Genomic DNA, 227502 nt, shown 5'->3' with positions numbered 1-227502 from the left:
AATCGACGATGCGGCGGAACTCGGACCGGACCGGTTCGGGCGATTCGTTGGCGATCAGGCGGATCGCATCGTTGAGCGGCAGGCCGGACTTGACCGCGCGCACGATGATGTCGAGCGCGTTCGGAAATTCTTCCAGGAACGCCTTGGTGCGACGTGTGCGGCGAAACGACACGAACCAGCGCGGCAGGCCGAGGCCGCCCACCAGCAGGGCACCGGGCAGCGCCCATAGAGGCGCGCCGAGGAAAAAGAGAACGGCCGTCAGGATGATCCCGCAGACAGCGGAATAGATATAGAAACGCTCGATCGGAACCTGCATGCCGGCTTGGCGGATCTGAACCTTCAGCGGCGGTTTCTTGACGTTGCGATCATTGGCCTTCTGCTTCTCGTCGAGCTGCTTCAGCGTGTCCTGAACATTTTTTCGCCGCTTGACCGCCTCCGCGGCGCGGTCGCGCGTCGCTTTCACCACCGACCGGTCCGTCTCGGCTGTCTTGATGGTCTGAAGCCGTTTGCCGGCCTGCTTCTCGTTGTCGATGCGCGTGAACAGGAAAGCATAGGCCACCGCGCCGGCGCTGAAGCCGGCAAGCACGATGAAAGCCAGTACGGTGGTGTCAATTCCGAACATCGACCGGGGTCCCTAGGGCATTTCGCCGTTCCAAGGAAACGGCGAACCGTCCTGTCTCTTTGCCTTGACGCAATTGCGGACGGAAAGTTACGGCGAAGTCACCGAACTCGACCGCATCACGCCTTTCCTGGAATTGCTTCCAACCTCCAGATGCATCAGTCAGCGCGTTTCTCCATCGCCTCGAGCGCATTGGCGAGGCGCTGCTCCTCGCCATAATAGCGGGCGCGGTCCCAGAAATGCGGGCGGCCGATGCCTGTCGACACATGCTCGCCGACCAGCCGGCCGCCGGCGTCTTCACCCTTGATGTTGTAGAGCACAAGGTCCTGGGTGATGATGACGTCGCCTTCCATGCCGACCACCTCGGTGATGTGGGTGATGCGGCGTGAGCCATCGCGCAGGCGAGCCGCCTGGATGATCACGTCGATCGAGCCGACGACGATCTCGCGCACCGTCCGCTGCGGCAGAGAATAGCCGCCCATGGCGATCATCGATTCGATACGATTGAGGCATTCGCGCGGGCTGTTCGAGTGGATCGTCCCCATCGAGCCGTCGTGACCGGTATTCATCGCCTGCAGCAGGTCGAACACCTCCGGTCCGCGCACTTCGCCGACGATGATCCGCTCCGGCCGCATACGCAGGCAGTTCTTGACTAGGTCGCGCATGGTCACCTCGCCCTCTCCCTCCAGATTGGGCGGCCGGGTTTCGAGACGGACCACATGCGGCTGCTGCAGCTGTAGTTCCGCCGAATCCTCACAGGTGATGACGCGCTCCTCGCGGTCGATATAGTTAGTCAGACAGTTGAGCAGCGTCGTCTTGCCGGAGCCCGTGCCGCCCGAGATGACGACGTTGCAGCGGACGCGACCTATGATCTTGAGGATTTCCGCGCCTTGCGGCGAGATGGCGCCGAACTTGACCAGCTGGTCCAGCGTCAGCTTGTCCTTCTTGAACTTGCGGATGGTGAGCGCGGTCCCGTCGATCGACAGCGGCGGCGCGATGACGTTGACGCGCGAGCCGTCGGGCAGGCGTGCGTCGCAGATCGGGCTCGATTCGTCGACGCGGCGGCCGACCTGGCTGACGATGCGCTGGCAGATGTTGAGCAGCTGCTGGTTGTCGCGGAAACGCACGCCGGTCTGTTCGACCCTGCCATTGACTTCGATGTAGACGTTCTTGGAGCCGTTGACCATGATGTCGGCTATGTCGTCGCGGGCAAGCAACGGCTCCAGCGGTCCATAGCCCAGAACGTCGTTGCAGATGTCCTCGAGCAGTTCTTCCTGCTCGGAGATTGACATCGCGAAGTTCTTGATCGCGATGATGTCGTTTACGATGTCGCGGATTTCTTCGCGCGCGCTTTCGGGATCGAGCTTGGCGAGCTGCGACAGGTCGATCGTGTCGATGAGCGCCGAAAACACCTGGCTTTTGGTGTCGTAATAGGTCTCGGAGCGCTCGCGCTGGACCCTTCTTGGCGGCTCCGGCGCCATAGGCGGCGCCTCAACGGGCCGGCGCGCCGGCGGCGCGGCCGGCGTGGCGGACGGCGGCGCGACCGGTCGTTCGGCCGTCATCGTCCCGGTTGGAGCGGCGGCGAGAGCGGATGCCGGCGGACGGAATTCGGGCGTTGCCCGGCTGCCGTCGTCTTTGCCTCTTTTACCAAACATGATCGACTACCCGATGCCGCTCAATCAGCGTCACTTCTTGTTGCGCGAGAGCTTGCCGAGGATCGAGCCCAGGCCTGCTTTCTTCCTTGTCTTGATTTCGCTGCGTCCGGTCAGCACATGCGCTATTTCATTGATGGTGGTCACGACCGGGCTCTTGGCGTCCATCTCGGAGAGCATGCGGCCGTTGTTGGCGGCATTGCCGAACAGCAGCGGTTCGAAGTTGATCACCGCCATCGGCGTGATGCCGAGCGGTTCGGCGAAATCGGACGCCGCGATCTCGGGCCGTTTCGGCACGCCCGCCTGGTTGATGATGAGCTTCGGCGGCGGATCGTTCGGACGCAGCCGTTTCAGCATGTCCACCATGTTCTTGGTGTTGCGAAGATTTGCGAGCTCTGGCGTAGCCGTGATGACGATCTCGTCCGCCTTGATCAGCGTGCTCTTGGTCCACCCGCTCCAGACGTGCGGGACATCGAGGACAAGCAGAGGCGCGCTGCGCTGCGCTGTCTCTATGATCTGCGCGAAGGCTTCGGACTCGAAATCGTAGACGCGCTCGAGCGTGGAGGGAGCCGCGAGCAACGACAGATGCTCGGCGCATTGCGCAAGCAGACGGTCCAGATAGACCTCGTCGACCCGCTCCGGTGAAAACACCGCCTCGGCGATGCCTTGCGCCGGATCCTGATCGAAATTGATGTTGGCGGTGCCGAAGGCGAGATCGAGATCGGCGATGACGACCTCGGACTTGAACAGGGAAGACATCGCCCAAGCGACATTGTGAGCGATGGTCGAGGAGCCGACGCCGCCCTTGGCGCCGATGAACGCGATCGAGCGGCCGATCGGCTCCGAATCCGGATCGACGAAGATCGACGACACGACACTGACGATGTCTGTCATCGAGACCGGCGCGATGACATATTCGGAAATGCCCGAACGGATCAGCTCGCGGTAGAGCCCGACATCGTTGTAGTGGCCGATAACCACGACCTTGGAGGACGGATCACAATATTCCGAGAGGTGGCCGAGCTGTTCAAGCAGCTGCTGCGGTTCGCTGCGTGATTCCAGCAGGATCAGGTTCGGTGTCGGCGCGGACTGGTAGAATTCGATCGCGGTCGGGATGCCGCCCATATGAACCTTGAGATGGGCCTTGGCCATCCGGCGATCCTCGCCGGCGCGCTCGACGGGGTTGGCGACCCCCTCGGTCTCGCAAAAGGCCTGGATCGAAATGCGCGGCACGGGGCGCAGCGCCTGCATGGCGGCGATGTCCTGCTGCGAAAGGTCGCCGGTTTCCGCGGGCGTGTCGTAGGCAAGATTGCTCATCGTCATGCTCTTTCCGTGACTGCTTTCTTCGTCGTCCGGCGCAGCTCAGTAAGTTACTTCCGAATTGGCGAGGAACTCGTCCGAGATGCCCCTGCTCCGATAGATATCGATCACCGCGCCGCGATTTTCGGCGTCGATGTCGGACTGTTTGCGCGGCCCGATCAGATCGTTGGGATTGGCGATTTGAGCCGCGAGGTTGTTCTGATAGGAGCAGCCGAAGTCGGCGTAGTGTTTGTTCTGCGACGTCTCCAGGATGTCCTCGGGCCAACGCCCGCATTTGTCGGTCTGGGCCCTCACCGCGACGAAGGCGACGCGCACCGGCGCTGACGCCTCCGGCACCGCCGACTGATAGGATGTCATGACGATACGGTTGCGCTTGACGCCTGCCGCCATGGCGAGCCTGGCAAAATCGCGGCCGGCGGCCCGGGCGGCAAGCTCATTGGCGGACCCGGCCGGCATCGCGATCGTCAGCGCCGGCGCGGCGCTCTTGTCGTAGCGGTCGAGAAAACCGAGCAGCGTATCGCGCTGCGCACCGGTCATGCCGCGATCACCGGCGCCGACCGGCAGGTCGATCTTCTGGTTCTTCTCGGCAATGACGATCGGATGGGTCGTGCGGTAGTCGTCCGGGATCGACCCGACGGTTACGCTGTCGCGGTTGGCGCAACCTGCGAGCGACGCGGCAAGCATGACCGCCAATGCCGGGACCACCTGCCGACCGATCCTTGCGATACCGGATGCTGTCCGGACCGTCATGACCTTCGATGCTGACTTGGACATATCCGCATTCCCACTCATTTGTAGATGAAGCCCACGACACCGTGGTAGCGGCCGGCCGGCCTGTCGGTCTGCATGGTGCCGTAGACGCGGTTGACGCGGCCGAGGAACATGCCGGCGCCGTCGCTTGCCGCGTTGAAGTTGTCGTCCGGCTTGGCGAGATCGTTGCGCGCCACCGGCCGCGTCAGATAGGGCGTGATGATGATGATGAGCTCGCTCTCGTTGCGCACAAAATCCCGGCTGCGGAACAGCGTGCCGAGGACGGGGATCTTGCCCAGGCCAGGGAACTGGCTGATAGCCTGGCGAACATCGTCGCGGACAAGGCCTGCGATCATCATCGAGCCGCCCGAAGGGAGCTCGACGGTGGTGTCGGCGAGACGCTTGCGAATAGAGAGAATGTTTGCGGCGGGAACGTTCTTTGAGCCGGTCGAAAATGCGGCGGAGCCTTCTGTCGTCGGCTCGGAAACCGCCGTCCGGACTTTCAGGCTGATGCGACCGGCGGACAGGACGACCGGTTGAAATTCCAGTCCGATGCCGTAATCGACCTTGTCGAGTTGGTACGTCAGCTTCGCAGGAATGCCTTTGGTGATGTCAGGATCGGTAATGGCCTGGCTGGAGACAATATTATACTCGCCGCCAACCCTGAACGTGGCTTTCTCGCCTGAAACTGCCGTCAAAGTCGGCTCGGCTAGCGTCTTCATCACCCCCGACTGTTCCATGGCGTTGACATAGGCCTGCAGCGAGGACGAGCCGATGTTAAATCCCGAATTGCTGAGGGGCTTGCCGAGCCCCATCGGGTTGTCGCCTGTCGACATCCAGCTGATGCCGTTGCTCTCGCCGCTGCCAAACATGTTGACGCCGAGCTGCTTCATCACCGAGCGGCTGACTTCGGCGACGGTCACCTTGAGCGTCACCTGGTCGTCACCGATGATCTGCAAGAGGTTGACGATCTTGGAGGTCCGGCGCTCCTGGTCGGGATTGTTGATGTCGACGCCGCCATTGACCGAGCCGCCGGCGGCGGTCTGCGAATATTGGCCCGTCGTCGCTTCACCGCCGGACACGAAGATGGTGGCCAGGTCGACGGCACGCTTGGAATCGAGCGGCGTGTCGACCATGCCCGTCAGGACGACGTTGTCATTGAGAAGCTCGACCTTGATCTGCGAGGACGGGATGAAGCGCTTGAGATAGTCTTCCAGCCCTGCGACGTCGCGCTCGACGGCCAGATCCAGGCTGACGATCTGCTCGCCATTGGGGCCGAAGACGAAGATGTTGGTCTCGCCGACCGTCTTGCCGAACAGGTAGATGCGCCGCGCGGTGCGCGTCACGGCATCGGCAACCGCCGGATTGGCGACGAGGATATCATAGGCGTCGCTCGGCAAGTCGATGACAACGGATTTGTTGAGGCCGAGCTTGACGCGCTGCGTGGCGACGGAAGCCGACACGCCGGCGCCCGCGGCTTTGGCTTCGACCGTTCCCGGGGCGCCGGCGCCGAGCAGGAAAATAGCGATCGCCGCGGCGGCCAGGAAGGGCAGCAGTTTACCGTTCAGCCTCATTTCCTTGCTCCCACCTCGGAAACCTCGCCGGACTTGATCAGCCGCACGGTTCCGCGTCGGCCGTTGCCGTTGACCAGATAGTCGGCCTCGCCCGTATTCTTTTCATGGATGTCGGTGATCGGGCGCAGCGCCAGCGTCAGGCGGTCGGCCATCTGCTGCGCCACCGTGATGATCTCCGCCTGCTGCGGCGTCAGCTCCAGCGTCGCGGTCTGGCCGACCCTGGTCTTCTTACCTTCCTCGTCTTCCTGGATGGTCTGGTCGATGGCCAGCACGCGGATGTTCTTGAGGATCGTCTCGGTGTTGAACCCGCTGCCGCCGTTGCCGGTGTCGGCGCGGCGGGTCATGATGACGTCGACGAAGTCGTTGGGCAGGATGAACCCGCCGGCGGACGTGTCGGCCGATATCGCGGTGGCGACGGCGCGCATGCCGGAAGGCAGGATCGACGACATGAAGCTCTGCCCCTCGCCGACCAGCTTGGAGCGCCGCAACGGCTCGCCGGTATACATGGCTACGCGGGCGACCGAGCCCTTGAGCTTTTCGATCGCGTCAGGCTCGGCGGCGCGCGTGATGAAATTGGCGTTAACGCCATCGGCCGGCCATTCTTCCCAGCTGATGTTGTTGCCGAGCTGGCTGCCCATTGACACGTCACCGGAAAGCACCAGCACGTCCTGCAATGCGATCGCCGGCTGCTTGGGCGCATCGACAATGACCTGAGGCGGCGGCGCTACGACCATGTTCTTCGCCACGTAGCCCGCGCCACCCGCCGCGACCGCAGCCACGCCCAGAATAATCAATCGGGATGCTGGCATTCGTCCGAAACCCTTCGCCTCATGGCAACCACCTCGCCAGGCCGGACTTTGCAGCTGCAATCGTCAAAACAAGGTTAATGTAATGCTTACGATCGTGATTAATTTAAGGTTTACTCAAATTGGATTGAACGGTGCGCCGTTAACAGAAAAAGCGGCCGTGGCCGCCTTCCGATTCTGATAAAAGGCGGCCACTGGGATTGCCGACATCGAGATCGCCGGGCCTATGTCGTGAGCCTCTCCAGCGCCCAGACCATCAGCGGCGAATCCGGGAAAGTGATCAGTCCGCCGGCGCCAAGCGCGATGCCATATGGGATGCCAACATTCTCGTCCGCGAAATGGCGCAGAAATCGGCTGTGACCGGTGTACGTGACGAGCGGCGATTTCCGGTAGGCAAGGATTGCGAGGGTAAGCAGGCCGCCGATGAAAGCCGACGTCACCAGATAGCCGACCAGGTTGATGTTGAGGCCCATCCACAGAGCGGTCGCGGCCAGAAGCTTGGCGTCGCCGCCGCCCATGCCGCCGAGCGCAAAAAGGCCGAAGGTCGTGGCAAGCACAAGGGCGCCGGCGGCGAAATGCCAGCCATAGGTTGCCCAGTCCATACCGGCGAGCGGCGCAACAAGCGCGAATGTCGCCACCAACAGCACGGGAACGCGGTTGGCGATCGTCATCGACAGCGTGTCCGAGATCGCAGCAAACAGCATGCAGAAAGGAAAAACGACGAAGATCACGGCTTCAAGCATGGATGCGGCCTGCCTGTGGCATGTTTCAGCGTCATCCTAGGCGCGCTGGATTAACGATCGATGAGGCCGGACGATCAAATCGGCCGACTGCATAAAAAAGGGCCGCCAGCCGGCGGCCCTTTTTCTTTCTGTCGAAAAGGCGCGATACGCAGCCTTATTACGGAGCAGTGGCGCCGTTGAGGGTGGCGGCGATGTTGGCGAACTTGGCGTTCAGCGCGCCGCCGAGCTGGGTAGCACCAACCATGATGGCAAGCGCGATGAGAGCGGCGATCAGACCGTATTCGATGGCGGTCGCGCCGGATTCGTCCTTCACGAAACGTGCGATGAGATTAGACATTCGAGAGCTCCTACTCCACGTGTTACAGCACTACCGTCAACTTCTCTTCCGGGTTGATCGGATGGCGCAAATCTAGGGAGAAGCCGTTTCGATCGGCTTAATAAACAGCCTTACCGATTCCTTTCCGATGGCGAACGCACTGCGTGGTTAACCGTGGCCTAAACATCGCCAGAGGTCCGAGTTCCCGAGAAACCGGCGCTTGTGCAATATTCCTAAAACAGTAAGCGCCATGGACGCATGGCGCATCATGCAGGCGATCCTTAATCATGGCGGGCCCGGTTTAACCGTTACTTCACCAATCTCGTTCATGTTCCGTTGAAGAATCTGCCTGCCGGGAGCGCTTCAATGACCTTGTCGAGATCGCTGTTTCCAGTCGCCGCGCTGCTGGCAACTGCTGCCTTGGTCATGCCGGCCAGCGCCGGCGCGGGTATAGAAGTCACCATGAACCAGGCCAAGATCGTCAAATTGTCACGCGGGGCCGATACGGTCGTCATCGGCAATCCGGCAATCGCCGACGCCTCCGTGCAGGACGCCTCGACCATCGTTCTCACCGGCAAGGGCTTCGGTGTCACCAATCTGGTCGTGCTCGATTCGGAAGGCAGCCCGATCATCGACGAACAGGTGACCGTCGTGCGACAAGCCGCCTCCTCGGTGCGCATCTACCGACGCGCAGAAGTCCAGACCATGTCCTGCACGCCCTATTGCGAGAGCGCATTCAAGAGCGAGGCCGAGAAAACTTCCGAAGCCGAAATGAGCGCCGGGCACTGAGTTCTGAGAGGGCGAACCTACGGGCATTAAAGACGGCTTAAAGCTTGCCCGACGAATTTAACGATCATCAAAACCGGAACTCAATGGGTTATCGCTAACCTTGCCGCCGGTACCGCAAAGGGGATCGGCAGGAACGCAATATGAGCAAGGATGCCACACCCGGCAACGGCATGGACAACAGGGCGCGGGTCAGAGTCCGCCCCGGCTTCTTCAGCGACAGGCGCGGCAGCACGGCGATGGAATTCGCGATGCTGGCCATCCCGTTCGCGCTTCTCGTCTTCGCCATCCTCGAGAGCTGCATTTCTTTCGCCGGCCAGGAGGTGATGGCCAACGTCACCGACGACGTGGCCCGCCAGCTGCGGACCGGGCAGTTGCAGAAGTCGAACGTCACCGAAGCCTCCATCAAGCAGCTGATCTGCAGCAGGCTTGAGATCATGGTGGCCAAGGACTGCCCGGGATTGCTGGTCGATCTGCGCGAATATCCGAGTTTCGCCGACGCCGCCACGGCAGGCTTCAAGATCGTGGATGGAGACATCGTGCTTACACAGGGGACGAACTCGACGACCCCAACCGTCTCGCCCGGATTGGCAGAGTCCATCAACATGCTGCGGGTGTTCTACAAATGGCCGGTGATGACCGATTTCCTGGCCCAGTCGATGGCAAATCTGAAGGACAAGAAAACGCTGCATTTCGCATCGGTGACCTGGCAGAACGAACCGTTCGACGACAATTGAGACTGCTCGACGGCTAAGCCGCGGCGTGGAGGACTATATGCATAGTGCGGGGGCACTCCGGGGCATTTCGGCGAAGGTGAAGCGGTTTTGCCGCGATCGCCGCGGCATCGCGGCGATCGAGTTCGCGTTCATCGTGCCGGTGCTCCTGATCATGTATTTCATCACGATGGAGGCCTCGCAGGCCATCGAGACCGGCAAGAAGGTCAGCCGCATCGGCAGCATGGTTGCGGACCTCGTCACGCAGCAGCAGGCCGTCGTGAAGGCTAACGTCGATGCAATGATGAAGATCGGCATATCGACGCTTCGGCCCTACAATCGCTCAAGTCCAACGATCATCATCACGGGCATACAGATCTCCGACGAGGCGTCGCCGACAGTGAAGGTGGCGTGGTCGCGCAAGCTGGTGGGCAACACCTACAGCGTCGATGCCAGTCCCGGCGACACCACGACCGTCCCTTCGACGCTGAAAATCCGCAACACTTTCCTGGTCCGCGTGGAAAGCGACCTCGGCTATGTGCCCGTCATCGCCTGGAGCGAGAACAACAACCAGCAGAAGGCGCTTGGACTGTTGTCGACCTTCAGCCACATAAATATGAGCGAGACTTATTATCTCCGGCCTCGCCGGAGCCCAACGATCCCCTGCAGCGACTGCTGACGGTCAGTCCCGGCCGTCGGACGCCTGCCGCACAATGGCCGTGGCCATAGCGTAGTCCTTGGACGCCGCCGGCACAAAGCCACCGGTATGCGCGGCCTCCAGCAGATCATATATGTCGGGCGTCTGGGACTTGAGATTGGTCAGGAAGACCGTCAGCCGGCGCTTTGCCTCGGGATCGATATCGTTGCGGACGGCGTGCGGCCCGTAGCGCAAGAGGCCCGAGGTCCACAACACCCGAAGCGACGCCTCTGGGACGCCGGCAGCCTCCAGCCGCGCGACGGTGCCCCCGGAACGGGTGGATCGGCCGTCGGCATCGGCCGGTTCCCAGCCGAACAGGGCGTCCGCTTCGCCGCCGGCGAGCATCGTCTCGGCCGCAGTGGCTGAAGCGGCGCGCGCCAGGAAGGACGAACCCCGGGTGATGTTGACGCCTTCAGCCGGCAGCGCCGTCAGCGGCAGCAGCGCGCCGCCGACGTTTTCGGCCGGCGCTATCGCGATCCGGTGCGAAGCCATGGCGGCAAGGTCCGCAAGCCGGCCATCGCGCGTCACCAGGACGGAACGAATGCCGACGGCGCCGTCGGTATCGACCGGCGCCACCAGCGGCTCGACGCAGCCGCAGCGCTCCGAGGCCGTGGCATAGGCGAGAGCGGAATAGATCGCATATTGCACGCGCCCGCTCGCCTGCGCCTCGATCAGCGCCGCGTAGTCGCGCGCAACGACGAACTCGACCTTCATGCCGAGCGCATTGGCATAGGCGTCGGTCAGGCGCGCGAGCCCCGGGACGGTGTTGCCGCCGCCTGGTTCGGCAACGATGCCGATGCGGAACGTGCCGATGTCGCCACGCCAGTCGGCGCGTGCCGGCGAGAAGGCGGCACCTAAGGCCGCGAGAGCGGCCGCGCACATCTTCACGGCTTGCCTTGTCGCGGTTTTGCCGCGCCTTGCCATACCTGCCACGCTCCCGCCCGCATCCGCGCCTCGCCGCAACTATAGCGCCAAGCCGTTGCGGTTTGGTTTCCGATTTGCCAACGCCGCCGGGGAACCTTATGTCTGGCGATCAAGGCTCACAATAAAGATACCCATGGCGCGCGCGTTCCTGTTCGTTCTCGATTCTTTCGGCATCGGCGGCGCGGCCGACGCCGAACGCTATGGCGATAACGGCGCCGACACGTTCAGGCATATTTTTCAGGCTTGCGCCGATGGTCGTGCAGATCGGCAAGGTTTGCGCAAAGGGCCGCTCGCCGTGCCCAACATGATGTCGCTCGGACTTGGCCGGGCGGCGCAAACCGCGACGGGACTGAAAACCGATATCGACGCGCCGCCGGTCGCCTCGGCCTTTCATGGAGCCGCACAGGAAGTGTCGAGCGGCAAGGACACGCCCTCCGGCCACTGGGAGATCGCCGGCCTGCCGGTGCGTTTCGACTGGGGCTATTTCCCCGATACGGTGCCCGCCTTTCCGGCCGAACTGACCGACGCCATCATCCGCGAGGGCAAGCTGCCGGGTATCCTCGGCAACTGCCATGCACCCGGAACCGAGATCATCGAGCGGCTCGGCGAAGAGCATATCCGCACCGGCAAGCCGATCTGCTACACGTCGGTCGATTCCGTGCTGCAGATCGCCGCGCATGAGACGCATTTCGGCCTGGAGCGGCTTTATGAGCTTTGCCTCACGGTGCGTCGGCTGGTCGAGCCGCTCAAGATCGGGCGGGTGATCGCTCGGCCATTCGTGGGCGAGACGCCGGCCACGTTCCAGCGCACCCACAATCGCCGCGATTATGCGGTGCCGCCGCCGGAGCCGACCCTGCTCGACCGGCTGACCGGGCGCGGCAGCAGGGTCATCGCCGTCGGCAAGATCGGCGATATCTTCGCTCATCGCGGCATTTCGGAAGTGCGCAAGGCCGGCGGCAACATGGCAATGTTCGACAAGGCGCTCAGCGCGATGGACGATGCCGGCGACGGCGACCTGGTTTTTGCCAATTTTGTCGATTTCGATACCGAGTTCGGTCACCGGCGCGACGTCGCCGGCTATGCCGGAGCGCTCGAAGCGTTCGACCGCCGACTGCCGGAGGCGCTGTCGCGGATAAGGCCTGGCGACCTGCTCATCCTCACGGCCGATCATGGCAACGATCCGACCTGGCGCGGCACCGACCATACGCGCGAACGCATTCCGGTGATCGGTATCGGGCCGGGACTGACGGGCGGCGACATCGGGCTCAGGCCGACCTTCGCCGATATCGGCGAAACCGTCGCGGACCACCTCGGCCTGGCTGCCGGTCGCCACGGAACATCGTTCCTTGCGATGATAGGCGGCCATGCCTGAGCTGCCCGAAGTCGAGACCGTCCGGCGCGGGCTGCAGCCGGTCCTGGAAGGGGCGCGGCTCGTCAAGGTCAAGGCGCGCAGGCCCGACCTTCGCTTTCCTTTCCCCGAACGCTTTTCGGAACGGCTTGCCGGCAAGACCGTGACGGCGCTTGGCCGGCGCGCCAAATACCTGATGATGCATATCGAAAACGGTCCGGTTCTCATCTGCCATCTCGGCATGTCGGGGTCGTTCCGGATCGAAGCCGCGGAAAGCAGCGACGTCCCCGGCGCCTTCCACCACGAGCGACCGAAAAGCGCGGCGCACGACCATGTCGTGTTCGACGTCGTCTCTCCGAGTGACGAGCGCTCCCGCGTCATCTTCAACGACCCGCGCCGCTTCGGCTTCATGCTGTTTGCCGAAGGAGCGCCTGACACGCATCCGATGCTGGCGGGGCTCGGCATCGAGCCAACTGGCAACGCGCTCGACGGTCCCCTGCTCGCCTCGCTGTTGAAGGGTCGCAGATCGCCGCTCAAGGCAGCGCTGCTCGACCAGCGGCTGATCGCCGGACTCGGCAACATATACGTGGCTGAGGCCTTGTGGCGCGCCGGCCTCTCGCCGCTGCGCGAAGCCAGCACCATCGCCGGGTCGGCCAAGAAGGCGGAAGAGCAAAGCGCGCGCCTTGCCGAAGCGATCCGCTCGGTCATCGCCGATGCGATCGCCGCCGGCGGCTCCTCGCTGCGCGACTATGTCCAGGCCGACGGATCGCTCGGCTATTTCCAGCATTCCTTCGCAGTCTACGATCGCGAGGGGGAACCATGCCCGAAGCCGGGCTGCCGCGGCCACATCGAGCGCATCGTGCAAAGCGGCCGCTCGACCTTCTATTGCCGGACCTGTCAGCGGTAAGCTAGGAACGTATCGATCGTCCCACTGCCGCGGAAGGAAGCGAACCATGGCCTATGAAACCGTTATCGTGGAAACACGCGGCAAGGTCGGGCTGATCACGCTGAACCGGCCCAAGGCGCTCAATGCACTGAATTCGCAGGTCCTTGCGGAGGTCGTGGCGGCGGCGAGCGCGTTCGATGCCGATCCCGAGATCGGCGCGATGGTGCTTACAGGGTCGGAGAAGGCGTTTGCCGCCGGCGCCGACATCAAGGAAATGCAGGCGATGTCCTTCGCCGACGCCTACACGCAGGACTTCTTCGTCGGCTGGGAGGAATTCACGCGCACGCGCAAGCCCATCATCGCGGCGGTCGCGGGCTATGCGCTCGGCGGCGGCTGCGAATTGGCCATGATGTGCGATTTCATCATCGCCGGCGACAACGCCAAGTTCGGCCAGCCCGAAATCACGCTCGGCGTCATGCCGGGCATGGGCGGCTCGCAGCGGCTGACCCGATTCGTCGGCAAGTCGAAAGCGATGGACATGTGCCTGACCGGGCGGATGATGGACGCCGCCGAAGCCGAGCGCAGCGGACTGGTCTCGCGGGTGGTGCCGGTCGCCGAGCTCGCCGAGGAGGCGCTGAAGGCGGCGGCCAAGATCGCCGAGTTCTCGCTGCCGTCGGTCATGATGACCAAGGAGGTCGTCAACCGCGCCTACGAGACGACGCTCGCCGAAGGGCTGCGCTTCGAGCGCCGCCTGTTCCATTCGCTGTTCGCGCTCGACGATCAGAAGGAAGGCATGGCCGCGTTTGTGGAGAAGCGGAAGCCGAATTTCACCAACCGCTAGAGCATGATGCTGAATGACTGAAGGCGGGTCATGACGTGACGCGCTTTCAGTCTCCAAAAAGACCGCCAAGTGGCGTTGACGCGCCGGAAAAGCTGAACTATAAGCCGCACCAACCGAGGCGGCCTGTGGCTGCCCGTTTGTTTTTTGCGCCCTGCGGCACCCGCTGGCGCCCACCAGATCGGAAGAGAGGCATCATGGCCAACACGTCTTCGGCCAAAAAGGCAACGCGCAAGATCGCCCGCCGCGCGGCGATCAACAAGAACCGTCGCTCGCGTGTCCGCACCTATGTGCGCCAGGTCGAAGAGGCGCTGGCCGCCGGCGACAAGGCCGCGGCGGTGGCAGCCTTCAAGGCGGCGGAGCCTGAATTGATGCGCGCCGCCACCAAGGGCGTCGTTCATAAGAACACGGCTTCCCGCAAGGTTTCGCGGCTGGCCCAGCGGGTCAAGACGCTGTCGGCCTGACCGACTTAGTCCTTACTCCATCGATGTTGAACCCGGTCGCATAGACCGGGTTTTTTTCGTTTGCCGGCAAGTACTTAAAAAAATTGCTCGTGAGCAACGCTTGTGACGTGATTCCAACGCCAGTAATGTTTTGCCGGCATATTCAACGCCGCTGACAGCGGAACGCCCTCCCCGCGGCAACTGCCTAAATTTGCCTGGCAAAAAATCCAAAGTTTTTTCAAAGGCTTACAGCCGGTCGTCCACAGCTTGTTCAGCTCAAGGTCGAGCGGCGGGGGAGAAGTAGCTGTCAAGACAATTATTTCAGATTATTTCGTTTCGGGCCGCCTTTTTCATATTCGCCGGAAAAGGGTTTGAATCACAATGGCTTTGTCAAAACGTGCCGGCGCAGCTCCCGATTTCAAGCCCCGTCCGGTAACCAGATTCGTTAAAAAACCGTTAGATGTGGCCTTGCCCTATCCACAGCGATTTCGGTAATGTCCATCCATCGAAGGGACGGGCTCTAGCCCCTGACCCAGCCTGAATCGGCCAGCACAAAATGGCGGAATTCATGACGTGGAGCAATTCCGCGTACGGCTTGGTTTGTCTCTTCGGTGCGGGTAGGGGACTGGCGTAATTGTACATGGCAGTCGATGTCTCGCCGGCGTTTTCGCCGGAGGGTGAGGTATTGACTTGTCTTTGTCGGTGGCCGGCGTGCGGAGCCGGCAGCTGGTCCCTTGCGCGAGTTGCGACGATTGTTGCCGGCGGCGGCAATGGCATCGCGGCTGAATGAGGGTCGCCGGACCAAGGATGCAGGAGGCGCATCCCCGGCGGAAAAAGGGTACGAGAAGACAAAGGGACTTTGATCATGCAGAGCGGCATTGAAAGGGAGATAGCGGGCGAGCTCCCATTTCCAGCAACTTTTGTCGGAGGGGGCGACGTGGCGGTATCCAGCGACGCGGAACAGAAGTTCGAACGGGTCAAGGCCCAGCTGAAGGCGCGTCTTGGAGCCGAGGTCTATTCGAGCTGGTTCGGTCGCATGAAGGTCGCCGAGGCTTCCCGCGGCGTCGTTCGCATCTCCGTGCCTACAGCCTTCCTGCGGTCCTGGATCAACGGCCATTACCTCGAGCTTATCGCGGAGCTGTGGCGGCATGAGGATGCCGACGTCCTCAAGATCGAGATCGTCGTGCGCACCGCAACGCGCCAGGGGCGCAATCCTGTCGAGCCCGAGATCGCGCCGGCGCGCAAGATGACCAAGCAGACGCATACCGCGCTTGCCAACGGCACCGCGAGCGCCGGGCGTGTGGAGCAACGGGCGCCGGCGCCCCGCCAGGGCGTGTCAGCGGAACCGGAGTTCCGCCACAATGTGCTGGGGTCGCCGCTTGACCCGCGTTACACATTCTCCTCCTTCATCGAAGGGCCGTCGAACAGGGTGGCCTTTGCAGCGGCCAGGGCGGTGGCGGAATCGCAGTCCAGCGCGGTACGTTTCAACCCGCTTTTCCTGCACGCGACCGTTGGGCTCGGCAAGACGCACCTCCTGCAAGCGATCGCCGCGGAATCGCTGCGGCAAAACCCGAAGTCGCGCGTCGTCTACCTGACGGCGGAATATTTCATGTGGCGCTTTGCCACCGCGATCCGCGACAACAACGCGCTGACGCTGAAGGAGCAGCTGCGCGATATCGATCTCTTGATCATCGACGACATGCAGTTCTTGCAGGGCAAGTCGATCCAGCACGAATTCTGCCATCTCATCAACATGCTGCTCGACAGCGCCAAGCAGGTGGTGGTCGCGGCCGACCGTCCGCCCTCGGAACTGGAATCGCTGGAGCCGCGCGTGCGTTCGCGCCTCAATGGCGGCGTGGCGCTGGAGATGTCGGCGCCGGATTTCGCCATGCGGCTCGGCATGCTGAAACTGCGCCGCGCCAGCACCAAGACCGATGACACCTCGCTCGACATCTCGGACGAGATCCTGGAGCATGTCGCGCGCACGGTGACCGGCAGCGGGCGCGAGCTCGAAGGCGCCTTCAACCAGCTTCTGTTCCGCCAGTCCTTCGAGCCGCAGATCACTATCGACCGCATCGACGAGATCCTCGGCCACATCTACCGCTCCGGCGAGCCGAAGCGGGTGCGCATCGAGGACATCCAGCGCATCGTGGCGCGCCACTACAACGTGTCGAAGACCGAGCTTCTGTCCAATCGGCGCACGCGCACGATCGTCAAGCCGCGGCAAGTTGCGATGTATCTGTCGAAAGTGATGACACCGCGCTCATTGCCGGAGATCGGGCGGCGGTTCGGCGGCCGCGACCACACGACCGTGCTGCATGCCGTGCGCAAGATCGAGGACCTTTCGGGCGGGGACAACACGCTGGCGCAGGAACTGGAACTGCTCAGAAGGCTGATCAACGACCAGGCCTGAAGGAGCGCACAAACAGCCGGCGGCACGCTTCGCCGGCTTTATCCCCAGAAAGCCCGCGCCGCCGGTCGGAACCGGCGCCGCGGGCTTGCGTTTGCAGGCTTTTTACTGTCAGCTTACGGAGATTCTGAAAGCCTTTCAGAGCTTTCACGGGATGCCGCCTGCCGGTGACCTGTTCATTCTTGAAGCGAGCCTGTTTCGTCATGCGTGTTATCCTGGAACGGTCAAATCTCTTGAAGTCCCTCAACCACGTCCACCGCGTGGTCGAGCGGCGCAACACCATACCGATCCTGTCCAACGTGCTGCTCAGCGCCGAGGGCGCCAGCCTCGAGATGAAGGCGACCGACCTCGACCTCGAAGTGACGGAGGCAACGCCCGCCAAAGTCGAGCGCGGCGGCGCGACGACGGTGCCGGCGCATCTGCTCTACGACATCGTGCGCAAGCTTTCCGACGGCGCGGAGGTGATGCTGAAGACGGACGAGGACGGCAACGCGATGACCGTCACCTCCGGTCGTTCGAGCTTCCGCCTGCAGTGCCTGCCGCAATCCGACTTCCCGGAGCTTTCGGCCGGTTCGTTCTCGCATATCTTCCGGCTGGAATCGGCGGCGCTCAAAGGGCTGATCGACAAGACGCAATTCGCCATCTCCACCGAAGAGACGCGCTATTATCTCAACGGCATCTTCCTGCACACGCATGAGGTCGGCGGCAAATTGAAGCTGCGCTCGGTGGCGACCGACGGGCACCGCCTGGCGCGGGCCGAGATCGACGCGCCGGCAGGCTCCGAAGGCATGCCCGGCATCATCATTCCGCGCAAGACGGTGAGCGAGCTGCAGAAGCTGGTCGACGATCCCGACGTGGCGGTGACCACGGAGCTGTCGGACACCAAGATCCGCTTTACCATCGGCAGCGTCGTTTTGACCTCGAAGCTGATCGACGGCACCTTCCCCGATTATCAGCGCGTCATTCCGACCGGCAACGACAAGAAGCTGATCATCGACCGGCAGAGCTTCGCTGCGGCGGTGGACCGCGTTTCGACCATTTCCTCCGAACGCGGCCGGGCGGTGAAGCTTTCGATCAATGACGGCCAGGTGACGCTCGCAGTCAACAATCCGGATTCGGGCAGCGCCACCGAGGAACTGGCGGCCGACTACTCGTCGGACCCGATCGAGATCGGCTTCAACGCCAAATATCTGCTCGACGTCGCGGCCCAGCTCACCGGCACGGAGGCGAAATTCATGCTGGCCGATGCCGGCTCGCCGACGCTGATCCACGACATGGCCGACGAGACCGCGCTCTACGTGCTGATGCCAATGCGGGTCTAGGCTCAGTCACCTTGACGCAATTCCGGACGGAAAACCGCTGTGCACTTTTCCTGGAATTGCGCCTTTGTCTTTCGCAATTCCGGACGGAAAACCGCTGTGCACTTTTCCTGGAATTGCTCTGACGGACCTGATGTGTCGCCGTGAACTCGGATGCGAAACAGCTTCGGCAGCAGAGCTATGTAAGTAAGCTTATACTTACGAATTTTCGCAATTACGCGACGCTGTCGCTCGAGCTCGCGCCCGGCGCGGTGGTGCTGTCAGGCGACAATGGCGCCGGCAAGACCAATCTCTTGGAAGCGATCTCGTTCCTGACGCCCGGCCGCGGCCTGCGCCGCGCGCCCTATGGCGATGTGGCGCGCGAAGGCGGCGATGGCGGCTTCGCCTTGCATGCGCGCATTGAGGGGCCGGGAGGCCAGGTCGAGATCGGCACCGGAATTTCCGGCGGAGACGCCGCCGGCGAAGGCGGCAGGAAGGTACGGATCAACGGCGCGCCGGCGCGATCGGCGGAGGATATGCTGGAATGGCTGCGGGTCGTGTGGCTGACGCCGGCGATGGACGGGCTGTTTCCAGGGCCGGCGGCGGACCGCCGCCGCTTCCTCGACCGGCTGGTGCTGGCGATCGATCCCGGGCATGGCCAGCGCGCGCTCGACTATGAGAAAGCCATGCGCGGCCGTAACCGCCTGCTTACCGAAGGCTCCCGCGACGGCGCCTGGTTCGACGCGATCGAGACGCAGATGGCCGAGACCGGGGTGGCGATCGCCGCGGCGCGGGCCGAGCTGATAAGGCTGCTTGCCGCCATGATCGACAGATTGCCTGGCAGCGGACCGTTTCCGCAGGCTGACATCAGCCTTGCCGGCGACCTGGAGAGCGAGGTCGCCGCCGCGCCGGCCGTCGATGTCGAGGAGCGCTTCCGCCGCGCGCTTGCCAATGGCCGCGAGCGCGATCGTGCCGCCGGCCGCACGCTGGACGGCCCGCATCGCTCCGATCTCGTGGTGCGGCACCGGCCGAAGTCGATGCCGGCCGAGCTTTGTTCGACCGGCGAGCAGAAGGCGCTGCTGGTCGGCATCGTGCTGTCGCATGCCAGGCTGACCGGCGAGATGTCGGGCCTGACGCCGATCCTTCTGCTGGACGAGATCGCCGCGCATCTCGACGCGGGCCGGCGCGCGGCGCTGTTTTCCATCCTGGAAGAGCTGAACTGTCAGGCCTTCATGACCGGCACCGATGCCGCCCTATTCTCCAGCCTTGCCGGCCGCGCGCAGTTCCTGACCGTCGAGCACGGCAACGTCGAGCCGACCGGCTGACCTTTGAAGCGAGTTCTGCACCTGCGTATATGCGACAAGGCCGCGCCTTGCGCTTACTGACAAGGCCTCGCCACGGCGATATGGTCCAGCCATGACCGACGCCGCCCTCACCGACGAAGAGCTCGAACGCTACGCTCGCCATATCGTGCTGCCGGAGATCGGCGGGCCGGGCCAGCAGAAGCTGAAACGGGCACGGGTGCTGGTGATCGGTGCCGGCGGGCTCGGCGCGCCGGTGCTCGAATATCTTGCCGCCGCCGGCGTCGGCACGCTCGGCGTCGTCGATGACGACACCGTCTCCTTGTCCAACCTGCAACGGCAGGTGATCCATGGCAGCGACAGGGTCGGCATGGCCAAGACCGACAGCGCACGGGAAGCGATCATGCGCATCAATCCCAACGTCACGGTGGAATCGCACCGCCTGAGGTTGACGGAGGAGAATGCCCCTGCCCTCGTCGCCCGCTACGATATCGTCGTCGACGGCTCCGACAATTTTGAAACGCGCTACGCCGTCGCCGATGCCTGCGCGGGCGAGAAGAAACCCCTCGTCACGGCGGCCGTCGGGCGCTTCGACGGCTCGGTGACGGTGCTGAAGCCGTTCGAGGCTGGCGCCGACGGCAAGCGCAATCCAAGCTATCGCGACCTGTTTCCGGAAGCCCCGACCGAAGGGCTGGTGCCGTCCTGCGCCGTCGCCGGCATCGTCGGCGCGCTGACGGGCGTCATCGGCACGCTGGAGGCGATGGAGGCGATCAAGCTGATCGCTGGCATAGGCGAGCCGCTGATCGGCCGGCTGCTGCTCTATGACGGGCTCACGGCCCGCTTCGACACTATCCGCTACAAGGCCGTCTGAGCGCATGGACCAGAACGTCGGCATCTCCATAACCGGCCTTCCAGCGGATTTCGATCGGTGGGACGACCTGCTCGCGCTGATCCGGCGCGCCTTCGCCTATATGGACGGCGTCATCGACCCGCCCTCCTCGGCGCATCTTTTGACCGCCGAGGCGCTTGCCGCGAAGGCGAAGCGGGAGACGGGGTTTCTGGCCGTCGAGAACGGCCGCATCGTCGGCTGCGTCTTCGCCCTGGAACGGGCGCGGGACTTCTATGTTGGCAAGCTCGCGGTCGAGCCACGGCTGCAGGGCCAAGGCATCGGAACCCGGCTGATGCGGGCGGCGGAGGATCTTGCCCGCAAGCGCGGCATGGACGCCATCGAGCTTCAGACCCGTATCGAACTGACCGCAAACCATGCAGCCTTCACCCAGCTCGGCTTCCGCGAGACCGAGCGCACGGCGCATGCGGGCTATGACAGGCCGACCTCCATCACCATGCGCAAGGTGCTGTCTTGAGCCTGGTCCTCAGCCCGGAAGAACGGGCGATCGCCGCCGGCCGGGACGGCGCGGGCATGGCGATGCGCATCGTCGCCGAAAGCGCCCGGCTGCTCGGCGCGCCTCGGCTCATCCCGATCGCCTCCACCCATATCGACGGCGCGCTTTACCACGGCGATTCCGGCACGCTGTTCGCTGAAAGACTGATCGAAGGCGGTGCGAAGGTCGCGGTGCGCTCGACGCTCAATGTCGGGGCGCTCGACCTGATGGGCTGCTCGCGCATCCGCCTCGAGGAGCCGCAGCGCGGCATGGCACGGCGGATGATGGAGGCCTATCGCAAGCTGGGCTGCGAGCAGAGCTGGACCTGCGCCCCCTACCAGGCCGGACACAGGCCCGCGCTCGGCAGCGATGTCGCCTGGGGGGAGTCCAACGCGGTCGTCTTCTGCAATTCGGTGCTGGGCGCGCGCACCAACCGCTATGGCGATTTCCTGGACATTGCCTGCGCTATCACTGCCAGAGCGCCTGACTACGGCCTGCATCGGGCGGAGAACCGCCGCGCGCGGCTCATTTTCGATGTCTCGGGCCTGTCGCCGTCCTTCCTTGCCTCGGAGATCGCCTGGCCGGTGCTGGGCAGCCTCTATGGCCGCGAGGTGGGCAACGCCATCGCCGTCGTCACCGGCGTGACGGATAATCCCGGCGAAGACGCGCTGAAAGCCTTCGGCGCGGCGGCCGCATCGTCCGGCGCGGTCGGCCTGTTCCACATTGCCGGCGTGACGCCCGAGGCTCCAGACGCCGAAGCCATTCTGGCCGGGCCAGAGCCGGAAGCGGTGATCCGCGTGACGCCCGCCATGGTGGCGACGGCCCGTGCCGGCCTGTCGACCGCGGCCGCGACCAAGACCATCGATGCGGTGGCGATCGGCAGCCCGCATCTGTCGCACGCGGAGTTCGACTACCTGGAGCGGCTGATCGCCGGACGGCGGCTCGCGGTGCCGATCTACGCCTGCACCGGCCGCCATGCGCTTGCCCTGCTGGAGCAGAACGGCCGGCGGAAGCGGCTTGAAGCCAGCGGCGTCATTGTCGTCGCCGACACCTGCGTGGTGGTGACGCCGATCATGCCGGACCTTGCCGGCGGCGTTTTGATGACCAATTCGGGCAAGTTCGCGCATTACGCGCCGGGCAACACCGGCTATGCGGTGCTCTACGCCTCGCTCGCCGACTGCGTCGAAAGCGCGGTCCTCGGCAAGCCGGTCTTCACGGATATCGCGGCATGAGCGCGAGGGCCGAAATCCTGGTGCCGGGCAAGGCGGGCGAAGGCGACGCGCTGGTGCTGACGGCGCCGATCAGCTTCTGGGGCGGCGTCGACCTCAGGACCGGGCGTATCGCCGACGTTCGCCACCCGCAACATGGCGAAGTCATCGCCGGCCGGGTTCTGTTCCTGCCGGGCACGATCGGCTCGTCATCCGCTTCGGCGGTGCTGATGGAGCTCGTCCACAACGGCCGCGCACCGGCCGCCCTGGTGCTGCACGAGCCGGACGCCATCCTGCTGCTCGGCCTGATCGTAGCCCGGGAAATGGGCTGGGAAACGCCGATGGCGGTGAGGCTCGAACGCGGCGCGTTCGACAGCTACCGCGGAGCCGCCGTCACGGTCGCTTCGGACGGCGCAGTGACCGCCGCCGTCTAAAGCTTTTTCAGGTCCTGAGCGGCAGGACACGATCCGGCGGACGGTGGCCATCGAAGAAGGCGCGGATGTTGATGATCACCTTCTCGCCCATGTCGATGCGGCCCTCGAGCGTGGCCGAGCCCATATGTGGCAAAAGCACCACCTTGCCCTTGGCGGCGAGCTTCAACAGCTTGCTGTTCAGCGCCGGCTCATGCTCGTAGACGTCGAGGCCGGCGCCGGCGATCTTGCCGTCGTGGATGAGCTTGATCAGCGATTCCTCGTCGATGATATCGCCGCGCGCGGTGTTGACGAGGTAGGCCGAAGGCTGCATCAGCGCGAGCCGACGGCCGGACAAAAGGTGGAACGTCGCCGGCGTCGATGGGCAATTGACCGAGATGATGTCCATGCGGGCCAGCATCTGGTCGAGGCTTTCCCAGTAGGTCGCCTCCAGTTCCTCCTCGACCGCCGGCAGCACGCGGTGCCGGTTGTGATAGTGGATCGACAGGCCGAAGGCCTTGGCCCGCCTGGCGACCGCCGTGCCGATGCGGCCCATGCCGACGATGCCGAGACGTTTGCCCCAGATGCGCCGGCCGAGCATCCAGGTCGGCGACCAGCCGGCCCATTTCTTGTCACCCGTCAGCACATTGGCGCCTTCGGCCAGCCTGCGCGGCACGGCGAGCATCAGCGCCATGGTCATGTCGGCGGTGTCTTCGGTGAGCACGTTCGGCGTGTTGGTGACGGTGATGCCTTTCTTGGCGGCCGCCGCGACGTCGATCTTGTCGACGCCGTTGCCGAAATTCGCGATCAGCTTGAGGTTCTCGCCGGCCTGGGCGATGAGCGCGGCATCGATATGGTCGGTGATGGTGGGGACCAGCACATCGGCTTCCTTGACCGCCGCGACCAGCTCCGGCTGCGTCATCGGCCGGTCCTCGACATTCAGCCTCGCGTCGAACAGCTCGCGCATACGCGTTTCGACCGGATCGGGCAGCTTGCGCGTGATGACGACGAGGGGCCGTTTTTTGCCTGCCATTTTATCCCCGAAGCTTCTTCGATCAGGATGACGTTTCGTCGAATCGTCATCCTGATCCTACTCTTTGTAGGAGCATGATCTTTTCCGAAAACCGGTTCCCACTTTTCGGGATCATGCTCTCGAAACCGATCTCGTTGAGACCTCTTTAACCAAGACCGGCGAAACTTGCAGCCAGTCGCGGCATCAGTCCACTCCTGTAACAAGCGGTGCCGCCGAAGACAAAGAAAAAGGGGCGCTCATCCGCACGGACCGGCGCCGAAAGGAACGAAAGTGTCTGGTTTCGCGTCGCTTCGCCTGGCCTTCAGTGCAGCCATTCTTGGCGCCCTGCTTTGCGCGCCGCAGGCATTCGCGCAAAGCGCGGCCGCGCCGGCGCAAACCATAACGCTTGGCCCGAGCGGGCTGCCGCTGCCGCGTTTCGTCAGCCTCAAGCCGGCCCGGGTCAACTCGCGCGTCGGCCCCGGCGCCAATTATTCCGTCAACTGGATGTATCTGAAGGCCGGCCTGCCGATGGAAGTCATCCAGGAATTCGACACATGGCGCCGCGTGCGCGATGCCGACGGCTCGGAAGGCTGGATCAACCAGTCGCTGCTCTCCGGCCGCCGCACCGCGATCGTTGCGCCCTGGCAGCGCGGCAAGGGCGGGCGAATCAACCTTCTCGACGAGCCCGATAAGGATGCGGGTGTCATCGCCATCATCGAGCCGGGCGTGATCGGCTCGATCAAGAAATGCGACGGTCAATGGTGCGAGATGACCTTCGACGGCCATACCGGCTGGATGGCGCAGTCGCAGGTGTGGGGCGCCTATCCCGGCGAGAAGGTCAAGAACTAGGCTGTGTCGATATTCAGGTGAGGCCGGTCTGCGAATGCCGGCTTTCTGCGCTTCCGGTGCTCACGTACTTTAAGTACGCTCCGCTCCGGTTCTCGAAAACCGCCATTCTCGACTCGGCCTGACCTGAATCTCAACACAGCCTAACTGGACACACCGTCCTGCTGGCGGCCGGTGCGGCCGAGATGCGTATCCTGAAAACCGGTAGGCAGCTTGAGCCCGTAGCCGAGGGCACGGTCGATGGCGATGTGCGCGATCCAGATCAGCGCCACGGCGGTGGTGATCGGGCCGGCGAGCAACGCGCCCGCAAGCAGCAGAACGAGCGGGGCGATCAGGATATGCAAGGCGTTGTAGGTGACGGCGCCGACGCTTGGCCCGGCGAGGTAGCCCATAATCGACAGGTCCGGCGCGAGGATGAGCAGCGCAAACAGCCACCAGGAAAAGCCGGAGATTGCATAGCAAACGATAGCCAACGCGGCGACGGTGATCCATTCAAACCGGACAATCCAATCGACGGGCCGCGTCACCACGGATCAGTTGCCGCGCTTCGGGCGAAGCCTCACGACGATGTCGACATTGGCGATCTCCATGCCTTCCGGAGGCGCCGGCAGGTTGGAGACGGTCACCGGTCCGCTTTCGATATCGAAAATCCGGTTCTCGCCCTCGACGTAGAAGTGATGGTGGTCGGAGGTGTTGGTGTCGAAATAGGTTTTCGAACCTTCGACCGCCAGGATGCGCAGCAGTCCGGCCTGGGTGAACTGGTGGAGCGCGTTATAGACCGTCGCCAGCGAAACCGGCACGCCGGCGGCGATCGCCTCTTCGTGCAGTTCCTCGGCCGAAAGGTGGCGGTCGCCCTTGGCGAAAAGCAGGTCGGCCAGCGCAATGCGCTGGCGCGTCGGCCTCAGGCCGGCTTCGCGAACCCGCTTGTCCACAGCGACATTTTCCTTCCTGTAGCCCGAATCCATCTCTTCGCGTCGAAGCTTTGCTGCCCAGCCCACCAACAGGTCCAGAATGGCAAAAAGACGTCAAAAGCCAAAACCGGACATCAGCCGACATATATTCTGTAGTCCGAATGCGATCAATAGCGCGCATTGACCCGGGCAGGCGCACGGGTTAAGCGCAAACGCCGGTTTCCGGCCGCAAACAGAGTGTGTTAGGAAACCAACGAGAAGGGCGCCCTGCCGCCCGCTAAAGAACACGGGGACAGAAATTTGATGGCGGATCAAAAGTCCAGCTACGATTACGAGGAACTGCTTGCCTGCGCCCGCGGCGAGCTGTTCGGCCCGGGCAATGCCCAACTGCCCTATCCACCGATGCTGATGTTCGACCGCATAACCGAGATCAGCGAGACCGGCGGCGCTTTCGACAAGGGCTTCATCCGCGCCGAGTTCGACATCAAGCCGGACCTGTGGTTCTTCGCCTGCCACTTCATCGGCAACCCGATCATGCCGGGCTGCCTCGGCCTCGACGCCATGTGGCAGTTGACCGGCTTCTATCTCGGCTGGCTGGGCGAACCGGGCAAGGGCATGGCGCTTTCGACCGGCGAGGTGAAGTTCAAGGGCATGGTGACGCCGTCGGTGAAGAAGGTCGAATATGGCATCGACTTCAAGCGCGTGATGCGCGGCCGCCTGGTGCTCGGCATCGCCGATGGGTGGCTCAAGGCGGATGGCGAACCCATATATGCGGCTACGGATCTGAAGGTCGGCCTGTCCAAGCAGCCGGCCGCCTGACCGTTTTCCGCCACGGCGCCCGCGTAGCCAACGGATGCCACGTCAGTTTGTTTGCGTATGATCAAGGGCGAAGCCGGTTAGGTCTTTCGCCCGAATACGCGGGAAGGAGTTGCGAATGAGACGGGTCGTAGTGACAGGGCTCGGCATTGTGTCCTCGATCGGCAACAATGCCAATGAGGTGCAGAGCTCGCTTTACGATGCAAAATCAGGCATCAGCTTTTCCAATTCCTTCGCCGAACACGGCTTCCGCTGCCAGGTCTGGGGCGCGCCGACGCTCGATCCCACCCCGATGATCGACCGCCGCGCCATGCGCTTCCTGAGCCAAGGCGCCGCCTGGAATCACGTCGCCATGGACCAAGCGATCGCCGATGCCGGCTTAAGCGAAGGCGACATCACCAATGAGCGGACCGGCATCGTGATGGGTTCCGGCGGGCCCTCGACCCGCACCATCGTCGAAGCGGCCGAAACCACGATCAAGAACAACAGCCCCAAGCGTATCGGCCCGTTCGCCGTGCCGAAAGCCATGTCATCGACGGCGTCGGCCACCTTGGCCACATGGTTCAAGATCCACGGCGTCAATTATTCGATCTCGTCGGCCTGCTCGACCTCCGCGCATTGCATAGGCAATGCCTATGAGCTCATCCAGTGGGGCAAGCAGGACGTGATGTTTGCCGGCGGCCACGAGGACCTTGACTGGACCATGTCTGACCTGTTCGACGCCATGGGCGCCATGTCGTCGAAGTTCAACGACAACGCATCGGCCGCTTCGCGCGCCTATGACGCCAACCGCGACGGTTTCGTCATCGCCGGCGGCGCCGGCGTGCTGGTGCTGGAGGAACTGGAGCACGCCAAGGCGCGCGGCGCCAAGATCTACGCCGAGGTCGTCGGGTACGGCGCGACTTCCGACGGCTACGACATGGTCGCACCTTCGGGGGAAGGCGCGATCCGCTGCATGCGCCAGGCGCTTGCCACGGTGTCTTCGCCGGTTGACTACATCAACACCCACGGCACCTCGACGCCGGTCGGCGATTCCAAGGAAATGGGCGCCATCCGCGAGGTGTTCGGCGACAAGATGCCTTACATCACCTCGACCAAATCGCTCACCGGCCATTCGCTGGGCGCAGCCGGCGTGCAGGAATCGATCTATTCGATCCTGATGATGCAGGGCGGTTTCATCGGCGAGAGCGCCCATATCGAGGAGCTCGATCCGGAATTCGAGGGCATGCCGATCGTGCGCAAGCGTATCGACGACGCCAGGATCGACACCGTCCTGTCCAACTCCTTCGGTTTCGGCGGCACCAACGCAACGCTGATTTTCCAGCGCTATTCCGCATAAGACCAGCGTTTTTCATAAGGATTGCCAGGCATGGAAGGGTTGATGAAGGGCAAGCGCGGGCTTGTCATGGGTGTTGCCAACGACCATTCGATTGCCTGGGGCATCGCCAAGAAGCTGTCGGAACATGGGGCCGAGCTCGCCTTCACCTATCAGGGCGACGCCTTCGGGCGGCGGGTCAAGCCGCTTGCCGAGAAAGTTGGAGCCTCGCTGATCGTGCCCTGCGATGTCGAGGACAGCGCCTCGGTCAGCGCGACCTTCGAGACCCTCGGCAAGGCCTGGGGCGGGCTGGATTTCGTGGTGCACGCCATCGGCTTTTCCGACAAGAACGAGCTGAAGGGCCTTTACGCCGACACCAGCCGCGACAACTTCGTGCGCACCATGGTGATCTCCTGCTATTCCTTCACCGAGATCGCCCGCAACGCCGCCGCGTTGATGGGCAATGGCGGCTCGATGATCACGCTCACCTATGCCGGCTCGGTCAGAGTGATGCCGAACTACAACGTCATGGGCGTCGCCAAGGCCGGGCTGGAAGCCAGCGTGCGCTACCTGGCCAACGACTACGGCCCGCGCGGCATCAGGGTGAACGGCATCTCGGCCGGGCCGGTGCGGACGCTGGCCGGCTCCGGCGTGTCCGATGCCCGCCACATGTTCTCCTACCAGCAGCGCAATTCGCCTTTGCGGCGCACCGTGACCATCGACGAAGTCGGCGGCTCGGCGCTTTACCTGCTTTCCGATCTGTCGTCGGGCGTCACCGGTGAAATCCACTATGTCGATTCCGGCTATCATATCGTTTCGATGCCGGCACTGGAGGAATTGAAGCAGAACGACGGCACGCGGGAATAGTTCGCGGCGGCGACAGTTGCGCTCCAGTAAAATTGGATTCATCGGCGGAAACTCATTTTAAGGAGATATCCGCTATAAGGCCCCGCAATCTGGGGACAATGCATGCCTGCAGTCAGCAATCCCAAACGGACTCCGCTGTTCCGGCTGATCACTATCGCCAGCTCGGGCATGGGCAGTTTCATCCTTGGACTGTGGGGGCTGAGGTTCGGCTTCGGCGACGGCATGGCCGGCATGCCGGCCGAAACGATGGCGGGCGTCATTGCCGCTCTCTGCGCCCTTGCCGCCGGCGGAGCAGCACTCTCGTTCTTTGCCGGGGTCGACGAATCGGTGGCCTATGTCTTCAAGGAAACCCATTTCGACAAGCTGACCGGCCTTTTGTCGCGCCAGGCCATGGTCGGCAAGATAGCCGAGGCCGCCTCCGGGACGATCCGAACCGGCGAGCCGGTATTCTTGATCGACATCGATATCGACCGTTTCAAGCACATCAACGACGCCATCGGCTACAGCCAGGGCGACGAACTGATCTGCGCCTTCACCAGCAGGCTGACGGAGAATATGCCGGAGGATGCGGTGATCGGCCGTATCGGCGCCGGCGAATTTGCGGTGCTTTTGCCGGACCGCCAGATCAGGGGCTCGATCGAGCGGCTGATCGAGAAGCTCATCAACGAGATGATGGAGCCCTATCAGCTGCAGACGCATCTGCAGTCGGTCAGCCTGTCGGTCGGCATCGTGGCGATGCCAAAGGACGGCGTCGACCCGGTCCTGGTCCTGCGCCGCTCGAACCTGGCGCTGCAGAACGCGCGCGCCAGCGGCATCGGCAACTGGTCTGTCTTCAACGCCGAGATGGGCCGCGTTGCGGACTATCGGCAATGGATCGAGTCGGAGCTGAAGACCGCTTTCGACCGAGGCGACTTCAGTCTTCACTACCAGCCGCAGCTCGACCTGCCGAGCGGCCGCATCGTCGGTTATGAGGCGCTGATCCGCTGGAAGCACCCGGAGCGCGGCATGATCCCGCCGATGGAATTCATTCCGATCGCCGAGGAAACCGGCATGATCAATCCGATCGGCGAGTGGGTGCTGCGCAAGGCCTGCAGCGACGCCCGGTACCTGCCGGAGGAATGCTTCGTCGCCGTCAACATCTCGCCTGTCCAGTTCATGACCAGGGATTTCGTCGGCATCGTGCGGGAGGTGATGGAATCGACCGGCATCAAGCCCTCGCGGCTGGAACTCGAGGTCACCGAGACGGCGATGATGCAGGACCGCGACCGCGCCGCAGCCATCCTGGAACAGCTTGCCGAGATGGGTATCTCTGTGGCCGTCGACGATTTCGGCACAGGCTATTCCAATTTGAGCTACCTGATCGATTTCTCCTTCGGCAAGCTGAAGATCGACCGTTCCTTCGTCAGCCGCATCGACACCGATTCCAGCTCCGGCGCGATTGTTTCGACCATTGTCGGCCTGTCGCGGGCGCTGGGCGTGGGCATCATCGCCGAAGGCGTCGAGACCGAGAACCAGGCCACCCTGCTCCGAGCGGCCGGCTGCGAGGTTGTGCAGGGTTATCTGTTCGGCCGGCCGGCGCCGCTCAAGGTCGAGCTTGGCGAAGCGCGGTCCGCCTTCGGCACGCACGAGCCGGCCCGCATCGTCAGCCTGCAATAGAACAAGCATTCTTCCCGCCGCAATTGTGGATCCAAGGCTACGGCGAAGGCGCCGAATCCACCCCGCTGCACGCTTTTCCTTGATTGCTTCAGCGGCGCGCCGAAAACACCTTGAACATGCCGTCGCGGGCGATCTCGGTATGGCTGGCGAAGGCCGCCGAGAGCGCCTGTTCGTAAGGAAGCTGGCGGTTGGCGACCATGAACAGGCGGCCGCCCGGTTTCAACGCCTTCGACGCGGCGCGGATCATGCCGGCGCCGATCTCCGGCTCGGACGCGCGGCCGCGGTGAAAGGGTGGGTTCATGACGATCGCGTCGTAGCGCCGTTCGACCGTCTCGGTGAGCAGATCGGTCCAGAAGAAACGCGGCTCGATGGCGCCGCCGTGGACGTTCAACCTGGCTGCTTCCACGGCCTCAAAATCCGCTTCGTAGAGATCGACTGCGGTGAGGCCTTGTGAGCGCTGCAGGACTTCCACCGCCAGATAACCCCAGCCGGCGCAGAAATCAGCGACATTGCCTTTGAGATCGTCAGGCAGGTTCGCGGCCAGCAGTTTCGAACCGGCATCGATCCGATCGAAGGAGAACATGCCAGGCCTGGTCTTGAAACCGCCTTCGATGATCAAATCGGGGTTGCCGGCGCGCAGCGTCGCGGCTGTCTCCGCGCCGGTTCGCTTGAACCAGAAGGCAACGCCGTGATGCTTCGGCAAATGGCCTTCGAGCGGCACCAGGGCGTTGATCCGTTTGCGCAGGCTGTCGATGCCGTCCTCCTTGCCGCCGGCAACGACGACCAGCCCGCCTGGCTTGACGCGCTCTATCGCCTCGGCGACACGCTGCTCGTTCTGGCCGCGATGGCGGCCCGCAAGCATCAACGCCAGGTCGAAGCCGGTATCCTCAGCGCGCGGCGTGACCGCGTAGCTGGACGCCTGCAGCGTTCGAAAATGTGGCCGAAAGCCTTGCACGAGATGCAGCGCCGCCTCGAAGCCGGCGGGCAAGCGGAAGCCGGGCTCGGCGCCGAGAAACAGGACACGGGCATCCTTTCGCGGCAAAGGCAGCGCCTCGGCCTCGAACGGGTAGAACAGCGTCTTCAGCGGCTCCGCGGCCATTCACCTTGCTCCGTAGAACTCTTTGCAGTGCCCTGAAACAAAACGGGCGCGACCTCGCGGCGCGCCCGTCTTAAATTATCCGGTCAAACCGATCAGGCGGCGTCTTCCTCGCCGTCCGACTTCTTCTTGTCCTGGACGATTTCCTTGCCGGTCGCCTGGTCGACGACCTTCATCGACAGGCGGACCTTGCCGCGCTCGTCGAAGCCCATCAACTTGACCCAAACCTTGTCGCCTTCCTTGACGACGTCCGAGGTCTTGGCGACGCGCTCATTGGCGAGCTGCGAGATATGGACGAGACCGTCGCGCGGGCCGAAGAAATTGACGAACGCGCCGAAGTCGGCCGTCTTGACGACGGTGCCTTCATAGATCTCGCCGACTTCCGGCTCGGCGACGATGGTGTGGATCCACTTTTTCGCCGCTTCGATCTCCTTGGCGTTCGCCGAAGCGATCTTGACCGTGCCGTCGTCCTCGATGTTGATCTTGGCGCCGGTCTTCTCGACGATCTCGCGAATCACCTTGCCGCCGGAACCGATGACGTCGCGGATCTTGTCGGTCGGGATATGCATGACCTCGATGCGCGGCGCGAATTCGCCGAGCTCGGCGCGGGCGCCGGACAGCGCATGCGCCATCTCGCCGAGAATATGCAGGCGGCCGTCCTTGGCCTGGGCAAGCGCGATGCCCATGATCTCCTCGGTGATGCCATCGATTTTGATGTCCATCTGCAGCGAGGTGACGCCGTTGGCGGTGCCGGCGACCTTGAAGTCCATGTCGCCGAGGTGGTCCTCGTCACCGAGGATGTCGGAGAGCACCGCAAAGCGCTCACCTTCCTTGATCAGGCCCATGGCGATGCCGGCGACCGGCTTTGCCAGCGGCACGCCGGCATCCATCAGCGCCAGCGAGGTGCCGCAGACGGTCGCCATCGAGGACGAGCCGTTGGACTCGGTGATCTCCGAAACGACGCGCAGCGTGTAGGGGAACTGGTCCGCGCTCGGCAGCATCGGCCGGATGGCGCGCCAGGCGAGCTTGCCGTGGCCGATCTCGCGGCGGCCCGGCGAACCCATGCGGCCGGTCTCGCCGACGGAATAGGGCGGGAAGTTGTAGTGAAGGAGGAACTTCTCCTTGTACATGCCGGTCAGCGAATCGACATACTGCTCGTCCTCGCCGGTGCCGAGCGTGGCAACGACCAGCGCCTGGGTTTCGCCGCGTGTGAACAGCGCCGAACCATGGGTGCGCGCCAGGACGCCGACTTCGGAGACGATCTTGCGGACCGTCTTCAGGTCGCGGCCGTCAATGCGCGAGCCGGTGTCGAGGATATTCCAGCGCACGACCTTGGCCTGGAGTTCCTTGAACACCGAGCCGATCTGCTCGGAGGTGTATTTGGCCTCTTCGCCTTCGGCCGGCGCAAACGCGGCCTTGACCTTCGACTTGACGGCGTCGACGGCGGCATAGCGCTTCTGCTTGTCGGTGATCTTATAGGCCTCGCGAAGCTCGTCGCCGACGATCTTCAGCATCTCGGCTTCAAGCGCGGAATAATCCGGCGCCGTGAAGTCGCGCGGCTCCTTGGCGGCGACCTCGGCCAGCTTGATGATCGCGTCGATCACAGGCTGGAAGCTCTTGTGGCCGAACACGACGGCACCGAGCATCAGTTCCTCGGAGAGTTCCTTGGCCTCGGATTCGACCATAAGCACGGCGTCGCCGGTGCCGGCGACGACGAGGTCGAGCTTGGATTCCTGCATTTCGTCGATATGCGGGTTAAGCACATATTCGCCGTTTATGTAGCCGACGCGGGCGCCGCCGATCGGGCCCATGAAGGGCACGCCGGAAAGCGTGAGCGCAGCGGAGGTGGCCACGATCGACAGGATATCGGGATCGTTCTCGAGATCATGCTGGACGACGGTGACGACGATCTGGGTGTCGTTCTTGTAGCCGTCGGCGAAAAGCGGGCGGATCGGGCGGTCGATCAGGCGGGAAACCAGCGTTTCCTTTTCGCTCGGGCGGCCCTCACGCTTGAAGTAGCCGCCCGGGATCTTGCCGGCGGCGTAGGTCTTTTCCTGGTAATTGACGGTAAGCGGGAAGAAATCGAGGCCGGGCTTCGGCTCCTTCATCGAAACGACGGTGGCGAGAACGACGGTCTCGCCATAGGTGGCGAGCACCGCGCCGTCAGCCTGGCGTGCAATCTTGCCGGTTTCCAGGATGAGCGGACGGCCGCCCCATTCGATTTCCACTTTGTGTTGATTGAACATGTCTTGTCCTTCATATGCGGAAAGGGCCGCGCCGTCCTAACGGTCACGGGTTCTCCCTTTCCTGGCTTCCTTCGGGCAGCCACGGGCAAGACAACGGGAAGCTCGTAGGTCCGGCTCATAAGCCGAGCGAGCATCCTGCAATCCTGCCCCATGACCGTCCATGGGGCGGTTCCGAATGGCCCTCTGCGCGTCCGGAACCGTGTTTGGCCGACCGATCGGCCGGCTTTTGCGCATGACGCCGGAAACCGCTGTTTCCGCAATGCGCCCTGCGCGAATGCGAATTTCTAGAGCGCGTCGCGCTCCGGCATTATCGCACCGGATCGACCGATGCGCCAACGCGCGACCGGCGGGCCCTCCGAGGAAGACCCGCCGGTCAATTCGTCAGCGACGCAGACCGAGCTTGTCGATCAGCGTCTGATAGCGCCCGTCATCCTTGCGCTTGAGGTAGTCAAGCAGGCTGCGGCGCTGGGAGACCAGAGCAAGCAGGCCACGGCGGGAATGGTTATCCTTCTTGTGGTCCTTGAAGTGCTCGGTCAGGTTCTTGATGCGCTCGGAAAGAATGGCAACCTGGACTTCCGGGGATCCGGTGTCGCCCTTGGCGGTTGCGAATTCGGTCATCAATTCCTTCTTGCGGTCGGCAGTAATCGACATCGTGCTTTTCCTTATCTGTTGGAGGAAACGGGACGCCCACAGCCGGGATGTCGTCCAGCAGGGGCCAGTGCAAGCGACGCGTCAGGGCGCGAAGCTGCGGCGCATATAGTCCAATTCCGGAATAAACACCAGCCCAAATGTCAAGCCGGCTTGTCGCAGGTCTTGCCACGAAAACAAAGGGTTCAGCGGCTATAGCCACTTCTTCCATTTGAAGAAGAAGATCAGTCCGGCGGCGACAAGCGCCATGAACAAAATTGCCACCGGATAACCGTAATAGGCTTTCAGCTCCGGCATGTTCCAGGGCGAGCTTTGCGGATCGAAATTCATCCCCCAGACGCCGACCAGGAAGGTCAGCGGCATGAAGATCACCGAGACGATCGTCAAATAGGAAATGACGTCATTGGTGCGGGCCTGGGTCAGCGAGACATGCATCTCGATCAGGCCGGTGAGCATGTCGCGCTGGTTCTCGACCAGCTCGATCAGACGCAGCGAATGGTCGAGCGTGTCGTTGAAGAAGATCTTGGTCTCCGCCTTTACGAAGGCCACGTCGTTGCGGATCAGCGTCGCCAGCGTGTCGCGCATCGGCCACAGCACGCCTTTGAGCACGTTGGCGTCGCGCCGCAATTCATGCAGCTGCCGCATCTGGTGCTTGTGCGGCTTATTCAGCATCTCGTCCTCGATGCCGTCGACCAATTCGCTCGCCGCCTCGATCGGTGGGAAATAGCTGTCGACGATGGCATCGATCAGCGCATAGGCAAGATAGTCGGCCCCGCGCGAGCGCAGGCGGTTGGGCATCGCGGCCGCAATGCGCTTGCGCACCGGATCGAACGGATCGCCTTCGCGCTCCTGGAACGTAACGACGAAATTGCCGCCGAAGAACAACGCGATCTGCTCGTAGCGATGCGAGGTGACATCGTCGATCATGCGCATGACGACGAAAGCATGATCCTCGAAGAAATCCACCTTGGGCCGCTGTCCGGTGTTGACGACGTCCTCCAGCGCCAGCGGATGCAGGCTGAAGATGCGGCCGATCTCCTCGATCAGCGGGATATTGGCAAGCCCGGTGCAATCCAGCCAGACGACAGGCCATTTCTCGCAATGCGCGTTGAGATCGTCGATCGAGGCATTGTCGATTGTTTTGTATTTCTCGGGCGAGATCAGCGTCAGCCGGAGCTCGCTGCGCCGCGCCGCCGGATCGGCGATAAGCGTGCCTGGCGACGCCCCAACCGGCGGCCGGCGGGTTTTCAGCGGTTCCCGCTTCTTGCCTGCATCAGCCTTGGCCATGAGATATCCTCGGGATTCAGCATTCGGCCTAGATTAGAGCAATTCCAGCAAAAGTGCGCAGCGGTTTCCCGTCCGGAATTGCGTAAATACAAATACTTAGACCGGATTACCCGACAAAGACCCGCTTGGGCTTGAACATGCCCTGCTCGATGGCGCCGATGGCGACGAGCTTGCCGCGCGCGGTTGCGCAGGCCTCCTCGGCCTCGACCGGGGCATCGCGGCCGCGAATGATGACGGGATTGCCGAGGCGGATCTTGGTCGCCGCGTCGTCGCTGACCGCGACCTGCGGCAGGCAGTCGAGCGCCGCCGCTGTTTCGACAAGCAGCGCATCGATGGCGCTGAAATCGACCGGGGCGTCCATTTCATCGGATTTGTCGTCATCCTTTTCGCCAAAGCGAGCCGCTTCCAGCTCGGCGACAGTGACGAAATCCTCCGGCGTGAACGGCTCGACCTCGACGCGGCGCAATTCGGCGATGTGGCCGAAGCAGCCGAGATCGCGGCCCAGGTCGCGGGCCAGCGAGCGCACATAGGTGCCCTTGCCGCATTCGACCTCGAAGACAGTTTTGTCGGCACCATGTTCGACAATGTCCAAACGGCCGATTTCAATTTCCCGCGCGGGTATCTCGACCGTCTCGCCTTCACGGGCAAGGTCATAGGCGCGTTCGCCGGCGATCTTGATGGCCGAGAATTGCGGCGGCGTCTGCATGATGACGCCGGTGTATTTCGGCAGCAGCGCCCTCACCTCCGCCTCGTCCGGCCGACGGTCGGAATTGTTAGTCACCGGGCCTTCGAGGTCGTCGGTAGAGCGCTCTTCGCCCCACGCGACGGTGAAGCGGTAGACCTTGGCGCCGTCCTGCACATAGGGAACAGTCTTGGTCGCCTCGCCGAGCGCGATCGGCAACATGCCGGAAGCCAGCGGATCGAGCGTGCCGGCATGGCCGGCCTTCTCAGCTTGAAACAGCCATTTGATCTTGGAAACCGCCTCGGTCGAGCCCATGCCGACCGGCTTGTCCAGCACCACCCAACCGGAGACCGGCCGCCCCTTCTTCTTACCGCGACGCGCCACCTATTCCTCGTCCTTGTCGTTGTTCTTGCCGTCACCGAGATCGCGTGCGACTTCCGGCGATTTCAGCAGTTCATTGATCTTCGCGAAATTGTCGAAGGAAGTGTCGAGCCTAAAGCGAAACTCCGGCATGTACTTCATCTGCCTGAGCGCGCCGGAGACGCGGCCGCGGATGAATTTCGCGTGCCTGTTGAGCGCCTCGATCACGGCGCTCTCGTCGCCTGCGCCAAGCGGCGAGACGAAGGCGGTGGCAATCTTGAGGTCGGGCGACATGCGCACCTCGGACACAGAGACGACGCTGTTCTCGATAACCGGATCGATGATCTCGCCGCGCTGCAAGGTCTCGGAAAGGGCATGGCGCACCTGCTCGCCGACGCGCAGCATGCGCTGGGAGGGGCCTGACGGTGTCGAACGGGGCATTTTCTCTGGTCCTGAAATCGTGAAGCGCGGGATGGGACCGCGCCACATGTCTCAACATGCATGAGGGATCTGGGCGGCAGCCTTTCGGCCGCCGCCTTTTATTATTCGGCAAGTATACCCGAATTAGAGCGTTCTGGTTACCATCTCGACGCGGAAGCACTCGATGATGTCGCCGACACGCATGTCCTCGTAGTTCTGGAAGGCCATGCCGCATTCCTGGCCGCCCGGCACTTCCGCAACCTCGTCCTTGAAGCGCTTCAGCGTCTTCAGCGTGCCTTCGTGGATCACGACGTTGTCGCGGATCAGGCGAACACCCGCGCCACGCTCGACCTTGCCTTCGGTGACACGGCAGCCGGCGATCTTGCCGACCTTGGAGATGTCGAAGATCTCGAGGATCTCGGCATTGCCGATGAAGGTCTCGCGCCGCTCCGGCGAAAGCATGCCGGAAAGCGCCGCCTTCACGTCATCGACGAGGTTGTAGATGATCGAGTAGTAGCGGATCTCGATGCCGGCCGCGGCCGCGGCCGCACGCGCCTGCGCATTAGCGCGGACGTTGAAGCCGATGATCGCCGCTCCGGACGTCTCGGCGAGCGAGACATCGCTTTCGGTGATGCCGCCGGCGCCGGCATGGACGATGCGCGCGCGCACCTCGTCATTGCCAAGCTTTTCAAGGGCGGCATTGATCGCCTCGATCGAACCCTGCACGTCGCCCTTGATGACCAGCGGGAATTCCTTCAATCCGCTCGTCTGCAGCTGCGACATCATCTGCTCGAGCGAGCCGCGCTGGCCGGCATGCTTGGCCACCGCCTTGTCGCGCGCCAGGCGCTGGCGGTATTCGGTGATCTCACGGGCGCGCGCCTCGTTGTTGACGACGGCGAAGCGGTCGCCCGCCTGCGGCGTGCCCTGGAGGCCAAGCACCTCGACCGGCATTGCCGGCGGCGCTTCCGGCACATGCTCACCGCGATCGTTGACGAGCGCGCGCACACGGCCCCACTCGTTGCCGGCGACGATGATGTCGCCCGGCATCAGCGTGCCGGTCTGCACCAGCACGGTGGCGACGGGACCGCGTCCCTTGTCCAGCTGCGCCTCGATGACCGCGCCTTCGGCGGTGCGGTCGGGATTGGCCTTGAGGTCGAGGACTTCGGACTGCAGCAGGATCGCTTCCAAGAGCTTGTCGAGATTGATGCCCTTGGTCGCCGAAACCTCGACGTCCAACACCTCACCGCCCATCGATTCCACGAACACTTCGTGGCGCAGCAGTTCGGTCCGCACCTTCTGCGGGTCGGCATCGCGCTTGTCGATCTTGTTGATGGCCACGATGATCGGCACGCCGGCCGCCTTGGCGTGATTGATCGATTCGATCGTCTGCGGCATCACGCTGTCGTCGGCCGCCACCACCAGCACCGCGATGTCGGTAACCTGGGCGCCACGGGCGCGCATGGCCGTGAAGGCCGCGTGGCCGGGCGTGTCGATGAAGGTGATCTTCTGACCGTTCTTCTCGATCTGGTAGGCACCGATATGCTGGGTGATGCCGCCGGCCTCGCCGGAGACGACATTGGCGTTGCGGATCGCGTCGAGCAGCGAGGTCTTGCCGTGGTCGACATGGCCCATGATCGTCACGACCGGCGGACGCGACACAAGGTCTTCCGGGCGGTCGGCGATGTTGAACAGGCCTTCCTCGATGTCGGATTCGGCGACGCGGCGGACCGTGTGGCCGAATTCGGAGGCGACCAGTTCGGCCGTGTCGGCGTCGATGACGTCGCCCGGCTTCAGGATCTGGCCCTGCTTCATGAAGAACTTGACCACGTCCACGGCGCGCTCGGACATGCGTTGCGCCAGTTCCTGGATGGTGATGGTTTCGGGCAGGATCACTTCGCGCATGACTTTCTCGCGCGGCTCATTGTGAAGCGCGCGTTTGAATTTTTCCTGGCGGCGACGCATCGACGATAGCGAACGGGCGCGTGCGTCGTCATCCGACAGCGCCGAGTTCAGCGTCAGCTTGCCGCGGCGGCGATCTTCCTCGCCCTTTGTCGGCTTGGCAGGCCTTGCCACTTCCGGCGTCGCAAGACGGCGCGGTGGCGCACTCGCGGCACCGGCACCGGTACGCCTCGGCTTGGCCTCCTCCTCGTCGTCAGCGGTGGCGACATCCGCAGCCAGCGGCGCGCGGCGGCGAGCCTCTTCCTCGGCGCGCCGACGGGCCTCGGCCTCAGTCTGCAGGCGTGCCTCCTCCTCGGCCTGACGGCGCGCGGATTCGTCGCGCTCGCGCTTGCGGCGTTCCTCTTCCTCGGCGCGGCGCTTGGCATCTTCCTGAGCGCGCAAGCGATCCTCGGCCTCGCGGGCCTTGGAGCCTTCCAGCGCCTTGCGGCGCGCTTCCATCTCGCCGCGCGAGAGCTCGTTCAGGACCATGCCGGAACGCTCCGGCGGCGGAGGCGGCGCCTTCGGCGCTTCCTGCACGACAGGCGCGGCGGCAACGGCGGGCTTCGGCGTGAAGACGGACGCAGCCACCGGTTCCGGCTTGTCGCCGGGCAGCGAGAACTTGCGCTTCTTGGTCTCGACCACGACCGACTTGGTGCGGCCATGCGAGAAATTCTGGCGCACGGTGCCCTGCTCGAGGCCGGGGCGCTTCAGCGTCAAGGTCTTCTTCGGCGTCACGCTCAACGTCTTGTCGTCGCCCGATTTCGTATCGCTCATTCCATATCCTCTGCGGCATCATCTTCGTCAGCAACGGCCGCAAGCATTGCCAGATCGTTCGGGGTACCGCCCCGATATCGGTCGAGCGCAACTACGCGCTTCTCAACCGCCTGTCCCGCGTCCTGCGCGAGAACGGCAGCATGTATCACATTTGTACCCCCCAATGCCAAGCTCAACTCGGCTTCGGGGAAAAGTTTGTAGGCAAGGATGGCCGGTCCGCCGAGATGGACGGTTGCCCGCCGCGCCTGACTGATCTTGCGGACACCGTCGTCCGAAGCCTCGGTCGCATGCAGCACCAGAAGCGCCAGCCCGTCGCGCACCGCGCCTTCGACCTTGGCGGCGCCAAGGACGACGGCGCCAGCCTTGCGAGCAAGGCCAAGCATGCCCAGAGCGGATCTGGAGAGCAGCCCGTCGACCATGCCGCCGAGATCGGCCGGAACGGTCACCTGCGCCTTGAAGGCACGGGCAAACAGGTTCTTGGCCGCTGCCTTCTCGATATGTAGGCGATCGGCAGTAACCCAGCAACCGCGGCCGGGCAGATTTCTCTTGATGTCCGGAACGACGACCGAATCCGGGCCGACGACGAAGCGGATCAGTTCATCCGCTTCGGCCTGCCTGCGCGTAACGATGCAAGTGCGATCGTTCATCTCGTCCACGGGCTTTGCGATTGGTGGTCACCTCACGCACCGACGGTTTCGTCGGCCGCTGCCTCTTCGGCAGCGAGTTCTTCCTCGGTGATCCAGCCGGCCTGCTTGCGGGCGGCGAGCACCATCTGCTCCGCCTCCGCGCGCGAGACGCCGTGGCTGGCGAGCACGCCCGGATAGACCTTGGTCTCGCCGTCCTTGCGCTCTTTCCAGCCGATCAGATCGTCGGCGGCATAGCCGGCGAAGTCCTCGACCGTCTTCACGCCGTCCTCGCCGAGCGTCACCATCATGGCGGTGGTGATGCCGGGAATGTCGCGCAGCTCGTCCTTGACGCCCAGCGCCTTGCGCTTTTCGTCGTGCTCGGCCTCGATCTTCTCCAGATATTCGCGGGCGCGGGTCTGGATTTCCGAAGCGGTGTCCTCGTCGAAGCCATCGATCGAGGAAATTTCGCCAGAGTCGACATAGGCGACTTCCTCGACGCTGGTGAAGCCTTCGGAGGCAAGCACCTGGCCGACCATCTCATCGACGTCGAGCGCTTCCATGAAGAGCGCCGAACGCTCGACGAATTCCTTCTGGCGACGCTCGCTTTCTTCCTGCTCGGTCAGGATGTCGATATCCCAGCCGGTGAGCTGCGAGGCAAGGCGCACGTTCTGGCCGCGGCGGCCGATGGCCAGCGACAGCTGGTCGTCCGGTACCACCACCTCGATGCGCTCGGCATCCTCGTCGAGCACCACCTTGGCGACCTCGGCCGGCTGCAGCGCGTTGACAATGAAGGACGCGGCCGATGGCGACCACGGAATGATGTCGATCTTCTCGCCCTGCAATTCGCCGACCACGGCCTGGACGCGGCTGCCGCGCATGCCGACGCAGGCGCCGACTGGATCGATCGAGGAATCGCGCGAGATAACGGCGATCTTGGCGCGCGAGCCCGGATCGCGGGCGACCGACTTGATCTCGATGATGCCGTCGTAGATTTCCGGCACTTCCATGGTGAACAGCTTGGCCATGAACTGCGGATGCGTGCGCGACAGGAAGATCTGCGGGCCGCGCTGCTCGCGTCGCACGTCATAGACATAGGCCCGCACGCGGTCGCCATATTTATAGTTCTCGCGCGGGATCAGCTCGTCGCGGCGGATGATCGCCTCGCCTCGGCCGAGATCGACGATGACATTGCCGTACTCGACGCGCTTGACGGTGCCGTTGACGATCTCGCCGATGCGATCCTTATACTCGTCATACTGGCGATCGCGCTCAGCCTCACGCACCTTCTGGACGATGACCTGCTTGGCCGACTGCGCGGCGATGCGGCCGAAATCCATGGGCGGCAGCTGCTCGGCGATGAAGTCGCCGATCTGGGCGTCGGGGTTGCGCTCGCGCGCCGTGGAAAGCGCGATCTGCGTCGCGTAGTCCTCGACCTTCTCGACCACTTCCATCAGCCGCTGCAGCTTCATCTCGCCGGTGTTCGGGTTGATGTCGGCGCGGATGTTGGTCTCCTGGCCGTAACGAGAGCGCGCCGCCTTCTGGATGGCATCGGCCATGGCGGCGATGACGATCTGCTTGTCGATCGACTTTTCACGCGCGACCGCGTCGGCGATCTGCAGCAGTTCAAGCCTGTTGGCGCTTACAACCATTGTCTTTCTCCCGATTTCGCGCCGGGCATACGGCCCGGCTACTCAATCAACTTTCCTGTTCGGTTTCATTTTCCTCGCCGTCGGCGGCGTCTTCCGCTTCGCCACGGCGCTTCCTGGCTTCCTTGCGCGCCCGGTTGTCCTTCGACAGGGCATCGCGGATGAGATCGTCGGTCAGCACCAGCCGGGCCTCGGCGATCGCGTCGTAAGGCACGCGCACCGTCGGCTCTTCGCCATAGGCCGCCTTGTCGCGCTCGATCAGGATGCCATCGGCATCCGCCTCGGCGATCTTGCCCTTGAAGCGTTTGCGGTCGCCGACAAGAACCGATGTCTCCAGCTTGACCAGATGGCCGGTCCAGGCGGTGAAATCCGACTTGCGCACCAGCGGCCGGTCGATGCCTGGCGAGGAAACTTCCAAATGATACGCCTTTTCGATCGGATCATCGACATCGAGCGCCGGCGACACGGCGCGGCTGACCTCTTCGCAATCCTCGACGGTCATGGTGCCGTCCTCGCGTTCGGCCATGATCTGCAGCGTCAGCCCGTTCTGGCCGGTCAACTGCACCCGCACGAGCCGGAAGCCGATGGCCTTGAGCACCGGCTGCACGATCAGCGCAATGCGCGCATCGATACCGCTTTCGCGGATGATACGGTCGTCGGCCTCGCTTGCCGCTGCAGTCATCAGATCCCTGTCGCTTTTTGCTTCCGGCCGGCAGGTAACAAAAAAGAGCGGGACCGGGTGGACCCACTCTTCGTCATACCGACCAAGAATTTGAAGTTGATATAGACGATTGCCGCCGGCGTTTCAAGCCTTCAGGCACAGGCCAGCGGTGGTGTCTACAACTGGCGCGGCCATCGTTGGGCCGCATGCATCACGGTGAGTATCTCGATCTCCTCGCCGATAACACGGTAGGGAATTATGTATGGGACATCAGCGAGGACCAGTTCTCGTGTCCCTTTCACCCGCCCGACCCGCCCCGTGGCGGGTTGCTCGGCGAGATTGTCCGCACAGGAAACGATACCGGCAACCACTCGTGCCGCGGCCGTTGGATTGTCCTTTTCGATGAAAGCGCCAACCTGGTCGAGACGACGCACGGCGCGCTGGGTCCAGCGGGTCCGCTTCATCGTTCGGGCTTGACGTATTTCGCTATGACGCCGGCCAAGTCCTTCTCGCGTGCGAATTCTCCTCGATCGGCTTCGTCAAGGCCGGCCTCGATCTCGGCAAGCTGCCATTCTTCCCTGGCGACATAGTCTTCGATCGCTTGAGCGGCGACGTAGGAACGAGAGCGATCCATCTTTTCGGCCAGTTGGTCCAGCTTGGCCACAGTCTCATCCGGAAGCCGCACGGTGAAGGCGCTCATCATCCTGTCTCCATTCTGGTTCATTGTGAATGTGGTGGAACCAAAGTGGTTCGTCAATTCCGCACGTCGTGAGGCGGAGCGGCGACGCAGCGCTTCGTCGTATAACCAGCTTCCCAAGGCGCCGACCGCTTTGCCAATTCCACCATGTCCGGAACCGGCGCGGCCGGGGCCGACAGGACCTCCATGAACTCCGCGAACCCTTCCGGGATCATGCGGACAAGACGGTCGTCCATCAGCATATCCTCGGCCGCGCGCACGGCAGCATCGCGCACGAAATCCGCGCGGGATCGGCCGCGCAGAGTGGCGGCACGATCAATCATCGCCACGTCCGCTTCCGGCAGGCGAATTGAGATCGGGTATTCCTTACCTTCAACCGAGGCGGCCATGACTGTCCTGCCCTGCAATACGATCTGTAGCGCTATATGCAATACAGAAGCCCGCCCGACCTTTCTATTTTCGGATAAAGGTCAGATAGGCCGGCCGCCTTCCTTCGCGGATGGCCTTGGCCTCGTAGCGGGTGCCTGGCCAGCCGTCATAGGGCTGGTGCCAGCCGGAAGCGTCCTCGGCCTGCCATGCGAAGGCGCCGTGTTCGCGGCAGGCAAGCAGCGTCCAGTTCACATAGCTGTCGATGTCGGAAGCGAAGCGGAACCTGCCGCCGGCTTTCAGCACCCGGGCAAAGCGGTCGAGATTGGCGGCGCCGACAAAACGCCGCTTCCAGTGCTTCTTCTTCGGCCACGGATCGGGATAAAGCAAGTCGATGCCGTCGAGCGAGGCTTCCGGCAGCCAGTCGAGCAGCCGCGTGGCGTCGTCGTCATAGACCCTGAGATTGGCAAGCGGCGCCTTGCCGAGCGCCGTCATCATCTTGGCCATGCCGTTGACGAAAGGCTCGACGCCGATGAAACCGGTTCCCGGCGCTTCCGTCGCGCGATGCAGGAGATGCTCGCCGCCACCGAAACCGATTTCCAGCTGCAGCGTCGAGACCGGTGCCTTGAACAAGGTCCTGAGATCGGCCGGCGCTTCCGCCGTCAGGTCGACCCGGTATTGGCGCAGGCCGCTTTCGAGGGCGATCGACTGCTGCGGGCGGATAGCCTTGCCGTGCCGGCGACCGAAGAATCCTTCGGTCGCCCGGCTCGGCCTATCCTTTGCGTCCGCTGGCGTCAGGCGGCGACGGCGTCCTTGAGCGCCTTGGCAAGATCAGTCTTTTCCCAGGAGAAGGAGCCGTCGCGACCGGCCTTGCGACCGAAATGGCCGTAGGACGAGGTTTTTGCATAGATCGGCTTGTTGAGGTCGAGATGACGGCGAATGCCCGACGGCGACAGGTCCATCACCTTGCGCAGCGCATCCTCGAGCTTCGCTTCGTCCACCTTGCCGGTGCCGTGCAGGTCGACATAGACCGACAGCGGCTGGGCGACGCCGATGGCGTAGGAGAGCTGGATGGTGCAGCGGTCGGCAAGCTTGGCCGCCACCACGTTCTTGGCAAGATAGCGCGCCGCATAGGCGGCCGAACGGTCGACCTTGGTGGTGTCCTTGCCCGAGAAGGCGCCGCCGCCGTGGGGGGCTGCGCCACCATAGGTGTCGACGATGATCTTGCGGCCGGTGAGGCCGGCATCGCCGTCAGGCCCGCCGATGACGAATTTGCCGGTCGGGTTGATGTACCAGTTGCAGTCCTCGGCGATCTTCAAGTCGCCAAGCGCCTCGCGGATATAGGGCTCGACCACCTTGCGGACCTTCTTGGAGTCCCAGTTCGCATCGAGATGCTGGGTGGAGAGCACGATCTGCGTGACTTCCGCCGCCTTGCCGTCGGCATAGCGCACGGTGACCTGGCTCTTGGCGTCCGGACCGAGCTTGCCGGCCTCGCCATTGCCTTCATGACGTGCCGCTGCCAGCAGTTCGAGAATCTTGTGGCTGTAATAGATCGGTGCCGGCATCAGGTCGGGCGTCTCGCGGCAGGCGTAGCCGAACATGATGCCCTGGTCGCCGGCCCCTTCCTCGCCCTGGCGGTCGGCGGCATTGTCGACGCCCTGGCCGATGTCGGGCGACTGGCCATGCAGCAGCACGTCGATCTTGGCGGTCTTCCAGTGGAAGCCGGACTGCTCGTAGCCGATCTCGCGGATCGCCTTGCGGGCAACCGACTTGAACTTGGCCGGGTTGACCACAGGGTGGCCGGACGCGTCCTTGAGGACGTTGCCCGCCTTGTCCTTCTTCAAAAGCGTGTCCGGGACGCGGACCTCGCCGGCGATGACGACGCGGTTGGTGGTGGCCAGCGTCTCGCAGGCAACGCGCACCTTCCACGGATCCATGCCCGTCTTCTTGGCTTCGCGATAGACCAGATCGACGATCTCGTCGGAGATACGGTCACAGACTTTGTCGGGATGACCCTCGGAGACGGATTCCGAGGTGAAGAGATAGTTCTGCCGCGTCACGGGTGTCCCCTCTTGAAAAGATCGGCAAGCTGCCGATTTTGGCGCGCCACGTGTTAGCGGTGCCGGGCGCCGCTCGTCAAGCGGCGCGACGGATCTGGCATGAATGTAGGCAAGGTCGGCTATGCCACCGGCGGCATGAAACCGCCGGCGGCATCAGGCAAATCAATCGGCGTCCTCGGCGGAAAGCGCCTTCACCAGATCGATGATCCTGCGGCGCACCTTGACGTCGCCGATCTTGACGAAGGCCCGGTTGAGCTGAAGCCCTTCGGGACTGCCGCAGAATTCAATGGCGAACGCCATCGAGGAGTCTTCGGCAAATCCCCTGGTGCCGCCGGCGGGCTCCTCGCCCGGAGCATCCTCGAAGAAGAAGGCGACAGGAACGCTCAGGATGGAAGCGATCGCCTGCAGGCGGCTGGCGCCAACCCTGTTTGTGCCCTTCTCGTACTTCTGGATCTGCTGAAAGGTGATGCCGAGATTTTCACCCAGCTTTTCCTGGCTCATTCCAAGCATATTGCGACGCAGCCGGATGCGGCTCCCGACATGGATGTCGATCGGATTCGGCTTCTTCTTGTTCTCTTCTGTCATTTTTTCCTCGCCGAATTTTTCCGGCTTTTTCTATTTGTTCCGCCCATATGAAGCCGGAGCCACCTGCCCCAACAGAACCCTCCAACCGACTTCGAGAAAATTTTAGGCGTTACAGTATGAGTTTCTAATGTGCCGACTGTCAATTCACCCGTAGCCGCTGCCTTACATTCAGTGTGAAGGCAATCAGCGCAAACAGCAACATGATCAGCAATCCGTTAATGCGTCGCTGTTCGGCGGGCAGGAGGGCGCGCCCAGAAACGGGCACATGCGCGTCGATAGCGCCGCGCGCGTCGACGGCAAGCGCATCGACAATGCGCCCGCGCGAATCGACGACGGCCGATATGCCATTGTTAGCCGCGCGCAACAGAGGCATTCCATTCTCCGCTGCGCGAATCTGCGCCTGCCTGAAGTGTTGATACGGGCCTGGCGTGTCGCCGAACCATGCGTCGTTGGTGACGTTTACAATCAAGTCGGCGGATGCAGCGTCAGCAGCAACGAGATCGGGAAAAATCACCTCGTAGCAGATGAACGGAGCGGCACGCAGGCCGCCCGGAACGCCGATCGGATGGCGTTCGTTGCCGGCGGCGAAATTCATCGGCCCGGCAACGAGTTGGCCTATGCCCAAGCGTTCGAACAAGTCGGCGAAGGGCAGATATTCGCCGAACGGCACCAGATGCACCTTGTCGACGGCATCGACGATCTCGCCCTTGTCGTTGATCGCTACGACGGAATTGTAATAGCGGCTGCCGGCATTGGCCGATCCGCCTTCTTCGCGCACGACACCGGCAATCAACATCTGACCGTCGGCCAGCATGTCGCCCAGCGCCGTCAGCGCGTCCGGACGCTCGGTGAAAAGGAACGGCACCGATGTCTCCGGCCACAGGATAAGCTGCGGCTTGGCGTGGCCCTGTTCCGGCGCTTTCCCCGATATCCCCAGCAAAGTCGCGAAGATGCGGTCGCGCACCGAGGCATCCCATTTCTCGCTGAGATCGACAGCGGGCTGGACGATGCGGACGTCGATCGCGCGGCTCGATTCGACCGGTGCCGCAAGCCTGACATAGCCGAAGCCGACATGGGCGGCGACGAGGATCACGAACAAGGCGAGGCCGAGCTTGAGATGGCGGCGCGCGGCGAGGAGCGCAGGAAGCGAAAAGACAAAGACCGCAAGCGCATTCATGCCGATCATGCCGGTCACCGATACGCTCTGCATCAGGAGCGGCACCGGCATTGCGGCATAGCCGACGGCATTCCACGGGAAGCCGGTGAAGAGGAAATCGCGCAGCCATTCCGCGAGCCCGAAGCCGAAGGCTAACGCTGCGATACGACCAATGTCGCTGCTCCAGAACAGCCGCGCCACAACCGTGGCGAAACCATAGAAGAAGGCCAGCGCGAACGGGATGCCGACAACGGCGAAGGGCAAGGCCCAGGCGAACGTATCGGCCTCGACCAGCAATGCGTGGCCGATCCACCAAAGACCGGCCAGGAAATAGCCGAAGCCGAACCACCAGCCAGCGGCGAAGGCCGGCCTCAGGCGCCTCAACCAGCCATCCGACGCCTCGCCGGTGGCGCCGTCGAGCAGCCAGACAAGGACCGGGAACGAAACGAAGCAGACGGCGAAGAAATCATAAGGCGCCTGGGCAAGCACCGCCAGCGCTCCGGCGGCAAACGCCACCAGAGCCCGCCGCCACCCCCACAGCAGAATTATCCGGCCGGCAAAGCGCTGCATCAAGCTTCCCAAGTCGCGCGAATCAGGGAGCTAGAGGTTTAACAGGCTGCGTCACCCGATCCAAACCCAGATAAGCGCAGCCTGATGCGCCGTCGCTATATCGGTATCCCGCCACAGCTCTTTGCCTTAGCCGCATTTCTGCAACGCCAAGCGATTCCGGTTGGGTGCAAAATGCTCAGTTGTGCCAGCCCTCGATCCGCAGGCCGCTCAGCCGCTCGGCCTCGTCCTTCGGGACAACGCGCACGGTCTGGCTGAATGTCCAGACATGACCCTCGGGATCGCGGGCGCGGTATTGGCGCTCGCCGTAGAAATGATCCGTCGGTCCCTGAAGAATTTCCGCGCCGGCCGCACGTGCCTTTTCGCAATGAGCGTCGAGATCTTGCCGCAGCCGGATATAGACGGCCTGGGTGTTCTTGCCGCCGACCGAGGCCGGGCTGGCGACATGCTCGGCCCATTCGCAATCGACGATGATGTAGCCGTCGCCGAAACGCATTTCGGCGTGGACAAGCCGGCCGTCGGCGTCGCTCACCACCATGCTCGGTTCGAAGCCGAAGGCCGCCTGCAGCCAGGTCAATGCGGCGCGCGGATCTTTATAGAAGACGCCTGAGCCGAGAACGGCATGCTTGAAAGGATCGTCGACGGGCATGTCGCGACGGTGTCAGGCCTGCTCGGTGCGCGCGGCGCGGCGGCGACGCTCGCCTTTCTGGCTCTGCACGATGCGCACGCGCTTGACGCGGCGCGGGTCGGCGTCGAGCACGTGGAACTCGAAACCTGGGATGGCCTGCACCACTTCGCCGCGAGCGGGGACGCGGCCGAGCGTGTTGAAGATCATGCCGCCGATGGTGTCGACATATTCGCCATGCTCGCCGGCGGCGAAATCCTCGCCGATCATCTTGGCGACCTCGTCGATCTCGGCTTTGCCGTCGACGACGAAGACGCCGTCGCCGGTCTGCGTGATCATCGGCTCGTCGTCGTCATGCTCGTCCTCGATGTCGCCGACCACCATCTCGACGATATCCTCCAGCGAGGCGAGGCCGTCGGTGCCGCCATACTCGTCGATGACCAGCGCCATCTGCGTGCGGGTCGTCTGCATGCGCCCCATCAGGTCGGAGGCAAGCATCGAGGGCGGCACGAACAGAACCGGGCGGATCAGGCTGAGATCGCCGATGGTGCGCGCAAGGTCGACCTGAGCAAGGTCGAGCGCGGTCGACACCGGCGTCTTCGCTCTGCTGCGGCCCTTCTTGACGCGGGCGAGCTTGGTGATGTGGGCGAGCACGTCGCGAATGTGAACCATGCCGCGCGGATCGTCCAATGTCTCGGAATAGACCGGCATGCGCGAATGGCCGGACTGCTCGAACAGCCCAAGCAGATCGCCAAGCGTCGTGTTGATCTCGACTGCCTCGATGTCGGCGCGCGGCACCATGACGTCCTCCACCCGGACCTCGCGCAGGCGCAGGATGTTGTTGAGCATGGCGCGTTCGCCGGGCGAGAAGGCGCCGGCATCGGTCGCCGTTTCGGCAAGCGCGCCGGCGATTTCCTCGCGCAGGCTGGTGCCGTTGCGGTGCCGGAACAGGCCAAGCACGCGGTCGACAAGGGAAGGACCGGCATGCGTCGGCTCAGCGGCCGCGCTGCCGGTCGGAATACTCGGACTTGAGCCCTCTTCCGTCTTTTCGGAAGACTTGGCAGCACTGCCGGCGTCCGGACGGGCGGCAGTTTCTGGTGTGTCGTTCATCGCCATCGGGTCAATTGAGCTTTTTTGTTACGCGTAGGGATCGGGAATGGCAAGTCTCGCAAGCGCCGCGCGCTCGATCGCTTCCATCTCCTCGGCCTCGGCGTCGGTCTCATGATCATGGCCCAAAAGATGCAGCAGGCCATGGATAACAAGATGGGTGATATGGTTCGCAACCGGCTTGTCTTCCAGTGCCGCCTCGCGAGACACCGTCTCCGAAGCCAGCACGATATCGCCCAGCATCGGCGGCAGCTTGCCGCCTCTCGAAAACGAAAAAGCCGGGAAAGACAAGACGTTGGTGGGCTTGTCCTTGCCGCGCCATTCGGCATTGAGCGCCTGGATATGGGCATCGTCGGAAAAAACGACACTGAGCTCGGAAGCGTCGCCCGCGCCGGTCTCGGCAAAAGCGGCCGCAACGGCGCGCTCGACCAGACGCGTCAACTCGGCTTCCGCGGGCCAAGCGCCGGCCTCGATGAAAATATCGATGTCGACCGGGATTCCGGCAGAGGATTTGTTGTCTGCAGCCATGCGGCCTTTGATCAGCTTTCGGCGCCGAGGCCTCGCGCCAGCTTGCCGTCGCGGTCATAGGCCTTGACGATCTCGGCGACCAGCGGATGGCGCACCACGTCGCCTTCGTTGAAGCGGACCGTGACGATGCCTGGGACGCCGTCGAGGATGCGCAACGCCTCGACCAGTCCCGACTTGGTGTTGGGCGGCAGGTCGATCTGGGTCGGATCGCCGGTGACGATCATGCGCGAGTTCTCGCCGAGACGGGTCAGGAACATCTTCATCTGCATCGGCGTGGTGTTCTGCGCCTCGTCGAGGATGACCGCCGCATGCGCCAGCGTGCGGCCGCGCATGAAGGCCAAGGGCGCGATCTCGATGACCTCGGCGGCGATCGCCCGCTCGACCTTGTCGGCCGGCATCATGTCGTAGAGCGCGTCATAGAGGGGCCGCAGATAGGGGTCGACCTTCTCCTTCATGTCGCCGGGCAGGAAGCCCAGCCGCTCGCCGGCCTCGACGGCCGGGCGCGACAGCACGATGCGCTCAACCATGCCGCGTTCGAGCAGCATGGCCGCATGCGCGACCGCCAGATAGGTCTTGCCGGTGCCGGCCGGGCCGATGCCGAAGACCATTTCCGAGCGCTCCAGCGCCCGCATATAGGCGTCTTGCGTCAGCGACCGGGCATAGATCGTCTTCTTGCGCGTCGCGATCTGGGCGGCCGAAACCTTGCCCTTGCGCTCCAAGGTGGGCAGCGTCAGCTGGTCGTCGGCGGCAATCGCCATGCGCACGGCGCCGTCGACATCCGACTGGCCGATGTCGACGCCCTTCTGCAGGATGCCGTAGAGCGTATCCAGCGCCCGGCGCGCCTGCTCGGCGGCCGGAGCCGAGCCTTTGATCGCAAGCTGGTTGCCGCGCGAACGGATATCCACGCCGAGCTTCTGCTCGAGCCGGGCCAGATTCTCGTCGAACTGACCGTAAAGGGCGCTGGCAAGCTTGTTGTTGTCGAAGGTCAGTACGATGTGCGCCATGTCGGAAGCCCCGGACGCCTGGTTCGGGGGCGGATTCTTCAGTTCAGCAGCGCTCAACCGTCTCTCCTCATCTGCCGAGGCCCGTCAGGCCAGTTCGGCGAACAGGCTATTGTAGCCGGTCCTTGTGATTCGTACGTCGATAATGTCACCGATTCCGCCGGCCTTGTCGTCAACAATAACGGGCTGCAGCCAAGGCGAACGGCCAACTTTCTGCCCGGCCTGCCGGCCAGGCTTCTCGATCAGCGTGCCGATGGTCCTGCCGACCAGGCTCAAGCCGAAATCCTGCTGCTGCCTGAGAAGCAGAGCCTGCAGAGCCTGCAGACGCTCGTCCTTCACCGCTTCCGAGACATGGCCATCCATTTCGGCGCCCGGTGTGCCGGGGCGCGGCGAATATTTGAACGAGAAGGCCGAGGCATAGTTCACCTCGCGCACCAATTTCAGTGTCGCTTCGAAATCCTCATCCGTCTCGCCGGGGAAGCCGACGATGAAGTCGCCGGACATGGCGATATCGGCGCGGGCGGCGCGAATGCACTCGATGAGCGCCAGATAGTCGCGCGCCGTATGGCGCCGGTTCATCGCCTTCAAAATCCGGTCGGAGCCCGACTGTACCGGCAGATGCAGATAGGGCATCAGCGTCGGCAGGTCCCGATGCGCGGCGATCAATTCGTCGTCCATGTCGCGCGGATGGCTGGTGGTGTAGCGCAGCCGCGCCAGGCCGGGGATTTCCGCCAGACGAAACAGCAGGCGGCCAAGGCCCCATTCCTCGCCATTTTCGCCGATGCCGTGCCAGGCATTGACGTTCTGGCCGAGCAGCGTCACCTCGCGCACGCCGGCCTCGGCGAGGCGCTCCGCCTCGGCGACGATCTGCACCACCGGGCGCGAAACCTCGGAGCCGCGCGTGTAAGGCACCACGCAGAAGGTGCAGAACTTGTCGCAACCTTCCTGCACCGTCAGGAAAGCGGTGACGCCGCGCCTGGCAAGCTCGGCGCGCTTCGGCTGCGGCAAATGCTCGAACTTGTCCTCGACGGCGTATTCGGTCTCGACGATCTTTTCGCCGCCACGGACCCTCGCCAGGACGTCGGGCAGCCGGTGATAGGTCTGCGGGCCGATGACCAGATCGACCGCTGGCGAGCGGCGGATGATCTCGGCGCCCTCGGCTTGCGCCACGCAGCCGGCGACGCCGATCAGCAATTCGCGGCCGGTCTCGGCGCGTTCGGCCTTCATGTCGCGAATGCGGCCAAGCTCGGAATAGACCTTTTCCGCCGCCTTTTCGCGGATATGGCAGGTGTTGAGCAGCACAAGATCCGCATCTTCAACGGCGTCGGTGGCGACATAGCCCTCGGCCGCCAGCGCATCGGTCATGCGCTGGGAATCGTAGACATTCATCTGGCAGCCATAGGTCTTGACGAAGACCTTTTTCGCCGTCCGGTCCGTGCCGGCCGAGTGCTCGGCGACAGCGCCGATGCCGTGGCTTTCAATCGTGTTCAATTCCATCGGGCGGCTTCTAGCGCCTTTCCGTGACAAAAAACAGACGAATCTGCCTGAAGCAGGTCGTCCCGACAGGACGGGCTTCAGGTCTTTTTCTTTATGTATGTCGTTATTCCAAAACCGCTACGCACTTTGGGCGAAATGCATCGGCTACCGGCTCTTGGCCGGGTCGGCGAGGACGGCCTGCATCATCTCGCGCACCCTGGCTTCCATCAGCCGTGCCGTTTCCTTGCGGTTCGAGCCCTTGGAGAACGGCACAGGCTCGCCGAAATGCACCTCGGCATCGATCGCGCCTTCGGCAAGCAGGGTTCTCAGGTGCGGCATCAAATCCTGATCGCCGATCCAGGCGGACATCGGCCGATGGCGGCGGCCCATCGGCATGCCATGCAGGCGCGTATAGGCGATCGCCACGGGCTGGATGAAGACCTGGTCCGCCGCACCTTCCGAAATCGCCATCGAGGCGGCGCCGAAGAGCGTGCTCTTGAACGGCAGCACAAGGTTGCCGTCCCCGGTCGAACCTTCGGCGAACAGCACCATGGCGTCGCCTTTTGCCATCCTTTTGGCGATCTCGCTCGCCTGGTCGCCGGAGGTGCGCTTGCGCTCGCGCTCGATGTAGACGGTGCGCTGCAACTTGGACAGCATGCCGATCAGCGGCCAGCCTTCCATATCGGCCCTGGCGATGAACTTCACATCGACAAAGGAGCCGAGCACCATGATGTCGGTCCAGGAGATATGGTTGGCCGCGATCAGCAGCGGACGTTCCCTGGCCAGCGCGCCCTTCACATGCACCCGCATGCCCAACGCCCTCAGGATCATGCGATGCCAGATTTTCAGGATGAAGATCTCGGGCCAGAGTCCCGTCTTCATCGACAGTATCTGCAGCGGCACCAGCACCAGTGAACAGACGACGACATAGAAGAGCGCCAGGAAAATCCGCAATTTCTTGATCATTCGCTCCGCCCTATCGCGCGGACTGGCTAGCGAAGATCGCGGCGCATGACAAGCGCGCCGGTCGGACCGTGCTCGGTCGAACGGTAATAGTTCGGGCGGTGACCGACCTGGATGAAGCCGAGCCTGCGATAAAGCGCGATCGCCGGCGCATTGGTCTCGTCGACCTCGAGGAAGAGCGCTTCGGCGCGCTGCGCATGAAGCTCGCGCAGCACCGCATCCATCAATTGCCAGCCAAGACCCTGCCGGCGATGCGTGCGGGCGACGGCCACGGTCAGGATCTCACCCTCGCCGGCCGCGAGCCGTGCCAGCACGAAGCCAACCGGAGGTTTCGATCCCTGCCCTGTCTCGCGTGCGGCGTAGCCGAACACCGTGTCCTGCTCGAGCATCGCTGCGAACTCGCCATCGGTCCAGGGCCGCACGAAATCCTCGCGATGCAGCTTCGAGACGGCGGCGCTGTCGGCAACCGTCAGCGGTTCCAAGGCATAGTCCCTGCGGCGCGGCTGAAAGAACGGTATGCGCATCAGGCGTCGTTTCCTTTTGGACCACGACTTTTCCGCAAAACCGCCTCCTGCTTCTTGGGATCATGGTCTTCCTTTGGACTGTTGTCCTGTCTTGGAAGAACGAAGCCCGCCTGCGGCTTGGCGTCGGCGCCGCGCAGATAGAGCGGCTTGGGCTTTTCGCCCGGCCCTCTGGCCGACGCCAGCCTGGCATAGGTCGCGATGTCGGCGGTGGCGGCAACCGGGCCGGTGTCGAAGGCCCGTCCCGCCGCTGCGGCAATCTGTGGCGCAGCGGTGCCGACAAGGACGGCATCGGCGCCGTTGGCGATGGTCGCCGCCCCGGAAAGCGTGGTCACCGAAGGTCGGTAAGCCTCCGTTAACACTTTATCGTAGAGCGCCGCGTGGATTTCGTCGCGGCCGGCATCGAGCGCGGCAAGCACCGCGCGCCCGGGAAAAGCTTTCGCACCCTCCGCCGCCAGGGCTTCCAGCGTCGTCACGCCGATCGCCGGGATTTTCAACGCCAGCGCCAGGCCGCGCGCGGTCGAGACGCCGACGCGCAGGCCAGTGAACGAGCCGGGTCCGATCGAGACGGCGACGGCGTTGAGATCAGGGTAGCCGACGCCGCCGGCTTTCAAGGCCGTCTCGATGACGGCCATCAGATGCTCGGCATGCCCCTTGCCCAGGTCGCGCACTTCGCGGCCAAGCTCCTTCCCCGCGCCCGCGTCATAGACGCAGGCGGCGCAGAGATTGGCGGCGCAGTCGATGGCAAGCAGCTTCATACGGGCAGTTTCATAGGCCGGTTAACGAACTGGATCGAAACACAATTCCCTCTGCCCGGCATAGGCCACCGCCGCAAGGGCCAGGGCGGAGAAATGTTAAGCGGCTTCGCTTCTACGCGCCGCGATCACGCCGTCGCGACAATGCGCAGCATGTGGTTGTCCCAGACATAGTCCGGCTCTGAACGGGTGGCGCCGGCGCCACTGACGATTTCGCCGGCGCCGGTCGTCGCCATGAAGCCGGCGCCGTCGGGCGCGACGCCGCAGACCTCGACCAGCGCTCTTGTCGTGACCACGCGTCCGCTGGCGGCATCGATGACGGCCAGCGAATTGCCCTCCGGCGAGGTGATGGCGACGGTGCCCGTTGCGCCATTGGCGGCGACCGAGCCGACATAATTGCGCAAGCCTGAGAGCACGTCCTGCGGCATCTCCAGGAGCTCGAGCTCCCTGCCGCGCGCGGCGCGGCCGACCAATGCCGGTCGGTCGGTCGCCGGCCCGCGATACTGGCAGCCGAACCAGACGGTGCCCGCCTGGTCGCGATCCATGTGGCGGATCGAAAGCTGATGCAGCGCCGGCGGCAATTCGTGCTTTTCGATAAGGTCGCCGGTGATCCGGTCGACCAGTGTGTAGGAGGGCTTCATCGTCGCGATGTTGAGTTCGGCGCGACCGAAATCGGGATGGGTCTCGATGCCGCCATTGGCGATGGCTAAAGTGCGGCCATCGCTAAGCAGGAGCAGTTCATGCGGTCCCATGCCGTAGGTCGGGAACTCGCCGACGCGATTGAATTTCGCCCGCGCATCGTAGACGCCTACGACACCTGCCGCGTTGTCGAAGTCGTTCTCCGTAGCGTAGAGCAGAGCGCCGTCAGGCGAGAACACGCCATGGCCGAAGAAATGCCGGCCGGCGATGCTGGCGATGGTCAGCGGCTTGTCGCGGCCGGCATGGTCGAAGACCACCGCAAAGGTGCCGGGCTGGCGGGCAAAGACCACCGAGCGCTTCGACACCGGATCGAAAGTGACGTCGTGGCCGCGCTCGGGCAGACCGATCGTGTGCAGGATTTTCCCCGCCTCGGAGAGCACGGCGGCGCCGAAGCTGCCGTCGCGCTTGACGAAGGCCGTGGCGAACACCGCGTCCGCGGCAAGCGTGTCCGCCCATGCGCGCGGCGCCATGGCGGCGGCGAAGCCCACGCCCGCGGCCCGAAGGAAATCGCGGCGGTCGATGAGGGCGGTTCTCACGGCATCAATCCCCATCCAGCGACGAGAAGCCGGCGGTCAGGCCGAACTCGGCGGTCATCCTGGTGCCGATCAAGGTCGACAGGCTGGAGGTGATCAGCGCGAAATGCTCGAGCTTGTCGCGCAGGGCGGGGTCGGCGAGCGCCTTGTCGATCGGCCGGGCAACGGATTTCGCGGTTGTCACGCCGTTGGCGAGCTGGATGTGGATGGACTCGGCTATCCATTGCGCGTCGGCGGGCAGAGCGTCGCCGAGCCTGGAGGCATGAAACAGCTGGTCGATGCCGGAGAGATTTCCGGCGAGCGAGGCCGTCGTGTTCTGCGAGCGCCAGTAGATCGCCTGCTTCGGCTTGTCGGCATCGGGTTTCGCGCCGAGAAATCCCTTGAGCCGCACGTCGCGGATCATTTCCAGCTCGTTGATGAAGACGCCGACCAGTTCCGTCACCGCTTCGTTGCCGTCGCGGTAGAGCGGGTTCTTCGGCCCCGGATTGGCCCAGAGCGACGCAAAGCCGTCGGGCTTTTGCCAGGCGTCGCGCACCTCGCCCGCCATCGTTTCGATATTGCCGGCAACCGCCGCGCCATAGGCGCAGCGGTAAGGATCGTCTTTCCCGGCAAGCGTTTCGGCGCCGTCGCCGTAAAGCACATATTCGAGGGCCCCGAGGCCCTGCATAGCGACGCTCTTTTGCGCCAGTTGCGCCGGATCGGTGGCTGATGGGTCCTTGGATGCGAGCGTGGCCTGCACTTGCCTCAGGCCGATGCTCTTGCGGTCCGGCCAATACAGCATGCGTTCCAGCCGGTTGTTCTCCTTGATCGGTCCGAAGGCGATGATCTCGACTACCGACCAGGCCTCGACCGTGCCTGAAAACGCCGCGCGAGCCGCTTCGAGCTTCTCCTTGGACGGCGCTTCGCAAAGCTGGTGCATCGCCTTGGTCAGGCCCGCCGCATGCTCATCGAGGCTGGCATAGGCGGGGCGGACGAAGCCATCGATCGCGCGGCCGATGACATCGGAAGCCTTGACCGCAGCTGATGCCGGCATCACTGCGGCCAGAAGGAACGGAAGAGCAAGGGCCATGCGTTTCGACATCAGAGCGACGCGTTTCGACATCAGAGGGACTCCAGGAATTTGATCAGCGCGTCGCGATCGGCCGCGGCGGCACCGACAAAGCGGTCGCGCGCCTTCTGTCCCTCGCCGCCATGCCACAGGATCGCCTCAGCAAGCGTACGCGCGCGGCCGTCATGCAGGTAAAAGGCATTGCCGTTGACCGTCGCGGTAAGCCCGATGCCCCAGAGCGGCGGGGTGCGCCACTCGCTGCCGCTCGCTTCACCAACCCGTTGCCCGTCGGCAAGGCCTTCGCCCATGTCGTGCAGCAGGAAGTCGGAATAGGGCCAGATCAGCTGAAAGGCCTGCGCCTTGTCGGGCGTGCCTCGCATGGTGACGAATTTCGGCGTGTGGCAGGCAATGCAACCCATCTCGTAGAACTGTTTTTTGCCAGCAAGCACGTCCGGCTCGTCGAGATTGCGCCGCGCCGGCACGGCCAGATTCTGCGAATAGAAGGTGACGAGGTCCATCACCGGCGGCGGCGCCTCGGCCGTGCCGAGGCGTTGCTGCACCCCGTTTGGCATGGCTAGGCAATCGGTCTGCGCCTCGGTGCAATCCCCCCAATGCTTCGGCATTTCCGGCGTCGAGATGCCGATATCGCCGGCAAAGGCGTCGGCCGTTTGCTGGCGGATCGAGGCGGTCTGCGCCTTCCAGCCGAAGCGGCCCAAGGTCACCGCGCCGCTCAGCTCGTCGCGCACCATGTTCAGCCTGCCCGAGATCCCGTCACTGTTGCGATCGTCCGGATCGGCATTGGCGAGAATATCGGCCGGCGCGATCTGCTCGATCAGGCCCAGCCCGATCATCGGCGGCGTCAGGCGCGGCGACAGCGTGGTGCGGGGGTCGAGCGGACCGTAGCCGAGATTTTCGATCGTATAGCTCGGCTTGCGCAGTGAAACGACGGCACCGTCGCCGAGCGTCACCTTTTGCTCCTGATAATCGACGCGCATCCGGCCCTCGCCCCTGAGCCCGGGAACTGCCAGATCCTGCAATTGCGCGCCATAGATCGGGTCCGGAAAGTTCAGCAGCTTATGGTCGGCGAGCGCGGCCCTCTCCTCGGCGCTGCCGGCGTCGCGCGCGAGCCTCAGGAACATCGATGTCGATCCGGCATCGCCTTCCGGAGGACGTCCGCGGCCATCCTTCAGATGGCAGTTCTGGCAAGCCCGTTCGTTGAAGAGCGGGCCAAGACCATCCGAAGCCTGGGTCGAGGACGGCGACGACACCCAGTTCTTGCGAAACAGCGCGTTGCCGAGCTTGAAGGTTCCTTCTTCCTCGAAGGTGATATTGGCGGAGGATTGCGAGAAGGCATCGCGGTTGATGTCCTTGCGCGAGGTGCCGGCGCCGCCCTGCATCAGCTCGAACGGCTCCGGCCTGGTGAAATCGGTCGTCGGCATGGTGACCGCCAGAACCCGCGCCTGGTCCTTCGGCGTCAGGTCGGCGCGGCTCGTCGGCAGGACGGCGGGCTCACCAGCCAAGGCGGATGCGGAAAGCATGATCGCCAGCAAAAGCGGTGCCCCGCGACCAATCCGGTATCGCGGGGTCATTTGGGACGGCAAGCCGTGAATCCCGGCCCACCACGCGCGGCGCGAAAAATCTACGGGGCGCCGCATTCCCGCATGTCCTTACTCCGCCTCGTTGGCCGAGTCGGCATTGAGTTGGCCGTATTTTTCCTCGCCGATCGAAGCAAGCAGATCGAGCTGCGTTTCCAGGAAGTCGATATGTCCTTCCTCGTCCGCCAAAAGATCCTCGAACAGCTTCATCGAAACGAAATCGCCTTCGTCCTGGCAGATCTCGCGCGAGCGCTTGTAGGCGGTGCGTGCGTCATATTCGCCGGCGAGATCGGATTCGAGCACTTCCTTGACATTCTGGCCGATGCGCAACGGCGCGACGGATTGCAGGTTCGGGTGACCCTCGAGGAAGATGATGCGCGCGATCAGCCGGTCGGCGTGATGCATCTCCTCGATCGATTCCGCCCGCTCCTTCTTTGCCAGCTTGGTGTAGCCCCAATCCTCGAGCAGACGGTAATGCACCCAGTACTGGTTGACGGCTCCAAGCTCGAGAAACAGAGCTTCATTAAGCCGCTCGATGACCTGCGGTTCGCCTTTCATGGGTTCTGCTCCCGTATTGGCCGCGCAAGCCTCGCACGCGATCCAGGTGTGAAACGATGTCCACGCCCCCCACCTCTGAGCGGGCGTGGTAATTCTCGGTGACCCGAATGATCGTTTCCACCACATTTGGGAAACAGCCGCAACAGCGACCGCGCTTGGCCATCGCGTGGTAGACCTTCGCGGGCACGATCAGCTGCCAGGGATCCTGATCCAGCAGGCCGACGATCGTCTGCTCGATCTCCTTTTCGGTGATGATGTTGCAATGGCAGATCAGCATCTACTTGCTCTGGCTAACGGCGCCGTTCCGGCGCCGCTTGGCTGGTTTCTCAATTGAGCATGATCTTGTCCAAAAACCGGCTTTTGGGATCATGCCCGATCTTACTTGAACACCTTGTCGGGCGCGTCGAGGCTGTCGGAGCCCTCGAAAGCAATCTCGTTCAGCTTGAGCGAGCCGACGGCGCGCTCGATCGACTTGGTCTGGTCTATGAGGGCGTCGATCGCCGCCTGCACCGTGGCGTTGCCTTCCGTGTTGCCCTCGGCGATCTGCTGGTCATATGCCTCGCCGGCAAGGGCACGCGCCTGGATGGCCTCCATCTTGGCGACGGTGGTGTCGAGTTTGCCCGACAGCTCCTTGTCGATCGCCGGATCGGCGGCCTTCACCATGTCGGACACCGACGGACCCGAGACCACGGAGCCGTCGAGCCGCTTGTAGCTGGCATGGTAGGCGTCGCGGATGCCGACCGCGTCATAGAGATGCGAGATGTAGGTGTTGTCGGAAAAGCAGTCGTGCTCCTCTTCCGGGTCGTGCAGCAACAGGCCGAGCTTCATGCGCTCGCCGGCGAGCTCGCCATAGGAGAGCGAGCCCATGCCGGTGAAGATGGTGGAGATGGCGGCATTCGCATCGCCCTCGGTGAGGTTCTTGCGCGCGGCGCCGTCTTCCTTCCAGTTGCCGACCATTTCCTGCAGGTCGGACACCAGTAGATCGGTCGCCGATCTCAGATATTCGGCGCGGCGATCGCAATTGCCGCCTGTGCAGTTCTTGAGGTCGTAGTCGGTAAAGGGCCGCTCGCCGGCGCCCGGCCCGGTGCCATGCAGGTCCTGGCCCCAGAGCAGGAATTCGATGGCGTGATAGCCGGTCGCGACATTGGCTTCGACGCCGCCGGCCTCCTGCAGCGTGCCGGACAAGAACTCGGGCGTTAGCTTCGAGGCATCGACCTTCTTGCCGTTGATCTCGATTTCCTTGTTGGCGATGACATTGGCCGTATAGAGCGCGTTTTCGTCCGACTCGGTGCCATAGCTCTTGGCGACATAGTCGATCAGGCCCTCATCCAGCGGCCACGAATTCACCTTGCCTTCCCAGTCGTCGACGATCTTGTTGCCGAAGCGGTAGACTTCTGTCTGCTGGTAAGGAATGCGCGCCGCCTTCCAGGCCTCGCGCGCGGCGTTCAGCGTGTCTGCCGAGGGGCTGGCAATGAGCGCATCCACCGCCTTATCCAGCGCCTGCGCAGTGGTCAGAGAATCCTCGTATTTGGCTAAAGCGATGTCGGCATAGGTCTTGATCACCGCCTTGGCGTCCGTTTCGGCTTTCGCCGGCAACACGAACACCGCCGCCGTCAGCGCAGCCGTGGCGCAGATCGCAGCCAGCCTGCCGCCATTACGTGCCGTCATCATCCTTCTCCAGTTCTTTGGAAATTCAATAAAAGGCGCCCACCCGCGCCTAGGCATAATCATGCCGGGAAAAATGGTGGCCGCGTCGATGTGCGGTTCGCGATAAAAAGACACCCACTTGCCTCCAATCGAAAGGGTTCAAGGCCCAGACATCAAAGGGATACGCTTTGCGCGCAGCTCTCCATAAAGCGATGGAGAGGCCGGGAGTCAACTGGTGAGGTAGAAAATATACAATTGAAACAACAGTTTAGAATTATTCTAAACTACAAATGTCAACTTTAAGCTCGGTATTGCCTCGCTGGGCCCGATTGACAGACAGCCATTCTGGGTGCGACCCGATGCGCGGCTCTTGCGGCGGCGGCAGACAATCGCCACCTGGCGCAAGAGCCTAGATTTGCTGACCAAAAAGGATTGCGATGACCAACGGGGTTGTGATTGTCGGTGCGGGCCATGCCGGCGTGCAGGCCGCCGCCAGCCTGCGCGAAGAGGCCTATGAAGGGCCGGTTGTCCTGGTCGGCGACGAGCAGGACCTGCCCTATCACAAGCCGCCGTTGTCCAAGACCTTCATCAAGGACGCCGAGGCCAAGCCGCAGCCCTTGCGCGGCGAAACCTTCTACACCGGCAACAACATTGATTACCGGCCGGGAGTGCGCATCGACGGCATCGATGCCCGCGCGAGCCGGCTGAATGTCGCAGGCGGTGGAACGCTTGCCTTCGACCGGCTGGTGCTTGCCACCGGCTCGCGGCCGCGCCTGCTCAAGCTCGACGGCGCCGGCCTTGCCGGCGTGATCTCGCTACGCTCGCTGGCCGATGCGCGCCTGATCCGCGAGCTCAGCGCGCAAAGCGAGGACGTGGTCATTCTCGGCGGCGGCTTCATCGGCCTGGAGATCGCGGCGACGCTGAGAGCGGCCGGCCGCAACGTCACCGTCGTCGAGGCGGTCGACCGGCTGCTCGGCCGCGCCGTGGCGCCGGTCATCGCCGCGCATGTGCGCCAGCGCCTGGAAGCGATCGGCGTGCGCATCCTGACCGGCACCACCATTGCCCGCCTGGAAGGCGAAGGCGGCCGCGTCGCGGCCGCGATCACGTCGGGCGGCGAACGCCTGCCGGCGCAGATGGTGATCATCGGCATCGGCGTGGTGCCCAATGTCGAACTGGCTGAAGCCGCCGGCCTGGCAACCGGCAACGGCATCCGCGTCGACCAGCATATGCAAAGCTCTGTTCCCGAAATCCTCGCCATCGGCGACGCGGCCTCCTACCGGCATTGGTTCACCGGCGGCGACGTGCGGCTGGAATCGGTGCAGAACGCCACCGACCAGGCGCGGCTTGCCGCACGCACCGTCCTCGGCCATGGCGAGCCCTTCTCGGCCGTGCCGTGGTTCTGGTCGGATATCGGCGACATGAAGCTGCAGATGGTGGGCCTGACCCAAGGCGGCGATCACCATGTCGTGCTGGGCGATCTCGCCGAGAACAAGTTCTCGATCTACCACTATGCGGGCAACCGGCTGCTCGGTATCGAATCCGTCAACCGCCCGGCCGACCACATGCTTGGCCGCAAGATGCTCGGCGCCGGCTTCTCGCCGACGCCGCAAACGGTGGCAGGCGGGCCGGATGCGCTGAAGGCGGCGCTTGCGGCCTTCAGTCGGGACGAACCGGCAAGGGCGAGCGCGTAGAGATTGCCAATTTTTGCCATAGATCATAAAGTGGCTGAATGAGCACGATGAACATTTCACTGCCGGACAGCTTGAAGAATTTTGTCGATCAGCAAGTGACTGATCGAGGCTATGGCACGAGCAGCGAATATGTGCGTGAATTGATCCGCCAGGATCAGGATCGTCAACTTTTGCGCCGCTTGCTCCTAGAGGGCGCGTCGTCCGCGCCGAGTGAGCCCGTTGACGACGACTATTTCGCAGCGTTGAGGAAACGAGCGCAGGGCCAATAAGTTAGTGGCCACCAAGCCAATTATTCCTCGAAGGCTTGCTCTGCGCGATATCGAGGACGCTGTCGATTATTATGCACGTGAAGCTGGTTCGCACGTGGCGTTAGGCTATGTCGAGGACCTTCAGAATGCCTACAAGTTAATAGCCAGCCACCCGGCATCAGACTCTCTGAGATATAGTTATGAAGTTGGGTTGCCCGGCCTACGCAGCCTGCCGCTCAAGCGTCATCCATATTTGATCTTCTATATTGAACAGGCAGACCACATCGATGTGTGGCGCGTGCTTCACGCCAAGATGGATATCCCATCCTGGTTACAACATCCGGGCTCCTGACGGCTTGCGCGCGCCGGTGCAGACCGTCAGAAGAGCACCGCACCATCCTCAGGCGGCCCGCGCCTCGCGGATCGAGGTCTCCAGGATATCCAGCGCCTCGGTCATGACGCCGTCCTGGATGGTGATCGGGGACAGGAAGCGGATGACGTTGCCGTAGACGCCGCAGGTGAGCAGGATGAGGCCCTTGTCCAGCGCCTTCAGCCTGACCGCGTTGGCGAACTCCGCTGACGGAAGCCCCTTCTTCACGTCGTTGAACTCGACCGCGTTCATGAAGCCCGGACCGCGGATGTCGACGATCTCCGGCACGTCCTCGCGGATCGATACCAGCCGCTGCTTCAGCCGCGCGCCCAGCGCATTGGCGCGGTCGCAGAGCTTTTCCTCCTCGATGACGTCGAGCACTGCGTGCGCGGCGGCAACGCCGATCGGGCTGCCGCCATAGGTGCCGCCGAGCCCGCCGGGGCCGGGCGCGTCCATGATCTCGGCGCGGCCGGTGACGGCCGACAGCGGGAAGCCGCCGGCGAGGCTTTTGGCCATGGTGGTGAGGTCGGGCGGCACGTCATGATGATCCATGGCGAACATCTTGCCGGTACGGGCAAAGCCGGTCTGCACTTCGTCGGCGACGAGCAGGATGCCGTGCTGATCGCAGATCTTGCGCAGCGCTGCCATGAAATCGCGCGGCGCCTCGTAGAAGCCGCCCTCGCCCTGAACCGGCTCGACGATGATGGCTGCAACGCGGCCCGGATCGACATCGGCCTTGAACAGCTTGTCGAGCGCGGCAAGCGAATCGGCGACTGAGACACCGTGCAGCGCCACCGGGAACGGGGCGTGGAAGACATCGGCGGGCATGGCGCCGAAGCCAACCTTGTAGGGCACGACCTTGCCGGTCAGCGCCATGCCCATGAAGGTGCGGCCATGAAAGCCGCCTGAAAAGGCGATGACCGCCTGACGGCCGGTGGCGTTGCGGGCGATCTTGATTGCGTTCTCGACCGCCTCGGCGCCGGTGGTGACGAACACGGTCTTCTTGTCGAACTTGCCGGGCAGCAGGCCGTTCAGGCGCTCGGCGAGATGCACGTAGCTTTCATAGGGTACGACCTGGTGGCAGGTGTGGGTGAAGCGGTCAAGTTGCGCCTTGACGGCCTCGATCACCTTCGGGTGGCGGTGGCCGGTGTTGACGACGGCGATGCCGGACGAGAAATCGATATAACGGCGGCCTTCGACATCCCAGACTTCCGAATTCTCGGCGCGTTCGGCGTAGATCTGTGTCGTCATGCCGACGCCGCGCGAGATCGACTGGTTCTTGCGTTCGGAAATGGCTGAATTCTTCATATCGTCCCTCAATCGGGCCATCCTCATTGAGACTGGGCCCGTTCTCGTTTGATGCCGTTGAAATCCGTTCTGACCTTATTTCACGTTTTGCTCAAGTCGGCACGTTGTCCAGTCAATTGGGCCTGCCCCAGATAAAGCCTCCCAGTACACCTGGGCAGGGACGCGGCTTGGCAATTGCGGGCTAAACCCTCACAAACCCTTCGCTGGCCCTCAACAGATTGCGCGTATAATCCTCGCTGACGCGATGGCCGATCAGCTGGCTCGCGGTCAGCGTCTCCACGGCCTCGCCATTCTGCATCACCATCAGCCGCTCGCACATATGGGTGATGATGGCGAGGTCGTGGCTGACCATCAGGAAGGTGAGCTTGCGGCGCCGCCGGACCTCCTCCAGCAGGTTCAGCACTTCCGCCTGCACCGAAGCGTCGAGCGCCGAGGTCGGCTCGTCGAGCAACAGGATCGAAGGTTCGAGGATCAGCGCACGCGCAATGGCGACGCGCTGGCGTTGGCCGCCGGAGAGCTGGTGCGCGTAACGAAAGCGGAAGCCCTTGCCAAGCCCTACCTCGTCCAGCGCGCGCTCGATGCGCTTCTCGCCGTCGGCAATGCCATGGATCGCGAGGGGCTCCTGCAGCAGGCGGTCGACCGTCTGGCGCGGATGCAGCGAGCCGTACGGATCCTGAAAGACCATCTGCACCTCGCGATAAAACGCCTTGTCGCGGGTTTTGCCGAGCGTCTTGCCCCTGACGGTAATGGTGCCCGAGGAAACCGGCGCGAGACCTGTGATTGCTCTCAGCAGCGTCGACTTGCCGGAACCGCTTTCGCCGACCAGCCCGTAAGACTCGCCTTCCCTGACTTCGAGGCTGACGCCCTTCAGCGCGCGAAACCGGTCGAAGACCACTTCCAGCCCTTCGACAGTGATGGAAGCCGTCATGCCGCCCACTCCGGCTTGCGGTCGAGCACCGGCAGCGGATGGCGCTCGAAGCCGATCCTGGGCATGCAGTTGAGCAGGCCGCGCGTGTAAGGATGCTGAGCGTCGCGCAGCTCCGAAGCCTTGATCTGCTCGACCACCTTGCCGGCATACATGACGACGACGCGGTCGCAGAAGGAGGAGACCAGGCGCAGATCGTGCGAGATGAAGATCAGCCCCATGCCGCGCTCGGCGACGAGCTTGTCGAGGATATTGAGCACGTCGAGCTGCACGGTGACGTCGAGTGCCGAGGTCGGCTCATCGGCGATCATCAATTCGGGTCCGGTGACCAGCATCATGGCGATCATGGCGCGTTGGCCCATGCCGCCCGAGACCTCGTGCGGATAGAGATCGAAGACGCGGGCCGGGTCGCGGATCTGCACCGCCTGCAGCATCGCCAGCGCCCGTTCGCGCGCTTCGGTCTTTCCGACCTTCTCATGCGTGCGCAGCGTCTCGACGATCTGGCGGCCGATGGTCATGACCGGATCGAGCGAATATTTCGGGTCCTGAAGGATCATGGCGATGCGGTTTCCCCGCAGCGCCCGGCGCTCACGCGGCGATATGGAAAGCAAGTCCATGCCGTCGAAAGCGAGCTTCTTCGCCGAGACCTCAGCCTGCGGCGGGGTCAGCCCCATGATGGCGCGGCCGGTCTGCGATTTGCCGGAGCCGCTTTCGCCGACGATGCCCAACCGCTCGCGACCGAGCGAGAAGGAGACGCCGCGCACCGCCTGCACGAGGCCGGTGCGGGTCGGGAAGGTGACGCGCAGATCGTCGACCTCGAGAAGCGTGTCGCTCATTGGTCGCCACTCCGGGGATCGAGCGCATCGCGCAGGCCGTCGCCGAGCAGGTTGAAGCCGAGGCTGACGATGAGGATGGCCGCACCTGGGGCTGCGGCCACCCACCACTGGTCGAGGATGAAGCGGCGTCCGGACGCGATCATCGCGCCCCATTCGGGCAACGGCGGCTGTGCGCCGAGACCGAGGAAGCCAAGGCCGGCGGCGGTCAGGATGATGCCGGCCATGTCGAGCGTGACGCGGATGATCAGCGAGGAGATGCAGAGCGGCATGATGTGGCGCAGCACGATGCGGAAGGGCGAGGCGCCCATCAGCTGCACCGCCTTGATGTAGTCGGAATTGCGCACCGTCAGCGTCTCGGCTCGCGCGATGCGCGCGTAAGGTGGCCAGGAGGTGATGGCGATCGCCAGCACGGCGTTCTCGATGCCGGGGCCGAGCGCGGCAACGAAAGCCAGCGCCAGAACCAGCTTGGGAAAGGCGAGGAAGATGTCGGTGATGCGCATCAGGACCGTGTCGGTCCAGCCCCCGGCATAACCGGCGATCGTGCCGACCAGAAGGCCGATAGGCGCGGCGATGATGGCGACGAGGATCACCACATAAAGCGTCCAGCGCGAGCCATACACGATGCGTGAATAGATGTCGCGGCCGAGGTCGTCGGTGCCGAACCAGTGCGCGGCGCCGGGCGCCAGCAGTCGGGCATTTTTCAGATCGCCGACGGTCGGCGAATAGGGCGCCAGCACATCGGCAAGGGCGGCGACCACCAGCAGCGCGATGATAATCAGCATGCCAACCAGCGCCAAGCGATTGGCGGAGAAGCGGCGCCAGGCGACATAGGCGCGGCCGAGCCTCGCCTGCAGGCGCGAGGCCGGTCGGTCGCTCAGCAGCCATGCGCGACGGGAGAAGGCGCCGGCGTCGGCGGCGGTCATGACAATGCCTCCTGAAATAGTCGACCCCCACTCCGGTCTGCTTCGCAGACCGCCTCTCCCCCGTTCGACGGGGGAGAAGAAAGGCGCCTGGCATGCGACCAGCTTTTCCTCTCCCCCGGGCACGAAGAGAGGCGGCCCGAAGGGCCGGAGCGGGGGTGGCTGGCCGCGGCCAAGCCCAAAACGGCAATAGCTCCGATCATCCGGTCTTCGTCCTTGGATCGAGCAGCCGGTAGAGCAGATCGGAGAAAAGATTGATGGCGATGAAGACCGAGCCGATGGCAATGGTGCCGCCGAGCACGGCGTTCATGTCGGCGTTCTGCAGCGAGTTGGTGATGTAGAGGCCGATGCCCGGCCAAGAGAAGACGGTCTCGGTCAGCACCGAACCTTCGAGCAGGTTGGCGTAGGAAAGCGCGATCACCGTCACCATCGGCACAGCGGCGTTGCGCAGCGCGTGGCCCCAGATGATGCGCGTCTCCGACAGGCCTTTCGCACGGGCCGCGACGATATATTCCTGCGCCAGCTCGTTCAGCATGAAGGAACGCGTCATGCGGCTGATATAGGCAAGCGACAGGTAGCCGAGCAGCGAAGCCGGCAGGACGATGTGGCGCCAGGCGTCGTAGAAGACGTCCCACTGCCCCTGGATCGCGGCGTCGAGCAGATAGAAGCCAGTGATAGGCGTGAAGGTATATTCGTAGACGACATCGAGCCGCGCCGGAAAAGCGATCCACTGCAGCTTGGCGTAGAACAGCACCAGCCCGAGCAGCCCCAGCCAGAAGATCGGCACGGAATAGCCGATGAGGCCGACGATGCGGGCGATCTGGTCGATGAGGCTGCCGCGCTTGACGGCGGCCAGCACGCCGAGCGGCACGCCGATGATAGCGCCGATCAGCGTGCCCAGCGTCGCCAGCTCGATGGTCGCCGGGAAAACGCGGCGGATATCGGTCATCACCGGATTGGTGGTCAGCACCGACGTGCCGAAGTCGCCGCTCAGCGCACTTTTGACATAGAGGTAGAACTGCTCGATCCAGGGCAGGTCGAGGCCCATCTCGCGGCGCGTGCGCTCGACGACGGCGGTCGGCGCCCGGTCGCCGAGAACGGCCAGCACCGGATCGATCGGGATGACGCGACCGATGAAGAAGGTCACCGCGAGCAGACCGAGATAGGTCGTCACCGCAATGACCAGAAAGCGGCCGAGCGACGATAGGATGGCGACGGCGCGAGCGCTGCCGCGCCCGGCCGCCGCCTGGTTTTCAGCTACGCTCACGCGTTGCGCCCAGGGTTACTGCTTCGAGACCGGCCAGACGAAGTTGGTATCGAAGCTCGGGCCGAGCTTGAAACCCTGAAGGTTCTTGCGCAGCCCCGCCACTTCCAGCTGCTGGTGGATGATGACGAAGGGGCTGGTGTCCAGGATCTTGTGCTGCAGGTCCTTGTACATGTCGGCACGCTTGGCCGAATCCTTCTCCAGCAATGCCGCCTCGGTTACCTTGGTCAGGTCCGGAATGTCCCAGGCATTGCGCCAGGCCAGCGTTTTGATCTTGGCGTTGTCGGAATTGTCGGGATTCGAGGCGAAAGTCTGGGCGTTGGAGTTGGGATCGAAATAGTCCTGGCCCCATTGGCCGATATAGATGTCGTGGTTGCGGGCGCGGTATTTGGTCAGCGTCTGCTTACCGTCTCCCGGAATGATCTCCAGCTTGATGCCGGCCTGGCCGAGCGTCTGCTGGATCGATTCGGCCATGCCGGTCGTCGGCTGGCCGGTGCGCACATCCATGGTCACCTTGAAACCGTCCGGCACGCCCGCCTTGGCCAGAAGCTCCTTGGCCTTGGCGACGTCGAGCTTGAAGGGATTGTCATCGATGGCGCCGAGGTCGCCCTTGGGCAGGAAGGACTGATGGATCTCGCCGATTCCCTTGAGGATGGTGGTGCTCAACGCATCGTAGTCGACCAGATATTTGAACGCCTGCCGAACCTCGGGTTTGGCGAGCGTCGGGTTCTTCTGGTTGAGGCTGATGTAGAAAACAGTGCCCTTCGGCGCGCTGGTGGTGGTGAGATCGGCATTCTTGGCAATGGCGTCGAGATCGTTCGGCTCGAGATTGCGGGCGACGTCGATATCGCCGGCTTCAAGCGCCAGGCGCTGCGCCGAACTTTCCTTCATGTTGCGGTAGATGACGCGGGCGAGCTTGGCTTTCTCGCCATTGTAATTGTCGTTGCGTTCCAGGACGACGGCCTCGTTGGCGCGCCATTCGCGCAGCTTGAACTGACCGGAGCCGGCATAGCCGGTCTTCAGCCAGGCATTGCCGAAGTCATTGTCCCATTTGTAGTCGGCGCTCGGCGTGGCGGCGGCGACATGTTCCTTGACCAGCTTGGCATCCACGACCGACGCGACGGTGGCCGACAGGCAGTTCAGCACGAAGCTTGGCGCATAGGCCTTGTCGACGACGAACTGGAAGGTGGTGTCGTCGACGGCCTTGGCCTTTTCGGTGACGTTGTCGCCGGTAATGCCGAACTGGTTGATGATGAAGGCAGGGCTCTTGTCGAGCTTGACGGCGCGTTCGAAGGAATAGGCGACGTCGGCGGCGGTGATCGGATTACCGGAGGCGAATTTCATGCCGGGCTTGAGCTTGAACGTATAGGTCAGGCCATCATCGGAAACGGTCCAGCTCTCGGCGAGGTCGGGCTTGACCTTGGAGGTGTCGCTGAGATCGAGGCGGACCAGGAGATCATAGGTGTTGCCGGTGACCTCGGCCGTCGACAGCTCGAACGCTTCGCCCGGATCCATCGAGATGATGTCGTCGATGGCAAAGCCCTCGACCAGCGTATCGGCGGGCGTGACCGCGAAAGCGGGCGCGACGAGCAGCGCGGACAGCGCGGCGCCCGCAAGCAAGGCGCGCGAGCGGAGAGCAAACTTTTCCAGCATCATAGTGATCGTTCCCTGTTTTGTTGACCTGAGTTCCCGGCTCAGGGCTGTATTGTTCTTTGCAAGGCCGGCTGCGGCTTTGACCGCTTACCGTCGTGTTTTTTGTCCAGTTGGTCAACACCCTATTCAGCGGTTCTCGAACCGGCAACGGACATTTTGCGAGACGCTATATCGGCGGACCAGACGAGCCGCATGAGTCGACCATGCGCCGGCTAATTTAAGCCGCCAATCCGCAAAAAATTATCAGCTCCGTCCCTTGCGAGGCAGCCGCTATTTCAGCTGCGCGACCAAACCCGCATCGGGAAAGCAGGTGGCGGGCTTGCCGTTCTTTGCCTGCCAGATCCCGATGGAGCGACGGGTCTTGAAGCCGGGCAGGCCGTCGGCGCTGCCGACATCGTAGCCCTTGGCCTCCAGCGCCCGCTGCAGGGAGGCGATGTCGGAGCGGTGGAGATCGCCGACCGCGCCCCAGCCGCCGACGAAGGCGGCGTCGCCCTTGGCGATGCGATCGGCGGCATGACCGATGAACAAGCCGTAGAGATCGCTGTTGTTGTATTGCTTCAGCACATAGAAGTTCGGCGTCACGACGAAGGCCGGACCGCTGCGCCCGGCCGGCATCAGCAGCAAGCCCTCGGCCTTCAATTCGCTCGCCGCAAACGCCTTGCCGTCGACGCGCCTGATGCCCATCGCCACCCAATCGGAGATCCTCTTGCCCCGGTCGGGTCCTTCGAGCGAGCACGACACATTTGCCGGCACCGTCACTTCGGCCCCCCAGCCGCGCCCCCTCACCCAGCCATAGTGGACGAGGTAGTTGGCGATCGAGGCGAGCACATCGGGCGTCGAATTCCAGATATCGGGCCGGCCGTCGCCGTCGAAATCGACGGCGTGCTTCAAGAAGGAGGTCGGCATGAATTGCGGCTGGCCGAGCGCGCCGGCCCAGGACGATTTCATCGCATTGACCGGCGCCAGCCCGCGCTCGACGATTTCGAGCGCCGCCAGCACCTCGGTGCGGAAGAAATCCTTCTTGGTCGACATGAACGCCTTGGTGCCCAGCACCTCGAAGGCGTCGTAAGGCATCTTGGCCGCGCCGAATCCGGTCTCGCGGCCCCAGATCGCCAGCACGATCTCGCCCGGAACGCCATAGCGCTTCTCGATCAGCCCGAGCGTCCGGGCATTGGCGCTCTCGCGCGTCCTTCCGCCCGAGGTGACGGCCCGAACGATCTTCTCGGCGAAGTAGCTGGCCGGCGGGCCGAACTCGGCCTGATGCTGCTTCTCAGGCGTCGTCGGCTTCTCGCCGGGCAGGACGAGATCGGGCAGTTTCAAGTTCGGCTTCACGCCGAGGAAGGCAGCGTCGAAGGTCTTCCTGGAGATGCCTTTGGACTTGGCTTCGGGCCAGAGGTCGGTCTGCAGCCAGGCCTGGAACTGGTCGTCGATGGGGGCGGCATGGGTGGGGGTGATAGTGAAGAGAGCGATCAACGCGAGCAGAAAGGAAAGGACGACCAATCTGGAAGGCTGGCGTTCTGTCGCGCCCCCCTCTGTCCTGCCGGACATCTCCCCCTCTAGGGGGGAGATTGGCAGCTTCGGCGCTCCGCTCAATCCTGCGACGTTGGAGATTGGCGAAAGCCGGCGTGACGTCTGATCTCCCCACTTGAGGGGGAGATGTCCGGCAGGACAGAGGGGGGCGCGAAGGAACGCTGTCATCTCCAAGCCCCCATAAGTCCCCTCAAAACGCCGTCCTCGACCGCAGCGCCGCGGCCAGCGTGCCTTCGTCGAGATAATCGAGCTCGCCGCCGACCGGCACGCCATGCGCGAGCCGCGTCACCTTCACATCGAAGCCCGACAACTGATCGGTCAAGTAATGCGCCGTCGTCTGCCCCTCGACGGTGGCATTGACGGCGAGGATGACTTCCTTCACCTCGCCGCCGGCAACGCGGTCGACCAACGAGCGGATGTTGAGCTGATCCGGACCGATACCGTCGAGCGGCGACAGCGTGCCGCCGAGCACGTGATAGCGCACGTTCATCGCCGCCGCGCGCTCCAGCGCCCAAAGGTCCGAGACGTCTTCAACGACGATCAGCGTGCCGGCGTCGCGGCGTGGGTCGGTACAGATCATGCAAGGATCGGCGGTATCGACATTGCCGCAGGTCGAGCAGATGCGCACCTTGTCGACCGCTTCGCTCATGGCGGCAGCCAGGGGCTCGAGCAGCTGTTCCTTCTTCTTGATGAGATGAAGCGCTGCGCGCCTGGCCGAGCGCGGCCCAAGCCCCGGCACCTTGGCCAGGAGCTGGATCAGGCGTTCGATTTCCGGACCGGCGATTCTTTTCGACATCGCCCTGATCTAGAGCAATTCCAGGAAAAGTGCGAAGCGGTTTTCCGTCCAGAATTGCGCGCAAGGAAAAGATGGAACAGTTCGCCGCTTCTTGAAACGGTGGACTGATCCAGGATTTTTCAGAGCGGTTTGGAACAGCCAGCAAGGGCAGAGGGCCCGCCATGGCGCCATGGCGGGCCCTGTATTGGATCAAATCGGGCTCAGTTGGTTTCGAGCGGCCGATCTTGGCTGGCGATCATCGCGCCGATGGCGTCGGTGTTCTCAGGTGTCGACTGGAAGCCCATCGACGCTTCCTGCGGCGCGCTGGGCACCGAAGAGACGTAGCGGCCCTTGAGCGTGCCGCCGAAACGCGAGGCATCCGGCTCGGCCATCGGCTCTTGCATCGCCACGACCATCGGCTTCTGCGCGAGGCGGCCGGATTTCTGCGAAGGAGCAGCAGCAGCCGTCACATAGGTCGCTTCGGCCGGAACGATTGCCGCCTTGGCCGGAAGCGTCGATTCGGCCGCATTCATCGCGGCCTGCTTGGCCGGATCCGGGCGTACGATCGTCTTGACCACCGGCTCGGCGGAAGCCACCAGCACGGGGGCGGCAGGGTCGATTTTCTGCTGTTTGTCGGAGGCCATGGCGACCATCGGCTCGTCCGGCAGCGGCTGCCAGTTGCGGCCGCGCTTCTCATAGAAGGCGTTGCCGCCGGCCACCATGGTGTAATGCATGTTCTTGTAAGGGAAGCGCAGGCCGGCGGTGTGGAAATACATTGTGTTCTTGAGCTTGGCCTTGCGCTCGCCTTTCAGCACCGCGTTCGCGGCTTCCTCGACGTCGGGCAGCGCCCTGGAGTTCATCGGCCGCGTCAGCACGCCGGGCGCGAACTGGCCCCTCTCGCCGACGACCTCGCAGATGGTGTTGCCATGCTGGCCGGAGCGCAGCCGGTTCATCACGACCGTGCCGACGGCGATCATGCCGTCACGGCTCGACCGGTTGGACTCGAAGAACATCGCCCTTTGCAGGCATTCCTTGTCCTTCATCGTGTAGGAGCGCGAGCTGAGAAAGCTCGGCGTAAGGGCGTCGGTCAGACCCGACACCGACATGCCATGGGAGGAAGTGGTCTGGCTGCAACCGGCCAGGAGCAAGGGGGAAGTGACGATGCCGATAAGCAGCAGCGGCGTCTTCCATCGCGTCGCGATCACCAAAAAAGCCTCATGTCCAGATGCCAGCCCGCCCCGAGATGTGGCAAGAATGAGACTCTTTCAGGCAAAAAGATGGCTAGAAGGTTAGCAACTTCTGGACTTGGGTAAAACTTTATGAATGCCGCGAAATGAGCCCGTGAGCATTGCCGGCAAATGGTTAATATTGCAGGCTGGACTCAATTTCCGTTCATAATCAATTAACTGGCGGACACCGCCTCAGAAAGGCAATTTCATTCCGGGCGGGATCGGCAAGCCTGCCGTCAACGCCTTGGTCTTCTCCTGCATGATCTGCTCGACCTTATTTTTGGCGTCATTGTGGGCGGCCAGGATGAGGTCCTCCAGTATTTCGGCTTCGTCCGCCTTGATCAAAGACGGATCGATCTTGAGCGTCTTCATTTCGAACTTGCCGGTCAGCGTGATGCTGACCAGACCGCCGCCGGCCTGGCCGGTGGCTTCAAGCGTGGCGATCTCGTCCTGCATGGCCTGGAACTTGGCCTGCATTTCCTTCGCCTTGCCCATCAGGCCGAGAAGATCTTTCATCGGTTGGTCCTCTAAAAATGTTTCAGGTCTCGTCGTCATCGGCCGCCGGCTCGACCGGCAGGTCCGCCTCGGCTTCATCCACTTCCGGCACGTCCGGGATGCGCACATCGATGATCTTGGCGCCAGGGAAACGGGCGAGAATGGCCGCGACTACGGGATCGCTCTTGGCGTCGGAGAAGGCATTCTCGCGCTTCGTCGTCTCCATCTCGGCCAATGTCTGGCCGCCTTCTTCCTTCGACAGCGACACCAGCCAGTTGCGCCCGGTCCAGGCGCGCAGCTTGGCGGTGAGGTCGTTGAGCAGCATCTTCGGCGCGTCGTTAGTCAAGGCAACGTCGAGCCGGCCGGGCTCGATGCGAACCGGCCGCACGCAGCGTTTCAGCAGCACCTTGAAGGCCATGTCGCGATTGGCGTCGGCAAGCGCAACGATGTCGGCCAGCGATTTCACTGGAACGACAGGCGCCTCGGCGACCGGCTCCGGCGCGGGAACGAAGGTCTCCGGCACAGGCTGCGCCTCGACCAGGCGCATCGTCTGCGCGCCGCCGGGGGAAGCTGGCACCCGGGTCTGCGCGACAGCACTTGCGCTGCCATTGCCGGACCCCGCGGGTGCTCCGTTGGCGCGCGGCGCGGCATTCGACTGCGGGGCCGCACCTTCCAGCGATTTCAGCGCCTCGTCCAGCGTCGGCAGGTCGGCGGCATGCGCCAGGCGGATCAACACCATTTCGCCGGCGCTGACCGGGCGGTTAGAGGACTGCACCTCAGGAATACCCTTGAGCAGCATCTGCCAGGTCCGCGACAACACGCGCACGGAAAGCGTGCCGGCGAATTCGGCGCCGCGCCGGCGCTCATCCTCGGAAAGCGAAGCATCGTCGGCTGCCGCCGGCACGAAGCGCAGGCGGGTGACGAGGTGGTTGAACTCGGCAAGATCGGTAAGCACGGCGGCCGGATCGGCGCCGGTGTCGTATTGCGCGCGGAATTCGGCCAAGGCCGCTGCGACATCGCCCTTCATGACGTGCTCGAACAGGTCGATGATGCGGGTGCGGTCGGCAAGGCCGAGCATGGCTCGCACCGCCTCGGCGCTGACCGTGCCGCTGCCATGGGCGATCGCCTGGTCGAGGATGGAGAGCGAATCGCGCGCCGAGCCTTCGGCGGCCCGCGCGATCATCGCCAGCGCCTCGTCGTCGACGGCAATGCCTTCCTTGGCCGCGATCGAGGACAGATGCCCGACAAGCGCGCCGGCATCGATGCGGCGGAGATCGAAGCGCTGGCAACGCGACAGGACCGTTATCGGAACCTTGCGTATCTCGGTGGTGGCGAAGATGAATTTGACGTGCGGCGGCGGCTCTTCCAGCGTCTTCAGCAGGCCGTTGAAGGCCTGGGTGGAGAGCATGTGCACTTCGTCGATGATGTAGACCTTGTAGCGCGCCGAGACCGGTGCGTAGCGCACCCGGTCGATGATGTCCCGGATGTCGTCGATGCCGGTATGGGAGGCGGCGTCCATCTCGATGACGTCGACATGGCGGCCTTCCATGATCGCCTGGCAATGCTCGCCGAGGATCGAAAGGTCGACGGAGGGCTGGTCGACGGTCGCGGTTTTGTAGTTGAGGGCCCGCGCCAGGATGCGCGCGGTCGTCGTCTTGCCGACACCGCGCACGCCGGTCAGCATCCAGGCCTGGGCGATGCGGCCGGTGGCAAAGGCGTTGGTCAGCGTGCGAACCATCGGCTCCTGGCCGATCAGCTCGGAGAAATTCGAAGGGCGGTATTTGCGCGCCAGGACGCGATAAGCGGCGGCCTTGCCAGTCTCCAGGCTTTGTGGCCCCAAATTTCCGGCTTCGCTCATTCGCCGTCAAAAGCTCCCAGGACCGCGACGGAAGGCGGCCGATTCCTGCGCATAGTCTCTCCCGCACGGCTTGGCGCCGTCAATGTCGCGGGAGAAAGGCGAAGAGGTGGGAGGCTGGAACAATGACCCGTTCCGGGCTCGTTAGGGCTGCTTCCTTCCGGACCTGACCCGGTTGGCGAGTGGATCGTCCACCACCAACCTCCCGCGCTCCATATCGGCAATTCGGCAGCGAAATGCAAGGGCCGAGCCGGAACCCGCAACCGCATCGAAGGCGGAAAGTCCTTCAAATCGATAATGGCGGTCAATGAATCGCTTGCAGCCACCCTGCCGCCGCTCTAGCGTTCCTGGTTTGGAAAATGCTTGCAACAAAAGCGAAGGAAACGCTCATGCTGCCGGGCCTCGAGGCCGGATTCACGCTGGACGCCCGGCTGGAGGCGGACAGCGAGCAGCTTTTGTGGCTTGGCCTTTGCGAGCTCAGGCTGATGAACGACCGCCGCTGGCCATGGCTGATTCTGGTGCCGCAGCGGCCGGGCGTGGAGGAAATTCACGACCTGACGCCGCTCGACCAGGCGATGCTGACCTTCGAGACCAATATGGTAGCGCAGGCGCTGAAGCGGGTGACCGGATGCACCAAGATCAACACCGGCGCGCTCGGAAACATCGTGCGTCAGCTGCATGTCCACGTCGTCGCCCGCTCGGAGGGCGATCCCGGCTGGCCGGGACCGGTTTGGGGCTATGGCATACGCGAGCCCTACCAGCGCTCCGATATCAGGCGGTTTGCCGAAACGATCAAGGCGGCGCTATAAGCTGACCAGTGTCCATCCGCACATCGAGCCCACCCGAGTTTCCATGAGCTTCCGCCTGTTCGACGCGCCCTTGCGCGAGCCCAGCCAATTCGTCGGTTTCGCCGGCAACCGCATCGATCGGCAGTCCGAGAACCGCGCCGATGATGCGGTCGAAAAAGCGCTGGCCGACCAAGCCGCTCGGCTGATGTTGATGCATGCGGGCCGGCTCTATCTCAAACTCGAGGATGGCACGTTCGACCCCTGGTTCAGGACGGATGAGAGTGGAGCTTTCGAAGCCGCACTCGATCGCGGCGTGCTGCTCGGCTTCTCTGACAGCGGGCCGGTGCTGGCCGTGCCCGCCGGCATCGAGCCGGAAAAGCTGCCCGAGACGATCAAGGCGATCGACTATCGTTCCGTCTATATGCAAGGGCTGGTCGACGAGGCGGCGGCCGGCGCGCTGGCGCAAGGCGCGGCGCTGCTTGCCTGGCACGTAAGCCATGCCTTCTGCTCCAAATGCGGCAACCGCTCGGAGATGCGCGCCGGCGGCTACCGGCGCCATTGCCCTGCCTGCGGCACCGACCATTTCCCGCGCACCGATCCGGTGGCAATCATGCTGACGGTGACGCGCGAGAAATGCCTATTGGGGCGCGGCAGGCATTTCGCGCCGGGCATGTATTCGGCGCTTGCAGGCTTCATCGAGCCGGGCGAGACAATCGAGGCGGCGGTACGGCGCGAGACGCTCGAAGAGGCCGGCATCCGGCTCGGCCGCGTCGTCTACCACGCCAGCCAACCCTGGCCGTTCCCCTATTCGCTGATGATCGGTTGTTTCGGCGAGCCCCTTAACGAGGATATCCAGGCCGACCTCGACGAGCTGGAGGACTGCCGCTGGTTCTTCCGCGACGAGGTGCGCACGATGCTGGACAGGCAGCATGCCGATGGCTTGATTACACCGCCGAAAGGGGCAATAGCCCATCACCTCATCCGCGCCTGGGTCGACAGCGAATAGGAGACGAGACATGATCCGCCATACCGTCGTGTTCACGCTGAAGCATCCGCTGCAATCGCTGGAGACGAAGCGCTTCCTGCACGATGCGAAGAAGATCCTGACCGGGATCAAGGGCGTCACGCATTTCGAGCAGTTGCGGCAGGTGAGCCCGAAGAACGACTACCAGTTCGGCTTCTCGATGGAATTCGCCGACCAGGCGGCCTACACGCGCTACAACGAGCACCCCGACCATGTCGCCTTCGTGCGCGACCGCTGGGTGCCCGAGGTCGAGAAGTTTTTGGAGATTGACTACGTGCCGCTGGGGTTCGGCTGAAAATTCAGGTGAGGCCGGCCTGCAAATGGCGGCCCCCTGCGCTTCCGGTGCTCACGTACTTCAAGTACGCTCCGCTCCGGTTCTCGGAGGCCACCATTTTCGGCTCGGCCTGACCTGAATTGGGCTGGCGCTAATCCGCTACCTTCCACTGCTCGCGCGAGGCGCTGGCTGGATAGACGCCGAGGATGCGCATCTCGCGCGAGAAGAAGCGCAGCTCGTCCAGCGCCAGCTTGACCAGCGGATCGTCCGGGTGGCCCTCGATGTCGGCGTAGAACAGCGTCGCGGTGAAGGCACCAAGCTGGTAGCTCTCCAACTTGGTCATGTTGATGCCGTTGGTGGCGAAGCCGCCCATGGCCTTATAGAGCGCGGCCGGCACGTTGCGGACACGGAAGATGAAGGTGGTCATCATCTTGGCGTCCGGCGTGGGGCGCTCCGCCCATTGCTTGTTCTTGGTCAGCACGACGAAGCGGGTGACGTTGGAGTCGGTGTCCTCGACATTCTTCTCGACGATGTCGAGCCCATAGAGCTCGGCGGCTAAAGCCGGCGCCAGCGCGGCCATGGTGCGGTCCCTGACCTCCGACACCATCTTGGCCGAACCCGCCGTGTCGCCGGCGACCACAGGCTTCCAGCCGTTCTTGCGGATATATTTGCGGCACTGGCCGAGCGCGTGGATGTGGCTGTGGACGGTCCTGATCTCTTCGCGCTTCACGCCCGGCAGCACCATCAGCTGGAAATGGATCGGCAGGAAATATTCGCCGACGATGTGCAGCTTCGATTCCGGCAAGAGGTGGTGGATGTCGGCGACGCGGCCGGCGATGGTGTTCTCGATCGGAATCATGGCGAGATCGGCCTTGCCGGTCTCGACCGCGTTGAAGGCATCCTCGAAGGTCGGGCACGGCAACGGCTCCATCGCGGGGAACATGTTGCGGCACGCCGTGTCGGAATTGGCGCCGGGCTCGCCCTGGAAGGAAATTCTGTTGGTCTTTTCAGGCATGCTGATGTCTCATTTTGAAAGGATTTGCCTGGCGCGTTCGAGATCGTGGGGCGTGTCGACGCCGAGCGGCACGGAATGGACGATCTCGGCGTCGATGCGCATGCCGGCTTCCAGCGCGCGCAGCTGCTCCAGCCGCTCGCGACGCTCCAGCGGCGACGGCTTTAGCGCGACGAAGCGTTCCAGCGCGGCGCGGCGATACGCGTAGAGGCCGATGTGGTGGTAGAGCGGCCCCTCGCCCCAAGGCGCAGTGGCGCGGGTGAAATAGAGCGCTCGCAACCGTGTCGCGGACTGTGGCGAGCCGACGATCTTGACGACATTGGGATTGGTCTTCTCCTCGTCGCGCACGATCTCGACGCCAAGCGTGGCGATATCGACCGATTTGTCCTCAAACGGCCGCAGCGACGCGCCGATGATCTCGGGGTCGATGGTCGGCAGATCGCCCTGAACGTTGACGATCGTTTCCACCTGCTTTTCGGGGTCGAGGGCCGTCAGAGCCTCGAAGATGCGGTCGGAGCCCGATTCGTGATCCGTGCGGGTCATGACAGCCTCGAAACCATGCGCCCGCACTGCCTGTGCGACCGCTTCCGTGTCGGTCGCCACCACCACGCGGCCAAGCCCGGCCTCGGCCCCGCGCCGGGCGACATGGACGATCATCGGCACGCCCGCAATGTCGGCCAGCGGCTTGCCCGGCAGGCGCGTCGAGGCCATGCGGGCGGGGATCAGGATCAAGGTCGACATCGGATTTCAGGGCAGCCGAAAAAAGCGGATGGAAAAGTGGCAAAAGGTCTCACTGGAAGCGCCCTTATAGGTGTTGCAACGCCAGAGCAAAAGACCTAGTTTCCGCGCGGTTTGACTGGCCTTTCAGGGCAGTTCGCGAGACCGACGGACGGAGTGGACGGGACGGTCCGCCGGAAAAGGGAGCAAGGGGCGTATGGATTCCAACGAAGTCAACAAGCTGCTCGGCGGATTTCTTGGAACCTGCTTCATCGTCTTTTCCATAGGCCTCGTCTCGGACGGGCTGTTCGCCTCGCCGACGCCCGAAAAGCCCGGCTTCGCCATCGAAGCGCAGGAACCGGCCGAAGGCGGTCCGGCTGCTCCCGCGGCGGAAGCCAAGCCGATCGCCGACCTGCTCGCCACCGCCAACGCAGAGGCGGGCGCCGCGATCTTCAAGAAATGCCAGGCCTGCCATTCCGGCGAAAAAGGCGGTCCGAACAAGGTCGGTCCGGACCTTTGGGACATCGTCGACCGCCCCGTCGCCGAGCATGAAGGCTTCGCCTATTCGGCCGGCATGAAGGATTTCTCCAAGGGCGGCCAGGAGCACTGGACGTACGACAATCTCAACCACTTCATCACCTCGCCGAAGAAGTTCGTGAAGGGCACGGCGATGGGCTTCGCCGGCCTGCCGAAGGATGAAGACCGCGCCAATGTGATCGCCTATCTGCGCACGCTGTCGGACAATCCGAAGCCGCTGCCGCAGCCGGGTGCTTCGGCGGAAGCCAAGCCGGCGGAAGGTGCCGCACCCGCGAAGCCCGCCGAAGGCGCCGCGCCGGCCAAGCCGGCCGAGGGAACCGCTCCGGCCAAGCCGGCCGCGCCCGCTCAATAAACAATTTGTCATAGAGACTTCCTTGGAAAAGCCGGGTTCGTCCCGGCTTTTCTGTTAGGAAAGCTGCATGGAGCGCGACAAAGGCGGCACTTGCGGTTTCCACCCGCGTCAAATGATCTAGATTGCGGGTGGACACAGCAATTCCACGAAAGCGGGAACCGGGTTTCCGTCCGGAATTGCGTCGAAACAAAGCGATAGAGCGGTTGTCGTTTCCGGGAAACGATGAACCGCTCTGGAGTTCGCGACGAGGAGAACGCATGAAGGTTGGCCGCTTCCGCACGCTTTTCGCATCGGCATTCGCGCTTGCCTTCGCCGCCAGCCTGCAGGCAGGCTTCGCCGATGAATGGCGCACGACGTCGTCGCTGATCGGACCTTCAAAGTATGGCGAGAATTTTCAGCATTACGACTACGTCAATCCGGATGCGCCGAAGGGCGGCACCTACAACTCCGTGGTCACAGGAACGTTCGACAGCTTCAACCCCTATATCGTGCAAGGATCGCCGGCCGCGGGGCTGGTGGGTTTCGGCGGCGGGCTGCTCTATGACACGCTGATGGACCAGGCTACGGACGAGGGCAGCGTCAGCCACCCGCTGGTTGCTGAGGCCTACAAATATCCGGCCGACTATTCGTCCGCGACCTACCGGCTCGATCCGCGAGCGAAATGGCATGACGGCCAGCCGATCACTATCGACGACGTGGTCTGGTCGTTCAATGTGCTGAAAGCGAACGCCCCGCAATACAACCGCTATTTCGAGAACGTCACCGACGCTGTAGCCATCTCCGACCGCGAGGTCGAATTCCATTTCAACCAGAAGGGCAACCGCGAGTTGCCCAAGATCATGGGCGATCTGGTCGTGCTGCCGAAGCACTGGTGGGAAGGGACTGACGCCAGCGGCAAGAAGCGAGACATCACCCGCCCAACGCTGGAGCCGCCGCTGGGCTCCGCGGCCTACAAGATCGCCAGCTTCAAGCCGGGCTCGGAAATCGTCTGGCAGCGCGTCCCCGATTATTGGGGCGCGAAGCTGCCGGTGAAGATCGGCCGCGAGAATTTCGACGTCCAGCGCTTCACCTACATTCTTGACGATAATGCCGCCTGGCAGGCCTTCACCAAGGGTGGGCTGGACGACATCAAGCCGGAAAACAGCTCTCGGCGATGGAATACGGCGTATAATTTTCCGGCGGTGAGCGCCGGCGACGTGGTCAAGCAGGTGTTCAAGACCACCTCGCCGGAACCCATGCAAGCCTTCATACTCAACCAGAGGCGGCCGCTATTCCAGGACCGCCTCGTGCGCGAGGCTCTGACGCTCCCGTTCGATTTCGAAACGATGAACCGCACGTTGTTCTATAACTCGAACACGCGCACCCATAGCTACTTCCAGGGCACGGAGCTGGCGTCGAGCGGATTGCCGCAGGGCAAAGAGCTGGAAATCGTGGAGAAATACCGAGACAAGCTGCCGCCTGAATTGTTCACTCAGGAATTCAAGCTGCCGGTCTATGACTCGCCGCAGGCGGAACGGAAATACCTGAAGCAGGCGGTCGACCTCTTTGCCCAGGCAGGCTGGGTGATCAAGGGCGGCAAGATGGTGAACGCCAAGACCGGCGCGCCGTTCAAGTTCGAGATCCTTGGCTGGAACGACACCGATCAAGTGATCTCCAGCCCCTGGATCGCCAATCTGCGCAAGATCGGCGTCGACGCCAATCTGCGCATGATCGACCAGACGCAGTACATCAACCGCGTCAATAATTTCGATTATGATGTCATCACCAGCCAGTTACAGCAGTCGGAATCGCCCGGCAACGAGCAACGCGATTTCTGGAGCTCGAAGGCCGCCGACACGCCCGGATCGCGCAATTATTCCGGCATCAAGAACCCGGTCGTCGACGCGCTCGTCGACCGCATCATCTTCGCCACCGACCGCGACGACCTTGTCGCCGCGACCCATGCGCTCGACCGTGTCCTTCTGTGGAACTACTACGTCGTTCCGCAATACTATCGCGCGGTGGTTTGGCTCGCCTACTGGAACAAATTCGGCATGCCGGATAAGCAGCCCAGCTACCGCGGCGCCGATATCGATTCTTGGTGGATCGACACGGCCAAGGAAAAGGCGCTGGCCGCCAAATACAAGGGCCTCGATTGATGGAGCGGCGGACTTTGCTTCCTCGCCGCAACTTCCTGGCGCTCGGCGCCGCAGCCACGGCCGCCGCGTTGCTGCCCGGCCGGGCCTTTGCCGAAACCCCGACCGGCGTCAAGCTGCATGGCCTGTCGGCCTTCGGCGACCTGAAATACAAGCCCGACTTCGCCCATTTCGACTATGTCAATGCCGATCCGCCGCAAGGCGGCACCTTCAACTTCTCGCCGCCCAACTGGGGCGCCAACCAGAGCCCGCAGACCTTCAACACGCTGAATTCCTTCGTCCCCAAGGGCGATTCCCCGCAGCGCATGGAAATGTGCTTCGATTCCCTGATGGTGCGGGCGCTTGACGAGCCGGATGCGGCCTATGGATTGATCGCCGAGAGTGTCACGATCTCCGAAGACCGCAACACCTTCACCTTCTCGCTGCGCCCGCAGGCGCGCTTCCATGACGGCACGCCGCTCACCGCCGATGATGTTGCCTTCACCTTCAAGCTGCTGAAAGACAAAGGGCATCCGGACTACGCGCTGTCACTGACGCATCTGGAAGATGCCGTGGCGAAGGACACCCACACGGTCGAGCTCAAATTCTCGGGCAAGCAGTCGGCCCGCACCATCCTCAACGTCGTCGGATTCCCTATCCTTTCGAAGGCCTTCTTTACGGCCAACCCGTTCGATTCCTCGCAGCTCAATCCGCCGCTCGGCTCAAGCGCCTACAAAGTCGGGCGCTGGTCGGCGGGTGCCTGGATCGAATATGAGCGGGTGGCCGACTATTGGGGCAACGACCTGCCGGTCAATCGCGGCCTGAACAATTTCGGGCGCATCCGCATCGAATTCTACCAGGATCGCACCGCCGGGTTCGAGGCCTTCAAGAAGGGCGAGATCCTCTACCGCGAGGAATTCACGTCGCGCGTCTGGGCGACGGCTTACGATTTTCCGGCCTTTACCGCCGGCAAGGTGATCAAGCATGAGTTCCCGGCTGAAACGGTGCCCTCGATGCAGGCCACCGCGGTCAACCAACGGCGTGAGCAGTTCAAGGATCCACGCGTGCGGCAAGCGATCGCGCTCTGCTTCGATTTCGAATGGACACGGCGCAACTTCTTTTATGGTTCCTATGAGCGCTCGCAATCCTGCTTCGAAAAATCCGACTTCCGTGCCGCGGGCATGCCGACGCCGCAGGAACTGGCGCTGCTTGAGCCGCTGCGCGACCAGCTGCCGACGGAGACATTCGGCGAAGCGGTGACGCAACCTCCGTCGGACGGGTCCGGGCGAGACCGCAAGCAACTGAGCGCGGCACTGAAATTGCTCGCTCAGGCCGGGTGGAGACGCTCCGGTGATTTCGTGGTCAATGACAAGGGCGGGCGGCTGGCAGCCGAATTCCTGGTCGACGACGAGACCTTCGTGCAGGTCTATTCGCCCTGGGTCGCCAACATGAAGGCCATCGGCATCGATGCCTCGATCCGCCTGGTGGATTCGGCGCAGTACCAGCTCAGGCAATCGACATTCGATTTCGACCTGCTCTCGGCCGCCTTCAATTTCAGCGCCACGCCGACCCGCGACGATCTGGAAATTTTCTTCCACTCGCGAAGCGCCGCCGTATCGGGCTCGCGCAACCTGTCGGGCGTTGCAAGCCCGGCAGTCGATGCGCTGATCGATGCCGTCGGCGCCGCCAAGGATCGTGAAAGCCTGACCACCGCCATGCGCGCGTTGGACCGGGCCTTGCGCGCGCGGCGCGATTGGATTCCAAGTTGGTATCTGGCGAATCACCGAAGCGCCTATTGGGACATGTTCGGCTTCCCCGAACAGAAACCCGATTTCGGCTTTCCGGTCGAGGCGCTGTGGTGGTTCGACAAGGGCAAGGCGGCAAAGATTGGCAAAGCCTGACATCACTGTTCGCGCGGGGCCCGTCGCCTGATGGGCGCCTATATCCTGCGCCGCATTCTCCTGATGATCCCGACGCTGTTCGGCATCATGGCGATCTCCTTCGCGGTCATCCAGTTCGCCCCGGGCGGGCCGGTCGAGCAGGTGATCGCCCGGCTGACCAACCAGGGCGGCAACGACCGCCTCGGCAGCGGTGGCGGCGACGCCGGCGGCGGCAATTTTGACGTGGCCGGCGATGTCGGCTCGAAATATCGCGGCGCGCAGGGGCTCGATCCCGAATTCATCAAGAAGCTGGAAAAGCAGTTCGGCTTCGACAAGCCGCCGCTCGAGCGCTTCGGCATGATGCTGTGGAACTATATCCGCTTCGATTTCGGCGACAGCTATTTCCGCGATATCTCGGTGCTGAACCTGATCCTGGAGAAGATGCCCGTCTCCATCTCCATCGGCCTCTGGATCACGCTTTTATCCTACCTGATCTCGATCCCGCTCGGCATCCGCAAGGCGGTGAAGGACGGCTCGACCTTCGACGTGTGGACCAGCGGCGTCGTCATCGTCGGCTATGCCATTCCAGGCTTCCTGTTCGGCATCATGCTCATGGTGCTGTTCGCAGGCGGTTCGTTCTGGGACTGGTTTCCGCTGCGCGGCATCGTTTCGGACAATTGGGATCAGCTCTCCTGGCCGGGCAAGATCGCCGATTACTTCTGGCACATGACGCTGCCGCTGACGGCGCTCGTGCTCTCGGCTTTCGCCACGACCACCCTGCTCACCAAGAACTCCTTCCTCGAAGAAATCCGCAAGCAATATGTGGTGACGGCGCGCGCCAAGGGGCTGTCGGAGCACAAGGTGCTCTACGGCCACGTGTTCCGCAACGCCATGCTGATCGTCATCGCCGGTTTTCCCGGCGCCTTTATCTCGGCCTTCTTCACCGGCTCGCTGCTGATCGAGAACATCTTCTCGCTCGACGGCCTCGGCCTGCTCGGCTTCAAGTCGGTGGTCGACCGCGATTATCCGGTGGTGTTCGCCACCCTCTACATCTTCTCGCTGCTTGGCCTGTTTGTCGGTCTTCTGTCCGACCTGATCTACACCTGGGTCGATCCGCGCATCGACTTCGAGCGGAGAGACATCTGATGGCCGAGGCCGCGATCGAAAGCGCCCCGGTTCGGCCCCGCAGGCCATTTCTGTCGCCGCTCAACCAGCGGCGGTTGCAGAACTTCAAGGCCAACCGGCGCGGCTACTGGTCGCTCTGGATCTTCCTGTTGCTGTTCGTGCTGTCGCTGTTCTCAGAGCTGATCGCCAACGACAAGCCGATCGTCGCCTCCTACAAGGGCGAGATCCTGTTTCCGGTCCTGGTCGCCTATCCGGAGGAGAAGTTCGGCGGTTTCTATGCGGTCACCGATTATCGCGATCCGGTGATCCAGGACGAGATCAATTCCAATGGCTGGATGATCTGGCCGCCGGTCCGTTATTCCTATCAGACGGTCAACAACGCCATTCCGGAACCGGCGCCGGCAAAGCCGTCCTGGCTTTACGACAAGAAGACGCGCTGCAGCCAGTACCCGCAAGGCGAGGCCGACGCCAACTGCACCGTCGGCAACTGGAACTGGCTGGGCACGGACGACCAGGCCCGCGACGTGCTGGCGCGGGTACTCTATGGCTTCCGCATCTCGGTTCTGTTCGGCCTGATCCTGACGCTCGGGTCATCGCTGATCGGCGTCGCGGCCGGCGCGGTGCAAGGCTATTTCGGCGGCTGGACCGACCTTCTCTTCCAGCGTTTCATCGAGATCTGGTCGGCGATCCCGGTTCTCTATCTGCTGCTCATCATCTCGGCCATCCTGCCGCCTGGCTTCTTCATCCTGCTCGGCCTGATGCTGCTGTTTTCATGGGTGGCGCTGGTCGGCGTGGTGCGGGCCGAATTCCTGCGCGCCCGCAATTTCGAATATGTCAACGCGGCGCGCGCGCTGGGCGTGCCAAACCTCACCATCATGTTCCGCCACCTGCTGCCGAACGCGATGGTGGCGACGTTGACCTTCCTGCCCTTCCTGCTCTCGGGCTCGATCTCGACGCTGACCTCGCTCGACTATCTCGGCTTCGGCCTGCCGCCGGGCTCGGCCTCGCTCGGCGAATTGCTGAAACAGGCGCAGCGCAACCTCAACGCCCCCTGGCTCGGCATCTCCGGCTTCATCGTGATCTCGCTGATGCTGTCGCTGCTGGTCTTCATCGGCGAGGCGACGCGTGACGCCTTCGATCCGCGCAAGACGTTCAAATGAGCCAAGCCCTGCTTTCCGTCCAAGACCTGAGCGTCGCCTTCGCGCAAGGCGGCAAGCAGGCGATCGCTGTCGATCACATCTCGTTCGACATCGCCAAGGGCGAGACGCTGGCCCTGGTGGGCGAATCCGGCTCGGGCAAATCGGTCTCGGCGCTGTCGGTGCTGAAGCTCCTGCCCTATCCCGCCGCCAGCCATCCCTCGGGCAGGATCCTGTTCAGTGGGGCCAACCTGCTCGCCATGGACGAGAAGGCGTTGCGCGGCGTGCGCGGCAACAAGATCACCATGATCTTCCAGGAGCCGATGACCTCGCTCAACCCGCTGCACACGATCGAGCAGCAGATCGTCGAGGTGCTGCAATTGCATCAGGGCCTGCGTGACCAAGCCGCGCGCGCCCGCACGCTGGAACTGCTCACCGAAGTCGGCATCCGCGATCCGCAGAAACGCCTCGACGCCTATCCGCACCAGCTCTCCGGCGGCCAGCGCCAGCGCGTCATGATCGCCATGGCTCTGGCCAACGAGCCGGAGCTTCTGATCGCCGACGAGCCGACGACCGCGCTCGACGTCACCGTGCAGGCGCAGATCCTGGAATTGCTGGCGGAGCTCAAAGCCCGCAAGGGCATGTCGCTGCTGTTCATCACGCATGATCTCGGCATCGTGCGCAGGATCGCCGACCGCGTCTGCGTCATGACCAAGGGCAAGATCGTGGAGAGCGGCCCGACCAGGGAAATCTTCGCCAATCCGCGGCATGACTATACAAAGCATCTGCTCGCGGCCGAGCCGAAGGGCAAGCCGCCCACAACCGACCCGGGCGCCAAATCCGTCATGACCGGCAAGGACATCAAAGTCTGGTTCCCGATCAAGAAAGGCTTCTTCCGGAGCACGGTCGACCATGTGAAGGCCGTGGACGGCATCGACGTCACGGTGCGGGCCGGCCAGACCCTTGGCGTCGTCGGCGAATCCGGCTCGGGCAAGACGACGCTGGGCCTAGCGCTCGCGCGGATGATCTCCTCGACCGGTACGATCAATTTCAACGGACGCGACATCAACCAGCTCTCCTTCGGCGCCATGCGGCCGCTGCGGCGCGAATTGCAGATCGTCTTCCAGGATCCGTTCGGATCGCTCAGCCCGCGCCTGTCGGTTTCGGAGATCATCGAGGAAGGACTGAAGATCCACGAGCCGAAGCTCTCGGCCGACCAGCGCGACGACAAGGTGGTCGCCGTGCTGAAAGAGGTCGGCCTCGATCCCGAAACGCGCCACCGCTATCCGCATGAATTCTCCGGCGGCCAGCGCCAGCGCGTCGCCATCGCCCGCGCCATGGTGCTCAACCCGCGCTTCGTCATGCTCGACGAGCCGACCTCCGCGCTCGACATGAGCGTGCAGGCGCAGGTGGTCGACCTTTTGCGCAGCCTGCAGGCCAAGCACAATCTCGCTTACCTCTTCATCAGCCACGACCTCAAGGTCGTCCGAGCCCTTGCCAATGATGTCATCGTCATGCGCAATGGCCGGATCGTCGAGGCGGGACCTTCCGAGCAGATTTTCAGCAGCCCGCAAACCGATTATACGCGGGCGCTGATGGCGGCGGCCTTCAAGATCGAGACCGCGCCGACCGGCGTGGTCAGCGAGTAGCCGGACCGCACCGGCGAAACAGGGAAGAAAAATCCGAGAATGGAAAAAGGCAAAATCCTGCTTGCCCTCACGGGCATCCACCCGCAGCGCTGGCACGAGCTGCTGTCGGCCGAGCGCGAGGTCGTGCTGGAGCCGAAGGGCGCCGACGATCCTTCGATCACCTATGCGGTGGTGTGGAAGCAGAAGCCCAACCTTCTCAAGTCGCTGCCCAATCTGCGCGCCATCTTCTCGATCGGCGCCGGTGTCGACCATGTCTTTGCCGATCCAGGCCTGCCCGACGTGCCGATCGTCAAGATCGTCGCCGACAATCTTACCCAGCACATGGTCGAATATGTAGTCTGGCGCGTGCTCGACCACCATCGGCAGGCCTCGCTTTACCGGGCCCAGCAGCAAAAGAAGATCTGGCACGAGCCGCCGCAACGGGTGGCGGGCGACGTCTCCGTCGGCATCATGGGGCTTGGCAGTCTTGGCCGCGCCGCGGCTTCGGCGTTGTTGTCGCTCGGTTTCGCCGTCAACGGATGGTCGCGCAGCGAGCGGGGGATGAAGGGCGTTTCGACCTATGCCGGCGAGGCGGGGCTGATCCCCTTCCTCAATGCCACTGACATCCTGGTTGTGCTCTTGCCGCTCACGCCGCAGACCCAGGGCATCGTCAATTACGGACTGCTCAAGGAACTGCGCCGGCGCAACGGGCTCGGCGGCGCCGTGCTGATCAATGCCGGGCGCGGACGGCTGCAGAAGGACGCCGACATTTTGCGCGCGCTGGACGACGGCACACTGAAGGAAGCGAGCCTCGACGTATTCGAGGTCGAACCGCTGCCGAAGACCAGTCCGCTGTGGAGCCATCCGAAAGTGTTCGTCACGCCGCATGCGGCGGCGACGTCGGACCCGGCGCACCTGGTGCCGATCATGCTTCGCCAGATGGCCGCCTTCGAGCGCGGCGAGAAGCTCGAGAACCTGGTCGACCGCAAGGCGGGGTATTAATCGGGAGTCAGACCCCAGTCGCGGAAGCGCTGCTTGATCGCCCGCAGCGAAGACAGCTGCAGCTTCGGCAGATCGAGCGCGTCGAACATCGCACGGTATTTCCTGCGGTTTCGCGGCGTGGTGACGGCGATGTGGTGGATCATGTCCCATTTGATGCTGTCGCGCCCGTCTTCCAGAGCGCCGAGCCTGTCCTTCTCGAACAGCGTTCGCCTTAAATAGCGCAGAAGACTCGCGGCCGTGGAGATATCCAGCAGAATCAAGCCTGTCGCCCGCCGAAGTCGCTGCGGCATGCAACCCGAATAGTTCCCGTCCATCGCCCAGCGCTCGCCGGCTATAGCAGCATCGTGCAGGGCAATGAATTCGGCCCTGGGACGTTGCTCCCAATCCGTATTGGGCAGATGAAAGAGCTGATCGAGGTGAACGGCTTCCAGGCCGCGCTTGCGCGCTATCGCGTCGGCAAGGGTGGACTTGCCGCTATTGGACGGGCCCAGGATGCAGATGCGGTCGCCGAGGTCTGAGAGGTTCATCGGGCGGTCTTTCAAGCGCGATCAAACGCTCGCCGATCCAGCCGAGCGTTAAACAGAATAACGGATATCGGACACTCAGGAAGGCTTCGAGCCGGGCAGCCCAAGCGTCTCCTTCTTCTTCGGCTTGCCGCAGTCGCGGCGTTCGATCGAGCGGTTCATGGCGTCGATCTCGCCGCTCGCCTTGTTGCTGGCGCGCTGCGCCTTGGAGCGCATGTCCGGCATGAACGGGCCGAAGCCCATGGCCGGATTGGAGAAGCCCGGCTTGGCGGTGACGGGCAGATTGTTCTGCCGCGCCAGTTGATTGCGCTGCGCCAGTAATTGGTCGCAAGGCACATCGTCATATTGCAATGAGGATTGGACATCCTCGTCCTGACGCTCGGCCATCGACGTGCCGCCGACACAGCCGGCGACCGTCAGGCAAGACGCCAACGCAACCATGGTCCAGCGCATGGATATCTCCCTAGGGCAATTCCAGGAAAAGTGCCTCGTGGTTTTCCGTCCGGAATTGCGCAAAACAAAAGACTCGGTATCCGCCCCGCGCAACCCCGACCATGCCATTCATGCTTTTTCGCAGCAAGGTCGACCTCATGCCGTTGCCGGATTCCCCAGCTCGGCGGCTGCAGCGGGAAACCCAGCCACAATGGCCAGGCCCTCGACCGGATCCCGCCGGTCGTGCCGGATAACCGTGCTTTCCAGCGACAGGACCGCAAGGCCGTTTGCCGCGAGCAATAGCCGCGCATAGGCCTCGGAATGGGCATAACGCCGCGACGGCAAAAGGGCGAAATCGCCGCCACTGGCAAGCGTCTCGAGCGAAAAGGCGAACAGGCCGCCATCGGCAAGCATGTTCGCGACCGCACCGACGATACCTTCGAGCGCGCCCAGATAGATGAACACGTCGGCCGCGACCACGAGGTCGGCCTTGGCGCCTGTGTAAGAGAAATGCTGGAGGTCGGCCTTGGCCAGCCGGTCGTAGATGCCCTTGGCCTTCGCCTTCCTAAGCATGCCGGCCGAGATGTCGTAGCCCTCCAGCCGGTCGGCAAACGGGCGCAGCCTCTCGCCCATCAGGCCGGTGCCGCAGCCGAAGTCGAGGGCCAGCCGGAACCGGCCGGGCCGTGCCTTGCTTATGGCGCGCCAGAGAAAATCCGGCAGCCCATAACCGAGCTTCCCGACAAGCGAGTCCTCGAAACTGTCGGCATAGTGATCGAACAAGGTCTCGACAAAGGCGCTGGGCGGCGCCTCGGCGGCGGGCGCCTTGCCGATCAGTTGAAGCTTCAGCGCGGCGCCAAGGCGGTCCGCGGGCTCTAGCTTCAGCGCCATGGCCCAGGCCTGCGCGGCTTGGTCGAGCAGGCCTGCCGCCTCCTGCATCTCGCCGAGGCGAAACCAGCCCGCCGCCCATTGCGGCGCCAGTTCCAGCGCGCCAAGCAGAAGCTCGGCCGCCTGCGCCGGCTCGCCCGAGGCGAGCAGCGTCTCGGCGAAATCGGCGCGACGATCGGCGTTCAAATCGCCCGAGGAGGCCTGGAGCGGTTTCATCTTTTGAAGAATCCCACCGGCGAGGCGGAGCCGGCAAGGGGCTGTAGGACGAGTCAGCAGTCTCTTGCAACAGGCTTCCCGAGGCAAATTTAGCCACTATGTTCAAAGCCATGCGCGCCAGCGACCTGCTCAAGCCCCGGCCGGAGGGCCTCTACTGCCCGCCCGGCGATTTCTTCATCGATCCGGTACGGCCCGTCGGGCGGGCGCTGATCACGCATGGCCATTCCGACCATGCGCGCTCCGGCCACCGCTCGGTGTTGGCCACGCAAGAGACGCTCGACATCATGGGGCTGCGTTACGGCGAGGATTTCGCCGTAACCACGCAGGCGGCTGCTTTCGGCCAGACAATCGACATCAACGGCGTCGCCGTCACTTTCCATCCGGCCGGGCATGTGCTGGGCTCGGCGCAGATCTGCGTCGAGCATGGGGGCATGCGCATCGTCGCTTCCGGCGACTACAAGCGTCAGAAGGACGCCACCTGCCTGCCGTTCGAGCCTATCCGATGTGATGTCTTCATCACCGAAGCGACCTTCGGCCTGCCGGTGTTTCGCCATCCGCCGGACCAGGACGAGATCGCGCGCGTGCTCAAATCGGCGGCGCAATTTCCCGAACGCTCGCATCTGATCGGAGCCTATGCGCTCGGCAAGGCGCAGCGCGTGATGCGGCTGTTGCGCGACGCCGGCTACGACAGGCCGATCTATATCCATGGCGCGCTGGCGAAGCTCAGCGAATATTATCAGAGCCAAGGCATCGATCTCGGCAAGCTCGAGCCGGGGACGGTGGAAAGCCGCGGCAAGGCCGATTTCGCCGGCGCGATCGTCGTCGGCCCGCCGTCGGCCTTCGCCGACCGCTGGGCGCGGCGTTTTCCCGACCCGATCTCCTGCTTCGCCTCGGGCTGGATGCGCATCCGCCAGCGCGCCAAGCAAGGCGGCGTCGAGCTGCCGCTGATCATTTCCGACCATGCCGATTGGGACGAGCTGATCATCACGATCAAGGAAACCGGCGCGGAGGAAATCTGGGTCACGCATGGCCGCGAGGAGGCGCTGGTGCGCTGGTGCGAGCTGGAGGGCATCGCGGCGCGGCCGCTGCATCTCGTGGGGTATGAGGATGAGGGCGATTGATGGCGATTCTTGATACTGGAATTGGCAACGCCGCGCCGGAACGCCAAGTCCCGCGAGCTGCGTGCCCATGAACCGCTTCGCCGAGCTTCTCGACCGCCTTGTGCTGACGCCGTCGCGCAACGGCAAGCTGACGCTGCTGACCGATTATTTCCGCAGCGTCGAGGATCCCGATCGCGGTCTGGCGCTCGCCGCCATCACCGGCGATCTCTCGATCGCGGCGGTGAAGCCGGCGATGCTGCGCGCGCTGGTGGTCGAGCGCATGGACCCGGTGCTGTTCGGCTATTCCTACGACTATGTCGGCGACCTCGCCGAGACCGTGTCGCTGGTCTGGCCGCAACCACAAGGGCACATCCCCAATCATGTGCCGACGCTTGCCGAAGTGGTCGGCAGACTGCAGGCGGCGAGCCGCTCCGACGGACCGAAGGTTCTGTCACGGCTGCTCGACGACGCCAGCATCTCGGCGCGCTTCGCCATCATCAAGCTGGTCACCGGCGGCTTGCGCATCGGCGTGTCGGCGCGGCTCGCCAAGCAGGCGCTGGCCGACCTTGGCCAAGTCGACGTCGCTGAGATCGAGGAGCTCTGGCACGGGCTGGCGCCGCCTTACACCGAGCTGTTCGCTTGGCTCGAGGGCCGGGCGGAAAAGCCGACGAGCACCGCGCTGGCGCTGTTCCGGCCGGTGATGCTGTCCAATGCCGTCGACGACGGCGACCTCGAAAAGCTCGACCCGGCCGATTATGCGGCTGAATGGAAGTGGGACGGCATACGCGTGCAGGCAGTGTGCGAAGGCGGTGTGCGCCGGCTTTATTCGCGCACCGGCGACGACGTGTCCGGCGCCTTCCCGGACCTTGCCGCCGCGATGAATTTCGAGGCGGCGCTGGACGGCGAGCTTTTGGTCGGCGACCCGCGCGAGGCGACCGGAACCTTTTCCGACCTGCAGCAGCGGCTGAACCGCAAGAGCGTGTCGCCAAAGATCCAGCAGCAATATCCGGCCTTCATGCGCTGCTACGACGCGCTGCAGATCGACGGCGAAGACCTGCGCGCGCTGCCCTTCGCCGAGCGCCGCAAGCGACTCGAGGCTTTCGTCAAAACCCTCGACCCGAGCCGCTTCGATCTCTCGCCGCTGGTCGCGTTTTCCGATTGGGAGACGCTGGAGCGGCTGCGCCAGGCGCCGCCGCATCCGATCATCGAAGGGGTGATGCTGAAGCGCTGGGATTCGCCCTATCTTGCCGGCCGGCCGAAAGGCCCGTGGTTCAAGTGGAAGCGCGACCCGCACACCATCGACGCGGTGCTTATGTATGCGCAGCGCGGCCACGGCAAGCGTTCCAGCTTCTATTCCGACTACACATTCGGCGTCTGGTCCGGTCCGGAAGGCTCGGAAGAGCTGGTGCCGGTCGGCAAGGCCTATTTCGGCTTCACCGACGAGGAGCTGAGAGAAATCGACAAATATGTGCGCGACAACACGATCGAGCGTTTCGGGCCGGTGCGCTCGGTGCGCGCCGACCGCAGGAACGGCCTGGTGCTGGAGGTGGCGTTCGAAGGCCTCAACCGCTCGACCCGCCACAAATCGGGCGTCGCGATGCGCTTTCCCCGCATCTCACGGCTGCGTTGGGACAAGCCGGCGGCGGAAGCCGACCGAATCGAGACGCTGCAGGCATTGCTGGATAGCTAAAGATCGAGCGCCGGCGTTGGCGGATAGAGCGGCGCGATCACTGCGCTATCGAGACGCGTATCTCGTAGATATCCACCGACTTGCCCTTCTGGTCGAAATCGGAATTGACGGCGATCGTGCCGGCGGCGCCCGGATGCTTGTTCGGGAACTGCACGTCGAACAGATATTCGTTGCGCTCGTGGCCGACCGCGTAGCGCTTGCGGCCGCAATCGCCGAGATCGCCGAAATTGCAGTCGATCGAGATCTGCGTCTCCTTGCCTTCTTCCGAACGCGCGACGATGTCGAACATGGCGTGCTTGCCGGCAAGTTTCTCCAGCACGCCCTGGCCGACGTCGAAGGCGATGGCCGAACCGGACGCGCCCGAGCGGATGCGCAGGAACTGGCCGGTGTCGTCCTTCATCACCTCGGCGGCGGCGTCGGACGGGGCGCTGACATGGGTCGGGTCGGCGGGCGAGAAGACGTTGATCCAGTTCTTCGACTGGTCGGCCTCGCCCGGTTTCTGCGGCGAGCCTGGCTCGGTCGGCTGCGAGGAGTCCTCGTCGTCCAGCGCCGGCGCCGGCTCCGGCGGGCCGGTGTTGAGCTCGGCCGCCGTCTTGAAGACACCGGTCTGCTTGGCGAAATAGAGGCCGATGCCGGCGGCCGCGAGCAATGTCGCGACGACGAAGATCGCGGTGAGCGGCAAGCGCCGGCCCCTGATGCGCCGCTCGTCGCGGTCGGGCGCGACCTGGGCGCCGTTGCCGACGGGAGCACCCGGCGAATCATCGAGCGAGGGCGCATCGGGAAGCGCTGTCTCATCCGGCATGATGTCGGGCACGCGCGGCAGCACACGCCCACGCGGCCGGTCTGAAGCATCGGGCTGGACCGGGCCGTCGACGGTGATCGAGGGCGAGGGCGCGGTTTGCGACGGCGGCAGCGGCGCGTCGACAGACGGCGCGGCCGATTCGGACGGCGCTTCGACGCGGAGGTCCGGTGCGCCATTGCCGGTGGGCGCTACGTTTTCCGGCGGCAGCGTCACCTCTGGCACGGCCGGCAGGAACTCCGATTCGATCTCGGTGATCTTGGCCTGGACTGCCTTGCGGCGACCGATGGCGGCCTCGACCGTGACGTTCGGATTGGCCTGCAGGACGCGGTCGAGCGCGGCAAAAGCGGATCGATAGACCCTCTCGCGGAACGCCCGGTCCTCGGCATTGCCTTTCTCGAAGGCATTGCGGATCGCTTTCTCGATGGGGTCCAAGCGAGCTCCCTCTGCGCGTTCGCTCCCGGTTGTCTGGTCGTCAGCCGCAGACGACCGATCGATCAACGGCGAGCGGCTGCCTTGCCGGCCAAAGCCATTTCGGCATTTTTTGTTGAAGAATCAACATTTTTCGTCACCGCGGCTGCAGCCGCGCCGGCCAGCCGGATGCGAAGGACCGCTTACCCGCACGCCGCCGCGGGCCGCGCCGGCACCCGTCGCGCGGTAACCGTAGATCGGAATTGCCGCCGGCGAGGCCGGAAATTCACCGCTGCCCATCTTGAATTAGCGAGCGGTTGAGTCTATCACCCAGCCCATTCTGGAAGCCTGACGCTTCCCGGGCCGCTTTAGCTCAGTTGGTAGAGCACATCATTCGTAATGATGGGGTCGCGTGTTCGAGTCACGCAAGCGGCACCAAAAATCTCCTAAGAAAATCAGCTGTTTACGAGTTTCCGGGATTGCCCGAGTTGGAAACCGCCTACCATTTTCCGCCTTTTTCTACAGGAATTTGGTCCTAAATCTGTTAGAATGAACCCATTCCAACAGATTGCAAAGAACAGCTTGACGCGAAATGTCGCGCCTATCTGTCAATTCTTCGGTTGTGAGATTCGGTGGCTGAATTAGGTATCGATATACGCAAGCAGCCAGACCCGCATGATCGTGCCCTCGTCTTCTGGCGCTTCGCCATGGAACGCGGCCATGCCGTGTTCGGCAATGGCCATAAACGCTGCATCGTTCTTGTTGTACTTGGCATCCATCTCCAGCGCCGCAATCCGGGCTTTCTCGAATGAGAAGCCGTGCTTTGTCATGAAGCGCTCGATCAGGTGGATCGAGATGCGAGCAAACCCGTTTGTCGGGAAATTTTTCGTCTGCACATATTCGTGGAAAAACCCCCATAGGAACTGCTGCTCGAATCTGAAAAGCAGATTTTTCCCATCTCGGGGAGTGATCCCTTGTTGGGCAAAATCCCCTAGGTCGCCTTTCTTCATGCCGGTCATTAGATAAAGCTTAAACTGCTTCTGCATCGCCTCTTCTGCGAGACGGCGGCCTTCGGCGAGATATTCTGCCGCAATCTGGTTGCCAAAAATCTCGGCGGGAGATTTCTTGCGGAAGAACGAGAACATCGATCCCCTCCATAGCGCGTCAAGCCTGCCAAGCGCTTGCGTGAAGATAGAGCAGTTCGCGAGCCGGCGCGACAGCGTCACAATTGGTTCTTTAGGAAACCTGTGTCAGTGGTTGTTATGAATTGCTTGACACCCTGCTGCGTGATCTTGTTTTAGAAGAGAATGCCCCTCATAATTAGGTGCTTTCTTAGGGATCACGAGCCCTGACGCGCTCCCGTAGAGACCTTGACATACTACGCCGTATGAGCTAAATATGTTGCGTGTCTACGCGCCGTTCGTGCGCTGGGATGAAACTCAACGGGGTTGAGCATTCTGGCGCTGAATGTTGGATGGGACGTTGGAGAACGCCGGAACATGTTTCCGTGAGGTGATCCGGCCAACTGCCGCAGCGAAGGGAAACATCGCGATAGACAAGCTATTGAGAGGGAGCCGCGTATTTGCGCAGGCTCCCTCTCCGCTTTAGAAGTAGTCGTTTGCGAACATATTGAGGTGCGTGACGCGTGGCTGCGTTTTGACCTCTCGCTCCGCATTGTGGCAATCTCGGAATACGCCGGAAATCGATGTTTCATCGCCTTCGGTCTCCGATACGTTGAAATGCCTATCGGCATCGATCCTCTTTCCAAAGCGCAAGTGGCCCGCAATCTCGCAATGAAGGCCATGCTCGCCACCGGTCGCAAATTTTGCGTGGCGCTCCTTTCCATAAACGAAGAACCGCTTCGCATCGTCAACCGCGTAAATGGTCTTGTACGAAGTCCGCCTTCGGGGCCTCAATCGACCGCGTAGCGGGACAAGTTGCCTCTCGATCAAGTCACCGAAATTGGGCTGCAAATTCTCTTCACGGCAAAGTCTCGCTATCTCGACTAGTTCACCCGCTTGAAAGTTACGCAACGGCAACATGAGAAGGTCGCCATCCTCTCCTTTGTAGAACCGGGCCAGAATCTGCCCCAATGCCTTCAAAGCTCTTGCGGTTGTGTAGTGGAAAAAGTTTTGAAGGCTGGCCCCCACGTCGGCGTTCTGAAAGCTGACGATGAACACGGAATTGCGGATGTCTGCGGCAAGATGCAAGAGGTCTGCATCCATGATCAGCAAGCAAGCATCGGCCTCTTTCGCTCGTGAGAGGATAAACCTCTCGAGTTCATTCGCTGTTGGCGCTCCATCTGGAATGTATGTCGATTGGAGAATCTGCACTCCCCGCCCGTAAAAGAAGCCTTTGTTCAGAGCGTCCTTTGGAATGATTGCATCTTTGCCTAAGCCGAAGTGACGCCGCAGACGCTGGTCTGCGGCTACCAGCCCGACGAAAATCTTCATCGTCCACCGAGCAACTTTACGAATACACGCGTGGGAATGACGATCTGATCGAGTTCCTCGTCGGACAGTCGAGCGAAAGCCCTAATAATAGCTCGCGACGAATAATCCGATGGCATGCCCGCCTCGGCGCGTCGATGGGAAGGCCTCTCTGTACCTTGGCCAAGGTCATCGGCTTGAAATTCAAAATTCTCGCCAGCGGGCACGACGCCGACCTTTGGCTTCTGTACGGGATGAGAGACCAGCCGATACCCACCTTGATCCTCAGTCCGCTTCACAAATGCTTTCAGGCGCTCCTCACCCAATATGGCCTTGTAGTCCAAGCCTGCGGCTTTCAGAGCCGGAGTAGCCTGACTCAACAGGAACGGCTCTTGCGACGACTGCCAGTTACTTTCAGCCTGACTCTTTAGGAAGGCTACAATGTCTGCTTCAGTTTTCGCCAATCAAGTTCCCCACTACCATCATCAGCTACGTCACCAAGCACTAACAGATCGAGATTCCTTTTACCACAGAAGGTCTCTGCACCGATCAATCCCTCGCGGTAACCCCGTTACGCAGACTGGCTGACCGTCATTTTGATTGCGATTGTCATGGAAAATCCACCCGCGCCATTGCGTTGATCGCGTCGAACTTTGAAAAGAAAAGGAGCCTGTAGGCGGCCATCACATGATTGTAGTCCTCGAACCCCAATAGGTGCATCAAATCGAACGCGCTGTAACCCGAATCAATGAGCCTCGAAGCATAATAGTGTCGTAGCGATCTGAGCGGGTAGTACGGCAGACCGGTACCCGTGATCGCGGCTTTCCAGATAGAATGAACGGAAGCTGGCGAAAGTAGCGATCCGTCTACCTTGCAGAAGAGGAGCTTGTTTTGATGAGAGAGAACATACGGCTGCATGATTTCTTGGAGACGCGGCGAGATCGGGACATCTCGCCGGAGCCTTTGGCTAGCCACCGGCATGATCGCTCGGCCGGCAACCACCGTGCGCCGGACCCTCAGAAGCATCTCATCAAAATCTACGTCGCCGCGCTCAAGTGCCAAGGTCTCGCCAATCCTTAGACCCGCGAAACATAGCGATGATACAAAGGCATGATCGCGCCGCGAAGGAAACGACGCGTTTCGGTCGGCCCGGTCCTGCAACCATGCGAGAAGCGACGCAAGCTCCTCCTTGCCGTAGAAGCTGTCTCGTACGACCGGCATGCCCGCGTGGCGGTCGACCTTGATCCCAAACACACTATCGAAAGGATTTTGATTGAGGTATCCGGCCTTATTGGCGAAGCGAAAACAGCGGTTGAGCGTGGCAAATGCCGCCGCCGCATTCTGCCTAGAATGCGTGGCACCAAGAAGTTCACCTTTGTAAGCCGTCAGGTCCATCCAGGTGATGGAATTGATTGGTCGGTTGCCGAAGGCCTGAACAAATGACCTGAGATGCTTTTCGTACGCCCTCTTAGTCGATGGCCGCACACGCCCGACCATGTGGTGATGACCATTTTTGATCGCCAGCAAGTACCGCTGAATTACGGAGGCGACCTGTCGCCTTCTCTCCCGAACACCACTGAGGTCGCGTTCTCCGCTCGCACCGAACAAACGGTCGAATCCACGGGCGCTGGTTGAATCGCTAAAGGTGCGTGTTCGGCGTATTCCGTATTCATCGTAGTAGGAGACCTGATAGCCTTCCCAACTCGTACCATTCGGTCGCCGCACGAATTTTCGAGAAACAGTCACCTGACCCCATCATTCCGCCCAACTCCGTGCAGCACATAGCAGACGACCCTTGAGAATCCGTGACTTTACAAATAGTTGTCCTGATCATTCGGGGCTCTTCGTAATGATGGGGTCGCGTGTTCGAGTCACGCAAGCGGCACCAAAATTCCAATAACTTAGCCGATTGCCTCGCCGGATTTGTACAGAAACCGCACAGAAACACCTGATGCCGAAGGCTGTAGACCTGAGCGACCGCGAACTTCACCGTCTGATCAGCTAACTTTCTCCCTGCTCGCCTAGACCGTGCTTCGGAATTTCCTTTAGCCCTAACATTTGTAGGCGCGACCAGTTCGGCCGTGTGCACATGATAGGGCGCTCGGTCCTGGCGGGGCCGAGCCCAACCACCTTCACCCGCGGGCTTCGGCCGGCGGGTTTTTTCATTCTGTCACAGCTCGGCGACAACCGTCTGGGCATTCCAGTCAATGGACTTCGGTCGTATGTACTTTAAGACTTTGGCCCGAGTGCGGAACAAATACCACAAAGTTCTCTTTTCTTCCGAGTGAGAACTCAAGAAAAGGAGAAAAGCCATGTCTGACGGCCCTACAGTCGTAAACTCTGGTGGTGGCGGAACAGCCGTTGCGATAATCCTTGGCATCATCGCAGTTGTTGCCCTATTATTCTTCACGGGGGTGATAAACATAAATGGGGGCGGAGGTAAGGATGTGAACGTTAGCGTGAACACGCCCAAGGTTGAGGCGCCGTCCGCACCGTCCGTCTCCAAGCCCGCCGCTCCCGCCAAACCGGCACCGGCACCTGCTAACGGGGGCTAGGGCGGATCTTCCTCACAGGCTCCGGCGAAATGCTGGGCCTGTGAGGTCCAGCGGTTCACGTCCCGCGATTCGCCGGTCCCCGCCATCTCTGCCCGGGCGCATTAGCGGAGGCCGAGCGCTTGAGCGGTCTGCCGTGAACCATGGGCCATCGGCGGATGACAAAAAGTCACCGGCGGGGGCAACCTGCCCCAACGGAATAAGGGGCTATATCTTTTGTCCTTTCGGACCAATGCGTTCGGCAGGATGGACCTCGGTCGATTGTGGGCTGGCGGGCAAATCAGACAGTCTCGCGATCGCACCGGCTGATAACCCCAAGCCCCCCGCCCTATCGGTCGGTGCATGCCCGGCTTGCGGACCTCAAAATCCTAACCACAAAAGCGAGCCGGGCTTCCATCCGCGTGCCCATGCCGAGACGCAATCTGCCGGAAATGCAATGAGGAGTTGGACGGTCTATCACGTCGATTTCAGAGCAGGGGGCAGCAGACCGCTTCTAACTAAAATCGGAAGCGTTGAAGCAGATAATCTTTTGGCGGCGGTGATGAAGGCACAAGCATTGTGGCCCGATGAAAAGTCCATGACCGTCCGCCCGGCTGCAGAAGACAGCCAATCGGCACAGCCGCCGGCCCCACTGCGCGACACCGATTAAACCCAAGGAGCGATCGGGTCGCTCGCTTCGGCTCCAAAGCTTCGACATGATCTGGCCACGCCTACGGTGCTACCTGGCGTGTTTCGCAAGCGGCATCGTTCTCACGCCTTCCCCCTGCACTCCGTGATCGGCGCATCTCGGCCATTGTCGGGAACAGCTGTTGGTGGGAAACTCCCTTTGTCAGCATGGGAGGTCGAAATGCCCAATAGTTTCAAGACCGGAGACGTCGTCAGGCTGAAGTCCGGAGGCCCCGAAATGACTGTCAGCGACGGGGCGGCTTCCGGCACGTATCTGTGCCACTGGTTCAACCGCGAGGGCGACGTCTGGACGCCGCAACATGCAGGTTTCAAGCAGGACCAGTTGGTGGCGGTCGACCAGCCGAGATAGTCGTCGCCTCCTGTCCTTAGCAATCCTTCGATCCGGCTGCGCCGGATCCGGTAGGTTGGTGTCCGGTCGAAAAAGACCGACGGATTTTGCTCTGTCTCGCGTTCAATGGCTGAAGCGTGGCCGCCAATGGCCGCGCCCAACCGGAGACGAGAGCATGATCCGCCCCACCATATTCGTCGTTGCCCTTGGCCTGCAGACCGCGGCCGCGGTCGCCCAGACAACGACGCCGGCCCCTGCCCCGGCCCAGACGGCGCCGAGCAGCCCGGCTCCGGCCGCCAAGTCTGACCAAACCAAATCCGGCCTGACGCTGGAAAAGTTCGAGGCGCGCCGGGAAAGGGCGTTCATGCGGGCCGACACAGACAATGACGGCAAGGTCAGCCTCACCGAATGGACCGCTTTCCAGACCGCGCGCAAGGCCAAGGGCGATCCGGCCAAATCCTTCGCGCGCATCGACACCAACAAGGACGGTTTCGTCGACAGGGGCGAGCTCGACGCCTTTCTCGCCGAGCGCTTCGCCAGGCTCGACAAGAATAGCGACGGCGTGCTCGGCGCCGACGAGAGGCCGGGCCATAAAACCGCTCCCAATCAGGAGCAATGACCAAGAGGCTATGCCGCACAATGACAGCCGCGAGCGCCCGACGTGATGGGCGCCGATCCGGACGAGGAACTGGTACGCCGCATCGGCACCGGCGACACCGCCGCGGTGCAGGCGATGGTGGCGCGCAAGCTGCCGCGCATCCTGGCCCTGGCCGCCAGGATGCTTGGCGACCCGGCGGAAGCAGAGGACGTCGCCCAGGAGACTTTCGTGCGCATCTGGCGCCATGCCTCGGGCTGGCGCCAGGGGCACGCACGCTTCGACACCTGGGTCCACCGCGTCGCGCTCAACCTCTGCTACGACCGGCTGCGGCGCCGGCGCGAATGGACGACGGACGAGCTGCCGGAGGTGGCGGACGAGGCGCCGCTTCCCGATGTCATGCCGGGCGACGAAGAGCGCAGGGTCGACCAAGCGCTGCAGCGGATCGCGCCACGCCAGCGCGAGGCCATCGTGCTGGTGTATTATCAGGAGCTGTCCAACATCGAGGCCGCCGGCGCCATGCAGGTCAGCGTCGATGCGCTGGAAAGCCTGCTCGCGCGAGGCCGCCGCTCTTTGCAGGCCATGCTCGCGGGAGATGGCGATGACTGAGACAGCAAAGGCATTGCCGGCGTTGCGGGCAAGGACGCGGGGGGCCAGGTCGGGATGGCGGAAGGGGGAACGGGATGGCTGAGGAGACCGCAGACGGGCCAATGGATGCCGGGCGCTTCGCTGCGCTGGCGGATGCCTATGGCGGCGCCTTGCATCGCTGGCCGCCGGGCGAACAGGCGGCCGCGATGCTGTTTGCCGACACCAACGAGGGCCGAGCTATCCTGGCGCGCGCGGGCAGGCTCGACGCCATGCTCGACCGGCATCGGGTCGAAGCACCCAGCCCGGCGCTCCATCGCGCCATTGTCGCCCGGGCAGCGGCCGAGGTCAGGCAGGGGCGCCGCCGACGGTTCTGGTGGCTGGGCTTCGGGCTTGCGGGTGTCGGGCTGGCCGGCGCCGTGGCCGGCCTGGCGCTGGTGACCCTCGTCAACCCGGATATCCAGCCCGACCATTATGTGATGGATGCCAATGCGACGTCGTTCGGCGATGCCGGTCCCGACGCCGATCCTTACGAGGAAGATCTATGAGCCCCCGTCTTGTCGCGGCATCGCTGGTGCTGAATGTTTTTCTGATCGGCGCGGTGGCTGGCGGCGCCGGCTGGCTGATCGGCAAATCGAATCCTGGCTATTCGCTGGAATCGGCTGGCGGTAGGTTGCCTGCCGCCGACCGCAAGGTCTTCCGCCAGGCGTTGCGCGACGTTCGCCGCGAGTCGCGCGACGTGATCCTCGACGGCCAAGCCGCGCGGCGTGAGGCGGCAAACCTTCTGCAACAGCCGGCTCTCGACACCAACGCGCTTGCCGCCGCCCTGGAGCGCGCGCGCAATGCCGATGTCACCGTGCGCACCAGGCTGGAACAGCGCATCATCGAATTCGCCGCATCAGGCTCGCCGGAGGACCGCCGGCTGCTGGCGGACGCCTTGTTGCGACGCGCCGGCCGGCAGCCGCCGCCTGCAAAAAAATCGCCATAGGCGGCGACGGAAACGGCGAGCACGCTCCGTTCAAGGGAAGAGGGACAGGCCTGCGACCGCCTTTGGCGGCGGCAGGTTCTCTTCAACCTCGAAACTCTCGGGAGTATCGCATGAACAGTCTGGCAAAATATTCGATCGCGGCTGCGCTCGCCCTCGGCGGAACGGCCGCCGCAAGCGCCGCCTCGGCGATGCCGATCGCACCGGTTGCGCCCTCACCGGCGCTTGTCGAGCACGTCGCCTGGGGCTGCGGTCCGGGCTGGCATCCCAACCACTGGGGCCGCTGCGTGCCCAATCGCCGCGTGATCTATCCCGGCTATTACTACTGGGGCGGACCGCGCGTCTATATCGGCCCCGTCTGGCATCCCTACCATCGCTGGCACCACTGGCGCCGCTGGTAACAACCCTTCGCGATGCCGGTGCTGCGGCCGGCATCGTGAGGATCCCCGATGATCCATGAAACCGACGGCTTCAACGGAGGCTTCGTTGGCCGCACCGTTTGCAAATTCCGTCTCGCCGGACCCCGCCCTGGTGGCGCTCAACCGCTTCGGCCTCGGCGCGAAACCCGGCGACGATTTCGGCAAGATCGCCGCCGATCCGCGCGGCTACCTCGAGGCCGAGCTCAAGCAGCAGGACGTCGCGCTCATTTCCCCCGACGACCCACGGAATGCCGGGCTGTTGGATAGCACTGCGGCGATCCAGGCCAGCATGGCGGCAGCCATGGAGCGCAAGGCGGCGCGCGCCGAAACGGCGGCCGCCGCTATGCAGCCGGCAACGGATGATCCAGCCGGCCCGGCCGTGGCAAAAGCCAAACCCTCGGTGCCGCATGTCGAGGCCGATATCTATCGCGACGAGGCGCAGGCCCGGTTCGACAAGGCGCTCACTGCGACGCCCGGCTTCGTAGAGCGCCTGGTCGGCTTCTGGTCGAACCATTTCTGCGTTTCCGTCGCCAAGGCACCGGTCGTGCGGGCATGCGCCGGCGCCTTCGAGCGCGAGGCGATCCGCCCCTTCGTGCTCGGCCGCTTCGCCGATACGCTTTTGGCCGTCGAGCACCATCCGGCCATGCTGTTCTATCTCGACAACCGGCAGTCCATCGGCCCCGATTCCCGCGCCGGCAAGCGACGCGGACGCGGCCTCAACGAGAACCTCGCCCGCGAGATCCTGGAATTGCACACGATGGGCGTCGGCAGCGGCTATGCCCAGGCCGACGTCACCAGTTTCGCGAACATGCTGACCGGCTGGACGATGGCCGGCCGCGAGGGGCGGCTGGGCGAGCCGGGAAGCTTCGTCTTCAACGCCAATGCGCATCAGCCGGGCAAGGCGGTGCTGCTCGGCAAGACCTATCCCGATGGCGGCATGGGCCAGGCGGAGGCCGCGCTCAACGACATTGCCCGTCACCCGGCCACCGCGCGGCACATCGCCACCAAGCTTGCCCGCCATTTCATCGCGGACGATCCACCGCCGGCGGCGATCGCCCGCCTGGCGACGGTCTTCACCAAGACCGACGGCGACCTGCGCGCGATCGCGTTGACGCTGATCGACATGCCGGAAGCCTGGTCGACGCCGCTCACGAAGCTGCGCTCGCCCTTGGACTATGTCGTGGCGCTGCGGCGGGCGGTCGGCGCTACCGCCGTCAACGAACCGCAACGATCGCTTCGCTGGCTGAGCGTGCTCGGCGAGCCGCTGTGGCGACCGCCGGGGCCGAACGGCTTTTCCGACCGGACGGACACATGGGTTTCCGCCGAGGGCCTCAAGACGCGACTGGACATCGCCTGGCAGGCGGCGAAGCAGGCGGACGATATCGGCGATCCAGACGAGATGCTGGCGTCGCTGATCGGCACATCCGTCTCGGCCGAGACGCGGCAGGCGATTTCGCGCGCGGAGTCCAAGCAGCAAGGCCTGGCGCTGCTGCTGATGGCGCCGGAATTCCAGCGCCGGTAACAGTGATGGAGATGCGGCCATGAGCCTTCTTTGCGAAACCCCCAGCCTGTCCCGGCGCGCGGTGCTGATGAGCGGCGGCGCGCTGTTTGCCTGGGCCTATCTGCCGCGCTTCGCGCGCGCAGCCGACAATCGCGACCCGCGCCTGATCGTCATCGTGCTGCGCGGCGCGCTGGACGGGCTGTCGACGGTCGGGCCGGTCGGCGATCCGGACTATGCCGGCCTGCATGGCGATATCGCGCTTTCGCTCTCAGGCGCCAACCCGGCATTGCCGCTCGACGGTTTCTTCGCCGTCAACCCGGCAATGCCGGTGTTTGCGCGCCTGTTCAAGGCAGGCCGGGCGGCCATCGTGCACGCGGCCGCGACCGGCTACCGCGACCGCTCGCATTTCGACGGCCAGGACGTGCTGGAAAGCGGCTTGCCGGGCCCCGGCAATGCCACCACCGGCTGGCTCAACCGGGCGTTGGCCAGCCTGCCGGCGGGCGACAGGATCGCGAGAGCCGGCGGGCTGGCGGTCGGGCCCTCGACGCCGCTGGTGATCCGTGGCGCCGCGCCCGTGCTCGGCTGGGCACCGCAGGCGCTGCCGACGCCCGGCGATGCGCTGGCGGAGCGTGTGCTCGATCTCTACAACCATCGCGATCCTGCGCTGGCGGCCGCGCTTCAGAAAGGGCTCGACGCCGACCGCATGGCGCTGGGCGACCAGCTCGACGGCAAGGCGATGAAGCCGAAGGGCGGCCTCGACAATGCCGCCGGCATGCGGCAGTCGGCGCAAGGCGCGGCGCGGCTGATGGCTGCCGACGACGGACCGCGCATCGCGGCGCTCGCCTTCGACGGCTGGGACACCCATGTCAACGAAGGCGGCGCCACAGGGCGGCTCGCCAATCTGCTCGGCGGCCTCGACGGGGCGTTGGAGGAGTTCGAGAAGGGGCTTGGCGAGCGTTGGCGCGACACCGCGGTCGTCGCCATCACCGAGTTCGGCCGCACGGCGCGCATCAACGGCACGGTCGGCACCGACCATGGCACCGGCACGGTGGTGCTGCTCGCCGGCGGCGCGATCAAGGGCGGCCGCGTCATCGCAGACTGGCCGGGGCTGAAACCGGCGCAGCTCTACGAAGGCCGCGACCTGGCGCCGACCAGCGATGTGCGCGCGGTGCTGAAGGGGCTGCTTGCCGACCAGTTCGGGCTGTCTGCTGCGGTGCTTGGCGGCACGGTGTTTCCAGAGTCGGCTGCGGTGAAGCCGATGCGGGACCTGGTGGCGTGAGTCGTGAGTTTGCCGGTCAGCGATAGGCTGGCGGCGCCAGTCAGTTCGTCATCCACGGGCGGAGCGGGAGCGAAGCGGACGCGGAGACCCGAGGATCCATTCCGTGACTTTGATCGTGGGTGCTGCGGAGCAGAATTCTGAACCGTGGCAACGCCTGAACGTCACGGAATGGATCCTCGGGTCTGCGCTGCGTCGCTTCGCTCCTTGCTCCGCCCGTGGATGACGAGGCTGAGGAGCCTCGGCCAATCACCAACGCTGGCGCGGAGGTTTCGAACCTGTGCGTGGGACCTTAGCCAAACCGCCCGCGCCGTTGCCAGCGCGGGCATCAACGGCGATCCGAGAGCGATCACCAGCTCCAATAACCGGGGTGCCAGCGGTGGTGGTACCAGAAGCCGGGATGCCAATGGCGCGCCGGCCGTATGATCACGCGGCGGTTCGGCACGCATCTGCCCCTACGGTTCACGTGCCAGCCGGGACCGCAGCGCCAGCCGACGGTTTCGATGGGCAGCGGCGAAGCACCTGGCTTGGCCATCGGCATGGCCTGCGAGCCGACACTGGACAGCATCAACGTGCCGGCAGCCATGGCGAGAGGCAGAACGTATTTTGCGAACATGCGTTGTCTCCGTAAATTTGTCCCTACCTCCGTGAAACGGAGGACAGGGCCGAATTCCGTCGGAGCGGTGCGGATCACGTCTTCGTTAACGGGCGGCGCCGTCGTTGAGCGTCGCCACCGTCTTCAGCGCGCCGTCCAGCATGTCGCCCTTTTCGTCCTTCAGCGCCGCCTCGCGCAGGCGGCGGATCCAGTCGGCAGCGTCCTCCCTGCCCTTGAGCATCGGCAGCGCCGACAGCACGCGATCGAATTTCGACTGGGCGCGGGCGTGGGTGTCGCTGTAGCCCTTGATCAGGCGGCGGCAGTTCAGGATTTCGGTGGCAAGCGCATAATCCTGCCGCACATAGCCGAGCGCCAGGCCGTACCAGCGTTCGAGATGCGAGACCTCTACCTTGTGGCGCAGCAGGCGGCGGCGCCAGCGTCGCAGGCCGGCGATGAACCACAGCATGGCGAAGCCGGTGAAACTGTCGGTGCGGATGTGGCGGCCGCGATTGATGCGGCGGTCGAGGAAGGCGGCGAGTTTTGGGCGGTTCTCGATGTAGCTGCCGAGCCCCGCCGGCAGCGTGCCGCAGAACTCCTCGATGCGCGGATGGAAATATTCGGTGACCTGCAGCACCGCCCCTTCCTTGACGCCGACCTCCCTGCGCACCCGCTTGTCGCGGGTCGAGCGCGTCTTGAGATCGGCGACGCGGATCATGTCGTCGTAGCACATGGCGTTGGCGAGATGCTTTGCCGCGGCGATCGACAGCGCATAGCCGCGCTCCGCATTGTCCATCGCCACCGCTCTGTCCAGCCGGTCGAGATATTCGCCGCCATAGGCGATGTCCTGGTAATCGACGACCTTCTTCAGCCCGCGCTCGGCCATGTCGCGCACGGGCTCCGGGAGCGACGCGACGCGAGCGGCAAGCGCCTGCCAGCCCTTGAGCAGGGTTTCCGGGCCACTGACCCTCCCCGTTGGCCTGGGCTGGGCAACGGGGGGTTCCGCCGCCGCTTTTTCCCCGGCCGGCGCTGCCGCGATCCCGCGCGCGCGGTTGTAGGCCGCGCCGAAGGCGGCGAGGCTCGGCTTGACGCCACGGCCGCCGGCGCCGATCGCCTGCTCGTAAGTGTCGCGGGTGAAGGGCAGCGCGTCGGAGCCGGCCAGCGCGCCGAGCAGGCTGGCCGAGATCATGGTGCCGTTGTCGGCGGCGATCTTTTCCATGTCGAAGGCGATGAAGCGCCTGGCCGCCGCTTGTGCCGTCGCGTGCACTTTTTCCGACGAGGCGCGGCCGTCGCCCGGCTCGATCTTTTCCGAGACGGCGGCGATGCGGTGTGAAGAGGTGATCAGCGTCGTGCGCTCAGGCGTGACGAAACCGCGGATGATGGCGCGGCCGGCTTCCATCAGCTCGGCGGCGATCAATATGTCGACATCGCCCTGCGAGGGCGACAGCGCGAAAACCGGCAGCCGGCCGGTGTCGCGGGCCATCTCGATGTAATAGATCGTGGCGCCAGTGCGCTGCGCGACGCCGGCCACGGAGGTCGATTGGGCGATATAGCCGTTGCGCTCGGCGACGTCGGTGATCCAGTCGGCGAGCACGCCGCCGCCCTGGCCGCCGACCGCGAGCACGGCGAGTTTTATCACCCGCTCGTCGTCAGAGGCGCCCGCCTTGGGGCGCAGGGGAGAAGCCTGATCAAGCATCGGCGAACGTCAAGCGGCGGCTCTCGCGGCGGCGCTGCAGAAGGCCGATCGCGGCGCGGCGCGCGTTTTCGAGGAAACGGTCCCAGCGGCCGGGATTGTGGACGACATCGGCGCGGTAGAAGGACGGGCAGAGCACGGCGGCGTCCGCCACCTCGCCACAATTGCCGCAGCCGACGCAGTTCTGGTCGATCGAGGCGACCGGATCGTCGCGCAGCGGATCGTCGAGCGACTTCACCGACAGCGACGGGCAGCCGGAGAGCCGCATGCAGGCGTGGTCGCCCGTGCAGATATCCTCGTCGACGCCGAATTTCGGCTTCACCACGCGCTCGCCGCCCTTGATCGCCTTGTCGACCAGCGGCTTCTCGCGGCGCTGGCGGTTGAGCATGCACTCGGACGAGGCGACGATGACCTTCGGACCCTTCTCCTCGGTGGTCAGCGCCTCGCGCAGCGCGGCTTGCATCTTGCCGACATCATAGGTGCGGTCGATATGGCGCAGCCATTTGACGCCCATGCCCTTCACCGCTTCATCGATCGGATGCTTGGTCGACTTGGTGCGGTTGTTTGCGCGCGAGGACAGGATGTCCTGGCCGCCGGTAGCCGCCGAGTAGAAATTGTCGACGATGACGATGACGCCGTCATTCTTGTTGAACACGGCGTTGCCGATCGAGGAGGTCAGCCCGTTGTGCCAGAAGCCGCCATCGCCGACGAAGGAGATCGAGCGGCGTTTTGCCTCCGGCGAGTTGAAGGCGGAGGCCGAGGCCGGCCCCAGCCCATAGCCCATGGTGGTGGCGCCGAGCTCGAAAGGCGGCATGATCGAGAACAGATGGCAGCCGATGTCGGAGGCGATGTGGTGCTTGCCGAGCTCTTGCTCGACAAGCTTGGTCGCGGCGAAAATCGGCCGCTCAGGACAGCCGACGCAGAAGCCCGGCGGACGTCCAGGCACGACATTGATGAGGTCGGCCGTATCGACGCCCTCGCCCGCCTTGTTCGGAGCCCGGACCTCGCCCGGCAGCAGATGCGGAGCATTGGCGCGCAGGAAGGAGCCGATGCCGTCGAGCATCACCTGGCCGGTATATTCGCCGGCCATCGGCAGATGCTCCTTGCCGACCAGTTTGGTGCCGCGCCCGGCCTTGTGCAGCATCGCGGCAAAGGCCTGCTCGATATAATTGGGCTGGCCTTCCTCGACGACCAGCACCGCCTGCTTGCCCTCGCAGAAGGCGAGGAACTCATCGTCGACCAGCGGGTAGACGGCGTTCAGCACGTAAAGCGGCACGTCGGTCTCGCCATAGGTGTCGGCAAGGCCGAGCCGCTGCAGCGCGCGGATGACGGAATTATACATGCCGCCCTGCATGACGATGCCGACCGAGCCGTGATCCGGCCCGAACATCTCGTTGATCTTGCGGCTCTTGATGAAATCCACCGCCGCCGGCCAGCGCTTGGCGACCTTCTCCTTCTCATGCAGGAAGGAGGCGGGCGGCAGCACGATGCGGCCGGGGTCGCGGCGCGGCGCGGACAGCGCATCGGCGACCGACATCGGCGGGCGCTTGTTGTCCTTGGCGATGAAGTGGCCATGGACGTGACAGCAGCGGATGCGCACCTGCAGCATCACCGGCGTGTTCGACACCTCCGACAGCTCGAATCCGTCCTCGACCGCCTTGACGATCGATGGCAGGTTCGGGCGCGGGTCGAGCAGCCAGACCTGGCTCTTCATGGCGAAGGCATGGCTGCGCTCCTGCATGATCGAGGAGCCCTCGCCATAGTCCTCGCCGACGATGATCAGCGCGCCGCCGGTGACGCCGCCGGAGGCCAGGTTCGCCAGCGCGTCGGAAGCGACGTTGGTGCCGACCGTCGACTTGAAGGTGGCGGCGCCCCGGATCGGATAATGCACGGAGGCGGCCAGCATGGCGGTGGCAGTCGCTTCGGAAGCGCTCGCCTCGAAATGCACGCCGAGCTCGCCCAGGATGTCCTGCGCGTCGGCCAGCACATCCATCAGATGGCTGATCGGCGCGCCCTGGTAGCCGCCGACATAGCCTACGCCGCACTGCAAGAGCGCCTTGGTGATGGCGAGGATGCCCTCGCCGGCGAATTCCTCGCCGGCGCCAAGCCTCAGCTTTTCGACTTCCTTGGCAAAAGACCGTTCGGCCATCTCCGCCTCCTTCCGTTGCCGCCTTCCATGGGGCGGCGCGTGCATCTAGATCTCGTGCTTGCGGATGTTCTTCAGCATTTTTTGCAACGTCGCGATCAGCGCGGCGTATTCGGCATCGTCGATACCGTCGAACATGGCTTCGAAAGCGTCATGCATTGCGGGCCAAGCGCGGGTGAACAGCGCTCGCCCATCATCGGTAAGAAAAACATGGCGGATGCGGCTGTCGGTGACGCCCTGCTCGCGCCGCACCAGGCCCTGGCCTTCCAGCGTATCGAGCGTGCGGCTCAAGGTCGACTGCTCGATGACCGTGTAGACCGAGAGATCGTTGACGGTGACGCCGTCGGCGACCGACAGCACGGCCAGCGTCCGTACCTGCGGGATGGTCAGGCCCTGCTTGCGGAAGTCGTCGCGCAAAGTGGCGTTGTAGCGGCCCATGATGCGGTTCATCAGGTAGGGCGCGAATTGCTGCAGGCCGATCTGGCCGAGGGTCGAGATGCGCTGGCGCTTTTCGGCGAGCTTCTGTTCCATCATAGCCTCCCCGCCAGCAGAAAGCCGGAGCCGCCGCCGAGGCCGGCGCCTGGATGGGTCGAGGCGCCGATATGATAGAGGCCCTTGATGCCGGTCTCGTGGTTGCGGCTCGCCTTGAACGGCCGCCACAGGAAGGACTGGTCGATGGTCGACGAGCCGCCATAGGGATCGCCGCCGACAAGGTTGACGTTCAGGGCTTCGAGATCGGCCGGCGAATAGGCGCGGCGCGCGATCACGCTCTCGCGGAAACCGTCGATGTGGTTGGCGAGGATCGCCTCGACCCGGTCGGCATAGGCTTCGCGCAGCGCTTCGGTCCAGCGGCGGTCGGCGGGCGCTTCAAGCTTGCCGGCGGCATCGCCCTTGATGTGGCGCGGCGCCTCCGGCAGTTGCAGCCACAGGATCGCCTTGCCATCGGGGCAGCGCGACTGGTCGAGCGCGTGCGGCTGGCCGACGCAGATGGTCGGCACTTCCGGCAGCAGGCCGCGCACCGCCTCGTTGCAGGCCTTCGACACGCCATCCAAACCCGGCGTCAGATGCAGCAGCGCGACCTTGTCGAGGCCCTCGCCGCGCCAGGCCGGCGGCTTGTCCAGCGCGTAGTGGATCTGGAAATTGCCCTTGCCATAGCGATAAACGCGGGTCGCTTCGACGTCGCGCTTTGGAGCCGCATCGCCGAGCAGACGGCTATAGAGCTGCGTCGGCGTGACCGAGCAGATGACGCTCTTCTCGGCGTTCAACGTCTCGCCGGAGGCGAGCCGCACGCCGCCGGCGCGTCCGCCGCTCTGGAAGATCGAGGCGACGTCGGCGTTGACGCGGATCTCGCCGCCGCGCTCCTTGATCAGGGACTCGAAGGCGGCAAGCAGATTCCTGGCGCCGCCCTTGACGATGGGCGCGCCGGCAGCCTCCAGCGCGAAGGCGATTACTTTGGCGATCTGGCCGGAGAAGGCGTCTTCCGGGCCAAGCCCGGCATGCAGCACCCAGGGCGCCCAGAGCGCGCGGACGAGGTCGGAACTGTAAGTCGTTTCCAACCAACCCCTCGCGGGCACCAGCGCCTCGCCCATGAAGGCGGCAAGGTTGCGCGGGCCGCGCCGCCAGGCCTCGCCGGCGATGAGCTTCGTCGTCGTATAGGACCACAGTGCGCCGCCGAGCAGGCCGAAGAGAAGACCGGCATTGCGTTCGATGTCGCCGACATCGCCGCCATGGCGGTCGCCGTCGCCGGAGGCGATCCGGTTCAGCGCCGCAATGTTGGCGGCACGGTCGGTGGTGAGCACGGCATGGCTGCCGTCGGGCGTGAGCACGCCTGTCGGGGTGGCGGTGTGGCAGAACTCCAGTCCATGCCGCGCAAGGTCCTTGCCGAGCGCGGCGAACGCCGGCGAGGTGATGAACAGCACGAAGGTCGTGGCCATCACATCATGGACGAAGCCAGGCGCCGTGATCTCGTCGGTACGCATGCAGCCGCCGAGACGATCGTTGCGCTCGAGCACGAGCACCTTGGCGCCCTTGGCGCCCAGCATCGCCGCGCAAACCAGGGCGTTGATGCCGCTGCCGACGATGATGTGATCGGGGGCGGTCATTGGAGGCTCGCGGGTACGAGGGCGTCAATCGCGCGAAGCCGAGTTCCTTCGCGCCCCCCTCTGTCCTGCCGGACATCTCCCCCTCTAGGGGGGAGATCAGCCGTCATCGCGGCTTTCGCCAATTGTCTACGATGCAGGATTGAGCGGGGCGCCAAAGCTGCCAATCTCCCCCCGGGAGGGGGAGATGTCCGGCAGGACAGAGGGGGGCGCCGTAGAGCGCTGGCCTTGCCAGGCTGCCGCCCTCTCGCTGTCATCACTCCATCGCCCGCAAGCATGATCTTCTCCCGAAGACCGTCGCCTCGCCTATTTGCCCGGCACCAGCGCCAATGCGCGGATCGGACTGCCGGTGCCGCGCTCGATCTTGAGCGGGGCGGCGATCAGGATCGCGCCCTTCGGCGGCAGCTGGTCGAGGTTGCAGAGGCTGGCCAGCCCATAGCGGTTGGCCTTGTGCATCAGCGTGTGCGCCGGGAACGGCGGCTCCATGCCGCCGGCCTTGCCGGCGTCGGTACCGATCGTTTCCGAGCCCCAGCCCTTGATGTCTTTGGCGATCAGGAACTGGATGGCCTCGGCCGTCGGGCCCGGCGTGTGCGGGCCGGTCTCGTTGGCGTTGAGGAACTCCGCTTCCGAGCCGTTGCGCTTGTACCAGTCGGTGCGCATCACCACCCACTCGCCGGGGTTGATGGCGCCGTGCTTGGCCTCCCAGGCCTTGATGTGGTCGACGGTGAGCAGGAAGTCATGGTCCGCGGCCGCTTCCTTCGAGCAGTCGATGACGTTGATCGGTCCGATGAAATTCTGCGCCGGAATGGTGTCGGTGGCGCCGTCCGGATAATCCTTGCCGGTGATCCAGTGCTGCGGCGCGTCGAAATGCGTGCCCGAATGCTCGCCGAGCTTCAGCCAGTTCCAGGCCCACCACGGGCCGTTCTTGTCGTATTTGGAGATCTCGTGGATCTCGACCTTTGGCGTGTCGACGGCGAGTTCCGGCGGCAGCTTGATCAGCGGCGTGTTCGGCCCGAGCGGCGCCGTCAGATCGACCACCTTGATGGCGCCCGAAAGCAGCTGGCCGGCGACCTCGCCGAGGAGTTCTTGCGTGTCCATGGTCTTTTGTTCCCTCTTGTTCGTGACCTTCAAGGCTCGTTGCGGCCCTTAATATACCTACTAGACGAAAACATATGCATCTGCAATTATCTTTAAGCATAAAGCATTTTGGGGCGGGGCGTGAGCGAGTTCGACGCCATCTTTGTCGGGGCGGGCCACAACAGTCTGGCATGCGCCGCGCATCTGGCGCTCAAAGGCTGGAAAATAGCGGTTTTCGAACGCAGCGAGGCAATCGGCGGCGCGGTACGGACCGCCGAGTACACGCTTCCCGGTTTCCGGCACGATTTCGGCGCGATGAATTTGAGCCTCTTCGCCGGCTCGGCCTTCCGCCGGAAATATGCAAATGAATTGAAAAGCCACGGACTGGAATTCGCGCCCGCGGCCGATTGTTTCGCCAGCGCCTTCCCGGACGGCAAATGGTTCGGCGTCAGCAACGACCTCGAAAGGACCGCATCGCGGTTGGCCGCCTTCTCCGCGGCGGACGCGGCCACATGGCGGAAACTGGTCGCCGCCTTCCCGGGTGAGGCCGAACATCTGTTCCGCCTGCTGGGTTCGCCGATGAGCGCAAGGGCGCTGGCCGGCACAGGCTGGAATCTCTGGCGCAAGAAGGGTTTTTCCGGCGCGCTCGATACGGCCCGATTGCTGTTGTCGTCACCGCGCGCGTGGCTCGAGGAAAATTTCGAGACGCCGCATGTGCGCACGACACTCGCGGCCTGGGGCATGCATCTCGATTTCGCGCCCGACACCGCCGGCGGCGCCGTGTTCCCTTATCTGGAATCGATGGCCAACCAGAGTTTCGGCATGGTGCTCGGCAAAGGCGGCGCCGATACCATCATCCTGGCGCTTGCCGGCATGCTCAAGGCGGATGGCGGCAAGATCATAACAGGCGCGGAGGTCACGGAGATCATGGTCGCCGGCGGCAGGGCGACCGGCGTTCGGCTGGCATCCGGAGAAACCCATGCTGCAAGCAAGGCGGTCATTGCCGGCGTCGCACCCAAGGCGCTGGCGGGCGGGCTGCTGCCCAACGGTTCTGGCGACGCCGGCTTCGATGCGGCGATGAAGACATTCCGCCACGCGCCGGGCACGATGATGATCCATCTGGCGCTGGACGACCTGCCCGACTGGAGCGCCGGCGCCGAGCTTCGCCAATTCGCCTATGTACATCTGGCGCCGTCGCTCGACGCCATGTCGCGCACCTATCAGCAGGCGATCGCTGGCCAACTGCCGGAGCAGCCGGTGCTGGTCGTCGGCCAGCCGACGGCCGTCGATCCGTCGCGCGCGCCGCCAGGCAAGCATGTGCTGTGGGTGCAGGTGCGCATGTTGCCGGCGGAGATCCTTGGCGATGCCGCGGACAAGATCGCGCTGGCGCACTGGGATGCGGTCAAGGACGCCTATGCCGAGCGCGTGCTCGACATCATCGAGAGCTATGCGCCGGGATTGCGCAAAAAGATTCTCGGCCGTGCGATCTTCTCGCCGCTCGACCTCGAGCGCGAGAACCCGAACCTCGTCGGCGGCGACCAGATCTGCGGCAGCCATCACCTGGCGCAGAATTTTCTCTTCCGCCCGGCGCGCGGCTTCGCGCGCTGGAACACGCCGGTCTCGAACCTTTACCTCACCGGCGCCGCGACATGGCCCGGCGCCGGCACGGGCGCAGGTTCCGGCTTCATGCTCGCCCAACAGCTGGGAGGGAACTAGAGCATGATCCCGAACCGAAGGTCAGCGAACGCAAAAGTGCGAACCGGTTTTCGGAGAAAGATCATGCTCCAATAAAGAGCTACAATTCCGGGAATGGACAAGGCGCGGTTGCCCACCACCGAACGAAAACGCCGCGCAAATTAAAGACAACCAACAAGGGGAACGACCATGACCATCAACCGACGTGACTTGCTTGGATACGGTGCCGCGGCAATCGGTGCTGCAACGCTTGGCCTGCCGAAGGCGGCAAAGGCGGCGGACGAGCTCACCATCGCCTACAACGTCAACCTGCCTTCGTGGGATCCGACGACCGGACCCTCGGCCGTCAACCCGACCATCCAGGGCCTTTATCAATCGGTGTTCGACCAGATCATCGGACAGAAGCCCGATCTCTCCTTCACGCCGGGTCTGCTCACCGAATGGGGCTGGAACGACGACCGCACCAAGGTGACGATGACGGTGCGTGACGGCGTGAAATGGCACGACGGCTCGCCCTTTACGGCCGAGGACGTGGTGTGGTCGCTGCAGCGGGCCGGCGACGAGAAGACCGGCAATCCGATCCAGTTCGTCTGGAAGAACGTCAACAACTTCAAGATCGACGGCAACAAGATCACCGGCGATGTCGTGCAGTTCGACCCGGTCTATTTCAAGTGGATGTCGTTCCTGACCGGCTACATCCTGCCGAAGGCCTATTACGAGAAGGTCGGCGCGGAAGGCTTCGAGAAGGCGCCGATCGGCACCGGTCCCTATATGGTCGACAAGTTCGAGCGCAATGCGTTCCTGCGGCTGAAGGCCAATCCGCACTATTGGGGCACCAAGCCCGCCTTCGAGAACGTGACGATCAAGTTCGTCACCGACGCGGCGAGCCGTGTCGCCGAAATCGAGTCCGGCTCCTCGCAGGTGACGCTCGAAATCCCCTATGAGGAATATGACCGGCTGATCGCCAAGGACGGGCTGGCCGGCTCGATCAAGAACGTCTCCGACATCGGCATGATCTTCTTCAACGACATCGAGGCGATGCTGGACAAGAACGTCCGCCAGGCGGCCGTGATGGCAGTGGACAAGGAGCTTCTGGTCAAGCGGCTGCTGCGCGGCTACGGCCAGCCGATCGCGACGCTGGAGACGCCGGAATACGCCGCCTTCGATCCATCGATCAAGGTCGAGCACAATCCGGAGAAGGCCAAGGAGTTGCTCGCCGCCTCCGGCTATTCGCCCGAGAAGCCGGTCAAGTTCACCATCCAGACGACCAAGGGTTTCAAGCCCAAGGACTATGAGATGATCCAGGCGATCGTCGGCATGTGGCGCAAGGTCGGCATCGAGGCCAATATCGAGGTCTACGAGATCGCCAAGCATTACGAGCTGCGCGCCGCCGACAAGCTGGCGCCGGCCGCCTTCTACAACTGGGGCAACTCGATCGGCGATCCAACCACCTCGACCGGATTTGCCATGTATGGCCCAAGCCCGCATTCGGTGTGGGACAGCCAGGACCTGATCGACATGATCAACCCGCTGTGGGGCGAGAAGGACGAAGCCAAGCGCATCGCTGGCTGGAAGGCCGTCGACAAATACATCGCCGAGCAGGCCTATGTGCTGCCGCTGATCCAATATGCGCAGCCGATCGTGCATTCGAAGAAGGTCAATGTCGTGCAGCATGTGTCCGGCGCGCTGCTGCCGGCGCTGATGACCCCGGCCGTCTGATCACCGGTCTTGGATTGCCGCGCGCCGTCCGCAAGACGGCGCTCATCCGGACATATGGCGCATGCTGCTGCAAAGATTCCTCGTTCGTCTGCTGACGATGCTGGTGACGCTGTTCGGCGTCGCTGTCGTCGTCTTCGTCGTCATCCGGGTCGCGCCCGGCGACCCGATCGCCATGATGCTGCCGCCCGGCGCCAGCAATGACGACATTGCACGGCTGCGCGCGCTCTATGGGCTCGACAAAAGCATCGTGCAGCAATTCTTCATCTGGCTCGGCGGCGTGCTGCATGGGAATTTCGGCACCTCGATTTCGCTGCGCCAAGACGTGCTGGGGCTGGTGTTCAACCGGCTGCCGGCGACGCTGGAGCTGGCGACGGTCGCGCTGCTGATGGCGATCACGATCGGCACTACCGCCGCGATCCTCGGCGCGCGCTCGCGCGGGACGGCGATAGAGGCCGGCATCGACATCGCCAGCGGCGCGACGCTCTCCATCCCCGATTTCCTCTGGGGCCTGGTGCTGATCCTGCTGTTCGGCGTGCTGGTGCCGGTGTTCGACATTTCGGGCCGGGTGTCGCCGCAGCTCGATCTGCCCTTCGCCACCCAGTTCTACCTGGTCGAGAGCATCCTCAGGCTGCGTTTCGACCTGACTTGGGACCTGTTGAAACACATGCTGATGCCGGCCGTCGCGCTGGCGCTGCCGCTGGCGGCGATCATCGCTCAATTGCTCAAACAGTCGCTGAAGGAAGTGCTCGACCTCGACTATGTGGTGCTGGCGCGCGTGAAGGGTTTTTCCGAGACACAGGTGATCCTGCGCGAGGCGCTGAAGAACGCGGCGCTGCCGACGCTGACGCTGGTCGGCGTTCAGTTCACCTTCCTTATCGGCGGCACCGTCATCGTCGAGCGGCTGTTTTCCTATGAAGGCCTCGGCAACATGGCGATCGACGCCGTCATCAACCGCGACCTGCCGCTGATACAGGGCATCGTGCTGGTGTTCGCGCTGCTTTTCGTGCTGATCAACCTCGCCGTCGACATGACGTATGCGCTGCTCAATCCGAGGCTGCGCCATGGATGAGGCAAGTGTCGCCAGGCGAGGTTTGAGCCCGAGGCTGTGGCTGGCCGGCGGCTGGCTTCTGCTGGCGCTGCTCGCGGCCATATTCGCGCCGCTGATCGCGCCGCAGGATCCGCTGGCGCAGGATCTGATGCTGGAGCGGCTGCCGCCCTTCTGGCTGGACGGCGCCGAGCCCGGCTATTGGCTGGGCACCGACAGCCTGGGACGTGATCTGTTGTCGCGGCTGATCTTCGGCGGCCGCATCGCCTTCATCGTCGCCTTCGCGGCGGCGACGTCCGCCTGTGTTCTCGGCTCGGCGCTGGGGCTGATCGCCGGCTATTTCGGCGGCTGGGCCGACCGCTTCATCTCGCGCATCGTCGATGTCTGGATGGCCTTCCCGCCGGTGCTGTTCGCCATCCTGCTGGTGGCCGTGCTGGGCACCGGCCTGAGCTCCGTCATCCTCGCCATCGCGATCATCGACTGGACGCGCTTCTGCCGGGTGATCCGCGCCGAGGCGATGAGCCAGGCGCGCATGGACTATGTCGAAAGCGCACGCATCGCCGGCTATGGCCGCATCGGCATCATGCTGCGCGAAGTGCTGCCCAATGTGCTGCCGTCGGTGGTGGCGCTGCTGTCCCTGGAGATGGGCATCGCCGTCATCGTCGAGGCGATCCTCTCCTTCGTCAATCTGTCGATCTCGACCGACGATCCGACCTGGGGCAGCATCATCGCCGAGGGACGGTTGTCGATCCATCAGGCCTGGTGGGTGCTGGTGTTCCCGCTGATCACGCTGATCCTGACCGTGCTCTCCTTCAGCCAGTTCGGCGAAGCGCTGAAGGCGCGCTTCGATCCGGTGCTGCGATGAGCGCGTGCCTGGACATCCGCGGTTTGAGCACCGTGCTGCCCAACGGCCAGCGCGTGCTGCGCTCCGTATCGCTCGCCGTCCAGCCGGGCGAGGTGCGCGCGCTTGTCGGCGAAAGCGGCGCCGGCAAGACGATGATCGGCAAGGCGGTGCTCGGCGTGCTGCCGAAAAGCGTGCGCATCGTCGAAGGCGAGATGCTGATCGAGGGCGAGCACCTCGGCCGCCTCGATCCGAAGGCTCGGCGGACCCTGATCGGCGCGCGCACGGCGCTGATCCCGCAGGATCCGCTCACCGCGCTCAACCCGTCGCGCCGCATCGGCCCGCAAATGACCGACCGGCTGGTGCGCATCCTCGGCTGGAGCGGCGAGAGGGCGGACCAGCGCATCCGGCAGCTGCTCGACGAGGTGCAGATCCGCGATCCCGAGCGCGTGCTGAAAAGTTATCCGCATGAATTGTCCGGTGGTATGCGCCAACGTGTGCTGATCGCGGCGGCGTTCGCGGCGGAGCCCCGATTGATTGTGGCCGACGAGCCGACGACGGCGTTGGACGTGACGGTGCAGAAGCAGATCCTGCGGCTCATCGCGCAACTGCAGCGCGATCATGGAACGGCGATCCTGTTCGTCACCCACGACCTCGGAGTGGTCGCCAAGACAAGCCAGAAAGTGTCGGTGCTCTATGCCGGCAAGGTGGTCGAAGAGGCCGGGACCGAGGCGCTGTTTGCGGCACCGCAGCACCCCTATACGCGCGCGCTGATGGCGGCGACACCGCGCTACACCGACCCATACGCCTCGCTGAAGCCGGTGGACGAAAGCGTGCTTGCCGGATTGGCCGTGGAGATCGCCGCCGCCGACAAGGACTGGAGGCCCGGCCATGGCTGAGCCGCTGATTTCTGTGCGCGGGCTGAAGGTGGCGCTGCCCGACATGACGCGCAAGCCGCTGATCGGCCGCGCGCCGCTGGCCGAGATTCTCAACGGACTGGACTTCGACCTGCCAAAGGGATCTGTCACCGGCATTGTCGGCGAATCCGGCTCCGGCAAGTCGACGCTCGGCCGCGCGCTGGTAAGGCTGATCGAGCCGAGTGCCGGCTCCATCGGCTTCGAGGGGCGCGACATCAGCCGTCTTTCGGAAGCGGAGCTCAGGCCGCTGCGCCGCGACCTGCAGATGATCTTCCAGGATCCAATGTCGTCGCTCAATCCGCGGCATACGATCTTCAACATCATCGCCGCACCCTTGAGGCAGAACGGCCTTGGCGACAGGCTGAAGGAACGCGTCGCGGAAGCGTTGCAGCGCGTCGGCCTGCCGCAGAGTTTTGCCAGCCGCTACCGCCACGAATTGTCGGGCGGCCAGCGTCAGCGTGTCGGTATCGCACGAGCGCTCGCGCTGTCGCCGAAATTCGTGCTGGCCGACGAGATCGTCTCCGGCCTCGACGTCTCGACGCAGGCACAGATCCTGACGCTGCTGGAAAAGCTGGCGGCCGAGCTGGGGCTGACGGTGGCCTTCATCAGCCACGATTTGTCGGTGATCCGGCGGCTTTGCCAGCAGGTCATCGTGATGCGCGAAGGCAGGATCGTCGAGGCCAGCGCCACGGACGCTTTATTCGACAATCCGAAGGAGACTTACACGCGCGACCTGCTCGCCGCCATTCCGCTGCCGGAAATCGACCCGGACTGGCTGCGGCCCAAGGCGTCGGCATGACGTGAGTTTTGATCCGCACGCCGACCAGCGGGCCTCGGATGTGCGCAAGGACAAGTCAGCCCGCCAACGGAGGGTGACATGAAATACGCAATACAGGCGGCGATCCTCGCGGCCTCTTTGTTCGGCGCAATGGGAGCAGCTTCCGCGGATTCGATCCCCGGCATGCGCGGGCACGACCACACCGGCATCACCGTGCCCGACATGAAGCAGGCCGTCGACTTCTTCACCAATGTCGTCGGCTGCAAGAAGGCGATGTCCTTCGGGCCGTTCGCCGACGACAAGGGCACCTTCATGCAGGATCTGCTTGGCGTCGATCCGAAGGCGGTGATCGAAGAGATCACCATGGTGCGCTGCGGCTATGGATCGAACATCGAACTGTTCAAATATACCGCGCCCGACCAGAAGGATTTGACGCCGAAGAACAGCGATATCGGCGGCTTCCACATCGCCTTCTATGTCGACGACGTCGCCGCCGCGAAAACCTATCTCGAGGCCAAGGGCGTGAAGACCCGGCTGGGACCGCTGCCGGTGAAGGAAGGGCCGGCTGCAGGCCAGACCATCCTCTATTTCCAGGCGCCGTGGGGGCTGCAGCTCGAGGCGATCAGCTACCCCGAAGGCATGGCGTATGAAAAGGGCGCCGAGACGGTGCTGTGGAGCCCGAAGAATCCGACCAAGTGACGAACCAAACAGCCGGCGTCGATCATTCAATTATAAAACTTTAAGCTTGAAATAATTGCCGGCCAGCGCAATACTGACTGCTGGGTCGCCGGCCTGCCGGCGTTCCCGATGCCTTAGAGCGTTTCATGCAATTCCGGATGGAAAACCGCTACGCATTTTTCCTGGAATTGCTCTAGAGGAGATCGCAAGACATGAAGGTTGCGGTTCTCGGCGGCGGACCAGCCGGCCTCTATTTTGCCATCTCGCTCAAGCTGCGCGATGCCGCGCATGAGGTGACGGTCTATGAGCGCAACCGCGCCGACGACACATTCGGATGGGGCGTGGTGCTGTCGGCGGAGACGCTGGAGAACCTGACCAGGAACGATCCGGTCAGCGCCGTCTGGATCAAGAAGCATTTCGCCTATTGGGACGACATCGCCGTCATTCATGACGGCGTGCGAACGGTGTCTTCCGGCCATGGCTTTTGCGGCATCGGCCGCAAGCGGCTCCTGATCCTCTTGCAGCGGCGCGCCCGCGAGCTCGGCATCAAGATGATGTTCGAGACCGATGTTTCCGACCCGAAACCCTTTATGGAAACGCATGACCTGGTGGTCGCCGCCGACGGGTTGAACTCGAAGTCACGCGCGGCCTTCGCCGACGTCTTCAAGCCGGACATCGACACCCGCAAATGCAAGTTCGTGTGGCTCGGCACCACGCAGAAATTCGACGACGCCTTCACCTTCATCTTCGAGAAGACCGAGCATGGCTGGGTGTGGGCGCATGCCTACCAGTTCGACAGCGAGACCGCGACCTTCATCGTCGAATGCAGCGAAGCGACCTGGGCTGCGTTCGGCTTCGGCCAGATGACGCAGCAGGAATCGATCGCGGTCTGCGAACGCATTTTTGCAAAGCATCTCGGCGGCCACCCGCTGATGACCAACGCCAACCACATTCGAGGTTCGGCGTGGATCAACTTCCCGCGGGTGCTGTGCGAGCGCTGGTCTTACAAGAACCTGGCGCTTATGGGGGATGCGGCGGCTTCAGCGCATTTCTCCATCGGCTCCGGCACCAAGCTGGCGCTGGAAAGCGCGGTGGCGCTCGCCGATTATGTCGAGTCCGAGCCGGACCTCGATGCGGCCTTCCGCAAATATGAAGATGCGCGGCGCACCGAGGTGCTGAAGCTGCAATCGGCGGCGCGCAATTCGCTGGAATGGTTCGAAGAAGTCGAACGATATCTCGGTTTAGATCCAGTTCAATTCAACTATTCGCTGCTCACCCGCTCACAGCGCATCAGCCACGAGAACCTTCGGCTGCGCGATGCCGAATGGCTGGCGGGCGCCGAAGAATGGTTCCAGCGCAAGGCCGGCGCCGGCGGCAACAGCTTACGCCGCGCGCCGATGTTCGCGCCGTTCAAGCTGCGCGACATGACGCTCAGCAACCGCATCGTCGTCTCGCCGATGGCGCAGTACAAGGCCGTCGACGGCTGTCCGACCGACTGGCATTTTTCGCATTATGCCGAGCGCGCCAAGGGCGGCGCCGGCCTGCTCTATATCGAGATGACCTGCGTCAGCCCGGAAGGGCGCATCACGCCCGGATGTCCTGGCTTCTACAGACCGGAGCATGAGGTCGCGTGGAAGCGGCTGGTCGATTTCGTCCATGCCGAGACCGAAGCAAAGATCTGCGCCCAAATCGGCCATTCCGGCGCCAAGGGCTCGACCCGGGTGGGCTGGGAAGGAACCGACGTGCCACTGCCGGACGGCAACTGGCCGGTGATGGCGCCTTCGGCCGTGCCATGGTCGCCGAAGAACCAGGTGCCGAAGGCGATGGACCGCGCCGACATGGATCTGGTTCGCGATCAATTCGTCGCCTCGGCCGAGATGGCCGAACGCTGCGGCTTCGACATGCTGGAGATCCATGCCGCGCATGGCTACCTGCTGTCGGCGTTCATCACGCCGCTGACCAATCGCCGTACCGACGACTATGGCGGCTCGCTGGAAAACCGCATGCGCTATCCGCTGGAAATCTTCCATGCGGTGCGCGCGGTGTGGCCGGCCGAGAAGCCGATCTCGATGCGCATCTCGGCCAATGACTGGGTGGGTATCGAAGGCGTCACGCCTTCGGATGCGGTCGAGATCGCCAGACTTCTGCACGGAGGGGGCGTCGACCTTTGCGACGTGTCGGCCGGGCAAACCACCATCGCCGCCAAGCCGGTCTATGGCCGCATGTTCCAGACGCCGTTCTCCGACCGCATCCGCAACGAGGTCGGCATGGCGACGATGGCGGTCGGCAACATCTATGAGCCGGACCATGCCAACTCGATTCTGATGGCCGGGCGCGCCGACCTGGTGGCGCTGGCAAGGCCGCATCTTGCCGATCCCTACTGGACGCTGCACGCGGCGGTGACGCTCGGCGACCGCGGCGTCAAATGGCCCGATCCCTATCTGCCGGGACGCGACCAGATCTACCGGCTGGCCGAGCGGGAAGCGGCTGCGGGGCTCAAAGTATGAGCGCCGTGCGCGAAATTGCCGGTAAGCACGCGCTGGTCACCGGCGGCGGCTCCGGCGTCGGCAAAGCCATTGCGCAAGCGCTGGCGGCAGAAGGTGTGGCCGTCACCATATGCGGGCGGCGCGAAGCGACGCTGGCCGAGGTTACAAACGAAAACGACCGCATCTTTGCCGTCACTGCCGATGTCACGAACGAGGCCGACATGGCGGACGTGTACCAGAAGGCGGAAGCCGCGCGCGGACCCTTCGACGTCGTCGTGGCCAATGCCGGCATGGCGGGCAGCGTGGCGGCGCACAAGACCGCGCTGGCCGACTGGCAGCGCACGCTCGACGTCAATCTCACCGGCGCGTTCCTGACCGTGAAGCCGGCGCTCGCCGGAATGCTCGCGCGAAAGACAGGCCGGATCATTTTCATTGCCTCGACCGCGGGCCTCAAGGGTTATGCCTATGTCGCACCTTACGTCGCGGCCAAGCACGGTGTTGTCGGGCTGATGCGGGCTTTAGCGGCCGAGACCGCCAAATCCGGTGTCACCGTGAATGCCGTGTGCCCGGGCTTCGTCGAAACCGAGATGCTTGAGGAGTCCGTCCAGCGCATCGTCGAGAAGACCGGACGTTCCACCGCCGAGGTGCGCGCGAGCCTTGCGGCGACGAACCCGCAGGGGCGGTTCATCCAGCCGGAAGAAGTCGCGGCGGCGGTGCTTTGGCTATGCAGCGACGCCGCGCGGTCGATCACCGGGCAGGCCATTTCGATCTCGGGAGGCGAGACATGGTAGCGGGACCGACTTCCGCCGGACCGGGCAAGGACAGGCTGCGGCTGTGGATACGCCTGCTGCGCGCCTCGCGCACCATCGAGGCGGAGCTGCGCGAGCGTTTGAAGAAGGAGTTCGACACCACGCTGCCGCGCTTCGACGTGATGGCGGCGCTCTACCGCTCGCCGGAAGGCATGCTGATGAGCGATCTGTCGCGCTTCCTGCTGGTGTCGAACGGCAATGTGACGGGCATCGTCGACCGGCTGGTTTCCGAAGGGCTGGTGACGCGGGCGCGCCGTAACGGCGACCGCCGCACCTCGATGGTGCGGCTGACCGAGGAAGGCTCGAAGTCTTTCGCCGCGATCGCCGCCGCGCATGAGAATTGGGTCGGCGAGCTGCTCGGCAATGTCAGCGAGGACGAGGCGCGGCAGCTGACCGGCATGTTGAAATCGTTCCGCAGCAATTGGGAGGGACGCGAATGAGCGCCATGGCCAAGCTCAAGCCGAAGCATTTCCTCTGGCAGGTCGAAGGCAAGATCGCGAAGATCCGGCTCGACCGGCCGGAGCGCAAGAACCCGCTGACCTTCGACAGCTATGCCGAGCTGCGCGACACGTTTCGCGAACTCGTCTATGCCGACGACGTCGATGCCGTGGTGTTCCTGCCCAATGGCGGCAATTTCTGCTCGGGCGGCGATGTCCACGACATCATCGGGCCGCTGATCCAGATGGACATGAAGGCGCTGCTCGCCTTCACGCGCATGACCGGCGATTTCGTCAAGGCGATGCTCAACTGCGGCAAGCCGATCATCGCGGCCGTCGACGGCGTTGCGGTCGGCGCCGGCGCGATCATCGCCATGGCCTCCGACATCCGCATCGCCACGCCGGAGGCAAAGACCGCCTTCCTGTTTACGCGCGTCGGCCTCGCCGGCTGCGACATGGGCGCCTGCGCGATCCTGCCGCGCATCATCGGCCAGGGCCGCGCCGCCGAACTGCTCTACACCGGCCGCACCATGAGCGCCGCCGAAGGCGAGCGCTGGGGTTTCTATAATCGGCTTGTCGAGCCCGCGGCCCTGGAGGACGACGCGCTCGACATGGCCGCGCGCATCGTCTCCGGCCCGACCTTCGCGCATGGCATCACCAAGACGCAGCTCAACCAGGAATGGTCGATGGGCCTCGACCAGGCGATCGAGGCGGAAGCGCAGGCACAGGCGATCTGCATGCAGACCGGCGATTTCGAGCGGGCGTACAAGGCGTTCGCCGCGAAGGAAAAGCCGGTGTTCGAGGGGAGTTGAGGATGGGTGTGTTCTTGGAGAGGTTGGCGGGACAGCGCCCCCCTCTGGCCTGCCGGCCATCTCCCCCTCTAGGGGGGAGATCGGATGTCGCCCCCGCGTTCGCCAACCACCAACGCCGCAGGATTGAGCGGGACGCCAAAACTGCCAATCTCCCCCCTAGAGGGGGAGATGTCCGGCAGGACAGAGGGGGGCGCCGTAGAGCGCAACGCCCTAAGCACTGCGGAGGTGCAAATGCCTGACCGCACCTTCCTCTCGTGGCCCTTCTTCGAAGATCGCCACCGCCAACTTGCCGAGCGTCTCGAAGCCTGGTGCCAACAAAACCTTCCCGTCGACCACCACGATGTCGACGCCGCCTGCCGCGATCTCGTGGCGATGCTCGGCCGCGACGGGTGGCTGAAGCCGACGGCGCTCGACCCGGCCAAACCCGGACCGCTCGATGTGCGCACGCTCTGCATCACGCGCGAGACGCTTGCCCGCCACGACGGACTCGCCGATTTCGCCTTCGCCATGCAGGGGCTGGGCACCGGCGCGATCACGCTGTTCGGCACGCCGGACCAGCAGCGCTGGCTGGAGAAGACGCGGACCGGCCAAGCGATCTCCGCCTTTGCGCTCTCCGAGCCACGCTCGGGGTCGGATGTCGCCAATATGGAAATGACCGCTGTCCGCGAAGGCGGCGACTATCTGCTCTCGGGCGAAAAGACCTGGATCTCCAATGGCGGCATCGCAGACCTCTACGTGGTGTTCGCCCGCACCGGCGAGGCGCCCGGCGCCAAGGGGATTTCCGCTTTCGTCGTGCCGGCGGAGACGAAGGGGCTCAGCGTCGCCGAGCGGCTCGAGGTCATCGCCCCTCACCCTCTGGCGCGGCTCTCCTTCGATAATGTCCGCATTCCGGCTTCCGGCCTGATCGGCGAGCCGGGCGACGGTTTCCGCGTCGCCATGTCGGTGCTCGACGTGTTCCGCTCGACGGTCGGCGCGGCGGCCCTCGGCTTCGCGCGGCGCGCGCTGGACGAAAGCATCAAACGCGCGGCCGAGCGAAAACTGTTCGGCGCGCCGATGGCGGAACTGCAGATGGTGCAGGGTCACCTCTCCGACATGGCGCTGGATGTCGACGCGGCTGCGCTCCTCATCTACCGCGCCGCCTGGACCAAGGACATGGGCGCCGCGCGGGTGACGCGCGAGGCCGCGATGGCCAAGCTCTTCGCCACCGACAAGGCGCAGGAGGTGATCGACAAGGCGGTGCAACTGCATGGCGGCGATGGCGTGCGCAAGGGACACATCATCGAGAGCCTCTATCGCGAGATCCGGGCGTTGCGCATCTATGAGGGCGCCTCGGACGTGCAGAAGGTGGTCATCGCCAGGCAGGTGATGGGCGGGGCGTGACAACGAGTTTGAACCAGGGGGAACTGGACATGCACACCATCCTGCAGCCGGAAGGCTGGGCCAAACCGATCGGCTACGCCAATGGTGTGGCCGCGCATGGCCGGCTCGTCTTTATCGGCGGCCAGGTCGGATGGAATGCCGAATGCCGGTTCGAGACCGACGACTTCGTCGGCCAGGTGCGCCAGACGCTCGCCAACATCGTTGCCGTGCTCGCCGAAGCCGGCGGCGAGCCGCGGCACATCACCTCGATGACTTGGTACTTTACCGACAAGGCCGAGTATGTCGGCAACCTCAAGGGCATCGGCGAGGTCTATCGCGACGTGATCGGACGGCATTTTCCGGCGATGGCGGCCATGCAAGTGGTGGCGCTGGTCGAGGACCGTGCCAAGGTGGAGATTCAGGCGACGGCTGTTATCCCCGAGTAGTTACTCGCGAAGCCCGGCCTGCCGCAGCAGCGGCAGAACATGGTCGCAGAAATAGGGCAGTTCCTGGGTGTAGTTGACGAAGGACAACGCGATGCCCTGGTAGCCATGCCCGGCAATGGCGACCATATCGGCGGCAATCTTTTCAGGGGTTCCGATCAATGGATAAGTGCCGGCGCCGCCGGCAAAGCGCTGCCGATAGAGATCATAGGCGTGCGGATCGTGCGACTGGGAGAATTCCTTCTTGCCGGCCATATGGGCGTCGACGGCTTCGTGATCGGCCATCGTGACGGCGTAGCGCGTGTAATAGGCCTGCGCCTCTTCCACCGTCGGGCGGCAGACGACATGCGCAACCGTATAGACGCCGACATCGCGGCCCGCCTTGTCGGCGCGCTCACCGATGTCGGCGACATGCTTGCCGGCATCGTTCATCTCGGAAAAGGTCGTGAACAGATAGTCGCATCTGGCGGCGGCGAAATCCCGGCCCGGGCCGCCGAAAGCGGCATTCATCGTCACCGGCCGCGGAACCTGAAGACTGGCCGGCCGGCTCACCGCCTCCTTCAGCCGATAATAAGCGCCTTCATAGTCGAGAGGCTCGCTCGATGCATAGAGCCGCTCGAGGATTTCAATCCATTCCGCCGCCTGGTCATAGCCCTTCTCGACCAACGGCGTGCCGAACATTCCGAATTCCTTCGGGTTCCAGCCGCAAACGATGTTGAGCCCGGCGCGGCCCTGGCTGATGTGGTCGACCGTCGCCAGCGCCTTGGCGGCGTAGAGTGGATGCACCAGCGGCACATGCACCGTCATGAACAGGCCGATCTGCTCGGTCACGGCCGCGAGCGCCGCCGCCCAAGTGAAGGTCTCGAAGGAGAATTCGCGGACCCTGTTGCGGCCGCCGAAACCGCGCCAGCGCGCGATCGGCAGCATGAATTCGAGCCCGGCGCGGTCGGCTATCTGCGCCGCCGTCAGATTATCCTGCCAGCTCGCGGTCCAGCGTTCCGGCACGTCGGTGATGGCAAGCCCGCCATCGGCATTGGCCGAGAAGACGCCGAGCTTCAGTCTGTTCGGGCCGTGCAGGGGATGGGCTTTGATCATCTCGGAAACTCGCGGCGGGACGCCACACGCTAGGCCGGCGTGAAAATATTTCAAGCCTGAAATAGCTTCGCCTCGCCGTCGTTTGCGGGTATGCATTGGGCAACTCAAAAAGGGGATGGCATGAGCGAGTTCCGCCAGAAGTGCATCGGCAAGACGAACCTTATCGGGTCATTCGCCGCCATTCCCCATCCGGTCGCCGTCGAGGTCATGGCGCTGTCCGGCCTCGATTTCCTCTGCATCGACTGGGAGCACGCGCAGATCTCGCGCGACATGATCGAGGCCATGGTGCGAGCAGCCGACGTGCATCGCGTGCCGGCTATGGTCCGGGTTCCCGGCCATGCGCCGGAAGCCATTCAGGCGGCGCTGGACAGCGGCGCGCAAGGCGTGCTCGTGCCGCGCGTCTCGACAGCGGAGCAGGCCGCAATGGCGGTGAAGGCCTCGCGCTATCCGCCGCAAGGCGCGCGCGGTGTCGGTCCCGGCCGGGCCGCGGGCTATGGCTATCGTATTCCCGAATATCTTGCCTCCGCCAACAACCAAACGATCGTCGCGGTCCAGGTTGAGACATCGGAGGGACTGGCCAATATCGAAGCGATCGCGGCGGTCGACGGCGTCGACGTGGTCTTCGTCGGCCCTGGCGATCTCTCGGTGTCGATCGACGCTGTCGGCCCGGCAGGCGCGGACAAGCTCGCCGAGGCGATCGGAACAATCATTCGAATGACGATCGCACATGGCAGGACTGCCGGCTTATTTTGCGCCAGCGCACAGACCGTCAGCCGATGGGCAGCCATCGGCGCGAGTTTCTTCGTGCTGGCAAGCGACACGATGTTTCTCGGTGCCGGGGCCGCGGCCAACGGCACCGCCGCCCGCGCCGAACTGGCGCAGGGGCCGGCTAGGCGAAAGAGCGTATCGGCAAGGCACAGTGTCGCCAAACTTTAAGCTTAAAACTTTCGCCTTGAAAAGCGCCGTACTTTGGATAGCATCAAGATCGCGACTGTCCGGCTGGAGGGGCTTTTCCGGTCCATCGCAGTGTTCCGGGTGGGAGGGGTTCGGTCCTTGTCGTTCATATTGCCCCATTCATCGTCCAGCGCGCGCTATGCCTTCGATGGCGTGCGTGCCCAGATTCGCGATCTGCACACCGAAAACATCGCCAACCTCGCGGTTCGCGCGCGGGAACTCGGCGATGTCATCGCGCTCTGGTACGGCGAAGGCGATATGGTGACGCCAGCCTTCATCCGCGACGCGGCGAAGGCCGCCTTCGACGAAGGCCTGACCTTCTACGTTCCCAACATGCGTGGGCACGGCCCGCTGAACGAGGCGCTTTCAGAATACCAGACGCGCATCCACGGCCGCTCGATCCCGATCGCGCGGACCACGGTGACGCCGGGCGGCATGCAGGCGCTCTATCTGGCGCTGGAACTGCTGGTCGATGCCGGCACCAACGTCGTCTATGTCGCGCCGCAATGGCCCAACACCCACAACGCCATCCATCTGATCGGCGGCGAGCCGCGCCCGTTCTCGCTCGACTTCAAGGGCGACTGGCAACTCGATCTCGACCGATTGTTTGCAAGCTGCGATGCGCGCACCCGCGCGATCTTCCTGTCGACGCCGTCCAATCCGACCGGCTGGACCGCGACGCGCGAGGAGATGCAGGCGCTGCTCGACTTCAGCAGGCGCACCGGCATCTGGATCATCTCCGACGAGGTCTACGGCCGGCTCTATCTCGAGGGCGACGTCGCCCCTTCCATCCTGCAGATCGCCGAGGATGGAGACAGGGTTCTGTCGGTCAACAGTTTCTCGAAGGCTTGGGCGATGACCGGCTGGCGCGTCGGCTGGCTGACGCATCCGTCGGGCGTTGCCGACCAGCTCGGCGCGATGACGCAATATGTCAACAGCGGCACCGCCGCGCCGATCCAGGCCGGCGCCGTCGCGGCGATCCGCCAGGGCGAGCCGCTGGTCGAGGAAATCAGGCAGCGGATCAGCATAGGCCTCGACCTCGCCTATGACCGGCTGGCGCAAATCCCAGGCACCATCCTGCCGACCAAGCCGCGCGGCGGCATGTATGCGTTCTTCGCCCTGGAAGGCGAGAACGACGCGCGCCGCGCCTGCGCCCGCATTCTGGAGACGGCGCGGGTCGGGCTTGCGCCCGGTCACCTGTTCGGAAATTCGGCTGCGGCGTTCCTGCGCATGTGCGTGTGCCGCGACACCAGCCAGATAGAAACGGCGCTTCAACGCATGACCGCCGCAATGAATTGACGCCCTGCCGGAAGCGGGGCGGCAAAAAGCCGTGCGGGGAAAACCCGCCCGTTCAACAACAGAGGGAACAGAAATGAGCTTTACTCGTCGCAACCTGCTTCTCATGGCCGCCGCTATCGGCATCGCCGCCGGCCCCGCCACCGCTTACGCCGCGGATGTGCTCAATGTCGGCGCTTACCCGACCAATCCGCCTTTCGAATACAAGAACGAGAGCGGCACCTTCGAGGGTTTCGAGGTCGACATCGTCAACGAGGCGGCCAAGCGCATCGGCATGACCACCGACATCGCCGATCTCGGGTTCCAGGCGCTGTTCGCCGCTACCACCTCCAAGCGCATTGACGTCGCCATCTCCTCGATCACCATCACGCAGGAGCGGCTGAAGTCGCAATCCTTCACGCAGCCCTATTATGACTCCGACATGGGCATCGCCACCAAGGCCGACAGCCCGATCAGCACCGAGGCGGACCTCAAGGGCAAGGTCGTCGGCGTGCTTTCCGGTTCCACCGGCGAAACCTGGGTCAAGGACCATCAGCAGGCCGACGGCTTCAGCGACGTGAAGGGCTATGACACGCAGCAGAACCTGTTGCTCGACCTCAGCGCCGGCCGCGTCGATGCCGCCGTCAGCGATATCCCCGGCATGCAATATTCCTTCAAGAAGATGAAGGACCTCGTCGTCAAGCAGCGCATCAAGACCGGTGAACAATACGGCCTGATGATGACCAAGGACCACCCGCTGCTCGGCAAGCTGAACGACGCGCTGACCGCGATGAAGAAGGACGGGACGCTGGCCGCGATCCACAAGAAGTGGTTCGACAGCGATGCTCCGGCGGACTCCTCCACGGTCAAGGAAATGCCGCTGCCCAAGGCCTGAGCGGCGACGAACACAACAGGACGTGCCGGCGCGAGAGGCCGGCACGTCCGTTTTTTTCTCCCATGAGCCCTGCCATCGCCGAAGCCGGTGCGGCAAAATCGGTGTCGGTGCGCGGCTCTGGCGTCTGTCTCCTTGATTGATGCAATTGCGGACGAAAAGCCGTTTCGCACTTTTCGTGGAATTGCTCTGGACGTAAAACGGTTCGGGAACGCTCCCATGTCGCTGATCGACACCTTCTTCAATCCCGGCGTTATTGCAGCCAGCCTGCCGGCGCTGCTGCGCGGCTTTCTCAACACGCTGCTGCTTGGGGTGATGAGCATCGTCATCGGCATAGCGGCGGGGCTGGCGATCAGCCTCGTGCGGCTCTATGCGCCGAAGCCGCTGCGGCTGCTCGCAGTCGGCTACACCGACATCTTTCGCGCTTTGCCGGTGCTGGTGGTTTTGATCCTGATCTACTACGCGCTGCCCTTCCTCGGCATACGCCTGTCATCCTGGGCGTCCGCCGTGACGGCTTTCGCCATCATCATGTCGGCTTACTCGGCCGAGGTATTTCGCTCCGGCATCGAAAGCATTCCGCGCGGCCAGTTCGAGGCGGCGCAGGCGCTTGGCCTGCCGTTCATGCTGACCCTGCGCAAGGTCGTGCTGCCGCAGGCGATCCGCGTGGTCATCCCGCCGATGACCAGCAACTGCGTCTCGATGTTCAAGGACACCTCGCTCGCCTCGACCGTGGCACTGCCGGAGCTGCTCAAGGAAGCGACCAATGCGCAGTCGCTCTACGCCAATCCCTCGCCGCTGATCGGCGCGGCGCTTGTCTACCTCATCTTCCTCTGGCCGATGGTGCGCCTCGTCAGCCTGCTCGAGCGCCGCTTCCAGACCGAGAAGACGCGCTGAACCCCGTCCACCGATCGTCCAAGTCCCCCGCAGGAGCCTGCCCGTGAACAAGCACCAGTCCGACAATACCAACGCCGCCGCGTTCCCGGTCGAGAAGATCCGCGCCATGTTTCCGGCGCTTCAACAGGCGGGCGACTTCATCTTCCTCGACAATGCCGCCGGCGCGCAGATCCCGCAAAGCGTGCTGGATGCCGTGACCAATCATCTGGTTTCACACAATGTGCAGCGCGGCGGCCGCTATGGCCGCAGCGTCACCGTCGATCAGTCGGTCGCCGACGCACGCGAGAGTGTGGCGCTGTTGATCAATGCCTATAGCCCGTCCGAAATCTGCTTCGGCTTGAACGCCACCTCGTTCATCCGCCTGGTCAGCCTCGGCATCGGCCAGATGCTCGCGAAAGATCCTGGGGGGCGCGACGAGATCGTCGTTACCGACATGGATCACGACGCCAACATCGCCACTTGGCTGACGCTGGAATCCGCCGGCGCCAAGTTCAAATGGTGGCGCATGCGCGAGGACGGCAATCTGCATGTCGACGACCTCAAGCCGCTGGTGTCGGAGTGCACGCGCCTCGTCGCCTGCACGGTGACGGCGCACTCGATCGGCTCGATCGTCGACGTCGCCGCGGTGGCCAGGATCGCGCATGCGGCCGGCGCCGAAGTGTTCCTGGATTGCGTGCATTACGGCCCGCATGGGCTGATCGACGTGCAGGCCTGGCAGTGCGACTATCTCGTCTGCTCCGGCTACAAGAATTTCTCGCCGCATATGGGCTTCCTATGGGGCCGCTTCGACACGCTGAAGCGGCTGCCGACCTTCCGCGAGGACTTCATTCCCGACGAGCCGCCCTACAAGGTCGAAGCCGGCACCTTCATCTACGAGAACGTCTCCGGCATGGACGCGGCGGTGCGCTATCTGGAATCGATCGGCCGCAACTTCCTTCCCGAAAACAACCGCTCGCGCCGCGACAACATCGTCGCCGGCATGAACGCCATCCGCGATTATGAGCTGATGCTGGCGCGCGCAATGCTGAAGGTGCTGAGGGATTGCAATGCCACGATCTACGGCGTCGCTGAAGAGGCGCGCATCACCGAGCGCGTGCCGACCTTCTGCTTCAACATCGGCAAGCTGTCGCCGCAGCGGATCGTCGAGGAGATGGCCGCCATGCAGATCGGCATACGCGACGGCCACATGTATGCGCCGCGGCTGATGAAGCGGCTGAATCTGTCGATGGACAGCGGCGCCATTCGTGCCTCGCTGGTGCATTACAACACGGTGGAAGAGGTGCACCGTTTTGGGGAAGCGCTGCGGGCGATTATTGCGAAGTTGCGGTGATCCCGACCACCTCCGCGTCGTCATCCACGGGCGAAGCAAGGAGCGAAGCGACGCGCGCAGACCCGAGGATCCATTCCGTGACGTGAGAGCGCCGCTCACGGTGCAGAAATTCTACTCCGCTGCATTCTTCGGCTGAGGTACCGGCATGGATTCTAGGGTCTTCGCGCCGCTTCGCGGCGCTCCGCCCTAGAATGACGAAGCAGGAGGCCTACGCCGCCTTCTTCGCCAGCCGCGCCTTGATGCTGGCGATGTCGGCGCGCGGCGTCGCGGCGAAGAGCGTCTTGGTATAGGCGTGCTTGGGGTCGGAGAAGACCTCGTCGCGCGGACCGTATTCGACGGCTTCGCCGAAATACATGACCATCACGTCGTCGGCGATATAGCGGACCACCGAGAGGTCGTGGCTGATGAAGACATAGGTCAGCTGGAACTCGTCCTGCAGGTCGGCAAGCAGGTTCAGCACCTGCGCCTGCACGGAGAGGTCGAGCGCCGAGACCGGCTCGTCGAGCACCAGGAGGCTCGGGTTCAGCATCAGCGCCCGGGCAATGGCGATGCGCTGGCGCTGGCCGCCCGAGAACATATGCGGGTAGCGGTTGTAGTGCTCGGGTCCGAGACCGACCTTCTTCAGCATTTTCATCGACAGGTCGCGCCGCTCTTCGGCAGGCTTGTCGGTGTTGATGAGCAACGGCTCGCCCAGCACGTCGCCGATCTTCTGGCGGGGATTGAGCGAGCCATAAGGATTCTGGAACACGATCTGCACCTTGCGGCGCATTTCCTTAGTGAGCCCGTCCCTGGCGATATCGACCTTGTTGCCGTCGATGAAGAGCTCGCCTGAGGTGGCCGGATCGATCAGCGTGATGATGCGGGCGAGCGTGGACTTGCCGCAGCCGCTCTCGCCGACGACGGCAAGCGTCTTGCCCTTCTCGACGCTGAAGGACACGCCCTTCACCGCATGTACGGTGCGCGCGCCGCGGAACAGGCCGCCGCCGACATGGTAGTCGCGCTTGATGTCCTTGCCTTCGACGACCTTGGTCATGCGCCGGCTCCTGAAGGTGCGGGCTCGAAGAGCATGTCGGAGACGGTCGGCAGCCGGTCGCCGACGGCGTTCTCCGGCAGCGCCGAGAGCAGCGCGCGCGTATAGTTGCTCTTCGGCGATTCAAAGAGCGACAGCACGTCGGCCTCTTCCATCTTGCGGCCCTTGTACTGGACGATGACGCGGTCGGCGGTTTCGGCAACCACGCCCATATTGTGGGTGATCATGATCAGGCCCATGCCGTATTTGGCCTGCAGCGAGACCAGCAGGTCGAGGATCTGCTTCTGGATGGTGACGTCGAGCGCGGTGGTCGGCTCGTCGGCGATCAACAGCTTCGGATTGCAGGCGATCGCCATGGCGATCATGACGCGCTGGCACTGGCCGCCCGACATCTGGTGCGGGAAGGAATTCAGCCGCTCCTCCGGTTCCGGAATGCCGACCTGCTTGAAAAGCTCGATGGCGCGCGCCCGGCGCTCGGCCTTGTCCATGCCCATGTGGAAGCGCAGCACTTCCTCGATCTGGAAGCCGACGGTGAAGCAGGGATTGAGGCTGGCGACCGGCTCCTGGAAGATCATGGCAATGTCCTTGCCGATGATCTTGCGGCGGTCGGCCGGGTCGATCTTCAACAGATCGCGGCCGTTGAAGGCCATGCGGTCGGCGGTGACGGTCGCGGTCCATGGAAGCAGGCCCATCACGGCCAGCATCGACACCGACTTGCCGGAGCCGGATTCGCCGACGATGGCGAGCACCTCGCGCTCGTCGACATGGAGCGAGACGCCGTCGACGGCGCGGAACGGACCGGACGCGGTCTGGAATTCGACGACGAGGTTCTGGATGTCGAGCAGCGCCATCACGACCTCCTGAGCTTGGGATCGAGGGCATCGCGCAGCCCGTCGCCGACGAGGTTGATGGCAAGCACGGTGATGAGGATGGCGAGACCCGGGAAGGTCACCACCCACCAGGCGCGCAGGATGAATTCGCGCGCCGTGGCAAGCATGGTGCCCCATTCCGGCGTCGGCGGCTGGGCGCCGAGACCAAGGAAGCCGAGGGCTGCGGCTTCCAGGATAGCGTTGGAGAAGGACAACGTGCCCTGGACGATCAAAGGCGCAAGGCAGTTGGGCAGGATGGTGGCGAGCATCAGCCGCAGATGGCCGGCGCCGGCGACCTTCGCCGCCACGACATATTCGCGGCTCTTCTCGGCCATCACGGCGGCACGCACCAGGCGGGCGAAATGCGGCTGCAGGACCAAGGCGATCGCCAGCATGGCGTTGAACAGGCCCGGGCCGAGAATGGTGACAAGCACCAGCGCCAGGAGCAGCGACGGAAAGGCCAGGATCAGGTCCATGACGCGCATGATCGCAACGTCGACCCAGCCGCGGAAATAGCCGGCCAGCAGGCCGAGCGTGATGCCGCCGGTGAGCGCCAGCGTGACCACCACGGCGCCGATCAGCAGCGAGAAGCGCGCGCCGTAGAGAAGGCGCGAGAGGATGTCGCGGCCGACCGGGTCGGTGCCGAGCAGATATTGCGTCGAGCCGCCGGCCTGCCAGGCGGGGGGCCGCAGAAACGCGGTCTTGTCCTGGACGTCGGGCGCATAAGGCGCGAGCAGCGGCGCGAACAGCGCGGCGAGCACCAAAAGGAGAAAGACGAACAGGCCGATGACGGCGCCGCGGTTCACGGAGAAATAGTGCCAGAAGGTCTTGAGGCCTGTGAGCCGATCCGGGCTGCCGGCGGCCATCGGGGCGATTTCGGTCTGGGTCATTTATGCCGCCCTGATGCGTGGGTTGATGACGGCATAGAGCACATCGACGATGAGGTTCACCGCCATGACGATGAGCGCGATCAAAAGCAGACCCGACTGCACGACGACATAGTCGCGCTTGAAGATGGAATCGACCATCCACTTGCCGATGCCCGGCCAGGCGAAGATGGTCTCGGTGAGGATGGCGCCCGCAAGCAGCGTGCCGACCTGCAGGCCGATGGTGGTGACGACCGGGATAAGCGCGTTGCGAAGGGCATGCACGCCGATGACGCGCGCTGCTGAAAGGCCCTTGGCGCGCGCGGTGCGGACATAGTCCTCGCCCAGCACCTCGAGCATGGCCGAGCGCGTCTGGCGCGCGATCACTGCCAGCGGAATGGTGCCGAGCACGATCGCCGGCAGGACGAGATGGCTAAGCGCGGAGCGGAATGCATCCCACTTGCCATAGAGCAGGCTGTCGACGGTCATGAAGCCGGTGATCGGCTTGAAAAAGAACTGCAGGCCGATGCGGCCCGAGACCGGCGTCCAGCCGAGATAGCCCGAGAAGAAGATGATGAGCAGCAGGCCCCACCAGAAGATCGGCATGGAGTAACCGACAAGGGCCGTGCCCATCAGCGACTGGTCGAACCATGAGCCGCGCTTGACGGCGGCAAAAATGCCGGCGGGAATGCCGATCACCATGGCGAAGATCATGGCGAAGAAGGACAGTTCCAGCGTCGCCGGGAAGAGCGTCTTGAATTCCTCGAGGACCGGCCGCTTGGACGAGATGGAAACGCCGAAATCGCCGGTGGCGACCTCACCCACATAGCGCGCATACTGCTCCCAGATCGGCAGATTGTAGCCGAACTGTTGCTTGAGCTCTTCGTAGCGGGCGGGGGCGACGCCATGCTCGCCGGCCATAGCGAGGATCGGATCGCCCGGCAGCAGCCGGACAAAGGCGAAGGCACAGATGGTGATGCCGACCAGGGTCGGAATCAGGAGGGCGATTTTGTTGAGAAGATATCGGAGCATCATCAAATGGAACGGGGCGGCTCTGGAAGTTGCGCCGCCCCGTTCGCAATATTACTCGGACTTGTCAACGCCGTCGAAACGGTGAATGCCGAGCGGGTCCATCTTGAAGCCGGTGACATTATTGCGAACGACCGCGTAAACCTGGCTGTGAGCCAGCAGGAAAGCGGGCGCTTGCTTAGCGAAGATCACCTGCGCCTGCTCATAGAGCTTGGTGCGCTCGGCCTGGTCGCTGGTCTTTTTGGCCTTCTGGATCAGGTCCTCGAAATCCTTGTCGCACCAGCTGGAGTAGTTCGAGACGCCGATGGCCGAGCAGGCGAAGAGAGTGGCGAAGAAATTGTCCGGATCGCCATTGTCGCCGGTCCAGCCGATCTGGAAGGCGCCGGGACGGTCCTTCTTCTTGCCTTCCTCGCGATACTTCGTCCACTCGTAGTTGACGATGTTCGCCTTGACGCCGACTTTGGCCCAGTCGGCCTGGATCAGCTCAGCCGCGCGCTGGAAGTTCGGATTGTAAGGACGAACGCGGTCGGCAGCCCAGAGCTGGATTTCCTTCAGGCCGGCATCGGCGAGAACCTTCTTGGCCGCTTCCGGATTGTAGGTATCGGTCTTCACGTCCTTGTTCCACGACCACATGGTCGGCGGGATGAGGTTCTCGGCGGGCGTCGCGCCGGCATCCTGGAACAGCGACTTTATCAGGGCCTCCCGGTCGATCGCCTGGTTGAGCGCATGGCGCACTTCCGGCTTGTCGAGCGGCGGGATCGTGGTGTTGTAGCTCATATAGCCGATGTTCAGGCCGGCCTGATCCATCAGCGTCACGTCCTTGTTGGTCTTGATGGTGGCGATGTCGGCCGGGTTCGGATAGGGCGCGACGTCGCATTCGCCGGCGAGCACCTTCTGGATGCGGGCGGTCGCGTCAGGCGTGATGGCGAAGACGAGATCGTCGATTTTTTCCTTGCCCTTGAAGTAGTCGGGATTGGCAGCATAGCGGATGACCGAATCCAGCTGGTAGTCGACGAACTGGAACGGGCCGGTGCCGACCGGCTTGGTCGAGAAGTCGGCCATCTTGCCGTCCTTCTGGAGCTGGTCGGCATATTCCTTCGACACGATCGAGGCGAAATCCATGCCGAGATTGGCCAGCATCGGCGCGTTCGGCTCGGTCAGCGTCAGCTTGACGGTGAGGTCATCGACCTTTTCCCACTTGGCGACGTATTTCGGCATGTCCATGCCGGTGTAATAGTCCCAGGTGAGGTTCGGCAGATACTTGTCGCCGTTCCACGGATTCTGCTTGTTGAACTGGCGATCGAAGGAGAAGACGACGTCATCGGCGTTGAGGTCGCGCGTCGGCTTGAAATAGTCGGTGGTCTGGAACTTCACGCCCGGATGCAGATGGAAAGTATAGACCAGGCCATCGTCGGAGATTTCCCACTTGTCTGCCAGGCCGGGCTCGATCTCGGTGCCACCATGCTTGAATTCGACCAGGCGGGAATAGACGGTGCGCGAAGACGCGTCGAAGTCGTTGCCGCCGGTCGTCGTGCCCGGATCGAAATTGGCCGGCGACGCTTCCGAGCAATAAACGAGCGTCTTAGCACTGGCCATGCCGCTGAGGACGCTTGCAGCCAGCAACGCGGCTGCAAAAGTCATTGTCTTTTTCATTGACCACTCCCTGATGTTCTCTCAAGCCCCTCTATCAGGCTCGCGAAGGGCGCATATAAGCACCGTTTCTTCGCCTTTGGAACACCTCGTTTGCGTACCCCATGGGAAGCAGGAAAAGAATCTAGCGTTTGCTCAAACCGCAGAAAAAATGAGTAGTTTTTTCTGCTCACAACATTATTAACGACGGCATTTTTTTATTGATCGCCCACCTGTTAAAACGAGCCGACAAGCCCCGACTGCCGGAGATCTGCCCGCCGCCGGACATGCGGCGGAAGTGTCCGGATCATCAGATTTCGACGGCAAATCTTTCCCCACCCTGCCGCTGGGGCAAGGCTTGCACCGTCGCCGATAGAGGCAATACATAGACTATGGGCGGGATTTCCCGAAAATCCGCGACGGCGTGGAGGACGCTTCCCTGGAAGCGGGCGCCGAGATCGAAGGCGACAGGGAGAGACAGGTGGCAAAAGCAGCCAAGACGACAGCCCCGGTGAACGCAAAGGCCAAGGGCGCCGCCGCAAGCGATGCGCCCAAGACTGCCAAGGCCGCAGCCGCACCGAAGGCGAAGACGACCGCAAAGTCAGCCCTAAAGCCGGCCGCTGCCAAGCCCGCGGCGGCAAAAGCCGGAAAAGCGGCCGCGAAGTCGCCCGCCGCAAAGACGGCGCCAGCGACGGGCAACGCGAAGCCTGCCTCGAAGAGCCTGCCGAAGGCGATCACCGAGCTCACTGTCGGCCTGCCGGAAAAGCCGTGGCTGAAAAGCTATCCCAAGAACATGCCGGCCGAGATCGGCGCCCTGCCCTACAAGTCTATCGGCGAGTTCCTCGTCGGCGCCTGCAAGCAATTCGCCGGGCGGCCGGCTTTCGTATGCATGGGCAAGTCGATCACCTATGCCGAGGTCGAACGGCTGTCGGCCGCGTTCGGCGCCTATCTGCAGGCGAGAGGCCTGGAGAAGGGCGCGCGCGTGGCGCTGATGATGCCGAACGTGCTGCCATATCCGGTGGCGATGATGGGCATACTGCGCGCCGGCTATACGGTAGTGAACGTGAACCCGCTCTACACGCCGCGCGAGCTGGAACACCAGCTGAAGGATTCCGGCGCGCAGGCGATCGTCATCCTCGAGAACTTCGCCGGCACGCTGCAGGCGGTGATCGCCAGGACGCCGGTGAAGCATGTCATCGTCGCCGCCATGGGCGATATGCTGGGCGGACTCAAGGGCGCCATCGTCAACCTCGTGGTGCGACGGGTTAAGAAGATGGTTCCGGCATGGTCGCTGCCCGGCCATGTCAAATTCAACGCCGTGCTCAAGACCGGCGCGAGCATCGCCTTCAAGCCGCCGACGGTCTCCGGCGACGACATCGCCTTCCTGCAATATACGGGCGGCACCACCGGCGTCTCGAAGGGTGCGGTGCTGCTGCATCGCAACGTGCTTTCGAACGTCGCGCAGAATTCGCTGTGGGTGGAGGACGCCTATACGGTCAAGCCGAAGCCGGCGCATCTCAACTTCATCTGCGCGCTGCCGCTGTATCACATCTTCGCGCTGACGGTGAACGCGCTGATGGGCATGCAGCAGGGCGCGCAGAACGTGCTGATCCCCAACCCGCGCGACATCCGGGGCTTCGTCAAGGAACTGGCGAAATACCCGATGCACATCTTCCCCGGCCTCAACACGCTGTTCAACGCGCTGCTCAACAATGAGGAGTTCCGCAAGCTGGACTTCAAGCCGCTGATCCTGACGCTGGGCGGCGGCATGGCGGTGCAGAAGGGCGTGGCGGAGCGCTGGAAGGCGCTGACCGGCTGTCCGGTGAGCGAAGGCTACGGGCTCTCCGAAACCTCGCCGGTGGCGACCGCCAACAAGTTCAGCTCGGCCGATTTCACCGGCACGATCGGCCTGCCGCTGCCTTCGACCGAGATCGCCATTCGGGACGACGACGGCAACAACGTGCCGCTCGGCGAAGTGGGCGAGATCTGCATCCGCGGCCCCCAGGTTATGGCCGGCTACTGGAACCGGCCCGACGAGACCGCCAAGGCAATGACCAAGGACGGCTTCTTCAAATCCGGCGACATGGGCTTCATGGACGAGCGCGGCTACACCAAGATCGTCGACCGCAAGAAGGACATGATCCTGGTCTCCGGCTTCAACGTTTATCCCAACGAACTGGAAGAGGTGGTGGCGCATCACCCCGGCGTGCTCGAAGTGGCGGCCATCGGCGTGCCGGACGAGCATTCCGGCGAGGTGCCTAAATTGTTCGTGGTGAAGAAGGATCCGGCGCTCACCGTCGAGACGTTGATGGCCTATTGCCGCGAGAACCTGACCGGCTACAAGCGGCCGAGATTCATCGAATTCCGCACCGAGTTGCCGAAGACACCGGTCGGCAAGATCCTGCGGCGGGCGCTGCGGGACCAGGTTTGAGCGATTATTCCGCCGGCAAGGCACAGGAGCGAGGCAAGCGGCTCGATCCGGCGGACTTCATCAAGGCGAACATGCGGCTGGCGCCGGTACCGTCAGTGCCGGAGGTCCGACTCTACCAGGCGCATCCCGGCAGCGGCTTGCGGCGGCTGCTCGAACCGGAAGACGAGAGCGACGGAAGCCGGCCTGACCCACAGCCGCCCTACTGGGCCTATGCCTGGGCCGGCGGCACCGTGCTGGCGCGCTATATCCTCGACCGTCCGTCGATCGTAGCCGGCAAACGCGTGCTCGACCTCGGCGGCGGCTCGGGACTGGTCGGCATCGCTGCGGCAAAAGCTGGCGCGAGCGCAGTGATCGCAGCGGAGATCGACCGCAACGGCGTCGTGGCGCTCCGCCTCAATGCGCAAGCCAACGGCGTCGCCATCGAGATACACGACGAGGACCTCACCGACGGCCCCCCGCCGGTGGTCGACCTGGTGCTCGCCGGCGACGTCTTCTACGCGCAGGATGTCGGGCAGCGGATGATGCCGTTCCTCGACCGCTGTCTCGCCTCCGGCATCGATGTGCTGGTCGGCGATCCCGGCCGCGCCTGGCTGCCGAGACCGAGGCTTTGCCTGCTCGGCGAATATCACGTGCCGGATGTCGGCGGAAACGGCGGCAGCGAGCCCAGGCCCAGCGCGGTGTTCGCTTTTGTCCGATAAAAAGGGTGGCTGAGGAGCCCAGCAATTGCCCCTCGCCTCACCTCGGGCGCCACCGGTCATACAGCACTTTCTTATTCATGGTTCCGAAAGCAAAGCTCGGAACAGGGACCAGCTAAACCCGTTTTACCAGTTCTAACGAAGAGACGGAGCAGTCATGGAAATCCACGACGCAAATCACCGTCGATCAAAGATCGGCGGCCACACGATATTTCTGCGGGAAGCAGGGCCGCCCGATGCTCCCGTTCTTCTTTTGCCGCATGGCTACCCGTGCTCGTCTTACCAGTTCAGACGCCTGATGCCGGGCTTGGCCGACCGCTGGCGAACAGTAGCATTCGACTGGCCTGGATTCGGCTACAGCGACACACCGGACCCCGCCGAGTTCGACTATGATTTCAACGCCTATGCCGGCGTTCTCGCTGACGTTGCCGATGCGCTGCATTTGGAGCGTTATGCGCTCTGGCTCCACGATTACGGTTCTCAGATCGGCCTCCGTCACGCGATAGCGCATCCCGACAGGATCGCGGCGCTGATCATCCAGAACGGCGACATCTACGAGGACGTGCTCGGGCCGAAATACGAGACGATCAAAGCCTGGTGGGCGGATAAATCGGTCGAGAGACACCGTCCACTCGAGGAGGCGGTGAGCGAGGAGGGATTCCGCGAGGAGTTCATCGGCGAGGTCTCCGAGGACGTCGCCAGCCGCGTCCCTCCGGATCTGTGGAAGCTGCATTGGCCGCTCATGAACACACCGATCCGGAAGGCGGTGTCGGTCCGGCTGATGGAAAAGCTCGAGCAGAACATCGAATGGTTCCCGCGATACCAATCCTATCTGCGCGAGCACCGTCCGCCGACGCTGATCGTCTGGGGACCGCAGGACGGCTACATGCCCGAGCAGTCGGCGCTCGCCTATCGGCGCGACCTCCCGGATGCAGAACTGCACATCCTCGACGAGGCCGGCCATTGGTTGTTGGAAACACATTTCGAGGAAGCCCTGCGGCTGGTGCGCGACTTCCTCTCGCGAACGCTGCCGTAAGCACGGCTCTCCGCTAAATCCAGAACCCAAGGAGACGAACATGGCGACGAAACCAACCATCGCACGCATCTGGCGCGGCCGCACCCGTCGCGACGTCGCGAACAACTACGAACCTTATCTGAAGGCAGAGGGCATTCCTCCGCTTCAGCAGGTTGCGCTCGGCGTCCAGCTCTTTCGCGAGGACCGGGAAGATGAGACCTGGTTCACGACCATCTCCTACTGGCCCGATATCGAGGCGATGACCGCTTTCACCAAGGGCGATCCGATCAAAGTCCACCATCTGGACCGCGACGCCGAATTTCTGATCGAACTGCCCGAGCGCATCGAGATCCATCGCATCCTCGTCGACGACCAGGATCTGCGCTGACGTTGCCGTCATGAGCAATTTCGCCCTGTTCGGCCTCATGGCACTGATCTGGGGGCTGACCTGGGCGGCAGTCAAGATCGGCCTGGATGCGGGCGTCCCCCCGATTCTTCTGGCGGGGCTGCGCTATCTGCTGACTGCGGGAATCCTGGCATTTTGGACACATGGAGCCTTATCGGCATTCGCGGAAGGCCGGTCGATGCGAGTCATCATATCGGCCCTGCTGACGAATGCCGGAACCTACGGACTGCTGTTCTGGGGCATGCAAACGGTCCCCTCCGGCCTATCCGGCTTGGTCAATCTCGCGCTGGTTCCGGTGCTTCTGTTTGGCTTGGCAGTCCTGCTCGGAGAAGAGCGGCCCACCTGGCGCCACGGCCTGGCGCTGGCGCTCGGCTGCACGGGTCTCCTTGGCCTCTTCTGGACGCGCCTTGTCGAGCAGGAATCCGGAAACGGATTGGGCCTTGCCGCTATCGTGGCCGGCACGGCGTGCTATTGCGCGGGGAGCGTTATTGCGCGGCCGCTGATCGGCCCGATCAAGCCCCTGACGCTCACCACGATCCACGCCATTCTCGGTGGCGCGGCGCTGATCGTCGTCTCATTCCTTTTGGGCGAGGTTTCGGCGACGCTGCCAGGAACGATCGACGTCGCTCCGGCTGCGGCAAGCCTGTTGTTCCTCTCCCTCCTCGGAACCATCGTAGCCTACACGATCTATCTGCGCCTGCTTGAACAATGGGGCACCGCCCGCGCCGGGCTCTATGCCTTCATCTCGCCCATCGTTGCACTGGCCGTAGGCGTTTGGCTGTTCGGCGAAAAGGTCGGAGCGGCCGAGATCGGCGGCGCCGCGCTGTTGTTGGTAGCCGCAGGATTGGCGTTGTTTGGGCGCGACCTCCCCAACGCAGCGAGGAAATGAAAGCCGTCGCCGATGTCATTTCCCCATCGCATCGCCGGCAACCTGGCCCTTGACCTCGCCAACACCATCAGTCGGCGCGGCACCGACCGGGAAATCGACCATCTCGCGACGGCGGCGGACATCCTGGCGTGGTCAAGGCAAACGGGCCTGATCGACGACGATTTCGCCCTTCCTTCGGCCAACCACAAAGCTTTGGTCAAAGACGTTCTCGCCCTTCGCCGCGCCGTAAACGACGCCGGCGCGGCAATAGCTCACGGCGACGAACCTCCCGCTGCCGCGCTCGATACCATCAGAAAATACGCGGCCGAAGCGCTCAGAACCGCCGCGCTCGCTGGATCGCCGGTGTCGTTGCATTTCCGAGGCGCCAATCGCATCACCGGGGCAATCGCGTGGTCGGCTCTCGACCTGCTTCGCGGCGACGAACTGTCGCGTCTCAAACAATGCCCGCCCCACGACTGCCGCTGGCTTTTCATAGATCGCACGAAGAACGGTTCGCGACGGTGGTGCGAGATGAACAGCTGCGGCAATCGGGCCAAGAAGCAGTCGCATCGGAGAATGGCTGATTGAGGCGTCTTCCTGGGACGGCGCCCGATCTAACCCGCCGGCACGTTCACCCGCGCAGTCAGAAAATCCGGCAGGTCGGCGACCGAGTCCAGAACGACGTCCGCCATCGGCGCCAGCGAGTCGCGCGTGCCGGTGCCGGAGAGCACGCCCACCGCCAGGCCGCAGCCGCCGGCGCGCGCCATCTCCAGGTCATGGCGGTTGTCGCCGACCATGGCGATCTCGCCCGGCTTCAACCCGGTCAGGTCGCAGAAAGCGACGACCGTGTCGGGCGCCGGCTTGGAGTTGGCAACAGCGTCATAGCCGAAGGCGGCATCGAAGAGCTGCGCGATGCCCAGCGTGGCCAGCGTCTTTTCGGCGCCGCTGGTCGAATCGTTGGTGGCGACGCCCATGCGATAGGATCGTTTGTGCAAGGCCCGCAACGAGTCGACGACGCCCGGCAGCGCGACCGCCATGGCCGAACCTTGCGCCGAAGTGATCTCGTTGAAGCGGGAAACGGCGTGCATCTGGTCCTCCTCGGACAGACGCGGGAACCAGAGCTCGACGACGTCCATGTTCGAGCCGGAGGCGAAGATCGAATCCGGCTTGAAGCGTTTCGTGACGAAGTCGAAGCCGGCAGCGGCGAGCAACCGATCGGCTTTCCAGCGATCGCCCTCGGCGGCATCCATCGCCATGAAGTCGGCGACGCCGAGCCAGGTTGCGTTGAAGTCGACAAGCGTGCCGTCCTTGTCGAACAATATTCCCTTGATATCCGCCAATCCCGTTTACTCCGCGCCACGCAATTGGTGGATATGTCCCACCAGCCCGGCAGTCGAGGCGTCGCGTTTTGCGGCAGTCTCCTTGCCTTCCACGACAGGCAGCAGGCCTGTCGCCAGTTCCTTGCCGAGCTCGACGCCCCATTGGTCGAAGGAATTGATGTTGAACAGTGTGCCTTCGACGAAGACGCGGTGCTCGTAAAGCGCGATGAGCCGGCCTAGCGTGCGCGGGTCGAGCTTTCTGTAGAGAATGGTCAGCGAGGGGCGATCGCCCGAGAAGACGCGGTGCGGCGCGATGCGGTCGACGTCGGCCGGCTTCATGCCCTTGGCCAGCATCTGCGCGCGCGCCTCTTCCAGCGTGCGCCCCTTCATGAGGGCCTCCGACTGCGCCAGGCAGTTGGCGAGCAAAAGATCATGCTGGTGTTTCAATTCGGGCTCGTGACCGACGGCGGCGGCGAGGAATTCGACCGGGATAAAGTCGGTGCCCTGATGCAGGAGCTGGAAGAAGGCATGCTGGCCGTTGGTGCCGGGCTCGCCCCAGACCAGCGGGCCGGTCGGCGTGGCGACCGCAGTGCCGTCCAGCGTGACGCTCTTGCCGTTCGATTCCATGTCGAGCTGCTGCAGATAGGCCGGCAGGCGCGACAGGCGCTGGTCGTAAGGGATGACGGCGCGGGCCGGATATTTGCAGACGACGCGATGCCACCAGCCGATCAGCCCCAGAAGCACCGGAAGGTTCTTTTGCATCGGCGCCGAGCGGAAATGCTCGTCCATCTCATGCGCGCCGTCGAGGAAGGCGCGGAAATTGCGGGGGCCGACGGAAATCATCACCGGCAGGCCGATGGCGCTCCAGACGGAATAGCGGCCGCCGACCCAGTCCCAGAAGCCGAAGACACGGTCCTGCTCGATGCCGAACTTCGCCACCAGGTCGAGGGCGGTCGAGACGGCGGCGAAATGCTTGCCGACCGCTTCCTTGCCCAACGCCTTCTGAACCCAATCGCGCGCCGTCTGCGCATTCGTCATCGTCTCGACCGTGGTGAAGGTCTTGGAGGCGATGATGAACAAAGTCGTCTCAGCAGACAGACCCTTTAGCGTGTCATGGATATGGGCGCCGTCGACATTGGAGACGTAATGCGCGCGCGGTCCGTCATGATAGGGCGCGAGCGCCAGCGTCACCATCGCCGGGCCGAGGTCCGAGCCGCCGATGCCGATGTTGACGATGTCGGTGATCTTCTTGCCGGTGGCGCCGGCCGCCTTGCCGGAACGGATGGCGTCGGCGAAGGCGCCCATGGCGTCGAGCACGGCGATCACATCGGCCTTGGTGTCCTGGCCGTCGACGATCACGCTCTTGCCGGTCAGGTTGCGCAGCGCGGTGTGCAGCACAGCGCGGTTCTCGGTGATGTTGATCTTCTTGCCCTCGAACATGGCGGCGCGGCGCCCCGCGAGATCGGCGGCGGCGGCGAGCTTTTCCAGCATCGTCATCGTATTTGCGTCGACGGCGCATTTCGACCAGTCGAGCAGAAGGTCGCCATCGGTGGCGGAGAATGTCTCGAAGCGCTTGGGATCGGCGGCGAAGGCCTCGCGCATTGTGCCCCTGGCCGCCGCACGCTGCTCACGCAGAGCGGTGACCTGCTTGTCGAAGGCTGACTGATCCACTGGCGGGCTCCTGGCGGGTTTTTTAGACCATTTTAACAGGCCGGATGTTTCCGGCGCGTGTCGGCGCGTCATTCTATCGAGCCGATTTCCATTTCGTTCAAGCGCGGCTTTGCCGCACCGCATTCACGCTTTGATGTGAGGCGGTGTTGGATGGTGAGGTGGGGGAATTCGCGGCGGGGCGCTGGGCGGAGGGCGACGATGCTGTCGCATCGCGCCTTGGAACAGTGCCGCGACGATGCTGCGCATCGCGCTTTGATGCTGCGCATCGCGGGGGCGACGATGCTGCGCATCGCGCCTGAACGCGCGGCGACGACGCTTCGCGTCGCGCTTGATAGATCACTGGCATAAATCCCAGCGATCAGAAAAATTGATTGGCGCAACCCCTTATGCCACCCATACACTCCACTGGTCCAGCCAAGTGAAAACAGCTGGCCGCCCGAGGAAGATTTCCCATGCCACAGCGCAATGACACGGCCATATGGTCCGGCCTTTTCCGGATTTCGGCTGAATCCGGCCAAACTCTCCAGGCGCAGATCCGCCAGGCGATCGTCGCGGCCATCCTCGACCGACAGATCGCCGCCTCGATGCCGTTGCCGTCGTGCCGAATTCTTGCGGAAAAACTCGGGGTTGCGCGCGGCACGGTGGTGCTCGCCTTCCAGCAGTTGGTCGACCAGGGCTTCCTGGTGGCGCGCGAGCGACGCGGCCATTTCGTTAATCCGGACGTGCTGGCCACCCCCGCCAAGCCACACCAGAAGGCGCCCGACCAGCAGAATGAGATCGACTGGAAGGCGCGCCGGCAGATCGCCGCGAGCGACATGCCGCCGCCGGCCAAGCACGACAACTGGATCAAGTCCTCCTATCCGTTCGTCTACGGCCAGTTCGATCCGGCGCTGTTTCCGACCGCCGAATGGCGCGAGTGCAACCGCATGGCGCTGGCGGTGCTGGAGATCCGCAACTGGGCGTCCGACATGGTGGATCGCGACGATCCGCTGCTGATCGAACAGATCCAGGCCAGGCTTCTGCCGCGGCGCGGTATCTTCGCCAATCCGGACGAGATCATCGTGACCCTGGGCGCGCAGAACGCGCTTTACATGCTTGCGTCGCTGCTAATGACCAAGGGCTCGAAGGTGGCCATGGAAGACCCGGGCTATCCCGACGCCCGCTCGATCTTCCGGCTGGCCGGCGCCGATATCCAGCCGGTTCCGGTCGACCAGTCCGGCATCGTGACCTCGGCGATCCCCAGCGATTCCGGCTTCGTCTTCGTCACGCCCAGCCACCACTGCCCGACCATGGTGCCGTTGGCGGCGGAGCGGCGGCAGGATCTCCTGGCACGCGCCAACCGCAACAACCAGATTATCATCGAGGACGGCTATGACAGCCAGTTGCTCGATGAGGCGCCGCAGCAGGCGCTGAAGAGCCTCGATCGTTCCGGCCGCGTGATCTATGTCGGCTCGATGTCGAAGACGCTGGCTCCGGGTCTCAGGCTTGGCTACATCGTGGCCTCGGCCGGGCTGATCGCCGAGCTTCGCGCACTGCGCCGCTTCATGCTCAGGCACCCGCCGGCGAACAACCAGCGCGCCGTTGCGCTGTTCCTGTCGCTCGGCCATCACGAGGCGCTGGTGCGCAGGCTTTCCACCGCCTTCGACGAACGGCGCAAGCGCCTGGTCCATGCGATTTCCGCTTTCCTGCCAGAGTGGCGCTCGACCGACTCGGCGGGCGGCACATCGCTCTGGCTGGAAGGGCCGCGTGGTACCGATTCACGCGGCCTGGCCGAAGCCGCCGCGTCGCGCAGCGTCATCATCGAACCCGGCGACCGGTTCTTCGATCGCAGCGAAAAGCCCTCTCGTTTCATGCGCTTGGGCATCTCCTCGATCTCGCTGCAGCATATCGAGCCGGGCATCCGCGAACTTGCCACCGCCGCCGGACGCAGGCCCGCGGCCGCCTGATGGCCACAGACCTCCTGAAAAAGAGCCGGCGCCGCGCCGGCTCTTTTTGTTTGGGCGGATGTTTGCCGCTTTAGCATTCTGGCATATTCGACGGCATTGCTTGGCCCATAGGCTGTGCCAATGCCGGCGGCATAGTCGGAGCCAGAAGGGGACGAGGCAGCCGATGGTGGACCAACCGCCGCGTTCGCCGCGCAGAAAAAGACAAAAGGTGGAGTGCTTCCATGTCAGTGGCTCTCGAGAAGCAGGAATCGTCGTCGGACCAGCGTTCGCGGCGTTCCGGCGGGCGCGAAGCGCGCCGCGCGATGCGGGCGGCGCCCTTGGCCGACGACATCCGTCCGGTGCGGCCGGGGCTTGAAGGCGGCAGCTATGGCCCATTGAGCCAGAATGACCGCGAACGCATCCACGAAGCGGTGCTGACGCTGCTGGAAACGGTCGGCTTCGCCAATGCCATCCCGTCCTGCATCGAGGCGCTGACCCGGGTCGGCGGCATCTATGGCGATGACGGCCGCGTTCGGCTGCCGCGCGCCTTGGTGCTGGACACGATCAAAAAGGCGGCGCGCAACTTCACCCTCCATGGCCAGGATCCGAAGCACGACATGCTGATCCAGGGCAAACGCGTGCATTACGGCACTGCGGGCGCGGCGGTGCATCTGGTCGATGTCGAGAAGCGCGAATATCGCGAATCGCTGCTGCAGGACCTCTACGACGCTGCCCGTCTCGTCGATGGGCTGGACAACATCCACTTCTTCCAGCGCACCATGGTGCCGCGCGACATTCCCGACCCGCTCGATATGGATTTCAACACGCTCTATGCCTGCGTGATGGGGACGTCCAAGCATGTCGGCACCTCGTTCACCGTGCGCGAGAACGTCAAGCCGGCGCTGGAAATGCTTTATGCGATCGCCGGCGGGGAGGAGAATTTCCGGGCGCGGCCGTTCGTGTCGAACTCGAACTGCTTCGTCGTGCCGCCGATGAAGTTCGCCGAGGACGCCTGCGGAGTGTTGGAGGCCTGCGTCGAAGGCGGCATTCCGATCCTGCTTCTGTCGGCCGGCCAGGCCGGCGCCACCGCACCTGCCGCCATTGCCGGCGCCGTCGTGCAAGCGGTCGCGGAAGTGCTGATGGGCCTGGTCTATGTCAATGCCGTCAAGCCTGGACATCCGGCGATCTTCGGCACTTGGCCGTTCGTCTCCGATCTTAGGACCGGCGCCATGTCCGGCGGCTCGGCGGAGCAAGCAGTGTTGACCGCGGCCTGCGCCCAGATGGCGCAATATTATGACCTGCCCGGGGGCTCGGCCGCCGGCATGTCGGACTCGAAGCTGCCTGACATCCAGGCCGGCTACGAGAAGGGCATCACCAATGTCATGGCGGGCTTGTCCGGCCTGAACCTGGTCTATGAATCGGCCGGCATGCATGCCTCGCTGCTCGGCTTCTGCCTCGAAAGCCTGATCATCGACAACGATATGCTCGGACATTGCCTGCGCTGCGTGCGCGGCATCGAGGTGACCGACGATGCGCTGTCGATCGATACCATCGCCGATGTCTGCCTCAAGGGCCCCGGCCATTATCTCGGCAACGATCAGACGCTGAAGCTGATGCAGACGGAATATTTCTATCCCGCCGTCGGCGACCGTTTCTCGCCCAAGGAATGGAACGAGAAGGGCCGGCCCGACATCCTGTCGCGGGCAATCGCGGAGAAGAAGCGCGTGCTTGCCGAGCGCTTCCCGCGCCACGTCTCGCGCCTGCTGGACGACAAATTGCGCGCCCGCTTCGGCGAGATGATCAAATTGCCGCGCAGCAAGATGGGCGGCTAATATTCAGGTGAGGCCGGCCTGCAAACGATGCCTTCCTGCGCTTCCGGCCTTCGCCGGCCGAAGCACTCATGGGCGGCGGCGCGGAAGTTAAGGCTACGGCCGGCGTAGGCCGGTTCTCGGAAGACACCGTTTTCGACTCGGCCTGACCTGAATATCAACGCATACTATCCAGCGGTTCATTCCACACTCAGTCCGTAGCGCTCGACTACCTCGGCGTTGATCAGCTTGGCGTGCAGCGTCATCAGCACGATCTGCGCGTCGAAACTGTCGCCGGTCTCCAGCGCCGCCTCGATGCGGCGCTCGACCTGCAATGTCGGCTCGCGGCCGTTGGCCTGCTCGAACACATGGCGTCCGGCGACGCAATAGCCGCAGAGCTGCGCCACGGATGCATAGGCGTCCCCCGGCGGCTCATCGGGCCAGCGGTCGTTCATCAGGTTGACGATGGTGAGTTTCACGCCCTCTGGTACCAGCGCCGGATGCAGGTCGGCCGCACGCAACGCGTCGTCGAGCTGGCGCAGATCGCCGGAGCGGCCGAACATGCCGAGAAAGCCGAGAGAAGAGCGCCGTTTTGCCACGATGATCTGTCCCTTCGTGAGCTGCCGAGGTCGAGCTTATCTGTGGGTTCCTTGGAGATGAAACAAGGGCAACAGAAAAGGGCGGCTCGCCGTCGGCAAGCCGCCCCTTTTGATCGGCCGAATAAATAGGCTTAGTGATTGTCGCGCGGCACGCCGCTGGTATGGGCGACATCCTGGTATTTCACCGCCGGTTTCAGCACCATGCCGGCCGAGAACTGGTCGACCATGCCGCGCTGGATCTCCTGCCAAGGCGTCTGGTGTTGGGGATAATGATAGCCGCCATTGGCCTGCAGCGCGGCGCGCCGCTTGGCGATCTCCTCGTCGCTGACGAGGATATTGGCCGTGGCCTTTTTCAGGTCGATGCGGACGCGGTCGCCGCTCTTGAGCAGCGCCAGCCCGCCGCCGATCGCGGCTTCAGGCGAGGCATTGAGGATCGACGGGGAGCCCGACGTGCCGGACTGGCGGCCGTCACCGATGCAGGCAAGGGCGTGAATGCCCTTCTTGATCAGGTAGGCAGGCGGCTGCATGTTGACCACCTCGGCGCCGCCCGGATAGCCGACCGGACCGGCGCCGCGCATGAACAGGATCGTGTGCTCGTCGATGCCCTGCGCCGGATCGTCGATGCGGGCGTGGTAATCCTCCGGCCCGTCGAAGACCATGGCGTTGCCCTCGAAGGCCTCCGGGTCGTTCGGGTTGGAGAGGTAGCGCTCACGGAATTCGGGCGAGATGCCGCTGGTCTTCATGATGGCGGAATCGAACAGGTTGCCCTTGAGGTTGATGAAGCCGGCATTGGCCTTGAGCGGCTTGTCGGCGCTGCGGATGACGTCGTGATTCTCGTTGACGGCATCCCGGCAATTGTCGCCCATCGACCTGCCGTTGGCGGTGACGGCATCGGGATGCGGCAGCAGGCCGCCCTTCATCAGTTCGGCGACGACTGCCGGCACGCCGCCGGCATGGTGATAGTCTTCGCCGAGATACTCGCCCGTCGGCTGCAGGTTGACCAGCAGCGGGATGTCGAGGCCGATCTTCTGCCAGTCGTCATTGTCGAGCGGCACGCCGAGATGGCGGGCGATGGCGTTGAGGTGGATCGGCGCGTTGGTCGAACCGCCGATGGCCGAGTTGACTACGATGGCGTTCTCGAACGCCTCGCGGGTCATGATGTCGGACGGCTTCAGATCCTCATGCACCATCTCGACGATGCGCTTGCCGGTCTCGTAGGCGATCTGCCCGCGCTCGCGGTATGGCGCGGGAATGGCGGCAGAGCCCGGCAGTTGCATGCCGAGCGCCTCGGCCAGCGAGTTCATCGTGGTGGCGGTGCCCATGGTATTGCAATAGCCGGTCGACGGTGCCGAGGAGGCGACGATGTCCATGAACTCGTCATAGTTGATCTCGCCGGCAGATAGACGCTGGCGCGATTCCCAGACGATGGTGCCGGAACCGGTGCGCTTGCCCTTGTGCCAGCCATTGAGCATCGGGCCGACCGACAGCGCGATCGCCGGAATGTTGACGGTGGCCGCCGCCATCAGCAGCGCCGGCGTGGTCTTGTCGCAACCGATGGTCAGCACGACGCCGTCGAGCGGGTAGCCGTAGAGCACCTCGACCAGGCTGAGATAGGCAAGATTGCGGTCGAGCGCGGCGGTGGGGCGCTTGCCGGTCTCCTGGATCGGATGGCAGGGAAACTCGAAGGGGATGCCGCCCATCGAGACAATGCCCTCGCGCACGCGCTTGGCAAGCTCCAGGTGATGCCGGTTGCAGGGCGAAAGGTCGGAACCAGTCTGCGCGATGCCGATCAGCGGCTTGCCCGACATCAACTCGGCGCGAGTCAGGCCGTAATTGAGGTAGCGTTCGAGATAGAGTGCCGTCATGCCCGGATTGTCGGGATTGTCGAACCACTCCTGCGAGCGAAATTTCTTCTTCTTGGTGGGGGCGCCTGCCATGGTGGTCTCCGTATTTGTATGACAAATCGATAGGACAATGCGTCCATGCAGGCAAGAGGCAGACGCTGCCGGAACCCGGACTTTGGTGCGATAGACTTGTTTCGGGCCGCGCGCTACGACCAACCGGCATCAGCAATGCGGGAGGTCTTGATGGCTTTGGTGATCGAAGGCGAGGAGCGGATCGCCGCACCCATCGGGAAAGTGTGGGAAGCCCTGAACGACCCGGAGATCCTGAAGGTGGCGATTCCCGGCTGCCAGAGCCTCGAGAAGAATTCGGACACCGCCATGGCTGCGACCGTGGTGCTCAAGATCGGCCCGATCAAGGCGACCTTCAACGGCGAAGTCACGCTGAAAAACCTCAAGCCACCGCATTCCTACACCATCCAGGGCGAAGGCAAGGGCGGCGTTGCCGGTTTCGCCAAGGGCGGCGCCGACGTGACGCTGACCGCCGACGGGGCAGACTCGACAGTGCTCAAATACGCCGCCAAGGCCGAGGTCGGCGGCAAGATCGCGCAACTCGGCAGCCGGCTGATCCAATCGACATCGAAGAAATTGGCAGGGCAGTTCTTCTCGACGTTCGGCGAGAAGGTCGGCGCCTGACCCTCAAAGGAAGGGGCGTTATTCGAACACGATGCTCGGCACGGCGCCGTCAGCGGCGCCGCGCTCTTCCTGGACCCTTTCCCAGACCTTGCTGGCGATATCGCGGTAGATCTTTGCCTCCGCGCCCTCCGGCTTGGAGGCGACGACCGGGGCGCCGGCATCCGAGCTTTCGCGGATGCCCATCTCAAGCGGCACCTCACCAAGGAAGGTGACGCCGAGGCGCTCGGCCTCGCGGCGCGCGCCGCCATGGCCGAAAATGTCGTAGCGCTTGCCGGTGTCGGGAGCGAGGAAGTAGCTCATATTCTCGACGATGCCGAGCAGCGGCACGTCGACCTTCTTGAACATGTTGAGGCCCTTGCGGGCGTCGATAAGCGCCAGATCCTGCGGCGTCGAGACGATGACGGCGCCGGCGAGCGGCACCTGCTGGGCCATGGTGAGTTGGGCATCGCCGGTGCCGGGCGGCATGTCGACCACCAGCACGTCGAGCGGACCCCATTCGACCTCGCGCAGCATTTGCGTCAGCGCCGACATCACCATCGGGCCGCGCCAGATCATCGGCGTCTCCTCATCGACGAGGAAGCCCATCGACATCACCTTGAGGCCGTAATTCTGCATCGGCTTCAGCACCTTGCCGTCGACGGTCTGCGGCCGGCCGTGGATGTTGAGCAGCCTGGGCATGGAAGGGCCGTAGATATCGGCATCGAGCACGCCGACCTTCAGCCCGTTGGCGGCAAGGCCGAGCGCCAGGTTGACGGCGGTCGTCGACTTGCCGACGCCGCCCTTGCCGGAGGCGACGGCGATGATGGCGTCGATGCCGGGCACGTCGCGCCTGCCACGGCTCTGCGAGGCGGGCGCATGCGGCGCGGGGCGCTGCGGCGCCGGCTGCGGAGTCGGCCGCTGCGGTGCAGCCTGCGAAGGTTGACGCGGCGGAACCGGCGCTTCCATGCCGCCGCCCTTCTTCTCCGCCGTCAGCGCGACGACCGCGCTGGCGACGCCAGGGATAGCCTTCACCGCGCGCTCGGCGGCGGCACGCAACGGCTCCAGCTCCTGGGCGCGGGCGGCGGGCACGGTGATCGAGAAGAAGACCTTGGAATCGGCGATGAAAATCTCGGAGACCATGCCGAGATCGACGATGTTGCCGGTGAAGTCCGGCCCGTTCACCGTCTTCAGGCGCTCGATGACGGATTCCTTGGTAACGGTCATGATCTTTCCTCGGCGTTTGGCGTTCCAGATAGTGCAGTTTGCCGGCGGAACCAAGCCGTGGCGCAACGGCTCGCCTGGCGTGCCCCGGAAAGCGACGGATGGTGTCGGATTTGGCCACGGCCGCGGCGCAGGTTCGGGCCCGGTCATAGCCAAACGGTGCGCCCGCGCTATCTCCATCGCCATCACGACAACCGGGGAAGGAAGACGGTCATGCTTGAAAACAGCAATGTGACAGCCAATCTCGCGGTGAAGGACATCGCCAAGGCAAGGGCGTTCTACGAGGGCACGCTGGGCCTCAGCCAAGTGGACGACATGGATGGCGAGCTAATCGTCTACAAAAGCGGTGACACGCTCCTCAATGTCTATCGCTCGCAATTCGCCGGCACCAACAAGGCGACGGCCGCAACCTGGGCGGTCGGCGACCGCATCGAGCCGATCGTCAAATCGCTGCGGTCGAAGGGCATCACCTTCGAGCACTATGATATGCCCGGCCTGTCGCTTGAAAGCGACATCCATGTCGGCTCGGGCATGAAGGTGGCCTGGTTCAAGGATCCCGACGGCAACATCCTGAACCTGGTGAGCAAATAGCGCCCACTCTCAGGCGGAGCCGGAACCCGTCATCCGGCCAGCCTTGTGGCGAGATAGGTCAACGCCGAAATCGCCGCCGTCGCTGGCAAGGTGATCACCCAGGCGACGACGATGTTGCCGGCGATGCCCCAGCGCACGGCGGAGACGCGGCGGGCGGCACCCACGCCGATGATGGCGCCTGTGATGGTATGCGTCGTCGAAACCGGGACACCGAGCCAGGTGGCGGCGAAGAGCGTAATGGCGCCCCCGCTCTCGGCGCAAAAACCCTGCATCGGGTTCAGCCGCGTGATCTTCGATCCCATGGTATGGACGATGCGCCAGCCGCCGAGCAGCGTGCCCAACGCCAGTGCCGACTGGCAGGTGAGCACCACCCACAGCGGCACATGGAAAGTCGGGCCGAGCGCGCCTTGCGAAAAGAGCAGCACGGCGATGATGCCCATGGTCTTCTGCGCGTCGTTGCCGCCGTGTCCCAGCGAATAGAGCGAGGCGGAAAAGAACTGCAGCACGCGAAAGCTGTTGTCGACAGCAAATGGCGTCTGCCGCACGAACAGCCATGAGACGATGAGTATCAGGACGAGCGCCAGCACGAAACCCGTCGCGGGTGAGAGCACGATGGCCGCGACAGTCTTGCCGAGCCCCGACCAAACGATGGCGCCCAGGCCTGCCTTGGCGACGCCGGCGCCAACCAGCCCGCCGATCAGCGCGTGCGAGCTGCTCGACGGAATGCCGGCGACCCAGGTGACGATATTCCAGACGATGGCGCCGACGAGTGCGGCAAAAATCACCGCCGGCGTGACGATGCTGGCGTCGATGATGCCTTTTCCCACCGTCTCAGCGACATGCAAGCCGAAGAACAGGAAGGCGATGAAATTGAAGAAAGCCGCCCACAGCACCGCGTAATGCGGCCTGAGCACCCGGGTGGAGACGATGGTCGCGATCGAGTTGGCGGCATCGTGCAGGCCGTTGAGGAAATCGAAGAACAGCGCCACGGCAACGAGGCCGACCAGCAGGGGAAAGGCGATCGTGGCGTCCATCGCCTAAACGTTCTCGATGACGATGCCGCTAATCTCGTTGGCGACATCCTCGAAACGGTCGACCACCTTTTCCAGCTGGCCATAAATCTCCGAACCGATCAGATAGGCCATGGCGTCGCTGCGGCCGTGACGCTTGAACAGATCCTTCAGGCCATGCTCATGCAGATCGTCGGCGCGGCCCTCGACGCGCATGACCTCCTCGGCGATGGCGTTGAGGCGCGCTGCGTTGGCGCCCACCTTGCCGAGCAGCGGGATCGCCTCGGCGATCAACCGGGCGGCCTGGACGATGACGCCGCCCATTTCCCGCATCAGCGGATCGAATTCCCTCACTTCGAACAGTTTCACCGTCTTGACGGTCTTGTGCATCATGTCGATGGCGTCATCCATCGACTGGATCAGATCCTTGATGTCGCCGCGGTCGAAGGGTGTGATGAAGGAGCGCCTGACGGCAAGCAGGACCTCGGCGGTGATGCCGTCAGCCTCGTTCTCGAGATCGATGATTTTTTGGCACCAGCGGTCGATGTCCTTGCCCTGGAGAAGCTGCTCAAGGGCTTCGGCGCCGCCGACCACGGTGCGCGAATGCCGCTCGAACAGGTCGAAGAAGCGATCCTCGCGCGGCAACAGCTTGCGAAACCAACCCAGCATGTCGTCCCTCCCTGCTTCCACCTATCTCACATAACGCCACGCGCAGCGCGGGAAAACAGATAGCCGGCTCAAAAATGTGGACGCGGCCGATTGCGCATGCGTCTTGCGAAGCAGGGCGATTTCCCCGACCCTTGGGCAAACCGCGGCGGATCGGACGGCATGATCGACAAACTGGAATTCTTCATCGCTCTCGCCAAGGAGGAGCATTTCGGCCGGGCCGCGGAGGTGTGCGGCGTCACCCAGCCGACCTTGTCGGCCGGCATCAAGCAGCTCGAGGAACAGCTCGGCGTCATGCTGGTGCTGCGCGGCTCGCGCTTCCAGGGCCTGACGCCGGAGGGCACGCAGGTGCTGGGCTGGGCGCGCCGCATCGTCGGCGACTCCCGCACGATGCGCGAGGAGATGCGGGCGGCGCGCCACGGCCTGTCCGGGCGCATCCGCATCGCCGCGATCCCGACGGCGCTCGCCATGGTGGCGCGGCTGACGACGCCATTCCGCGAAAAACATCCGGGCGTCACCTTCTCGGTGCTGTCGCGGACATCGATCGAAGTCTTGTCGCTGCTCGGCAATTTCGATGTCGATGCCGGCATCACCTATCTCGACAACGAGCCGCTCGGGCGCGTGACCAGCGTGCCGCTCTATGACGAGCGCTATCAGCTGATCACGGCGGTCGGGAACCCCTATTCCGACCGCGACAAAGTGTCGTGGGCCGAGATCAGCCAGCTGCCGCTCTGTCTGCTGACGCCGGATATGCAGAACCGGCGCATCATCGACCAGCATCTGGCAGAAGCCGGCGTGCAGGTGCGGCCGACGCTGGAATCGAATTCGATGATCGTGCTGTTCTCGCATATCCGCACAGGCAAATGGTCATCGATCATGCCGCTCAACCTTGCGGAAACGTTCGGCTTTTCCGAGCCCATCCGGGCGATCCCGATCGTCGAGCCGGACGCCAGCCACACGGTCGGGCTGGTGGCGGCGCCGCGCGAGCCGCACACGCCGCTGGTGCAGGCGCTTCTGGGAGAGGCGATGGCGCTGGCGGACGATTTCCGCGCCCACCGCTAGGTTAGACAATGCGAGCCGCCGATCTTGATAGAAAATTTCTATCGAACGACGAAAGCGCTTTATTGATTTCGGAGGTTTCCTCTGATTTCGTAAGGACTTAGCGATATTGCGCCCTATGCATGTCGTTGCCCCGAAACCGCTCTATATGCTGGGGTGACATACATTGGCCGCCACGACCAGGGAGGGCGCTGCGTGAGCATGCAGGCCGCAAGTACCGAGATCGCGTCGCGCACGGCGGCGATCATTGACGAGATGAAGGGCCTCGAAGGCCCGTTGCTGCCGATCCTGCACAGCATACAGGAAGAGTTCGGCCACGTTCCGAAGGATGCGCTGCCGGTGATCGCCGATGGGCTGAACCTGTCGCGGGCCGAGGTGCACGGCGTGGTCAGCTTCTATCACGATTTCCGCGCCAAGCCCGCCGGGCGGCACGTGCTGAAGCTCTGCCAGGCGGAAGCCTGCCAATCGATGGGCTCGGACGCCGTCGCGGCCAAGATCAAGCAGTTGCTGGGCATCGATTTCCACGAGACCACGCGCGACGGATCGGTTACACTGGAGCCGGTCTATTGCCTCGGGCTTTGCGCCTGCTCGCCGTCGGCGATGCTCGACGGCGAAGTCATCGGTCGGCTCGATGACGAGAAGATCGAAGAGATCGTCGCGGAGGTACGTTCATGATCCCGCGCATCTATGTCCCGGCAGATTCCGGCGCGCTGGCGCTTGGTGCCGAAAAGGTCGCCAAGGCGATCGAGAAGGAGCTCAAGGAGCGCGGCGTCGAAGCCAAGATCGTACGCAACGGCTCGCGCGGCGCCTATTTCCTGGAGCCGATGGTCGAGGTGGCGACGGCTGAGGGCCGCGTCGCCTACGGGCCGGTCAAACCGTCCGACGTCAAGAGCCTGTTCGACAGCGGCTTCCTCAAGGGCGGCCATCACAAGCGCTGGCTGGGCTCCCCCGACAAGATCCCCTTCTTCGCCAAGCAGACGCGGCTGACCTTCGCGCGCTGCGGCATCATCGATCCGCTGTCACTCGACAGCTACAAATCGCATGGCGGCCTGAACGGCCTGCAGAATGCAGTGGCGATGGCGCCCGCGGACATCGTGAAACAGGTGACCGAATCCGGCCTGCGCGGCCGCGGCGGCGCCGGCTTCCCGACCGGCATCAAGTGGAAGACGGTGCTGGATACGGCGGGCGCGCAAAAATACATCGTCTGCAACGCTGACGAAGGCGACAGCGCCACTTTCGCCGACCGCATGATCATGGAAGGCGATCCCTTCGTGCTGATCGAAGGCATGGCGATCGCCGGCATCGCCACCGGCGCGACCAAGGGCTTCGTCTATATCCGCTCGGAATATCCGCATGCGGTGGCGACGATGAACAAGGCCGTCGCTATCGCCCGCAAGGCGGGCGTGCTGGGCGTCAACGTGCTGGGCTCACCCAACGCCTTCGACATGGAAATCCGCGTCGGCGCCGGCGCCTATGTATGCGGCGAGGAAACCTCGCTCTTGAACAGCCTCGAAGGCAAGCGCGGCGTGGTGCGCGCCAAGCCGCCGCTGCCCGCGATCCAAGGCTTGTTCGGCAAGCCGACGGTGATCAACAACGTGATCAGCCTGGCCTCGGTGCCTGTAATCATGGACAAGGGCGCTGCCTGCTACAAGGATTTCGGCATGGGCCGCTCGCGCGGCACGATCCCGATCCAGATCGCCGGCAACGTCAAGCATGGCGGCCTGTTCGAGACGGCTTTCGGTCTGACGCTGGGCGAGATCGTCGACGACATCGGCGGCGGCACGTCCACTGGGCGTCCGGTGAAGGCGGTGCAGGTCGGCGGTCCGCTCGGCGCCTATTTCCCGCGGGCTTTGTTCGACACGCCGTTCGACTACGAGGAATTCGCCAAGCGCGACGGGCTGATCGGCCATGCCGGCATCACCGTGTTCGACGACACCGCCGACATGCTGAAGCAGGCGCGCTTCGCCATGGAGTTCTGCGCCATCGAAAGCTGCGGCAAGTGCACGCCCTGCCGCATCGGCTCGACGCGCGGCGTGGAGGTTCTGGACAAGGTCGCCGCCGGCATCGAGGCGGAAAAGAACCTCGCTCTGGTCACCGACCTCTGCAACACGATGAAGTTCGGATCGCTTTGCGCGCTGGGCGGCTTCACGCCCTACCCGGTGATGAGCTCGATCACGCATTTCCCCGAGGATTTCAAGCCCGCGCCGGCGCGCGTGGCGGCTGAATAGGAGCTGGCAGATGAACATCAAGGCCGACTTCCCGACACTCATCGAAGAAATCGACTACGGCACGCCGGAGTCGAAAGCTACGAAGCAGGTGACCCTGACTGTCGACGGGCAAAGCATCACCGTGCCGGAAGGCACCTCGATCATGCGCGCGGCCATGGAAGGCGGCGTCGAGATCCCGAAGCTCTGCGCTACCGATATGCTGGACTCCTTCGGCTCCTGCCGCGTCTGCCTGGTCGAGATCGAAGGACGCGGCGGCACGCCGGCCTCTTGCACGACCCCGGTCGGCGAAGGCATGGTGGTGCGCACGCAGTCCGACCGGCTCGACGCCATTCGCCGCGGCGTCATGGAACTCTATGTCTCCGACCACCCGATGGGCTGGAACGAAAAGGCCGGAACCGGCGCCAGCGAGTTCGACGCGGTGGCGAAGTCGGTCGGCCTCACCGAGAACCGCTATGGTGTCGAGGGCCGCAACCACGTTAAGGAAGAAAGCGGCGTCGCGCCCGGCCATGGCTCGTTGGCGGTCGATTACATCGCCCGCGACGAATCCAACCCCTATTTCACCTATGATCCGGCACAGTGCATCGTCTGCTCGCGCTGCGTGCGCGCCTGCGAGGAGGTGCAGGGCACCTTCGCGCTGACCATCGAGGGCCGCGGCTTCGAATCGCGCATGGTCGCCGGCATGCATGAGGACTTCATCGCTTCCGAATGCGTGTCCTGCGGCGCCTGCGTGCAGGCCTGCCCGACCGACGCGCTGCGCGAGAAGACCGTGCTCGAGAAGGGCATGCCGGAGCGCTCGGCCGTCACCACCTGCGCCTATTGCGGCGTCGGCTGCTCGTTCAAGGCCGAGGTCAAGGATGACGAGGTCATCCGCATGATGCCCTACAAGGACGGCAAGGCGAACCACGGCCATAGCTGCGTCAAGGGCCGTTTCGCCTATGGCTATGCCACGCACAAGGACCGCATCCTGTCGCCGATGGTCCGCGAGAAGATCACCGATCCGTGGCGCGAAGTGACCTGGGAAGAGGCGATCGCCCATACGGCGAAGGAATTCCGCCGCATCCAGTATCAGTATGGACGCACGGCAATCGGCGGCATCACGTCCTCGCGCTGCACGAATGAGGAGACCTATCTCGTCCAGAAGCTGGTGCGGCAGGGCTTCCGCAACAACAACGTCGACACCTGCGCGCGCGTCTGCCACTCGCCGACCGGCTACGGGCTCGGCCAGACCTACGGCACATCGGCCGGCACGCAGGATTTCGATTCGGTCGAGTTCACCGATGTCGCCGTCATCATCGGCGCCAATCCGGCTTCCGCCCATCCCGTCTTCGCCTCGCGGCTGAAGAAGCGGCTGCGCCAGGGCGCCAAGCTGATCGTGCTCGATCCGCGCCGCACCGAAATGGTCAAGTCGGCGCATATCGAAGCCGACTACCACCTGCCCTTGAAGCCTGGCACCAACGTGGCGGTGCTGACGGCGCTGGCACATGTCATCGTCACCGAAGGCCTGTTCGACGAGGCCTTCATCCGCGAGCGCTGCGACTGGGCCGAGTTCCAGGACTGGGCGTCCTTCGTCGCCCTGCCGGAAAACAGTCCCGAAACCGTCGGCAAGCTCTCGGGCGTCGATCCGGAACTGATCCGGGGTGCCGCGCGCATGTATGCCAAGGGCGGCAATGGCGCGATCTATTACGGCCTCGGCGTGACGGAGCACAGCCAGGGCTCCACCACGGTGATCGCCATCGCCAACCTCGCCATGGCCACGGGCAATATCGGCCGTCCGGGCGTCGGCGTGAACCCGCTGCGCGGCCAGAACAACGTGCAGGGCTCCTGCGACATGGGCTCGTTCCCGCATGAATTGCCGGGCTACCGCCACATCTCGGGCGAAGCGGTGCGCGACATCTATGAGAGCCTGTGGGGCGTGAAGCTGGACGATGAGCCGGGCCTGCGCATCCCCAACATGCTGGACGCCGCCGTCGACGGTTCGTTCAAGGGCATCTACATCCAGGGCGAGGACATCCTGCAGTCCGATCCGGACACCAAGCATGTCGCCGGCGGCCTCGCCGCGATGGAATGCGTGGTCGTGCACGACCTCTTCCTCAACGAGACGGCGAACTACGCGCACGTCTTCCTGCCGGGTTCGACCTTCCTCGAGAAGGACGGCACCTTCACCAATGCCGAGCGCCGCATCAATATGGTGCGCAAGGTCATTGAACCGAAGGCGCGCTATGCCGACTGGGAAGCGACGCAGGAGCTTGCCCGCGCCATCGGGCTCGACTGGAACTATACCCATCCCTCGCAGATCATGGACGAGATCGCCCAGACGACGCCGAGCTTCGCCGGCGTCTCGTTCGAGCTGCTTGACCGCGTCGGCTCGGTGCAGTGGCCGTGCAACGAGAAGGCGCCGCTCGGCACGCCGATCATGCATGTCGACGGCTTCGTGCGCGGCAAGGGCAAGTTCATCCGCACCGAATATGTGGCGACGGACGAGCGGACCGGTCCGCGCTATCCGCTGCTGCTCACCACCGGACGGATCCTGTCGCAGTATAATGTCGGCGCGCAGACCAGGCGCACCGAAAACGTCACGTGGCATGCCGAGGACCGGCTGGAGATCCATCCGCACGACGCCGAGGTTCGCGGCCTCCGCGACGGCGACTGGGTGCGGCTGGCGAGCCGCTCCGGCGAAACCACGCTGCGCGCGCTGATCACCGACCGCGTCTCGCCCGGTGTCGTCTACACGACCTTCCACCACCCGGACACGCAGGCCAACGTCATCACGACCGACTTCTCGGACTGGGCGACCAACTGTCCGGAATACAAGGTCACCGCCGTGCAGGTGGCGCCGTCCAACGGTCCGACCGATTGGCAGAAGGACTATAACGAGCAGGCCAAGCAGAGCCGGCGCATCGCCCCGCTGCAGGCGGCGGAGTAGGTGTGTCGAGGCAAGAGCTTCAATCTTGACGGCTGATCGACCCTCACTCCATCGAGCTTCGCTCGACATCTCTCCCCCGATCGACGGGGGAGAGGAAAGGCGCGAGTTGCTGCGAAGGGTGGGCAGTGCAGGGAGGCGCGCCTCGTGACGAAAGAACGTCCCGCCATTTCCCAGATCTCTCGCCTCGCGCATCGCGCCGGCGGCACCGCGGCCGCGAACCGCATGGTGCCGGAAGAGACGCCGGTGGCGTTCTCCTATGCCGGCACGACGCATGCGGTGATGATGGCGAGCCCCGCCGATTTCGAGGATTTCGCGCTCGGCTTCTCGCTGACCGAAGGCATCATTGCCGGCCCGGCAGAGATCGAGGCGATCGAGGTCGAGGATCTCGGCGCCGGCATCGACATCCAGATACGGCTCAAGGACAAGGCCAACACGCGCTTCCAGGCGCGGCGGCGCAGGCTGGCCGGGCCGGTCGGCTGCGGGCTGTGCGGCATCGAATCCATCGAGGAGGCGATGCGCTCGGTCGACGCCGTTGGTGCATCGCGACTTACGCTTCAATCTGACGATATAACAAGCGCCGTCCGCCTGCTGTCGAAGCAGCAGCCGCTGCACAAAGAGACCGGCGCAGTGCATGCCGCCGGCTTCTACGTTCCAGGCAAGGGCATCGTCATGGCGCGCGAGGATGTCGGCCGTCACAACGCGCTGGACAAGCTGGCCGGCGCGCTGGCCAGGGCCGGCATCGACGGCGCGAGCGGCGCCGTCGTGGTGACCTCGCGCGTCTCGGTGGAGATGGTGCAGAAGACGGCCGCCATCGGCGCCGCGATCATCATGGCGGTCTCGGCGCCGACCGCGCTCGCCATCCGCACGGCCGAGGCCGCCGGCATGACGCTGGTGGCGCTGGTTCGCGGCGACGATTTCGATATTTTCACCCACCCTGAACGGGTGGCTTCCGGAGTTGCCAAGCATGTCGCATGACGAAGACCACATCACCAGCACCAGGGAGAAGCTGGTGCGCATGGCCAACCAGATCGCCACCTTCTTCCATTCGAAACCGCGCGAGGAAGGCATTGCCGGCGTTGCCGAGCACATCAACAAATTCTGGGAGCCGCGGATGCGGCGCCAGTTCTTCGAGATGCTCGACGCCGGCACCGAGAATTTCGACGAGCTCGTGGTCGCCGCCTCGGCCAAGATCAAGCGGCCGATCAGCCCCGCGGAGGCCGACATGAAGCTTGGTCTTACGGCCTTCCCGGCAGATGTCGCCGCTTCGCAAAAATAGCGTAGCGACCGGGCGGTCTTATATTTCTTTCTGCTAAAATTTAAGCTGCCGCTATCCGCGCGGCTCTGCTATGTTTGACGATCGGAAAATCGTCGGGCCGGGCGGAAGAACTCGTGAGGCCGATCGAGACGCGATATGCCCGCAGCGGGGACGTGCGGATCGCCTATCAGGTGGTCGGCCAAGGCGCGTTCGATCTTGTGTTCGTGCCGGGCTTCATCTCCAATCTCGACCTGCACTGGGAAGACGAAGGCTACAGCCGCCTGTTGAAACGGCTTTCGGCTTTCTCGCGGGTCATCCTGTTCGACAAGCGCGGCACCGGGCTCTCCGACCGTGTCGATGCCCGTCATCTGCCGAGCTTAGAGGCCCGCATGGACGACGTCCGCGCGGTGATGGACGCGGCCGGCAGCGGCCGCGCAGCGATCCTCGGCGCCTCGGAAGGCGCGCCGATGGCGATGCTGTTCGCCGCCACCTATCCGGAGCGGACGCGCGCGCTGGTGCTTTATGGCGGCTATGCGCATTTCCACAAATGGGTGATGCCGCCGGAGCGGCTGGAGGCCTTCATCGAGACGGCGGAGACGTCGTGGGGCACCGGCGCCACCTTGCCCAATTTCGCGCCTGGCCGGGTGGACGATGCGCATTTCGCCCAGTGGTGGGCCCGGTTCGAGCGGCTTTCTGCCAGCCCGACTGCCGCGGCGGCGCTTGCCCGCATGAACGCCGATATCGATGTGCGCGGCATCCTGGCGATGATCAGCGCGCCGACGCTGATCATCCATCGCCGCAACGACGTCCGTGTCGATCCTGACGCCAGCCGCTTCCTGGCGAAGAAGATCCCGCATGCCCGGCTGGTCGAGATAGCCGGGCGCGATCATCCGATCTGGACCGGCGATGTCGATCGCGTGGCCGACCTGATCGAGGAATGCCTCACCGGCGAGCCCGCGGTGGCCGACACCGAGCGCGTGCTGGCAGCGCTGCTGGCGACGTGCATCTACGACACGGCCAGGCTCGGCGATCGCATGTGGAGCGAGCGCAGCCAGCGCTTCCAGGAAACCTGGCGGCTTCTTGTCGGCCGCCATGGCGGCCGCACGGCCGGCACGCATGGCGAATTGATGATGTCGCGCTTCGATGGGCCGGCGCGCGCCGTGCGCTGCGCCGCGGCATTGCGCGAGGCGGCGCAGCAGATCGGCGTGGCGAGCGCGCAAGGCGTGCATGTCGGCGAGATCGAAATGCGCGGCCAGCCGGTCGGGCTGACGGCGCGGGTGACGATGCAGCTCGCCACGCATGCCGGACGCGGCGACATCCTCGCCTCGCGGCTGGTCGCCGATCTCGCAACAGGGTCCGGCCTGCATTTCGTCGATGCCGGCCGCGTCAGCCTCGACGAGATGGATGAGCCCATGCCGGCGGTTCTGGCGACGTCGGAGCAGCATCTGGAGCCCGCCTGCCGGCCCAGGGCAAGGCCGGCCGAGCCGCCCGCGCTGACGGCGCGCGAGAGCGAGGTGGTGAACCTGATCGCCGATGGCAAGAGCAATGCGGCGATCGCCGCCGAGCTCAGCCTCAGCGAGCACACGGTCAAGCGGCACGTCGCCAACATTCTATTGAAGCTCGATCTGCCGTCGCGGGCGGCGGCGGCGGCATTTTCGGCGAGGCACGCTGGCCCGGACGGGCCATGAGAGCCATGGCGCTTTCGGGGGAAGCGCCGGGGCCGCCACAAGCGATACCAATTCTCCCCATGCAGGCCGGGCGATGTCGCCGAAAGGGCGCTGCGAAATGGAGGATGAAATGCTGAAACTGAATCGCAAGATCGGATTGCTGGCATTCGCCGCGGGCGCATTGCTGGCCATCACTCCGGCGCATGCCGAAGACGCTTCGGCCAGCGCCGCCTACAAGGACATCGAGGCCACCCTCGGCTCGGTGCCCGACATGTTCAAGACCTTGCCGGACGTCGCGGTCGCCGGCGCCTGGGCCGAGATCAAGGGCGTGCAGCTCAACCCCAAGACCGCGCTCGACGGCAAGACCAAGGAGCTGCTGGGCCTTGCGGTCGCCGCGCAGATTCCCTGCCAGTACTGCATCTATTTCCACACCGAGGCCGCCAAGCTCAACGGCGCGAGCGACGAGGAAATCAAGGAGGCGGTGGCCATGGCGGCGATCGTGCGCCACTGGTCGACGATGCTCAATGGCAGCCAGGTCGACCTGGCGACCTTCAAGAAACAGACAGACGACGTGTTCGCGGCCGTCAAGGCCAAGTCGCCGTGAACGAAATCCCTGCCCGACGATGATCGCCGGGCAGTCCTTCCCTCGTCAACAGCCCGATCGAGAAGACGGGCACATGGAGGATGACATGCTGACCAAGACACAGACAGTGGACGGCGCGGCGATCAAGAAGGCGATCGAAGGCCGTGACGGCAAGCTCCTGTCGAGCTTCTACAATGACGACGCGCTGGTGCGGGTGATCGACCGCAACAATCCGCCGAGCAAGCCGCGCGAGATCCGCGGCCGAGCGGCGATCAGCACCTTCTGGGACGATATCTGCAGCCGGGCGATGACCCACAAGGTCGACACCACGATCGCCGAGGGCGACAGCCTCGCCTTCACCCAGGCCTGCGCCTATCCGGACGGCACGAAGGTGTTCTGCGCGGCGATGCTGGAATTGAAGAACGGCCGCATCGCACGCCAGACCGTCGTGCAGGCCTGGGACGAATAGATCAACCGCGGGCTCAACCGCAAATCAGGGAGGAGAACCAAAATGTTCAGCGCAAGATGGCAGATCGACGCCAAGTTCGGTCACAAGCAGACCGCGCTCGAGCTGATGCGCAAATGGGAGCGCGAGATCGGGTCGCAGGTCGGGCTCGCCGACATGAAGTTCCAGCTCATGACCGGTTCCGTGGGCGCGCGCGAAGCGACGATCGAGGCGCACCACCAGGTCGAAAGCCTTGCCCAGTTGGAGGAATTCTTCGCCAAGATCGCCAAGATCGACGCGCATGCCAAATGGGGCAAGGAGCTGGAGCCCTATGTGGTGTCGGGCACCAGCAAATGGACGATCTTCCGGATCGTGGAGTAGTGGCCTGAGCGCCGCCCGGCCTTCTCCCCTTCTTGTGGGAGAAGGTGGCTCGGCGCGCCGCGCCGAGACGGATGAGGGGTGCTCCAGCTTGGCGCCAAGCTACCCCTCACCCGGATTGCCATCCGATTTGCGAAGAGCAAATCGGGGCAATCCGACCTCTCCCACAAGGGGAGAGGTAAAGGGAGCCTACCCATGCGCCACCATCACATGCCGCACGGCGGTGTAATCCTCCAGTGCGTAGAGCGACATGTCCTTGCCGTAGCCGGATTGCTTCAATCCGCCATGCGGCATCTCGTTGGTCAGCATGAAGTGGGTGTTGATCCAGGTGCAGCCATATTGCAGGCGGGCGGCGGTCGCCATGGCGCGCGAGACGTCCTTGGTCCATACCGACGAGGCAAGGCCGTAGTCGCTGTCGTTCGCCCAGCTCACCGCCTCGTCGACATCCGCGAAGCGGGTGACCGAAACGACCGGACCGAACACCTCGCGGCGCACGATCTCGTCCTCCTGCAGCGCGCCGGCGACGACCGTCGGCTGATAATAGAAGCCGGAGCCGTCGCCCGGCTTGCCGCCGGTGGTGATCTCGATGTGCTTCAGTTCCGAAGCGCGCTCTACGAAGCTCGACACACGGTCGCGCTGGCGGCGCGAGATCAGCGGCCCGATCTCATTGTCCGTATCGTCCGGCTGGTTGTACTTGATGGTCGAGACCGCGGAGGAGAGGTCGGCGACGAGCTTGTCGTAGATTTTCTTGCCGGCATAGATGCGGCAGGCGGCCGTGCAGTCCTGACCGGCATTGTAATAGCCGAAGGCGCGCAGGCCGTTGACCACGGCGCCGAGGTCGGCGTCGTCGAAGACGATGACAGGCGCCTTGCCGCCGAGCTCGAGATGCGTGCGCTTGACCGACCTGGCGGCCGCCTGCAGCACCTTCTTGCCGGTGGCGACGTCGCCGGTGATGGAGATCATGTTGACCTTGGGGTGGTTGATCAGCGTGTTGCCGACGCTGTCGCCGCGGCCGAGCACCACATTGACGACGCCCTCGGGCAGGATCTCGGAAAGGATCCTCGCGAGTTTCAGCGCCGTCAGCGGTGTCTGCTCCGACGGCTTGAAGACCACCGTGTTGCCGCCGCCGATCGCCGGGGCCAGCTTCCAGGCCATCATCATCAGTGGATAATTCCAGGGCGCGATGGAAGCGACGATGCCGATCGGGTCGCGCCGCACCATCGAGGTGTGGCCCGGAATATACTCGCCGGCCACCTGGCCCGGCATCGAGCGCACCGCGCCGGCGAAGAACCGGTAGCAGTCGACGATCGCCGGAATCTCGTCATTGAGCACGGCATTGATCGGCTTACCGCAGTTCAGCGCCTCGAGCGCGGCGAACTCCTTCGCTTCGGCCTCGATGCGGTCGGCAATCTTGAGCATGTAGCCGGAGCGCTGCGCCGGCGTGGTGCGCGACCAACTGACGAATGCTCGTTCGGCGGCACTAACGGCAGCCTCGATCTGCGCGGGGCTCGCCTCCGGCAGGTTGAGGATGGTCGCCCCGGTTTTCGGATTGAGGATCGGCTCCTCGGCCTCGGTGCCCTTCTCGAATTTCGAGCCGATCAGCATTTGGGTGTCCATTGGATTTCTCCCTTAACAGGAGCGAATAGGGAGTGGCGAATAGCGAGTAGGGTTTGGCCATCGATTTCCCTATTCCCTATTTGCTATTCGCTACTCCCTATTCGCTGTTTTTCATTTTCCACTGCCCGCAATCTGATCGCCGTCGCGGGTCAGGTAATAGGCAAAGAGGATCGGCAGCAGCGTCACCAGCACGACGACCATGGCCACGACATTGGTGACCGGGCGCTGGCGCGGGCGGATCAGCTCCTCCAGCATCCAGATCGGCACAGTCTGCTGCTGGCCGGCGGTGAACGTGGTGACGATGACCTCATCGAAGGACAGCGCGAAGGCGAGCATGCCGCCGGCAAGCAGCGCGGTTGCGATGTTCGGCAACACGACATGCCGGAAGGTCTGAAAACCGTCGGCGCCGAGATCCATCGAGGCTTCGATCATCGAGCCCGACGTGCGGCGGAAGCGGGCGACGGCGTTGTTGTAGACGACGACCACGCAAAAGGTCGCGTGGCCGAGCACGATCGTCCAGAACGAGAACGGGATATCGGCGAGCGCGAAGGCCGAGCGCAGCGCGATGCCGGTGATGATGCCGGGCAGCGCGATCGGCAGGATGACCAGCAGAGAGATGGCCTCGCGGCCGAAGAAGCGCGTCTGCGAGACGGCCGCGGCGCAGAGCGTGCCGAGCACCAGCGCGATCGCCGTCGAGATGGCGGCGACGCGGACCGACAGCGACAGCGCATCCCATACGTCCGGTCGGTTCCAGGTGACGGCGAACCATTGCGTGGTCAGTCCCGGCGGCGGCCAGACGAAACTCTTCTCCTCCGTCGTGAAGGCGTAGACGAAGATCAGCAGGATCGGCAGGTGCAGGAAGAGCAAGCCGCAGGCGGCGGCGATCTTCAGGCCGAGCGGAGCGGATTGACCACGGTCAGAGCGCATCGAAAGCCCCCATGCGCTTGGCGCCCCAGAGGTAGAAGCCCATGATGACGATGGGCACCACGGTGAAGGCGGCGGCCAAAGGAATGTTGCCGGCGGTGCCCTGCTGCGAATAGACGGCCTGGCCGATGAAGAGGCGCGAGGTGCCGATGATCTGCGGGATGATGTAGTCGCCGAGCGTCAGCGAGAAGGTGAAGATCGACCCGGCGACGATGCCGGGCAGCGCCAGCGGGAACAGCACGTTGCGGAAGGTCTGGCCGGGCGAGGCGCCGAGATCTGACGAAGCCTCGACCAGATTGCCGGGCACGCGCTCGAGCGCCGCCTGAACGGGGAGGATCATGAAAGGCAGCCAGACATAGACGAAGACGATGAAGGTGCCGGTGAAAGAGACCGACAGCGAATTGCCACCGACGATGGGCAGCGACAGCCAGCCGTCGAGCAGCCACAGAAGGTTCAGCTTGGCGAGCAGCCAGGTGACGATGCCTTCCTTGGCCAGGATCAGCTTCCAGGCATAGATCTTGACCAGGTAGCTCGACCACAGCGGCAGCATGACGCCGAGATAGAACAGCGCCTTCCAGCGGCCGCGCGCATAGCGCGCCGCATAATAGGCGATGGGGAAAGCAATGATCGCCGAAGCAAGCGTGACCAGCGCCGCCATCGTCACCGTGCGCAGGATGATGTCGAGATTGGCGGCCTGAAACAGGTCGCCATAGGTCTTCAGCGTGAACTGGCGATTGATGAGGCCGGAGAACTCGTCGATCGAGAAGAAGCTCTGCAGGAGCAGCGCAAACAGCGAGCCGATATAGACGATGCCCAGCCACAGAAGCGGCGGCAGCAACATGAGCAGCAGCAGGAGTTTTGGGCGGCGCCAGAAGAGGTCGGAGAACGCGCCGCGCATGCCGCCGCTGCCCGGCAGGATGGCGGGTGTGGGGTTGGATTGAACAGCGGCGATGGTCATGGCGCCGCCGCGTGTTGAACGGGATCAGGGGAGAGGCCGCGATCCTTCGCGCAAACCTTCATCATGCCGGCTCGTCCATCAGATGCAGGTTGTCGCGGTTGAAGGTCAGCACCACCGCTTCACCCTCCGCGGGCAGCGCCGTGCCCGCCGGCACCATGGCGTGCAGTCTCAGCCCATCAGCGTCGAGCGCGAGCCTGGTCGTGGCGCCGAGATAATTGGTCCCGACCAGGCGGGCGGCAACGCCGTCGCCGCTTGCCGCGTTTGAGACGCGGATCGACTCCGGACGCAGGCTCCCCCAGCGGTGCTGGCCGGAATAGCGCTGGACGAAATCCGGCGGCAGCACATTGGACGAGCCGACGAAATCGGCGACGAAGCGCGTGTTCGGCCGCTGGTAGATATCCTCCGGCGTGCCGACCTGCATGATCTTGCCGTCGTTGAAGACGGCGATACGATCGGCCATGGACAGCGCCTCGCCCTGGTCGTGGGTGACGAAGACAAAGGTGATGCCGAGCACTTTCTGCAGCGACTTCAACTCCTCCTGCATGTTCTCGCGCAGCTTGAGGTCGAGCGCGCCGAGCGGCTCGTCGAGCAAAAGCACCTTGGGCTGGTTGACCAGCGCTCGGGCGAGCGCCACGCGCTGGCGCTGGCCGCCGGAGAGCTGGCCGGGACGGCGCGCGCCGTAGCCCGGCAGGCGCACCAGCGAAAGCGCTTCCTCAGCCGCCTTCAGCCGCTCGGCCTTGCCGACACCCTTGACCATCAGGCCGTAGGCGACGTTGTCGAGCACATTGAGATGCGGAAACAGCGCATAGTCCTGGAAGACGGTGTTGACGTTGCGGCGATAGGGCGGAACGCCCTCGGCGCGCTCGCCGAAGATGGAGATCGAGCCCGTCGTCGGCTGCTCGAAGCCGGCGATCAGTCTGAGGCACGTCGTCTTACCGGAACCGGACGGCCCCAACATGGCGAAGAACTCGCCGGGCACGATGTCGAGATCGACGGCGTCGACGGCGCGCACGCTGCCGAAATGGCGCGAGACTTGTTTGAAGGAAACGGCAGAGGTCATGGGCCCAGTCAGTTCAGTTGCCGGTTAAACGAAGGCGAGTTCGCACAGCGCCCTGCCTCCCCTCGATAGGGGAGGTCGCGGCGAAGCCGCGGGTGGGGGGTGGTTGGCGCCAACGTCCATGCTGACCCCACCCCGACGCTACGCGTCGACCCTCCCCACAAGGAGGAGGGTAAGGGAACTCACCGGCCGCCGATGACGCCGATATAGTCAGACACCCAGCGGTAATAGGGCACGCACTGGTCGTTCTGGCTGGCGCATTTCGACACCGGCGTCTTCCAGAACTTGATCTTGTCGAAATTATCGTAGCCGTTGGTCTTGCAGCCCTCGTCGCCGAGCAGCTCGTTGCCCTTGCAGGCGGCGGGCACGACTGGGAGCGAGCCGAACCAGGCCGAAACGTCGCCCTGGACCTTCGGCGATAGCGAATGCTCGAGCCACATATAGGCGCAGTTCGGATGGGCGGCGTCGGCTTCCATCATGGTGGTGTCGGCCCAGCCGGTGACGCCCTCTTCCGGCACGGTCGAGGCGACCGGCTTCTTGGCGGCGACCAGCGTGTTGACCTGATAGGGCCAGGAGCCGGAAGCGACCACGCCCTCGTTTTGGAAGTCGTCGACCTGGATCGCGGCATCGTGCCAGTAACGGCCGACCAGCGTGCGCTGCGTGCGCAAGAGCTCGAGCGCCGCCTTGTACTGGTCTTCGTTCAACTCGTAGGGATCCTTGATGCCGAGCTCCGGCTTGTGGAACATCAAATAGTTGGCGGCGTCGGCGATATGGATCGGCCCGTCATAGGCCTGGACGCGGCCCTTGTTCGACTTGCCGTCGGGCAGCTTCATTTCCTCGAAGACGACGTTCCAGCTCTTGGGCGCTTCCTTGAAGACTTCGGTGTTGTACATCAGGATGTTCGGACCCCACTGGTAGGGAACGCCGTAATGCACCTTGTCGACCGTGAACCAGGGCGCGTCCTTCAGCCGGTCGTCGACGGTCTTCCAGCTCGGGATGAGATCGGTGTTGATCGGCTGCACGCGCTTGCCGGCAACGAGGCGCAGTGAAGCATCGCCCGAAGCGGTGACCAGGTCGAAGCCGCCCTCGTTCATCAGCGAGACCATCTCGTCCGAGGTGTTGGCGGTCTTGACGTTGACCTTGCAGCCGCTTTCCTTCTCGAAAGCCGTCACCCAGTCGTAATTCTTGTCGGTCTCGCCGCGCTCGATATAGCCGGGCCAGGCAACGATGTTGACCTCGCCCTCGCCCTTGCCGAGTTCCTTGACCTGGGCCATAGCCTGACCGGAAAAAGTCAGCGCGACAGTCAGCGCCGTGCACGACTTCAGGAATGCATTCATCGTCGATCTCCCATTTTGGCGCATGACCCCGAAAACCGGCTCGGTTTTCGGAAAGGATCATGCGCAAACTACAAAGGGTCGGAGCTTCATGCTCCGACGGCCGCGCTCTCGGGGCGCAGCTTTGTTCCCTGAGCGAAAGTGCGGTGAAAAATCCGGTTTCGCAAATTCATTTATCAGAAAGCCGATATCGGTTTTATCGATACTTTGTTTGATGCAGTTTCGGACGGAAGGCTACGGTGAAGTCGCCGAGCCCAACTGCTCCACACTTTTTCCTGGAATTGCGTGATCACGGCCGCTGGCGCACCATGCGCTGCGACTGCGCGAGGCCAATGAAATCGCGAGCCGCCTGCGGCAGGGCGGAGCCGCGACGCCAGACCGTGCCGACCTGGACCACTGGCAGCGAGCCGGAAACGTCGCGCGATTCGATGCGATCGCCTTCCAGCGACCAGGGCCTGTAGACGAGGTCGGGCAGCAGCGCCACGCCGGCGCCGGTGGCGACCAGGCTGCGCACCGCCTCGACCGAGCGGGTGCGGAAGGCGACATGCGGCCTGGCGCCGATCGCCGACAGCAGCTTGCCCGTGTTCTCCTCGATCTCGTCGACCGTGAGCATGATCAGCGGCTCGGAGACGATGTCATTGACCCCGATGATGTCGGCGCTGGCGAGCCTGTGGCTGAGCGGAATCCACAGCCTGTAGGCCGAGACTTCCAGGATTTCCGACTGCAGCGCCGTGCGGTCGCGCAGGTTGGACGTCACCATGACGGCGATGTCGAGCTTGCCGCCGACCAGAAGGTGCTCGAGATAATCGCCATTGTCCTCGATTGCCGAGACCTCGACGCCGGGATAGGCGCGCCGGTAGCGGGCGAGCAGGTCGGACAGTACATAGCCGGCGACCAGCGAGGTGACGCCGAGCTGCAGACGACCGCCAGCGGCGGCCTGCTCGCTGGAAAAAGAGCGGCGCGCGTCGGAAACGTCGGCCAGGATCTTGGTCGCGTGGCGCAGGAACTGGTGGCCCTTGTGGGTGATGTTGAGGCCACGTGGATGGCGCTCGAAGAGCTCGACGCCGAGATCGCTCTCCAACTCCTTGATCGCCTCGGTGACCGAGGACTGGGAAATCGACAGGTTCTGCGCGGCGCCCGAGACGGTGCCCTGCTCGGCGACGGCGACGAAGAACTGCAATTGGCGGATGGTGAAAGCCATGGCCGGACTAAACACCGGCCAACGTGGCGTTGGGAAGTGGGGCAAGCTCCGAAACTTGACCACCTTCCGATTCGTAACTAACTAAGTTACATGAAACGCAACAGCCGACTGTCCTCGACCCTGCATATCCTCGTCCATATGGCCGACGCTCCCGAGCGGGCGCTGACCTCCGAAGAGCTTGCCGGCTTCATCCACACCAATCCGGTTGTGGTGCGCCGCACCATTGCCGGGCTGCGGGAGGCCGGCATCGTCACCTCGTCGCGCGGCCATGGCGGCGGCTGGCAGCTCGGCCGCGCGCCGGACAAGATCTCGCTGGCCGAGATCAGCGGCGCGCTCGGCGAGACGCTGTTGCCGTTCAGCACCGAACCGGAAAGTCCCGGATGCCTAGTCGAGCAGGCGGTGATCGCCGTGCTCGACGATTTTCGCCTGGAGGCGGAAAGGCTGCTCACTGAGCGGCTCAGCCATATCACGCTGGCCGACCTGACGGCCGATTTCCGCCGCCGTTATGACCTCATTGGAGTATCCAGCCATGCAGTATGATGTGATCGTCGTCGGCGGCAGCTTTGCCGGCCTGTCCGCCGCCATATATGCGGCGCGCGGGCGGCGCAAGGTGTTGGTGATCGATGCCGGCGAGCCGCGGAACCGCTTTGCCGAGCATTCGCACGGCTTCTTCGGCCAGGACGGACGGGCGCCGGCGGACATTCTCGGCGAGGCCAAGGCACAGCTGCTCGCCTATTCCGCCGTCACGATGATCGAGGGCCGCGCCGAGCGGGCGGCAATCACCGACACCGGCTTCGAGGTCCGGATGGACAATGGCGAGGGTTTCGGCGCGACACGGCTGGTGCTCGCCACCGGCGTCCGGGACATCCTGCCGGACGTTCCAGGACTTGCCGCGCATTGGGGCAAGACGGTGCTGCATTGTCCTTATTGCCACGGCTACGAAGTGGCCGGCGGGCCGCTCGGCGTGCTGGCGACCGGATCGATGTCGCTGCACCAGGCCGAGCTGATTTCCGACTGGGGCGACGTCACGCTGTTCGCCGACGGTTTGTTCGAACCGGACGCTGACCAGGCGCGGGCGTTGGAGAAGCGCAACATCCGGTTCGAGCGGGGCAAGGTGAGCGAAGTGCAGAACGACGGGTCCGGCGGCCTGGTCGTCAGGCTCGACGGCAATCGCAGCGCGAGCGTGCGGGCGCTGTTCACTGCGCCGCGCAACGCGATGGCAAGCCCGCTCGCCGAGCAGCTGGGCTGCGCCTTCAACGAAGGCCCGCTCGGCAAGGCGATCGTCGTGGACGACAAGCAGCAGACATCGGTGCCTGGCGTCTTCGCGGCAGGAGACGCCGCGCGCCTGATGCACAACATCGCCTTCGCGGTGTCGGGCGGCGCGATGGCCGGGGTTGCGGCGCACCAGTCGCTGGTATTCGGCTAGGCTCTTATCCCTTGGGCGACGTCAGGCCGCGGCGATACTGACCCGGGCCCCGGCCTGGCTCAGCGCGGCGGCTATATCGCGCGGCGGCGGCTGGTCGGTGGCGAGCTCGGAAAAGCCGTCGAAGCCGCAGACCCGGACCAGTCCCTGGCGGCCGAACTTGGAATGGTCGGTGACGACCAGCGAGCGCTGGCCGCGCGACAGCACCATGCGGGCGAACTCCGCCTCGTCCAGATCATAGTCGGTCAGGCCGGCGGCCGCATCGACGGCTCCGATCGAGATCACCGCATGATCGACCGAAAAGCGACTGACGAACTCGATCGCCGAAATGCCGAAAGCCGCGCCTGAATCGCTGCGTAGCTCGCCACCCGCCATATAGACCTTGTTGCCGTTCACCGTCGCCAGCGTGCGGGCAATGTCGGAGGAATTAGTGACCACCGTCAGCCGGCGATGGCCGAGCAGCTCGCGCGCGAGGAAGGAGGTGGTCGTGCCGGTATCGAGCATGATCGCCTCGCCATCGCGGATCGTAGCCGCGACCATCCTGGCGATCAGGCGCTTGGCTTCGGCATTTTCGCGCATGCGCCGCTCGAACGGCGCCTCGCCCAGCATCGAAGAAAGACCAACGGCACCATGCATCTTCAGCACCGAGCCGTCATCGGCGAGCGGCTTGACGTCGCGCCGCACGGTTTCCAGCGAGACGCCGAGCCGCTCGGCAAGGCTGGCTATGGTGATCGTGCCCTCCTCGCTGAGGAGCCGCAGGATTTCGCCGTGCCGTTTCGAATGGATCATCGGTGTGTCCGGGAATTCTGACCGAATTTAAGGCTTTGCCGACGCTTTGAAAGGAGTCGCTTATATTTTCGGGCAAAACACCCAAAAAAGGTCACAGCTTTTGGATTGACAGCGCTGCCACGCTGGCGTGACATTGACCTTGTGACAGGCTCGGAACTGCCGCGGGAGGGTGATGGCAGAGCCGCAACCTAGTGACCAGATCGCCTGGAACCAGCCAGGCGCGAGCTTTTATCGAATCCGCGGGGGCGGATGCCGGGATATCATACCTGGCCAAGGGGCTCGTCGGTGCGGTGCGGGATACCGATCCTGGCGTCTCGCACCGACGAGGCTTTTTCATGTTCTCCCAGCCTTGTTTTCCGCGGGACCGGTTGGGGCCGGAGCGAAGCCGTGAGTGCCGAAGACCGCATCCGCGCCTTGCCGTGCTGGAACGGCGGCATCGAGATCGAGCCGCTGCCGGGCGGCCTCAGCAACGCCAATTTTGTTGTCACCGACGCGGCCGGGCGGCATGTCGTGCGCTTCGGTCAGGACTTCCCTTTCCACCATGTCTTTCGCGAACGCGAGGTGATGACGGCACGGGCGGCGCATGCGGCGGGCTTCGCGCCGGCCGTGCATTATGCCGAGCCCGGCATCCTGGTGACGGAATTTCTCGGCGCCAAGACCCTCCTGGGAGAGGATGTGCGGGCCAATCTCGGCCGCGTGGCCGCGCTGCTGCGCGGCTTTCACCGCGAGATGCCGAAGCATGTCTCCGGCGCCGGTTTCATGTTCTGGGTGTTCCACGTCATCCGCGACTATGCGCGCACGCTGGACGAGGGCGGCAGCCGCAAGAAGAGCGAGCTGCCACGTTATCTGGCGCTGGCGGACGAGCTCGAGCGGGCGCAAAAACTGCTGCCGATCGTCTTCGGCCATAACGACCTTTTGCCAGCTAACATCCTCGACGACGGCAAGCGGCTGTGGCTGATCGACTTCGAGTATGCCGGCTTCAACACGGCAATGTTCGACCTCGCCGGCGCCGCCTCGAACGCCGGCCTGAGCGATGACGAATCCTTCGCCTTCATGACCGCCTATTTCATGAAGGAGCCGGACGGCGAAATCCGCCGATCGCATGCCGCCATGCAATGCGCCTCGCTGCTGCGCGAAGCGATGTGGAGCATGGTGTCCGAGCTCTATCTCAACGCGCCCGGCATCGATTATGTCGCCTATAGCGAGGAAAACCTCGTCCGGCTCGACGCGGCGCTGGACAACTACCGGACGAAATACGGAACCAGATCATGACCTTGCCCGGCCATGCCGAAATCGTCGTCATCGGCGGCGGCATCATCGGCTGTTCCACTGCCTACCACCTGGCGCGCGACCATAGGGCGGACGTGGTGCTGCTCGAGCAGGGCAAGCTGACCTCGGGCTCGACCTGGCACGCCGCCGGCCTGGTCGGGCAGCTGCGCTCCTCCGCCTCGATCACGCGCGTGCTCAAATATTCGGTCGAGCTCTACAAAGGGCTGGAGGCCGAGACGGGCCTGGCGACCGGCTGGAAGATGACCGGATGTCTGCGGCTGGCGACGAATGCCGACCGCTGGACCGAGTTCAAGCGGCTGGCGACCACGGCCAAAAGCTTCGGCATGGATATGCAGCTGCTGTCGCCGGCGGAAGTGAAGCGCATGTGGCCGCTGATGGAGACAAGCGACCTTGTCGGCGCTTCCTGGCTGCCGACCGACGGGCAGGCAAGCCCCTCAGACATCGCCCAGTCGCTCGCCAAGGGCGCGCGCATGCATGGCGCGAAACTGTTCGAGGGCGTGCGCGTCACAGCCTTTACGATGAAGGACGGCCGCATCACGGCGGTGAAGACTTCACAGGGCGACATCGCCTGCGACAAGGTGGTGAACTGCGCCGGACAATGGGCAAGGCAGGTCGGCGCGATGGCCGGCATCAACGTGCCGCTGCAGCCGGTCAAGCACCAGTACATCATCACCGAGAAGATCGCGGGCCTTGCGACCGACGCGCCGACAATCCGCGACCCCGACCGTCGCACCTATTTCAAGGAGGAGGTCGGCGGGCTGGTGATGGGCGGCTACGAGCCCAATCCGCAGGCCTGGGCAACCGGACTTCCCGGCGGCGATGTCCCGAACGACTGGGAGTTCCGGCTGTTCGACGACGACTACGATCATTTCGAGCAGCACATGGCCCAGGCGATCGCGCGCGTTCCGGCGCTACAAACCGCCGGCGTCAAGCAAATGATCAACGGTTCGGAGAGTTTCACGCCGGACGGCAACTTTGTCCTCGGCGCAGCGCCCGAATGCGCCAACATGTTCGTCGGCGCCGGCTTCAACGCCTTCGGCATAGCGTCCGGCGGCGGCGCCGGCTGGGTGCTGGCGCAATGGGTGGCCGACGGCGAGGCGCCGCTCGACCTGTGGGTGGTCGACATCCGCCGTTTCTCCGGCCTGCACCGCGACCGCGACTGGGTCCGCGACCGCACGCTGGAGGCCTATGGCAAGCACTACACGATCGGCTTCCCGCACGAGGAATATCTGTCCGGGCGGCCGCGCATCGTCTCGCCGCTCTACGAGCTGCTGAAGATGCATCGCGCCGTGTTCGGCTCCAAGCTTGGCTGGGAGCGGCCGAACTGGTTTGCGCCGGATGGCGCGGCCGCCGAGGACGTCTATTCGATGGGCCGCCAGAACTGGTTCGGCCCGGTCGGCGACGAGCATCGTCATGTGCGCGAGAAGGTCGGCATTTTCGACCAGTCCTCCTTCGCCAAATACGAGCTGACCGGTAGCGATGCGCTGAAGGCGCTCGACTGGATCTGCGCCAACGACGTCGACAAGCCGGTCGGCCGATTGATCTACACGCAGCTTCTCAACACGCGCGGCGGCATCGAGGCGGACCTCACCGTGTCGCGGCTCGGCGAGGACCGGTTCTACATCGTCACCGGCACCGGCTTCCGCACGCATGACCTGTCCTGGATCGGCGACCATATCGGCCCCGGCCTGGATGCCAGACTGACCGACGTCACGGAGGATTTCGGCACGCTGTCGCTGATGGGACCCCGCGCCCGCGACGTGCTGACGGCGGTGACGGACGCCGATGTCTCAAACGCCGCCTTCCCCTTCGGCCATGCCCGCGAAATCCAGATTGCCGGCCATAGCGTGAGGGCGCTGCGCGTCACCTATGTCGGGGAACTGGGCTGGGAGCTGCATGTGCCGATCGCCGCCACCGGCGAGGTTTTCGATGCGCTGATGGCGGCGGGCAAGGCGCATGGCATTCGCCCGGTCGGCTACCGGGCGCTGGAATCGCTGCGACTGGAGAAGGGCTATCGCGCCTGGGGTTCCGACATCACGCCGAACGATATGCCGCAGGAGGCGGGGCTCGGCTGGGCCGTGAAGCTTCGCAAGAATACCGACTTCGTCGGACGCCGGGCGCTGGAGAAGGCAGCCGGCAAGCCGCCAACGAAACGCTTTGCCGGCTTCACGGTGGACGACCCGGAGATCGTGCTGGTCGGACGCGAGACGATCCTGCGCAATGGCGACCCGGTCGGTTACCTGACCAGCGGCGGCTACGGCTACACGGTGGGCAAGAATATCGGCTACGGCTATGTGCGCAATGCCGACGACGTCAGCGACGATTTTCTGGCCTCGGGCGACTATGAGCTTGTCGTGGCGATGGAGCGCACGCCGGCAAAGATCCATCTCGAGGCGATGTACGATCCGGCCGGAGCAAGGATAAAGGCCTGATCGAGGGACGGTCAGCTGACGCGCAGCACAAGCCCCCTGCTCGGCACGGTCTCGGACTCGCCCGGCATCGAGGCGTAAGGCGCCGTTTCCTCGACGCGCTTCAACCTGCCCTGAGCCTCAAGTCCGGCAATGCGCTCGGCGAAGCCTGATTGCCACAGCGTGTTCTTGACGGTCAGCACGATGATCCCGCCTGGACGGCAGATGCGGATCAACTCGTCCAGTCCCTCAACCCCGACATGGCCGGAGGTGAAGACGCCCGCCGAAACAATGCCGGCATAGACGCCGTCGGCGAAGGGCAAAGCGTCGCCCATCGCCAGGCGATGCAGCGCCGTGTAGACGCCCTTGGCGCCAGCCTTGTCCAGCATGCCTTGCGAGATGTCGAGCGCCTCGACCTTCGGATAGCCGGTGATGGCCAGCCATTCGCCGATCAGGCCAGTGCCGGCGCCGGCATCGAGCAAGGGTTCGGCGCCGCGCGGCAGGTGCCTGGCAAGCAGCGCCAGGCAGATCGTCGGGTGGCGATAGCCGGCGGCCGACATGTCGGCATCATAGGTCTCGGACCAGCTGTCATAGATCGCCGCCACTTCCTCAGGCCGCTTCGCGGCGTAGGCCGCGCTTAGCGAGCCGCTGTGCTTGCCGTCCGCCATTTCTGCTCCCGCCGCCGATTCGTATCCGCAATGGTAGCCAAGCGGCAAAAACTGTGGAACCGTTCCTCTGTAAAACATCGTGTGATGGTAAAGGGGATGACGATGGACGAGGCGCGCGCCGCGTTGGCCACCATTCCGGCGCTGGCAGGCTATGACGGGCCACTGGAGCGTTTGGCCGGCCTGACCAACAAGGTCTACCGGGCCGGCGAAGCGTGTCTGCGCATTCCCGGCAAGGGCACGGAAGAATATATCAACCGCGCCAACGAGGCGGTGGCGGCGCGCGAGGCGGCCAAGGCCGGCGTCAGTCCCGAGGTGCTATATGCCGATCCTGCGTCCGGCTTGATGGCGACGCGCTTCATCGCCGGTGCCGAGACGATGTCGCCGGAGAAATTCAAGGCGCGGTCGGGCAGCCCCGCGCGAGCGGGCTACGCCTTCCGCAAGCTGCATGCTTCGGGCGCGGTGTTCCCCTTCCGCTTCGAATTGTTCGCGATGATCGACGACTATCTCAAGGTCTTATCGACGAAGGACGTGGCGCTGCCCGCCGGCTATCACGACGTTGTGCGCGAGGCAGGCGCGGTGCGCGCCGCGCTTGCTGCGCACGCCATCCCGCTCGCCGCCTGCCACTGCGATCCGCTGTGCGAAAATTTCCTCGATACGGGCGAGCGAATGTGGATCGTCGACTGGGAATATTCCGGCATGAACGATCCGCTGTGGGACCTCGGCGACCTTTCGGTCGAGGGCAGGTTCGATGCGGACCAGGATGAGGAACTGATGCGCGCCTATTTCGGCGGCGAGGCGAGGCCGGCGGCGCGCGGACGTATCGTCATCTACAAGGCGATGTGCGACCTTTTATGGACGCTCTGGGGATTGATCCAGCTCGCCAACGACAATCCGGCCGACGATTTCCGCGCCTATGCCGACGGTCGCTTTGTCCGCTGCAAGGCGCTGATGGAGACCGCGGAATTTTCGCGGCATCTCGCCGCCGTGCGCGCGGGTTAGGCACCGGAAAGCCAAGCCTTCAAGCTTTTGTTTTCATACATGTCGTTATCGCAAAACCGCTGCACACTTTTGCGCGACATGCATTAATTCACGCCCTTCGGCACGTTCTCCGGCGGCACCTCGGTCTCCACCACCTTCTGGCGATGGAAGATGAACATGCCGGCAAGCACGACGATGGCGGCGCCGACGAGAATGCGCGGGCTGGGCATGTCGCCGAAGAAGGCCAGTCCGAAGACCACCGCCCACAGAAGCAGGCTGTAGTGCAGCGGCGCCAGCGTCGAGGCCGGCGCCAGCTTCAGCGCCCTGGTGATCATCAGATGCGCGGCGCAGGAGACGACGCCGAGCAGAAGCATGGCGCCGAAATCGAGCGCCGAGGGCGTGCGCCAAGCGCCGATGGTGAGCAGGCCGCCGACAATCAGCGTGCCGATCGTCTGCCAGGTCACCAAAGTCGTGTCGCTGGTGCCGCGCAGGAGGCGGCCGAGGATGATGGCAAAGCCGAAGGCGATACTGCCCACCAGCGCGAAGGCCGATGACAGCGAGAAGGCCGCCGAGGACGGCTTGAGGATGATCAGCACGCCGCAGAAGCCGACCAGGATCGCCAGCCAGCGCCGCCAGCCGACCTTTTCGCCGAGCAGCAAGTGCGACAGCGCCGCGACATAGATCGGCCCGGCCATGTAGAAGCTCATTACGTCGGCGAGCGGCAGGTAGACGACCGCGGCGTAGAAAAGCCCGGTATCAGTCGCGGTGGCCACGACGCGCAGGACCTGCAACAGCGGCCGGTCCATATGGAACAGCTTGCCGGTGCCCTGGTTGGCGATCATCGGGCCGAGCACGATGAAGGCGCCGATCGAGCGGATCAGCACCACTTGTCCGACCGAGAAGGAAGCGACCAGCCATTTGCCCATCGCGTCGTTCAGCGCGAACATGAAGTCGCCGGCCAGCATCAACAGGATGCCGGCGAGCAACATGTTTCTGATCGTGAAATTGCGGGCGAGCGAAGCCATGCCGCTCCCTAGCCGCAAGCGGCCGATTTGACGAGGGAAATCCGTAAGACCAGCGGAAATCGAGGCTGGCGAAGCGCTGGAACTTCGTCATCCACGGGCGGAGCGGGAGCGAAGCGAACGCGCAGACCCGAGGATCCATTCCGTGACCTCGCGCGAAGAGCGAAGGCAGCGCAGGACGGAGGCCATTCTGGACCGCCGCAAAGCTCGTACGTCACGGAATGGATTCTATGGTCTGCGCTGCGTCGCTTCGCTCCTTGCTTCGCCATAGAATGACGAAGTGACGAGCGTTTCGGCCAATAGCGAACCGCTCCTAATGCTTGCCTCGCCGGCCCAGTGACTGGTCGGGGCCGAGACCTACGCTGTCTTATGCCGCCGGTTCACCTGCGCTGGCCGTCCCGCGATCGACAGCCGCGTTTCCTGCTTCGTCCGCTCAGCCACCACCTTGCCCCTGGCGATGACGCAGAGGCGTTCGGGGCGCAGGCGAACGGCCTCGATCGCATTGCCGGCATCGAGCACAACGAGGCTCGCCCGCTTGCCGACGGCAAGGCCCAGATGATCGAGCCCCATGATGGCGGCGTTGACGTTGGTCACCATGTCGAAGCAGCGCGCCATGTCGGCCGGGCTCGACATCTGCGCGACATGCAGGCCCATGAAGGCGACGTCGAGCATGTCGGCGGTGCCCAGCGAATACCAGGGATCGAGCACGCAATCCTGGCCCCAGCCGACGCGGATGCCGAGCGCCTGCATCTCCTTGACACGGGTCAGGCCGCGCCGCTTCGGGAAGGTGTCGTGGCGCCCCTGCAGCATGATGTTGATCAGCGGATTGGGGATTGCCGATACACCGGCCTCGGCGATGAGCGGCAAAAGCTTCGAGACGTAATAATTGTCCATCGAATGCATCGATGTGAGGTGCGAGCCGGCCACCCTGCCCTGCAACCCAAGGCGCTGCGTTTCATAGGCCAGCTGCTCGATATGGCGCGACAGCGGATCGTCGGTCTCGTCGCAATGCATGTCGACCATCAGGCCGCGTTTGGCCGCGATCTCGCAAAGCTCCGTCACCGAGCGGGCCCCCTCGGCCATGGTGCGCTCGAAATGCGGGATGCCGCCGACGATGTCGACGCCCATGTCGAGCGCGCGGATGGTGTTTTCACGAGCATTCGGCGAGCGGTAGAGGCCGTCCTGCGGAAACGCGACCAGTTGCAGGTCGATATAAGGCGCGACGGTTTTCTTGACGTCGAGCAGGGCTTCGACCGCGAGCAGCCGGTCGTCGCAGACATCGACATGGCTGCGGATCGCGAGCAGGCCCATCGACACGGCCCAGTCGCAATAGGCGAGCGCGCGCTCGCGCACGGCCTCATGCGTCAAAAGCGGCTTCAGCTCGCCCCAGAGCGCGATGCCCTCGAGCAGCGTGCCCGACGCATTGATGCGCGGAATGCCGTAGGAGAGCGTGGCGTCCATATGGAAATGCGGATCAACGAAAGGCGGCGAGACGAGATTGCCGCTTGCGTTGATTTCGGCCGGCGCCGAACCCTCGAGCTTTGGTTCGATCGCGACGATGGTCTCGCCGGCAATGCCGATATCGGCAACCCTGCCATCCGGCGGCGTGCCGCCGCGCACGATCAAGTCGAAATCCATCTGTCGTCACCCTTTTCCAGGAATCGGCAACCATCGTGACCGAAAAGACAGCCTGCCGCAGCCTTTTCTTTCCCTCGACGGCGAAAGGTTCCATCCGGCCTCAACTCGCTCTATAAGCCGCCACGCGCCCTTGTGGCGAATCCGAATTTCTCACAGCCAGCCATAGGATCGGCCGTTGTTTCGCTTCTTCCGCTCGACGGAAAACCAACGCCTCATCGCGAGGCTGGTAAGAGAATCCTTCCATGACCATAAGTTCGGCTATGGCGCGGCCATATTGTCGATGCTGGTGGTCGCCCTCATGACGGGGGCAAGCGCCTGGATCCTGCGCGAAATCACCAACGAGTTCGTGGTCTATAAGCGGATAGACCGCGTCAACCTGATTGCCGGGGGTGTGGCGGCGATCTTTGTTCTCAAGGGCATCGCGACTTTCGTCCAGACCTATTTCATGAGCCGCGTCGGCAATGCCATCATTGCCGACCGGCAGCGCAAGATCTACGACCGTATCCTGGCGCAAGGCATCGAATTCTACCATTCGACCTCGTCTTCCGACCTGATCACCCGCATGACCAACAACGCGCAGGCGGCGCGCAGCGTGCTCGACCTCGTCGTCACGTCCTATGTGCGCGACCTGGTGACGTTGGTTGTGCTGGTGATGGTCATGGTCTGGCAACAGCCGGCGCTGTCGCTGATCTGTTTCGTCGTCGGACCGGTGGCGATCTATGGCGTCAACCGCATCCTGAGACGCGTCCGCAAGATCGCGGCGATGGAATTCATCTCGCTCGGCCAGATCGTGCATGTGATGCAGGAGACGGCGATCGGTGTGCGGGTCGTCAAATCCTTCAATCTCGAAGCCGCTATGCGCAAGCGCATGCACAAGGCGGTGTCGGACGTCGAAACCCGTGCCAACAACATCGCCACGCTGGAAGCCGCCACCAGCCCGGTGATGGAAACGCTGGCCGGGCTGGCGATTGCCGGCGCCGTGCTGGTCAGCGGCCTGCTGGTGCTGCAGGGCGGCCAGATGCCGGGCAACATCATGGCCTTCATCGCCGCGCTGCTGCTGGCCTATGAGCCGGCAAAGCGCCTGGCCCGCGTCCGCATCTCGCTGGAGACGGGCATCGTCGGCGTGCGCATGATGTTCCAGCTCGCCGACCGGCCGCTGACGCTGGCCGAGAAACCCGGCGCCACGCCGCTGCAACCCGGTCCCGGCGAAATCCGCTTCGACAATGTCAGCTTCGCCTATCCGGAAAGCCCACCGGTGTTCGAAGGATTCAACCTGACGCTTGACGCCGGCAAGATGACGGCGCTGGTCGGACCGTCGGGCAGCGGCAAGTCGACGATCCTGAACCTGATCATGCGCATGTATGATCCGCAGACCGGCAAGGTGATGTTCGACGGCCAGGACATCTCGTTCGCGACGCTTGATTCGCTCAGAAGCAAGATCGCCTATGTCAGCCAGGACACGTTCCTGTTTGCCGGCACCGTCATGCACAACATCCGCCTCGGCCGCGAGGACGCGACCGACGATGAGGTGGTCGCCGCCGCCAAGGCCGCCAACGCACATGACTTCATCAGCGCCATGCCCAAGGGCTACGACACCGAGGTCGGCGAGAACGGCTCGCTATTGTCCGGGGGCCAGCGTCAGCGCATTTCGATCGCGCGCGCCATGCTGCGCAACGCCGAGATCCTGCTGCTCGACGAGGCGACCAGCGCGCTCGATGCCGAATCGGAAGCGCTGTTCCGGGACGCGCTGCAGCAGCTTACCGTCGGGCGCACGACGATCGTGATCGCGCACCGGCTGTCGACCGTGCACCAGGCCGACACGATCGTGGTGCTGGAAAAGGGCAAGGTGGTGGAAAGCGGCCCGCACAAGACGCTGCTCAAGCAGGGCGGGCTCTACCAGAAGCTTTATGAATATCAGCTGATGCCGTGACGCAGCGCCTCTCCTTCTCCCCTTGCGGGAGAAGGTGGATCGGCGCGCAGCGCCGAGACGGATGAGGGGTGTTCCAGCGGAGTGAGACGTTGGCGAATTCTGACTGGATAAGCGGTGCCGCCAAGCTGGAGCACCCCTCATCCGTCGCCTTCGGCGACACCTTCTCCCACAAGGGGAGAAGGGGAAATGCGCCCTCTACTCCGGCACCTTCCTGACCGCGCCCTTGTCGGCGCTGGTGGCGAAAGCCGCATAGGCACGCAATGCCGTCGTCACCTTGCGCTTGCGCTTCTCGGCCGGCTTCCAGGCGTCTGCGCCCTTGGCGTTCATCGCAGCCCGGCGCATTTCGAGCTCGGCATCGCTGATAGCGAGGCGAATAGTGCGGTTGGGTATGTCGATCTCGATCGTGTCGCCTTCCTGGACCAAGCCGATGGCGCCGCCTTCGGCGGCTTCCGGCGAGACGTGGCCAATGGACAGGCCCGACGTGCCGCCGGAGAAGCGGCCGTCGGTGATCAGCGCGCAGGCTTTGCCGAGGCCCTTCGACTTCAGGTAGCTGGTCGGGTAGAGCATCTCCTGCATGCCGGGGCCGCCGCGCGGTCCCTCGTAGCGGATGACGACGATGTCGCCGGCCTTGATCTCGTTACCGAGGATCGCCTTGACCGAGGCGTCCTGGCTTTCGAAGACGCGGGCCGGGCCGGTGAATTTCAGGATCGACTCATCCACGCCGGCAGTCTTCACGATGCAGCCGTCGAGCGCCAGATTGCCCTTCAAAACGGCAAGACCGCCATCCTTCGAGAACGGCGTCCTGGCCGAGCGGATGACGCCCTTCTCACGGTCGAGATCGAGTTCGTCCCAGCGGCGGTCCTGGCTGAAGGCGACCTGGGTCGGCACGCCGCCGGGAGCGGCGAGGAAGAAGTCGCGGACGTTTTCGGCAGAGGTGCGCGAAATATCCCAGTGGTCGAGGGCCTCGCCGAGGGTCGCCGTATGCACCGTCGGCAGGTCGCGATTGATCAGGCCTGCCTGGTCGAGCTGGCCGAGAATCGCCATGATGCCGCCGGCGCGGTGGACGTCCTCCATGTGCACGTCGGACTTGGCCGGCGCCACCTTGCAGAGCACCGGCACCTTGCGCGACAGCCGGTCGATGTCCTCCATGGTGAAGTCGACCTCGCCTTCATGCGCGGCGGCAAGGATATGCAGCACCGTGTTGGTCGAACCACCCATGGCGATATCCAGCGCCATGGCGTTCTCGAAGGCGCCCTTGGAGGCGATGCTGCGCGGCAGTGCCGTTTCGTCGTCCTGCTCGTAATAGCGCTGGGCGAGATCGACGACGAGATGGCCGGCCTCGACGAACAGGCGCTTGCGGTCGGCATGGGTGGCCAAGGTCGAGCCGTTACCCGGCAGCGACAGACCCAGCGCCTCGGTCAGGCAGTTCATCGAATTGGCGGTGAACATGCCGGAGCAGGAGCCGCAGGTCGGGCAGGCCGAGCGCTCGATGACCTTGACGTCCTCATCGGAGATCTTGTCGTCGGCGGCCGCGACCATGGCGTCGACCAGATCGAGCGCCTGCGCCTTGCCGGCCAGCACCACCTTGCCGGCCTCCATCGGACCGCCGGAAACGAAGACGGTCGGGATATTGAGGCGCAGCGAGGCCATCAGCATGCCGGGGGTGATCTTGTCGCAGTTGGAGATGCAGACCATGGCGTCGGCGCAATGCGCGTTGACCATGTATTCGACGGAATCGGCGATCAGCTCGCGCGACGGCAGCGAATAGAGCATGCCGTCGTGACCCATCGCGATGCCGTCGTCGACGGCGATGGTATTGAACTCCTTGGCGACGCCGCCAGCCTTCTCGATCTCGCGCGCGACGAGCTGGCCGAGATCCTTCAGATGGACATGGCCCGGCACGAACTGGGTGAAGGAATTGACCACCGCGATGATCGGCTTGCCGAAATCCGAATCCTTCATGCCGGTGGCGCGCCAGAGGCCGCGAGCGCCGGCCATGTTGCGGCCATGGGTGGTGGTGCGGGAACGATAGGCGGGCATTCGATTGTCCTTGCTGGCTGGCCACACCGATGCGCGGCGGGCGGCGCTCGAATTTAGTCGGCAGCGGTTATAGCGGCCATGTTCCGGCATGACCACCATTTTGCGCTGCGCCAGCATGCTTCGGCAAATTTGCGCTTTTCAGGAAATTTTTGCTGTCGCTGTCGGATGACGCCTCGCTGAAGCGTCCTTGAGGCAGACGGCATCGAATTGGCAAGAAATCGCCACCGAGCCGTTTGACGACGAAGCCAACATGAAGCCCGAGGAGCAAGGCATGCAGAAGATCACCACCTTCCTGTGGTTCGACGATCAGGCCGAGGAGGCCATGAACCACTACATCTCCATCTTCAAGAATTCGAAGGTGCTGAGCGTGACGCGCTGGCCCAAGGGCCATCCCCAGGAAGGCCAGGTGCTGGTCGCCTCGTTCGAGCTCGACGGCGTGCAATTCCAAGCCCTCAACGGCGGGCCGCAATACAAGTTCACCGAAGCGATCTCGCTGTCGATCGACTGCAAGACGCAGGAAGAGGTGGATCATTTCTGGACCAGGCTCACCGAAGGCGGCGAACCGGGACGCTGCAGCTGGCTGAAGGACAAGTTCGGCGTTTCCTGGCAGGTCGTGCCGGAGCAACTGCCGCGGCTGCTTCAGGATCCGGACCGCGAGAAAGCCGGCCGCGTGATGTCCGCGATGATGCAGATGGGCAAGATCGACATCGCCAAGATCGGGGAAGCGGCGAAGGGGTGAGCACTTTTTCCTTCTCCCCTTGTTGTGGGAGAAGGTGGATCGGCGCGCAGCGCCGAGACGGATGAGGGGTGTTCCAGCGGAGTGATGCGTTGGCTTTCCCTGGAACACCCCTCATCCGACCTCGCTTCGCGAGGCCACCTTCCCCCACAAGGGGGGAAGGGAAAAACACTCACGCCGCTTTGTCGCGCACCTGGTAATCCTTGACCGCGGTGAAGCGGATCGCTTTCCAACGCTCGGCTTCGTAGTTCAGCGAGAAGGCGTGCTGGGCGAGAAAGACCGGATCGTTGTCGAGGTCGCGGGCGATGTCGCCCCGATGCGCCTCGATGAAACGCTGGACTTCCGCCTTGTCGTCGGCCGAGATCCAGCGGCAGATCGAGAAACGCGACATCTCGAAATCAACCGGCAGCGTGTATTCGATGTTCAGCCGTTCCTTCAGAACGTCGAGCTGCAGCGCGCCGACGACGCCGACGATCGCCGGCGAGCCGTCCTCGGGCGAGAACAGCTGCACGACGCCTTCCTCGGCCATCTGGTGCAGCGCTTCCTTCAGCTTCTTGGCCTTCATGGCGTCGCCGAGGCGCACGCGGCGCAGGATTTCGGGCGCGAAGTTCGGCACGCCGCGGAACAGGATCTCCTCGCCTTCGGTCAGCGTGTCGCCGATGCGCAGGGTGCCGTGGTTGGGGATGCCGACGACGTCGCCGGCGAAGGCCTCGTCGGCGGTGACGCGGGTGCGGGCGAAGAAGAACTGCGGCGCCGACAGGCTCATCGGCTTGCCGGTGCGCACCAGCTTGGCCTTCATGCCGCGCTCAAGCTTGCCCGAGCAGACGCGCACGAAGGCGATGCGGTCGCGGTGGTTCGGATCCATGTTGGCCTGGATCTTGAAGACGAAGGAGGTCATCTTCTCCTCCGTCGCCTCGACCGTTCGCTCGTCGGCTTCCTGGGCGCGCGGCGGCGGGCCGTAGGCGCCGAGCGCCTCGATCAGGTCGCGCACGCCGTAATTGCGCAACGCCGAGCCGAAATAGACCGGCGTCAGGTGGCCTTCGCGAAAGGCTTCCACGTCGAGCGGGCGACAAGCCTCCCGCGCGAGTTCCAGTTCCTCGATGAAGGCTTCGCGCTCGTTTTCGGGCAAAAGGCCGGCGACGCGGTTGGAATCGGGCCCGTTGACCGGCGTGCGCTCCTTTTCCGCGTCGCCCTTGCGCACCGCGTTCAGCGCCAGGTGGTAGGTGCCGGAAAAGGTCCTGCCACGGCCGATCGGCCAGGTGACGGGCGCGGTGTCCAGCGCCAGCTTCTGCTCGATCTCGTCGAGGATCTCGAATGGATCGCGGCTCTCGCGGTCCATCTTGTTGACGAAGGTTATGATCGGAATGTCGCGCAGCCGGCAGACCTCGAACAATTTCAGCGTGCGCGGCTCGATGCCCTTGGCGGCGTCGATGACCATGACCGCGGAATCCACCGCCGACAGCGTGCGATAAGTGTCGTCGGCGAAATCCTCGTGGCCGGGCGTGTCGAGCAGGTTGAAGACGTTGTCGTCATATTCGAAGGTCATCACCGAGGTAACGACCGAGATGCCGCGCTCGCGCTCGATCTTCATCCAGTCGGACCGCGTCTGGATGCGGTCCTTCTTGGCCTTGACCTCGCCGGCGAGCTGGATGGCGCCGCCGAACAGCAGCAGCTTTTCGGTGAGCGTGGTCTTGCCGGCGTCAGGGTGCGCGATGATCGCGAAGGTGCGGCGGCGCGATACCGCCTGTTCGATGTCTTCTGCCAATTTTTGGAATCCTGTCTGTGGCGCGGGCTTCTAGCAGCGCATTGCCAGCCTGTCGACGGTTTTGGACAGACCGGTTCGACCGGCGCAGCAGAGAGACGTGCCGTCGGCAAAAGACCTTGGTCCTCAATTCCACATTCCGTCGCGATCGGTCTTGCCGCCGTATCTGGTGACCGACGATATTTCCAAGCGTTTGATACCGATGTCGCGCAACAGGTAGTCCGGCAACTCGTCCAGCCAGGCGCGATCTCTGCGAATGCGGACCATCCGCGCGAGGACGCGCAGGCCGGAACGGCATATTTCGACGGCTGTCGCGAAGAAACGCCCGTTAACGGATGAGCGGGCGACGGGCTTCATTCCCATGCGAAGGGATGGCATGATCATCTTCCTTTTGTTTGAACGAAAGGATCGGGAGGGCCGTGCAGGCCCTCCCGAAGACGCTGCGCGTGTCAGGACCGGTCGTGCTCGCAGCTCACATAAGGGTTCCAGTCGGCGAACATGCCGGCCGGGTTGTGCCGCCAGTGCCAGACATGGAGCTCGTAATACGGGTCCACCGGATGGACTCCCACCGTCGTCTTGCGCTGCAGGGTGCGGCCGAGGAATTCGGGTACGCCTTTGCCCTTCCAGTCCTTTTCGAAGACGATGTATTCCATGCCGACGAGCTGCATCGAGCCATCGGCCTCTGGCTCGTAGGTCAGCACGTCCGGCTCGCCGAGCACGAGCCTGCCGTCGCCGGCCCGCTCGGGATGGATGAAATGGACGCCCATCGTTCCGTGCTGGTCATGCGTCGTGCATTCGAACAGCTGCCGATAGCCGTCCGCCTTGGCGACCTCGATGTCGAGATACCTGGCCGCCATCTCCCGAGACCGGTTGAGCACCGGATCGGGCATGTCGTGGGCGACCGCGGTGCCGCAAAACAGCGCGGAGGCGCCGACGGCAAGGACAATTTCGGCAAAGCGCTTCACGATCGATCCTCCCCGTCAGGCTGCGGCGTAAGCCGTCGTCGGATCGAACAGGCGCTTGACCTGCGTGATCTTCGTTGCCGGGAAGCCGCTCATCTTGGCATGACGCTGGATGATCGCCTCGTCCTTGGCGAGATAGACGCAAAAGGTCTTGTCGTCCGCCACGAAGGATTCGACCCACTGGATGTCGGGGCCAAGCTCGGCCAGAACGGCATTCGAGGCCTTGGACGCATCGCGAAGCTGCTCGCGCTCGAAGGTGCCGACCTTGGGAATCTCGCGTTCGATGATGTATTTGTGCATATCATAATCTCCTTGATCTGGGTTCAAATGCCACCGGGCGCCCGACCAGGTCGGTGCCCGTGACATCCCGGGGGCCGCTGAGCTAAACTGCAGCTTGGCCCGCCAGGCAGACGGAGAATTACGAAAGCGGCGGCCAACAGTCCTTACGCCACCCTTATCTTATTCTGATCCTTTGCCTATTGCCGTTACAGGGATTGCTGCCGATGGGAATTTATTGCTTCGGCGACTTCGAACTCAATGAGGAGTCCCGCGCCCTTCGCCTCGCCGGAAGCGAGATCGAGGTGCAGCCTCTGGTCTTCGATTTCTTCGCCGTTCTGCTGCGCCATCAGGAGCGCGCCTTGAGCAAGGACGAATTGCTTGAGACGCTGTGGCCCGACGTGACCGTGACCGAGGCTTCGCTGCAGCGCGTGGCGAGCCTTGCCCGCGGCATCCTTCGCCAGGGCGGCATGGAGACGGCGCTGCGCAACCTGCCCCGCTTCGGCTACCGGATTTGCCTCGATCAGCCGGCCGCCTTGCAAACCAGGCCGGCGGCGGCCGATGCGGGCGGCAGGCCCTCGATCCCCGGCCTGCCAATTCTGTCGGCGCGGGCTGCCGTTGCAGCGAGGAAATGGCATGACGCAGCGGCCTCTTTCACGCAAGCGGATGCCGCCGACGAGCTGCTGACGGCCGATCTCGAGGAATGGGCGCTGGCGCTGGAATGCATGGGCCGGCCGGCCGAAGCCATTCCGCTTCTGGCGCGCGCGGTGACGGCTTACGGCGTGGCCGGCGAGCGACTGCGCGCGGCTTCCCCCGCAATCACCCTCGCCAGGATCCACCTCGAGAGAGGCGAGCTTGCCGTCGCCAAGGGCTGGCACAAGCGCGCCGCGCAGTTGATCGATACCGCTTCCGACAGCAGGGAGCACGGTCTCTGGTGCTGGATGGGGGCGCGCATCATGGGCGCGGAAGCCGAGCCGGAACAGGCGCTTGCGCTGGCTGAACAGGCCTTCGCGGTCGGCAGGCACCTCGACGATCCGGTGGTGGAGTCGCTCGGCCTTATCTATCGCGGCTTCTTCAAGCTGTGTCTCGGTGAAACCAAAGCCGGGCAGGAGGATCAGGACCTTGCCGCCGCGCTCGGCCTGTCCAGCGATGTCGACCCGGTCGTCGGCGGGATCCTCTATTGCAACATTCTGTGGGCCTGCCGGAATTTCGGCGACTGGTCGCGCGCCAACCAATGGACGCTCGGCTACGAAGATTGGTGCAGGGGACACGGGCTGGAAGACCTTTCGGGCTCGTGCCGGCTGCATCGCGCCGAAGTGCTCGGCGTTCATGGCACGCTGAAGGAGGCGGAAGCGCTTGTGCGCGCGGCACTCGACCAGCTCGCACGCGACGCGCCATGGGCGACCGGCGATGCTTTGCGCGTGCTGGGCGACATTCACCTGGCGGCCGGAGAATTCACGGAAGCCGAAACGGCCTACCGCGCATCGCACGCAGCAGGCTGGGATCCGCAGCCCGGACTTGCGCTGCTGCAACTGGAGCAAGGGCAGGCGGAGGCCGCTTTCAGCGCTCTCGAACGTTCCCTGGTGGGCAATGGCTGGCCGACCTTGCTGCGGCGAGGCATGGTCCTCGCCACGCTCGCCAAGGTGGCGGCGCGGACCAATCGGCGCGAGCGGGCGAAGGAGGTGATCGCCGAATTGGACACCCAGCCGCAGCGCTGGCCGATGGCCTCCATCCAAGCGCTGACCGCGGAAGCCAAAGCGGAGCTTTTCATGCAGGAAGAGCGTCCCGCCGAGGCTGCCCGGGAGCTGCAGATCGCATGCTCGCACTGGAACGAGATCGGCTCGCCGATCAATGTCGCTGACGCCCGGCTGTCGCTCGCGGCGCTGCTCATCAGGATGGGCGATCGTTCCGGCGCTGAGCTGGAGCTCGGCACCGCGCTGGCGATTGCGAAGAAAGTCGACTCTTCACGGCTCATGCGGCGCTGCGACGAGCTGAAGGGCCTGATTGCCGGGGCGCAGGGGGTAGCGGTGGGCAGCGTCTAGCTCTCACTTGAGGTCTGGCCGGCGCGGTGGCATGAGAGGGAAATCTCTCTCTCAAAGGTCCGGCATGAGCAGCGCAAAGCAAGTCATCGTCATCGGCGCCGGCATTATCGGCGCCTCGATCGCTTGGCATCTGACGCGGGCCGGCGCACGGGTGACGGTGGTTTCGGAAAGCCGCGCCGGCGGTGTCGCCACGCCGAATTCCTTTGCCTGGATCAATGCCAGCTGGGGCAATCCGGAAACCTATTTCCGGCTGCGCATCCGCGCCATGGCCGAATGGAAGCGGCTGGCGAAGGACGTGCCGGGCCTGCCGCTCGCCTGGTGCGGCGGCCTGTGCTTCGACCTGCCCGCGGACAGGCTCGAAGCCTATGCGGTCGAGCATTCGTCCTGGGGCTACGGCATCGAGCGGGTCGGGCGCGAACAGGCGGCGCGCATCGAGCCCAATTTGGCGGAGCTTCCCGAGTTTGCACTTTATGTCGCGCAGGAAGGCGTGGCCGAGCCTGTGGAGACCACGAAGGCGCTGCTGGCCGATGCCGAACGGCGCGGCGCGCGGATCCTCAAGGGAAGCGTCGACAGGCTGGCTCTGGTCAACGGCAAGGTTACGGGCGTCGTCGCTTCGGGCGAGATCATCGCCGCCGACGAGGTGGTGATTGCGGCAGGCGCTGGCGCTCCGGCGATCGCCGCGACGGCAGGCATCAAGCTGCCGATCGAGACCCCGCCCGGCCTGATCGTGCATTCGCGACCGCACTCAAAGCTGCTCAACGGGCTGGTGCTGGCTGACAGACTGCATATGCGCCAGACCGCCGAGGGCCGCATCATCGCGGGCTCGGATTTCGGCGGCGGCGATCCGGGGGAGAATCCAGAGGCTGCCGCGCACGCGCTGTTCGCCGCGACGAAAGCGATGCTGCGCGACGCCAACGGGCTGGAATTCGACTTCCACACGATCGGCTACCGTCCGACGCCGGTCGACGGTTTCCCGATCGTCAGCCGCGCGGAAGGCATCGGCGGCCTTTACGTCGCCGTCACCCATTCCGGCATCACCCTGGCGCCGGCGATAGGCCTGTTTGCGGCCGGCGAAATCCTCGACGACGAGCGCGATGCGTTGCTTGAACCCTACGCGCTGTCGCGTTTCGCTCAGTAGCCAGGAGGCCGGTGAAACCCGCCGGTGAGCGACGCAATCGCGGCTGCAATGCCGAGCAGCCGCGCTTCCGACCATTTCCTGCCAACCAATTGAAGGCCGATCGGCAAGCCGTCGCGGTCCTGCCCACAAGGGAACGCGAGCGCCGGATGGCTGGAATAATTGAACACCGCGCCATAGGCCGGCAGCATCCAGTAGCTCTCTTCCTTGCCATCGATCTTGAGCGGACTGCCCGGCTTGCAGTGCGGGAAGGCCGTGGTCATGGCCACCGGGCAGAGCAAGGCATCGCAGCTGTCAAAGAACCGCTCCCAGGCAAGGATCGACCGGTCGCGGCGGGCAAGCGCGGCGAACCAGCGCGACACCGGCGTCGGCTGCTCCGGCGATTCCGGCTGCGCGGCTTCCAACATCATGCCGATCAATGCACCGCCTTCGGACAAATCGTCGTGCAAGTCGAGCTTCGGCAATTTCGCGTTCTCCACAACCGCGCCCGCCGAGGCCAGCTTCGCGGCCAGGCTTTCGACGGCGGCACGGATTTCGGCGGCAACCGGGAAGCCCGGGAAAGATTCGGCCACGGCGATGCGCAACGACTTGAGTTCGAGTTTCGGCATCGGCTCAACCGGCACGGGCGCCAGGTCGGTGTCCGCGCGGTCCGGTCCCGCAATGATCCGATAGATCAGCGCCAGATCCTCGATGTTGCGAGCAAGCGGGCCAACACATGACATCAGCCGCACGCTACGCGGCATGCCGCCGGGATTGGGAAAGGCGCCGGCCAGCGACACGCGATGTTCAGTTGGCTTCAGGCCATAGACGCCGCAGAAAGCAGCGGGCAAGCGTATGGAATCCTGCATGTCGGTGCCGACTTCGAACGGAGTCATGCCTGTGGCGACTGCCGCGGCCGCGCCACCGCTTGAGCCGCCGGCCGTGCGCGACGGATCCCACGGATTGGACGTGCGCCCGAACAGCGGATTGTCGGACTGCCAGTCGCCCAGCATAGTGGGGACATTGGACTTGCCGACCAGTATGGCGCCGGCTGCTTTAAGCCTTTCAACCACAGGGCTGTCCTGATTGGCCGCGTAGTCGGCGAAGGGTGGAAAGCCGACGGTGGTCCTCATGCCCGCCGTCTCGTGCGCATCCTTCAGCGTGAACGGCACCCCATGCAGCGGACCGAGCGTGTCGCCGCGCGCCGTTGCCGCATCGGCCAGCAGGGCACGTGCCCGCGCCTGTTCGCGATCGAAGATGACGACAGCGTTGACCGCCCCATTGTGCCGGTCGATCTGGGCAAGCTGCGCATCGAGCGCCTCGATCGCCGAAATTTTTCGCTGGGCAATGGCTGCCGCGAGCTCGGCAGTCGAGGAAAACCCGATATCCATGTGCACACTCCGGCTGCTTGCCGCGCTTCGCCTTGAACATGGCGGATGAGGGCGCGGCTTCAAGCCGAATTCAGCATCCGAAGCTCGCGAGCGCTTGATCGAAATTGCGCCAAGTGCCGATTTCCCTCACCCTGCCAGAGCCAACTGGATGGCCGCCGGCGCGAAAGGCTTGATGCTGGTGCTGTCGCGGGTCATGGTGACGAAACTCGACTGTGGAATCTCGTGCCAGGTCCGGCCGTCGCGATCGAACGGCTCGGAAACGATGCAGCGACCTACTCCCTTGGCGAAGGCGCCGGTATAAAGCGTCGGAGCATGCTCGTCGGTGGCGTAGCGAACGGCGTGAAGCGCCCGACCGTCGCTGAACGCAGCCGTCAGCTTCAGCGACGGTTCGATGCCGGCACCGCGCGCAGCCTCAAGGACGCGACTGGTGGCGCGCGACACCGCGCCTTGCGGGTCCTGCGCCAAGCCTTCGCCGATCATAAGCTGAAAGAACAGTTCGGAATCCGTGCTGCCTTCGATCTGGTCGAACAACGTATCGGAGAGGGAATTCTCGAGCGCGCGACGGATCTTCTCGAAGCCGCCGATCTGGCCGTTATGCATGAACGACCAGCGGCCCGAAACGAAGGGATGGCAGTTCGCGCGGCTGGTGACGCCGCCTGTCGAGGCGCGCACATGGGCCAGGAACAGGCCGGATTTTATCTGGCGTCCAAGGCTCCTGAGATTGGTATCGGAGCAGGCCGGCAGGACATCGCGGTAAAGGCCGGGTTCCGGCCGGTCACCGTACCAGGCTACGCCGAAGCCGTCGGCATTGGTCGGCGATTTCGCCTCCTTCGCGCCATGGCTCTGAACGATCAGGGAATGGGAGGGTGCGGCGATGACGTCCTCGAGGAAGATCGCGTCGCCGAGATAGGCTGCCCACCTGCACATTGTTTGATCCTCTGTCGATGCGTTTCCGGGCACGCGAATGCATTCGCGGCCCGCCGAGCGCCACGGATGACAGGAGGGAGCCTGGGCGTCCTTACGCCGCGCTTACGTTTTGCTGATCTCTGCCTGAATCCGGCAGCCTGGATCTTGCTTCAGCCGACCAGCGCCAGCGGGGCCGCCGCCGGCGCGAACGGACGGATGCCGGTGCCGCCCCTCGTCATGGTGACGAAGCTCGATGGCGGGATTGCCTGCCACTCGCCGCCGTTGCGGTCGAAGGGCTCGGAGACGATGCAATGGCCGGCGCGCTTCGCGAAGGCGCCGGTATAGAGCGTCGGCGCATGGCTGTCGGTGGCATAGCGGACGGCGTACAGCGCCTCGCCATCCGAAAAGGCCGCCGTCAGTTTCAAAGAGGGCTCGACGCCGGCCCGGCGGGAGGCTTCGATGACGCGACCGGTTGCCCGCGACACCGCGCCATGTGGGTCGGTCGCCAGTCCCTGGTCGATCATCAAGAGGAAAAAGAGCTCGGAATCGGTGGTGCCCTCGCGCTGATCGAAGACCGCGTCGGAGAGCGTGTTCTCCAGCGCGCGACGGATCCTTTCGAAGCCGCCGATCTGGCCGTTATGCATGAACGACCAGCGGCCGGAGACGAAGGGGTGGCAGTTCATGCGGCTGGTGGCGCCGCCGGTCGAAGCGCGCACATGGGCGAGGAACAGGCCCGACTTGATCTGCCGGCAGAGACTCTTGAGGTTGGGATCGGACCATGCCGGCAGGATGTCGCGGTAGAGTCCAGGCTCGGGCCGGTCGCCATACCAGGCCAGACCAAAGCCGTCGCCATTGGTCGGCGACTTGGCTTCCTGGGCGCAGTGGCTCTGGGCGATCAGCGAATGGCAGGGCGCGGTGATGATGTCTTCGAGGAAGACCGCTTCACCAAGATAGGCCGCCCACCGGCACATCGCTTTCCACCATCTATCAGGCGCGGTCCAGGAGAGCCTTTGGCTCCTTCACCGCGTGCGAGCCTCTGTTGTGCGTGCGCTCATAGAGCTCGCGAACGATTCGGCTGGCCGTAGTCTCGAACAGAAATGGCAAGAAAGCGTGAACGAGCGCGGCGCCCGCCGCCATCGACAGGCGCGAGCAGAACCAGGCGGCGAAAGCCATATGGCCGAAATAGGTCTCGCCGACCTTCTCCGGGTGAGCCGTGAACAGTGCCGTAAACCGTGTCGTCATGGTGATCCCTCCTGCCGGGATGAGTCCCGATAATGAGTATCGTGCCATACGGCTTTGGTTCATTGGTCCCAAATGGTCCTTGCTTTTCGATGTTTTGTGGGACATTCATCCCAACATGGCGACGGAAATCGATGAGATTGATCGAAGATTGCTGGCTGAGCTGCAACGCGACGGCACGCTGTCGGTCGACCAGCTGTCGGAGCGGGTGGCGCTGTCGCGCAATGCCTGTTGGCGGCGTGTCAAGCGGCTGGAGGAGGATGGCGTCATCACCGGCCGCGTCGCGCTGGTCGATGCCGACAAGCTTGGGCTTGGGCTGTCCGTCTTCATCCTGGTCCGCACCTCCAACCATGACCCGGACTGGTTGCAGAAATTCCGCGCGGCGGTTACCGGCTTTGCCGAGATCACCGGCGTCTACCGCATGTCGGGCGACCTCGACTATGTGCTGAGGGCCCGCGTCGCCGACGTGAAGGCCTATGACCGCCTCTACCAGCGGCTGATCGCCAAAGTGGCGCTGTCGGACGTCTCGGCCTCCTTCGTCATGGAGGAGATCAAGGAGACGACCGTGGTGCCGGTGGAACTGCGCTAGATAGGCCGAGGCCTCCGCGACTTCGTCATCCACGGGCGGAGCGGGAGCGAAGCGGACGCGGAGACCCGAGGATCCATTCCGTTACCTCGATCAGAGACTGCGGCGGAGCAGAATTCTGCACCGTTGCGACGCTTTGAGGTCACGGAATGGATCCTCGGGTCTGCGCCGCGTCGCTTCGCTCCTTGCTCCGCCCGTGGATGACGAAGTGACGAGTGTTTTCGCCAATCGCCAAAGTAGACCGCGAGGCCATAGTCACGCCAGAAAGAAAGCCGTTGATAGTATGGCGGGCGAGTTGACCGAATCGCCGCACGCGCCGATAGGATCGATTTCATGCGCACGGCTGTCCATTCTTCCTCCGTCATCGGCCCCACCGTCGGTTTCGTCAGGCTTCCGCATGGCGAAGGCCTGCCTCTACCTGCCTATGAGAGCTCAGGCGCCGCCGGCATGGATTTGCGCGCCGCGGTGCCGGAAGACCGGCCGCTGCTCATCCTGCCGGGAAAACGCGCGCTGGTGCCGACCGGGCTCGTCCTGGAAATCCCGGAAGGCATGGAAGGCCAGGTGCGGCCGCGCTCGGGCCTCGCCTTCAAGCATGGGCTCACCGTCCTCAACACGCCCGGCACCGTCGACAGCGACTATCGCGGCGAGGTGAAGGTGCTGCTGGTCAATCTCGGCGACGAGGATTTCTCGGTGACGCGCGGCATGCGCATTGCCCAGATCGTTTTCGCGGCCGTGACCCAGGTTGCGGTCGAGGAAAGAGCATTGGCCGGCGGTACGGCGCGCGGCGCAGGCGGCTTCGGGTCGACCGGCACCGCTTGAATGGCAGTCCCCAAGCTCGTTATCTTCGACTGCGACGGTGTCCTGGTCGACACTGAGAACCTCGCCAACAGGCGCCTCGCCGAATGGCTGACCGTCGCCGGGTTTACGACCACCTTCGAATATTGCCGCAAGAACTTCTCCGGCCGCAGCATGGCCTCGGTGCAGAAGGAGATCGAAGAGACGACCGAGGTGCGGCTCGGCGCCGACTTCGTCGAGCGCTGGAATGCCGGCCTGCCGGACCTTTTTTCAAACGGGGTCGAAGCGATCCCTTATGTGCGCGACTTCATCGATAAGGTGCGGGCCGCGGGCATCGCCTATTGCGTCGCCTCTTCGGCGCGGGTCGCGAAGATGCACATCACGCTGGGCCAGACCGGGCTGTTGCCGCTGTTCGAGCATGCGATGTTCTCGTCCACCATGGTCAGCCGAGGCAAGCCGTTCCCGGACCTCTTTCTGCATGCAGCAGGGACGATGGGCTTCCCGCCGGCCGACTGCATCGTCATCGAGGACAGCGTCGCCGGTACCCAAGCCGGCATTGCCGCCGGCATGCGGGTGTTCTCCTATTACGCCGATCCGCTCTCCGATCGCGACGGCCTGGCGGCGGCTGGTGGCATATTGTTCGACGATATGCGCGACCTTGCCGGGCTCGTGCCGATCCGCTGATCGCACCCGGCTGCGCATCGCAACGCGCCGTGCTAGCGTGAGCGCATCCGAGGGGGCGCGGCCGGTGATTTCCACCTTATGCCGTTTCATATTTGCATGCCTGCTGCTGCCATGCGTGTGCGCGGCCGCGATGGCCCAGGCCGTCAGCTTTCCGGAACTGAACACCGCCGTTCCCGGGCACCAGGACGTCACCTATTTCGACCTCGCCAAAATGATCGTGCCCGATCTCAAGTCCGGCAGCGACGGTTTCTACACAGGCGGCGCGCCGATCGAGATGCGCGACATCCTCGGCGGCGACGACGGCGGATCGCCGCCCGAGGCCGTCAACCTGCCGAATGCGGCGGTGCTGGCCATCAAGGCCGGCGGCAAGGACCGGCTGGCGATACTTCTAGACCTCGGCCAGGCGCAGGACAGCGCCGAAGGGTTTGCCGCGCTGGCGCTCTACGATCTCACCGGCAAGCCGAGGCTGCTCGACGCCGTCAATGTCGGAACCGACCGGAGCACCTATTTTCGCGATCCAGGAAAACTCCCGATCAGTGCGGGCGACGACGCGCTCATCACCATGAGCACACATTTCAATTCGAACCAGGGCTATGTCGGCACGATCCTGATCCTCGTCCGCGACGACCGCTTCGAGCCTATCGACCAGATCAACACGTTCGACGAGAATGTCTGCGCCTACAAGCGCACGCAGGACCTGTCCTTCCGGACGCTCGGCGGCGACAAACCCTACGCTGCGATCAAAGTGACGGTGACCGATGCCACCAAGCCGAGCGGCGAGAGTTGCGAGGAGCCGGCGCCCAAGGCGGTCTCGCACGACATTTCCGTCACCTATCGCTGGAATAAAGCCAGATCGCGTTACGCAAGCAATTCCGACGCTTTCGAGAAATTGTCAGCAGAAAACGCCAAACGTTTCTGAGCCGGAAGCATTCGTTTGCCCGGTTCAAGCGGTCGCTATAAATTCCCCGCACGACCCAACTCATGATTGAGGACCTGCCATGGACGACAAGGGCAAGATTTTTCGCGATCTGCACGCCTCCACCTTCGTCATGCCCAATCCCTGGGACATAGGCACGACAAAGCTTCTTTCTTCGTTCGGCTTCAAGGCGCTGGCGACGACCAGCGCCGGCTTCGCCTTCTCGCGCGGCCTGCCGGACGGCGCCGTGACCTTCGAAGCCATGATCCATCATTGCCGCGAGGTGACGGCCGCGACGGAGCTGCCGGTTTCGGCCGATCTGGAGCGCGGCAAGGGGGACAGCCCAGAACAGGCGGCCGAAACCATCTTCGCGGCCGAAGCCGCCGGTCTCGCCGGCTGCTCGATCGAGGACCACACCGGCGACCCTGGCAATCCGATCTACGATTTCTCGCTGGCGACGGAGCGCGTCGCTGCCGCTGTCGAGGCGGCCCGGGCGCTCAAGCATGATTTCGTCTTCACCGCGCGGGCCGAGAATTTCCTGTGGGGCAAGACAGACCTCGACGACACCATCAAGCGGCTTCAGGCTTTTGAGAAAGCCGGCGCGGACGTGCTCTATGCGCCGGGCATCGGCGACGTCGAAATGGTGCGCACGATCTGCTCGTCGGTGAGCCGGCCGGTCAATGTGATGGCCCGACCCGGCTTCACCATCGCCGACCTTGCCACGGCCGGAGCCAAGCGCATCTCGCTCGGACCGTGGCTGACCAATTTCGCCTATGGCATGCTGGAGACGGCGGCGCGCGAAATCCAGCAGGACGGCACCTTCGGCTTCGCCCAGGCGGCGATGCCGTTCGGCAAGCTGCAGGCGCTGTTCCGCGGCGGCACCGATTAAAGCAGTTCCCGCGCCGAAACCGCCTTGTGCAGGTGCACCATCATGGCGGCGGCGAAAAGCGGCGTCAGAAGGTTGAGCAGCGGCACGGCAAGGAACATGGCGATGACCAGCCCGGCCAGGAACACCGTGCCGGCATGTTTGCGGCGCAACGCCTTGGCCTCGGGCTCGGGACGAAACCGCATGGCGGCGAACTCGAAGAATTCGCGGCCCAGCAGATAGCCGTTGATGATGAAGAACGCGGCAATGTTGATGCCCGGCACCAGCAACAGCAGCAGCGCGACGATGTTGCCGAGGACGACCACGCCGAAGAATTTGAGGGCCAGCGCAAGCGAATGCAGCGCCGGCACGGCTCGGCCGGGCAGATCGTTGGGGTAGTCGGTACGTTCGACCACTTCGGCGACATCATCGAGGAACAGGCCGGCGACGATCGCGGTCACCGGCGCGATGAGCAAGGCCAACCCCACAGCCAGAACGATGCCGGCGATGATGCCGCCCAGCCACCCGGCCCAGGACGGCAGGCCTGGAAGCAGCGTTTGCAGCCATGGCCAGGCCAGCCATTCGAGCAGGCTCTCCAAACCGACCCAGAGCGCCAGCAGAGCGAGCAGCGTCAGCCCCAGCGTCTTTAGAAAGACGGAGCGGAATTCGGGAGAGAACAACCGGCTGGCGGCAGCGCGGGCGGCGTCGAGGATCACAGCGTCTTCAATCCCTCATCGAAAAAGACGCTTCGCAGATAAGCAGGCTGGATGCCAGGCGCAATTATTGCGCAAGCCTGGCCTGTCTGGCCGGAATGGTCATCGCCGCGACGCCGGCGACGACGAAGGCCATGCCGAGCCAGGCCGCCGGTCCGAGGCTTTCGCCGAGGAAGACGGCGCCGATGCCGACGCCGATCGGCACGCGCAGATAGGCCTGCGAGGTGGTGCCGACCGAGCCCAGCGTGTGGATGAGGCGGAAATAGATGACGAAGGCCAGCGCCGTCGAGAAGACCGACAGGCCGAGCAGGGCCAGGATCGATGCGCCCGACGGCGCAAGCGTCCATGGCCGGTCGACAACCAGGCTCAGCGGCACAAGGATGGCGGCGCCGCAAAGCATCGAACCCGCGGCGGGTATCATCGGATCGAGGCCCTTGAAGCCGCGGCCGAAGATCGCCGCGCCGGCATAGGAGACCGTCGCGATGACGATCGCAAGCTGCGCCCACAATTGATGGCCAAGCCCGCCAAGCGCCTGCGTGCCGATGATGAGACAGATGCCGACGATGCCGGCGCCGACGCCGAGCAGCTTGCGCGCCGTTACGGGCTCATGGCGCGTGATCAATGCCGTCAGCAGGAAGGTGAAGATCGGCGACGTCGAATTGAGGATGGTGGCGAGGCCGGCATCGACCGAGCGCTCGGCGGCGGCGATCAGCGTGAACGGCACGACGCTGTTGAGACAGGCCTGGAAGGCGAACCGGCGCCATACTGCCGCATCGGCCGGCATGGCAAGGCCGCGCCAGCAGATGATGGTGAAGAGAATGCCCCCGGCGATCAAGGTCCGGGCGGCGATGAAGGTCACAGGCGGGATCGTCTCGACGCCGATCTTGATGAAGGTGTAGGAAGCGCCCCACAGCACCGCCAGGACGCCGAGCAGCGCCAGTTCGGTGGACATTTCGCTCTTCTCGGACATTTCTGCGCCTTCTGCTGCGGGAACGATCCGCTTTGTTGTTACGCAATTGCTGACGGAATACCGCCACTCACTTTTCCTGGAATTGCTTCTAGCCCATGGCGGCGCGGAAATGTTTCGATCGCCGTGAAACCTTAGCGGTGAAGGCCGCGGTCGATATGGGCCAGTTCGACACGAACGCTGCCGCAGCCGGCGCTTCGCAAACAATGGCGATTTTCGGGGTAGGCAAAGCAATGCCAAGTCGCTAGACCCGCGCCCGGCCGGCATGCCAGATAGCCGGGCAGCCCTTGGCGGAGATTTTGATGCCGGAATATGACGTGCTTTGCATCGGCAATGCCATTGTCGACATCATCGCGCAGTGCGACGAAGCTTTTCTCGAGACCAACGGCATCATCAAGGGCGCGATGAACCTCATCGACGCCAAGCGCGCCGAACTGCTCTATAGCCGCATGGGCCCGGCGATCGAGGCTTCCGGCGGCAGCGCCGGCAACACCGCGGCCGGCGTCGCCAGCCTCGGCGGACGGGCCGCCTTCTTCGGCAAGGTGTCGAACGACGCGCTGGGCGAGATCTACACCCATGACATCCACGCCCAGGGCGTGGCCTTCGATACCGCACCGCTCAACGGCGAGCCGCCGACGGCGCGCTCGATGATCTTCGTCACGCCCGACGGCGAGCGTTCGATGAACACCTATCTCGGCGCCTGCGTCGAGCTTGGCCCCGAGGATGTCGAGGCCGACAAGGCCGCCGGCGCCAAGGTGACTTATTTCGAAGGCTATCTGTGGGATCCGCCGCGCGCCAAGGAGGCCATCCGGCAGACAGCGAAGCTGGCGCATGCGGCGGGCCGCGAAGTGTCGATGACGCTGTCGGATTCCTTCTGCGTCGACCGCTACCGCGACGAGTTTCTCGAGCTGATGCGTTCGGGCATCGTCGACATCGTCTTTGCCAACAGCCACGAGATCAAGTCGCTCTACCAGACCGCCTCCTTCGAGGAGGCGCTCGCCGCCATCCGCAAGGATTGCAGAATAGCCGCCGTCACTCGTTCTGAAAAAGGTTCGGTCATCGTGCGCGGCGACGAGACCGTCATCATCCAGGCGACGAAGATCAAGGAACTGGTCGACACGACCGGAGCCGGCGATCTCTACGCTGCCGGCTTCCTTTACGGTTACACGACCGGCCGCAGCCTCAAGGACTGCGGCGATCTCGGCTCGCTGTCGGCCGGGCTGGTGATCCAGCAGATCGGCCCGCGCCCGCGCCAGAATCTGCGTCGCGAGGCAGAGCAAGTGGGGCTTCTTTAGAGCTGCCCAATAAGTACCGTCGCGTCACCGCCAACAGGGTCAAAACCGGCTTGTCTGTCGCGCCCCTGTCATAGAGCGCTCCTACACGCAAACTGAGGCGTACTGTGACTGACATTGCGGCACGCTAAACCAGGGGTGTGAAGATGCATGCCAGCAACCTGCCGGGCCGCGGCGTTCGTTGCCGCCGCAGTTTTTGCTTTCCGCAATAAGAATTTCAGCATCGGCCGGCGCCTGGGAGGAGCGCGGACCGCAAGACAGATTCATGACCAGATTCCAGAACTCGTCCGACGGGATTTCACAAGAGGCATTGGCAGGCCTGGTCGCCGAGGCGGTGCAGCAGGCGCTGACGCAGCAGGGCGTCCTGCTTGACACCGAGGCGCTGACTTCAGCCGGCAAGATTGCCGGCCATGTGGCCGCTGCCCTTCCCTTCCTGCCATCTGCGCAGCGCCTTGCAATCGATTCCTTCAAGGGCGATTGGACCGGCCTTGCCTCCGATTTTCTCCGCGAAATTGCGGAAAAGATAGCGAGCGGGGATTCGACCCTCCCCGACCGCAGCTTCGAGCCCCCGCCGAAACCGGAAGCAGGAAGGCCGATTGCACCGCATATCGCCGAGCGCGCCGCGGATCTCCAGTCGATGCTGATCGAGGATTGGGCCGGCGAAGTCGCCGGCTCCACCTATCTCGAGGACAAGCTCCGTATCCCGCGGTCGACGCTGCATCGCTGGCAAAGGCGCGGCGAGGTCATTGCGCTGCGCAAGGGCGGGCGCAAACATGTCTTCCCATTGGCCCAGTTCGTCGACGGCAGGCCGGTTCCGGGGATCAGCGGCGTGCTTTCGACGATCGCCAATCCGAGGCTTGCCTGGTTTTGGCTAACCCGACCCTCGCCCGAGCTCGACGGCCGCATCCCCATCGAGATGTTACGGGAAGACATGGTCGAGGACGTCATCCGCGCCGCCCGCACTCTATCCTGACTCCTGTTGCGCGAAGTCTTTTTTCTGTGTTTCTCGGCTTTCTTAGAAATTTATCCGGCAAATCGTCCGTCATAAAACTGTAACAATCGGCACATTTGGCACATTTTTCAGGTTATCCTACGTTCCGATTGTACTTATTGTTCAGAATGTCCCATCTTTACATTTATGTGACGTGATATTTGCGCAACAAGACTTCCACAAGAGTTCAAAAAGCAGCCTTTCCGGCATAATCCCTGTTGTGTGAGGCCAACGATTAGGCCATGTCCGAGGCGAAGAAGCGGCGCCGGTGCGCGCGCTTTTTCAACGATGGGGACGGGGGTGGCAAAGCCGAACGGCACGTCAGGCCTGTCTTGAACCTTTGACTGGAGATTCAAGAAAATGAACATCAAGAGCCTTCTACTCGGCTCCGCTGCGGCTCTGATCGCAGTTTCGGGCGCCCGCGCCGCCGACGCGGTCACCGTAGCCGAGCCGGAACCGGCCGAATACGTGAAGATCTGCGACGTCTATGGCGCCGGCTATTTCTACATCCCCGGCACCGAGACCTGCCTGCGCGTCGGCGGCTACATCCGCTATGACGCCGGCTTCGGCGACGTCGGCACTTTCGACGGCCGCAAGACCACCGACGTTCAGGACGGCGACTCGCAGAACAGCTGGAACAAGAACGCCCGTTTTAACCTGAAGACTTGGACCGGCCAGGAGACCGAGCTCGGCACGTTGAAGACCTATACCGAGACGCGTTTCAACTTCAAGAATGGTGGCCCGACGAGCACGCCAACGCTGAACTTCGCTTGGATCCAGCTCGGCGGGCTGCGCGTCGGCAAGGACGAGACGCCTTATGACTCGTTCATCGGCTATGCCGGCAACGTCATCCAGGACACGACCATCCCGTACGGCATAAAGGACACCAATGTCGTCAGCTACTACTTCGATGCTGGCAGCGGCTTCTCGGGCGTGATCTCCCTTGAAGAAGGATCGGACGTTACAGGTCTTGCTACCGGCACGGGTACGGGCGTTATCGCAGGCACGATCGACAGCTACGTTCCGCATGTCGTCGGCGGTCTGAAGTATAAGGGCGACTGGGGTGCGATCACCGGCGTCGTTGCCTATGACAGCAACTACGAAGAAGTGGCCGGCAAGGTTCGCCTGGATGTCAATGTCACCAAGGAACTGACGCTGTTCATCATGGGCGGCTATGGTACGGACGATAACTTCCGCGACGCGGGTAACGCCATCAACACCCATGGCCGCGGCTTCTACAAGCCGTGGGGCGGCAACTGGGCTGTCTGGGGTGGCGGCACCTACAAGTTCGACGCCAAGACTTCGTTCAACCTCCAGGCTTCGGCTGACGACGACAAGAACTACGCCGTGGCTGCGAACATCGCCTACAGCATCGTTCCGGGCTTCACGATCACAGGCGAAGTTGATTGGGACCATTTCGGCAGGTTTGACGATGGGATCGGTGACACCAATGTCGTCGACTGGACCAAGGCCGACAAGAAGAACAGCGTCGGCGGCATCGTTCGCTTCCAGCGCAATTTCTGATCGGACTGGCGATCTCAGGGAAGGCTCGCGGCATCGCCGCGGGCCTTTTCCAATTCCAAACGTTGGCGATGTGGGCAAACGCCTCGTCAGCAAACGCCTTCGTCAGTTGCCCGCCGTATAAGCTGCAATTGCCGCCATATTGACGATGTCGCTGTCTTTGGCATTCAGCGACACAATCTGCACCGGCTTGTTGAGGCCGACCAGCAGCGGGCCGATGACGGTCGAGCCGCCGAGCTCCTGCAGCATCTTGGTCGAGATCGAGGCCGAGTGGAAGGCGGGCATCACCAGCACGTTGGCCGGGCCGGTCAGTCGGATGAACGGATATTGCGCCATGGCGCGCGGGTTCAGCGCCACGTCGGCGGCCATCTCACCGTCATACTCGAAATCGACGCGGCGCTTGTCGAGGATGCGCACCGCTTCCTGCACGCGCTCGGAACGCTCGCCCTGCGGATGGCCGAAGGTGGAATAGGCGAGCATGGCGAGCCTTGGCTCGTAGCCCATGCGGCGGGCAAAACCGGCCGCCTCCTCGGCGATGTCCGCGATCTGCTCGGCGTTCGGCATGTCGTGCACGGCGGTGTCGGCGACCAACACGGTGCGGCCGCGCGCCAGCACGATCGAGACGCCGATGACGCGGTGGCCCGGCTTGGCGTCAATGATGCGGCGCACGTCGTCGAGCGCGGTGGAATAGTTGCGGGTCACACCCGTGACGATGCCGTCGGCGTCGCCCAGCGCCACCATGCAGGCGGCGAAATGGTTGCGGTCGTTGTTGATCAGCCGCTGGCAGTCGCGGAACAGGAAACCCTTCCGCTGCATGCGCTCGTAGAGATAGTCGGTGTAGATGCCGTTGCGGCGCGACAGCCTGGCGTTGATGATCTCGATGCCCGGCTTGTTGAGGTCGATGCCGGCATTGCGGGCATTGTCCTTGATGACGTCGTCGCGGCCGAGCAGGATCGCCGTGCCGAGCCTCTGGTTCACATAGGAGACGGCGGCGCGCATCACCTGCTCCTCCTCGCCCTCGGCAAAGACGATGCGCTTGGGCTGGCGGCGCACACGGTCGTAGATGCGCTGCAAGGTCGAGGCGATCGGGTCACGGCGCGCGGACAGTTCCTGCGCATAGCGGTCGAGATCGAGGATCGGCTTGCGGGCGACGCCGGATTCCATCGCCGCCTTGGCCACCGCCAGCGGGATCGCCGAGATCAGGCGCGGATCGAATGGCACCGGAATGATGTAGTTGGGGCCGAATTTCGGCCGGTTGCCCTGATAGGCGGCGGCGACGTCGTCCGGCACGTCCTGGCGCGCCAGCTCGGCAAGCCCCCTGGCGGCCGCGATCTTCATCTCGTCGTTGATGGTGGTGGCGCGCACATCCAGCGCGCCGCGGAAGATATAGGGGAAGCCCAGAACATTGTTGACCTGGTTTGGGTAGTCGGAGCGGCCGGTGGCCATGATGGCGTCGGTGCGGATCTCGGCCACTTCCTCCGGCGTGATCTCCGGATCGGGATTGGCCATGGCGAAGATGATCGGGTTCTTGGCCATCGACTGCACCATGGCGGTGGTGAGCGCGCCCTTGGCGGACAGGCCAAGGAAGACGTCGGCGCCGTCCAGTGCTTCGGCCAGGCTGCGCGCCTCGGTCTTGACCGCATGCGCCGACTTCCACTGGTTCATGCCTTCGGTGCGGCCCTGAAAGACCACGCCCTTGGTGTCGCACAGGATGATGTTTTCCGGCGAAAAACCCATCGCCTTCATCAATTCGATGCAGGCGATGCCGGCGGCGCCCGCGCCGTTGCAGACCATTTTTGTGGTCTTCATGTCGCGGCCGGTGATCTCCAGCGCGTTGATCAGCCCGGCGGCCGAGATAATTGCCGTGCCATGCTGATCGTCATGGAAGACGGGAATGTCCATCAGCTCGCGCAGCCGCTGCTCGATGATGAAGCACTCGGGCGCCTTGATATCCTCGAGATTGATGCCGCCGAAGGAAGGCCCGAGGAAGCGCACGCAATTGATGAACTCGTCGGCGTCCTCAGTCGCCACTTCGAGGTCGATCGAATCCACATCGGCGAAGCGCTTGAACAGCACCGCCTTGCCTTCCATCACCGGCTTCGAGGCCAGCGCGCCGAGATTGCCGAGGCCGAGGATGGCGGTGCCGTTGGAGATGACGGCGACCATGTTGCCGCGCGTCGTATAGTCGAAGGCGCGGCTCGGATCCTCGGCGATGGCGCGCACGGGAACGGCGACGCCCGGCGAATAGGCGAGGCTCAGATCGCGTTGCGTCGCCATAGGCTTGGTGGCGACGATCTCCAGCTTGCCGGGTCGTCCCATGGCGTGGAACTCCAGCGCCTCCTCGGGACTGACGGAGGGGCCGCTGCTTTCCGTTTTCCTGGCCATGTCGCTGACGCTTCTCCCACCTTTTCGCGCTCTTGTGGCGCATTGTTTTGAATTACCCGCTTAAGGCTACACGCCGCCGCTGTAAACCGCCAAGCGATCCAGCGATTTTGTTCCTCCGTTGGCAGAGACAAGCGGTCAAATCTTGCCCGATGAGATCGCGGCAATCTCGCGCAGGTGCTCGCGTACCGAGGCCCAGCGCGTCAGCCCCGAGGTCCCGGCGAACGGCCATTCGGAGAAAGGCGGATCGTTGCTTCCCATGCGCTGCTTAAGCGCCGAGAGATAGGCCATCAGTTCCAGCCGTTGCGCCCGCACCCTTTCCAGCGTGCGGCCACGAATCTCCTCGCGCGGGATGGCGCGGTCGCGAAGTCGCTCGACCGCGCGGCGGATTGCGGCCGGCTCCGGCTCGGCGATAACGCAGTAGTCCGGATCGAAATAGACGTCGCGGCCGCCGATGCTCGGCGTCGAGACGATCGGCAGGCCGGCCAGCAGATACTCCATGCTGGAATACATCGCCCCTTCCACCGCCGACAGGCAGAGCCCGACCGCGGCCCGGTTGTAGACGCGGTTGACCTCGTAAGGCGGCATCCGCCCGGGCAGGCCGTCAACGAGGGGATTGGCGATGCTGTGAAGCGGCGATTGCGCCTGCAGCCGGCGGATGAAGGCGCGGTCGCCGGCCGGCGGCAATTCGCCGATCGAGGACGTCACATGGACCAGTCTTTCGATCTCGAAGGCGAGGTGGTGCCGCTTGGTGTGCGAGATGCGGCCATTGTAGACGGCATCGTACTCGACCGGCACGTCCGGCAGCGGCCGGAAGACGTCTTCCGAAATCATCAGATTGTGATTGGAGAAGATCGCTGTGCCGCCAACGCCTGCAATCAGACGGCGCTCTTCCTCTGTGTTGCAGAGGAAGATCAGGTCATGGTGGGGGCAGACCGCGGCGAACCACGCGAGATCCTTGCGTATCTGCTCGACGACGGTGGGCCTCTCCAGCGTCCAGTTCGGCATCAGAAGGAAGGTAGCGCGCGCTGACACCATGCGCCGGCAGAGGGCAGCGAGTGCGTAAAGCGGGCGCCGGCCGCCGACAGGTATGTAGAGGATCAACGGATCGCGACTGAAGATATGGACGGGTATGTCGATGCCGCCGTCGAGGCCGGAGAGCGGCCCGCGTGTCGGCAGGATGAAGGGAAACCGTGTCCGCACCCACGCCTTGATTTTGGTTCTGGTGCGGTTGGCACGGTTGGTGGCAAGAAGCCGCACACGCCTGAGCGGCGAGCCGACCGGGCCGACCATCTCCTCGAACGTCTCGTGTCCGTCCTTCTTCATTGCCCCGCTATCTTCTCCTGATCCCGAACGATCCATATGTCGGCCGCCGGCATGAGGCAACACGCCCTACGCGTCCGTCCTGCCGATGGCAGCAACGGCCCACTCGTCCCCCGTTTTTGCAACCGCCGGCATTAAACCGCCCGCTCACATCTGCTAGCGTGCCGGGATGGATATGCGTACCCCGGAAGAACACAACGCCACGGCGGCACCGGCACCGTTTGTCACGGCCGGCGTCACGCCGATGATGGAGCAATTCATCGAGATCAAGGCGGCGAACCCGGATTCGCTGCTGTTCTACCGCATGGGCGATTTCTACGAGCTGTTCTTCGACGACGCGGAGAAGGCGAGTCAGGCGCTTGGCATCGTCTTGACCAAGCGGGGCAAGCACCAGGGCAATGACATACCGATGTGCGGCGTGCCGGTGCATGCGGCGGACGACTATCTGCAGAAGCTGATCGCGCAAGGCTTTCGCGTTGCCGTGTGCGAGCAGATCGAGGACCCGGCCGAAGCCAAGAAACGCGGCTCCAAATCGGTGGTGCGCCGCGACGTGGTGCGGCTGGTCACGCCAGGCACGATCACCGAGGACAAGCTGCTCGCGCCCTCGGAATCGAGCTTCCTGATGGCGCTTGGCCGCGTGAAGGGAGGCGCGACCAGCCAGGCCGGCTTCGCGCTGGCCTGGATCGACATTTCGACAGGCGCCTTCCGCGTTGCGGAGACGAGCGCCGAGCGGCTGCTTGCCGACATCTTCCGCGTCGACCCGCGCGAGCTGATCGTCGCCGAGCCGGTTTTCCATGATCCGGAGCTCAGGCCCGTGTTCGACGTGCTGGGCCGCGTCGCCAATCCGCAGCCGCCGTCGCTGTTCGATTCGGCCTCGGCCACCGGACGCATCGCGCGCTTCTTCGAGGTCGCGACGCCGGACAGTTTCGGCACCTTCTCGCGCGCCGAGCTGTCGGCGATCTCGGGCGCCATCGCCTATGTCGAAAAAACGCAGAAAGCGGAGCGGCCGCCGCTGTCGCGGCCCGAGCGCGAGGAGCAGGGCTCGACGCTGTTCATCGATCCGGCGACGCGCGCCAACCTGGAACTGCTGCGTACGCTGTCCGGCAGCCGCGACGGCTCGCTGTTCAAGGCGATCGACCGCACTGTGACGGGGGGCGGCGCGCGATTGCTCGCCGACCGGCTGATGGCGCCGCTGACCGATCCAACGGCAATCGGGGCCAGGCTGGATTCGGTGTCGTTCTTCCGTTCCGAGATGCGGCTCTGTCAGGGCCTGCGGGCGAGCCTCAAAAGCGTCGCCGACATGCCGAGGGCATTGTCCAGACTAGCGCTCAACCGCGGCGGACCGCGCGACCTGGGCGCGCTGCGCGCCGGCTTCGAGGCGGCCGGCGCAATCGCCGAATTGTTCGCGGCGGCCGATCTGCCCGCCGAGCTCGCTGCGGCATTGGCCGCGATCAAGGCCTTGCCCGAGGCGCTTGCCCGCCACCTCAGCGAAGCGCTCGACGACGAGCTGCCGCTGATCAAGCGCGACGGCAGCTTCGTGCGGTCGAGCTACAATGCCGAGCTCGACGAGATGCGGGCGCTGCGCGACGAATCGCGAAAGGTGATCGCCGGGCTGGAGCGCTCGCTGATCGAAGAGACCGGCATCCGCTCGCTGAAGATCCGGCACAACAATGTGCTCGGCTATTACATCGAGGTGACGGCCAATCACCATTCGATCATGACCGGCAGCGATGCCGCCAAGGCGCGCTTCATTCATCGCCAGACGATGGCCAACGCCATGCGCTTCACCACGACCGAGCTGGCGGAGCTGGAATCGAAGATCGCCAACGCCGCCGACCGGGCGCTAAGCATCGAGCTCGCCGCTTTCGACCGGCTGACCGCGGAAGTGGTGGGCGAGGCCGAACGGATCCGCGCCGGCGCCGACGCGCTTGCGGCTCTGGATGTTTCGTCGGCGCTGGCATTGCTTTCCGAAAGCGAGGGCTGGTGCCGGCCGCTGGTGGATTCGAGCCTCGCCTTCGAAATTGCCGGCGGGCGCCACCCTGTGGTCGAGCAGGCGCTCAGGCGTTCCGGCGATGGCCCGTTCGTCGCCAATGATTGCGACCTGTCGCCTCAGGGCGGCGCCAAGGCCGGCGCGATCTGGCTGCTCACAGGCCCGAATATGGGCGGCAAATCGACGTTCCTCAGGCAGAACGCGCTGATAGCCATCCTTGCCCAGACCGGTTCCTTCGTGCCGGCGCAAAGCGCCCATATCGGCGTGGTCGACCGGCTGTTCTCGCGCGTCGGCGCCTCGGACGATCTGGCGCGCGGCCGCTCGACCTTCATGGTCGAGATGGTCGAGACGGCGGCGATCCTCAACCAGGCCGGCGAGCGGGCGCTGGTCATCCTCGACGAGATCGGCCGCGGCACGGCAACTTTCGACGGCCTGTCGATCGCCTGGGCGGCGGTCGAATATCTGCATGAGAAGAACCGCTGCCGGGCGATTTTTGCCACGCATTTCCATGAGATGACGGCGCTGGCGGGCAAGCTCCCCCGGCTTCACAACGTCACCATGCGGGTGAAGGAATGGGAAGGCGACGTCGTCTTTCTGCACGAGGTCGGCAAGGGCGCGGCCGACCGCTCCTACGGCGTACAGGTGGCGCGGCTCGCCGGCCTGCCGGAAGCCGTCGTCGCCCGCGCCAAGGAAGTGCTGCACCAGCTCGAAGAGGGCGAAGTCTCGGGCAAGACCAATCGGCTGGTCGACGATCTGCCGCTGTTTTCGGTGGCGGTGAAACGCGAAGCGCCGAAACCCGCCAAAAGCGATGCGCTGGGCGAAGCGCTCGGCGCGATCAATCCGGACGAGATGACGCCGCGCGAGGCGCTGGAGGCGCTCTACCGGCTGAAGGGGCTGGCAACGAAGCAGTAGAACCAGGCGTGGCCTTGACTGATTGTACCGGTCGGTACAATGTCGGTTATCGACGATTGGAACCGACAGGAGATTTCATGAGCCGTCCGCCATTGCCGCCCTTCACGGCCGAGACAGCGGCGCAAAAGGCGCGCCTCGCCGAGGATGCCTGGAACAGCCGCGACCCGGAACGGGTCTCGCTCGCCTATACCGAGGACAGCAGATGGCGCAACCGGGCCGAGTTCATCTCGGGTCGCGGCGAGATCGTCGATTTCCTCAAGCGCAAATGGGCGCGCGAGTTGGATTATCGCCTGATCAAGGAGGTCTGGACCTGGAATGAAAACCGCATCGCGGTGCGCTTCGCCTATGAATGGCGCGACGACAGCGGCCACTGGTTCCGCTCCTACGGCAACGAGAACTGGGAATTCGACGAGGCCGGGCTGATGCGCCGGCGCGTGGCGAGCATCAACGACCTGCCGATCACGGAGCGCGAGCGGAAATACCACTGGCCGCTCGGCCGCCGGCCGGACGACCATCCCGGCCTTTCGGAACTCGGGCTTTAGAGCATGACCCCAAAAAGTGTGTAGCGGTTTTGGAAAAGATCATGCTCGAACAAGAACACTAAACATGCGGCGCATCGCTCCGGACCACGACCAGCTGCTGGCGATCGTGGCCGAGGTTTTCCGCGAGCACGGCTATGAGGGCGCCAGCCTGGCCCTGATCGGCGAGGCGGCGGGGCTCGGCAAGGGGAGCCTTTACCACTTCTTTCCGGGCGGCAAGGAAGAGATGGCGAGGGTCGTCATTGCCCATATCGACGGCTGGTTCGAGGACAATGTCTTTGCGCCGCTGCGCGACGGCGGCGATCCGTCGGCCGGGATCGAGCAGATGCTCGCGGCGACGGACAGCTACTTCCGCTCCGGGCGCCGGATCTGTCTCATCGGCGCCTTCGCACTGGAGGCATCCCGCGACCTCTTCGCCAGCCAGATAAGGGACTATTTCGGCCGTTGGGTCGCGCACCTCGCCGATGCACTGGCGCGACTTGGGCATGGGAAAACCGAAGCCGTCGAACTGGCGGAGGAAACCGTCGCCGCCGTCCAGGGCGCGCTCACCCTTGCCCGTGCCGCTGACGATGCCGGGGTATTCTCCCGTACGCTGCGCCGGCTGCGCACGCGGCTCGGGCTGTCGGCCAAGACCTAGCCCCAGTTCCTACAGAGGTTCGAAGCGGTAGCCTGTCTCGGTTCGGGAGATCCGGCCGACGCCCGGTGAATCGAGATGCGCTCCTGCAACGCACCAGGCATTGTCGGCGGCAAGGGCCAATATCTGCAGCCGGGTTATCCGCGCCTGTTCCTGGTCGGCGTCGAATTCCCATGTGATGTCCGGCCGATCGAACTGAAGCGACGGCACGTGCACAAGGTCGCCCCAGGCCAGCAATGTTTCGCCGTGGCTCGCAACACGAAAGCAGGTATGGCCGATTTCATGACCCGGCGCGGCGATCGCCTCGATGTTCGCACTCAAGTGCTGTCCCGGATCCAGAGGCTGCGCTCGGTCATGGAAGCGGCTCAACCTCGCTTCCGACCGGAACATGTCGAGCTCGGCTCGAGGGACAAGCAAGCGGGAGAGCTGCGGGAAACCGTTCCCGCCATCCGGAAGGATGAGCCCTTGGATATGGTCGAGGTGGGTGTGGGTGAAGGCGACAGTGTGTATCCGATCGAGGGCGATCTTCGCTTCGCTCAGCGCCTGCGGCAGAAAGCCCATCGTCGGGCGCCAGGCGTTCGAGGATCCGGTATCGATCAGCGTGATGTCTTCGCCGTCGTCGATGGCAAAGGCATTGACCGACAATCGGAGCGCGCCGTCGAAGAGCGGCACCTGCGGCGGCAGATCGTCGCCGAAAGGCTTGTCTCCCGGCTGGCGCAGTCTCCGGACGGGCATGTCGACGTAACCGTCGCGCAGGGAGGTGACCGTCAAGTCGCCGATTTTATAGGTCGCGTAATGAGGTCCGGCTGAAATTCGTTCCAATGCCTGCTCTCCGCCCGATCGAGGTTTTTCGGCTAAATCATCTCCAGGCCGCGCTTGCGCGTCGGCGGCGGGAAAGCGCGATCGAGCTCGGCAAGGTCTTCCGCCGTCAGAGCGATGTCGAGCGCGGCGGCGTTCTGGCGGACATGCTCCTGGCGGCCGGCCTTCGGGATTGCGATGACGCCGTCCTGCATCATTATCCAGGCAAGTGCGATCTGCGCCGCCGTGGCGTTGTGTCGGGCGGCGACCGCCTCGAGCCGCGCATTGCGGGCCAGCGCGCCCTGCTCCACCGGCGAATAGGCCAACAGCGGTATGCGGCGCTGCCGGCTCCACGGCGCAAGGTCAAATTCGAGCCCGCGCCGCGACAGGTTGTAAAGCACCTGGTTAGTCTGGACATTGCCGCCGGACGGCAGACTGACTAGATTCTCCATCTCGTCCGTGTCGAAATTGCTGACGCCCCAGTGGCGGATCTTGCCCTCCGTTTTTAGCGCCTCGAACGCCTGCACGGTTTCGGAAAGCGGCACACTGCCCGGCCAATGCAGCAGATAGAGATCGATGCGGTCGGTGGCGAGGCGCTTCAGGCTGCTCTCGCAGGCCCGTTTCACGCCGGCGCGCGAGGCGTTGGAGGGCAGCACTTTGGAGACCAGGAAGGTCTCGTCGCGGCGCCCGGCGATGGCTTGCGCCACCACCTCCTCGGCGCCGCCATCGGCATACATTTCGGCCGTGTCGATCAGCGTCATGCCGAGGTCCAGCCCAAGCTTCAGCGCCGCGACCTCATCGGCGTGGCGCCGTCGATCCTCACCCATCTTCCAGGTGCCTTGGCCAAGCACCGGGACGGTTTCGCCCGACGGCAGCTTCAAGGTTCTGATCAACGAGGGCATGGCGTTCTCCGCGTAAGGCTGGATCGCAGCACAGCCACAGTTGGAAATCCAGACCGACGCCGGCTGGCCGCCCGGATTTCCCGCAGTGACTATTTCGCCGGATGCTTGGCGAGCCAGTCCTGCATCTGCTTGATCTCGGCTTCCTGTGCCGTGACGACGCCTTCAGCGAGCTTGCGTATCTCCGGGTCCTTGCCGTTGGCGATCACCACCTTGGCCATGTCGATGGCGCCCTGATGATGCGGGATCATGCTGCGGACGAAATCGACATCGGCATTGCCGGTGTATTTGATCGTCATGTCCTTATGCATCTTCTTCATCGCCTTCTCGTAGCCGACGGTGGCCGGGCTCTGGGCGCCCATCGCCATCTTGGACATGTCGTGCTTCATCTCCTCCGAAGAGGCCGGCACGCTTTCGAGGAACACGGCGAGCAGCATTCCGGCCGCCATCAAAAGCAGCACGATTTTCTTGGCCAGGGTCATTCAAGTCTCCTTCTGTTGGATTGCGTATCTGGGGGTCTTGCTCAGAGTTTCAACGTTCTCAGCCGCAGCGCGTTGCCGATCACGGAGACCGATGACAGGCTCATCGCCGCCGCCGCCAGCATCGGCGACAGCAGCGTGCCGGTAAGCGGATAAAGCACGCCGGCCGCGACCGGCACGCCGAGCACGTTGTAGAGGAAGGCAAAGAACAGGTTCTGGCGGATGTTGCGGATCGTCGCCTGGGCGAGAGTGCGTGCCCTGACGATGCCGTTGAGGTCGCCCTTGACCAGCGTGATGCCGGCGCTTTCGACCGCGACATCGGCGCCGGTGCCCATGGCGATGCCGACATCGGCGCCGGCCAGCGCCGGCGCGTCGTTGACACCGTCGCCGGCCATGGCGACGCCGGCGCCCTTGGCACGCAGTTCCTCGACCAGCGCGCCCTTCTCATCCGGCAGCAACCCGGCGCGGACCTCGTCGATGCCGAGCCTGCCGGCAATCGCTCGTGCCGTGCGCTCGTTGTCGCCTGTCGCCATGATGATGCGCAACCCCTTGTCGTGCAGCGCCCTTATCGCCTCGGCCGTCGTAGTCTTTACCGGATCGGCGACAGCGACGATGCCGGCGAAACTGCCCTCGACAGCCACGAACATGGCCGTCTTGCCTTCGGCCTGCAGCGCCTCGGTATTGGCCGCTGACGTTGCGACGCGAAGGTCCGCCATCATCGCCGCATTGCCGAGCGCGACCTTCCTGCCCGAAACCGTGCCCGAAACGCCCTTGCCGGTAATGGCTTCGAAATCGACCGCGTCGGCCAGCTTCAGGCCGCGCGCGGCAGCGCCCTCGACGATCGCCTCGGCCAGCGGATGCTCGGAGCCCTTTTCCAGCGCGGCCGCGAGGCCGAGCAGCTCGTTCTCGCCGATGCCCGCGGCCGGAACGACATCGGTAAGCCGCGGCTTGCCCTCGGTCAGCGTACCGGTCTTATCGACGATCAGCGTGTCGACCGAGGCGAAACGTTCCAATGCCGCCGCTTCCTTGATCAGCACGCCGGCATGCGCGCCGCGCCCGGTCGCGGTCATGATCGACATCGGCGTCGCAAGACCGAGCGCGCAGGGACAGGCGATGATCAGCACCGACACCGCCGAGACGATGGCGAAGATCAGGCTCGGTTCGGGGCCGACGAGCGCCCAGGCGATGAAGGCCAGGACCGCCACCAGCACGACGGCCGGGACGAAATAGAAGGACACGCGGTCGGCGAGACCCTGGATCGGCGCCCGCGAGCGCTGCGCCTTGGCGACCAGCTCGACAATGCGCGACAGCGTGGTCTCGGCGCCGACCTTCTCGGCGCGCATGACCAGCGAGCCGTTCTTGTTCAGCGTGCCGCCGGTGAGCATGTCGCCTTCCGTCTTCTCGACCGGCAGCGGTTCGCCGGTGATCATCGATTCATCGATCGCCGACCGACCCTCGAGCACGATGCCGTCGACCGGCACGGCATCGCCGGGACGGATGCGCAAGCGGTCGCCCGACTTGACGCTGTCGAGCGGTACGTCCTTCTCGGAGCCGTCGGCGCCGATCAGCCGCGCTGTCTTCGGGGCAAGGTCGAGCAGGGCGCGGATGGCCGAGCCGGTGCGCTCGCGGGCCTTGAGTTCCAGCACCTGGCCGAGAAAGACCAGCGCGACGATGACGGCGGCGGCCTCGAAATAGACCGGGACGGCGCCGTCATGACCGCGGAACTGATGCGGAAAGAGGCCCGGGAACAGGGCGGCGATCACGCTGTAGAGGTAGGCGGCACCGACGCCCAGCGAGATCAGCGTCCACATATTCGAGCTACGGTTGAGGATCGATTCCCAGCCGCGATGGAAGAACGGAAACGCCGCCCACAGAACCACCGGGCTCGCCAGCGCCAGTTCCACCCAGGTCTTCGCGCGACCGTCGATGAGGGTTTCGAAGCTGAAGCCCAGCATCGGCGCCATGGCAATGACCAGGAGCGGCACGGAGAGCACCGCGCTGACCCAGAACCGGCGGGTGAAATCGACGAGCTCGGAATTCGGGCCTTCCTCGCCTGTCGGCACGCCCATCGGCTCCAGCGCCATGCCGCAGATCGGACAGGAGCCGGGCTTGTCGCGGATGATCTCGGGATGCATCGGGCAGGTGTATTGCGTGCCCTTGGGCATCGGCTGGGGCTCCGGCCGGCCGGCGAGGTATTTTGCCGGCTCCGCCTCGAACTTGGCCTTGCAACCGGCGGAGCAGAAATAGAAGCCCTGCCCTTCATGGCGAACGAAGTGCTTCGCGCTCGCGCGGTCGACGCTCATGCCGCAGACGGGATCGGTGGCCGTCAAATAGCCCTCGGGCTCGGCCTGGAATTTCGTGCGGCAGCGCTCGCTGCAGAAATGAAAGGTGCGGCCGCCATGCTCGGCCGTCGGCTTGCCGGCCGCCGGATCGACCGTCATGCCGCAGACAGGGTCGCGAAGCACCGCTTCGGTGTCGGGCGCGACATTCTTCGCAGAGCAGCAGCCGCCGCCATGCGCATGATGGTGGGGGTGGTCGGAATGGGTCATCAGCAATACCTCGGAATTCTCGAATTGAGGCGGAGGTAGTCCTTCCAGTAACTGGAAGGTCAAGAGCCGGTTTCGACTTTTGCGAAAATCGGCCGGGCGATTGCGGATTACGCTTCTGCGCGATGGCAATCGCGGCCGCCTGCCCCATACACAGCGCCGCGAAAACAGGCTATAGACGCCGCCGAATGGCAAAGATCTCCCTGAAACTCGACGAAATCATCGATGGCGATGCGTTGCGCTGCGACTTGACCGCGTTGACGGCGGCGAGCGCCGGCGACGGTTCAGGACCGGCTGCCCGCACGGCCGTCCTCCAACTGCTCAAGGCCAGGATGGCCGAAGGGCGAAAGATCGCCGAGACCATGCTCAAGCAGGACGGCGGCGGCAATGCCTGCGCCGAGCGGCTGTCGCATCTGATGGATGAACTGATCCGGGCGCTCTATGATTTCGCCGCCACCCATGTCTATCGGGTCAAGAACCGGTCCGCGGCCGAGCGCATGGCGGTCGTTGCCGTCGGCGGCTACGGCCGCGGCACGCTGGCGCCGGGTTCCGACATCGACCTGCTTTTCCTGCTGCCCTACAAGCAGACCCCATGGGGCGAGCAGATCGTCGAATACATGCTCTATATGCTGTGGGACATGGGGCTGAAGGTCGGCCACGCCACCCGCAACATCGACGAGTGCCTCAGGCTGTCGCGCGGCGACATCACCATCCGCACGTCGATCCTCGAGGCGCGCTTCCTGTGGGGCGAGCAGAAGCTCTATGAAGAACTGCTCACCCGTTTCGATCACGAAGTGGTGCGCACGACCGGGCCGGAATATGTGCAGGCCAAGCTCGCCGAGCGCGACGAGCGCCACGCCAAGGCCGGCGAAAGCCGCTATCTGGTCGAGCCCAATGTCAAGGACGGCAAGGGCGGCCTGCGCGACCTGCAGACGCTGTTTTGGATCGGCAAATATTTCTACCGCGTGCGCACCGGCGAGGAACTGGTCGAGAAGGGCGTCTTCACCGAGGCCGAATATCGCGAATTCCAGAAGGCCGAGGATTTTCTCTGGGCGGTGCGCTGCCACATGCATTTCCTCACCGGCAAGGCGGAAGAGCGCCTGCATTTCGACATCCAGCGCGAGATCGCCGAGCGGCTGGGCTATACGACGCATCCCGGCCTGTCGGCGGTCGAGCGCTTCATGAAGCACTATTTCCTCGTCGCCAAGGACGTCGGCGACCTCACCCGCATCTTCTGTGCGGCGCTCGAGGAAGAGCAGGCCAAGCATGTGCCGGGCTTCAACCGCATCTTCCTCACCTTCCAGCGGCGCAAGCGCAAGCTTGCCGGCACCTCCGACTTCATCGTCGACAACCACCGCATCAACATCGCCGACGACAGCGTGTTCGAGCGCGACCCGGTCAACCTGCTGAGGCTGTTCTGGTTCGCCGACAAGCACGGATTGGAATTCCACCCCGACGCGCTGAAGCTGCTCACCCGCTCGCTCGGGCTCGTCAACAAGTCGCTCCGGCGCGACGAGGAGGCCAACCGGCTGTTTCTCGACATCCTGACGTCGGACCGCAATGCCGAGCTCAATCTCAGGCGCATGAACGAGGCGGGGCTGCTCGGCAGGCTGATCCCGGACTTCGGCAAGATCGTCGCCATGATGCAGTTCTCGATGTACCACCACTATACGGTGGACGAGCATCTGATCCGCTGCATCGGCGTGCTGGCCGAGATCGAGCGCGGCGACGGCGCGAAGGTGCATCCGCTGTCGCACACGCTGATGCCTGGCCTGAGAAAGAGCCGTGAGGCGCTCTATGTCGCGGTGCTGCTGCACGACATCGCCAAGGGCCGGCCCGAAGACCATTCGGAAGCCGGCGCCAGGATCGCGCGGCGCATCTGCCCGCACATGGGGCTGTCGGCCGCCGACACCGAGACCGTCGCCTGGCTTGTCGAGAACCATCTTGTGATGTCGATGACGGCGCAGACGCGCGACCTCAACGACCGCAAGACGATCGAGGATTTCGCCTCGATCGTGCAATCGGCCGAGCGGCTGAAGCTGCTTTTGATCCTCACCGTCTGCGATATCAGGGGCGTCGGGCCGGGCGTGTGGAACGGCTGGAAGGGGCAGTTGCTGCGCACGCTCTATTACGAAACCGAACTGCTCCTGACGGGCGGCTTCTCGGAAGTCTCGCGCGCCGAGCGCACGGCCGCGGCGCGCGAGCGGCTGGCCGAGGCGCTGTCTGCCTGGCCGGCGAAGGAGCGCAAGCGCTATGTCGCGCAGCACTACGAGAATTATCTTCTGGCGGTTGACCTTGCCGATCAGCTTCGTCATGCCGAATTCATCCGCGAGGCGGATGCGGCCGGCAAGAAGCTTGCCACCATGGTCAAGACGCATGAGTTCGAGGCGGTGACGGAGATCACCGTGCTGGCGCCGGACCATCCGCGCCTGCTTTCGATCATTGCCGGGGCATGTGCCGCGGCCGGCGGCAACATCGTCGACGCGCAGATCTTCACCACCTCGGACGGCCGCGCGCTGGATTCCATACTGATCTCCAGGGAGTTCGACCGCGACGAGGACGAGCGCCGCCGCGCCGAGCGCGTCGGCCGGCTGATCGAGGACGTGCTTTCGGGCAAGAGCTGGCTGCCCGAGATGATCGAGAAGCGCACCAAGCCGAAGCGCGGCGCCAAGGCGTTCCGGATTCCGCCGCGCGCCGAGATCCGCAACACGCTGTCGAACCGTTTTTCGGTGATCGAGGTCGAGGGGCTGGACCGGCCAGGCCTGCTGTCCGAGATCACCGGGACGCTCTCCGACCTGTCGCTCGACATCGCCTCGGCGCATATCACGACGTTCGGCGAGAAGGTCATCGACACGTTCTACGTCACCGACCTGACCGGACAGAAGATCGACAGCCCGACGCGCACCGCCACCATCCACAAGCGGCTGATCGATACGCTTGAAGGCAATTCGTCCGAACGTAACGGCAAGGCCAAGGCGGCGGCCGAGTGACATCCATTTGACGCAATTTTTCTGGCAGTCGTTCCCAGCATGAGCCTAGTCAAGAAATTCGCCACCGTCGCCTCCGGCACGCTGATGAGCCGTGCGCTGGGCTTCGGCCGCGAGATGCTGATGGCGGCAGCGCTCGGCACCGGACCGGTCGCCGACGCCTTCAATGCCGCCTTCCAGTTTCCCAACACCTTCCGCCGGCTGTTCGCCGAGGGCGCCTTCAACGCCGCTTTCGTGCCGCTGTTCGCCAAGGAGATCGAGCAGCATGGCACCGACGGCGCCAAGCGCTTCTCGGAGGAAGTGTTCGGCGTGCTGTTCTCCGCGCTTCTGGCGCTGACCATTGCGATGGAACTGGCGATGCCGCTGATCGTGCGCTACCTGGTGGCGCCGGGCTTTGCCGACATTCCAGGCAAGTTCGAGACGACCGTCCGGCTTGCGACAATCATGTTCCCGTATCTCATATGCATGTCGCTCGGCGCCATGATGGCCGGGATGCTGAACTCGCTGCGCCGCTATTTCGCGGCGGCGATCGCGCCGGCCTTCCTCAACATCATCCTGATCGGCGTGCTTGCCTATGCGTGGTATCACGGGCTGGACGCGCATGATGTCGGCTTCGGCCTGTCCTGGGGCGTGCTGGCGGCAGGCATCGTGCAACTCGCCATCGTCTGGATCGCGGTGCGCAATGCCGGCATCTCGATCGGCTTCCGCCGGCCGAAGATGACGCCGAACGTCAAGCGGCTGCTGATCCTGGCGCTGCCGGCGGCGATCACCGGCGGCATTACGCAGATCAACCAGCTGATCGGCACGGCGATCGCGTCTGCGCAGAACAGCGCCGTATCGTCGCTTGCCTATGCCGACCGCATCTACCAGTTGCCGCTCGGCGTCGTCGGCGTGGCCGTTGCCATCGTGCTGTTGCCGGAACTGTCGCGGGCGCTGAAATCGGGCAATTTGGTCGAGGCAGCCAATTTGCAGAACCGCTCGGTCGAGTTCACCTTGTTCATGACGCTGCCCGCCGCCGCGGCACTCTGGGTGATGTCCGAGCCAATCGTGCGGCTGGTCTATGAGCGCGGCGCCTTCGCCGCCAACCACTCGACGCCGATCGTCGCCTCGATTCTGGCGATCTTCGGCCTCGGCCTGCCCGCCTTCGTTTTGATCAAGGCGTTCACGCCCGGCTATTTCGCCCGCGAGGACACGCGCACGCCGATGATCTTTGCCGCCATCTCGGTCGTCGTGAATGTCGCCACGGCGCTGAGCCTGTTCCCGTCGATGGGCGCGCCTGGCATTGCGGTCGCTTCGGCAGTCGCCGGATGGGTCAACGCGTTGATGCTGCTCGCCATGCTGATCAGGCGCGGCCATTGGGGCCGCGACGTGCCGCTCTTGCGACGCATTC

214 protein-coding genes, 1 tRNA gene and 1 other RNA gene (2 of these 216 cut by a window edge) are annotated in these 227502 nt (G+C 64.0%); 104 read left to right on the top strand and 112 right to left on the bottom strand.

All coding sequences use genetic code 11. The features are described from left to right. From LB520_RS14730 to LB520_RS14695, 8 genes are all read right to left on the bottom strand, one after another. On the bottom strand, positions 1-622 hold the 5' portion of the coding sequence (locus LB520_RS14730; RefSeq protein ID WP_224637956.1) for a type II secretion system F family protein. It extends 392 nt beyond the left edge of the window; the window shows 622 of its 1014 coding nt (coding positions 1-622); the start codon lies at positions 620-622; its stop codon lies off the left edge, out of view. A 155-nt stretch (positions 623-777) separates the two neighbouring features. Next, positions 778-2274 (bottom strand): CpaF family protein, encoded by a 1497-nt coding sequence (locus LB520_RS14725; RefSeq protein WP_224637955.1) that lies wholly within the window; start codon positions 2272-2274, stop codon positions 778-780. A gap of 30 nt (positions 2275-2304) precedes the next feature. Further along, positions 2305-3588 carry a CpaE family protein gene (locus LB520_RS14720; RefSeq protein ID WP_176476963.1) on the bottom strand — a complete coding sequence of 428 codons (1284 nt, stop codon included), beginning with the start codon at positions 3586-3588 and terminating at the stop codon, positions 2305-2307. A gap of 45 nt (positions 3589-3633) precedes the next feature. Further along, positions 3634-4365, bottom strand: coding sequence for a CpaD family pilus assembly protein (locus LB520_RS14715; RefSeq protein WP_224523399.1), 732 nt, complete (start codon positions 4363-4365; stop codon positions 3634-3636). Between the two features lie 14 nt (positions 4366-4379). Continuing rightward, positions 4380-5915, bottom strand: coding sequence for a type II and III secretion system protein family protein (locus LB520_RS14710; protein ID WP_224603029.1), 1536 nt, complete (start codon positions 5913-5915; stop codon positions 4380-4382). Continuing rightward, positions 5912-6724, bottom strand: a complete 813-nt coding sequence (gene cpaB / locus LB520_RS14705; protein WP_224523395.1) for a Flp pilus assembly protein CpaB — start codon at positions 6722-6724, stop codon at positions 5912-5914. Before cpaB ends, LB520_RS14710 begins: the two co-directional genes overlap by 4 nt. Before the next feature lie 221 nt (positions 6725-6945). Beyond that, positions 6946-7464: a prepilin peptidase gene (locus LB520_RS14700; protein WP_095765932.1), complete on the bottom strand. Its 519-nt coding sequence runs from the start codon at positions 7462-7464 to the stop codon at positions 6946-6948. A gap of 157 nt (positions 7465-7621) precedes the next feature. Next, positions 7622-7801 (bottom strand): Flp family type IVb pilin, encoded by a 180-nt coding sequence (locus LB520_RS14695; protein ID WP_095765933.1) that lies wholly within the window; start codon positions 7799-7801, stop codon positions 7622-7624. 345 nt (positions 7802-8146) lie between these two features. On the opposite strand from LB520_RS14695, the gene LB520_RS14690 reads away from it, so the two are divergent. From LB520_RS14690 to LB520_RS14680, 3 genes are all read left to right on the top strand, one after another. Next, the gene (locus LB520_RS14690) at positions 8147-8569 is read left to right on the top strand and encodes a pilus assembly protein N-terminal domain-containing protein (protein ID WP_095765934.1); all 423 of its coding nucleotides are present in this window, start codon (positions 8147-8149) and stop codon (positions 8567-8569) included. 170 nt (positions 8570-8739) lie between these two features. Continuing rightward, positions 8740-9303, top strand: coding sequence for a TadE/TadG family type IV pilus assembly protein (locus LB520_RS14685; protein ID WP_224637974.1), 564 nt, complete (start codon positions 8740-8742; stop codon positions 9301-9303). A gap of 37 nt (positions 9304-9340) precedes the next feature. Continuing rightward, entirely contained in the window at positions 9341-9958 is a 618-nt protein-coding gene (locus LB520_RS14680; RefSeq protein ID WP_224637954.1) for a TadE/TadG family type IV pilus assembly protein, read from the top strand. A 3-nt stretch (positions 9959-9961) separates the two neighbouring features. Here LB520_RS14680 and LB520_RS14675 read toward each other — a convergent pair whose 3' ends face one another. Beyond that, positions 9962-10858, bottom strand: coding sequence for a phosphate/phosphite/phosphonate ABC transporter substrate-binding protein (locus tag LB520_RS14675; protein ID WP_224637953.1), 897 nt, complete (start codon positions 10856-10858; stop codon positions 9962-9964). 175 nt (positions 10859-11033) lie between these two features. Between LB520_RS14675 and LB520_RS14670 the strand changes: the two genes are divergently transcribed. The 5 genes from LB520_RS14670 to dnaA all read left to right on the top strand — a co-directional run bounded on the left by LB520_RS14670 (position 11034) and on the right by dnaA (position 16828). Then, the gene (locus LB520_RS14670; protein ID WP_224637952.1) at positions 11034-12272 is read left to right on the top strand and encodes a phosphopentomutase; all 1239 of its coding nucleotides are present in this window, start codon (positions 11034-11036) and stop codon (positions 12270-12272) included. Then, entirely contained in the window at positions 12265-13155 is an 891-nt protein-coding gene (gene mutM / locus LB520_RS14665; protein WP_224637951.1) for a bifunctional DNA-formamidopyrimidine glycosylase/DNA-(apurinic or apyrimidinic site) lyase, read from the top strand. Before LB520_RS14670 ends, mutM begins: the two co-directional genes overlap by 8 nt. Positions 13156-13201: 46 nt before the next feature. After that, positions 13202-13975 (top strand): enoyl-CoA hydratase, encoded by a 774-nt coding sequence (locus LB520_RS14660; protein WP_224637950.1) that lies wholly within the window; start codon positions 13202-13204, stop codon positions 13973-13975. Positions 13976-14169: 194 nt separating this feature from the next. Further along, positions 14170-14436 carry a 30S ribosomal protein S20 gene (gene rpsT, locus LB520_RS14655; RefSeq protein ID WP_095765940.1) on the top strand — a complete coding sequence of 89 codons (267 nt, stop codon included), beginning with the start codon at positions 14170-14172 and terminating at the stop codon, positions 14434-14436. 844 nt (positions 14437-15280) lie between these two features. Beyond that, complete coding sequence (gene dnaA, locus LB520_RS14650) at positions 15281-16828, top strand: chromosomal replication initiator protein DnaA (RefSeq protein ID WP_095765941.1); 1548 nt, start codon at positions 15281-15283, stop codon at positions 16826-16828. Here the strand turns inward: dnaA and LB520_RS14645 are convergent. Continuing rightward, positions 16812-17030: a hypothetical protein gene (locus LB520_RS14645; protein ID WP_224602952.1), complete on the bottom strand. Its 219-nt coding sequence runs from the start codon at positions 17028-17030 to the stop codon at positions 16812-16814. The two genes, dnaA and LB520_RS14645, sit on opposite strands and share 17 nt — an antisense overlap. Here LB520_RS14645 and dnaN point away from each other — a divergent pair. The 6 genes from dnaN to LB520_RS14615 all read left to right on the top strand — a co-directional run bounded on the left by dnaN (position 17029) and on the right by LB520_RS14615 (position 22448). Further along, positions 17029-18147 (top strand): DNA polymerase III subunit beta, encoded by a 1119-nt coding sequence (dnaN, locus tag LB520_RS14640; RefSeq protein ID WP_095765942.1) that lies wholly within the window; start codon positions 17029-17031, stop codon positions 18145-18147. The two genes, LB520_RS14645 and dnaN, sit on opposite strands and share 2 nt — an antisense overlap. Before the next feature lie 140 nt (positions 18148-18287). Then, on the top strand, positions 18288-19448 hold the full coding sequence (recF, locus tag LB520_RS14635; protein ID WP_224637949.1) for a DNA replication/repair protein RecF: 1161 nt from the start codon (positions 18288-18290) through the stop codon (positions 19446-19448). Positions 19449-19539: 91 nt separating this feature from the next. Further along, a complete protein-coding gene (locus LB520_RS14630; RefSeq protein WP_224637948.1) occupies positions 19540-20295 on the top strand; it encodes a molybdopterin-synthase adenylyltransferase MoeB in 756 nt (251 codons plus the stop codon). A gap of 4 nt (positions 20296-20299) precedes the next feature. Continuing rightward, positions 20300-20788, top strand: a complete 489-nt coding sequence (locus LB520_RS14625) for a GNAT family N-acetyltransferase (RefSeq protein WP_224637947.1) — start codon at positions 20300-20302, stop codon at positions 20786-20788. After that, positions 20785-22038 carry an aconitase X gene (locus tag LB520_RS14620; RefSeq protein WP_224637946.1) on the top strand — a complete coding sequence of 418 codons (1254 nt, stop codon included), beginning with the start codon at positions 20785-20787 and terminating at the stop codon, positions 22036-22038. The genes LB520_RS14625 and LB520_RS14620 overlap by 4 nt, the downstream gene beginning before the upstream one ends. Beyond that, positions 22035-22448: an aconitase X swivel domain-containing protein gene (locus LB520_RS14615; protein WP_224637945.1), complete on the top strand. Its 414-nt coding sequence runs from the start codon at positions 22035-22037 to the stop codon at positions 22446-22448. The genes LB520_RS14620 and LB520_RS14615 overlap by 4 nt, the downstream gene beginning before the upstream one ends. Positions 22449-22455: 7 nt before the next feature. Here the strand turns inward: LB520_RS14615 and LB520_RS14610 are convergent, their stop codons facing one another. Further along, entirely contained in the window at positions 22456-23457 is a 1002-nt protein-coding gene (locus tag LB520_RS14610) for a 2-hydroxyacid dehydrogenase (RefSeq protein WP_140546041.1), read from the bottom strand. A gap of 270 nt (positions 23458-23727) precedes the next feature. On the opposite strand from LB520_RS14610, the gene LB520_RS14605 reads away from it, so the two are divergent. Beyond that, the gene (locus LB520_RS14605) at positions 23728-24285 is read left to right on the top strand and encodes an SH3 domain-containing protein (protein ID WP_095765950.1); all 558 of its coding nucleotides are present in this window, start codon (positions 23728-23730) and stop codon (positions 24283-24285) included. A 140-nt stretch (positions 24286-24425) separates the two neighbouring features. Here the strand turns inward: LB520_RS14605 and LB520_RS14600 are convergent, their stop codons facing one another. Both LB520_RS14600 and irrA read right to left on the bottom strand, forming a co-directional pair. Then, positions 24426-24809: a DUF4260 domain-containing protein gene (locus LB520_RS14600; protein ID WP_224637973.1), complete on the bottom strand. Its 384-nt coding sequence runs from the start codon at positions 24807-24809 to the stop codon at positions 24426-24428. Between the two features lie 6 nt (positions 24810-24815). Further along, on the bottom strand, positions 24816-25247 hold the full coding sequence (gene irrA / locus LB520_RS14595; RefSeq protein ID WP_095766194.1) for an iron response transcriptional regulator IrrA: 432 nt from the start codon (positions 25245-25247) through the stop codon (positions 24816-24818). 249 nt (positions 25248-25496) lie between these two features. On the opposite strand from irrA, the gene fabA reads away from it, so the two are divergent. The 4 genes from fabA (at position 25497) to LB520_RS14575 (ending at position 29847) form a co-directional block, all read left to right on the top strand. Then, entirely contained in the window at positions 25497-26012 is a 516-nt protein-coding gene (gene fabA / locus LB520_RS14590) for a 3-hydroxyacyl-[acyl-carrier-protein] dehydratase FabA (RefSeq protein ID WP_140845655.1), read from the top strand. A gap of 115 nt (positions 26013-26127) precedes the next feature. After that, a complete protein-coding gene (fabB, locus tag LB520_RS14585) occupies positions 26128-27348 on the top strand; it encodes a beta-ketoacyl-ACP synthase I (protein WP_224630421.1) in 1221 nt (406 codons plus the stop codon). A gap of 30 nt (positions 27349-27378) precedes the next feature. Then, complete coding sequence (fabI, locus tag LB520_RS14580; protein WP_224631224.1) at positions 27379-28191, top strand: enoyl-ACP reductase FabI; 813 nt, start codon at positions 27379-27381, stop codon at positions 28189-28191. A gap of 102 nt (positions 28192-28293) precedes the next feature. Next, the gene (locus LB520_RS14575; protein WP_224637944.1) at positions 28294-29847 is read left to right on the top strand and encodes a putative bifunctional diguanylate cyclase/phosphodiesterase; all 1554 of its coding nucleotides are present in this window, start codon (positions 28294-28296) and stop codon (positions 29845-29847) included. An 88-nt stretch (positions 29848-29935) separates the two neighbouring features. Here the strand turns inward: LB520_RS14575 and LB520_RS14570 are convergent, their stop codons facing one another. The 31 genes from LB520_RS14570 to LB520_RS14420 form a co-directional block, all read right to left on the bottom strand. Further along, on the bottom strand, positions 29936-30946 hold the full coding sequence (locus LB520_RS14570) for a class I SAM-dependent methyltransferase (protein ID WP_224637943.1): 1011 nt from the start codon (positions 30944-30946) through the stop codon (positions 29936-29938). Between the two features lie 92 nt (positions 30947-31038). Then, positions 31039-33189, bottom strand: coding sequence for a polyribonucleotide nucleotidyltransferase (gene pnp / locus LB520_RS14565; RefSeq protein ID WP_095765957.1), 2151 nt, complete (start codon positions 33187-33189; stop codon positions 31039-31041). Positions 33190-33570: 381 nt separating this feature from the next. Beyond that, the gene (rpsO, locus tag LB520_RS14560) at positions 33571-33840 is read right to left on the bottom strand and encodes a 30S ribosomal protein S15 (RefSeq protein ID WP_095765958.1); all 270 of its coding nucleotides are present in this window, start codon (positions 33838-33840) and stop codon (positions 33571-33573) included. Positions 33841-34029: 189 nt separating this feature from the next. Further along, complete coding sequence (corA, locus tag LB520_RS14555; RefSeq protein WP_095765959.1) at positions 34030-35124, bottom strand: magnesium/cobalt transporter CorA; 1095 nt, start codon at positions 35122-35124, stop codon at positions 34030-34032. A 106-nt stretch (positions 35125-35230) separates the two neighbouring features. Further along, positions 35231-36190 carry a tRNA pseudouridine(55) synthase TruB gene (gene truB / locus LB520_RS14550; protein ID WP_224637942.1) on the bottom strand — a complete coding sequence of 320 codons (960 nt, stop codon included), beginning with the start codon at positions 36188-36190 and terminating at the stop codon, positions 35231-35233. Next, positions 36191-36607, bottom strand: coding sequence for a 30S ribosome-binding factor RbfA (gene rbfA / locus LB520_RS14545; RefSeq protein ID WP_224631228.1), 417 nt, complete (start codon positions 36605-36607; stop codon positions 36191-36193). Between the two features lie 123 nt (positions 36608-36730). Next, entirely contained in the window at positions 36731-39298 is a 2568-nt protein-coding gene (gene infB, locus LB520_RS14540; RefSeq protein ID WP_095765962.1) for a translation initiation factor IF-2, read from the bottom strand. Further along, a complete protein-coding gene (locus tag LB520_RS14535) occupies positions 39295-39945 on the bottom strand; it encodes an RNA-binding protein (protein ID WP_224523891.1) in 651 nt (216 codons plus the stop codon). Before LB520_RS14535 ends, infB begins: the two co-directional genes overlap by 4 nt. 32 nt (positions 39946-39977) lie before the next feature. Then, entirely contained in the window at positions 39978-41573 is a 1596-nt protein-coding gene (gene nusA, locus LB520_RS14530; RefSeq protein WP_095765964.1) for a transcription termination factor NusA, read from the bottom strand. 46 nt (positions 41574-41619) lie between these two features. Continuing rightward, positions 41620-42252 (bottom strand): ribosome maturation factor RimP, encoded by a 633-nt coding sequence (gene rimP / locus LB520_RS14525; RefSeq protein WP_140629422.1) that lies wholly within the window; start codon positions 42250-42252, stop codon positions 41620-41622. Positions 42253-42407: 155 nt separating this feature from the next. Next, positions 42408-42695 (bottom strand): type II toxin-antitoxin system RelE/ParE family toxin, encoded by a 288-nt coding sequence (locus LB520_RS14520; RefSeq protein ID WP_224637941.1) that lies wholly within the window; start codon positions 42693-42695, stop codon positions 42408-42410. Next, on the bottom strand, positions 42692-42934 hold the full coding sequence (locus LB520_RS14515) for a CopG family ribbon-helix-helix protein (protein WP_224637940.1): 243 nt from the start codon (positions 42932-42934) through the stop codon (positions 42692-42694). The genes LB520_RS14520 and LB520_RS14515 overlap by 4 nt, the downstream gene beginning before the upstream one ends. A 50-nt stretch (positions 42935-42984) precedes the next feature. Next, entirely contained in the window at positions 42985-43317 is a 333-nt protein-coding gene (locus LB520_RS14510) for a DUF1778 domain-containing protein (RefSeq protein ID WP_224602913.1), read from the bottom strand. 64 nt (positions 43318-43381) lie between these two features. Beyond that, positions 43382-44092 (bottom strand): tRNA (guanine(46)-N(7))-methyltransferase TrmB, encoded by a 711-nt coding sequence (trmB, locus tag LB520_RS14505; RefSeq protein WP_224637972.1) that lies wholly within the window; start codon positions 44090-44092, stop codon positions 43382-43384. Then, the gene (metK, locus tag LB520_RS14500) at positions 44089-45354 is read right to left on the bottom strand and encodes a methionine adenosyltransferase (protein ID WP_095765968.1); all 1266 of its coding nucleotides are present in this window, start codon (positions 45352-45354) and stop codon (positions 44089-44091) included. The genes trmB and metK overlap by 4 nt, the downstream gene beginning before the upstream one ends. A 162-nt stretch (positions 45355-45516) precedes the next feature. Beyond that, a complete protein-coding gene (locus tag LB520_RS14495) occupies positions 45517-45939 on the bottom strand; it encodes a helix-turn-helix domain-containing protein (protein ID WP_140545192.1) in 423 nt (140 codons plus the stop codon). Positions 45940-46078: 139 nt separating this feature from the next. Further along, on the bottom strand, positions 46079-47665 hold the full coding sequence (gene lnt, locus LB520_RS14490) for an apolipoprotein N-acyltransferase (protein WP_224637939.1): 1587 nt from the start codon (positions 47663-47665) through the stop codon (positions 46079-46081). A gap of 175 nt (positions 47666-47840) precedes the next feature. After that, entirely contained in the window at positions 47841-48311 is a 471-nt protein-coding gene (locus LB520_RS14485; protein ID WP_095765971.1) for a VOC family protein, read from the bottom strand. A 12-nt stretch (positions 48312-48323) separates the two neighbouring features. Continuing rightward, a complete protein-coding gene (locus LB520_RS14480; protein ID WP_224545234.1) occupies positions 48324-49397 on the bottom strand; it encodes a hemolysin family protein in 1074 nt (357 codons plus the stop codon). Between the two features lie 27 nt (positions 49398-49424). Continuing rightward, a complete protein-coding gene (ybeY, locus tag LB520_RS14475) occupies positions 49425-49922 on the bottom strand; it encodes an rRNA maturation RNase YbeY (RefSeq protein ID WP_224637938.1) in 498 nt (165 codons plus the stop codon). 11 nt (positions 49923-49933) lie between these two features. Further along, positions 49934-50926 carry a PhoH family protein gene (locus LB520_RS14470; RefSeq protein WP_411962568.1) on the bottom strand — a complete coding sequence of 331 codons (993 nt, stop codon included), beginning with the start codon at positions 50924-50926 and terminating at the stop codon, positions 49934-49936. An 84-nt stretch (positions 50927-51010) separates the two neighbouring features. Next, complete coding sequence (gene miaB / locus LB520_RS14465; protein WP_224637937.1) at positions 51011-52420, bottom strand: tRNA (N6-isopentenyl adenosine(37)-C2)-methylthiotransferase MiaB; 1410 nt, start codon at positions 52418-52420, stop codon at positions 51011-51013. 144 nt (positions 52421-52564) lie between these two features. Next, positions 52565-53365: a lysophospholipid acyltransferase family protein gene (locus LB520_RS14460; protein ID WP_140843733.1), complete on the bottom strand. Its 801-nt coding sequence runs from the start codon at positions 53363-53365 to the stop codon at positions 52565-52567. Between the two features lie 26 nt (positions 53366-53391). Next, positions 53392-53886 (bottom strand): ribosomal protein S18-alanine N-acetyltransferase, encoded by a 495-nt coding sequence (rimI, locus tag LB520_RS14455; protein ID WP_224637936.1) that lies wholly within the window; start codon positions 53884-53886, stop codon positions 53392-53394. After that, positions 53886-54641 (bottom strand): tRNA (adenosine(37)-N6)-threonylcarbamoyltransferase complex dimerization subunit type 1 TsaB, encoded by a 756-nt coding sequence (gene tsaB / locus LB520_RS14450; protein WP_224637935.1) that lies wholly within the window; start codon positions 54639-54641, stop codon positions 53886-53888. The genes rimI and tsaB overlap by 1 nt, the downstream gene beginning before the upstream one ends. Before the next feature lie 125 nt (positions 54642-54766). Then, positions 54767-55873: a DUF1513 domain-containing protein gene (locus LB520_RS14445; RefSeq protein ID WP_224637934.1), complete on the bottom strand. Its 1107-nt coding sequence runs from the start codon at positions 55871-55873 to the stop codon at positions 54767-54769. A 4-nt stretch (positions 55874-55877) separates the two neighbouring features. Beyond that, positions 55878-56951: an imelysin family protein gene (locus LB520_RS14440; RefSeq protein ID WP_224629961.1), complete on the bottom strand. Its 1074-nt coding sequence runs from the start codon at positions 56949-56951 to the stop codon at positions 55878-55880. A 20-nt stretch (positions 56952-56971) separates the two neighbouring features. Further along, a complete protein-coding gene (locus tag LB520_RS14435) occupies positions 56972-58456 on the bottom strand; it encodes a di-heme oxidoredictase family protein (protein WP_411969887.1) in 1485 nt (494 codons plus the stop codon). Between the two features lie 129 nt (positions 58457-58585). After that, positions 58586-59071, bottom strand: a complete 486-nt coding sequence (gene bfr, locus LB520_RS14430; protein ID WP_095765979.1) for a bacterioferritin — start codon at positions 59069-59071, stop codon at positions 58586-58588. Beyond that, positions 59037-59348, bottom strand: coding sequence for a (2Fe-2S)-binding protein (locus tag LB520_RS14425; RefSeq protein WP_224526726.1), 312 nt, complete (start codon positions 59346-59348; stop codon positions 59037-59039). Before LB520_RS14425 ends, bfr begins: the two co-directional genes overlap by 35 nt. Before the next feature lie 101 nt (positions 59349-59449). Next, the gene (locus tag LB520_RS14420; protein WP_224602861.1) at positions 59450-60739 is read right to left on the bottom strand and encodes an imelysin family protein; all 1290 of its coding nucleotides are present in this window, start codon (positions 60737-60739) and stop codon (positions 59450-59452) included. A 416-nt stretch (positions 60740-61155) separates the two neighbouring features. Between LB520_RS14420 and LB520_RS14415 the strand changes: the two genes are divergently transcribed. The 3 genes from LB520_RS14415 to LB520_RS14405 are packed head-to-tail and all read left to right on the top strand — an operon-like array spanning position 61156 to position 63009. Continuing rightward, the gene (locus LB520_RS14415; protein WP_224637932.1) at positions 61156-62409 is read left to right on the top strand and encodes an NAD(P)/FAD-dependent oxidoreductase; all 1254 of its coding nucleotides are present in this window, start codon (positions 61156-61158) and stop codon (positions 62407-62409) included. Positions 62410-62447: 38 nt separating this feature from the next. Continuing rightward, positions 62448-62678 carry a type II toxin-antitoxin system ParD family antitoxin gene (locus tag LB520_RS14410; RefSeq protein WP_224526731.1) on the top strand — a complete coding sequence of 77 codons (231 nt, stop codon included), beginning with the start codon at positions 62448-62450 and terminating at the stop codon, positions 62676-62678. A 4-nt stretch (positions 62679-62682) separates the two neighbouring features. Next, positions 62683-63009 carry a type II toxin-antitoxin system RelE/ParE family toxin gene (locus LB520_RS14405; protein ID WP_224637931.1) on the top strand — a complete coding sequence of 109 codons (327 nt, stop codon included), beginning with the start codon at positions 62683-62685 and terminating at the stop codon, positions 63007-63009. A 48-nt stretch (positions 63010-63057) separates the two neighbouring features. Here the strand turns inward: LB520_RS14405 and LB520_RS14400 are convergent, their stop codons facing one another. The 12 genes from LB520_RS14400 to ffs all read right to left on the bottom strand — a co-directional run bounded on the left by LB520_RS14400 (position 63058) and on the right by ffs (position 76023). Then, a complete protein-coding gene (locus LB520_RS14400) occupies positions 63058-64335 on the bottom strand; it encodes a 4-aminobutyrate--2-oxoglutarate transaminase (RefSeq protein WP_224637930.1) in 1278 nt (425 codons plus the stop codon). A gap of 181 nt (positions 64336-64516) precedes the next feature. Then, positions 64517-65263: an ABC transporter ATP-binding protein gene (locus LB520_RS14395; RefSeq protein WP_140843752.1), complete on the bottom strand. Its 747-nt coding sequence runs from the start codon at positions 65261-65263 to the stop codon at positions 64517-64519. Continuing rightward, positions 65260-66096 (bottom strand): ABC transporter ATP-binding protein, encoded by an 837-nt coding sequence (locus LB520_RS14390; RefSeq protein WP_224637929.1) that lies wholly within the window; start codon positions 66094-66096, stop codon positions 65260-65262. The genes LB520_RS14395 and LB520_RS14390 overlap by 4 nt, the downstream gene beginning before the upstream one ends. Beyond that, positions 66093-67019 carry a nickel transporter permease gene (gene nikC / locus LB520_RS14385; RefSeq protein ID WP_224526739.1) on the bottom strand — a complete coding sequence of 309 codons (927 nt, stop codon included), beginning with the start codon at positions 67017-67019 and terminating at the stop codon, positions 66093-66095. Before nikC ends, LB520_RS14390 begins: the two co-directional genes overlap by 4 nt. A gap of 196 nt (positions 67020-67215) precedes the next feature. Next, positions 67216-68283: an ABC transporter permease gene (locus LB520_RS14380; protein WP_224637928.1), complete on the bottom strand. Its 1068-nt coding sequence runs from the start codon at positions 68281-68283 to the stop codon at positions 67216-67218. Positions 68284-68298: 15 nt separating this feature from the next. Beyond that, positions 68299-69936 (bottom strand): ABC transporter substrate-binding protein, encoded by a 1638-nt coding sequence (locus LB520_RS14375; RefSeq protein ID WP_411969886.1) that lies wholly within the window; start codon positions 69934-69936, stop codon positions 68299-68301. Between the two features lie 267 nt (positions 69937-70203). After that, positions 70204-71481 carry a lytic murein transglycosylase gene (locus LB520_RS14370; RefSeq protein WP_224637927.1) on the bottom strand — a complete coding sequence of 426 codons (1278 nt, stop codon included), beginning with the start codon at positions 71479-71481 and terminating at the stop codon, positions 70204-70206. A gap of 172 nt (positions 71482-71653) precedes the next feature. Further along, positions 71654-72259 carry a recombination mediator RecR gene (recR, locus tag LB520_RS14365; protein ID WP_140687603.1) on the bottom strand — a complete coding sequence of 202 codons (606 nt, stop codon included), beginning with the start codon at positions 72257-72259 and terminating at the stop codon, positions 71654-71656. 200 nt (positions 72260-72459) lie between these two features. Further along, entirely contained in the window at positions 72460-73443 is a 984-nt protein-coding gene (locus tag LB520_RS14360; protein WP_224637926.1) for a cell wall hydrolase, read from the bottom strand. 216 nt (positions 73444-73659) lie between these two features. Then, complete coding sequence (locus LB520_RS14355) at positions 73660-73983, bottom strand: YbaB/EbfC family nucleoid-associated protein (RefSeq protein ID WP_095765991.1); 324 nt, start codon at positions 73981-73983, stop codon at positions 73660-73662. A 22-nt stretch (positions 73984-74005) separates the two neighbouring features. Next, positions 74006-75820 carry a DNA polymerase III subunit gamma/tau gene (locus LB520_RS14350; RefSeq protein WP_224637925.1) on the bottom strand — a complete coding sequence of 605 codons (1815 nt, stop codon included), beginning with the start codon at positions 75818-75820 and terminating at the stop codon, positions 74006-74008. A 106-nt stretch (positions 75821-75926) separates the two neighbouring features. Further along, positions 75927-76023, bottom strand: an RNA gene (ffs, locus tag LB520_RS14345) — signal recognition particle sRNA small type. Between the two features lie 183 nt (positions 76024-76206). On the opposite strand from ffs, the gene LB520_RS14340 reads away from it, so the two are divergent. Genes LB520_RS14340 through LB520_RS14330 form a run of 3 tightly spaced genes read left to right on the top strand, consistent with a single transcriptional unit; the run spans position 76207 to position 77924 of the window. Beyond that, entirely contained in the window at positions 76207-76626 is a 420-nt protein-coding gene (locus LB520_RS14340; RefSeq protein WP_224637924.1) for an HIT domain-containing protein, read from the top strand. Positions 76627-76669: 43 nt separating this feature from the next. After that, entirely contained in the window at positions 76670-77611 is a 942-nt protein-coding gene (nudC, locus tag LB520_RS14335; RefSeq protein WP_224637923.1) for an NAD(+) diphosphatase, read from the top strand. Between the two features lie 10 nt (positions 77612-77621). After that, positions 77622-77924, top strand: a complete 303-nt coding sequence (locus tag LB520_RS14330) for a Dabb family protein (protein ID WP_127285625.1) — start codon at positions 77622-77624, stop codon at positions 77922-77924. Positions 77925-78054: 130 nt separating this feature from the next. Here the strand turns inward: LB520_RS14330 and LB520_RS14325 are convergent, their stop codons facing one another. Both LB520_RS14325 and LB520_RS14320 read right to left on the bottom strand, forming a co-directional pair. Continuing rightward, positions 78055-78918: a prephenate dehydratase gene (locus LB520_RS14325; protein ID WP_224637922.1), complete on the bottom strand. Its 864-nt coding sequence runs from the start codon at positions 78916-78918 to the stop codon at positions 78055-78057. Positions 78919-78927: 9 nt separating this feature from the next. After that, positions 78928-79656: a 3-deoxy-manno-octulosonate cytidylyltransferase gene (locus LB520_RS14320; protein WP_224526764.1), complete on the bottom strand. Its 729-nt coding sequence runs from the start codon at positions 79654-79656 to the stop codon at positions 78928-78930. Between the two features lie 193 nt (positions 79657-79849). Between LB520_RS14320 and LB520_RS14315 the strand changes: the two genes are divergently transcribed. From LB520_RS14315 to LB520_RS14285, 7 genes are all read left to right on the top strand, one after another. Beyond that, positions 79850-80521, top strand: coding sequence for a c-type cytochrome (locus LB520_RS14315; RefSeq protein WP_224526766.1), 672 nt, complete (start codon positions 79850-79852; stop codon positions 80519-80521). 257 nt (positions 80522-80778) lie between these two features. Beyond that, entirely contained in the window at positions 80779-82659 is a 1881-nt protein-coding gene (locus LB520_RS14310; protein WP_224637921.1) for an extracellular solute-binding protein, read from the top strand. Next, the gene (locus LB520_RS14305) at positions 82659-84536 is read left to right on the top strand and encodes an extracellular solute-binding protein (protein ID WP_224637920.1); all 1878 of its coding nucleotides are present in this window, start codon (positions 82659-82661) and stop codon (positions 84534-84536) included. Before LB520_RS14310 ends, LB520_RS14305 begins: the two co-directional genes overlap by 1 nt. 30 nt (positions 84537-84566) lie before the next feature. Continuing rightward, complete coding sequence (locus tag LB520_RS14300) at positions 84567-85661, top strand: microcin C ABC transporter permease YejB (protein WP_224637919.1); 1095 nt, start codon at positions 84567-84569, stop codon at positions 85659-85661. Then, positions 85661-86800, top strand: a complete 1140-nt coding sequence (locus LB520_RS14295; protein ID WP_224637918.1) for an ABC transporter permease — start codon at positions 85661-85663, stop codon at positions 86798-86800. Before LB520_RS14300 ends, LB520_RS14295 begins: the two co-directional genes overlap by 1 nt. Beyond that, positions 86797-88425 (top strand): ABC transporter ATP-binding protein, encoded by a 1629-nt coding sequence (locus LB520_RS14290; RefSeq protein WP_224637917.1) that lies wholly within the window; start codon positions 86797-86799, stop codon positions 88423-88425. The genes LB520_RS14295 and LB520_RS14290 overlap by 4 nt, the downstream gene beginning before the upstream one ends. A gap of 39 nt (positions 88426-88464) precedes the next feature. Next, positions 88465-89406: a 2-hydroxyacid dehydrogenase gene (locus tag LB520_RS14285; protein WP_224637916.1), complete on the top strand. Its 942-nt coding sequence runs from the start codon at positions 88465-88467 to the stop codon at positions 89404-89406. Here LB520_RS14285 and LB520_RS14280 read toward each other — a convergent pair. The 3 genes from LB520_RS14280 to LB520_RS14270 form a co-directional block, all read right to left on the bottom strand. After that, complete coding sequence (locus tag LB520_RS14280) at positions 89403-89933, bottom strand: AAA family ATPase (RefSeq protein ID WP_224637915.1); 531 nt, start codon at positions 89931-89933, stop codon at positions 89403-89405. The two genes, LB520_RS14285 and LB520_RS14280, sit on opposite strands and share 4 nt — an antisense overlap. Positions 89934-90008: 75 nt before the next feature. Then, complete coding sequence (locus tag LB520_RS14275) at positions 90009-90383, bottom strand: hypothetical protein (protein WP_224637914.1); 375 nt, start codon at positions 90381-90383, stop codon at positions 90009-90011. Between the two features lie 135 nt (positions 90384-90518). After that, positions 90519-91463: a methyltransferase domain-containing protein gene (locus tag LB520_RS14270; RefSeq protein ID WP_224637913.1), complete on the bottom strand. Its 945-nt coding sequence runs from the start codon at positions 91461-91463 to the stop codon at positions 90519-90521. 110 nt (positions 91464-91573) lie between these two features. Between LB520_RS14270 and LB520_RS14265 the strand changes: the two genes are divergently transcribed. After that, positions 91574-92584 carry a ligase-associated DNA damage response exonuclease gene (locus LB520_RS14265; protein WP_224637970.1) on the top strand — a complete coding sequence of 337 codons (1011 nt, stop codon included), beginning with the start codon at positions 91574-91576 and terminating at the stop codon, positions 92582-92584. A gap of 67 nt (positions 92585-92651) precedes the next feature. Then, a complete protein-coding gene (locus LB520_RS14260; protein WP_224637912.1) occupies positions 92652-94253 on the top strand; it encodes a cisplatin damage response ATP-dependent DNA ligase in 1602 nt (533 codons plus the stop codon). A gap of 37 nt (positions 94254-94290) precedes the next feature. On the opposite strand, the gene LB520_RS14255 is transcribed toward LB520_RS14260, so the two are convergent. Beyond that, a complete protein-coding gene (locus LB520_RS14255) occupies positions 94291-95487 on the bottom strand; it encodes a hypothetical protein (protein ID WP_224637911.1) in 1197 nt (398 codons plus the stop codon). Between the two features lie 338 nt (positions 95488-95825). Here LB520_RS14255 and LB520_RS14250 point away from each other — a divergent pair. After that, positions 95826-95901, top strand: a tRNA-Thr gene (locus tag LB520_RS14250). A gap of 203 nt (positions 95902-96104) precedes the next feature. Here LB520_RS14250 and LB520_RS14245 read toward each other — a convergent pair. The 4 genes from LB520_RS14245 to LB520_RS29290 form a co-directional block, all read right to left on the bottom strand. Further along, a complete protein-coding gene (locus tag LB520_RS14245; protein WP_224637910.1) occupies positions 96105-96608 on the bottom strand; it encodes a hypothetical protein in 504 nt (167 codons plus the stop codon). Between the two features lie 459 nt (positions 96609-97067). Next, positions 97068-97916, bottom strand: a complete 849-nt coding sequence (locus tag LB520_RS14240; RefSeq protein WP_224637909.1) for a hypothetical protein — start codon at positions 97914-97916, stop codon at positions 97068-97070. Beyond that, the gene (locus LB520_RS14235; RefSeq protein ID WP_224637908.1) at positions 97913-98356 is read right to left on the bottom strand and encodes a hypothetical protein; all 444 of its coding nucleotides are present in this window, start codon (positions 98354-98356) and stop codon (positions 97913-97915) included. The genes LB520_RS14240 and LB520_RS14235 overlap by 4 nt, the downstream gene beginning before the upstream one ends. A 145-nt stretch (positions 98357-98501) precedes the next feature. After that, positions 98502-99638: a tyrosine-type recombinase/integrase gene (locus LB520_RS29290; RefSeq protein WP_224637907.1), complete on the bottom strand. Its 1137-nt coding sequence runs from the start codon at positions 99636-99638 to the stop codon at positions 98502-98504. A gap of 1653 nt (positions 99639-101291) precedes the next feature. Between LB520_RS29290 and LB520_RS14225 the strand changes: the two genes are divergently transcribed. From LB520_RS14225 to LB520_RS14190, 8 genes are all read left to right on the top strand, one after another. Next, positions 101292-101480: a YodC family protein gene (locus tag LB520_RS14225; protein ID WP_095766010.1), complete on the top strand. Its 189-nt coding sequence runs from the start codon at positions 101292-101294 to the stop codon at positions 101478-101480. Between the two features lie 154 nt (positions 101481-101634). Further along, positions 101635-102078, top strand: coding sequence for an EF-hand domain-containing protein (locus LB520_RS14220; RefSeq protein WP_224637906.1), 444 nt, complete (start codon positions 101635-101637; stop codon positions 102076-102078). A 45-nt stretch (positions 102079-102123) separates the two neighbouring features. Further along, the gene (locus LB520_RS14215) at positions 102124-102663 is read left to right on the top strand and encodes an RNA polymerase sigma factor (protein ID WP_224637905.1); all 540 of its coding nucleotides are present in this window, start codon (positions 102124-102126) and stop codon (positions 102661-102663) included. A gap of 74 nt (positions 102664-102737) precedes the next feature. Beyond that, complete coding sequence (locus LB520_RS14210) at positions 102738-103187, top strand: hypothetical protein (RefSeq protein ID WP_224637904.1); 450 nt, start codon at positions 102738-102740, stop codon at positions 103185-103187. Further along, the gene (locus LB520_RS14205; RefSeq protein ID WP_224637903.1) at positions 103184-103627 is read left to right on the top strand and encodes a periplasmic heavy metal sensor; all 444 of its coding nucleotides are present in this window, start codon (positions 103184-103186) and stop codon (positions 103625-103627) included. The genes LB520_RS14210 and LB520_RS14205 overlap by 4 nt, the downstream gene beginning before the upstream one ends. A 110-nt stretch (positions 103628-103737) precedes the next feature. Continuing rightward, entirely contained in the window at positions 103738-104025 is a 288-nt protein-coding gene (locus LB520_RS14200) for a GCG_CRPN prefix-to-repeats domain-containing protein (RefSeq protein WP_224603094.1), read from the top strand. A gap of 55 nt (positions 104026-104080) precedes the next feature. After that, positions 104081-105565: a DUF1800 family protein gene (locus LB520_RS14195; protein WP_224637902.1), complete on the top strand. Its 1485-nt coding sequence runs from the start codon at positions 104081-104083 to the stop codon at positions 105563-105565. Positions 105566-105584: 19 nt separating this feature from the next. Next, positions 105585-106823: a DUF1501 domain-containing protein gene (locus LB520_RS14190; RefSeq protein WP_224637901.1), complete on the top strand. Its 1239-nt coding sequence runs from the start codon at positions 105585-105587 to the stop codon at positions 106821-106823. Between the two features lie 346 nt (positions 106824-107169). Here the strand turns inward: LB520_RS14190 and LB520_RS14185 are convergent, their stop codons facing one another. From LB520_RS14185 to LB520_RS14160, 6 genes are all read right to left on the bottom strand, one after another. Continuing rightward, a complete protein-coding gene (locus LB520_RS14185) occupies positions 107170-107436 on the bottom strand; it encodes a GCG_CRPN prefix-to-repeats domain-containing protein (protein ID WP_140843812.1) in 267 nt (88 codons plus the stop codon). An 85-nt stretch (positions 107437-107521) separates the two neighbouring features. Continuing rightward, a complete protein-coding gene (locus LB520_RS14180; protein ID WP_224637900.1) occupies positions 107522-109108 on the bottom strand; it encodes an indolepyruvate oxidoreductase subunit beta family protein in 1587 nt (528 codons plus the stop codon). Then, complete coding sequence (locus LB520_RS14175) at positions 109101-111254, bottom strand: indolepyruvate ferredoxin oxidoreductase subunit alpha (protein ID WP_224637899.1); 2154 nt, start codon at positions 111252-111254, stop codon at positions 109101-109103. The genes LB520_RS14180 and LB520_RS14175 overlap by 8 nt, the downstream gene beginning before the upstream one ends. Before the next feature lie 45 nt (positions 111255-111299). Further along, a complete protein-coding gene (locus tag LB520_RS14170; protein ID WP_140724517.1) occupies positions 111300-111782 on the bottom strand; it encodes a MarR family winged helix-turn-helix transcriptional regulator in 483 nt (160 codons plus the stop codon). Then, a complete protein-coding gene (locus tag LB520_RS14165; RefSeq protein ID WP_224637898.1) occupies positions 111782-113353 on the bottom strand; it encodes a phytoene desaturase family protein in 1572 nt (523 codons plus the stop codon). The genes LB520_RS14170 and LB520_RS14165 overlap by 1 nt, the downstream gene beginning before the upstream one ends. Positions 113354-113656: 303 nt before the next feature. Next, positions 113657-114448, bottom strand: coding sequence for a cyclase family protein (locus LB520_RS14160; RefSeq protein WP_224637897.1), 792 nt, complete (start codon positions 114446-114448; stop codon positions 113657-113659). Between the two features lie 120 nt (positions 114449-114568). On the opposite strand from LB520_RS14160, the gene LB520_RS14155 reads away from it, so the two are divergent. From LB520_RS14155 to LB520_RS14095, 13 genes are all read left to right on the top strand, one after another. Continuing rightward, complete coding sequence (locus LB520_RS14155) at positions 114569-116143, top strand: phytoene desaturase family protein (protein WP_224637896.1); 1575 nt, start codon at positions 114569-114571, stop codon at positions 116141-116143. A gap of 168 nt (positions 116144-116311) precedes the next feature. Further along, a complete protein-coding gene (locus LB520_RS14150; RefSeq protein WP_224637895.1) occupies positions 116312-117841 on the top strand; it encodes an ABC transporter substrate-binding protein in 1530 nt (509 codons plus the stop codon). 61 nt (positions 117842-117902) lie between these two features. Continuing rightward, positions 117903-118910 carry an ABC transporter permease gene (locus LB520_RS14145; protein ID WP_224637894.1) on the top strand — a complete coding sequence of 336 codons (1008 nt, stop codon included), beginning with the start codon at positions 117903-117905 and terminating at the stop codon, positions 118908-118910. Continuing rightward, a complete protein-coding gene (locus tag LB520_RS14140; protein WP_224637893.1) occupies positions 118903-119751 on the top strand; it encodes an ABC transporter permease in 849 nt (282 codons plus the stop codon). Before LB520_RS14145 ends, LB520_RS14140 begins: the two co-directional genes overlap by 8 nt. Next, positions 119748-120626 (top strand): ABC transporter ATP-binding protein, encoded by an 879-nt coding sequence (locus LB520_RS14135; RefSeq protein WP_224637892.1) that lies wholly within the window; start codon positions 119748-119750, stop codon positions 120624-120626. The genes LB520_RS14140 and LB520_RS14135 overlap by 4 nt, the downstream gene beginning before the upstream one ends. Beyond that, a complete protein-coding gene (locus tag LB520_RS14130; RefSeq protein WP_224637891.1) occupies positions 120619-121443 on the top strand; it encodes an ATP-binding cassette domain-containing protein in 825 nt (274 codons plus the stop codon). The genes LB520_RS14135 and LB520_RS14130 overlap by 8 nt, the downstream gene beginning before the upstream one ends. Positions 121444-121521: 78 nt before the next feature. Next, a complete protein-coding gene (locus LB520_RS14125; RefSeq protein ID WP_224637890.1) occupies positions 121522-122121 on the top strand; it encodes a VOC family protein in 600 nt (199 codons plus the stop codon). Positions 122122-122312: 191 nt separating this feature from the next. Then, positions 122313-124607, top strand: coding sequence for a bifunctional salicylyl-CoA 5-hydroxylase/oxidoreductase (locus LB520_RS14120; RefSeq protein WP_224637889.1), 2295 nt, complete (start codon positions 122313-122315; stop codon positions 124605-124607). After that, on the top strand, positions 124604-125377 hold the full coding sequence (locus LB520_RS14115) for an SDR family NAD(P)-dependent oxidoreductase (RefSeq protein ID WP_224637888.1): 774 nt from the start codon (positions 124604-124606) through the stop codon (positions 125375-125377). Before LB520_RS14120 ends, LB520_RS14115 begins: the two co-directional genes overlap by 4 nt. Then, a complete protein-coding gene (locus LB520_RS14110) occupies positions 125371-125835 on the top strand; it encodes a MarR family winged helix-turn-helix transcriptional regulator (protein ID WP_140543119.1) in 465 nt (154 codons plus the stop codon). Before LB520_RS14115 ends, LB520_RS14110 begins: the two co-directional genes overlap by 7 nt. After that, the gene (locus LB520_RS14105) at positions 125832-126644 is read left to right on the top strand and encodes an enoyl-CoA hydratase family protein (protein ID WP_224637887.1); all 813 of its coding nucleotides are present in this window, start codon (positions 125832-125834) and stop codon (positions 126642-126644) included. Before LB520_RS14110 ends, LB520_RS14105 begins: the two co-directional genes overlap by 4 nt. Before the next feature lie 231 nt (positions 126645-126875). Then, entirely contained in the window at positions 126876-128024 is a 1149-nt protein-coding gene (locus tag LB520_RS14100; RefSeq protein WP_224637886.1) for an acyl-CoA dehydrogenase family protein, read from the top strand. Between the two features lie 29 nt (positions 128025-128053). After that, complete coding sequence (locus LB520_RS14095; RefSeq protein WP_224631665.1) at positions 128054-128449, top strand: RidA family protein; 396 nt, start codon at positions 128054-128056, stop codon at positions 128447-128449. Here LB520_RS14095 and LB520_RS14090 read toward each other — a convergent pair whose 3' ends face one another. Beyond that, on the bottom strand, positions 128450-129541 hold the full coding sequence (locus LB520_RS14090; RefSeq protein ID WP_224637885.1) for an LLM class flavin-dependent oxidoreductase: 1092 nt from the start codon (positions 129539-129541) through the stop codon (positions 128450-128452). Between the two features lie 120 nt (positions 129542-129661). Here LB520_RS14090 and LB520_RS14085 point away from each other — a divergent pair, with 120 nt between their 5' ends. From LB520_RS14085 to LB520_RS14065, 5 genes are all read left to right on the top strand, one after another. Further along, the gene (locus LB520_RS14085) at positions 129662-130477 is read left to right on the top strand and encodes an HpcH/HpaI aldolase family protein (protein WP_224637884.1); all 816 of its coding nucleotides are present in this window, start codon (positions 129662-129664) and stop codon (positions 130475-130477) included. A gap of 117 nt (positions 130478-130594) precedes the next feature. Continuing rightward, entirely contained in the window at positions 130595-131794 is a 1200-nt protein-coding gene (locus LB520_RS14080) for a pyridoxal phosphate-dependent aminotransferase (protein WP_224637883.1), read from the top strand. Positions 131795-131867: 73 nt separating this feature from the next. Next, entirely contained in the window at positions 131868-132665 is a 798-nt protein-coding gene (locus LB520_RS14075) for an ABC transporter substrate-binding protein (RefSeq protein ID WP_140543112.1), read from the top strand. A gap of 216 nt (positions 132666-132881) precedes the next feature. Further along, on the top strand, positions 132882-133556 hold the full coding sequence (locus LB520_RS14070; protein WP_095766038.1) for an amino acid ABC transporter permease: 675 nt from the start codon (positions 132882-132884) through the stop codon (positions 133554-133556). 43 nt (positions 133557-133599) lie between these two features. Continuing rightward, entirely contained in the window at positions 133600-134886 is a 1287-nt protein-coding gene (locus tag LB520_RS14065) for a cysteine desulfurase-like protein (protein ID WP_224637882.1), read from the top strand. 208 nt (positions 134887-135094) lie between these two features. Here LB520_RS14065 and LB520_RS14060 read toward each other — a convergent pair whose 3' ends face one another. From LB520_RS14060 to LB520_RS14040, 5 genes are read right to left on the bottom strand one after another with little or no spacing between them, the layout of a single operon-like run. After that, positions 135095-135919 carry a dipeptide ABC transporter ATP-binding protein gene (locus LB520_RS14060; RefSeq protein ID WP_224602721.1) on the bottom strand — a complete coding sequence of 275 codons (825 nt, stop codon included), beginning with the start codon at positions 135917-135919 and terminating at the stop codon, positions 135095-135097. After that, entirely contained in the window at positions 135916-136767 is an 852-nt protein-coding gene (locus LB520_RS14055) for an ABC transporter ATP-binding protein (RefSeq protein ID WP_095766041.1), read from the bottom strand. The genes LB520_RS14060 and LB520_RS14055 overlap by 4 nt, the downstream gene beginning before the upstream one ends. Then, the gene (locus tag LB520_RS14050) at positions 136767-137675 is read right to left on the bottom strand and encodes an ABC transporter permease subunit (RefSeq protein ID WP_095766042.1); all 909 of its coding nucleotides are present in this window, start codon (positions 137673-137675) and stop codon (positions 136767-136769) included. The genes LB520_RS14055 and LB520_RS14050 overlap by 1 nt, the downstream gene beginning before the upstream one ends. After that, entirely contained in the window at positions 137676-138683 is a 1008-nt protein-coding gene (locus LB520_RS14045; RefSeq protein WP_140629740.1) for an ABC transporter permease subunit, read from the bottom strand. It abuts the gene before it with no gap. 51 nt (positions 138684-138734) lie between these two features. Continuing rightward, positions 138735-140333, bottom strand: a complete 1599-nt coding sequence (locus LB520_RS14040; RefSeq protein WP_095766043.1) for an ABC transporter substrate-binding protein — start codon at positions 140331-140333, stop codon at positions 138735-138737. 457 nt (positions 140334-140790) lie between these two features. On the opposite strand from LB520_RS14040, the gene LB520_RS14035 reads away from it, so the two are divergent. The 6 genes from LB520_RS14035 to LB520_RS14010 all read left to right on the top strand — a co-directional run bounded on the left by LB520_RS14035 (position 140791) and on the right by LB520_RS14010 (position 146312). Next, positions 140791-142740 (top strand): long-chain fatty acid--CoA ligase, encoded by a 1950-nt coding sequence (locus LB520_RS14035; protein WP_224637881.1) that lies wholly within the window; start codon positions 140791-140793, stop codon positions 142738-142740. Continuing rightward, entirely contained in the window at positions 142737-143438 is a 702-nt protein-coding gene (locus LB520_RS14030; protein ID WP_411969885.1) for a class I SAM-dependent methyltransferase, read from the top strand. The genes LB520_RS14035 and LB520_RS14030 overlap by 4 nt, the downstream gene beginning before the upstream one ends. Before the next feature lie 154 nt (positions 143439-143592). Continuing rightward, complete coding sequence (locus tag LB520_RS14025) at positions 143593-144471, top strand: alpha/beta fold hydrolase (protein ID WP_224637880.1); 879 nt, start codon at positions 143593-143595, stop codon at positions 144469-144471. Positions 144472-144511: 40 nt separating this feature from the next. After that, complete coding sequence (locus LB520_RS14020) at positions 144512-144838, top strand: antibiotic biosynthesis monooxygenase family protein (protein ID WP_224637879.1); 327 nt, start codon at positions 144512-144514, stop codon at positions 144836-144838. Between the two features lie 10 nt (positions 144839-144848). After that, positions 144849-145745: a DMT family transporter gene (locus LB520_RS14015; protein ID WP_224637878.1), complete on the top strand. Its 897-nt coding sequence runs from the start codon at positions 144849-144851 to the stop codon at positions 145743-145745. A gap of 12 nt (positions 145746-145757) precedes the next feature. Further along, the gene (locus LB520_RS14010; protein ID WP_224637877.1) at positions 145758-146312 is read left to right on the top strand and encodes a CGNR zinc finger domain-containing protein; all 555 of its coding nucleotides are present in this window, start codon (positions 145758-145760) and stop codon (positions 146310-146312) included. A 26-nt stretch (positions 146313-146338) separates the two neighbouring features. Here LB520_RS14010 and LB520_RS14005 read toward each other — a convergent pair whose 3' ends face one another. Both LB520_RS14005 and pgi read right to left on the bottom strand, forming a co-directional pair. Then, positions 146339-147064 carry an HAD family hydrolase gene (locus LB520_RS14005; protein WP_140724452.1) on the bottom strand — a complete coding sequence of 242 codons (726 nt, stop codon included), beginning with the start codon at positions 147062-147064 and terminating at the stop codon, positions 146339-146341. Between the two features lie 6 nt (positions 147065-147070). Beyond that, complete coding sequence (gene pgi / locus LB520_RS14000) at positions 147071-148714, bottom strand: glucose-6-phosphate isomerase (protein WP_224637876.1); 1644 nt, start codon at positions 148712-148714, stop codon at positions 147071-147073. A 198-nt stretch (positions 148715-148912) separates the two neighbouring features. Between pgi and LB520_RS13995 the strand changes: the two genes are divergently transcribed. From LB520_RS13995 to LB520_RS13985, 3 genes are all read left to right on the top strand, one after another. Beyond that, positions 148913-149062, top strand: coding sequence for a hypothetical protein (locus LB520_RS13995; protein ID WP_224637875.1), 150 nt, complete (start codon positions 148913-148915; stop codon positions 149060-149062). A 104-nt stretch (positions 149063-149166) separates the two neighbouring features. Continuing rightward, positions 149167-150660, top strand: coding sequence for a PLP-dependent aminotransferase family protein (locus tag LB520_RS13990; protein WP_224545164.1), 1494 nt, complete (start codon positions 149167-149169; stop codon positions 150658-150660). Positions 150661-150881: 221 nt separating this feature from the next. Continuing rightward, the gene (locus tag LB520_RS13985) at positions 150882-152471 is read left to right on the top strand and encodes a trimethylamine methyltransferase family protein (protein ID WP_095766050.1); all 1590 of its coding nucleotides are present in this window, start codon (positions 150882-150884) and stop codon (positions 152469-152471) included. A gap of 176 nt (positions 152472-152647) precedes the next feature. Here LB520_RS13985 and LB520_RS13980 read toward each other — a convergent pair whose 3' ends face one another. Then, a complete protein-coding gene (locus tag LB520_RS13980) occupies positions 152648-153046 on the bottom strand; it encodes a hypothetical protein (RefSeq protein WP_224629904.1) in 399 nt (132 codons plus the stop codon). 131 nt (positions 153047-153177) lie between these two features. After that, positions 153178-154983, bottom strand: a complete 1806-nt coding sequence (locus tag LB520_RS13975) for an IlvD/Edd family dehydratase (RefSeq protein WP_224637874.1) — start codon at positions 154981-154983, stop codon at positions 153178-153180. Positions 154984-155133: 150 nt separating this feature from the next. On the opposite strand from LB520_RS13975, the gene LB520_RS13970 reads away from it, so the two are divergent. Beyond that, positions 155134-155583, top strand: coding sequence for an SRPBCC family protein (locus LB520_RS13970; RefSeq protein ID WP_224603147.1), 450 nt, complete (start codon positions 155134-155136; stop codon positions 155581-155583). A gap of 18 nt (positions 155584-155601) precedes the next feature. Here LB520_RS13970 and LB520_RS13965 read toward each other — a convergent pair whose 3' ends face one another. Next, positions 155602-156789, bottom strand: a complete 1188-nt coding sequence (locus LB520_RS13965) for an Mrp/NBP35 family ATP-binding protein (protein WP_224637968.1) — start codon at positions 156787-156789, stop codon at positions 155602-155604. Between the two features lie 207 nt (positions 156790-156996). Here LB520_RS13965 and LB520_RS13960 point away from each other — a divergent pair, with 207 nt between their 5' ends. Next, positions 156997-157374, top strand: coding sequence for a VOC family protein (locus tag LB520_RS13960; protein ID WP_224637873.1), 378 nt, complete (start codon positions 156997-156999; stop codon positions 157372-157374). A gap of 29 nt (positions 157375-157403) precedes the next feature. Here LB520_RS13960 and LB520_RS13955 read toward each other — a convergent pair whose 3' ends face one another. Together LB520_RS13955 and LB520_RS13950 are read right to left on the bottom strand one after the other, a co-directional pair. Continuing rightward, positions 157404-158408 (bottom strand): inorganic phosphate transporter, encoded by a 1005-nt coding sequence (locus LB520_RS13955; protein WP_095766055.1) that lies wholly within the window; start codon positions 158406-158408, stop codon positions 157404-157406. A gap of 3 nt (positions 158409-158411) precedes the next feature. After that, positions 158412-159053 (bottom strand): DUF47 domain-containing protein, encoded by a 642-nt coding sequence (locus LB520_RS13950; protein ID WP_224637872.1) that lies wholly within the window; start codon positions 159051-159053, stop codon positions 158412-158414. 159 nt (positions 159054-159212) lie between these two features. Here LB520_RS13950 and LB520_RS13945 point away from each other — a divergent pair, with 159 nt between their 5' ends. The 10 genes from LB520_RS13945 (at position 159213) to LB520_RS13900 (ending at position 169591) form a co-directional block, all read left to right on the top strand. Continuing rightward, positions 159213-160112: a LysR family transcriptional regulator gene (locus tag LB520_RS13945; protein ID WP_095766056.1), complete on the top strand. Its 900-nt coding sequence runs from the start codon at positions 159213-159215 to the stop codon at positions 160110-160112. Between the two features lie 192 nt (positions 160113-160304). Next, positions 160305-160784 (top strand): formate dehydrogenase subunit gamma, encoded by a 480-nt coding sequence (locus LB520_RS13940; protein ID WP_095766057.1) that lies wholly within the window; start codon positions 160305-160307, stop codon positions 160782-160784. Beyond that, entirely contained in the window at positions 160781-162337 is a 1557-nt protein-coding gene (locus tag LB520_RS13935) for a formate dehydrogenase beta subunit (protein ID WP_224637871.1), read from the top strand. Before LB520_RS13940 ends, LB520_RS13935 begins: the two co-directional genes overlap by 4 nt. Positions 162338-162347: 10 nt before the next feature. Then, positions 162348-165260: a formate dehydrogenase subunit alpha gene (fdhF, locus tag LB520_RS13930; protein WP_224637870.1), complete on the top strand. Its 2913-nt coding sequence runs from the start codon at positions 162348-162350 to the stop codon at positions 165258-165260. Between the two features lie 144 nt (positions 165261-165404). Further along, entirely contained in the window at positions 165405-166235 is an 831-nt protein-coding gene (fdhD, locus tag LB520_RS13925; protein ID WP_224602672.1) for a formate dehydrogenase accessory sulfurtransferase FdhD, read from the top strand. Beyond that, entirely contained in the window at positions 166225-166536 is a 312-nt protein-coding gene (locus LB520_RS13920) for a formate dehydrogenase subunit delta (protein ID WP_224526908.1), read from the top strand. The genes fdhD and LB520_RS13920 overlap by 11 nt, the downstream gene beginning before the upstream one ends. A gap of 113 nt (positions 166537-166649) precedes the next feature. Beyond that, positions 166650-168203, top strand: a complete 1554-nt coding sequence (locus LB520_RS13915; RefSeq protein WP_224637869.1) for an alpha/beta fold hydrolase — start codon at positions 166650-166652, stop codon at positions 168201-168203. A gap of 109 nt (positions 168204-168312) precedes the next feature. Beyond that, positions 168313-168786, top strand: coding sequence for a carboxymuconolactone decarboxylase family protein (locus LB520_RS13910; protein ID WP_224637868.1), 474 nt, complete (start codon positions 168313-168315; stop codon positions 168784-168786). A gap of 85 nt (positions 168787-168871) precedes the next feature. Then, a complete protein-coding gene (locus tag LB520_RS13905; RefSeq protein WP_027166011.1) occupies positions 168872-169234 on the top strand; it encodes a nuclear transport factor 2 family protein in 363 nt (120 codons plus the stop codon). Between the two features lie 42 nt (positions 169235-169276). Continuing rightward, entirely contained in the window at positions 169277-169591 is a 315-nt protein-coding gene (locus LB520_RS13900) for a hypothetical protein (RefSeq protein WP_095766062.1), read from the top strand. Between the two features lie 186 nt (positions 169592-169777). Here LB520_RS13900 and LB520_RS13895 read toward each other — a convergent pair whose 3' ends face one another. The 6 genes from LB520_RS13895 to LB520_RS13870 all read right to left on the bottom strand — a co-directional run bounded on the left by LB520_RS13895 (position 169778) and on the right by LB520_RS13870 (position 176679). Beyond that, on the bottom strand, positions 169778-171205 hold the full coding sequence (locus LB520_RS13895) for a gamma-aminobutyraldehyde dehydrogenase (protein ID WP_224637867.1): 1428 nt from the start codon (positions 171203-171205) through the stop codon (positions 169778-169780). A gap of 111 nt (positions 171206-171316) precedes the next feature. Further along, positions 171317-172132, bottom strand: a complete 816-nt coding sequence (locus tag LB520_RS13890) for an ABC transporter permease (protein ID WP_127227748.1) — start codon at positions 172130-172132, stop codon at positions 171317-171319. After that, the gene (locus LB520_RS13885; RefSeq protein ID WP_224637866.1) at positions 172122-173087 is read right to left on the bottom strand and encodes an ABC transporter permease; all 966 of its coding nucleotides are present in this window, start codon (positions 173085-173087) and stop codon (positions 172122-172124) included. The genes LB520_RS13890 and LB520_RS13885 overlap by 11 nt, the downstream gene beginning before the upstream one ends. A gap of 61 nt (positions 173088-173148) precedes the next feature. Then, positions 173149-174147, bottom strand: coding sequence for an ABC transporter ATP-binding protein (locus LB520_RS13880; RefSeq protein WP_224637865.1), 999 nt, complete (start codon positions 174145-174147; stop codon positions 173149-173151). 179 nt (positions 174148-174326) lie between these two features. After that, positions 174327-175481: an ABC transporter substrate-binding protein gene (locus tag LB520_RS13875; protein WP_140843908.1), complete on the bottom strand. Its 1155-nt coding sequence runs from the start codon at positions 175479-175481 to the stop codon at positions 174327-174329. 286 nt (positions 175482-175767) lie between these two features. Then, positions 175768-176679 carry a LysR substrate-binding domain-containing protein gene (locus tag LB520_RS13870; protein ID WP_140629159.1) on the bottom strand — a complete coding sequence of 304 codons (912 nt, stop codon included), beginning with the start codon at positions 176677-176679 and terminating at the stop codon, positions 175768-175770. A 90-nt stretch (positions 176680-176769) separates the two neighbouring features. Between LB520_RS13870 and LB520_RS13865 the strand changes: the two genes are divergently transcribed. Both LB520_RS13865 and LB520_RS13860 read left to right on the top strand, forming a co-directional pair. After that, entirely contained in the window at positions 176770-177219 is a 450-nt protein-coding gene (locus LB520_RS13865; RefSeq protein WP_224602649.1) for an RrF2 family transcriptional regulator, read from the top strand. Then, positions 177209-178105 (top strand): NAD(P)/FAD-dependent oxidoreductase, encoded by an 897-nt coding sequence (locus LB520_RS13860; protein ID WP_224637864.1) that lies wholly within the window; start codon positions 177209-177211, stop codon positions 178103-178105. Before LB520_RS13865 ends, LB520_RS13860 begins: the two co-directional genes overlap by 11 nt. Before the next feature lie 21 nt (positions 178106-178126). Here LB520_RS13860 and LB520_RS13855 read toward each other — a convergent pair whose 3' ends face one another. Further along, positions 178127-178891, bottom strand: a complete 765-nt coding sequence (locus tag LB520_RS13855) for a DeoR/GlpR family DNA-binding transcription regulator (RefSeq protein WP_224602645.1) — start codon at positions 178889-178891, stop codon at positions 178127-178129. A gap of 387 nt (positions 178892-179278) precedes the next feature. On the opposite strand from LB520_RS13855, the gene LB520_RS13850 reads away from it, so the two are divergent. Both LB520_RS13850 and LB520_RS13845 read left to right on the top strand, forming a co-directional pair. Continuing rightward, positions 179279-180163 carry a phosphotransferase gene (locus LB520_RS13850; protein WP_224603171.1) on the top strand — a complete coding sequence of 295 codons (885 nt, stop codon included), beginning with the start codon at positions 179279-179281 and terminating at the stop codon, positions 180161-180163. Then, the gene (locus LB520_RS13845) at positions 180160-182613 is read left to right on the top strand and encodes an FAD-dependent oxidoreductase (RefSeq protein ID WP_224603173.1); all 2454 of its coding nucleotides are present in this window, start codon (positions 180160-180162) and stop codon (positions 182611-182613) included. Before LB520_RS13850 ends, LB520_RS13845 begins: the two co-directional genes overlap by 4 nt. An 11-nt stretch (positions 182614-182624) precedes the next feature. Here the strand turns inward: LB520_RS13845 and LB520_RS13840 are convergent, their stop codons facing one another. Then, complete coding sequence (locus LB520_RS13840) at positions 182625-183257, bottom strand: class I SAM-dependent DNA methyltransferase (RefSeq protein WP_224603175.1); 633 nt, start codon at positions 183255-183257, stop codon at positions 182625-182627. A 96-nt stretch (positions 183258-183353) separates the two neighbouring features. Here LB520_RS13840 and LB520_RS13835 point away from each other — a divergent pair, with 96 nt between their 5' ends. After that, a complete protein-coding gene (locus LB520_RS13835) occupies positions 183354-184256 on the top strand; it encodes a phosphotransferase family protein (RefSeq protein ID WP_224637863.1) in 903 nt (300 codons plus the stop codon). An 83-nt stretch (positions 184257-184339) separates the two neighbouring features. Here LB520_RS13835 and LB520_RS13830 read toward each other — a convergent pair whose 3' ends face one another. Continuing rightward, positions 184340-185260 (bottom strand): DMT family transporter, encoded by a 921-nt coding sequence (locus tag LB520_RS13830; RefSeq protein ID WP_224637862.1) that lies wholly within the window; start codon positions 185258-185260, stop codon positions 184340-184342. 354 nt (positions 185261-185614) lie between these two features. After that, the gene (locus LB520_RS13825) at positions 185615-186895 is read right to left on the bottom strand and encodes an amidohydrolase family protein (protein ID WP_224637861.1); all 1281 of its coding nucleotides are present in this window, start codon (positions 186893-186895) and stop codon (positions 185615-185617) included. A gap of 175 nt (positions 186896-187070) precedes the next feature. Here LB520_RS13825 and LB520_RS13820 point away from each other — a divergent pair, with 175 nt between their 5' ends. Then, a complete protein-coding gene (locus tag LB520_RS13820) occupies positions 187071-188825 on the top strand; it encodes an ABC transporter ATP-binding protein (protein WP_224637860.1) in 1755 nt (584 codons plus the stop codon). 195 nt (positions 188826-189020) lie between these two features. On the opposite strand, the gene ilvD is transcribed toward LB520_RS13820, so the two are convergent. Continuing rightward, complete coding sequence (ilvD, locus tag LB520_RS13815; protein ID WP_224637859.1) at positions 189021-190865, bottom strand: dihydroxy-acid dehydratase; 1845 nt, start codon at positions 190863-190865, stop codon at positions 189021-189023. A 271-nt stretch (positions 190866-191136) separates the two neighbouring features. Between ilvD and LB520_RS13810 the strand changes: the two genes are divergently transcribed. Continuing rightward, positions 191137-191604, top strand: coding sequence for a VOC family protein (locus LB520_RS13810; RefSeq protein ID WP_224637858.1), 468 nt, complete (start codon positions 191137-191139; stop codon positions 191602-191604). Between the two features lie 169 nt (positions 191605-191773). Here the strand turns inward: LB520_RS13810 and LB520_RS13805 are convergent, their stop codons facing one another. From LB520_RS13805 to LB520_RS13790, 4 genes are all read right to left on the bottom strand, one after another. Next, positions 191774-193366, bottom strand: coding sequence for a peptide chain release factor 3 (locus LB520_RS13805; protein ID WP_140843934.1), 1593 nt, complete (start codon positions 193364-193366; stop codon positions 191774-191776). A 123-nt stretch (positions 193367-193489) separates the two neighbouring features. Continuing rightward, positions 193490-193741 (bottom strand): DUF1127 domain-containing protein, encoded by a 252-nt coding sequence (locus LB520_RS13800; RefSeq protein ID WP_181174834.1) that lies wholly within the window; start codon positions 193739-193741, stop codon positions 193490-193492. A 71-nt stretch (positions 193742-193812) separates the two neighbouring features. Then, complete coding sequence (locus LB520_RS13795) at positions 193813-194328, bottom strand: hypothetical protein (RefSeq protein ID WP_224603185.1); 516 nt, start codon at positions 194326-194328, stop codon at positions 193813-193815. A 15-nt stretch (positions 194329-194343) separates the two neighbouring features. Next, a complete protein-coding gene (locus LB520_RS13790; RefSeq protein WP_140843940.1) occupies positions 194344-194625 on the bottom strand; it encodes a DUF4242 domain-containing protein in 282 nt (93 codons plus the stop codon). Positions 194626-194828: 203 nt separating this feature from the next. On the opposite strand from LB520_RS13790, the gene LB520_RS13785 reads away from it, so the two are divergent. Both LB520_RS13785 and LB520_RS13780 read left to right on the top strand, forming a co-directional pair. Next, entirely contained in the window at positions 194829-196643 is a 1815-nt protein-coding gene (locus LB520_RS13785) for a winged helix-turn-helix domain-containing protein (protein WP_224637857.1), read from the top strand. 64 nt (positions 196644-196707) lie between these two features. Further along, the gene (locus LB520_RS13780) at positions 196708-197781 is read left to right on the top strand and encodes an NAD(P)/FAD-dependent oxidoreductase (RefSeq protein ID WP_224637856.1); all 1074 of its coding nucleotides are present in this window, start codon (positions 196708-196710) and stop codon (positions 197779-197781) included. On the opposite strand, the gene LB520_RS13775 is transcribed toward LB520_RS13780, so the two are convergent. The 4 genes from LB520_RS13775 to LB520_RS13760 form a co-directional block, all read right to left on the bottom strand. Then, a complete protein-coding gene (locus LB520_RS13775; protein ID WP_224637855.1) occupies positions 197775-199148 on the bottom strand; it encodes an amidase in 1374 nt (457 codons plus the stop codon). The two genes, LB520_RS13780 and LB520_RS13775, sit on opposite strands and share 7 nt — an antisense overlap. 126 nt (positions 199149-199274) lie before the next feature. After that, positions 199275-200075, bottom strand: a complete 801-nt coding sequence (locus LB520_RS13770; protein ID WP_224637854.1) for a class II glutamine amidotransferase — start codon at positions 200073-200075, stop codon at positions 199275-199277. A gap of 149 nt (positions 200076-200224) precedes the next feature. After that, positions 200225-201025 (bottom strand): class II glutamine amidotransferase, encoded by an 801-nt coding sequence (locus tag LB520_RS13765; protein WP_224637853.1) that lies wholly within the window; start codon positions 201023-201025, stop codon positions 200225-200227. A gap of 16 nt (positions 201026-201041) precedes the next feature. Then, on the bottom strand, positions 201042-201296 hold the full coding sequence (locus LB520_RS13760) for a DUF6356 family protein (protein WP_040994452.1): 255 nt from the start codon (positions 201294-201296) through the stop codon (positions 201042-201044). 115 nt (positions 201297-201411) lie between these two features. Between LB520_RS13760 and LB520_RS13755 the strand changes: the two genes are divergently transcribed. The 5 genes from LB520_RS13755 (at position 201412) to LB520_RS13735 (ending at position 205163) form a co-directional block, all read left to right on the top strand. Then, positions 201412-201882, top strand: coding sequence for an Lrp/AsnC family transcriptional regulator (locus tag LB520_RS13755; protein WP_095766090.1), 471 nt, complete (start codon positions 201412-201414; stop codon positions 201880-201882). Positions 201883-202212: 330 nt separating this feature from the next. After that, positions 202213-202698, top strand: a complete 486-nt coding sequence (gene dut / locus LB520_RS13750; protein ID WP_224526966.1) for a dUTP diphosphatase — start codon at positions 202213-202215, stop codon at positions 202696-202698. Continuing rightward, complete coding sequence (locus LB520_RS13745) at positions 202699-203358, top strand: HAD family hydrolase (protein WP_224637852.1); 660 nt, start codon at positions 202699-202701, stop codon at positions 203356-203358. A 130-nt stretch (positions 203359-203488) separates the two neighbouring features. Beyond that, complete coding sequence (locus LB520_RS13740; protein WP_224637851.1) at positions 203489-204277, top strand: hypothetical protein; 789 nt, start codon at positions 203489-203491, stop codon at positions 204275-204277. Between the two features lie 79 nt (positions 204278-204356). Next, positions 204357-205163, top strand: a complete 807-nt coding sequence (locus LB520_RS13735; protein ID WP_224628880.1) for an isocitrate lyase/phosphoenolpyruvate mutase family protein — start codon at positions 204357-204359, stop codon at positions 205161-205163. On the opposite strand, the gene LB520_RS13730 is transcribed toward LB520_RS13735, so the two are convergent. Continuing rightward, positions 205160-205855 (bottom strand): sulfate transporter family protein, encoded by a 696-nt coding sequence (locus tag LB520_RS13730; RefSeq protein ID WP_224637850.1) that lies wholly within the window; start codon positions 205853-205855, stop codon positions 205160-205162. The genes LB520_RS13735 and LB520_RS13730 overlap by 4 nt on opposite strands. Before the next feature lie 64 nt (positions 205856-205919). Beyond that, on the bottom strand, positions 205920-206804 hold the full coding sequence (locus LB520_RS13725) for an EamA family transporter (RefSeq protein WP_411969526.1): 885 nt from the start codon (positions 206802-206804) through the stop codon (positions 205920-205922). A gap of 317 nt (positions 206805-207121) precedes the next feature. On the opposite strand from LB520_RS13725, the gene LB520_RS13720 reads away from it, so the two are divergent. The 3 genes from LB520_RS13720 (at position 207122) to LB520_RS13710 (ending at position 210626) form a co-directional block, all read left to right on the top strand. Next, positions 207122-208114, top strand: a complete 993-nt coding sequence (locus tag LB520_RS13720; RefSeq protein ID WP_224628886.1) for an adenosine kinase — start codon at positions 207122-207124, stop codon at positions 208112-208114. Between the two features lie 262 nt (positions 208115-208376). Further along, positions 208377-209084, top strand: coding sequence for an antitoxin Xre/MbcA/ParS toxin-binding domain-containing protein (locus LB520_RS13715; RefSeq protein ID WP_224637849.1), 708 nt, complete (start codon positions 208377-208379; stop codon positions 209082-209084). A 378-nt stretch (positions 209085-209462) separates the two neighbouring features. Continuing rightward, on the top strand, positions 209463-210626 hold the full coding sequence (locus tag LB520_RS13710; protein ID WP_140846668.1) for a porin: 1164 nt from the start codon (positions 209463-209465) through the stop codon (positions 210624-210626). A 102-nt stretch (positions 210627-210728) separates the two neighbouring features. Here the strand turns inward: LB520_RS13710 and LB520_RS13705 are convergent, their stop codons facing one another. Beyond that, complete coding sequence (locus LB520_RS13705; RefSeq protein WP_095766100.1) at positions 210729-213008, bottom strand: NADP-dependent malic enzyme; 2280 nt, start codon at positions 213006-213008, stop codon at positions 210729-210731. A 135-nt stretch (positions 213009-213143) separates the two neighbouring features. Then, the gene (locus tag LB520_RS13700) at positions 213144-214331 is read right to left on the bottom strand and encodes a glycosyltransferase (protein ID WP_224637848.1); all 1188 of its coding nucleotides are present in this window, start codon (positions 214329-214331) and stop codon (positions 213144-213146) included. A 166-nt stretch (positions 214332-214497) separates the two neighbouring features. Between LB520_RS13700 and mutS the strand changes: the two genes are divergently transcribed. From mutS to LB520_RS13685, 3 genes are all read left to right on the top strand, one after another. Then, positions 214498-217230 (top strand): DNA mismatch repair protein MutS, encoded by a 2733-nt coding sequence (gene mutS / locus LB520_RS13695; RefSeq protein ID WP_224526992.1) that lies wholly within the window; start codon positions 214498-214500, stop codon positions 217228-217230. Between the two features lie 77 nt (positions 217231-217307). Beyond that, the gene (locus LB520_RS13690) at positions 217308-217772 is read left to right on the top strand and encodes a DUF1348 family protein (protein WP_224526995.1); all 465 of its coding nucleotides are present in this window, start codon (positions 217308-217310) and stop codon (positions 217770-217772) included. 64 nt (positions 217773-217836) lie between these two features. Then, positions 217837-218406 carry a TetR/AcrR family transcriptional regulator gene (locus LB520_RS13685; protein WP_224526998.1) on the top strand — a complete coding sequence of 190 codons (570 nt, stop codon included), beginning with the start codon at positions 217837-217839 and terminating at the stop codon, positions 218404-218406. A gap of 9 nt (positions 218407-218415) precedes the next feature. Here the strand turns inward: LB520_RS13685 and LB520_RS13680 are convergent, their stop codons facing one another. From LB520_RS13680 to LB520_RS13665, 4 genes are all read right to left on the bottom strand, one after another. Further along, on the bottom strand, positions 218416-219225 hold the full coding sequence (locus tag LB520_RS13680) for an MBL fold metallo-hydrolase (RefSeq protein WP_224527000.1): 810 nt from the start codon (positions 219223-219225) through the stop codon (positions 218416-218418). A 32-nt stretch (positions 219226-219257) separates the two neighbouring features. Beyond that, positions 219258-220103 (bottom strand): aldo/keto reductase, encoded by an 846-nt coding sequence (locus LB520_RS13675; RefSeq protein WP_224637847.1) that lies wholly within the window; start codon positions 220101-220103, stop codon positions 219258-219260. Positions 220104-220192: 89 nt separating this feature from the next. Further along, positions 220193-220582 carry a DUF305 domain-containing protein gene (locus tag LB520_RS13670; RefSeq protein ID WP_224545121.1) on the bottom strand — a complete coding sequence of 130 codons (390 nt, stop codon included), beginning with the start codon at positions 220580-220582 and terminating at the stop codon, positions 220193-220195. A gap of 41 nt (positions 220583-220623) precedes the next feature. Beyond that, positions 220624-223128, bottom strand: coding sequence for a heavy metal translocating P-type ATPase (locus LB520_RS13665; RefSeq protein ID WP_224637846.1), 2505 nt, complete (start codon positions 223126-223128; stop codon positions 220624-220626). Between the two features lie 185 nt (positions 223129-223313). On the opposite strand from LB520_RS13665, the gene LB520_RS13660 reads away from it, so the two are divergent. Next, positions 223314-226115 (top strand): [protein-PII] uridylyltransferase, encoded by a 2802-nt coding sequence (locus LB520_RS13660; RefSeq protein WP_224637845.1) that lies wholly within the window; start codon positions 223314-223316, stop codon positions 226113-226115. A gap of 39 nt (positions 226116-226154) precedes the next feature. Beyond that, positions 226155-227502: the 5' portion of a murein biosynthesis integral membrane protein MurJ gene (gene murJ, locus LB520_RS13655; protein WP_224637844.1), read on the top strand. Its footprint extends 260 nt past the window's final position; only the first 1348 of its 1608 coding nucleotides appear in the window; it begins with the start codon at positions 226155-226157; its stop codon lies off the right edge, out of view.

Origin of the sequence: Mesorhizobium sp. CA12 (genome assembly GCF_020165255.1) — a bacterium.
GTDB lineage: Bacteria > Pseudomonadota > Alphaproteobacteria > Rhizobiales > Rhizobiaceae > Mesorhizobium.
The sequence above is the reverse complement of the archived record's forward strand: the minus strand, read 5'-3'. Positions and strand labels throughout refer to the sequence as shown.

Bases quoted from the DNA above. Each gene is read 5' to 3' on its own strand.
- LB520_RS14725 (WP_224637955.1), bottom strand. From the start codon at position 2,274: ATGTTTGGTAAAAGAGGCAAAGACGACGGCAGCCGGGCAACGCCCGAA.
- LB520_RS14720 (WP_176476963.1), bottom strand. From the start codon at position 3,588: ATGAGCAATCTTGCCTACGACACGCCCGCGGAAACCGGCGACCTTTCG.
- LB520_RS14715 (WP_224523399.1), bottom strand. From the start codon at position 4,365: ATGTCCAAGTCAGCATCGAAGGTCATGACGGTCCGGACAGCATCCGGT.
- LB520_RS14710 (WP_224603029.1), bottom strand. From the start codon at position 5,915: ATGAGGCTGAACGGTAAACTGCTGCCCTTCCTGGCCGCCGCGGCGATC.
- cpaB (WP_224523395.1), bottom strand. From the start codon at position 6,724: ATGCCAGCATCCCGATTGATTATTCTGGGCGTGGCTGCGGTCGCGGCG.
- LB520_RS14700 (WP_095765932.1), bottom strand. From the start codon at position 7,464: ATGCTTGAAGCCGTGATCTTCGTCGTTTTTCCTTTCTGCATGCTGTTT.
- LB520_RS14695 (WP_095765933.1), bottom strand. From the start codon at position 7,801: ATGTCTAATCTCATCGCACGTTTCGTGAAGGACGAATCCGGCGCGACC.
- LB520_RS14690 (WP_095765934.1), top strand. From the start codon at position 8,147: ATGACCTTGTCGAGATCGCTGTTTCCAGTCGCCGCGCTGCTGGCAACT.
- LB520_RS14685 (WP_224637974.1), top strand. From the start codon at position 8,740: ATGGACAACAGGGCGCGGGTCAGAGTCCGCCCCGGCTTCTTCAGCGAC.
- LB520_RS14680 (WP_224637954.1), top strand. From the start codon at position 9,341: ATGCATAGTGCGGGGGCACTCCGGGGCATTTCGGCGAAGGTGAAGCGG.
- LB520_RS14675 (WP_224637953.1), bottom strand. From the start codon at position 10,858: ATGTGCGCGGCCGCTCTCGCGGCCTTAGGTGCCGCCTTCTCGCCGGCA.
- LB520_RS14670 (WP_224637952.1), top strand. From the start codon at position 11,034: ATGGCGCGCGCGTTCCTGTTCGTTCTCGATTCTTTCGGCATCGGCGGC.
- mutM (WP_224637951.1), top strand. From the start codon at position 12,265: ATGCCTGAGCTGCCCGAAGTCGAGACCGTCCGGCGCGGGCTGCAGCCG.
- LB520_RS14660 (WP_224637950.1), top strand. From the start codon at position 13,202: ATGGCCTATGAAACCGTTATCGTGGAAACACGCGGCAAGGTCGGGCTG.
- rpsT (WP_095765940.1), top strand. From the start codon at position 14,170: ATGGCCAACACGTCTTCGGCCAAAAAGGCAACGCGCAAGATCGCCCGC.
- dnaA (WP_095765941.1), top strand. From the start codon at position 15,281: ATGCAGAGCGGCATTGAAAGGGAGATAGCGGGCGAGCTCCCATTTCCA.
- dnaN (WP_095765942.1), top strand. From the start codon at position 17,029: ATGCGTGTTATCCTGGAACGGTCAAATCTCTTGAAGTCCCTCAACCAC.
- LB520_RS14645 (WP_224602952.1), bottom strand. From the start codon at position 17,030: ATGACGAAACAGGCTCGCTTCAAGAATGAACAGGTCACCGGCAGGCGG.
- LB520_RS14630 (WP_224637948.1), top strand. From the start codon at position 19,540: ATGACCGACGCCGCCCTCACCGACGAAGAGCTCGAACGCTACGCTCGC.
- LB520_RS14625 (WP_224637947.1), top strand. From the start codon at position 20,300: ATGGACCAGAACGTCGGCATCTCCATAACCGGCCTTCCAGCGGATTTC.
- LB520_RS14615 (WP_224637945.1), top strand. From the start codon at position 22,035: ATGAGCGCGAGGGCCGAAATCCTGGTGCCGGGCAAGGCGGGCGAAGGC.
- LB520_RS14610 (WP_140546041.1), bottom strand. From the start codon at position 23,457: ATGGCAGGCAAAAAACGGCCCCTCGTCGTCATCACGCGCAAGCTGCCC.
- irrA (WP_095766194.1), bottom strand. From the start codon at position 25,247: ATGGATTCGGGCTACAGGAAGGAAAATGTCGCTGTGGACAAGCGGGTT.
- fabA (WP_140845655.1), top strand. From the start codon at position 25,497: ATGGCGGATCAAAAGTCCAGCTACGATTACGAGGAACTGCTTGCCTGC.
- fabB (WP_224630421.1), top strand. From the start codon at position 26,128: ATGAGACGGGTCGTAGTGACAGGGCTCGGCATTGTGTCCTCGATCGGC.
- fabI (WP_224631224.1), top strand. From the start codon at position 27,379: ATGGAAGGGTTGATGAAGGGCAAGCGCGGGCTTGTCATGGGTGTTGCC.
- LB520_RS14575 (WP_224637944.1), top strand. From the start codon at position 28,294: ATGCCTGCAGTCAGCAATCCCAAACGGACTCCGCTGTTCCGGCTGATC.
- LB520_RS14570 (WP_224637943.1), bottom strand. From the start codon at position 30,946: ATGGCCGCGGAGCCGCTGAAGACGCTGTTCTACCCGTTCGAGGCCGAG.
- pnp (WP_095765957.1), bottom strand. From the start codon at position 33,189: ATGTTCAATCAACACAAAGTGGAAATCGAATGGGGCGGCCGTCCGCTC.
- rpsO (WP_095765958.1), bottom strand. From the start codon at position 33,840: ATGTCGATTACTGCCGACCGCAAGAAGGAATTGATGACCGAATTCGCA.
- corA (WP_095765959.1), bottom strand. From the start codon at position 35,124: ATGGCCAAGGCTGATGCAGGCAAGAAGCGGGAACCGCTGAAAACCCGC.
- rbfA (WP_224631228.1), bottom strand. From the start codon at position 36,607: ATGCCCCGTTCGACACCGTCAGGCCCCTCCCAGCGCATGCTGCGCGTC.
- infB (WP_095765962.1), bottom strand. From the start codon at position 39,298: ATGAGCGATACGAAATCGGGCGACGACAAGACGTTGAGCGTGACGCCG.
- LB520_RS14535 (WP_224523891.1), bottom strand. From the start codon at position 39,945: ATGAACGATCGCACTTGCATCGTTACGCGCAGGCAGGCCGAAGCGGAT.
- nusA (WP_095765964.1), bottom strand. From the start codon at position 41,573: ATGGTTGTAAGCGCCAACAGGCTTGAACTGCTGCAGATCGCCGACGCG.
- rimP (WP_140629422.1), bottom strand. From the start codon at position 42,252: ATGACTGCAGCGGCAAGCGAGGCCGACGACCGTATCATCCGCGAAAGC.
- LB520_RS14520 (WP_224637941.1), bottom strand. From the start codon at position 42,695: ATGAAGCGGACCCGCTGGACCCAGCGCGCCGTGCGTCGTCTCGACCAG.
- LB520_RS14515 (WP_224637940.1), bottom strand. From the start codon at position 42,934: ATGATGAGCGCCTTCACCGTGCGGCTTCCGGATGAGACTGTGGCCAAG.
- LB520_RS14510 (WP_224602913.1), bottom strand. From the start codon at position 43,317: ATGGCCGCCTCGGTTGAAGGTAAGGAATACCCGATCTCAATTCGCCTG.
- LB520_RS14495 (WP_140545192.1), bottom strand. From the start codon at position 45,939: ATGACAGAAGAGAACAAGAAGAAGCCGAATCCGATCGACATCCATGTC.
- lnt (WP_224637939.1), bottom strand. From the start codon at position 47,665: ATGCAGCGCTTTGCCGGCCGGATAATTCTGCTGTGGGGGTGGCGGCGG.
- LB520_RS14485 (WP_095765971.1), bottom strand. From the start codon at position 48,311: ATGCCCGTCGACGATCCTTTCAAGCATGCCGTTCTCGGCTCAGGCGTC.
- LB520_RS14480 (WP_224545234.1), bottom strand. From the start codon at position 49,397: ATGAACGACACACCAGAAACTGCCGCCCGTCCGGACGCCGGCAGTGCT.
- ybeY (WP_224637938.1), bottom strand. From the start codon at position 49,922: ATGGCTGCAGACAACAAATCCTCTGCCGGAATCCCGGTCGACATCGAT.
- LB520_RS14470 (WP_411962568.1), bottom strand. From the start codon at position 50,926: ATGGCGCACATCGTACTGACCTTCGACAACAACAAGCTTGCCAGCGCC.
- miaB (WP_224637937.1), bottom strand. From the start codon at position 52,420: ATGGAATTGAACACGATTGAAAGCCACGGCATCGGCGCTGTCGCCGAG.
- LB520_RS14460 (WP_140843733.1), bottom strand. From the start codon at position 53,365: ATGATCAAGAAATTGCGGATTTTCCTGGCGCTCTTCTATGTCGTCGTC.
- rimI (WP_224637936.1), bottom strand. From the start codon at position 53,886: ATGCGCATACCGTTCTTTCAGCCGCGCCGCAGGGACTATGCCTTGGAA.
- tsaB (WP_224637935.1), bottom strand. From the start codon at position 54,641: ATGAAGCTGCTTGCCATCGACTGCGCCGCCAATCTCTGCGCCGCCTGC.
- LB520_RS14440 (WP_224629961.1), bottom strand. From the start codon at position 56,951: ATGTCGAAACGCATGGCCCTTGCTCTTCCGTTCCTTCTGGCCGCAGTG.
- LB520_RS14435 (WP_411969887.1), bottom strand. From the start codon at position 58,456: ATGCTTTCCGCATCCGCCTTGGCTGGTGAGCCCGCCGTCCTGCCGACG.
- bfr (WP_095765979.1), bottom strand. From the start codon at position 59,071: ATGAAAGGCGAACCGCAGGTCATCGAGCGGCTTAATGAAGCTCTGTTT.
- LB520_RS14425 (WP_224526726.1), bottom strand. From the start codon at position 59,348: ATGCTGATCTGCCATTGCAACATCATCACCGAAAAGGAGATCGAGCAG.
- LB520_RS14420 (WP_224602861.1), bottom strand. From the start codon at position 60,739: ATGACGGCACGTAATGGCGGCAGGCTGGCTGCGATCTGCGCCACGGCT.
- LB520_RS14415 (WP_224637932.1), top strand. From the start codon at position 61,156: ATGACCAACGGGGTTGTGATTGTCGGTGCGGGCCATGCCGGCGTGCAG.
- LB520_RS14410 (WP_224526731.1), top strand. From the start codon at position 62,448: ATGAGCACGATGAACATTTCACTGCCGGACAGCTTGAAGAATTTTGTC.
- LB520_RS14400 (WP_224637930.1), bottom strand. From the start codon at position 64,335: ATGAAGAATTCAGCCATTTCCGAACGCAAGAACCAGTCGATCTCGCGC.
- LB520_RS14395 (WP_140843752.1), bottom strand. From the start codon at position 65,263: ATGACGGCTTCCATCACTGTCGAAGGGCTGGAAGTGGTCTTCGACCGG.
- LB520_RS14390 (WP_224637929.1), bottom strand. From the start codon at position 66,096: ATGAGCGACACGCTTCTCGAGGTCGACGATCTGCGCGTCACCTTCCCG.
- nikC (WP_224526739.1), bottom strand. From the start codon at position 67,019: ATGACCGCCGCCGACGCCGGCGCCTTCTCCCGTCGCGCATGGCTGCTG.
- LB520_RS14375 (WP_411969886.1), bottom strand. From the start codon at position 69,936: ATGATGCTGGAAAAGTTTGCTCTCCGCTCGCGCGCCTTGCTTGCGGGC.
- LB520_RS14370 (WP_224637927.1), bottom strand. From the start codon at position 71,481: ATGTCCGGCAGGACAGAGGGGGGCGCGACAGAACGCCAGCCTTCCAGA.
- recR (WP_140687603.1), bottom strand. From the start codon at position 72,259: ATGTCGAAAAGAATCGCCGGTCCGGAAATCGAACGCCTGATCCAGCTC.
- LB520_RS14355 (WP_095765991.1), bottom strand. From the start codon at position 73,983: ATGAAAGATCTTCTCGGCCTGATGGGCAAGGCGAAGGAAATGCAGGCC.
- LB520_RS14350 (WP_224637925.1), bottom strand. From the start codon at position 75,820: ATGAGCGAAGCCGGAAATTTGGGGCCACAAAGCCTGGAGACTGGCAAG.
- LB520_RS14340 (WP_224637924.1), top strand. From the start codon at position 76,207: ATGCTGCCGGGCCTCGAGGCCGGATTCACGCTGGACGCCCGGCTGGAG.
- nudC (WP_224637923.1), top strand. From the start codon at position 76,670: ATGAGCTTCCGCCTGTTCGACGCGCCCTTGCGCGAGCCCAGCCAATTC.
- LB520_RS14330 (WP_127285625.1), top strand. From the start codon at position 77,622: ATGATCCGCCATACCGTCGTGTTCACGCTGAAGCATCCGCTGCAATCG.
- LB520_RS14325 (WP_224637922.1), bottom strand. From the start codon at position 78,918: ATGCCTGAAAAGACCAACAGAATTTCCTTCCAGGGCGAGCCCGGCGCC.
- LB520_RS14320 (WP_224526764.1), bottom strand. From the start codon at position 79,656: ATGTCGACCTTGATCCTGATCCCCGCCCGCATGGCCTCGACGCGCCTG.
- LB520_RS14315 (WP_224526766.1), top strand. From the start codon at position 79,850: ATGGATTCCAACGAAGTCAACAAGCTGCTCGGCGGATTTCTTGGAACC.
- LB520_RS14310 (WP_224637921.1), top strand. From the start codon at position 80,779: ATGAAGGTTGGCCGCTTCCGCACGCTTTTCGCATCGGCATTCGCGCTT.
- LB520_RS14305 (WP_224637920.1), top strand. From the start codon at position 82,659: ATGGAGCGGCGGACTTTGCTTCCTCGCCGCAACTTCCTGGCGCTCGGC.
- LB520_RS14300 (WP_224637919.1), top strand. From the start codon at position 84,567: ATGGGCGCCTATATCCTGCGCCGCATTCTCCTGATGATCCCGACGCTG.
- LB520_RS14295 (WP_224637918.1), top strand. From the start codon at position 85,661: ATGGCCGAGGCCGCGATCGAAAGCGCCCCGGTTCGGCCCCGCAGGCCA.
- LB520_RS14290 (WP_224637917.1), top strand. From the start codon at position 86,797: ATGAGCCAAGCCCTGCTTTCCGTCCAAGACCTGAGCGTCGCCTTCGCG.
- LB520_RS14285 (WP_224637916.1), top strand. From the start codon at position 88,465: ATGGAAAAAGGCAAAATCCTGCTTGCCCTCACGGGCATCCACCCGCAG.
- LB520_RS14280 (WP_224637915.1), bottom strand. From the start codon at position 89,933: ATGAACCTCTCAGACCTCGGCGACCGCATCTGCATCCTGGGCCCGTCC.
- LB520_RS14275 (WP_224637914.1), bottom strand. From the start codon at position 90,383: ATGCGCTGGACCATGGTTGCGTTGGCGTCTTGCCTGACGGTCGCCGGC.
- LB520_RS14270 (WP_224637913.1), bottom strand. From the start codon at position 91,463: ATGAAACCGCTCCAGGCCTCCTCGGGCGATTTGAACGCCGATCGTCGC.
- LB520_RS14265 (WP_224637970.1), top strand. From the start codon at position 91,574: ATGCGCGCCAGCGACCTGCTCAAGCCCCGGCCGGAGGGCCTCTACTGC.
- LB520_RS14260 (WP_224637912.1), top strand. From the start codon at position 92,652: ATGAACCGCTTCGCCGAGCTTCTCGACCGCCTTGTGCTGACGCCGTCG.
- LB520_RS14245 (WP_224637910.1), bottom strand. From the start codon at position 96,608: ATGTTCTCGTTCTTCCGCAAGAAATCTCCCGCCGAGATTTTTGGCAAC.
- LB520_RS14240 (WP_224637909.1), bottom strand. From the start codon at position 97,916: ATGAAGATTTTCGTCGGGCTGGTAGCCGCAGACCAGCGTCTGCGGCGT.
- LB520_RS14225 (WP_095766010.1), top strand. From the start codon at position 101,292: ATGCCCAATAGTTTCAAGACCGGAGACGTCGTCAGGCTGAAGTCCGGA.
- LB520_RS14220 (WP_224637906.1), top strand. From the start codon at position 101,635: ATGATCCGCCCCACCATATTCGTCGTTGCCCTTGGCCTGCAGACCGCG.
- LB520_RS14215 (WP_224637905.1), top strand. From the start codon at position 102,124: ATGGGCGCCGATCCGGACGAGGAACTGGTACGCCGCATCGGCACCGGC.
- LB520_RS14210 (WP_224637904.1), top strand. From the start codon at position 102,738: ATGGCTGAGGAGACCGCAGACGGGCCAATGGATGCCGGGCGCTTCGCT.
- LB520_RS14205 (WP_224637903.1), top strand. From the start codon at position 103,184: ATGAGCCCCCGTCTTGTCGCGGCATCGCTGGTGCTGAATGTTTTTCTG.
- LB520_RS14200 (WP_224603094.1), top strand. From the start codon at position 103,738: ATGAACAGTCTGGCAAAATATTCGATCGCGGCTGCGCTCGCCCTCGGC.
- LB520_RS14195 (WP_224637902.1), top strand. From the start codon at position 104,081: ATGAAACCGACGGCTTCAACGGAGGCTTCGTTGGCCGCACCGTTTGCA.
- LB520_RS14190 (WP_224637901.1), top strand. From the start codon at position 105,585: ATGAGCCTTCTTTGCGAAACCCCCAGCCTGTCCCGGCGCGCGGTGCTG.
- LB520_RS14185 (WP_140843812.1), bottom strand. From the start codon at position 107,436: ATGTTCGCAAAATACGTTCTGCCTCTCGCCATGGCTGCCGGCACGTTG.
- LB520_RS14180 (WP_224637900.1), bottom strand. From the start codon at position 109,108: ATGCTTGATCAGGCTTCTCCCCTGCGCCCCAAGGCGGGCGCCTCTGAC.
- LB520_RS14175 (WP_224637899.1), bottom strand. From the start codon at position 111,254: ATGGCCGAACGGTCTTTTGCCAAGGAAGTCGAAAAGCTGAGGCTTGGC.
- LB520_RS14170 (WP_140724517.1), bottom strand. From the start codon at position 111,782: ATGGAACAGAAGCTCGCCGAAAAGCGCCAGCGCATCTCGACCCTCGGC.
- LB520_RS14165 (WP_224637898.1), bottom strand. From the start codon at position 113,353: ATGACCGCCCCCGATCACATCATCGTCGGCAGCGGCATCAACGCCCTG.
- LB520_RS14160 (WP_224637897.1), bottom strand. From the start codon at position 114,448: ATGGACACGCAAGAACTCCTCGGCGAGGTCGCCGGCCAGCTGCTTTCG.
- LB520_RS14150 (WP_224637895.1), top strand. From the start codon at position 116,312: ATGACCATCAACCGACGTGACTTGCTTGGATACGGTGCCGCGGCAATC.
- LB520_RS14145 (WP_224637894.1), top strand. From the start codon at position 117,903: ATGCTGCTGCAAAGATTCCTCGTTCGTCTGCTGACGATGCTGGTGACG.
- LB520_RS14140 (WP_224637893.1), top strand. From the start codon at position 118,903: ATGGATGAGGCAAGTGTCGCCAGGCGAGGTTTGAGCCCGAGGCTGTGG.
- LB520_RS14135 (WP_224637892.1), top strand. From the start codon at position 119,748: ATGAGCGCGTGCCTGGACATCCGCGGTTTGAGCACCGTGCTGCCCAAC.
- LB520_RS14130 (WP_224637891.1), top strand. From the start codon at position 120,619: ATGGCTGAGCCGCTGATTTCTGTGCGCGGGCTGAAGGTGGCGCTGCCC.
- LB520_RS14125 (WP_224637890.1), top strand. From the start codon at position 121,522: ATGAAATACGCAATACAGGCGGCGATCCTCGCGGCCTCTTTGTTCGGC.
- LB520_RS14120 (WP_224637889.1), top strand. From the start codon at position 122,313: ATGAAGGTTGCGGTTCTCGGCGGCGGACCAGCCGGCCTCTATTTTGCC.
- LB520_RS14115 (WP_224637888.1), top strand. From the start codon at position 124,604: ATGAGCGCCGTGCGCGAAATTGCCGGTAAGCACGCGCTGGTCACCGGC.
- LB520_RS14110 (WP_140543119.1), top strand. From the start codon at position 125,371: ATGGTAGCGGGACCGACTTCCGCCGGACCGGGCAAGGACAGGCTGCGG.
- LB520_RS14105 (WP_224637887.1), top strand. From the start codon at position 125,832: ATGAGCGCCATGGCCAAGCTCAAGCCGAAGCATTTCCTCTGGCAGGTC.
- LB520_RS14100 (WP_224637886.1), top strand. From the start codon at position 126,876: ATGCCTGACCGCACCTTCCTCTCGTGGCCCTTCTTCGAAGATCGCCAC.
- LB520_RS14095 (WP_224631665.1), top strand. From the start codon at position 128,054: ATGCACACCATCCTGCAGCCGGAAGGCTGGGCCAAACCGATCGGCTAC.
- LB520_RS14090 (WP_224637885.1), bottom strand. From the start codon at position 129,541: ATGATCAAAGCCCATCCCCTGCACGGCCCGAACAGACTGAAGCTCGGC.
- LB520_RS14085 (WP_224637884.1), top strand. From the start codon at position 129,662: ATGAGCGAGTTCCGCCAGAAGTGCATCGGCAAGACGAACCTTATCGGG.
- LB520_RS14075 (WP_140543112.1), top strand. From the start codon at position 131,868: ATGAGCTTTACTCGTCGCAACCTGCTTCTCATGGCCGCCGCTATCGGC.
- LB520_RS14070 (WP_095766038.1), top strand. From the start codon at position 132,882: ATGTCGCTGATCGACACCTTCTTCAATCCCGGCGTTATTGCAGCCAGC.
- LB520_RS14060 (WP_224602721.1), bottom strand. From the start codon at position 135,919: ATGACCAAGGTCGTCGAAGGCAAGGACATCAAGCGCGACTACCATGTC.
- LB520_RS14055 (WP_095766041.1), bottom strand. From the start codon at position 136,767: ATGGCGCTGCTCGACATCCAGAACCTCGTCGTCGAATTCCAGACCGCG.
- LB520_RS14050 (WP_095766042.1), bottom strand. From the start codon at position 137,675: ATGACCCAGACCGAAATCGCCCCGATGGCCGCCGGCAGCCCGGATCGG.
- LB520_RS14045 (WP_140629740.1), bottom strand. From the start codon at position 138,683: ATGCTCCGATATCTTCTCAACAAAATCGCCCTCCTGATTCCGACCCTG.
- LB520_RS14040 (WP_095766043.1), bottom strand. From the start codon at position 140,333: ATGAAAAAGACAATGACTTTTGCAGCCGCGTTGCTGGCTGCAAGCGTC.
- LB520_RS14025 (WP_224637880.1), top strand. From the start codon at position 143,593: ATGGAAATCCACGACGCAAATCACCGTCGATCAAAGATCGGCGGCCAC.
- LB520_RS14020 (WP_224637879.1), top strand. From the start codon at position 144,512: ATGGCGACGAAACCAACCATCGCACGCATCTGGCGCGGCCGCACCCGT.
- LB520_RS14015 (WP_224637878.1), top strand. From the start codon at position 144,849: ATGAGCAATTTCGCCCTGTTCGGCCTCATGGCACTGATCTGGGGGCTG.
- LB520_RS14010 (WP_224637877.1), top strand. From the start codon at position 145,758: ATGTCATTTCCCCATCGCATCGCCGGCAACCTGGCCCTTGACCTCGCC.
- LB520_RS13995 (WP_224637875.1), top strand. From the start codon at position 148,913: ATGCTGTCGCATCGCGCCTTGGAACAGTGCCGCGACGATGCTGCGCAT.
- LB520_RS13990 (WP_224545164.1), top strand. From the start codon at position 149,167: ATGCCACAGCGCAATGACACGGCCATATGGTCCGGCCTTTTCCGGATT.
- LB520_RS13985 (WP_095766050.1), top strand. From the start codon at position 150,882: ATGTCAGTGGCTCTCGAGAAGCAGGAATCGTCGTCGGACCAGCGTTCG.
- LB520_RS13975 (WP_224637874.1), bottom strand. From the start codon at position 154,983: ATGGCAGGCGCCCCCACCAAGAAGAAGAAATTTCGCTCGCAGGAGTGG.
- LB520_RS13970 (WP_224603147.1), top strand. From the start codon at position 155,134: ATGGCTTTGGTGATCGAAGGCGAGGAGCGGATCGCCGCACCCATCGGG.
- LB520_RS13960 (WP_224637873.1), top strand. From the start codon at position 156,997: ATGCTTGAAAACAGCAATGTGACAGCCAATCTCGCGGTGAAGGACATC.
- LB520_RS13955 (WP_095766055.1), bottom strand. From the start codon at position 158,408: ATGGACGCCACGATCGCCTTTCCCCTGCTGGTCGGCCTCGTTGCCGTG.
- LB520_RS13950 (WP_224637872.1), bottom strand. From the start codon at position 159,053: ATGCTGGGTTGGTTTCGCAAGCTGTTGCCGCGCGAGGATCGCTTCTTC.
- LB520_RS13945 (WP_095766056.1), top strand. From the start codon at position 159,213: ATGATCGACAAACTGGAATTCTTCATCGCTCTCGCCAAGGAGGAGCAT.
- LB520_RS13935 (WP_224637871.1), top strand. From the start codon at position 160,781: ATGATCCCGCGCATCTATGTCCCGGCAGATTCCGGCGCGCTGGCGCTT.
- fdhF (WP_224637870.1), top strand. From the start codon at position 162,348: ATGAACATCAAGGCCGACTTCCCGACACTCATCGAAGAAATCGACTAC.
- LB520_RS13920 (WP_224526908.1), top strand. From the start codon at position 166,225: ATGTCGCATGACGAAGACCACATCACCAGCACCAGGGAGAAGCTGGTG.
- LB520_RS13910 (WP_224637868.1), top strand. From the start codon at position 168,313: ATGCTGAAACTGAATCGCAAGATCGGATTGCTGGCATTCGCCGCGGGC.
- LB520_RS13905 (WP_027166011.1), top strand. From the start codon at position 168,872: ATGCTGACCAAGACACAGACAGTGGACGGCGCGGCGATCAAGAAGGCG.
- LB520_RS13900 (WP_095766062.1), top strand. From the start codon at position 169,277: ATGTTCAGCGCAAGATGGCAGATCGACGCCAAGTTCGGTCACAAGCAG.
- LB520_RS13895 (WP_224637867.1), bottom strand. From the start codon at position 171,205: ATGGACACCCAAATGCTGATCGGCTCGAAATTCGAGAAGGGCACCGAG.
- LB520_RS13890 (WP_127227748.1), bottom strand. From the start codon at position 172,132: ATGCGCTCTGACCGTGGTCAATCCGCTCCGCTCGGCCTGAAGATCGCC.
- LB520_RS13885 (WP_224637866.1), bottom strand. From the start codon at position 173,087: ATGACCATCGCCGCTGTTCAATCCAACCCCACACCCGCCATCCTGCCG.
- LB520_RS13880 (WP_224637865.1), bottom strand. From the start codon at position 174,147: ATGACCTCTGCCGTTTCCTTCAAACAAGTCTCGCGCCATTTCGGCAGC.
- LB520_RS13875 (WP_140843908.1), bottom strand. From the start codon at position 175,481: ATGAATGCATTCCTGAAGTCGTGCACGGCGCTGACTGTCGCGCTGACT.
- LB520_RS13870 (WP_140629159.1), bottom strand. From the start codon at position 176,679: ATGGCTTTCACCATCCGCCAATTGCAGTTCTTCGTCGCCGTCGCCGAG.
- LB520_RS13865 (WP_224602649.1), top strand. From the start codon at position 176,770: ATGAAACGCAACAGCCGACTGTCCTCGACCCTGCATATCCTCGTCCAT.
- LB520_RS13860 (WP_224637864.1), top strand. From the start codon at position 177,209: ATGCAGTATGATGTGATCGTCGTCGGCGGCAGCTTTGCCGGCCTGTCC.
- LB520_RS13855 (WP_224602645.1), bottom strand. From the start codon at position 178,891: ATGATCCATTCGAAACGGCACGGCGAAATCCTGCGGCTCCTCAGCGAG.
- LB520_RS13845 (WP_224603173.1), top strand. From the start codon at position 180,160: ATGACCTTGCCCGGCCATGCCGAAATCGTCGTCATCGGCGGCGGCATC.
- LB520_RS13840 (WP_224603175.1), bottom strand. From the start codon at position 183,257: ATGGCGGACGGCAAGCACAGCGGCTCGCTAAGCGCGGCCTACGCCGCG.
- LB520_RS13835 (WP_224637863.1), top strand. From the start codon at position 183,354: ATGACGATGGACGAGGCGCGCGCCGCGTTGGCCACCATTCCGGCGCTG.
- LB520_RS13830 (WP_224637862.1), bottom strand. From the start codon at position 185,260: ATGGCTTCGCTCGCCCGCAATTTCACGATCAGAAACATGTTGCTCGCC.
- LB520_RS13825 (WP_224637861.1), bottom strand. From the start codon at position 186,895: ATGGATTTCGACTTGATCGTGCGCGGCGGCACGCCGCCGGATGGCAGG.
- ilvD (WP_224637859.1), bottom strand. From the start codon at position 190,865: ATGCCCGCCTATCGTTCCCGCACCACCACCCATGGCCGCAACATGGCC.
- LB520_RS13810 (WP_224637858.1), top strand. From the start codon at position 191,137: ATGCAGAAGATCACCACCTTCCTGTGGTTCGACGATCAGGCCGAGGAG.
- LB520_RS13800 (WP_181174834.1), bottom strand. From the start codon at position 193,741: ATGCCATCCCTTCGCATGGGAATGAAGCCCGTCGCCCGCTCATCCGTT.
- LB520_RS13790 (WP_140843940.1), bottom strand. From the start codon at position 194,625: ATGCACAAATACATCATCGAACGCGAGATTCCCAAGGTCGGCACCTTC.
- LB520_RS13785 (WP_224637857.1), top strand. From the start codon at position 194,829: ATGGGAATTTATTGCTTCGGCGACTTCGAACTCAATGAGGAGTCCCGC.
- LB520_RS13780 (WP_224637856.1), top strand. From the start codon at position 196,708: ATGAGCAGCGCAAAGCAAGTCATCGTCATCGGCGCCGGCATTATCGGC.
- LB520_RS13775 (WP_224637855.1), bottom strand. From the start codon at position 199,148: ATGGATATCGGGTTTTCCTCGACTGCCGAGCTCGCGGCAGCCATTGCC.
- LB520_RS13770 (WP_224637854.1), bottom strand. From the start codon at position 200,075: ATGTGCAGGTGGGCAGCCTATCTCGGCGACGCGATCTTCCTCGAGGAC.
- LB520_RS13765 (WP_224637853.1), bottom strand. From the start codon at position 201,025: ATGTGCCGGTGGGCGGCCTATCTTGGTGAAGCGGTCTTCCTCGAAGAC.
- LB520_RS13760 (WP_040994452.1), bottom strand. From the start codon at position 201,296: ATGACGACACGGTTTACGGCACTGTTCACGGCTCACCCGGAGAAGGTC.
- LB520_RS13755 (WP_095766090.1), top strand. From the start codon at position 201,412: ATGGCGACGGAAATCGATGAGATTGATCGAAGATTGCTGGCTGAGCTG.
- dut (WP_224526966.1), top strand. From the start codon at position 202,213: ATGCGCACGGCTGTCCATTCTTCCTCCGTCATCGGCCCCACCGTCGGT.
- LB520_RS13745 (WP_224637852.1), top strand. From the start codon at position 202,699: ATGGCAGTCCCCAAGCTCGTTATCTTCGACTGCGACGGTGTCCTGGTC.
- LB520_RS13740 (WP_224637851.1), top strand. From the start codon at position 203,489: ATGGCCCAGGCCGTCAGCTTTCCGGAACTGAACACCGCCGTTCCCGGG.
- LB520_RS13735 (WP_224628880.1), top strand. From the start codon at position 204,357: ATGGACGACAAGGGCAAGATTTTTCGCGATCTGCACGCCTCCACCTTC.
- LB520_RS13725 (WP_411969526.1), bottom strand. From the start codon at position 206,804: ATGTCCACCGAACTGGCGCTGCTCGGCGTCCTGGCGGTGCTGTGGGGC.
- LB520_RS13720 (WP_224628886.1), top strand. From the start codon at position 207,122: ATGCCGGAATATGACGTGCTTTGCATCGGCAATGCCATTGTCGACATC.
- LB520_RS13715 (WP_224637849.1), top strand. From the start codon at position 208,377: ATGACCAGATTCCAGAACTCGTCCGACGGGATTTCACAAGAGGCATTG.
- LB520_RS13710 (WP_140846668.1), top strand. From the start codon at position 209,463: ATGAACATCAAGAGCCTTCTACTCGGCTCCGCTGCGGCTCTGATCGCA.
- LB520_RS13705 (WP_095766100.1), bottom strand. From the start codon at position 213,008: ATGGCCAGGAAAACGGAAAGCAGCGGCCCCTCCGTCAGTCCCGAGGAG.
- LB520_RS13700 (WP_224637848.1), bottom strand. From the start codon at position 214,331: ATGAAGAAGGACGGACACGAGACGTTCGAGGAGATGGTCGGCCCGGTC.
- mutS (WP_224526992.1), top strand. From the start codon at position 214,498: ATGGATATGCGTACCCCGGAAGAACACAACGCCACGGCGGCACCGGCA.
- LB520_RS13690 (WP_224526995.1), top strand. From the start codon at position 217,308: ATGAGCCGTCCGCCATTGCCGCCCTTCACGGCCGAGACAGCGGCGCAA.
- LB520_RS13685 (WP_224526998.1), top strand. From the start codon at position 217,837: ATGCGGCGCATCGCTCCGGACCACGACCAGCTGCTGGCGATCGTGGCC.
- LB520_RS13675 (WP_224637847.1), bottom strand. From the start codon at position 220,103: ATGCCCTCGTTGATCAGAACCTTGAAGCTGCCGTCGGGCGAAACCGTC.
- LB520_RS13670 (WP_224545121.1), bottom strand. From the start codon at position 220,582: ATGACCCTGGCCAAGAAAATCGTGCTGCTTTTGATGGCGGCCGGAATG.
- LB520_RS13665 (WP_224637846.1), bottom strand. From the start codon at position 223,128: ATGACCCATTCCGACCACCCCCACCATCATGCGCATGGCGGCGGCTGC.
- LB520_RS13660 (WP_224637845.1), top strand. From the start codon at position 223,314: ATGGCAAAGATCTCCCTGAAACTCGACGAAATCATCGATGGCGATGCG.